The organism is Mycobacterium decipiens, assembly GCF_963853665.1.
Lineage (GTDB): Bacteria > Actinomycetota > Actinomycetes > Mycobacteriales > Mycobacteriaceae > Mycobacterium > Mycobacterium decipiens.
Window position 1 is genome coordinate 4,890,149 of record NZ_OY970459.1, and the last position, 228,914, is coordinate 5,119,062.

The following is a 228,914-nucleotide window of genomic DNA, read 5'->3' on the forward strand; positions in this document are numbered from 1 at the left end:
CATGCCAGACATTGTGCCGGACCCGCGGGTGAAGCGACCCGGACACATAGCAGTCACTAATCTTCTGGCCTGGTATGAGCGATCGCGCCGCGACTTGCCCTGGCGAGATGCCGGTGTTACCGCATGGCAGATCCTGGTCAGCGAGTTCATGCTGCAGCAGACGCCGGTAGCCCGGGTGCTGTCGATCTGGCCGGATTGGGTGCGACGATGGCCCACCGCGTCGGCCACCGCCGCCGCCAGCACCGCCGAGGTGTTGCGCGCCTGGGGCAAGCTGGGCTATCCACGTCGCGCTCTGCGCCTGCACGAATGCGCCACCGTTATTGCGCGGGATCACGGCGATGTGGTTCCCAGCGATGTCGAGACCCTGCTGAGGCTGCCGGGTGTCGGGAGTTACACCGCGCGAGCGGTGGCGTGTTTCGCGTACCGCCAACGGGTGCCGGTGGTGGACACGAACGTGCGTCGCGTGGTTGCTCGTGCCGTGCACGGCCGCGCCGACGCGGGTTCACCGTCGGTGTCGCGGGACCACGCCGACGTCGCGGCGCTTTTGCCCGAGGACGGCACGGCCCCGCGGTTTTCGGTGGCGCTGATGGAGCTGGGCGCGACGGTGTGCACCGCACGGGCGCCGCGGTGCGGATTGTGCCCGCTGGCCGAATGCGCCTGGCGGAGCGCCGATTATCCCCCCGCGGTCGGCCCCGCGCGGCGGGTGCAGCGCTACGCCGGAACCGACCGTCAGGTCCGCGGATGCTTGCTGGATGTATTGCGCGCCACTGATTCTCCGGTTACCAGGGCTCAGCTGGACGTCGCCTGGCTGTCCGACACGCGCCAGCGCGACCGGGCACTGGATTCGTTGCTGGTCGACGGCCTGGTGACCCAGACGGTCGACGGCCGATTCGCGTTGGGCGGCGAGCGGTAGCTTGGTCCGGATCAGGAGCCGATCGCAACGGAACTCCGATACCCCGCCAAGAAGGATTCCACCGCCTGCCGGTATGCCTGCGGCGCCTCGTCGTGCACCAGGTGACCGGCGTCAGGTACGTGCAAATAGGTCGTTGGACAATCCCTTTCGGCCATTTGTCGCATCTGGCCCGGCGGCGTCACCGAGTTGCCCGCCTCGATGAGCAGCACCGGCGCTCGCACCACTCGCCATTGCGCCCAGTAGTCGCGGGTGCCCCATTCGGCGGCGATCTCGATCCATCGTGCGGTATGCCCGTGCAGCCGCCAACCGGTGGCGGTGCGGTCGAAAGAGTCCAGAAAATACTGCCCGGCGACCGGCCCGAACTCGGCAAATACTTCCTCGGCAGAACCGAATTCGACCGGAAGCGCATGCAGCCAAGGTTCCCAGGGACCGGTGGTGCGGCCCCGGAAGTCCGGCGCCATGTCCTCGATCACCAGTGCCGATACCAGGTCGGGACGCGCCGCGGCCAGACACCACGAGTGCAGGGCGCCCATCGAGTGTCCGACCAGCCGGACCGGTCCCCCCAGCGCGGTCACCGCTTCGCTCAGATCGGCCACGAAGCGTTCGGTGCTGATCGGGTGCGGATCCTCGACATGACGGCCCCGGTGCCAGGGTGCGTCGTAGGTGTACACGGTGCCCAACCGAGTCAGCCACGGTAGTTGACGGCCCCAGGTGGAGCCCCGGCCCATCAGCCCGTGCACCAGGACCAGCGGCTCGCCCTGCCCGCCGCGAGGAGTCAACAGATCGGTCGGCATGCCGGGCACGGTAGCCTAGCGACATGCCAGTGGTGAAGATCAACGCAATCGAGGTGCCCGCGGACGCTGGCCCCGAGCTGGAGAAGCGTTTCGCCCACCGCGCGCATGCGGTCGAGAACTCTCCAGGTTTTCTCGGCTTTCAGCTACTGCGTCCGGTCAAGGGCGAAGACCGCTACTTCGTGGTGACGCACTGGGAGTCCGAAGAAGACTTCCAGGCGTGGGCGACTGGACCCGCCATCGAAGCCCATGCCGGTCACCGGGCCAACCCGGTGGCAACGGGCGCGTCGCTACTGGAATTCGAGGTTGTGATGGATGTCGCCGGCACCGGTAAGGCCGACTAGCCGCAGCGCGGCGCGGCGCCGTCTGCTGGCCCGGATATTCGCATGGAGCAGCGCCGCTGCGCTGGTCGTCGCGCTGGCTCCGGGTTGCGCATCCTCCCCTGAGTCGAGTGCGAATGCGGCGAATCCGGGGACCCGGATCGACACCCGAACCCCACCCGGTGTCCGAGCCCAGCAGACCATGGACATGCTCAACTCCGACTGGCCGATCGGCCCGCTCGGTGTTCGCACCCTGGCCGCGCCCGACCTGGTCGACAAGGTCACGACCACCATGGAAGAGCTGTGGTGGGATCGCCCGTTCGCCTTCGACGGCGTCGATATCGGCGCCAGTGTGGCCACGCTGCACCTCATCTCCTCCTACGGCGGGCACCAAGACATCCGCATTCATACCGACGACGGCGGCTGGGTCGACCGGTTCGACGTCGAAACGCAGGCACCGTCGATCACTTCGTGGCGCGACGTCGACGCCGTCCTCAGCAAGACCGGCGCCCGCTACTCATACCAGGTCGCCAAAGTCGACAACCGTCATTGTGACCCGGTGGCGGGCAGCAACACCGGCGAGTCTTTGCCGTTGGCATCGATTTTCAAGTTGTACGTACTGCATGCGCTGGCAAGTGCGCTCCGGGACGGAACCGTGACCTGGGATGATCTGTTGACCGTCACCGCCAAGAGTAAAGCCGTGGGCTCCTCGGGCCTGGAGCTGGCACCCGGAGCACGGGTTTCGGTTCGCACGGCCGCCGAGAAGATGATCGCCACCAGCGACAACATGGCCACCGACTTGCTGATCGAGAGGTTGGGCACGCACGCCATCGAGGATGCGCTGGCCACTGCCGGCCATCACGATCCGGCCAGCATGACGCCATTCCCCACGATGTACGAGCTGTTCTCCGTCGGCTGGGGTAAGCCAGATCTGCGTGAGAAGTGGAAGCATGCGCCCCAACAGGTCCGTGCCCAGATACTGTTGCAGGCCAATTCGACTCCCTACCAACCCGACCCGACACGCGCCCACACTCCGGCCTCAAACTACGGCGCGGAATGGTATGGCAGTGCCGAAGATATCTGCCGTGTACACGCGGCCCTGCAAGCCGACGCGGTCGGCCGGGCCGCACCCGTCACACAGATCCTGTCCGCTGTCCCGGGTATCGGGTTGAATCGTGACGAATGGCGGTACATCGGCGCGAAGGCCGGTGGCCTACCGGGCGACCTGACGTTCAGCTGGTACGCCGTCGACAAGACACAGCAGCCGTGGGTGGTCAGCTTTCAGCTGAACTGGCCCCGCGATCACGGACCTACCGTGACCGGCTGGATGCTGCAGGTCGCCAAGCAGGTCTTCGCGCTGATAGCGCCTCGATAGGCGGCTGCGACCCGAGAAGCGGCGTGATCGACACACCGCCATGGCTGCCGGGGCCGATGGCCGCCGTTCGCCACGCGGTGCGTAACGACCGACCGCCCTACCTCGACGAGATCTATGAGACGTTTCGACGCCTGCGCGCTCGATGACCGATTCGCGCCGGCTCACCGATCGGAGGAGGCGCACCGTGGGATGGACCGGCGACCCGGTTTGGCTCGAGGAGGTGCTGCGGCCAGCGCTCGGCGAGCGCCTGCGGGTGCTCGACGGCTGGCAGGAACGCGGACACGGGTACTTTCGCGACATCCGTGGCGTGATGTGGCACCACACCGGCAACTCGCGCGAGACCGCGAAAAGCATCGCCCGCGGCCGGCCCGACCTGCCCGGCCCGCTGTCCAACCTGCACATCGCGCATAGCGGTGTCGTGACGATCGTCGCGGCAGGTGTGTGCTGGCACGCCGGCCGCGGCTCCTACCCGTGGTTACCGACCGACAACGCCAACTGGCACATGATTGGCGTCGAGTGCGCGTGGCCAACCATCCGGCGTGACGGCTCCTACGATGCCGGTGAGCGTTGGCCGGACGCGCAGATCGTGAGCATGAGAGACGTCGCGGCGGCGCTCACGCTCAGGCTCGGCTACGGGCCCGAGCGCAATATCGGGCACAAGGAGTATGCCGGGGCGGCCCAAGGCAAATGGGATCCCGGAAACCTGTCGATGGATTGGTTTCGCGCCGAGGTGGCCAAGGACATGCGAGGCGAGTTCGACCGCGAAGTCATACCGCCGCCGGTGCAGATCGCCCCTCCGCCCACCCTGCCCAAGCCGCGCAACCCGCGCGACGATCGCACCCTCCTCGAGGAGGTATGGGACCAGCTGCGCGGCATCGAGGGCCGGGGCTGGCCCGTACTCGGTGACAAGACGATCGTCGACTACCTTGCCGAGCTCGGCAGGAAGGTCGACGCCCTAGCCGCAAAACTCGAGCCAGACCTGACCTCGGCAGCGGCGGTCGCCGACCCGCGCGAGGGCGTCGACCGGGGCGGGCCCAAACGCGACGAGGGCAAACGGTAGCGGCACCGCTCAACGCCATTAACCGGGCAGCCGTGAGCCTATCGCCGCAGCGGCCGACGGTCGAGATTGCCGCCCAACCCGACCGACCGGACCCAGACCGCGCTACTCCGCGGCTGTCCCCTGGCCGCCCGCGCTGTGGGCTCCGGCCTTCGCCAGATCCGGCTCCGCCGGCGGCTTGCGCGTCCCGGTGAAGGTGAACACCGCATCTTCGCCGGGGCCTTCGCCGTCCCAGTTGTCCACGTCGACGGTGACCACCTGTCCGGGCCCGACCTCCTCGAAGAGGATCTTCTCCGAAAGCTGGTCCTCGATCTCGCGCTGGATGGTGCGCCGCAGCGGGCGGGCACCCAACACCGGATCGAAACCACGCTTGGCCAGCAGCGATTTGGCCGCGTCGGTCAACTCCAGCGCCATGTCCTTGCTCTTCAGCTGGCCGGCGACCCGGCTGATCATCAGATCGACCATCCGGATGATCTCCTCGCGAGTCAGCTGGTGGAAGACGATGATGTCGTCGATGCGGTTGAGGAACTCCGGGCGGAAGTGCTTCTTCAGCTCGTCGTTGACCTTCTGCTTCATCCGCTCATAGTCGTTCTCACCGCCACCCTGGGAGAAGCCCAGGCCAACCGGCTTGGAGATGTCGGAGGTGCCGAGGTTGGACGTGAAGATCAGCACGGTGTTCTTGAAGTCCACCGTGCGCCCCTGCCCATCGGTGAGCCGGCCGTCCTCGAGAACCTGCAACAGACTGTTGTAGATCTCCTGGTGTGCCTTCTCGATCTCGTCGAACAGCACCACAGAGAACGGCTTGCGCCGAACCTTCTCGGTGAGCTGGCCGCCCTCCTCGTAGCCGACGTATCCCGGCGGAGCGCCGAACAGCCGCGACGCGGTGAACCGGTCGTGGAACTCGCCCATGTCAATCTGGATGAGCGCGTCGTCGTCGCCGAACAGGAAGTTGGCCAGCGCCTTGGACAGTTCGGTCTTACCGACACCCGACGGGCCGGCGAAGATGAACGAACCCGACGGGCGCTTGGGATCCTTCAACCCGGCGCGGGTTCGACGGATCGCCTTGGAAACAGCGCGGACGGCATCCTCTTGCCCGATGATCCGCTTGTGGATCTCGTCTTCCATGCGCAGCAGGCGGGTGGTCTCGGCCTCGGTGAGCTTGAACACCGGGATACCCGTCCAGTTGCCCAGCACCTCGGCGATCTGCTCATCGTCCACCTCGGCGACCACATCGAGATCGCCTGAACGCCATTGCTTTTCGCGCTCGGCGCGCTGAGCGACCAGCGTCTTCTCCCGGTCACGCAGGCTGGCGGCCTTCTCGAAGTCCTGGGCGTCGATCGCCGATTCCTTCTCCCGGCGCGCCTCGGCGATCTTCTCGTCGAACTCGCGCAGGTCCGGCGGCGCCGTCATCCGACGAATACGCATCCGCGCCCCCGCCTCGTCGATCAGGTCGATCGCCTTGTCGGGCAGGAACCGGTCGTTGATGTAGCGGTCGGCCAGGGTGGCGGCGGCCACCATCGCCGAATCGGTGATCGACACCCGGTGGTGGGCCTCGTACCGGTCGCGCAGACCCTTGAGGATCTCGATGGTGTGCTCCACCGTCGGCTCGCCGACCTGCACCGGCTGGAACCGGCGCTCCAGCGCGGCATCCTTCTCGATGTACTTGCGGTATTCGTCGAGCGTGGTGGCGCCGATCGTTTGAAGTTCACCCCGAGCGAGTTTCGGTTTCAGGATCGACGCGGCATCGATCGCGCCCTCGGCGGCACCGGCTCCGACTAGCGTGTGCAGCTCGTCGATGAACAGGATGATGTCACCGCGGGTGTTGATCTCCTTGAGCACCTTCTTCAGGCGTTCCTCGAAGTCACCCCGGTAGCGCGAGCCTGCGACCAACGATCCCAGGTCCAGCGTGTAAAGCTGCTTGTCCTTGAGCGTCTCGGGAACCTCGCCGTGCACGATGGCCTGCGCGAGTCCTTCGACCACGGCCGTCTTACCGACACCGGGCTCGCCGATCAGCACCGGATTGTTCTTGGTGCGCCGGCTCAACACCTGCATCACCCGCTCGATTTCCTTCTCGCGGCCGATGACGGGGTCCAGCTTGCCTTCCATCGCGGCCGCCGTCAGGTTACGGCCGAACTGGTCGAGCACCAATGAAGTAGACGGGCTGCCGGATTCGCCGCCCCGGCCACCAGTGCCGGCTTCGGCGGCCTCCTTGCCCTGGTAGCCGGACAGCAGCTGGATCACCTGCTGGCGCACCCGGGTCAGCTCAGCGCCCAGCTTGACCAGCACCTGCGCGGCCACGCCCTCACCCTCCCGGATAAGGCCCAGCAAAATGTGCTCGGTACCGATGTAGTTGTGACCAAGCTGCAGCGCCTCGCGCAGGCTCAGCTCCAGAACCTTCTTGGCGCGAGGGGTGAACGGGATGTGGCCCGACGGCGCCTGCTGGCCCTGGCCGATGATCTCCTCGACCTGGCTGCGAACGCCTTCCAGCGAGATCCCCAGCGACTCCAGCGACTTCGCTGCCACGCCTTCGCCTTCGTGGATCAGACCCAACAGGATGTGCTCGGTGCCGATGTAATTGTGGTTGAGCATCCGGGCCTCTTCCTGCGCCAGGACGACGACCCTGCGGGCACGATCGGTAAATCGTTCGAACATCGGTGGTTACCTGCTCTCCCTCACCATTGGGCACTCCGTCCTGCTAGGACCGTGTCGGCACCGGGGCCGACACCGTGTACCTGCCGTCCACTGTAATGGTCGGCCTGCCAGGGTTCCTAACCTCGCAGTGCCTTCTCAGTTCCGGACCGCGGGGCCAAACTCTCCGTTGAACGGAACCGCACCTAGATAAACGAGAAAAACCACCGAAGCGTTTCCCGCGTTGACCGGCGATCAGTTCGCCACCAGCGAACACCGAGAGAAAATGGCAAAGCACCGGCGCCCAGGCTGGAGCCTGGGCGCCGGTTACCGTGCATTAGGTCGCAGCGTGGAATGCGTCGATGACGTCGGCCGGGATACGGCCACGCGTCGATACATTGTGCCCGTTGCGGCGAGCCCATTCACGGATCGCCGCGCTCTGCTCACGGTCGATCGCGCCGCGGCCACGTCCGGAGCCGGAGCGCCCGCGCCGGCGCCCGCCGACGCGACGACCGGCTGCCACCCACTGCTTCAGATCGCCGCGCAGTTTCGTGGCATTCTTGGTCGAAAGGTCAATCTCATAGGTCACCCCGTCAAGCCCAAATTCGACCGTTTCGTCGGCGGCGCCTGAACCGTCGAAATCGTCGACCAAGGTGACGGTTACTTTCTTCGCCATTCGCTTACCCTCGCGTTTCTTCCTGTGCAGTATGGATAGACTCCCCGGACACTAATCTGCCATAAGTACGCAGAATACTCAATCCAGACACCCGCAGTTCAGTTGGAGTGCGGCCGAACAATCGGGAACAATACAGTCTCCCTAATTGACAACCCAGTCAAAGTCATCAACAGCCGGTCGATACCCATTCCGGTTCCGGTGCATGGCGGCATCCCGTACTCGAGAGCGGCCAGAAAATCCTCGTCAAGCGCCATCGCTTCGTCATCGCCGGCGGCTGCGGCGCGAGCCTGATCCGCGAATCGATCGCGCTGGACTACGGGGTCGTTTAATTCCGAGTACCCGGTGGCCAGTTCGACTCCGCGCAAGTAGAGGTCCCACTTCTCCGTTACGCCGGGGATACTGCGGTGCTGACGGGTCAAAGGCGTTGTCTCCACCGGAAAATCTTTGACAAATGTGGGTGCGGTCAAGGCCATGCCCACCGTGTGCTCCCAGAGTTCCTCGACGAGTTTGCCGTGACCTAAGCCACGGTTGTCATGAATCGGTGGGATTTTCTCCAGGCCGAGGTTATCTGCGATCTCACGTAAGCGATCGACCGTCGTCTGCGGTGTGATCTCTTCGCCGAGCGCCGCGGACAGTGACGGGTACATTTGTATAGTCGCCCATTCGCCGTCGATGTCGTAGACACTGCCGTCGGGCAGTGGCAGTTGTCTGGTTCCGATCGCCTCGTCGGCGACCTCTTGAATAAGCTCTCGGGTGACGACTGCCGAATCGTCATAGGTTCCGTAGGTCTGGTAGGTCTCCAGCATGGAGAATTCCGGGGAATGCGTAGAATCGGCTCCTTCGTTTCGGAACACTCGATTAAGTTCGAAGACCTTGTCGAAACCACCCACGATGCAGCGTTTGAGGAACAGTTCCGGCGCGATACGCAGGTAAAGATCGATGTCCAGCGCATTGGAATGAGTGATGAACGGCCGCGCCGCCGCGCCACCGGCCAACGTCTGCAAGATAGGCGTCTCGACTTCCAAAAACCCGCGGCGTTCCAGCGCCGTCCGTATCGCACGGACGACGGCTATCCGCAGCCGGGCCACACCGCGCGCCTGCGGGCGAACGATCAGGTCCACGTAGCGCTGCCGAACTCGCGACTCTTCACCCATCTCCTTGTGCGCCACGGGCAGCGGCCGCAGCGACTTGGCGGCGATCCGCCAGCAGTCCGCCAGGACAGACAGCTCACCACGGCGCGAACTGATCACGGTGCCGTGCACGTAGACGATGTCGCCCAGATCGACGTCGGCCTTCCACGCGTCGAGTGCCACCTGGCCGACCTTGTCGAGGCCGATCATCACCTGCAGCTGGGCACCATCGCCGTCCTGGAGTGTGGCAAAGCACAACTTTCCCGAGTTGCGCGCGAAGATCACCCGGCCCGCGACCCCGACGACGTCATCGGTCGCCGAATCGATGGGCAAGTCGGGGTAGGCGGCGCGAATCTCGGCGAGCGTGTGGGTGCGCTGCACCGCGACGGGGTAAGGGTCACTCCCCTGCGCCAGCAGGCGAGCACGCTTGTCCCGGCGAATCCGGAACTGCTCGGGAAGGTCTGCTGGGTCGGCGGCACTCACGACGTGCCAGCTTAAATGAACCGAGGCGGCGCCGAGATCGCGGCACGGTCGGTGGTGCGAATAATCGCTACCACTGCGGCGATCTCGCTGAAGAACGGCTCAGTGCGCTGTCCTGAGCCGGCCGCGCTGGGCGTCCCGGTTGCGCTCGAACACAAGCCGCAGGCCATGCAGGGTCAGGTGCTGGTCGTAGTGGGCGACGGTGTGCAGTTCCGGCAGCAGCAGCGGCCCGGTGTACCCGGTGGCCACGATCGCGACGTCCCCGCCGGAGAAGCCGTTGACGTCCTCGCGGATGCGGCCGACCAAGCCGTCGACCAGTCCGGCGAAGCCGAACACCGCACCGGCCTGCATACATTCGACCGTGTTCTTGCCGACCACCGAACGTGGGCGCGCCAACTCGACCCGACGCAGCGCGGCAGAGCGGGCCGCCGCGGCATCGGAAGACACCTGCACCCCAGGCGCGATTGCCCCCCCAAGAAATTCACCCTTGGCCGAAACGACATCAACACAGATCGATGATCCGAAGTCGACGACGATGGCGGCCTTCCTGAACCGGTCAAAGGCGGCCAAACAGTTCACGATCCGATCGGCGCCCACTTCTTTCGGGTTGTCCACCAGCAGGGGGATACCGGTGCGTACGCCGGGCTCGATCAACACGTGGGGCACTGTCGGCCAGTACTGGTCGAGCATGATCCGCACCTCGTGCAGCACAGACGGGACGGTGGACAGGGCGGCAGTACCGGTGAGCCGCTCGGAGTCCTCGCCGATCAAGCCGTCGATCGTGAGCGCCAGTTCGTCCGCCGTGACTTCGGATTCGGTGCGTATCCGCCACTGCTGCACTACTTTTGCGTGCTCTCCGGTTCCAGACAGTAGCCCGACGACGGTGTGAGTGTTGCGGACGTCGATCGCCAGCAGCACGGTTATCGCGCACCGATCCGGGGGTCTAGCAGCTGCCCCACTTCGGGTATATCGAGCGCGGGCACAAAGGCCGGATCGTGGCCCAGGTCGATCTGCTTGTTGTGCGCGTCGACGAACACGATCCGCGGCTGGTAGGCGCGGGCCTCGGCGTCCTCCATGGTTCCGTACGCGATCAGGATCACCAGATCTCCTGGATGCACCAGATGCGCTGCGGCACCATTGATTCCCAGCACGCCGCTGCCACGCTCGCCGGTGATCGCGTAGGTGACCAGCCGGGCGCCGTTGTCGATGTCGACAATGGTTACCTGTTCGCCTTCGAGCAGGTCGGCGGCGTCCATCAAGTCGGCGTCGATGGTCACCGATCCGACGTAGTGCAGGTCGGCCTGCGTGACGGTGGCACGGTGGATCTTCGACTTCAGCATCGTCCGTAACATCAGTTCCTCCAAGGTGATTCAACGGGCTGCGCCCGACGTCCGTCCGGCCCCACGGTTTGCCGCCCGTCGGTGCCGGCGAGAGTTCCAATTTCAATTGCGATGTTGTCCAGCAGCCTGGTGGTGCCGAGCCGGGCGGCAACCAGCAGCCGACCGGAACCGTTGAGCGGTACCGGACCTAGCCCGGCGTCGCGCAGTTCCAGGTAATCGACCGCCACGCCGGGCGCAGCGTCTAGCACCGCGCGAGCGGCATCCAGCGCGGCCTGCGCACCAGCCGTTGCCGCGTGCGCCCCGGCCGTCAGCGCCGCGGAGAGCGCCACCGCCGCTGCACGCTGGGCCGGGTCCAGGTAGCGGTTACGCGACGACATCGCCAGCCCGTCGGCTTCGCGCACCGTCGGCACCCCAACCACCTGGACGTCGACGTTGAGGTCCGAGACCATCTGCCGGACCAGCACCAGCTGCTGGTAGTCCTTCTCGCCGAAGAACACCCGATCCGGGCGCACGATCTGCAGCAGCTTCAGCACGACCGTCTGCACGCCAGCGAAATGGGTTGGCCGCGGTCCGCCCTCGAGTTCGGCGGCCAGCGGACCGGGTTGCACCGTGGTGCGCAGGCCATTGGGATACATCGCCGCGGCGGTCGGGGCAAAAACCATTTCCACACCTTCGGCGCGCAACTGGGCCAGGTCGTCGTCCAGGGTACGGGGATAGGCGTCCAGGTCTTCCTCGGCACCGAATTGCAGCGGGTTGACGAAGATCGACACCACGACCACCGAGCCGGGCACTCGTTTGGCCGCACGTACCAAGGCGAGGTGTCCGTCATGCAGCGCACCCATGGTCGGCACCAACATCACTCGCCGGCCGGTGTGTCGCAGTGCGCGACTGACGTCGGTGGCATCGCGGGGCTGAACGTAGACGTTGAGTTCGCCCGGGTTGAAGGTAGGCGGCTTCGTCGCGTTCACCGCGCCAGAACCTCGAGGACGTCCTCGGGCGCGTGGGCGCGTTGCGCGGTCCGCAGCGCGTTCACCCGATATGCCTGGGTCAGTTCCGGGTCGACCTCCGCCAATGCGGCCAGATGCCCGGCGACGGCGGCCGCATCGCCGCGGGCGACCGGCCCGGTGAGGGCGGCCTGCCCGCGCTGCAGCGTGTTCTCCAGCGCCGCCCGGGCCAACGGCCCAATGACGCGTTCGGCGATCCCACCCGGTTGGTTGTCGATGCGTTGCTGGCCGAGCAGCTCGCCCCCGCGCAGGGCGGTGCGCAACGCTTCGAGAGCGTCCGCCAGCACGGTCACGATGTGATTGCTCGCATGGGCCAGCGCCGCATGGTAGAGGACGCGGGCGTCCTCGCGCACCGAGAACGGCTCCCCACCCATCTCGAGAACCAGTGACTGCCCGATCGCGTACCCGACATCGTCAGCCGCGGTGATCCCGAAGCACGTGTCTGGCAGCCGGCTGATGTCCTCGTCGGAGCCGGTGAACGTCATCGCCGGGTGAATCGCCAGTGGCATACAGCCCTGTTCGGTCAGCGGCGCCAGGATGCCGATCCCGTTGACACCGGAGGTGTGCGCCACGATCGTTTGAGGCCGCACCGCCGAGGTGGCGGCCAAGCCGGAAACCAGGCCGGCAAGTTCGCTGTCGGTAACCGCCAGCAGCAGCAGCTCGGCGCTGGCGGCCACGTCCGGCGGGGGCAGTACCGGGGTGTCGCGCAGCCGCCGCTGCGCACGCTGCCGGGACGCATGGGAGATGGCGCTGCACGCCACCACAACGTGGTCGGCGCGCTCCAGCGCAACCCCTAACGCGGTGCCAACCCGGCCGGCCGAGATGATTCCCACCTTGAGCCTGGCCGGGCGCAAACCGTCGAGCTGCTCCATAGCAGACGACCTCACAGGTTTCTTCGTTCGTTCCAGTCCCACACTTCGTCGGGTACCGGACGGTCACCAAGACTGTAGTCGATTTGTGCGGCAGGACCCAGCTAGCCGCCACGGCGGCGCCGCCGGCCGCCTCCGGTCGACTCCACCTGAAGCCGCGCCATCAGGTCGGCGACCGACTGGCCACCAATCTGCGGGTCCCGCGAATGCGAGCCACCCGAGCCATCCACCGGTGTGTCCTCACTGCGGTGCCGGGACACGGGCTCAGGAAGTGGCGGCGGGGCCATGCGGGGTGGCGGCGGGGCGTCCGGCGCTGGCGGCGGGGGCTCACCGAGCCCGGCGCCCGCCGGGGCCCCGACGTCAGGGTCGCGGTACTCCGCCGAATGACGCGACCGGCGGCCGGACGCACCGTATTGCGGTGCGTGCTCAACGTGGGCGAGCGGGTTGTAGCCCTGGTCTTCGGGACTGGCATGCCGAGCACGGCGCCGGCGGCCCGACGGCGGGGCGGCCGGGGTGGTTTCGGGTTCGACGGATGGCCAATGGCCGCCGGGTGTCCCGGGAGGCAGCCATTGCCCGTGATCGGCGACCGGCTGCTGCCAGGTTGATGGTTCCGGTTGCGGCGGCGGCCGGTGCTGCGGTTCGAACCGCGGACCGGGTGGCGCCGGTGGCCGAGGCTCATAGTGCCGCCCGACCCACTCCTGCGTGTGTATGGGCTGCGGGGGCGACAACAGCGGTCCGCTGCTAACCGGTGGTACCCCCACCTCGGGCACATCGATGATCGAGGTGTCGTCGGTGCGGCTGGCCGCATCCCCGTGCTGAACCGGCGTAACGCGATCGCTGGACACCCAGTCTGCCGGTGGGCCTTCACCATTGGGGGGCCGATCGCTCAAGGCGCGCGCGGTGCTGGCCTCCCCCTCCAGGGTTCCGAGGGCCGGTCGGTGTTGGAGGTCGGCGTCGAACAAGATCTCCAGGCTGGTTCGCAGCGCGGCCAACTCGGCCCGCAGCGCCGCTACCTCGTCGGCGGCCTGACCGCGCAACTCCGAGGCCAGTTCCCGACGCAGCTGCGACTCCACGGTCAGCTCGTACTCACGGCGCGCCGAGATCTCGCGATCCAACTGAAGGTCGTAGACCAGTTTCAAGTCACGCGCCCGCGCCTGGTCCGCGTCGCTCTGCCGGCGGTAGAACACCGACACGAACGCACCGGCGACTGCGGCCCACAGCGCCAGGATCACAGCGAGCTTGAGAAGTTCCGCGCGATTGGTGAAAACCAAGGCGGAACTCGCGGCAATTGCCAGGACCAGCAACGCCGTCAAGAGCACCCAACCCGGCCTGCGGCCGCCGCGCCGGACCCGGGCGCCGCGGGACAGAACGGTCATGGCCTGACTGTACCCGGACGAGGTCAATCCGCGTGTCGCGCCGGTCCGGCGATTCACACCTGGCTGGACTGGGGCGTCAATCCGAGCGAATTCGCCGCGTCGACGAGCCCTCATTCAGCGCCCGCTGCGCGGCCAGCAACGTCGTCGAGCGAAGCCCGTGGCCCGGCTGGGCCGCGGCGACGTGTCCGCCGGCATCGTCGAGCGGGCTTAGCTTTCCGAGCCCTCACCGCGCTCGGTCGGGTCCTGCGGAGACTTGCAGCAATGTTGCAGCCACAGCGCGGCAACCACCAACGCCAGCGCGCTGGCGGCAGCCACCACCGTGCCGGTGGTGTCCTCGGCGGCTGCCCGCAGCCACGACCGCCGCGGTAGGAAGTACCCCAGCACCCCGATCCACCAACCCAGCACCAGCGCACCCACCCACGCCGAGGCCTTTGCGACCATCAGGCTGCGTGCCACCGCAAGAGGGTGCAGCCAGCCGGGACCGTCGCCGATTTCGCCATCGCTGATCTTGGCCCGCACGTAGCGAGCCCACAGCGCCTCGGCGATAGCGACCGCCAGCAGGGACAAACCGGTCCACACCGTGATCGGTGGGAACCACCGATACAGCACCACCACCAGCAGATAACCCACCACCGCAGCGCCGATCACCGCGGCCGTCAGGTCACGTTTGCGGGTCGGTCCCATCAGCTTTCCGGTTCCGGATTGGCTGCACGTCTGCCATTCAGATTCAACGCCGCACCGAACAACCGGACACCGTCCCGCTCGGCAGGCTCCAGCTCGGCCAGCAGCTGGGCAACGGGCCGCGGGTCCCCGGCCACTGTCAGCCGCGCCGCCGGGTCGGCGGCAATCCACGGGATCAACACGAAGGCCCGCAGATGGGCCAGCGGGTGCGGCACGGTGAGGTTGGTCTCGCGCACGGTCAGCTCGACCAGACGCTTCCCGGCCCGGTAGCAGGCGATCAGGTCGACGTCGAGATCGCGTGGGCCCCAACGCTGGCCACGCACCCTGCCGGCAGCGCGCTCGAACTCCTGCGCGCGACGCAACCACTCCTGCGGTTCGCAGGCAGGATCGTCGGCGATCAGCACCGCGTTGAGGAACGGCCCCTGGTCCACCCCACCCCAGGGGTCCGTCTCATATACCGGGGACGCCGCAACCAAGGCATCGCCGAGCCCGTCGACCACCGACTGCAGTCGTGCCAGGCGGTCCCCCAGGTTGGAGCCGACGGACAGCACTACCCGCGTCATACCGACCCGCCCGCCGGGATCACCGAACCGCGGCCGCCACGCCGCGACCGCCGAATCACCACCGCCACATCATCGAACATCTGCGGAATGGGGGCCTGCGGCTTGTGTACCGCCACCTCAACGGCATGGACCCGCTCGTCGTCCATGACGTGGTCGGCGATCTGGGCTCCGACCGTTTCGATCAGGTTGTGCGACGGTCCGGCGACTATGTCGGCCGCTCGCGAAGCCAGCTGCGCGTAGTCATAGCTGTCGGCCAGATCGTCGCTCTTGGCGGCATCGGCCAGGTCTATCCACACGGTGACATCGACGACAAACCGCTGCCCGGCGACTCGCTCGTGGTCATACACGCCGTGGCGGCCGTGCACAGTCAGGCCGCGCAACTCGATTCGGTCAGCCATCGTGTCCGGTCCTTTCCGCCGCCATCCACGCTTCGACGACCTTGATGGCATCGACCGAGGCCCGCACATCGTGCGCCCGCACACCCCAGACTCCGTACTGCGCGGCCAGCGCGGATATCACCGCCGTCGCGGTGTCACGCCCATCGGTTGGTCGCACCGCGCCATCGGACCCGGCTAGCAACTCACCGAGGAAGCGCTTGCGCGAAGCACCCAGTAGCACCGGGATTCCAGTGGCCACCAGCTCCGGAAGGGCCCGCAGGAGCGCCCAATTATGCTGCGCCGTCTTGGCGAATCCGAGCCCGGGATCGATCACCAGCCTTGCCGGGTCGACGCCGGCCGCCACCGCGTCGGCGACGCTGGCGAGCAGGTCGGCACGCACTTCGGCCGCCACGTTGCCGTAGCGCGGCGGCAAATGCGGGGTGTCGGCCGCTACCGGCCGCCAGTGCACCAACACCCACGGCACACCGGCCTCGGCCAACAGCGGCCCCATGGCCGGATCGGCCCGCCCACCCGACACATCGTTGACTATCTGAGCGCCGCTCTGCAGCGCCGCCTGTGCGACATCCGCGCGCATAGTGTCAATGCTGACGGTGATGCCCTGTGCTGCAAGCTCTTTGACGACGGGCATGACACGAGACATCTCCACTGCCGGGTCGACCCGAGGAGCACCGGGCCGGGTCGACTCGCCTCCGACGTCGACGATGCCCGCGCCTTCGGCAGCCATTGCCAGGCCGTGCTCGACCGCATCGTCAAGGTCGAGATAGCGCCCGCCGTCCGAGAACGAGTCGTCCGTGACGTTCAGAACACCCATCACCTGCACGGGCGCCGGACTCACTTGCGCAAGATGAGGTCGAGCGCTTCGGCTCGAGAAGCGGCGTTGGTCTTGAACAGGCCACGCACCGCCGACGTTGTGGTGACCGAGCCTGGCTTGCGCACCCCGCGCATGGCCATGCACAGGTGCTCGGCCTCGATCACGACGATTACCCCCTGCGGATCCAGCTTCTGCATTAGGGCATCGGCGACCTGACTCGTTAGCCGCTCCTGCACCTGCGGCCGTTTAGCGTACAGATCGACCAGCCGCGCGATCTTCGACAAGCCGGTCACCCTGCCGTCGTCGCCGGGGATGTAGCCGACATGGGCCACACCGTGGAACGCCACCAGATGGTGTTCGCAGGTGGAGTACATCGGGATTTCCTTGACCAACACCAGCTCGTCGTGATCTTCGTCAAACATGGTGTTCAGCACCGAGTCGGGGTCGGTGTAGAGCCCGGCGAACATCTCGCGATAAGCCCGGGCGACGCGAGTCGGGGTGGCTACCAAGCCGTCGCGATCGGGATCCTCCCCGATCGCGTACAACAACTCGCGGACCGCGGCCTCGGCACGTTCTTGGTCGAACACACACACACGACGAGACGAGGTGCGGGAATCTAGCTGTGACATCGAATGCTCCAATTGTCAGCCGTGGGCCGGCTTGGACCCACTCACCTCGTCATCCTGCTCCTCCGCGGACTCGTCGGCATCCGGTTTGGCTTGACCGGTCGGATAGGGCTGACCCGGATACGTCGGTGCCGGCTCCCCGGCATAGCTGGGCCGACGAGACGACTTCGGCGGCCAGCCCGGCGCGTGCCAGCCGGCCGGGGCGCCATAATCGGGCTGAGTGGAGCCGTGCTGACGATCACCGGACCCGTGGCTTCCGGCGGGAGAACCGTTGGCCCCGGTTCCGGTTTGGCCGGCCTCCGACTGCGCGGCTTGCGCGGCCTCGGCGGCCTGGGTAGCTTGCGCGATCGCTGCCTTGAACGCGGGCTCGGGGACCGGCTGGGGCCACGGTTCGCCGCGCTCGATCGCCAGCTCGCCCGGCGTCTTGATGGGCGGTTTGTCCGACGGGATCCGGCCACCGAAATCGTCGAACATGGTGAGGCGGGGCCGCTTTTCGACGTCGCCGAAGATGGCCTCCAACTCGGGTCGGTGCAGCGTTTCCTTTTCCAGCAACTCACCCGCCAAGGTGTCGAGCACGTCGCGGTACTCGGTGAGGATCTCCCACGCTTCGGTGTGCGCCGCCTCGATGAGCTTGCGGACTTCTTCGTCGATTTCCCGGGCAACCTCATGGGAGTAGTCCGGCTGGGTGCCCATGGTGCGGCCGAGGAACGGGTCGCCGTGGTCGGAGCCGTATTTGACCGCGCCAAGCTTGGAGCTCATTCCGAATTCGGTGACCATGGACCGGGCGATCTTGGTGGCCTGCTCGATATCGGACACCGCGCCGGTCGTCGGCTCGCGAAACACCAGTTCCTCAGCGGCACGCCCCCCCATCGCGAACACCAGTTGCGCAATCATTTCCGAGCGGGTCCGCAGCCCCTTGTCTTCTTCCGGCACCGCCACCGCGTGCCCGCCGGTTCGGCCGCGCGCCAGGATCGTCACCTTATAGATCGGTTCGATATCGGGCATTGCCCAAGCCGCCAGGGTGTGCCCACCCTCGTGATAGGCGGTGATCTTCTTCTCATGCTCGCTGATGATCCGGCCCTTGCGGCGCGGGCCCCCGATCACCCGATCGACCGCCTCCTCGAGGGCGGGGCCGGTGATGACCGTGCCGTTCTCGCGGGCGGTCAGCAGCGCCGCCTCGTTGATGACGTTGGCCAGGTCGGCGCCGGTCATGCCGACCGTCCGCTTGGCCAGCCCGTCCAGGTCCGCGTCGACGGCCATCGGCTTGCCTTTGGAGTGCACCCGCAGCACAGCGCGGCGGCCCGCCAGGTCGGGGTTGGACACCGGGATCTGCCGGTCGAAGCGGCCCGGGCGCAACAGCGCCGGGTCCAGGATGTCGGGCCGGTTGGTGGCCGCGATCAGGATGACGCCGGCACGGTCGCCGAAACCATCCATCTCGACCAGCAACTGGTTGAGCGTCTGCTCGCGCTCGTCGTGACCACCGCCCAGCCCGGCGCCGCGCTGGCGGCCCACCGCGTCGATCTCGTCGACGAAGATGATGCACGGGCTGTTCTGCTTGGCCTGCTCGAACAGGTCGCGCACCCGCGAGGCGCCAACGCCGACGAACATTTCGACGAAGTCGGAGCCGGAGATGGTGAAGAACGGCACCCCGGCCTCGCCGGCTACCGCACGAGCCAGCAGCGTCTTGCCGGTTCCCGGCGGCCCGTAGAGCAGCACGCCTTTCGGGATCTTGGCGCCCAGCGCCTGGTACCGCGACGGGTTCTGCAGGAAGTCCTTGATCTCGTAGAGCTCCTCGACCGCCTCGTCGACACCCGCCACGTCGGCGAAGGTGGTTTTGGGCATGTCCTTGCTCAACTGCTTGGCGCGCGACTTGCCGAAACCGAAGCCCATCCGGGCGCCGCCTTGCATGCGGGAGAACATCACAAACAGGCCCACCAGCAACAGCAGCGGCAGCACGTAGACCAGCAACTCGCCCAGGATGCTGCCTTGGTTGACGACGGTGCTGACCTTTGCGTTCTTCGCGCTGAGCGCGTTGAACAGGTCGACCGCGTACCCGGTGGGGTACTTGGTGATGACCTTGTCGGACCCGTCGGTCTCGTTGTTGCCCTTCTTCAGGGTCAACCGCAGTTGCTGCTCGCGATCGTCGATCTGCGCGCTCTTGACGTTGTCGCTGTTGATCTGCGCCATCGCCACCGAGGTATCGACGGGCTTGTAACCGCGGGTGTCGTCGCTGAAGTAGAAGAACGACCAGCCGAGCAGCACCACGACGGCGATCGCCGTTATGGTACGGATCACGTTTTTCCGGTTCATCGATCATCGGCCGTGCCGGCCAGGTCCTTCCCGATACACGCAGCTGGAAGTCCAGGCTACCGCTAGTGGCGATCGCGAACCCGGCAGAGCCGGGCGAAGCGGGTCGCCACCATCCTGCCCAGTGGCGATCGCGAACCCGGCAGAGCCGGGCGAAGCGGGTCGCCACCATCCTGCCCAGTGGCGATCGCGAACCCGGCAGAGCCGGGCGAAGCGGGTCGCCACCATCCTGCCCAGTCCAACGACGGCTATTTCCGAAAGACCCGATAGACCCCGAACGGCCACCTTGTCAGACGCCGTCTCCGCCGATCGTGCCTACTCGTAGTAGCGAGCCTCGACCACATTTCCGTCCGGATCGGCGAAGTAGTATCCCTGCGGCGCCCACCCGCGAGCTCCATAGGAACGGTTCAACCGCGCGCTGGTGTCCACACCTTCCGCCTGCAGACGCTGATCGAGCGCGTCGTACTCGGACTTCGACAGGGCCAGACAAACGTGGTTGACCGGGTGGCCGGCACTGCCCACGACCCTCGTCATCGACTCGGTAGCGGCAACGCCGGCCGCCGGCATCAGGTCGATGATTGAGTCCTCGCACACCCGAACGCTCGGGAACGGTGCATCACCGGTCGCGAACTCGCCAAACCGAACCGGCGTAAGCCCGACAACCCGTGTGTAGAAATCCATCGATGCCCGTGGATCGTTCGTCCATAAAACGATGTGGTCCAGTCGCATAGCGTCGAGTGCACCTGCCTTTACGTCAGGGTCGGACACCAAACCCCGCGAAACAAAACGCGCGCGGCTTCATAGGCGAATCTACCCGGCATGCACTTCTCAGCCAGTTGCCGTTGTGATTTGGTGAGACGGTGCATTCAAGCCTTTCCGGGACCGAGCGGTACATCGACACCAACGACGTGCGACTGCGAGTGATCGAGGCAGGGGACCGCGGCGCACCTGTGGTGATACTGGCCCACGGCTTTCCCGAACTGGCCTATTCATGGCGACACCAGATTCCCGCCCTAGCCGAAGCCGGCTACCACGTGCTGGCTCCCGATCAGCGCGGCTACGGTGGCTCGTCCCGACCGGAAGCGATCGAGGCCTACGACATTCATCAATTGACCGCCGATCTGGTTGGCCTACTCGACCACATCGGTGCCGAGCGGGCGGTCTGGATCGGCCATGACTGGGGTGCCGTCGTGGTGTGGGCCGCCCCACTGCTGCACCCCGACCGGGTCGCTGCTGTCGCCGCGTTGAGCGTTCCGGCGCTGCCCCGCGCGCAGGTGCCGCCGACGCAGGCGTTCCGCAGCACTTTCGGGGAGAACTTCTTCTACATCCTCTATTTTCAGGAGCCGGGTGTCGCCGACGCGGAACTCAACGGTGACCCGGCCCGCACGATGCGCCGGATGATCGGCGGTCTGCGGCCACCAAGTGACCAGAGCGCGGCTTTGCGGATGCTGGCGCCCGGCCCCGAAGGCTTCATCGATCGACTTCCGGAGCCGACCGGGTTGCCGGACTGGATCACTCAAGAGGAGCTCGACCATTACATCAACGAGTTCGCCCGTACCGGTTTCACCGGCGCCCTGAATTGGTACCGCAACTTCGACCGCAACTGGGAGACCACGACTGAACTCGCCGGCGCCACGATCTCCGTACCCTCGTTATTCATCGCCGGCACAGCCGATCCCGTATTGACGTTCACCCGCACCGACCGCGTTGCGGAGGTGATCAGCGGCCCGTACCGCGAGGTGATGGTCGACGGCGCCGGGCACTGGCTGCAGCAGGAGCGGCCCGACGAGGTGAACGCCACCTTGCTGGAGTTCCTCGAGGGCCTGCCAGACACGGAATGGCGATGAACGCGCCACTGCGGTTCGGCGTTTTCATCACGCCTTTCCATCCCACCGGCCAATCCCCAACGTTGGCATTGCAATACGACATGGAGCGGGTCGTTGCCCTGGACCGCCTGGGGTACGACGAAGCGTGGTTCGGCGAACACCACTCCGGCGGCTACGAGCTGATCGCCTGCCCGGAAGTATTCATCGCGGCCGCAGCGGAACGGACCAAGCACATCCGGCTGGGCACCGGAGTGGTCTCGCTGCCCTACCATCATCCGTTGATGGTGGCCGACCGTTGGGTGCTGCTGGATCACTTGACCCGCGGCCGGGTCATGTTCGGCGCCGGTCCCGGCGCGCTACCCTCGGACGCCTACATGATGGGCATCGATCCGGTCGAGCAGCGGCGGATGATGCAGGAATCCCTCGAAGCGATCCTCGCACTCCTCCGCGCCGCACCCGACGAGCGAATCGACCGTCACTCCGATTGGTTCACCCTGCGCGAAGCGCAATTGCACATCCGCCCCTACACCTGGCCCTACCCCGAAATCGCCACGGCGGCCATGATTTCGCCATCCGGTCCCCGACTGGCCGGTGCACTGGGGACGTCGCTGCTGTCACTGTCGATGTCGGTGCCCGGTGGCTACGCCGCGTTGGAAAACACTTGGGGGGTGGTGTCCGAGCAGGCCGGAAAGGCCGGCCGGGCCGAGCCGGACCGTACCGATTGGCGGGTGCTGAGCATTATGCATTTGTCGGACACCCGCGACCAGGCCATCGACGACTGCAGCTACGGGTTGCTCGATTTCTCGAAATACTTCGGCGCGGCCGGGTTCGTCCCGCTGGCTAACACCGTGGCTGGTACCCAGTCGACCCGAGAGTTCGTTGAAGAATATGCGGCCAAGGGAAATTGCTGCATCGGCACGCCCGATGACGCGATCGCCCATATCGAAGACTTGCTGGACCGGTCGGGTGGTTTCGGGACGTTGCTGTTGCTCGGCCATGACTGGGCCTCACCGCGAGCGACGTTCCACTCTTATGAGCTGTTCGCCCGCTCGGTGATTCCCTACTTCAAGGGACAGCTGGCGGCGCCGCAGGCATCGCACGAGTGGGCCAAAGGCAAGCGCGACCAGTTGATTGGCCGCGCCGGCGAGGCGGTCGTCAGGGCCATCACCGAGCATGTCGCAGAACACCAGGGAGAGCGCAGCTGATGCGCGCCGCGGTGCTGCGCGGCGGCCGCATGGTCTACCGGGACGACGCGCCGGACCCGGTACCCGGTCCGGGCCAGGTGTTGGTTGAGGTGCGGGCGTGTGGAATCTGCGGCTCTGACTTGCATTTCGCCGCCCACGGCGCCGAGGTGATCGTGTTGGGCAGTCAGCTGGCCGGGGGCGCGGGCGGTGGCACGGATGTCGATCTCAACCGCGACGTCTTCATGGGCCACGAGTTCAGCGCCCAGGTACTCGAACCCGGACCCGACACCCAAACCCAGCCAACCGGATCCCCGGTCACGTCTATGCCGGTGCTGCTGTCCGCCAGTGGCGTCGAGCCGATCGTCTACAGCAACAACACACTCGGTGGCTACGCCGAACGGATGCTGCTCTCAGCGCCGCTGTTGCTGCCCATCCCCAATGGCCTGGACCTCAAACATGCCGCGCTCACCGAACCCATGGCGGTCGGGTTGCATGCGGTCAACAAATCGAACATTGCGCCCGGCGAGACGGCCCTGGTACTCGGATGTGGGCCTATCGGCATCGCCATCATCGCGGCTCTTGCGATGCGGGGTGTTGAAACCATTGTGGCATCGGACTTTTCGCCGATGCGCCGCGACCTGGCCGCGACGATGGGGGCGCACCAGACGCTGGATCCGGCGCAAGGCTCACCGTTTGACACGGTAAAAGCCGCGGTGGTTTTCGAAGCGGTCGGGGTGCCGGGAATCATCGACGACGTCCTGCTGCGGGCGCGTCGGGGCACCCGACTGGTCGTGTCGGGGGTGTGCATGCAACCCGACACGGTGCACCCATTCTTTGCGATCGCCAAGGAGATCAGCGTGCAGTTCGTGCTCGCGTACCGCCCGGAGGAGTTCGCCGACTCGTTACGTGCCCTCGCCGAGGGCGACATCGACGTCACTCCCCTGATCACCGGCGAGGTCGGCCTCGAAGGGGTAGGCCAGGCGTTCGACGACCTGGCCGATCCCGAGCGGCACTGCAAGATTCTGGTCACCCCATAGGCATCCTGTCACTGGGCAGCGTTGGGCCGGTTCACCATTGATCAGTCTCGGTGTTTTGTGCGGGGCTGTCGTCGCTGTACCGGGTTGCGAACACTTCAGCCTCTTCCGCTGCGGCTTCTTCCGGCGATGGCAAACCCCAGGTTTTGCCCACTGATTCACGCAGCTGCGCAACGCTGCCTTCCTCTCCACCGGCCAGTTGACTCATCCTGTCGAGGATGAAGGTGTACTGCGCCGACTGCGCCTTCTTTCGCGCCAGGTCGGCGATTACCAGAATCTCAGAGGCGAGCTGCGATTCACTCATCCATGCCACCCTCTGCGAGACCTCGACACGGTCTACCCGGCCGTCCATCAGAGCCGAGACCGACACGGTGCGCTGCGGATTGGTCACCGTGAAAATCGCGATCTCTTGTTCTGCGTGCGCCTCGGCCTGATCGCTGGCGTCGTCCGCGTCGGCACCACCGTCCGGGCTCTCCGCCGACTCGAGGCCAACGATCGGGTCCGCAGTCCAGCGGTCCGCGCCGTCGGCACCCCAGAGATCGGCAGCGTCGAAATCATCGCTATCGAAGTCATTTCGCGACGACACCACCACACGGCATCCCTTCTGAATCAGTGCCCCCCGAAAACGGCGTGACCCTGCACCACGCGCAAGACGTGGTCAGCCAAACAACCCGTCGATTGCCCTGCGCCACGCTTCGTCGGCCTCAAGATACACGCGCGCGGCGGCTCGCAGATTTTTGGCGAGATCGACACCTGCCGAATGCAAGGAGGAGCCGAGGGCGTTGTGGGTGGTCTCATACATTTTCAACGTCTCGTTGAACTGTGAGCAGTACGAACCGTGAGTGACCGCAACAGATTCACTCAGTCCAGCGGCAGCACTGACGCCGGAGGTGGCACTGGTCGCCGCGTTCTCGTGGTGCGACGCCAGTACATCGAGGCGTTCGGGCTGTACTTTCAAGTTACCTGTCATTGATCGCATCCCTTCCGTTTAGCATTGCGCGTGTTACGGCACCGGTTAGCAATGGATTTGGCTCGCCAATGGTGTTAGACGACGTTTCGCACCAGCACCCGTTTCCCACCGCCTGTTTCAGCTTCGACCGGCGCGCGCTCCGCATCCTCTGTTCCCGCCGCTGCGCCTTCCGAATACTTCTTCGTCGTCGCGCCTTTGCCCGCTCCCGAAGCGGGATGCATGCCGCCCATACCTGGTGCGCCGCCCGTACCTTGGGAACCATGCGCGGAGACCGTCTGCGCGTGCTGCGCGGCGGGCTGCTCAGTAGCGGTTTCGGCCAGGCCTTCAGTTCGGGGACGCAGCGGCTGGCTGGTCGAGGCGGCACGCACCTGAGCCACTTGAGCCACTTGACCCACTTGCGGTAGGGCCCCAAAGCCGGGCAGGCCGGTCAAACCGGCTGCGCTCGCCAAGTTACTCGCGCTGGTCAAGCCGGACGAACCCGACATTCCGGCCGAGCCCAACATTCCGGCCGAGCTGAACAGGCCAGTCACTTGGGACAAGCCGCTGGTCATGCCACTCAAACCAGGTATGCCTGAGAAGAAGTGCTGCACGAAGGACTGCACGCCCGACCACACGTTGGAGAGCATGTTGGATATCCACCAGGTGAGCTTGTCCCAGATCTCCTTCAGACCATTTATTGCCCCCGTGATGAACTCCCACACCTCCTCCAGGATGCCCTTGATTATGTCCACCACATCCGAAATTACGTCCGCGATGGCGGCCGCCAGCACCTGCGCTAGTTTGGCCAGCAAACCCACGAGCCTAGCCGCGTTGATCAGCGTCTTCACCGTCAAGTAGGCAAGCGCGCCGCCAACCACCGCCATCGCGGCTGCGCAAAGCGGCGCCTGGAAGGCCGCCGACAGGGCATACCCGACGATCGGGACGTAGGTCAGGTCCACAGCCACCGGACGTACGTACTCGAGCCCGCGTTTGGCGCCGTCCAGGATGTCGCGTGTCGTCTTGACCGCGCTGGCCTGATCCTTGATCAGCGATATGAGCTGACGATCCAGATCCGCCAGCTCCTGGAAGAAGTTCACGTGGTCACGGTTTTTGCCGGAGTACTTGTCCGCCGCGGAACCTAGCCAGCCGTCACCCGGAAACGCCGACGCGAGGTCCTCAAGGGCTTTTTCGAAGAACTCTAGAGACGAGTAGAGCACGCCCCCGTCGTTCGGTATTCCAATCCCCAGCAGGGCATACAAACCCTCAATTGCACCTACCGTTGGATCGATGATGAACGCTCTGCTCATGGTTACCGCCTATCCCACCGGTCGTCGATTCCATGTATAGACATGTCCATTGTCCTGCGCCGCACGCGTAGGGGATTCAGTCTGGCCCCCACAGTTGGCGGATGTCAACGGTTTTCTATAACGCTCAGCAGATCACAAGTTTCGAGTTCTCTACGGCATGTTCTCGTGTTGTCCACTACATCACCTGAGTGCATTTACAGCCCTGTGATACCGGGCCAATCGCCGCGTGGGCAGCACGGCCCCAGGGCGATGGCTCCGGCTTCGACGTCCCCGGCTTCGCCTCCGGACGGCACGAGATCCGTTGCAGCAGAGTCAACATTTGGGCCCTACGGGGCTGGCCTGCGGTGGTCCCATAGCGGGCACCAGCCCCCGCCCGATAGCGCGATCAGGGCTGGTGAACCTACCGTCACTCGCCCGACTCGACGTCGAAATGCGCGGGCTCAATATTGCGACGGAAAGCGAATCTCGTTCCATTGGGTTGCGCTCGCTAAACAACGAAGCCGATCCGGCAAGCCCGTAAATCGTTTTCGGCCAAGTAGATGAAATCGACACTTGAAATCCGTTGCACTTGTCAGATCCGTGAAGTATTGCAGCCGCCCCATCAGGGCCATCGAAGTATTTGAAATTGCGACCGATAAGATCCGTACATAGCGAATGCCAACACTCTGCACGAGTCCTTGATTCCGACAACACCGGTAGCCATTCCGAGAATTGCCAGAAAGCGAACGTATCAACAAACTCGGGCGGAGCGAGAACGGGACGCGTCCGGTCCAGAAAGTTTGCCATCCTGCTATCGACGCAGCGTTGCACCCTAGACTAGGTTTGCGATGCACCTCCGCTGACAGCACCGAGCCGTGGTAGACGCACACCGATGATGAACTTACTTGGTGGTCAGTTATTGACACGGCCGGATCGATGGCGAGCCGTATCAAGATCGATCCCGCGGCGCGGACAAATCCAGGAGCAAATGTTTCTATGGGTCGCTATAGGACACCGGGCCGGAGGAGCCGATGTCGGCCAAGGGTGTGACCGCCCTCACTGCGACAAGCCTATTGACTTGGCTCACGGTTGGGACTCTCGGCCGATTGCGGTCGGTTGACCTGCTGTTGTTGTGTGCGGATTGGCCGGAATTCGAACACTATGGCGGGGTCTTAGGCTGCCCCGGCAGGCGCGATCCAGACGGTGCAGAAAGAAGCGCGCAGTAACTACGATCCCGCGTTCAAGAAGGGCCGCATAGGAGGTCGGCCGCAACGGGTCGGCCAGGCCTTCGACGACCTGGCCGACCCTGGGCGGCATTGCACGACACTCCTCACCCAAAAGGGCACGAGTCAGGCCCAGCTGGAGCCGACGGCGCTATCGGTTTGGGCCATGTTGCTGCCGGCGGCCTGCACCTTCTGGCCGTGGGCGTTGGCCTGCTGGTAAATAACCTGAAAGTTGCGGCCCAACTGGCTGATGAACTCCTGGCAGGCCACCGAACCGGCGCCACCCCAAAAGTCGCCGGCGGCCAACACATCTCGAACGATGGCCTGGTGCTCGGCCTCCAACGATGCGGCCTGGGCACGGATGGTCGCACCGTGGGTGTCAACATCGCCGAACTGGTAATTGATCGTCATATCGGTACCGTCCTGTCGAGGAATCGGGTCAGCTGCCCAGCACCTGCTGGGAAGCCTGCTCTTGCTGCTCGTAGTGGTTAGCGTCGCGAACCAACCCGTCGCGCACCCCGTACAGCATGTTCACGATGTTGCGAAACGCCTGATTCATCTGGCCCATGGTGTCCAGCGAGGTCGCCTCCGCCATACCGCTCCAGCCCGCACCCGAGATGTTTTGCGCCGACGCCCACATCCGGCGGGCCTCGTCCTCGACCGTCTGGGCGTGCACCTCAAAACGGCCCGCCATATCCCGCATCGCATGCGGATCCGTCATAAAACGTGTGGCCATCTGACTTGTCTCCGTTGCGAAATGATCGATGCATCTGATGGTTGAGCCAGACCCGCGTCATCCCGCGGCCGGCGGTTGGGCGATCACGGTCGGCTTGAATCCGTACCGGGGTGCGGCAAAGTGGGCGGCGAAGCCGCGCCCGGCCCCACCAGCGGGCATCACCGGCACTCCGCCAAACCCGCCCGCGGCGGGTTCGGCGGCCGCCGCCGCCCCCATCCCGTTGAGTGCCACATTGACAGGTGTCGCTGCCGCCGGGGTGGTAGCGGTCCAGACGGCCGGAACCTTCAGTCCGCCGACCGACGCCGCCTGACCGACGGCTCCCGCAACCCCGCCCAGGCCGGCATTGGGAATCGCGGCTGGAAGGGCGGCCGGCAGCTCCTTGACGGCCTCGCCGGCCGCTTTGGCGCCCTCTTGGGCAAACTTCGGCAGGTCGTGCGCGAGGCCGACGTAGTCCTTGAACTGGGTGACCATGAGGCGAGCGGGAGAAACCCATTGAGCAAACGTGTCCATGCCCGAGCTGGCATCCAACTCCGCCGAGCCGGTCAAGCCCTCCACCACGTCGCCAAGCAGTCCACCCACGATGAGGCCGTCACCGGTCTCGTTCCAGGTGTGCCCGGTCAGGCCGAGCGCGGCGGCAGGGTCGGTGAGCCAAGGGGCCTCGTTGGTAATCCCGGCGAGCCCCATCAGCGCTTTGGGAATCGCCTCAAGTCCCTGCGCGTTTGCGGCCCCATTCACCGCTTGTGTTAGCGCGGCGGCCTGCCCGGCCAGCCCGGCGGGGTTGACCGTCTGCGCCGCCGGGTCGAATGCCGGCAATGTCGATGCCGCCGCAGACGCGCCGGCGTAGCCATACATCGCGGCCGCGTCCTGGGCCCACATCTCGGCGTAGAGCGCCTCGGTGGCCGCGATCGCCGCCGTGTTCTGGCCGAGGAAGTTCGTGGCCAGCAGCGCCAGCAACAACGCTCGGTTGGCCGCGATCTGCGGCGGTGGAACCGTCGCGAGAAACGCTGCCTCATAGGCACTCGCCGCGGCCACGGCTTGGCTGCCCGCTTGTTCGGCCTGCCCGGCGGTGCTCCGCAACCACGCCACCTGGGGCGTGGCCGCGGCCACCATGGACGCCGCGGATGGCCCCTGCCATGGTCCGTCGGCCAGGCTGGCGACCAGCGCGTCATAGGAAGACGCCGTGGTTTGCAGCTCGGCGGCCAGCGCCTCCCAGGCCGCAGCGGCAGCCAGCAGCGGCCCCGACCCGGGTCCGGCGTACATCAGCGTGGAGTTAATCTCCGGCGGCAACTGTGCGAAGTCCAGCATCCGTCTGCTCCTAGCCGATCGTGGCGGCGTTGGCCGCCTCAGTGGCCGCGTACGAACCGGCGCTGATTCCCAGCGTGGTCGCCAACTGCTCTTGGACCGCCATCGCCTCGGCGCTTATCGCCTGATAAAGCTGTGCGTGCGTGACAAACTGCGAGGCTGTTAACAGCGACACCAAATCAGCCGCCGCGGGAACTACCGCGGTCGTCGGCCCGGCCGCGGCGGCGTTTCCGGCCCGTGCTGCGGCGTTGATCGACTGCAGTTCCCCCGCCGTCGCAGCCAGCATCTCCGGCTCGGCGTGCATAATCGACATGATCGTTTCCTCCCTCAAATGCACTTTGCATCAGTAGGTTTCGGCGCCCATGACAGCGGCGTCGGGTGATCGCCGAAGACCACCCGAAAGGCTAGGCCAGACTTATAGGAACATCACAGACTCCACACAGGTTGTTCACGGGTAAGTCAAGAACAATTCATTTGCCACGGCCGCATTCCTGCAGCTTTTGAAATCTAAATGAAACATGTTTGTAAAACATATGATTTGGATTTGATATGAATTTCGGCTGGTGGCGCAAATCCGCAATATAATGCGCAATTCACGCGTGCCGTCCATGCCGGGCAAGGGTGCACACGCGGCGTCGCCACGCTGAAGCAACCGTCGACCGATTCAGCGTCCCCAGACGCTAGGGTGCCAGTCATGATCCGTTTGGTCCGCAGGTCGATCGCACTGCTGGCCGCCGGCTTGGCCGCCGCCGCGTTGTCGGGGTGCGATTCCCCCAGCTCCGGATCACCCGGAGCGAATCCGCGGCAGGTGACCGTGCTCGGATCCGGGCAGGTGCAGGGTGTCCCCGACACGCTGACCGCCGACGTCGGCATCCAGTTCACCGCGGCCGACGTCACCAGCGCAATGAACCAGACCAACGACCGCCAGCAAGCGGTCGTTGACGCGCTGGTGGGCGCCGGCCTGGACCGCAAGGACATCCGCACCACCGACGTCACCGTGGCACCGCAGTACAGCAATCCCGAGCCCGGCGGAACCGCCAGCATCACCGGGTACCGCGCCGACAACGCGATCGAGATCAAGATCCATCCGCCCGACGCCGCATCGCGGCTGCTGGCCGTCGTCGTCGGCACCGGCGGCGACGCGACCCGGATCAGCTCGGTCAACTACTCGATCGCCGACGACTCGCAGCTGGTTAAGGACGCACGTGCGCGCGCCTTCCAAGACGCCAAGAACCGCGCGGAGCAGTACGCGCAACTGTCGGGACTGCGCTTGAGCAAGGTGATTTCGATATCCGAGACGTCCGGCGCCACACCCACGCACGAGGCGCCGGCGCCGCGCGGCGCAACCGGCGTGCCGTTAGAACCCGGCCAGCAGACGGTGGGCTTCTCGGTAACGGTGGTCTGGGAGTTGAGCTAGCCCGCTACTGGTACACCCTGGGGTCCAGCGTGCCGATATACGACAGGTCCCGGTAGCGCTCGTCGTAGTCCAGGCCGTACCCCACGACGAAGTCGTTGGGAATGTCGAAGCCCACGTAAGAGATCTCGACATTGGCGCCCACGGCGTCGGGCTTACGCAGCAGCGTGCACACCCGCAACGACCGCGGTTGCCGGCTGGTCAGGTTCCGCAACAGCCAAGAAAGCGTCAGACCGGAGTCGACGACGTCCTCCACGATCAGCACATCGCGGCCGTGGATGTCGCGGTCGAGGTCCTTGAGGATCCGCACCACGCCCGACGAGGACGTCGATGACCCGTAGGAACTGACCGCCATGAACTCGAACTGGGTCGGCACCGGAATAGCGCGAGCCAGGTCGGTGACGAAGAGCACCGCGCCCTTCAGCACGGTGATCAGCAGCAGATCCTGGCCGGTGGCAGCGGGCAGGTCGCGGTAGTCGTTGCCAATTTGCTCGCCGAGCTCGGCGATACGGGCCTGAATCTGCTCCGTCGTGAGCAGCACCGACTTGATGTCCCCCGGGTAAAGCTCCGCCATCTGCCCGGGGGTGATCGCCGAGGAGCTCTGGGTCACGTCCACAGCGTGCCACGCCACGGGGCGAACGACCAACGCGGTGCGTCAAACGGGCTCGCGCCGCAACACAAGTACGCCGTCGCGCCGCCCGGCGACCAGTCGCTGACCACGCCAAGCAGACCCGACGGCCACCCCGCCCTGGCCGCGCCACGCAGTGACTAGCCGGTCCACCCCGCGGATGTGCCGGTCGGTCAGTCCGGTGGCGCCGCCGGCCAGCAGCCAGCCCCGAATCACCCGGCGCCGCACCACATCGGGCAGCTCGGTCAGGGCACTGGTGCTCAGCTCCTGGCCCCGCGGGCCAGAAACCACGACCCCGGGCAGCGCCTGCGCGGCAATCACGTCGATCAGCTCGGTGTCCTCCCGCAATGCCGTTGCGGTGCGGGCCAGCGCCTCGGCCACACCCCCGCCCAGCACGTCCTCCAGCAGTGGCAGCACTTCGGTGCGCAATCGGGTGCGGGTGAAGCGGCGATCGGTGTTGTGCGGATCCTGCCACGCGGTCAGGCCCAGCTCGCGGCAGGCCGCATGTGTCACGCCGCGGCGTATCCCGAGCAGCGGCCGGCACCAGGGTGGGTCGTATGGGCGCATGCCGGCGATCGACCGGGCACCCGAACCACGACCGAGCCCCAGCAGCACCGTCTCGGCTTGATCATCGAGCGTGTGGGCCAACAGCACCGGGCCATCGCGGTGCGCCTGCAACGCGCAGTAGCGGGCGCTACGCGCCGCCGCCTCCCGGCCGCCCGCCGTGCCCACCTGAACGCAAAGCACTTGTGCGTCAATGCATCCCAGCGAAATCGCCTGCTCACGAGCGGTTTCGGCGACTTCGGCGGAGCCGGACTGCAGGCCGTGGTCCACGATCAGCGCGGTGGTGGGCCGCAACTGCGCCGCTACCGCGGTGAGCGCCAACGAGTCCGGGCCGCCGGACAGCCCCACACACCATCGGTCGCTGGCGTCGAGATGGACCCGAGCGAACTGCTCCGCAGCCGTACGCAGCCGCGCTACAGCACCCTGTCGATCCATTGCTGCGGCTTTTCGATCTCGGCAGGTAGGGGCAGCGTTTCGGGGCCCGACCAGATCGTGTTGAACCGCTTCATTCCGACCCGGTCCACCACGTGGTCGACGAATGCCTTGCCGCGGGTGTACTGGCTCAGCTTGGCGTCGAAGCCCAACAACGCGCGCACCAGCCGTTGCAGCGGCGGCTGTTTGCGATGACGACGGTCGTCGAAGCGGCTGCGGATGGTGGCCACCGAGGGCACCACCATCGGCCCGACCGCATCCATCACATGTTCGGCATGGCCCTCCAGCAGCGTGCCGAGGATCAACAACTGGTCCAGGGCCTGGCGTTGCGGCTCGGATTGCACGGCTCGCACGAGGCCCAGAATGCCCGACGGGTTGACGTCGGAATCGTCGTATCCGTCTGGACGGCTGCGGACGAAGTCTGCGAGCCGGCTCATCACCTGCCTGATGTCGTCAGCGGGTTCGGAGGTCAACAGCCCCAGCGCGCTCGACATGTAGCCGGATAACCAGGGGTTGGCGGTGAATTGCACCCGGTGGGTGACCTCGTGCAGACACACCCACAACCGGAAATCCGACGGCGCCACCCGCAGCTGACGCTCGACCGCGATGACATTGGGATATACCAACAGCAGGCAGCCTTGTTCGGCGGCGCCGAACGGATCGTACTGGCCGAGGATGCCCGAGGCCACAAACGCCAGCACGGCACCCGTCTGCGCACCGGTGATCCGGCCGGTGAGAAACCCCCGCGGTTTCGCGCTGCCGTGCGTCATCGCCCGCATCGATTCGGCGGCCGCCCGGATCCACGCCGGCCGGTCGACGACACGAGCCGACGGCACCACACCGTCGGTGACCAGACCGGTGACGTCGCGCACCGGCGGTTCGGCCTTCTCCGCCGCGACTGTCAGCTCGTCGATCACCTGGCGGCGGGTGTAGTCGGTGGACGGCGGAGCCGGCCGGGCAAGCCGCTGTCCGACGCTGGCCGCGAATCCCCAATCGACCGTGTTTCCCAGCGTCAGCTCGGACGATCCGGTCACGTCGTGCACCCGCAGAACCACAACTTGGTGGCCAGGGCGTCCATCGCGTTTCGACCGTTCGGGCCGGCATCGTTGGAGATGAACGCGAAGGTGAGCACTCGCCCGCTGCTGTCGGTCAGCACCCCGACCAACGAATTGATGGCGGTCAGCGAGCCCGTCTTGGCCCGCAACCACCCGGCCGGGCCCAAATCGCTGGCCGCGTCGAGGAAACGTTCGCCCAGCGTGCCGCTGCCGCCGGCGATCGGAAGCAGATCCAGCAACGGCCGCAACGCGGGCTGGTCAGGTCCCGCCGCGGCCTGCACCGTCCCGTCGAGTGTCCTCGCCGTCAACCGGTTGTCGACCGACAACCCACTGGAATCCACCAGCGCAGCGCCGGCGGTGTCGACGTGCGCGGTGTTCAATCGGCTGGTCACCGCGTCGACGGCGCCGCTAAAGCTCTCCGGGCGGTTGATCGCGGCCGCTATCTCGCGGCCTATGCACTCGGCCATCACGTTGTCGGAGGCGTTCATCATCTCCGACAGCCGCTGGATCAACGGCGCCGACTGCACCACCGCCAGCTGCCGCGCGCCCGCCGGCGCCGATGCGATCGTCACCGCCGTCGGATCCAGGCCAAGGGCCTTGGCCAGCTCCCGCCCGGCGTCCAGCGCCGGGGTGCGGGACCGTCTCGAGTTGACGGTCGTCGGCTGGATGCGCCCGGCATCGATCATCACCGCCTCGATCGGGGCGATGTCACCGTTGTCGACGTCAGCCGGATCCCAGCCCGGCGCCATCGTCGGACCACTGAACGCCGAGATGTCCACCTGCACCGCCGTTGGCGTCACACCGCTGCGACGAATCTGTTCGACGAGGTCACTGATGCGCGCCGCGCCGTGATACCAGGTGTCCTGACCCGGTGGCGCGGCGGACAGCGTCGGATCACCCGCACCGACCAGCACGACGGGACCTTGGGCGTTCTGGCCGCCGGCCACCACCCGCGTGCTGATCCGGGCCTGTCGGTCCAATGTCAGCAGCGCCGCGGCCGCGGTCAGGACCTTGTTGGTCGAGGCGGGCACCAGAGGCACGTCGTCCAGCCGCTGCCAGAGTGCGTGCCCGGTCTTCGCGTCACTGATCAGCCCCCCGAGCTTGCCCAAATTGGGATCGGCCGCCGCCGCCTCCAACGCCGCCGACACCCCCGCGGCGCTGGGTGTCGCGGTGGTGTCCGCTACCGGGACGACTCCCGGCTTGACCGTGGGCGGTCGCGGCGGAGGTACCGTGGGACGCACCCCGGCCCCGTGACCGCCGGTGGTGAAAAGCGCTGCGGCCGCGACCACGGCGGCGACAAATGCCAGCACAGCCACTCCGACGAACACGTGCGTGGATTTCCGCCAGCGCGTGGGGCCCATGAGCTCTCCTGCCTTTCTCGGTCCCATTCTGCCGAACCAGCCACGAGGCGATGCCACGGTACCGGCTCGACTAGGGTGTGCACCGACGCACTAGACCTACCGCTTGTTGTTTTGAAGGAGCCGACGCGTGCAATTCGACGTGACCATCGAAATTCCGAAGGGCCAGCGCAACAAGTACGAGGTCGATCACGAGACGGGGCGGGTTCGCCTGGACCGGTACCTCTATACCCCGATGGCCTACCCAACCGACTACGGCTTCATTGAGGACACCCTCGGTGAGGATGGCGACCCGCTGGACGCGCTGGTGCTGCTACCGCAGCCGGTGTTCCCCGGGGTGCTGGTCGAGGTGCGGCCGGTGGGCATGTTCCGCATGGTCGACGAGGCCGGCGGCGACGACAAGGTGCTATGCGTCCCCGCCGGGGATCCCCGGTGGGACCACATCCAAGACATCGGCGACGTCCCGGCCTTTGAGCTGGATGCGATCAAGCATTTCTTCGTGCACTACAAGGACCTGGAACCGGGCAAGTTCGTCAAGGCGGCCGACTGGGCCGACCGCGCCGCAGCCGAGGCAGAGGTGCAGCGTTCGGTGGAGCGTTTCAAGGCCGGCGCACACTGATGTCGGCTCGGCGCGCCCACGGTGCGCCATAACCGTCATGACGTCGGCGCACTTCTCTGGCGAGACCTGACTGTTCGTCGATTGCGCCACACACTCTCGGTGAACGCCGCCCCGATGAAAACCACGCCCACCGATGCGGTAGCCCACTCGGGTACGGCGAACCGGTGGTCAATGGACAACAGCAAGATCACCGCGAGCGCGCCGATCGCCCAGTGCGCGCCGTGCTCCAAGTACACGTACCGGTCCAAAGCGTCCTGTCGGACCAGGTAGATGGTGATCGACCGGACAAATATCGCACCCACCAGACCAAGGCCGAGCGCAATGATGATCGGATCCGTAGTGATCGCGAAGGCCCCGGTGACTCCGTCGAAAGAGAAGGCGGCGTCGAGCACCTCGAGATAGAGGAACAACGTGAAGCCGGCCTTTCCGGTCGCTTTCACCACCGCCGTACCCGCCGTCGATTCGTCAATCCCGGACGGCCGGAACGCCCTGCTCAGTCCGTTGACGACGAGATAGGTCACCAGGCCCAACAGACCAGCGGTCAACACCGTGCCACGCTCGTCGGTGGAGTGCGTCAATTGCGTGCCGGCGAGGACCAGGCCGACGCTGGCCACAATTACCGGCACTTGACCGAGCCGGCCGATGCGGGCGAACGGGATCTCAATCCACTTCAGCCACTTGATATCCCGGTCGTGAAAGACGAAATCCAGGAAAAGCATCAGCAGGAACATTCCGCCGAACGCCGCAATCTGCGGATGGGCCGCGGTGATCAGCTTTTCATAGCTGGGCGAACCGTCCGGAAACTCCAGCGCGCCGTGGGCCGGCGGACGAAGCGCCAGCTCCATGGCGCGCACGGGGTCCAGACCGGCGGTGGCCCAGACGATGACTAACGGAAACACCAACCGCATCCCGAACACGGCGATGAGAATCCCGATGGTCAGAAACATCTGCTGCCAGAACGGGCTCATGCGCTGCAAAATCGCGGCGTTGATGATGGCGTTGTCGAACGACAGCGACACCTCGAGGAGCGCCAGCACCGCCAACAGGTAAACCGCGGTCGGCCCGCCGTGCACATATCCGACGGCCAACGCCACCACCGTCGCCAGCAGCGAGAAGCCGAAGATGCGGAACGTCGACATGGGTCCTTCCGAGGGCTTCCCCACAATAGCGACGACCGGGAGATCGCTTCGCGATGGCGGGTTCTAGCTGCGCTTAGCAGTTCACCAGGCAGCTGCACGAGCCCGGGCCAGCCACGCGCCTACTATTTTCATTCGTGGCGATGCACGAGGTCGGCTGGCCGTTAGCGCCGCCAGGGTGACCGAAGTCGGCGGTACGACATCTCCTTTTGGATCCCGGATGGGGGATCCAACGGGCCCCTCTAGCGGACCGATCGGGCGCGGCAGCATGGCCCGGGTCGGCACCGCGACCGCGGTTACCGCGCTGTGCGGCTACGCGGTGATCTATCTGGCCGCCCGCGACCTGGCCCCGAGCGGCTTCTCGGTATTCGGGGTGTTCTGGGGCGCGTTCGGACTGGTCACCGGGGCAGCCAACGGCCTGCTGCAAGAAACCACCCGCGAGGTCCGCTCGATGGGCTACCTGGACGTCTTACCGGACGGCCACCGCAGTTATCCGCTGCGGGTCGCCGGGCTGGTCGGCCTCGGCTCGCTCAGCGTGATCGCCGTGAGCGCACCGCTGTGGAGCGGGCGGGTGTTTGTCGAGGCGCGCTGGCTATCCGTCGCACTGCTCAGCGTTGGGCTGGCCGGGTTCTGCCTGCACGCCACCCTGCTGGGCATGCTGGCGGGCACCAACCGATGGACGCATTACGGAGCACTGATGGTGACCGACGCGGTCATTCGGGTGGCGATCGCGGCGGCTACGGTCGTGGTCGGCTGGCGCCTGGTCGGGTTCTTGTGGGCAACCGTGGCGGGATCGGTGGCCTGGCTGATCCTATTGATGGCCTCACCCACCACCCGCGCGGCGGCCCGCCTGATGACGCCCGGCGGTACGACAACATTCCTGCGGGGCGCCGCCCATTCCATCACCGCGGCTGGTGCCAGCGCGATTCTGGTGATGGGGTTTCCGGTGTTGCTCAAGCTGACCTCCGATTCGCTCGGGGCGCAAGGTGGCGTCGTCATCCTGGCGGTGACGTTGACCCGGGCACCGCTTCTGGTGCCGCTGACCGCCATGCAGGGCAACCTGATAGCTCATTTCGTCGACGAACGCACCGAGCGGCTTCGGGCGCTGATCGCCCCGGCGGCGCTCATCGCTGGCACTGGTGCGGTCGGGGTGGTAGCGGCCGCGGTGGTGGGTCCGTGGATTTTGCGCGTCGCGTTCGGGTCGCAGTACCAGGCCGGCAGCGCGCTGCTGGCCTGGCTGACGGCGGCCGCGGTGGCGATCGCCATGCTGACGCTCACCGGCGCCGCCGCGGTCGCGGCGGCGTTGCACCGGGCGTATGCGCTGGGCTGGGTCGTCGCGACGGTCGTGTCGGGATTGCTGCTGCTGCTGCCGCTGCCGTTGGAGACCCGCACCGTGGTCGCGCTGTTGTGCGGTCCGCTGGTGGGAATCGGCGTCCATTTGGTGGCACTGGCACGCACCGGAGGCCTTGGCAGCTGATCGGACCTGGACCAGCGTGTAACTTGTGGGCTCAATGGTCTTGAAAATGAACAACGACACACACTACCCGGACGTCTGGATCGTCATTCCCGCCCTGAACGAGGCCGCTGTGATAGGCGAGGTCGTCGCCGATCTGCGGTCCGTCTTCGACCACGTCGTCTGCGTGGACGACGGCAGCACCGACGGCACCGGCGAAATCGCCAGGCGAGCCGGGGCTCACCTGGTACGCCACCCGATCAACCTGGGCCAGGGTGCGGCCATCCAGACCGGCATCGAATACGCGCGAAAGCAGCCGGGTGCCCAGGTTTTCGCCACATTCGACGGCGACGGCCAGCACCGTGTCAAAGACCTGGCCGCAATGATCGACCGGCTCTGCGCGGGTGACGTCGACGTGGTGATCGGGACGCGATTCGGCCAGCCCCTGGGCAAAGCTTCGGCCGGCCGCCCCCCGTTGCTGAAGCGGACCGTGCTGCAGACCGCCGCACGGTTGAGCCGGCGGGGCCGCCGACTGGGCCTGACCGACACCAACAATGGCCTGCGAGTGTTCAACAAGACCGTGGCCGACGGACTGAACATCACCATGAGCGGCATGAGCCACGCCACCGAGTTCGTCATGTTGATCGCCGAAAACCATTGGCGCGTAGCGGAAGAACCGGTCGAGGTGCTCTACACCGAGTACTCGAAATCGAAGGGCCAACCGCTGCTCAACGGCGTCAACATCATTTTCGACGGGTTCCTGCGAGGGAGGATGCGACGGTGAACTGGATCCAGGTGCTGTTGATCGGGTCGATCATCGCGCTGCTGGTCTACCTGCTGCGGTCGCGCCGCAGCGCGCGCTCGCGCGCCTGGGTCAAGGTGGGCTATGTGTTTTTTGTTTTGGCCGGCATCTATGCCGTGCTGCGTCCGGACGACACCACGGTGGTCGCGAACTGGTTCGGGGTGCGCCGCGGCACCGACCTGATGCTCTACGCGCTGGTGATGGCGTTCAGCTTCACCACGCTGAGCACCTACATGCGGTTCAAGGACTTGGAGCTGCGCTACGCGCGGCTCGCGCGGGAAGTTGCGCTCGAAGGCGCACAGGCACCCGAATCGAGGTAGGCAAACGGCGCCGATCGGCCTACAGTTGCCTCATCACACAATGACCAGCAGGAGGCGAAATGTCGGACCCTGACGACGTCACCACATCATCCGAGGACCGCGAGGAGGGCGAACCGGAAAAGGACCTACTCCCGGCCTGATGACAAAGGACTCATCGGTCGAACGTCACGTTGGCGAGATCGACGAGTTCGGCTACACCGTCGTCGAGGATGTCCTCGACGCTGGTTCGGTCGCTGCGTTCCTGGCGGACACGCATCGGCTGGAACGGGAGTTACCGACCGTCATCGCCAATTCCACAACGGTCGTCAAGGGCCTGGCGTGGCCCGGCCACGAGCCAGTCAACCGTGCCGACCACGACTGGGTGCGCATCGACAATTTGTTGTTGCACGGCACCCGCTACGAGGCGCTACCCGTGCACCCCAGGGTGCTGCCGGTCGTCGAGGGTGTGCTGGGCCGCGACTGCCTGTTGTCGTGGTGCATGACCAGCAACCAGCTGCCGGGGGCGGTCGCGCAGCGCTTGCACTGCGACGACGAGATGTATCCGTTGCCGCGGCCCCACCAACCGCTGCTGTGCAACGCGTTGATCGCGCTGTGTGATTTCACCCCCGACAACGGCGCCACCCAAGTGGTGCCCGGTTCGCATCGCTGGCCCGAACAACCGTCGCCACCGTACCCGGAGGGTAAGTCGATCGAGATCAAAGCGGGCGACGCGCTGATCTGGAACGGCAGCCTCTGGCACACCGCGGCGGCCAACCGCACCGATGCGCCAAGGCCGGCATTGACCATCAACTACTGCGTGGGATTCGTGCGCCAGCAGGTCAATCAGCAGCTCAGCATTCCGCGAGAGTTGGTGCGCCGCTTTGAACCTCGACTGCAAGAGTTGATCGGCTACGGGCTATACGCCGGAAAGATGGGCCGCATCGACTGGCGACCGCCGGCCGACTATCTCGACGGCGACAAGCATCCGTTCCTGGAGGCGGTTGCGGACCGCGTAGCGGGATCCATCACGCTCTAATCAGCCGGCATGCTTGTGGCGGAAGTACTCCACCGTGCGGCGCACGCCGTCGGCCAGCTCAACTTGTGGACGCCAACCCAGGACGCGTGCTGCCAGGGTGACGTCCAGGCAGGACCGCTTGAGATCGCCCAGCCGCGACGGGTGGAACTCCGGATCGTCGGGCCCGCCGACGGCCGCTGCCACCGCCGAATGCAGTTGTCGGTCGGAGGTTTCCATCCCGGTGCCGATATTGAAGCGCTGCCCGCCGCCGGCCGCCCCGGACGCCCTGACAAACGCGTCGACCACGTCGTCGACGAACACGTAGTCGCGAGTGTTGGTGCCGTCGCCGAACACCCTGGTGGGCTTACCTGAGAGCAGCGCCTGGGCGAAGATCGCCACCACGCCCGCTTCACCGTGGGGGTCCTGGCGGGGGCCGTACACGTTTGCCGGTGCGATGTGCGAGCAGTCCAGGCCATAGAGATGCCGAAACGTATTCAGATAGATCTCCCCGGCCACTTTGCCCGCCGCATACGGCGAGGCCGGGTCGGTGGGTGCGGTCTCGGGGGTCGGGTACTCCGGCGGGATGCCGTAGATCGATCCTCCCGACGAGGTGTGCAGGACCTTGCGGACGCCGGTGCACCGCGCGGCTTCGGCCAGGCGCACCGTGCCGACGACGTTGACCTCGGCGTCGAATTGCGAGTCGGCCACCGAACGGCGGACATCGATCTGAGCCGCCAGGTGGAACACCACCTCGGGCCGGTACTCAGCGAGGATGGCGTGCAGATCGGCGGTCACGATGTCGGCTTCGACGAACTCGTGTGCGGGGTGGTCGGCCAGATGCTCGAGGTTGGTCGCTCGGCCGGTCGCGAAGTTGTCCAACCCCAGCACCGAATGACCATCCGCCAGCAGCCGGTCGACCAGTGTCGACCCGATGAAACCGGCTGCGCCGGTGACCAGTGCGCGCACCGGCCCACCATACCGACCGGTAAGAAATAACCATGCCCGCCGCCACGACCCGCCTGCCCCGGGTCGCTGTGGCCGCCGTGGCGCTGATCACAGTGCAGCTGGGGATTCGCGCGGTGCTGGCGTTCGGCGGCTACTTCTACTGGGACGATCTGATTCTCGTCGGGCGCGCAGGCACCCATAACCTGTTGTCGCCGACGTACCTGTTCGACGACCACGACGGCCACGTGATGCCCGCGGCCTTCCTGGTCGCCGGCGCCATCATCCGGCTGGCGCCCCTGGTGTGGACCGGACCGGCAATCAGCCTGGTGCTGCTGCAGCTGCTGGCGTCTCTGGCGCTGCTACGCGCGCTGCAGGTGATCCTGGGCTGGCGGCCGGTGCTCCTGGTCCCGTTGACGTTCGCGCTGTTCACACCGCTGGCGGTGCCGGGGTTCGCGTGGTGGGCGGCCGCGCTGAACTCGCTGCCGATGCTGGCGGCGCTGGCGTGGGTCTGCGCCGATGCGATCCTGCTGGTGCGCACCGGCAACCAGCGCTACGCGGTGACCGGCGTGCTGGTCTACTTCGGTGGCCTGCTGTTCTTCGAGAAGGCCGCGGTGATCCCGTTCGTCGCTTTCGCGGTGGCCGCACTGCTGCGCCACGTGCGCGGTGACCGGTCCGCATTGGCGACGGTGTGGCGGGCCGGTGCGCGATTGTGGGCGGCGTCACTGGCACTGACCGCCGGCTGGGTGGTGTTGTACCTGGCGGTGGTGGATCAGCGGCGCTGGAGTTGGGACCTGCCGATGACGTGGGATCTGCTGCGCCGCTCGGTTACCCACGGCATCGTGCCGGCGCTGGCCGGCGGGCCGTGGGACTGGGAGCGCTGGGCTCCGGCGTCCCCGTGGGCCACTCCCCCGCCGCTGGCGATGGTGCTCGGCTGGCTGGTGCTGGTTGCGGCGGTGGCGGTTTCGCTGCTCGGCAAACAGCGCATCGGCTTGGTGTGGCTGACCGCGGCCGGCTACGCCGTCGCCTGCCAGGTCCCGATCTATCTGATGCGCTCGTCGCGGTTCACCGCGCTCGAACTGGCCCAGACGCTGCGGTATTTCCCGGATCTTGTCGTCGTGCTGGCGTTGCTGGCCGCCGTCGCGTTCAGCGCACCCAGTCGCGTCGGCGCGCGGTGGCTGGACGCTTCGCCGATGCGCGCCGGCGCGGCAATCGTTGTGGCCGCGTTGTTTGTGGTCAGCAGCCTGTACTCGTCGGCGACGTTTCTGGTCAGCTGGCGCGACAACCCCGCCGAGGAATACTTGCAGCACGCCCGCGCCAGTTTGGCCGCCGCGAGTGCGGCCTCGAACGCACCGCTGCTGGATCAGGAGGTCGATCCGCTGGTGTTGCAACGGGTGGCGTGGCCGGAGAACCTGGCCAGTCACATGTTCGCCCTGCTGCGCGACCGGCCCGAATTCGCCACGGCAACCACGCATTTGAGAATGTTCGACAGCTCGGGCCGGCTGGTCGACGCGAAGGTGACCTGGGTCCGGACCATCGTCGCCGGGCCCACCCCGCAATGCGGCTACTTCGCGCAGCCGGACCGGCCGGCACGCCTGATTCTGGATGGCCCGCTGCTGCCCGCGGATTGGACCGTCGAACTCAACTATCTGGCCAACAGCAACGGCTCGATGACGCTGTCGTTATCCGATGGCCCCGAGCGGAAGGTTCCGGTGCATCCGGGCCTCAACCGGGTCTACGCCCGACTGCCCGGGGCCGGAGCGGCGATCACCGTGCGAGCCAACACCACCGCGTTGGCCTTGTGCATCGCATCGGGGCCGGTGGGATTTCTTGCGCCGGCCTGACTTCAGCGCGGTCGCCATAGCCCGCTCGAGTGTCACGCCAGCGTGACACTCGAGCGCAACTGAAGTGGAGCCGCCTAGGAGAATCGAACTCCTGACCTATTCATTACGAGTGAATCGCTCTACCGACTGAGCTAAGGCGGCTTTGCCCCGCTGGCGCCCGCACGCCGGGCGGCACGAGTCTACGGCAGGCGGGCGGGACCACCCAAGTCCGGACTGCCCCGCCAGGGGATATCGCTAGCGCAATTCCTGGCCGACGGTGGCGACCATGGCGTCGACGGCGAACTTGGGTTTGACGTTGACCGCCAGCGCTTCCCGGCACGCCAGCACCGCCTCGATGCAGCGCAGCAGCCGCTCAGGCGCGGCATGAGTGGCCAGCGCCGCGACCCGGTCGGCCATATCCGGGTGGTTGGCCCGCACCCCACCGGCATTCGCCGAGACCACCAGCGCATCCCGGAAGTAGGTCGCCAGGTCGATCAGTGCCCGGTCCAGCGCATCGCGCGAGGCCCGGGTCTGACGGGATTTCTGCCGGCGTTCAAGGTCCTTTATCGCACCGGTGGCGCCGCGCAAGGCCGCACCGGTGCCCTTCCCGGTGCCACCGGCGCCGAGGGCCGTGCGCAGCTCTTCGGCCTCGTCCTCGGCGCGCTGCGCCGTCAGCTCCCGGGCCTCGGTCTCGGCGGCGGCCACCAACGCCTCGGCGGCGGCATACGCCCGGGCGGGTGTGGCCGCGTCACGCACCAGGCCCAGCGCCTGTTCGCGCCGTTGCCGCGCGTCCGGATCGGTGGCCAACCGGCGTGCCCGTCCGACATGACCGCCGCAGACGGACGCCGCCCAGTTCGCCGCATCGGGCGCTAGCCCGTCGCTGTCCACCAGCACCTGGGCAATCGCCGCGGTCGACGGCGTCACCAGCGCCACATGCCTGCACCGGGATCGCAACGTGACCGCGATGTCCTCGGGGTCCACTGACGGCGCGCACAGCAGGAACACCGTTGACGCCGGCGGCTCCTCGACCACCTTCAGCAGCGCGTTCGCGGCGCCTTCGGTCAACCGATCCGCATCCTCGATCACCACGATCTGCCAGTGCCCGGTAGTTGGCCGGCGTGCGGCGATTTGCACGATGGCCCGCATCTCGTCCACACCGATCGATAGGCCTTCGGGGATCACCCGGCGCACGTCGGCGTGCGTGCCCGCCAGCGTGGTCGTACACGCTCGGCAGCGTCCACATCCGGGCTCGGAGTCCGACCTGCATTGCAAGGCCGCCGCGAAGCACAATGCGGCGATCGAGCGCCCAGAACCCGGCGGACCCGTGATCAACCATGCGTGTGTCATAGTCCCATCGCCACCCGCGATGTGAGCCGAATCACCCCGCGCCGCCTTGGCCGCGGCGATCAATGCGGCTTCCACCGCTTGCTGGCCTACCAGGCGCGCAAATACCCCAGACATCACCGGCAACACTAGCTACCGGCCCCGACAGATACCGATCAGCGTTCGTTTCGCGATGATTCCGTGATCTTTGGCGATTTTCGGCATCGTCAGACGACGTGCCGAGGCTCTCGTAAGTTTCCGGCGAGTCCCCGCAGCCCGATACGGTGGGCTGGTGGCAACCACGGCGGCACTACCCAGACGGATCGATGCATTCGTCCGGTGGGTGGTGCGCACCCCGTGGCCGCTGTTCTCGCTGAGCATGCTGCAGTCCGACATCATCGGCGCACTGTTCGTGCTCGGCTTCCTGCGCTACGGCCTGCCCCCCCAGGACCGCGTCGAGCTTGAGGATCTGCCACCGGTCAACCTGACGATCTTCATCAGCTCGGTGATCATCTTGTTCCTCGCCGGATTCGTGGTGAACCTGAAGCTGCTGATGCCGGTCTTCCGCTGGCAACGCCGCGACAACCTGCTCGCCGCGGCCGATCCGACCGCCACCGAACTGGCCCGCAGCCGTGCGTTGCGCATGCCGTTCTACCGCACACTGAACAGCCTGGCGTCCTGGACCATCGGCGGCGTGGTGTTCATCGTCGCTACCTGGTCGGTGGCCAGGCATGCGGCGCCGGTCGTGGCGGTCGCCACCGCATTGGGCGCCACCGCCACCGCCATCATCGGCTATCTGCAGTCCGAGCGAATACTGCGACCGGTGGCCGTTGCGGCGCTGCGCGGGGGTGTGCCGGAGAACGTCAAAGCCCCCGGCGTCATATTGCGACTCATGCTGACCTGGGTTCCGTCCACCTGTGTGCCGCTCCTGGCGATCGTGCTCGCCGTCGTGGCGGACAAGATCGCCCTGCTGCATGCCACACCGGAGACGATGTTTAATCCCATCCTGATGATGGCGTTGGCGGCGTTGGGCATCGGATCGGTCAGCATCCTGTTGGTCGCCATGTCGATCGCCGACCCGTTGCGCCAGCTGCGCTGGGCGCTAAGCGAGGTGCAGCGCGGCAACTACAACGCCCACATGCAGATCTATGACGCCAGCGAACTGGGCCTGCTGCAAGCCGGCTTCAACGACATGGTGCGCGATCTGTCCGAGCGGCAGCGGCTGCGTGACCTGTTCGGCCGCTACGTCGGCGAAGATGTGGCCCGAAGGGCCATAGAACGCGGCACCGAGTTGGGCGGTCAGGAACGCGACGTGGCGGTGCTGTTCGTGGATCTGGTCGGCTCCACGCAGCTGGCTGCGACACGACCGCCCGCCGAGGTCGTCCAGCTGCTCAACGAGTTCTTCCGGGTGGTGGTCGACACCGTCGGCCGGCACGGTGGATTCGTCAACAAATTCCAGGGCGACGCGGCGCTGGCGATCTTCGGTGCACCCATCGAACACCCCGATGGCGCCGGTGCCGCGCTATCGGCCGCACGTGAGCTGCACGACGAACTCATCCCGGTGCTGGGTTCCGCGGAGTTCGGCATCGGCGTGTCGGCCGGGCGGGCCATTGCCGGCCACATCGGCGCTCAAGCCCGCTTCGAGTACACGGTCATCGGCGACCCAGTCAACGAGGCCGCGCGGCTCACCGAGCTGGCCAAACTCGAGGAAGGCCATGTGCTGGCGTCGGCGATCGCGGTCAGCGGCGCCCTTGACGCCGAAGCGTTGTGCTGGGACGTCGGCGAGGTGGTTGAGCTACGTGGCCGCGCGGCACCCACGCAGCTGGCCCGACCGCTGAATCTGGCTGCACCCGACGAGGTTTCCCGCGAATCCAAGCAGATCTCGAGCGAAGTGCGCGGCTAACCGCGGCACACAACACCTTGCTACCGCTTGGCGGCCTTCTTCGCCGGCGCCTTCTTGGTGGTCCGCTTGGCGGATCGCTTAACCGGACCACGGGCGCGGCGATCCGCCAGCAGCTCGGCGGCGCGCTCGTCGGTAACCGACGCCACGTCGTCGCCCTTGCGCAGGCTGGCATTGGTCTCACCGTCGGTAACGTACGGGCCGAATCGGCCGTCCTTGATGACCATCGGCTTACCTGACGCCGGATCGGTTCCCAGCTCGCGCAGCGGCGGGGCCGAAGCGCTTTGCCGGCCACGACGTTTCGGTTCTGCGTAGATCTTCAACGCTTCGTCGAGAGTGATGGCGAATATCTGGTCTTCGGTAGCCAGCGATCGAGAATCGTTGCCGCGCTTCAGGTACGGGCCATAGCGCCCGTTCTGCGCGGTGATCTCCTCACCCGAAGCGGGGTCCACCCCGACCACACGCGGCAGGGACAGCAACTTCAGCGCGTCTTCGAGGGTGACCGTCTGCAGGTCCATGCTCCGAAGCAGCGAACCAGTGCGCGGTTTCACACCGACGGCCTTCTTGGCCTTCTTGACCGCCTCAGCGGCCGCGGCCGGCTCCGGCAGGATCTCGGTTACGTAGGGCCCATACCGACCGTCCTTGGCCACGATCTCGTGACCGGTTTCGGGGTCCACACCCAGAACCCGACCCTCCTGCGGTGTGGCGAAGAGTTCTTCGGCCAACTCCAGGGTCAGTTCGTCGGGCGTGAGCGAGTCGCTGAGATTGGCCCGCTGCGGTGTGGGCTCGCCGGTGTCGCCGGTCACCAGACGCTCCAGGTAGGCACCATTCTTGCCCACCCGAACATAGATGGGACGACCTTCGGCGTCGTCAAAAAGCTTGATAGAGTTGACTTCTCGTGCGTCGATGCCCTCGAGATTGATCCCGACGAGCTTCTTGAGGCCACCCGAGCGGGCTACCGAATCGGGCACACCATGATCGCCACCAAAGTAGAAATTGCTAAGCCAGTTGGTGCGGTGCTCGTGGCCGGCGGCGATCTCATCCAGCTCGTCTTCCATCGCCGCGGTGAAGTCGTAGTCGACAAGCCGGCCGAAATGCTGCTCGAGCAAACCGGTTACGGCGAACGCCACCCAGGACGGCACCAGGGCACTGCCCTTCTTCTGCACGTAGCCGCGGTCCTGGATGGTCTTGGTGATCGACGAGTAGGTCGACGGCCGGCCGATACCGAGTTCCTCTAGCGCTTTGACCAGTGACGCCTCGGTATAGCGGGCCGGCGGGTTGGTGGCGTGACCGTCCGGGGTCAACTCGACGATGTCCACCCGTTGACCCGGGGTCAGGTGGGGCAATTGCCGCTCGGCATCGTCGGCCTCGCCGCCGACCAGCTCGTCCACGGTTTCCACGTAGGCCTTGAGGAAGCCCGCGAAAGTCAGGGTGCGTCCGGACGCCGAGAACACCACCTCCTGCTCCCCCGACCTACCCGCGATCCGCAGGCTCAGCGTCATGCCGCGCGCATCGGCCATCTGCGAGGCCACGGTGCGCTGCCAGATCAGCTCATAGAGCCGGAAATCGTCGCCGTCGAGTTCACGACGGACCGCGTCCGGGGTGGCGAACGTTTCACCGGCGGGGCGGATGGCCTCGTGCGCCTCCTGTGCGTTCTTCACCTTGCGGGTGTATTGGCGAGGAGAGGGGGCCACGTACTCCTCGCCGTAGAGCTGACGAGCTTGCGTGCGTGCGGCGCTGATCGCCGACTCCGACAGCGTCGTCGAGTCGGTACGCATGTAGGTGATGTAGCCGTTCTCGTACAGTCGCTGGGCGATGCTCATCGTCCGCTCGGCGGAGAACCGCAACTTGCGGCTGGCCTCCTGCTGCAGCGTGGACGTCATGAACGGCGGGTACGGACGCCGGGTGTAGGGCTTCTCCTCGGCCGAGGCCACCCTCAGCTGCGCGCCAACCAGACCCGCGGTCAACGAGCTGGCACCGGCTTCGTCCAGCACGAGCACTTCGTCGGCCTTGCGCAGCGTGCCCAGCGAGTCGAAATCGCGGCCGGTGGCCACGCGCCGCCCGGCCACGCTCGTCAGCCGGGCGGTGAAGCTGGCCGGCTTTGCGTCCGGGTCGGAGACGCTGGCATCCAGCTTGGCGAGGATGTCCCAGTACGCCGCGCTGCGGAACGCCATGCGGTCGCGTTCCCGTTGCACGACGATGCGGGTAGCCACCGACTGCACCCGGCCCGCCGACAACTTGGGCGCGACCTTCTTCCACAGCACCGGGCTGACTTCGTAGCCGTACAGCCGGTCCAGGATGCGCCGGGTCTCCTGCGCGTCGACCAGGTCGATGTCCAGGTCGCGCGGGTGCTCAGCGGCGGCGCGGATCGCCGGCTCGGTGATCTCGTGGAAGACCATCCGCTTGACCGGTACGCGCGGCTTGAGGGTTTCCAGCAGATGCCAGGCGATGGCTTCGCCCTCACGGTCGCCATCCGTGGCCAGATAGAGCTCGTCAACGCCGTTGAGCAGGCCCTTGAGCTCGCTGACGGTGCTCTTTTTCTCGGGGCTGATGATGTAGAGCGGTTCGAAGTCGGCGTCGACGTTCACCCCGAGCCGCGCCCACGGTTCGGACTTGTACTTTGCCGGCACATCGGCCGCGGCCCGCGGCAGGTCGCGGATGTGCCCACGAGAGGATTCGACGATGTAGCCAGAGCCCAGGTAGGAGGCTAGTTTGCGCGCCTTGGTGGGCGACTCGACAATGACGAGCCGCCGGCCGCTCCCATTGCCGCCGCCGGGGCCCTTCGTTTTCGGCTCAGCCAACTGCGCCTACGCTCCATCTCTTATCCCGGCCCCCGTTGCGGGACCACCCCTGCAGGTGGTGGGAGCGACCGACTGCTGAATTGTGGGCAATTCCGGTACTCCGTCGTTCCCTCGCCTGCGGGCAACTGACAATTTCGCACCCCAGGGCGGGCCTGCGCAAACCGACTGCAAAACTGGTGACCCGCAACACGGGCTCAAACGGCCGCTCACGGCTCGCTGGGGCAATCGGGGTCGCCGGGTTAGACTCTAGGCCATTGCGCCGCTGCCTCGGCGTTGTCGGGGGGTTCCCCCACGTTCTCTACCAGGCGCGATAGCCTGCGTCGACCGCTGATCCGCAGCGCGGGCCGGCCTCCGCGGGTACCGATCAGGGTGGGCGCGATCCCGACCCGCATCAGCGCCGACGCCAGCGGCGAATGGGTGTCCGGAGCGTGCGGATCCAGCCCCAGCAGATAGCGATCGGTTTCCGGGCTACCCGCCGCCAGGGTCCATGCGCGCAGCTCGCGGGGGCCGGGCAGCCATCGCGGGGGCACGGTCTTGACCGCACCGCGCGTCCACTCGGCGGCGATGCTGCACAGCGACGGGTCAACTGCCGTCCGCACCAGCGGGGTGTTTTCGTCGGTACGAGCGATCTCGGGTACCAAACCGGCTTCCTGGATCATCTCGGCCAGGGCCGATGCGCGCCAGAGCTCCTCTACGACCACCGACAGGCGAGCGCCGGAACCCACCAGCACGATCTGGCCGGAGGCCGCCAGCACCCCGGAGAGATCCGCGACCGCGGGGGGTACCGACTCCGCGGCGAAGAAGGAAAGCTGGCTCACCTCACCGACAGTAAGCCAGCGAGCCGGTCGGCGGCTTCAGGCATCCGGCGCGCCGGCCACGCGCCGTGCCGAGCAGACGCAAAACCCCCAAAACGGAGCCGTTTTGGGGGTCTTTTGCGTCTGCTCGCGGGTAACTCAGAGCGAGCGGACTCCGGTGGCCTGGGGGCCCTTAGGGCTGTGGCCGATCTCGAATTCGACCTTCTGGTTTTCTTCAAGGGTGCGGAAGCCCGTTCCCTGGATCTCCGTGTAGTGGACAAACACATCCGCGGAACCGTCCTCGGGGGCGATGAAGCCGAACCCCTTCTCCGCGTTGAACCACTTCACAGTTCCCTGTGGCATTTCTCGATCTTTCCTTTTCTTCTGGGTGCGGGGCACCGCCTTTCGGCGCCCCGGGCCAGCTACGACCGCCATACCTAGCCGAGTCGCCGGAACTTCACCCGACCGATAACCTCGCAGGAACCGCGGCCGCAACGTCGATCCTGCGAAAGTTTGACACGAACACAGAAGCTGCGACCGCCAATCAGTCAATCATGTTCGTCGCGTCGGCGACAGCCTGTAACTGTGGACGGATTTGCGAAGGGTTACAAATGGCGAGTTTCGGCAGCGACCTGCTGGCCGCCGCGGTCGCGGGAACCCCGCCGGGCGAACATCCGCTCCGCCATGTCGCCGAGCTGCCACCGCGCAGTGGCCGACCGCGCGGTTGGCCGGAATGGGCCGAGCCCGACGTGGTTGGCGCGTTTGTCGACCGCGGCATCGTCTCGCCGTGGTCACACCAGCTCGAGGCCGCTCAGGTGGCCCATAGCGGCCGTCATGTCGTGGTGAGCACCGGTACCGCATCGGGCAAGTCGCTGGCCTATCAACTTCCGGTGCTCAACACGCTGGCAACCGACCCCCGGGCCCGGGCGTTGTATTTGTCGCCGACGAAAGCGCTTGGTCACGATCAGTTGCGCGCCGCCCACACGCTGGCTGCAGCCGTTCCGCGGCTGGCTGACGTCGCGCCGACGGCCTATGACGGCGACAGTCCCGACGAAGTGCGCCGTTTCGCGCGCGAGCGCTCCCGGTGGCTGTTCTCCAACCCCGACATGACCCACCTGTCGGTGCTTCGAAACCATGCGCGCTGGGCTGTCCTGTTACGAAACCTTCGTTTCGTGATCATCGATGAATGTCATTACTACCGTGGCGTTTTCGGCTCGAATGTGGCGATGGTGTTGCGCCGGCTGCTGCGGTTGTGCGCCCGTTACTCGGCTTACCCGACGGTCATCTTCGCCAGCGCGACGACGGCGTCGCCGGGCACCACGGCCGCAGAACTCATCGGTCAGCCGGTCGAGGAGGTCACCGAAGACGGCTCACCGCAAGGGGCCCGCACGGTGGCGTTGTGGGAGCCCGCGCTACGGACCGACCTGACCGGCGAGCATGGCGCCCCGGTGCGGCGGTCGGCCGGCGCCGAGGCGGCGCGAGTGATGGCCGACCTGATTGCCGAGGGCGCGCAGACCTTGACGTTCGTGCGATCGCGGCGCGCGGCGGAACTGACCGCGCTGGGTGCCCGGGCCCGGCTGGGCGACATCGCCCCGGAACTGTCCGACGCGGTGGCGTCGTATCGGGCCGGTTATCTCGCCGAGGACCGCAGCGCGCTGCACCAGGGCCTGGTCGAAGGCCGGCTGCGCGGTCTGGCCACCACCACCGCGCTGGAGCTGGGTGTGGATATCGCCGGGCTGGACGCGGTGGTGCAGGCCGGCTTTCCGGGGACGGTTGCATCGTTCTGGCAGCAGGCTGGCCGGTCGGGCCGACGCGGGCAGGGCGCGCTGGTGGTGCTGATCGCTCGCGACGATCCGCTGGACACCTATCTGGTCCACCACCCTGGTGCGCTGCTGGACAAGCCGGTGGAGCGGGTCGTGATCGATCCGGCCAACCCCCATCTATTGGGCCCCCAACTCCTTTGTGCGGCCACCGAACTACCGCTCGACGACGCCGAGATCCGATCGTGGGGCGCCGAGCAGGTGGCCGAGGGCCTGGTCGACGACGGGCTGTTGCGGCAACGGTCCGGCAAGTACTTTCCATCACCCGGAGTACAACCGCACGCGGCGGTGGATATTCGGGGTTCGGCTGGCGGCCAGATCGTCATCGTGGAGACCGACACCGGGCGGCTGCTGGGTAGCGTCGGCATCGGTCAGGCCCCGGCGTCGGTGCACCCGGGGGCGGTGTACCTGCACCAAGGTGAGAGCTATGTCGTCGACTCGCTGGATTTCCAGGACGGAATCGCGTTCGTACACTTCGAAGATCCCGACTATGCGACCTACGCGCGTGAGGTCACCGACATCGCGGTCACCGGACCCGGTGAGCGGTTGGCTTTCGGGCCCGTCACCCTGGGTTTGGTGCCGGTGACGGTCACCCATCAGGTCATCGGCTACCTGCGCCGCCGGCTGTCCGGAGAGGTGATCGACTTCGTCGAGCTGGACCTACCGGAACAGGTGTTGCCCACCACCGCGGTCATGTACACCGTCACCGCCGATGCGTTGGGCTGCAACGGCATTGAGGCGCCGCGGATTCCCGGGTCGCTGCACGCCGCCGAACACGCGGCGATCGGGCTGCTGCCGTTGGTGGCCAGCTGCGACCGCGGCGACATCGGCGGCTTGTCCACCGCGATCGGTCCCGACGGGCTGCCCAGTGTCTTTGTCTACGACGGCTATCCGGGCGGGGCGGGATTCGCCGAACGTGGGTTTCGACAGGCCCGCACCTGGTTGCATGCGACGGCCGCGGCCATCGCGGCGTGTGACTGCCCCAGCGGATGCCCGTCGTGTGTGCAGTCCCCCAAGTGCGGTAACGGCAACGACCCGCTGGACAAGGCCGGTGCGGTGCGGGTGCTGCGGATGGTGCTCGCGGAGTTGGGCGACGAGGCGCGCTGAGCCGCCGGACAGCGCACCGTGACCAGCGGTGGAAATCTTGGCGAAACCACGGATGGGCTGCGCCATACCGCGCTACGGTGCAGTCTGCGGAGTACTTCGACGGTGATCCGGGCTCAAGCCGGGTCGTCGAGGCCTAGGGGGGGCTGAGATGTCATTTGTCCTCGCGGTGCCAGAGTTCCTGGGGTCAGCGGCAACGGATCTGGCCAATCTCGGCTCAGCAGTGAGCGCGGCCAACACGGCCGCGGCGACTCAGACGACAACGGTGCTCGCGGCGGCCGAAGATGAGGTATCAGCGGCTATTGCGGCACTGTTCTCCGCTCACGGCCAGAGCTATCAGGCGATCAGCGCGCAGGCCGCGGCGTTTCAAGCCCAGTTTGTGCGGGCCCTGTCCGCAAGTTCGGCGGCCTATGCCAGTGCCGAGGCCGCCAGTGCCGCGTCAATAGCCGACCCGCTGCTCAACGCGATCAACGGCCCGGTTCTGGCGCTGACCGGGCGCCCGCTGATCGGCAATGGCGCCAACGGCGCCCCGGGCACCGGGGCGGACGGGCGGCCGGGCGGCTGGCTGCTCGGCGACGGCGGGGCCGGCGGCTCGGGCGCGGCGGGCCAAAAGGGCGGCAACGGCGGGGCGGCCGGTCTTCTTGGCACCGGCGGGGCCGGCGGGGCCGGCGGGAGCTTAATAGACGGCACCGCAGGAGCGGGCGGGACCGGCGGGGCCGGCGGACTGGTGTCCGGCGACGGTGGGGCCGGTGGCGCCGGCGGGGTCGGCTTCCCTGCCGTGACCGGCGGGGCCGGCGGGGCCGGCGGCACCGGCGGGGCCGGCGGGCTGTTGGGCGGCGGCGGAGCCGGTGGCGCCGGCGGGATCGGCTCCCTCGGGGCCGGCGGAAACGGCGGGGCCGGCGGGACCGGCGGGCTCCTGGGCGGGCTCGTCGGCGCCGGCGGCGGCAATGGCGGTGTTGGTGGCGCGGGGAGCCTTGCGACCGCTGGGGGTATCGGTGGGGCCGGCGGGAACGGTGGCCTACTCGCCGGCGCCGGAGGCGCCGGCGGGGACGGCGGTTTCGGCCAGGCACTACCCGGCGGGGACGGCGGGACCGGCGGGAACGCCGGCCTGCTGTTCGGCGGTGGCGGCGCGGGTGGAGCCGGCGGGTCCAGCGAAACTGCCGGCGGGACCGGCGGAGCCGGTGGCAATGCCGGCCTGCTGATGTCTAGCGGCGGGGCGGGCGGAGCCGGCGGATTCGGGGCAACGGCTGGCGGTGACGGCGGCGCCGGCGGCCGCGCCACGCTGCTCGGCAGCGGCGGGATCGGCGGCGCCGGCGGCGCCAGCGAGACGGGCGTCGGTGGGATCGGCGGGGCAGGCGGCACGGCCGGCTTAGGCATCGGCAACGGCGGGGCCGGCGGGGCCGGCGGATCCAGCACGACCAACAACGGCGGTGCCGGCGGGGCCGGCGGCAACGGCGTGCTGATCGGCAACGGCGGCAACGCCGGCATCGGCGGGACCGGCACGACGACGGGCAGCATCGGCGTTGGAGGCACCGCCGGGTTGCTGTTGGGTCTGGACGGCTTCAACGCCCCCGCCAGCGCCTCGCCACTACACACCCTGCAACAACAGGCGCTAGGCGCGATCAACGCGCCCATCCAGGCAGCCACCGGGCGCCCGCTGATCGGTGGCGGCGCACCCGGGCTGGCCGGCACCGGGGCAAACGGCGCGCCCGGTGGGTGGTTGCTCGGCGACGGCGGGGCCGGCGGCTCGGGTGGGGCGGGCCTGCCCGGCGGTAACGGCGGGGCCGCCGGGTTGGTGGGCGCCGGCGGGTCCGGCGGTGCCGGCGGCAACATCGCGGTTGGTACCGCCGGGGCGGGCGGCGAGGGCGGGGCCGGCGGATGGCTGTCCGGCACCGGCGGGGTCGGCGGCGCCGGCGGAGCCTCATCGAGCGGGAACGGTGGGGACGGCGGGGCCGGCGGGACGAGCAGGCTGTTCGGCGCTGGCGGGACCGGCGGGGGCGGCGGCGCCGGTCTGACCGGACTCGGCGGAGCCGGCGGGGCCGGCGGAGCCGGCGGCCTGCTCGGCGGGCTGGTCGGCGCCGGCGGCGGGGCCGGCGGAGCAGGCGGGATCAGCGACACCGCTGGGGGCGGCGCGGGCGGAGCTGGCGGCAATGCGGGCCTGTTCGGCGGCCCCGGCGGCGCCGGCGGGAGCGGCGGGCTCGGCCCCACCGCCGGCGGGGATGGCGGCACGGGCGGCAGCGCCGGCCAACTGTTCGGCAGCGGCGGGGCAGGCGGCGCGGGCGGAGTCTCGGGGGGCACTGGCGGGGCCGGCGGCCACGGTGGCAACGCCGGCCTGCTGTTCGGCAGCGGAGGGACAGGCGGCGACGGCGGGTTCGGCTCGGGCATCGGAGGTAACGGCGGGACCGGCGGCGACGCGATCCTGCTTGGTTACGGGGGAACGGGCGGGGCCGGCGGAATTGGCACAACTGCAGGCGACGGCGGGGCCGGCGGCAAGGCCGGCTTGCTGAACGGCAACGGCGGGGCCGGCGGCTCCGGCGGCGAGGGTAGGCCCGTCACAGGTACCGGCGGTACCGGTGGCGTCGGGGGCAACGCCCTGGTGATCGGCAACGGCGGTAATGGCGGCAACGGCGGGATCGGGGGACTGGCGTCGGGTGACCCCGGCACCGGCGGCTCCTCGGGCCCGTTATTTGGCGCGGACGGGCTAAGCGGGTTGCCGTAAGCGCCGGGCTCCGCTTGTGGCTTTCGGGACGCGCCCGCCTGCGCCGACAGCGTCGATCCGCAAGTCCGCGGATTCTCGGACGTGCCAGTGAGATCGAGAATCCGGACAAGCCTGGGACGTCTTGGCTGCTAGCGCCATCCGCTGCCATTCACCCCACAGTTTTGGTGGTGGTCGGACACTAGCCCGATTCTCGTGACCCCGTCGGAAGGTGTCACATGTCATATGTCATCGCAGTCCCGAAGCTACTGGGAGCAGCGGCAACAGATTTGACCACTCTGGGCTCGTTGCTTAGCGCGGCCAACGTTTCGGCCGCGGCGACCCAGACAACGGCGGTGCTGGCCGCGGCCGAGGATGAAGTGTCTGCGGCGATCGCGGCGCTGTTCTCCAGCCATGTCCAGGGCTATCAGCGCAGCGGCCGCAAATGGTGCGGCAATTTTAGCCAACCCCCTAGAGCCTGCGCAGCGAGAACTGCTCAACCTGATCAATGCGCCCGGCCTGGCGCTCACCGGACGTCCGCTGATCGGCAAATGACGCCAGCGCGACCCCGGGTACCGGGCAGGACGGCGCGCCCGGCGGCTGGTTATCCGGCGACGGCGGGGCCGGCGGCTCCGGCGCGCCCGGCCTCAACGGCGGGAATGGCGGGACCAGCGGGAACTCCGCTGCCAACTTCGGCGGGGCCGGCGGCCAGGCCGGCCAACTTCTGGGCGGCGGCGGCGCGGGCGGGGCCGGCGGCCAGGGCGGCACTATCGGTGGTGACGGCGGTGTAGGCGGCAACGCTGTGCTATTCGGCAACGGCGGGACCGGCCCGGCCGCGGGCAGCCCTGGCACACCGGCGGCGGCAGCGGGCTGCTGCGGGCCTAGACGGACTCAACGGGTTGCCCTAGCCGGCCAGCGCTGCGTTGATGGCCGATTCGGTGCAGACCCTGCAGCATTAGAGCAGCTCACGCCGTCAACGCGGCCGTCCAGACACAGACCAGGTGCCCGCTGGGCGGCAACGGCGGGACCACCACGATGCCAGGCAAGACCGGAAACGGCGGCAGCGGCGGGGTTGCTATTGGGCCAGAACGGAATCAACGGTTTGCCGTAGCCACCCATGTTGGCGGGCAAGATCGGCCGAACGGGATTGGGGCCGACCACACGGACCTGCACTGCGGACGCCACAACCACGCAATTCCTTGCTACTGAAGGAATGCCGACTGCCATCACACATCGCAACAGACGCTCGGAGTAGTCATCCGATTCGCGTCCCGGCATCGTAGGCGCAACACGAAACTACCTGGCGCCAAGTGAGATACGCAAATCACCAGGCAACATGCTGAAGGCTCCGGCTGGGCCGATCACGGCAACCACCAAGCGGTGGGTCCGGTCAGGGCTGGCTTCCCGGTGGGCCGTCGCCCGCCATCGGACAAGCCGGCGGAAACGGCGGCGCGGGCGGGTACGCCGCCAGCGGCAACAGCGGCGGCACCGGCGGTACCAGCGGCAACGCGGGGCGCCACATCGGCAATAGCCTTCTCGATGTCACCGGCAGCGACCGCACCGGCGGTGAGCGGGACGGCGAGGACGGTTTGACCGGGTTGGCGTAGCTGGCGCCGCCCCACACCCCGCCCCCACACGCATGCGCTGTCCTGCAACGGAATTCCCTCGATGACCACCATCGGCACCCCGGCGTGTCAATGCGGCATCGCGGCCGTAGACTGCTCGCATGACCCACGACTGGCTGCTCGTGGAGACGCTGGGGGACGAACCGGCCGTGGTAGCGCAGGGGCGTGAGCTAAAGAAGCTTGTCCCTATCACCACGTTCTTGCGTCGCAGTCCCTATTTGGCCGCGGTCCGCACAGCGATCGCCGAGACGCTGCAGACCGGCCAGAGCCTGACCAGCATCACTCCCAAGAGCGATCGCGTGATCCGCACCGAGCCGGTGACGATGTCCGACGGACGCGTGCACGGCGTGCATGTGTGGAGCGGCCCTGCCGATGCGAAACCGCCCGAACGGCCGACCCCTGGCCCGCTGAAGTGGGACCTAACCCGCGGCGTCGCCACCGACACCCCGGAGTCTCTGGCCAACAGCGGCAAGAATCCCGAGATCGAGGTCACCTACGGCAGGGCCTTCGCTGAAGATCTGCCGTCACGCGAACTCAATCCGAACGAAACCAAGGTCCTTACCATGGCTGTCAAACCAGAGCCAGGACAAACTTTGTGCAGCACATGGGATCTCACCGATTGGCAAGGAACACCTATCCGGATCGGTTTCGTCGCGCGAAGCGCGCTGGAGCCGGGACCGGATGGTCGCGAGCACCTGGTCGCCCGAGCGATGAACTGGCGTGCTGAGTTCAAGGACCGCGCGGTAGCGGTCGACAACTTGGCGCAGCGAATCCTCAACGGGCTGGCGCAGGCCGGGGTCCACCGGGCGCTCATCGATCTAAAAAGCTGGACCCTGCTGAAATGGCTCGACGAGCCCTGCTCCTTCTACGATTGGCGGGGCAGCGCGGCCGAAGGGCCACGGCTACATCCCGACGACCAGCACGTGATCGATGCCATGATAAAGGAATTCGCCAACGGATCAGCCTGTCATGTATTGCGGCTGCCCGGGCACGACGTCGATTGGGTGCCGGTCCATGTCACCGTCAACAGGATCGAGCTCGAACCGGATACCTTCGCCGGATTGGTGTCCCTGCGATTGCCCACCGATGAAGAACTCGCCGATGCGGGGCTGTCGAAAGCAACTGACGACACGACCTAATCGCCAGGCCGAGATCAACTCACCACCGGCAGCAGCCGATCCGCGGCCAACGATAGCCGCTGCCTGCTGAGTTCGGGCCACGCCTGCACCGCACAGAATGGCGCGCACTGGTCCCGCGACGAACGGGTGCCGACGTGCACGCAGCACTGCATCAGCCGCTCCTCGATCATCGTGGCGATGTCCATGAACGGCTTGACGGTGATCCGGACGACACGCTCGCCGAGTAGCCGCCTCAGCTTCCGCCGACCCCCGGGCAGTGCGGTGGACGCCAACGTCAGCAAGGTCGACATGCCCAGATCGCAGTTCGCGCAGATCAGTCGCCACACATCAGACATCTGCGGGTGCGACAACGACGACTGCTCCGAGAGCAATCCCAGCAATGATTCCCGCAGCGCCAGCTGCAGTTCACTGGGAATGTCGCTGTCCGCAATACGGTTTGCGATCAGGCCGAGCTTACTCTTGAGGTTGTCGTGGCCGATCAACGCGACCAGTGAGCGCCACCGCCCGCTGTCGTCACGAAGTAAGTATCCGACTGAACAACAATGCGGGTGTGAGCACGGCAGCGCGGTCAGATCCCGCCAGGTAACCAGGTTGTCGGTCTGTGGCCCCAACCGCTTGAGCACACCCGTATGCGTAAGCCGATTGTCCGGGTCGATGAATCCGGAACGCCCTGAACCGAACTGGGGCTGAATGCACAAACCGCCCACATAGGGCGTCCGCAAAGCGAGGCGAACGACATCGCCGATCTCGTCGTCATTGACACCCAGCGCCGCCGTCATCACCAGGGTGGTGAAGATTTCCCGTTCGGACAGTCGTCGCAAGGCGTCCCGCTTCATACGGCGAAGGTCGCCGCCGCGATGGTACCGGTGCGCGGCCAGCGACAGCCCGTCATACTGCAGGTACACCTCGACCCGCTCCCGATTCTCAGTGAGCACATCGAGCAAACCGTCGTCCTGAGCAACTCGTAAGCCATTGGTGTTCAGAAGTATTCGAGTTATCGGTCGCGCGCGCAGTTCCGCCAGCAGCTCTGGCAACTGTGGGTGCAGGCTGGGCTCGCCACCGGAGAGCATCACCACGTCGAGGCGGCCATTCTCCCGCTCAAGCCGCTGGTCGACGTTGGCAAGCACATCGCCGACGGCGACGACATTGCGCAGGTCCGGCGAGGAGTCGGCAAAGCACGTCGGACAGCGCAGGTTGCAAGTTTCAGCGATGTCTTGCAGCAGTATGCAGGTGTGCTGTGTCTGCATCTGCGGCAGCCCACGCAGATACGCATGCGGGATCGGGTCGAAATTTTCCGGAACATCTGCAACGTGCGCCTTCGTCGGAGCCGTCCATTCCTCAAGGTAAGCAAGGATTTCCGGGTCTTCGTCGTAAAGCGTGCGGACCAGTCCGTGCGTAGGGCAGCCACGCTCCAGCCAGATCAGCCCGTCTCGTTCGGCCAACCAGCCGCCCAGCCGTGCAACATGATCCAGCGGCCGGTTCGGATCATCGGCGTGGCATCGTGGGCAGAAAGCGTTGACATAGCGATGAATACGATCGCCCCGCAGTCCCATGCCGGTCATTGGGCTGCCCCATACAACGTGGGATTCACTCCGGTACAGAAGCCGACAGTGAGGATTGACGTAAGCGCCCAGCCGATCATCAAACCCATGCCTATTCCCTTCGCCCACGGGTTTCGGAGCGCGATCAGTACAGCACCGCCACCAAATGCGATCAGCCCCAGCGCAACGGCTCCGATGGCCGTAGCTGCCCCGGGAGCGATGGCTTGGGCAAGCCCGAAGAACACCATGAGCGCGATAATCAGATTGATGCCGAAATAGATGAATACGCCGACCACCGCCGCCCCGAAGATCTCTGAAGCGGACATGCGCGGTGGCGGATTCCAGTAGGGGTCGGGTTGGTTCTGATAGTAGGGGGAGCCCGGCGGCGGCCAGCCTTCCGGAGGCATCCCCGGCGGTGGGTTCGTCATGTCGACAACGCCTGCCGATTTAGGAATGTGTCGTAGTAGCCACGGCGGTACCCGTAGCCCAACCGGACGGCGATGACGGCAATGGACGGCAGCAGAAACCATTGCGGCCGCGTCAAACCCAGCCACACGGTCTCGTTCGCCCGGACAAACTCGACAAAGAACCGGAACACCGCATAACTCGCGACGTAGAGAACGAACAACTCACCTGGTTGTGTCACCCGATTGCGCAGCCACAGCAGTACGATGAACGCGGCCAGCTGAAACCCGATCTCGTAGAGGAACGACGGATGCATCGCGGCGCCGCTGAGGCAGCCGGGACATTTTGGCGTCGTTCCCGGGGCGTGGACACCCCACGGCAGGCTGGTCGGCCGTCCTGGCGCCTCGGTGAGGTGACAGCCGATGCGGCCGATCGCCATTCCCAGTGCGACCGCCGGGGCGAACAAGTCACCGGTCTTGCCCGTGTAGCCGCCGATGCGCTTGGCCATCAGGACACCGACATAGGCACCCAGCAGGCCACCCAGGATGCTGCGGGACCCAAATTCCCAGGCCTGCAACAAGGTCGGGTTCAGCCGGACGTCGATGTGCGCTGCCCAGCCGGACAACCGCATACCGATTGCCCCGCCGACCAGGGCACCGGTGACCGCCACCAGCGATTGGTCGTTGACCGCACCGCGGCGCCGCGCTTCGCCGATGAAGACGATCGTGGCGGCCAATACGCCCAACCCCACGAACACGCCATGCACCGGCAGCACCAGCGGCCCAATCCGCAGCTGCGGAACCACCCCGACAGCGTATATGTCTGCGGCAGAAACACCCTTGTTCTGCCCACACTCGCGATACGGTGAGCTGCTGACCCGCATCGGTATGGCGGGGATGGGAGGTGTCAGGTGTCGTTTGTGATCGCGGCGCCGGAGCTGCTCAGCGCGGCCGCGACCGACTTGTCGAAGCTCGGTGCCGCGCTCAACGCGGCCAATATCGCCGCGGCGACCTCCACCACGACGGTGCTGGCCGCGGCCGATGATGAGGTATCGCAGGCTGTCGCGGCGCTGTTCGGCGCCAACGCCCAGGCCTACCAGCGGATCAGCGCGCAGGCGACGGCGTTCCATGACCGCTTCGTGCAGGCCTTGACTGCGGGGGCGGGCGGCTATGCCAGCGGTGAGGCCGCCAATCTTTTAGCCGTGCTCGACGTCGTGAATGCGCCCACCCAAACGCTGTTGGGGCGCCCACTGATCGGCAACGGGGCCAACGGCGCGCCGGGGACCGGGGCTGACGGCGGACCCGGCGGGATCTTGATCGGCCAGGGCGGGGCGGGCGGATCGGGCGCGCCCGGCCAGGACGGCGGCAATGGCGGGGCCGCCGGACTTCTCGGTAACGGCGGGGCCGGCGGGGTCGGCGGGTTCGGCCTGCCGGGTGGACCGGGCGGGTCCGGTGGGAACGGTGGACCCGGCGGGTTGTTCGGCAACGGCGGCAACGGCGGCATTGGCGGAGGCTCGTTGGATGGCAACGGCGGGACCGGCGGCGCCGGAGGGGCCGGCGGGCTGTTCGGCTCCGGCGGCAGGGGCGGGGCCGGCGGGGTCAGCGCCCTCCTCCTCGGGGGAACCGGCGGTTCCGGCGGCGCGGGCGGCCTGCTCGGCGCCGGAGGTGCCGGCGGCGACGGGGGACAGTCGGACGACGCCACCGGCGGCGTCGGTGGAGCCGGCGGCCGTGCCGGCTTGCTCTTCGGCTCCGGCGGCAACGGCGGTGAGGGCGCTAGCGGCGGTCAGGACGGTGGTGTCGGCGGGCCTGGCGGGGCAGGCGGGCTGTTCGGCGACGGCGGTGAGGGCGGGGACGGTGGAACCGGTTTCGCCGCCAGCGGCGGCGTGGGCGGAGCCGGCGGAGCGGCCGGGCTATTCGGCTCCGGCGGGCACGGCGGGCACGGCGGGCACGGCGGCGCCAATGGTGGGGCCGCCGGGGACGGCGGACGCGGCGGCGCGCTGTTCGGTCCCGGCGGGGACGGTGGCGGCGGCGGCAACGGCCAACCCGACACCGGCGGGGCCGGCGGAGACGGCGGGGATGCGGGGCTGTTCGGTGCGGGCGGGGCCGGCGGAGACGGCGGCGTCGGCCACAACAGCGGCGGAGCCGGCGGAGACGGTGGTGGCGGTGGCATGCTTTCCGGCCGGGGCGGGGACGGCGGAGACGGCGGCGTCGCCGGGCTCACCGGCGGGGCCGGCGGGGCCGGCGGAAACGCCGGGCTGCTGTTCGGCGACGGCGGTGAGGGCGGAACCGGCGGGTGGGGCGGATTCAGCGTTGCCGGCCATGGCGGGGCCGGCGGAATCGGCGGCAACGCCGGGCTCATCGGCAACGGCGGCAACGGCGGCGCCGGTGGGATCACCTCGGCCCCCGGCAGCACCGGTGGTGACGGTGGTAACGGCGGCAAAGCCTGGCTGGTCGGTAACGGCGGTAACGGCGGCAACGCCGGGCCCGCCACCATCCCGGGCGGCGTTGGCGTGGGCGGGACCCGGGGCCGGCTGCTCGGCGCCACCGGACTGAACGGGTCCGCGTAGCCGGTCACCGCGCGGCGACTACGTCTCGGCCGGCCCCGCCCGCGCGGCCGCCGTCGCCACACCCGCGAACACGACCGCCACCTCGACCGTCACCACGACGTCGAGGTTCTCCACCCCGCAGTGCGCGTGGTCTACTCGCATCGCCCGGGCCACCAGCGCGGCGCGCGCGCAGGCCGACGCAGGTCCGGACGGTAGCCGGGCGGCGGCGGCCAGGGCGGCAAGATCAGCCGCAGCCTGCGCGCGGTGCCGGGCCACCACCACCGAGCCCAGGTAGGCGCCCGCGCCGGTGACCCACAGCAACACGGCGACCATCGCGGCGGCAACCACGGTGGCCGAACCGCACTCAGCGCGGTTCGGCCACCGCAATTGCCTTGGCCGCGATATCCAAGGTCGGCAACAGGTTTGAGTGCGCCACGACCGTGGCAACCACGAACTCGCCATCGCGGTCCACCCGTACCAGGGCCGCGGACGGCGCGATGCGGCGGGCGACCTCGGCCGCCGCACGCTCGTCACCGCGCGCGGCCAGTCGAGCGGCCTCACGTGCCGCGTCGATACAGCGCACCTGCATCGACACCGCGGTGATGCCCGCCAGGCACAGCACCAGTAGGAGCACCAGCGTGGCGATCGCCAACGCCGCCTCAACGGTGCTCGCGCCCGCACTCGACGCTAAGCCTTGGTGCGAAGCGCGCGACCGATGATGTGGTTGAGCGCCGACACGATGGAATCCCCGGTGACGACCGTGTAGAGGATCGCACCGAAGGCCGCCGCCGCAATGGTCCCGATGGCGTATTCCACGGTGGACATGCCGGATTCGTCGACCGCCAGCAATGTCATCCGCGCTACGAGGACGCGAAACATGTTGATCACCAATACATTCCTTTCTCATATCAGGCCCGACCGCAACACATCACCGGCCAGCCCGGCCACTACCGGGACAATGCCCAGGCACACGAACGCCGGCAAGAAGCACAGTCCCAGCGGCCCGGCGATCAGTACGCCGGCCCGCTCCGCAGCTGCGGCGGCCGCGTGCGCCGCGTCCTGACGAGACTGGATAGCCAGTTCGGCGACGCCATCGGCGAGCGCTGCGCCCGAGGCGGCCGACCGCCGCGCCAACCGCAGGAGTGCATCGGTCTGCGCGTCGACCATGCCCGCCGGCAGATCCGGCGGCGTCGACCAGGCGGTGTTGGGGTCGGCACCCAACGCCAGCAGGTCAGCGGCCCGGCGCAACACACGCGCCAGCCCGGGCGGCGCGAACGGGGCGGTCGCTGCCGCGGCCGTCGACACCGCCATGCCGGCAGCCAGACACACAGCCAGCACGTCGAGGCTGGATGCGACGGCTAGCGGATCCGAGACCCGCGCCGGCTCGGGCGGCGGCTCCCGGGCTGGCCGATACACGCGGGACGGCAACCCGGCACGCGCCCGTACCATCGACGGGCCGGCACCCACCCACAACGCCGCGGCCAGCAACACCGCCGCGGTGCTCATGCCTCGGCTCCGGCGCGCTGCGGTCCTCGCTCGCGGCTGCCTTCGGGGCTCACCGCACCGGCCGATCGGTAATCCGGTCCGACCACAGCAGCCCGCCGCAGGCCAGCGCTAGCCCGACCACCAGTAGCCATCCGCCCACGTGTCCGGCCAGCAGGAAGCTCAGCGGCCGCGCCCCGACCAGTTGCCCAAGCAGCATCCCGAGCAACGGCAGGGCCGCCAGTATGGCGGCGCTGGCGCGGGCGCCGGCCATCCCCGACGCCACCCGCGCCGAGAACCGTTGCCGTTCAGCGATATCACGCTGCGCAGCACGCATCAGAGTGGCAATCGCCAAGCCATGATCATGGGCCAGCTGCCAGCAGACCGCGAGCCGCTCCCAGTGTGCGGGAAGGGCAGACGATCGGGCCACGGCGCGCAGGCCGGCCGTCACGTCGGCGCCCAATCTTGCCCGCGCCGCCACCGCGCGCAAGGCGGCGGCAGCCGGGCCGCCGGTCTCGTCGGCAGCGACACTAAACGCGCATACCGGATGTCCGCCCGCGCGCAGCTCACCGACCAGCACGTCGAGCGCGGCTTCCAGCGCGTGCCCCTCGTGGGTGCGGCGCAGTTCGCGCCGGCGGCGACGGTGGCGCAGGCCGATCGTCGCGGCCAGCACCGCGACCGCCAAGACGGTCGGCAGCGGTAGGAACGTCGCGGCGGCAATCGCGACACAGCCGGCGGCGCAGGCAACCCGCCGCGCGCCGATCAGGAGCACCCGCCGGCGAGCGGGGCCGGCCGGGGTGAGGCGGCGCCGCGCCGACGCCGGCGACACCAGGAGCGCAAGCGACAACGCGAGGGCAGCGGGCGCAAGGCCGGTCATGCCGATTCCCGGCTTCTCAGCAAACCACGCAGGTCGGCTGCGTCGTTGCGCATTCCACGATCCGCGTGCCACGCCGTTACCGCCTGGACGCGCCCTTCGGTTTGCTGCAGCACGGCGATCTCGGCCAGCCGGCGCCGGCCGGCTGGGTCGCGTGCGACGTGCAGCAACACCTGGACCGCCGCACTGAGCTGGCTGTGCAGGGCAGCGCGGTCGAGGCCGCCGAGCGCTCCCAACGCTTCCATGCGCGCGGGGACCTCGCCCGGGTTGTTAGCGTGTACGGTGCCCGCGCCGCCCTCGTGGCCGGTGTTGAGCGCCGCCAACAGGTCCACCACTTCGGCTCCCCTGACTTCACCGACCACGATGCGGTCGGGCCGCATCCGCAGCGCCTGCCGGACGAGTTGACGCACGGTGACCTCACCGATTCCTTCGACGTTCGCACACCGCGCGACCAGCTTGACCAGATGCGGATGCCGGGGCGCCAGCTCGGCGGCATCCTCGACGCACACGATCCGCTCATTGGGCGAAACGGCGCCCAGCATCGCCGACAGCAGAGTTGTCTTTCCGGCACCGGTTCCACCGCACACCAGGAATGCCAGGCGGGCGGTGACAATGTCGGAAACCAGCGCAGCGGCCAGCGGGTCGATTGCGCCCGACGCCGTCAAGGCGGCCAGATCCTGAGTGGCGGGCCGTAGCACCCGCAACGACAGGCAGGTGCCTTCGGTCGCCACGGGCGGCAGCACCGCGTGCAGCCGCACCGCGAACCCTCCGGCGCCGATCCCGGTCAGCTGCCCGTCCACCCAGGGTTGCGCGTCGTCGAGCCGGCGACCCGCGGCCAACGCCAGCCGTTGCGCCAACCTTCGCACCGCTGACTCGTCGGCAAACCGAATCTGGCTGCGTCGCAAACCGTTTCCGTCGTCGACCCACACCGAGTCAGGCGCGGTGACCAGAACGTCGGTGGTGCCGTCTGCACACAGCAGCGGTTCGAGGATGCCGGCCCCGGTCAGTTCCGTCTGCAGCACCCGGAGATTGGCCAGCACCTCGGTGTCGCCGAGGATCCCCCCGGACTCGGCGCGGATCGCTGCGGCCACAACGTTGGGCCGCAGCGGGACGGATTCGGAGGCCAGCCGTTCGCGAACGCGTTCGATCAGGGAGCCGGTCATGCCGCCCTACCGTGTTGCCCTGACCCGGCACGTGGCAGCGCGCCAAGTACCCGTCGGGCAGCGCAGGCCAGCACGGATCGCCGTCGCACTCGAAGACCGCCGTGTTCCAGCTGGCCGGCCAGCCGCGGCTGCGCCTTCATGGCAGCCAGCAGCGGCACCCCGGCGACGTCAGCGACCTCCGCTGCCCGCAATCCCCCTGGCGCGGGTCCCCGCACGACCAGACCGAGGTTGGGGTTGATCGTGGCCAGCACCGGTGCGATCGTGGCGGTGGCCGCGCACCCCCGCACATCACATGTGCTGACCAGGACGACCAGATCGGCGGCATCCAGCGCGACATGGGTGGCATCGGTCAAACGACGGGGAAGATCGCAGACCACGGCGACTCCCCCACGGCGGCCGGCGTCGATGACGGCGTCCACCGGCCCGGCGTCCAACTCGTAGCCGCGCCGGGTGCCCGAGAGCACGCTGATCCCCCGGTGTCGCGGCAACGCCTCCCGCACGGCCGGCCAACTCAGCCGTCCGCCCTGCAAAGCAAGGTCGGGCCACCGCAGCCCGGGTGTGGTTTCGCCGCCCACCAACAGGTCGATACCGCCGCCCCACGGATCGAGATCCACCAGCAGCGCGTCGCTGGCGGCCTGCGCAAGGGCAACCGAGAACAACGACGCCCCAGCACCACCGCAGCCGCCGATGACCGCGACGACCTCGCCGCAGATCCTGTCGTCGCGTGCCGATTCGGCGGCTTCGGCGAGCTCGCGGACCAGTCCGGATTCCTGCTCGGGCATCCTCAGCACGTGCTGGGCCCCGACCGTGATGGCAGCCGCCCAGGTCGCCGTCGCGGGTTCGGTTCCGGTCAGCACGCTGACGTGGGCACGCCGCGGCAGCGCGAGCCGCCCGCAGCGGTCGGCCGCCGCGTCGTCAAGCACCACAGCCGCAGCCGCCGACCAGGTCTTTCTGCCCACCGGCTGCCGGCCGCCGACATGAACAACGCGAACGCCGACGGCCGCGGCGACTCGGTCCAGCTCGTCACGCAGCTCCGGATCGGTCAGCATCGCCAACACGCCGGCACCCGCCGAGCGGGTGCGAGAAGGGTCAGCCGGACGAGCAGGGGTCACCCACCCACCGTGCGGGTCCGATGGTGTGGGACACCAGTCCCAAAGACAGAATTGTGGACAGACCCGCAACTGCGCACAAACGCGGTGGCCGACCGCTGGGCCGGGGCGCGGAAAACACGATCCCCGCAACGCCCAGAAAGCCAGGCTAAGCGCCTGATTGGCGACGATTGTGGGCCCGGAAAAGGGACGACCCCCGCCAGGGGGGAGGAGGCGAGGGTCGTCGTGCATCAGCCCCGGGGGGTCGGACTGATACACCCTCGGCAGTAGCCGAGTACTGCTTACTATACACATGACAGTGCGCAATCACGCAAGTACCGGACGCAAGAGAGCGCAATAGAAAGTACAGCTTGAGCCGTGTAAATGCTGTCGCCGACTCGACAACCTCGGTAGTCAAGCGCCCATCGGGGAACAAGGTCGGGGCCCCTCCGATCGCCGACCTATGCTGGGTTGGTGACCGTCTCCGACTCGGCCGCCCAGCAGCAAACCCGCCCGCAAACACCGGGAACCACCGCTCCGCAGACCCGCACCGCGGCCTTCTTCGACCTAGACAAGACCATCATCGCCAAGTCCAGCACGCTGGCGTTCAGCAAACCCTTCTTCGCGCAGGGACTGCTCAACCGCCGCGCCGTGCTGAAGTCCAGCTATGCGCAGTTCATCTTTCTGCTGTCCGGCGCTGACCATGACCAGATGGACCGGATGCGCACCCACATGACCAACATGTGCACCGGTTGGGACGTCGCCCAGGTGCGGTCGATCGTCAATGAAACCCTGCACGACATCGTGACCCCACTGGTATTCGCGGAAGCCGCGGACCTCATCGCCGGCCACAAGCTGTGCGGCCGCGACGTGGTGGTGGTCTCGGCTTCGGGCGAGGAGATCGTCGGCCCGATCGCGCGCGCGTTGGGCGCGACCCATGCGATGGCGACCCGGATGATCGTCGAGGACGGCAAGTACACCGGCGAGGTCGCCTTCTACTGCTACGGCGAAGGCAAGGTACAAGCGATCCGTGAGCTGGCGGCCCGTGAGGGTTACCCGCTGGAACACTGCTACGCCTACTCCGACTCGATCACCGACCTGCCGATGCTCGAGGCGGTCGGACACCCCTCGGTAGTCAACCCTGATCGCGGCCTACGAAAGGAAGCCATCGAGCGCGGTTGGCCCGTGTTGTCGTTCTCCCGGCCGGTGTCGCTGCGTGACCGGATTCCGGCACCGTCCGGCGCCGCGATCGCCACGACCGTCGCGGTGGGAATCAGCGCGTTAGCCGCCGGAGCGGTCACCTATTCGCTACTGCGCCGCTTCGCGTTCTAACACGGCGGATTGCCGGCCGGCGGATGGGCGAACAGCAAACATCTTGCGCACGCAATCCAAAGCCGCCTCACAACTTTCGGTGGATTAGGCCTTGCTGTGTTAAGGGTCTAGTAGTACAAAGGAAGCACGGAAGCCTGGTGAGGCCAAGGTCGATCCGGAAGAGAAGGTTCGATCTCCCGATCTGGGCACCCAGCACGGTTCCCGGCACCCACGCGGAGTCATAGCCACGATAACGGCAGAAGTGTTGCGGGCCTGCGTAATTGCGAAGAGCGGACGGTATCGACGGCCCTTTGGGTGGGGTTGCAGCCGGAAAGCGTCGCAAGATCGCCGAGGCCACCCACGCAGCCCCAGAAATGCACGCTTGGTAACCGAGAACCGTGTTGGCGGGCGGCGATTCGAGTCCCTCGGGTCGCCGCCTGCTTTGTATTTCGGGGTCAGCATCGCGGTGCCATTCGATGCCTGCCGGCTACCGGCCTGGCTATCTGGCCGACAAGGACTCGGCAATCGACAAAGCCTCCCGCGCACCGGCCTGCATCGCACCGCAACACAGCAGCAGCCAGCCCGCCACTCCGTCAGGTGTGCCTGCGGCGAAACCGCGGGCAGCGTTGCGGTATTCGGCGGGTTGGCGCATCCAAATCACCTCGGGCACACCAAGCCCGTGCGGATCCAGTCCGGTTGCGATCGTCACCAGCCGCGACACCGCGCGAGCCACCACACCGTCGGCACAGTCAAACGGCCTCAGCGTTAAAAGCTCCCCGTGTGCGACCGCGGCGACCACCGGCGCCGATGCCCGCGTGGGGCGGGTGACCATGTCCGCGAGCAACTCCAAACGCGGCCCAACTTCGGCATCGCCCCGCGGACGCCCGAGCCGATCGGCATCGACCTGGTCGGCGGCCGCCAACATGTGCAGGCGGGCCAACGCCTGCAACGGTGCCCGCCGCCACACCCCGACCAACGGGCCCGCGCCGCCTTCCAGCTCTTGCGCCACCCGAAGCGCTCCCGCGAACACCGGATCGCTGAGGGCCGGGTTGTCCGACGTGGCCCGCCCCGGATCGTCCAGCCGCACCGGACCGCCGTCGAGCACCGAGGAAGCCCGCGCCGCCCGCAACGAGGCCTCGGCGGCGGTCACCGGCCAGCCCCGCAGGTTGGCCCGGTGCCGGTGCGCGCGACCCAGTGCGTCGCGGACGCGTTCGCTGGCAGCGGCAACGCCGGGGAGCTCCATCAGCGGAGCCAGCGGGTCAGCCGTCACAGGTTGCCAACCTAGCCGGGAGCTGACGGGGCATCGTTCGGGGCACCGGGAATCGCCTCCAGCAACTGGCGGGTGTACTCGTGGCGGGGCCGGGTGAACACCTCCTCGGTAGCGGCATGCTCCACCACCCGGCCGGCACGCATTACCAGGACGTCGTCGGCGATCTGCCGGATCACGGCCAGATCATGGCTGATGAACAAATATGTCAAGCCCAGGCCGGCCTGCAGATCGGCGAGCAGATCCAGGATCTGCGCCTGCACCAACACGTCGAGCGCCGACACCGCCTCGTCGCACACCAGCACCTCGGGCCGCAACGCCAACGCGCGGGCGATCGCGACCCGCTGCCGCTGACCACCCGACAGCTCACGGGGCAACCGGCCCAGTATCGACGACGGGAGCGCCACCTGGTCGACCAGCTCATGCACCGCCCGTTGCCGCTGCCTGCGGTCACCGACGCGATGGATGCGTAGCGGTTCCTCGATGGCGCGGAACACTGAGTACATGGGATCCAGGCTGCTGTACGGGTTCTGAAATACCGGCTGGACCCGACGACGAAAGGCGAACGCATCGCGCCGGCCCAGCTTGCCGCCGCCGGCGCACCGGACCGGGAGGCCGTCGAACACCACCGTGCCCGACGTCGGTTGCAGCAGCCCAAGCACCATCCGCGCCAACGTCGACTTGCCTGACCCGGATTCGCCGACGATCGCCAGGGTGCTTGCCCGGGGTAACCGGAATGACACCCCGTCAACGGCGCGATACTCCACCCGCCGCCATGGTGCACCGCGGGTCTCCCGGTAGATCTTGGTCAGTTCCGAGGCGACGAGAATGTCGTCAGCCTCGTTAGGAACCCGCGACCGGAACTCCCCCGGACCTCTGTTCCGCGCCGTCAGCGACGGAGCCGCGGCCACCAATCGCCGGGTGTATTCGTGCGCAGGGTCTTGCAGGATTGACCGCGCCGCACCGGATTCCACCACCACTCCGTCCCGGACGACGACGACGGACTCGGCCCGCTGCGCGGCCAGGGCCAGATCGTGGGTGATCAGCAGCAGCGCGGTACCTAGTTCGTCGGTGAGCTCCTGCAGATGGTCGAGCACTTGGCGCTGCACGGTAACGTCGAGTGCGGACGTCGGCTCATCGGCGATCAACAGCCGCGGCCTGCCCGCCAAGCCGATGGCGATCAATGCCCGCTGGCACATGCCGCCGGACAGCTGGTGCGGGTACCGTCCGGCTTGCTTCGTCGGGTCCGGCATGCCGGCCTCAGCGAGTAGCTCCACCGCCCGTCGTCGCGCGGCGCGGCCAGCGGTGTTGGTCCGCAACGCTTCTGCGATTTGAAAGCCGACCTTCCAGACCGGATTGAGGTTGGTCATCGGGTCCTGGGGAACATAGCCGATCTCTCGTCCCCTTATCGACCGCAGTTGTCTCGCATCGGCCGAGGTGATGTCGCGCCCGTCGAATACGATGCGTCCACTGGTAATTCGTCCTCCGGGCGGAAGTAGCCCGAGAATCGCGGCTGCGGTGGTGGATTTCCCCGATCCCGATTCACCCACGACAGCGACGGTTTGACCGCGTAGGACGGCCAGATCCACCCCACGCACGGCGGGAACGTCGGTGCCGAACGTGACCTGAAGTCCCTCGACCGACAACAGTGGCCCCGCTGCCAGCTCATCGCCACCGGTGCGGGCGCTCATGCCCGCCAGGCCCGTGAGGCCGGGTCCAACGCATCGCGCAGGGCGTCGCCCATCATCATGAACGCCAGTACCGTAATTGCCAGTGCGCCCGCGGGATAGAACAGGATGGGCGAGCCCGACCGTAGTCGGGTCTGCGCGACATTGATGTCGCCGCCCCAGGACACCACCGACGTCGGCAATCCAATGCCGAGGTAGGACAGCGTGGCCTCGGTAACGATGAAGATCCCCAGGGCGATGGTAGCCACCGCGATTACCGGGCCCATGGCGTTGGGCAGCGCGTGCCGCAGCAGGATCTGAAACCTATTCAGCCCCAATGCTTTAGCTGCAAGCACGTAATCGCTGGCGCGCACCTCGAGCACCGCACCGCGAGCGATCCTGGCCACTTGCGGCCAGCCGAACAAGGCCAGAATGGCGATCACAGTCCACACCGTGCGGTGATGCATCACCTGCATGAGCACGATGGCGGCCAACAGCAACGGCAGTCCGAAAAACACATCGGTGACGCGTGAAACCGTCGCATCCACCCAGCCTCCGTAAAAGCCGGCCAGTGCTCCCAACGCGCCGCCCACGACAAACACGGCCAGCGTTGCTCCCAGCCCGACGGCGACCGAGGCCCGCGCACCATAGACGGTGCGCGCGTAGATGTCGTGCCCCTGCAGGTCGGTACCAAACCAGTGCGCCGCCGACGGCGCAAGCAGGCTCTGGCTGGGATCGGCATAGGTTGGGTCGACTCCGGTAAACAACGCCGGAAGCGCCGCGACGACCAGGATGAACAGGATCATCGCCGCGGCGACGACAAACTTGGGACGCCGGCGCAACCCGCGCCATGCGTCGCGCCAAACGCTGTGTCGGGGCCCGATCCGCTCACCCATAGCGGATCCGCGGGTCCAGGGCCGCATACAGCAGATCCACCAACAGATTGGTGATCAGGTAGATCAGCACCAGCACCGTCACGATCGACACCACCGTCGGAGCCTCCTGACGTGTGACCGCTTGATATAGCACGCCGCCGACGCCGTGGATGTTGAAGATGCCTTCGGTCACAATCGCTCCGCCCATCAGCGCCCCCGCGTCCGCGCCGAGGAACGTCACCACCGGGATCAGCGAGTTGCGCAGAATGTGCACCGCCACCACCCGGGGCCGCGACAACCCTTTCGCGGTGGCGGTACGGACATAGTCGGCGTGTGCATTGGCGGCCACGGCCGAGCGGGTCAGTCGCACCACATAGGCGAATGACACCGCTCCCAACACGATCCCGGGCAGCAGCAGACGGGCGAAGGTGGCCCGTTCGCCCACCGTGACCGGGGCGATTCCGAGCTGGACCCCGAACAGGAACTGAGCCAGGAAACCCAGCACGAAGATGGGGATCGCGATGATGACGAGTCCGGTGACCAGCACCACCGCATCGAAGATGCCACCCTGGCGCAGGCCGGCGATCACGCCGAATCCGATTCCCAGCACTGCCTCCACCGCCAGCGCGATCAAGGCGAGCCTGATGGTGACCGGAAACGCGTGTGCCAGAACGGCACTAACCGGAAGGCCGGAATACGCACGACCCAAGTCACCATGCAGGATTCCACCAAGGTAGCGCAGGTACTGCAGGATGAACGGATCGTCGAGGTGGTAGCGCGAACGCAGCTGCGCGGCCACCGCGGGGGTCAAGGGGCGGTCGCCGGCCATCGCGGCCACCGGGTCACCCGGGAGCAGGAAGACCATGCCGTAGATCAGCAGCGTGGCACCGAGGAAAACCGGCACCATCACGGCGATCCGACGCGCGATATACCAACCCATGTCAGGCCTTGACGATGTTCTCGTAGTCGGGCAGACCGTTCCAGGCGACGGTGACGTTGCTGACCTGCGACGACCATCCGACCACGCTGATGTAGTCCCACAGCGGGACAACGGGCATGTCGTGAAACAGGATCCGCTGCGCATCATTGACCAGCGCATCGGATTCCCGCAGCGTGGGTGCGGCTTCGGCAGTAGCCAGCGCCGCGTCGAACTCCCGACTGGAGTACCCAACGTCGTTGGATCCGGCGCCGGTCGCGTACAGCGGAGCGAGGAACTCAATCATTGATGGGTAGTCACCCTGCCAACCGGCGCGAAACGCACTGTCGATGGTGCGGTTGGTGATCTGGGTGCGCAATCCGGCGAAGGTGGGCTGCGGAGCGCCCACCGCGTCGATACCCAGCACATTCTTGATGCTGTTGGCCACCGCGTCGACCCAGTCCCGATGGCCGCTGTCGGCGTTGTAGGCGATCGCGTATCGGCCGCTCCACGGCGAGATCGCGTTGGCTTGCGCCCAGAGTTTCCGGGCCCGTTCGGGGTTGAAGTCCAAGACCTCATTACCGGGTATGTTCGGGTCGAATCCCGGCAACGACCGGGCAGTGAAATCGCGTGCCGGACTGCGGGTTCCGACGAAGATATGCTGGCAGATTTGCGGGCGATTGATGGCGGCCGACAGGGCCAGCCGGCGTAGCCGGCCCTCCTCGCCGCCGAAATGCGGCAGCCGCAACGGGGTGTCAAGGGACTGGTTGACCGCCGCTGGCCCGCTGGTGGCGTTGTCACCCAGGTCACGCTTGTAGATCGGCAACGCGCTCGGCGGAATCGTGTCCAGGACATCGAGATTGCCGGACAGCAGGTCGGCGTATGCGGTGTCTAGATTCGCGTAGAACTCGAATCGCAGACCTTTGTTGCGAGGTTTCCGGTTGCCGTGGTAGCCCGGGTTGGGCACCAGGTCGATTTTGACATTGTGTTCCCAGGCCGGCCCGTCCGAATCGTCGGCAAGCTGGTACGGGCCATTGCCGATCGGGTTGCGGCCAAATGCCGCCATGTCCTGAAATGCCGCGTCCGGCAGCGGATAGAACGAGCTGTGGCCCAGTCGCAACGTGAAGTCGATGGTCGGCGCCTTGAGCCGCACGGTGAACTCGAGGTCGGTGACCACGCGCAACCCGGACATGGTGGTCCGCCTTCCGTCCCCCGGTGCGCCGGCTACCTCGTCGAACCCCTCGATCGGGCTGAAAAACTGCTGCTGCAGTTGGGCATTGGTGCTCGACGCCCCGTAGTTCCACGCGTTGACGAATGAATGGGCCGTCACCGGCGAGCCGTCGGTGAACTTCCAACCCGGTTTGAGGGTGATTCGGTAGTTGACGTTGTCGGTGGTCTCGATCGACTGGGCGACCTCCGGCGACGGCTTGCCGGTGGCGTCATAGGACATCAGGCCGGCGAACAGCCGGTCAAGGATGCGGCCGCCATTGCTGTCGTTGGTGCCCGTCGGGATCAGCGGGTTGGGCGGTTCGCCGCCGTTGACCAGCACCACATCGGGGCTCAGCACACCGCCGCCGCAAGCGGCCACCGGCGCGACGACCAGCACGGCGGCAGCCACCGGGGCAATCCAGGCCAGCGTGGTCCGCAACCGACGCACCATGACAGCGACCTTAGGGCGTGCGGCGGCGCCGGGTCCGGCAGCCCCGTGAGTAGTGAAGTGCCGCCCCGGACGCCAGACCCTCTTGCCCGGACGGCGAGCGCGACGACTGGATGTACGAGGTATTCGGTGACGCGTGGCAAGTCGACAAGGCTGTTGCCGGTCGATTGCGACCACACCCGGTGGCGCGGATGTACCACTTGCAGTGATCCGGCTCATAGACACATCAACACGCGGCTCCCATCCACAACCTAGAATCCCGCCAGTGACCGTGACATACCTCGCCGCGAATGGCGCCGCGTTTCAGGCGGGGTATCTGATCGCGGCGCTCGGCGTTCCGACACTGGGATGGGTCTTGCTGATCGTTGGCCTGAAGCAGCGCTCGAGCAGTCGTGATCAACCCGGTGTTCACCGGACCGATCCCCTCTCCCCGCCGCAAGGTGGATCGCCGGGTACCAGGCTCATCATCATCGGCCTGGTGCTGATGGCGTTGGGTGTGCTGGCGATCCTCGGTCGCCTGGCAACTGCCGGTTAGAAGACGTCTGAGGGGTCGCTGAGCACCGACTTCAGTGTGCGCACGGGCTTGGCTCCTGCAATATTGTCATTTGCGCTCATTATCGGCCTCTCTGCGGTAATAATCACCGTCGTGACCGCACCTCAAGTGCGCCCGCCACGACGCCGGGTTCACCGGGTAACCGCCGCCGCTGCCCTGGCCACAACGAGCTACGCCACCACCATGTTGGGCCCAGCCGCATGGGCCGCACCACCTGATACCAACGGCGAGCCGGCGCCATGCCGGGCGGATCGGATCGCCGTGACCGCGTCGTCGACTCAGGCCACCCCGGGCCACCGCGCACTGACCCTGAGGTTTGCCCTCGCCGGCGGCGCGGTGCCGTGCACGCTCACCGGCTATCCCTGGGTCGACTCGGGCGCTGGCGGGCCGCTCATTCATGCCGAGCCCACGCTGCGCGGGCACATGGGTGGCTTGCCGGCAGCCGTCGATGTGCCGCCCACTGTCACGCTGTCGCTATTGCAAGAGGCGCAGGCCATCGTGGAGGGCATGGCGATCGACGGCGGGGGCAACCAGTGCCCCGCCTACACCGAACTACTCGTCAGCCCGCCCGACACCACCGAGGTGTTCACCGTGCCGGCCACGATCGACGCCTGCCACCTGCAGGTGCACCCCATCACCCACATTGCGCCAGAACCCGTTGAGTACCAGTTCTCCTGACCGGGCAACCTCGCCCGTACGGGTCGCTTCGTCGCAGGGTTAGGCTCACACCCGTTGCCGGGTGGGAATCGATCGCCCTGACCATCGGGCAGCGGATGACAGAGGAGTAACGCCAGTGACCGCCACCGAGCCCGGGGTCCCGTCGTCGTACCCGCCGTCGGCGCAGTTCGCTCAGCAGGCGAACGCCCTCGCCGAGTTGTATCGCGAGGCCGAGGAGGACCGGCTGGCCTTTTGGGCCAAGCAGGCCCATCGGCTGTCCTGGGCGACACCGTTCACCGAGGTGCTGGACTGGTCGGATGCGCCGTACGCCAAGTGGTTCATCAATGGCACGCTCAACGTCGCCTATAACTGCGTGGATCGTCACGTCGAGGCCGGCCACGGGGATCGAGTGGCCATCCACTGGGAAGGAGAGCCGGTCGGTGACCGCCGGACCCTGACCTACTCCGATCTGCAGACCCAGGTGTGCAAGGCGGCCAACGCACTGACCGACCTCGGCCTGGTGGCCGGTGACCGCGTCGCCATCTACCTGCCGTTGATCCCTGAGGCCGTGATCGCCATGCTGGCCTGCGCCCGGCTCGGAGTCATGCACAGCGTCGTTTTCGGCGGCTTCACCGCCGCGGCCCTGCAGGCCAGGATCGCCGATGCCCAAGCCAAGCTGCTGATCACCGCGGACGGGCAGTTCCGGCGGGGCAAGCCGTCACCCCTCAAAGCGGCCGCCGACGAGGCCCTTACGGCGCTCCCCGACTGCCCCGTCGAACACGTTCTAGTGGTGCGGCGCACGGGAATTGAGGTGTCCTGGAACGACGACCGCGACCGTTGGTGGCACGACGTCGTCGACTCAGCCGCACCGGCACACACCCCGGAGCCCTTCGATTCCGAGCACCCGCTGTTCCTGCTGTACACGTCGGGCACCACCGGCAAGCCCAAGGGGATCGTGCACACCAGCGGCGGCTACCTCACCCAATGTTGCTACACGGCGCACACCATTTTCGACGTCAAGCCGCAGCATGACGTGTTTTGGTGCACCGCCGATATCGGCTGGGTCACCGGCCACACCTACGGCGTCTACGGTCCACTGTCCAATGGGATCACCGAGGTTCTCTACGAGGGCACCCCCGATTCGCCCGACCGACACCGGCACTTCCAGATCATCGAAAGATACAGGGTCACAATCTATTACACTGCCCCCACCCTTATCCGGACGTTCATGAAATGGGGCCGCGAGATCCCGGACAGCCACGATCTGTCCAGCCTGCGGCTGCTCGGGACGGTCGGCGAGCCGATCAACCCCGAGGCATGGCGCTGGTACCGCGACGTCATCGGCGGTGGACGCACCCCGATCGTGGATACCTGGTGGCAGACCGAGACCGGCTCCGCGATGATCTCGCCGCTACCCGGAGTCGCTGCGGCCAAACCCGGTTCGGCGATGACGCCGCTACCCGGGATCTCGGCCAAGATCGTCGACGACCACGGCGATCCGCTGCCGCCGGACACCGAGAGTGCCACGCACGTCACCGGGTACCTCGTCTTGGACCAGCCGTGGCCGTCGATGCTGCGCGGCATCTGGGGTGACCCCGCGCGATACTGGCACGCCTACTGGTCCAAGTTCGCCGACAAGGGCTACTACTTCGCCGGGGACGGCGCTCGGATCGACCCGGACGGCGCGATCTGGGTGCTGGGCCGCATCGACGACGTGATGAACGTGTCCGGGCACCGGATCTCCACCGCCGAAGTGGAATCCGCGCTCGTCGCCCACTCCGGGGTGGCCGAAGCTGCGGTGGTCGGGGTTACCGACGAGACCACCACCCAAGCCATCTGTGCGTTCGTCGTCCTATGCGCCAACTACGCCCCGCACGACGGCACCACAGAAGAGTTGCGCGCCCAAGTGGCTGGAGTGATCTCACCCATCGCACGGCCGCGCGAAGTTCATGTGGTGCCCGAACTACCCAAGACCCGCAGCGGAAAGATCATGCGCAGGCTGCTGCGCGATGTCGCCGAGAACCGTGAACTTGGCGACACGTCGACGCTGCTCGACCCCACCGTGTTCGACGCGATCCGGGCCGCCACGTGAGAGTGGCACCGTCAGCCGAGCCGATACGGCCGACCTAGGCCGGTACCGGGACGAATCCCGCGCCGGGCCGGTTCTTGGCGTCAATGTCGGCCAGGTCGGCGTTGAACGACATGACCACCGCCGGGGTGTGCAGTGGGATGTATTTGGTGATGCAACCCGGCAGATTCTCGCTGAAGGCGCCGTGGATCATCCCAACCAGCAGATTGTCGACGGTCACCGGCGCTCCGGAGTCGCCGGGTCCGCCGCAGACCTGCATCACAATGGTGCCCGGACTCTCGCCCGGCCCCCAAGTGACGCCACACGAATTGCCGGTCGAGCGGCCCTGCTTGCAAGCGATCTGGCCGAACGTCGGATCCGGGCCGATGCCATTGATCGCGAACCCGTTGAAGATGGCCATCGGTGTCACCTTGGCCGGATCGAACTTGATCACCGCATAGTCCAGGCTGTCGTTGCCGGCGACCATGATGCCCACCGGTCCCCTGTTTTCGGCACCCTCGGCGGCGACCTGCGCGCCCGGGCCGCCACAGTGCGCGGAGGTAAAGCCGATGAGGTCGCCGTTCCTGTCGTGGCCGATGGTGGTCAGGGTGCACATTGTGCCGCCGTTTACGACGATGCCCGCACCACCACCCAGCGGTACCTTGTCGTCGGCTGCCGCCGTTTTCACGGGAAGGCCCACCACGGCCAAGAGCACGGCCACGAATGCCGCGGCAAAGCGCCGGTGCGCCGTCTGCAAAGTAGTACTCCCGTCCAACCGTCGGACACCTCAGAACAGATGCGCCAGTCTAAATGATCGGAGGGCAACGTCGGCCGCAGTTCAAATGGCCTACGACGTCAATTCGTGGCAAACTCCGCCCCACGGTGGCGTTGGCTGGCCTCGTATGGCACCGCACCGCATGGCAACATGAACCGCGATGACAGCGAATCGCTCGGTGACGATGCGGGCCGGACGACGGCCCGAGGAGGAGCCGAGCAATCGAACCGCGCTCGGTGACGATGCGGGCCAGACGACGGCCCGAGGAGGAGCCGAGCAATCGAACCGGGCTCGGCGACGATGCGGGCCGGACGACGGCCCGTGGTGGGGGTCCCCCCGCGTGCCGGGGCGAGCCGAGAATTTGAATCGAGAGGACCGTCTGTGAGCAAGGTTGACCGCAAGAACGGTGTGCCCAGCACGCTGACCACGATTCCGTTGGCCGACCCGCACGCGGGACCTGCTGAGCCGTCGATCGGTGACCTGATCAAAGAGGCGACAACTCAAGTGTCGACGCTGGTCCGGGCCGAGGTCGAACTGGCCCGTGCCGAGATCACCCGCGACGTCAAGAAGGGCCTGACGGGCAGCGTTTTCTTCATCTCGGCGCTGGTGGTCGGGTTCTACTCCACCTTCTTCTTCTTTTTTTTCCTCGCCGAATTGCTCGACACCTGGATCTGGCGCTGGGTGGCTTTCTTGCTCGTCTTCGCGATCATGGTTGTGGTCACCGCCGTGCTAGCCGTGTTGGGTTTCCTGAAAGTCCACCGCATCCGGGGGCCGCGGCAAACCATCGAATCGGTCAAAGAGGCGCGCACCGCGCTCACCCCGGGCCACGACAAGACCCACGAGTCAGCGAAGCCCCTCACATCCGATAGCAAGGTGCCCGCCGATCCCTCGGGTTGGTAGATGGCAGCACCAGATCCGTCGATGACCCGAATCGCCGGGCCATGGCGTCATCGAGACGTGCACGCCAACGGCATCCGGTTCCATGTCGTCGAGGCGATGCCGTCGGGCCAGCCGGAAGGCCAGGATGGGCCCAGGCCCCCCATGGAGCCGGCGATGACGCTGCCGCTGGTCATCCTGCTACACGGTTTCGGTTCGTTCTGGTGGTCCTGGCGTCATCAGTTGTGCGGACTGACCGGGGCGCGGGTGGTCGCGGTCGACCTGCGCGGCTACGGCGGGAGCGACAAGCCGCCCCGCGGGTACGACGGCTGGACACTGGCCGGCGATACAGCCGGACTTATCCGTGCGCTCGGACACTCATCGGCGACGCTGGTCGGCCACGCCGACGGCGGATTGGCCTGCTGGACCACCGCGCTGCTGCATTCCCGGCTGGTACGCGCCATCGCCCTGATCAGCTCGCCGCACCCGGCGGCCCTACGGCGATCCACCCTGACGCGCCGCGATCAGGGGCGCGCACTGCTGCCCACATTGCTGCGCTACCAGCTGCCGATCTGGCCGGAGCGCCTGCTGACCCGGAACAACGCAGCGGAGATCGAGCGCCTGGTGCGCAGCCGTAGCTGCGCCAAATGGCTTGCATCCGAGGACTTCTCACAAACAGTCGGCCATCTTCGGCGGGCGATCCAGATCCCGGCGGCGGCCCATTCCGCCCTGGAATACCAGCGCTGGGCGGTGCGCAGCCAACTGCGCGACGAAGGCCGGCGATTCATGAGGGCGATGACACAACAACTTGGTATGCCGCTGCTGCACCTACGCGGCGACGATGACCCCTACGTGCTGGCCGACCCGGTCGAGCGCACCCAGCGCTATGCGCCGCACGGGCGGTACATATCCATTGCCGGCGCCGGACATTTCAGCCACGAAGAGGCGCCGGAGGAAATCAACCGACATCTGATGCGTTTCCTGGAACAGGTGCACCAGCTCAGCTGACGCAGGCCCCGGTGCCCACCGGTTGGGTGGCGCCGATCTTGGCAAGCTGGCCCGCCACCTCACCGGCCGTCAACGCGAAGCCGGTTTCGACGTCGTCGACGGCTGCGCCGAAAACCACACCGAGCACCTGACCGTTGAGATCGATCAGGGGTCCACCCGAATCACCTTGCTCCACATCGGCTCTGATGGTGTACACGTCGCGGGTAACCGGCTCCGGGTCCCGGTAGATGTCGGGGCCACTGAGCCTGATGGCCTCGCGAATCCTGGCCGGTGTAGCGGTGAAATTGCCGCCGCCGGGATAGCCCAGCACCACAACGTCGGCACCGGTTTTCGCCGGCTGGGGTGCGAAGATCAGCGGCGGCGGCGGCAAGTTCGGAACGGCCAGCAATGCGATGTCGACCGACGGGTCGTAGGACACCACCGTGGCCTCCAAGGGCTTGCCGCTGGCGTACACGGTCACGCTGTTGGATCCGGCCACCACGTGCGCGTTGGTCATCACCCGATCGGGCGAGATCACGAAGCCGGTGCCCTCCAACACTTTCTGACAACTTGGTGCCAGGCTGCGGATCTTGACGACGCTTGGCTCGGTGGCTGCCACCACCGGACTGTTGGCCAACGCCGGGTCTGGTGAGGCCACCGGAATGACCGGGGTGCGGCTGAACGGCTCCAAGACCGCGGGCAGCCCGGAGGTGTTCAGCAGCGCCGACAACCGCTTGGGCACCGTCTTCAGCCAGATGGGCGCCACCTCGTTGACCCGGGCAAGCACCCGCGAACCCCGCACCGCGGCGGCCAGCTCGGGCTGCTCTTTCGACTGTGTCAGTGGCGTCGCCAACAACCACGCCGCGGTGAGCACCACAACCAGCTGCACCCCTACCCCGATGACCGAGTCGATCAACCGGACTGGCCTGTTGCGGATCGCGCCGCGGACAGCGCGGCCCAGCACCACACCGGCGACCTCGCCGACCACGACCAACGCCAGGATCAGGAACAGCGCGGCAAAGAGTTTGGCCCGCGGTGCGCTGATGTGGGTGACGATATGCGGCGCCAACAGCACGCCGGCTACCGCGCCCAACAGCACACCGCCAAACGACAGCACTGAGCCCAGGGCCCCCGCACGCCAGCCGGAGATGGCTGCGATAAAAGCCACCGCCAAGACGGCGACATCCAGCCACTGCGACGGGTCCATCGAGTTCATCGCGGGTCACTCTCGTCGTCGACCAGCACCATTGCCTCGTCCAACTCGCGGATGTCGCTGGTGTCCCAGGGCTTAGCCCAGCCGGCGACATCGAGCACCGCAGAAATCACCTGACCAGTGAATCCCCAGACCAGCATCTGGTTCAACAGGAAGGCCGGCCCGGCCCAGCGGCGACCCATGGAGCCGCGGTACACCATGAGCCGGTTGGCGGGATTGATGAAAGCGCGCACCGGCACCCGCGCCACGATCGCCGTTTCGGACTCGTTGACGACGGCCACTGGTCCGGGATCCGGCGAGTACGCCAACACCGGGACGACATGGAAGCGGGACGGCGCGATGAACGTCCGCTCCAGGGTGGCAAGTGGGTTCAGCCTGGACACGTCGATCCCGGTTTCTTCGTTCGCCTCGCGCAGGGCGGTGGACACCGGCCCAGCGTCGGAGGGGTCGGCCACACCACCGGGGAAGGCCGCCTGACCGGCATGGTGGCGCAACGTCGAGGCCCGCACGGTCAGCAGCAGGTCGGCGTCGTCGGGGACACTACCGTCGGGCGGCCCCGACTCCGGACCAGAAAAGAGCACCAGAACAGCGGCCTCGCGGTGGTCACGGCGCGACGGCGCCATCGCTGAGAAAGCCCTGGCGGCGGTCACCATCGCCAGCACATCGGCCGGCAGCCGGCGCCGGTACGCATCGGGTATCTGACCGACGTTGTCAACCAGCGGACGCAGCCAGGACGGGCCGGCACCAGGCGTCAGGGCAATCGTCTCCCGCGAGCGGGTGGGGGTTGGGCCACCCGCCTGCGGGGCCGTAGCCCCAGCACCCATCGGCGCCTCCTTCGGGTCCAAAGTTGCCCAGCTCCTCCTCAGGCCGCTACCCGGCGCATCACCGTCGAACGGAGTCCACCTGCCCGCAGCGTTCCCGGGCCGGTTACGCGGCCCGCGTCGCAAACCGGACTCATCCCGCGTCGTTTCCGACCGCAGCCACGATCTCGTCGGCACTGCCGAAAGCCCGCGGCAGGGTTTGGGCAACGCTACCGTCCGGCCGTAGGACCACCGTCGCGGGCATCACATTCGCGACCCGCAGCGCCGCCGCCACCCTGCGGTTGCCATCCTGCAGCGTCGGCAGCCGAACGCCGAGATCGGCCAACCGAGACAACGCGGCCGCCTCATTCTTGTCTTGATGCACCGTCACCACCGTCACGGCGGACCCAACCCGGCGTTGATATTCGTCCATCGCGGGCAGTTCGGCCACACACTGCGCGCACCAATACGCCCAAAAATTGATGACCACCCGGCGTCCGGCCAGCGCGCGTGCGACGTCGACGGCCGAGCCGTCCCCCGCGCATTCGACCACAACACCGCGTAGCGCCCCGGGACCCGGGCCGTTACCCGCGGCGGGACAGGGCGGCAGGTCCGCGCGCTGTCGGGGCCCGGCCAATGCTTCCGGGGTTTGCGCGTCGCGATGTTCGCCCGGAATAAGCGTCTGGGTGGTCGCGTTCGAGGCGGAGTGTTCCCGCAGCTGGCTGACCAGCGCCGCCGTCAGCGCTGCCACCAGAACCAAAATCGCGATGGTCCAGCGGGTCCTGCCGGTCAGCGTCGTCATCGCGGTCTCATCGCGAGGTCCTTCCCAGACCCGGCATTACAGCCCGGCCAGGGCCAGCAGGTGCTCGGTCTCCGGGCCTTGGACCAGGGGCGCCGCGAGCAGCGGTTCAGTGGGACCAAGTCCAAAGGAGGGGCAGTCCTTGGCGAGCACACAGACACCACACGCCGGTTTACGGGCGTGGCATATCCGACGGCCGTGAAAGATCACTCGGTGGCTCAGCAGGGTCCACTCCTTGCGTTCGATCAATTCGCCGACCGCGTGCTCCACCTTGACCGGATCCTCTTCGGTGGTCCAGCGCCACCGCCGCACCAATCGTCCGAAATGAGTGTCCACGGTGATTCCGGGGGTACTGAAGGCGTTTCCGAGGATGACATTCGCGGTCTTGCGCCCGACTCCGGGCAGCGTGACCAACTCGTCCATGGTGGCCGGCACCTCACCGCCAAACCGCTCGACCAGGGCTTGCCCCAGGCCGATGAGAGAGGCCGCCTTGTTGCGGTAGAAACCAGTGGGGCGGATGAGGCTCTCCAGCTCGGCGCGCTCCGCCTGGGCGTAGTCCAGTGCTGTCCGGTACCGGGCGAACAAGGCTGGCGTCGTCAAATTCACCCGCTTGTCGGTGCTCTGCGCCGAAAGAATGGTGGCTACCGCCAGCTCGAGCGGCGATGTGAAGTCCAGCTCGCAGTATACGTGCGGAAACGCCTGCGCCAGTGCGCGATTCATCCGTCGCGCCCGTCGCACCAACCCGATCCGGGTTTCTGCAGACCAGCGCCGGGCCCCGCCGGTGCTGGGCGCTGCCGGCTTTGACCTAGAACGCCCGGACGACTTCGCCGCTGTCACCTACGACAGAGTACTGATTTCGTGATCTCACTGAGACCTAAGCCATGTTTACTCTCCTTGTGTCATGGTTGCTCGTGGCCTGCGTTCCCGGGTTGTTGATGTTGGCGACCCTCGGGTTGGGGCGGCTGGAAAAGACTCTTGCCCACGACGCCGTCACGGCGACCGATGTCGCCGAGTTTCTCGAGCAGGCCGAGGCCGTGGACGTGCGTACGCTGGCCCGGGACGGAATGCCGGAGGCGCTGGAATACCTGCATCGACGGCAAGCCCAGCGGCTCACTGATCCGCCGTTTCCCGGCTCCGGCGCCGGGACGCACGACGCCGAGCGGTTGTTTGCCACCGACCACGCTGGTCCCGCCGAGCCGGGCTTACCGACTCGAGCACACAGGCACGCTCGATCCAATCCGCAGTTTAGGACGACCCGACACATAAATCGTGTGTAGCGTTGGCACGGCGAACCGACTGGCCTACCTCTAGACTCTTCTCGTTGGCAAGCGGTTAGTCTGCCCGTATCACTTCGTCGGAAAGTTTGAAGAGGCAACGTGGACGAGATCCTGGCAAGAGCAGGAATCTTCCAAGGGGTTGAGCCCAGCGCAATCGCCGCACTGACCAAGCAACTGCAGCCCGTCGATTTCCCCCGCGGACATACGGTTTTCGCGGAAGGGGAGCCGGGCGATCGGCTGTACATCATCATTGCCGGGAAGGTCAAGATCGGTCGCCGCTCACCCGACGGCCGGGAGAACCTGCTGACCATCATGGGCCCGTCAGACATGTTCGGCGAGTTGTCGATCTTCGACCCGGGGCCACGGACATCCAGCGCTACCACGATCACCGAGGTGCGAGCGGTGTCGATGGACCGCGACGCGCTGCGGGCATGGATCGCCGATCGTCCCGAGATCGCCGAGCAGCTGCTGCGGGTGTTGGCGCGCAGGCTGCGTCGCACCAACAACAATCTGGCCGACCTCATCTTCACTGACGTGCCCGGCCGGGTGGCCAAGCAGCTGTTGCAGCTCGCCCAGCGCTTCGGGACCCAGGAAGGTGGCGCAATGCGGGTCACCCATGATCTGACGCAGGAGGAAATCGCCCAGCTGGTCGGGGCTTCCCGCGAAACGGTGAACAAGGCGCTGGCTGATTTCGCTCACCGCGGCTGGATCCGCCTTGAGGGCAAGAGCGTGCTGATCTCTGATTCCGAACGACTGGCGCGCCGAGCGAGGTAAGCGCGCGGGCAGCGCGGGCGCAACCGAGCGAGCATCCTACCCCGAGCGAGGTAAGCGCGCGGGCAGCGCGGGCGCCCGCTATTGCGCCGAGCCTGTAGTTACCGAGGGTTCTACTCGCACTTTCGCACGCCATCTACAGTTTCGGCGGGCTTCAGCGGCGCAGATAGTCCAGTTGCGCCTGCACCGACCATTCGGCCGCATCCCAGAGCCTCTCGTCGACATCGACGTAGACGTGTTCGACGACCTCGCGGACCGTGGCGTCGTCACCAAGATCCCGCAAGGCAGCACGTACCTGCTCGAGACGTTCGTGCCGGTGCATCAAGTATCCCGACGCGACGGCCTCCAGGTCGACCAAGTCCGGGCCGTGCCCCGGCAGCACCGTCCGCCCGCCCAGGCCGCGCAGCCGGTGCAGCGATTCCAGGTAGTCAGCCAGGCTGCCGTCGTCCTTGTCGATTACCGTGGTCCCGCGGCCCAACACGGTGTCGGCGGTGAGCACGGCGTCGTCGAGGACAAACGACAGCGAGTCGGCAGTGTGGCCGGGAGTGGCCAGCACCTTGATCGTCAACCCTGCGGCATCGATCACTTCGCCGTCGCCTAGCTTCACCCCATCGCCGCGCAAGAACTGCGGATCCGCTGCGCGTACCGGCGCCCCGGTCAACTCGACCAGCTTGTCGATGCCGGTGGTGTGGTCACCGTGCCGGTGGCTGATCAGCACCAGCGCGATGCGGCCCAGCGCGGCAACCCGTGCAATGTGCTCGTCGTCGTCCGGTCCGGGATCGACAATGACCACCTCGTCACTTCCCGGGCCACGCAGCACCCAAGTATTGGTGCCGTCCAACGTCAACAACCCGGGGTTGTCGGCCAACAACACGGACGCGGTGTCGGTGACCGCCCGCAACCGGCCGTAGGCGGGATGGGTCAGCGACTGGGCTGTCATGGACATCGGCCGCTATCGGACCTCCACGATTAACTCAACTTCCACCGGAGCGTCCAACGGTAGCTCGGATACGCCCACCGCCGAACGCGCATGCGCGCCGCTATCGCCGAATACTTCGGCCAACAGGTCGGAAGCCCCATTGATGACACTCGGCTGGCCGTGAAAACCCGGCGCGGAAGCGACGAACCCGACGACTTTGACCACCTGGTTCACCGCGTCCAAACCCACCAGCGAATCCACGGCTGCCAGCGCATTGAGCGCGCAGATCCGCGCAAGCGCTTTGGCGTCCTCGGGGCCGACGTCGGCGCCAACCTTGCCGGTCCGCACCAGCTTGCCGGCCTCGAACGGCAGCTGGCCCGCGGTGTAGACGAGATTGCCGGTGCGCACCGCTGGAACGTAGGCGGCCAGCGGCGCCACCAATTGCGGTAGCGCGACACCGAGTTGACCAAGCCTGGCCTTGACGCTCATTAACCGTGATACCTCCTACTTAGGGCGCTTCAGGTAAGCGACGTGCTGTTCACCGGTGGGCCCGGGCAGCACCGCCACCAGCTCCCAGCCATCGGCGCCCCACTGGTCGAGGATCTGTTTGGTGGCGTGCGTCAGCAGCGGGACCGTCGCGTACTCCCATGCGGTGGGTTGGGTCATGCCCGCGAGCTTATCCGTCGGACTCGACCCGCTCCGCGCAGCCCGGTAGCCGGGAAAGATCGCCGGGACGTCGGGCTAGCATGCGATGGTGGCGAACACACCTAGCGGCGGTAGTTCCGTTGGCTGGCCGTCGCGCTTATCAAAAGCCCGCCTGCACTTTGTGACCGGCAAAGGCGGTACTGGAAAGTCGACGATCGCGGCCGCGCTGGCGCTGACCCTGGCGGCCGGGGGCCGCAAAGTCCTGCTTATCGAAGTCGAGGGGCGCCAAGGGATCGCGCAACTCTTCGACGTCCCGCCCCTGCCCTACCAGGAACTAAAGATCGCGACCGCCGAGCGCGGCGGTCAGGTCAACGCCCTGGCAATCGACATCGAGGCCGCTTTCCTGGAATACCTCGACATGTTCTACAACCTCGGTATCGCAGGCCGAGCAATGCGACGCATCGGCGCGATCGAGTTCGCGACGACAATCGCGCCCGGTCTGCGCGACGTGCTACTCACCGGCAAGATCAAGGAGACGGTGGTACGCGTCGATAAGAACAAGCTGCCGGTCTATGACGCGATCGTCGTCGACGCACCACCGACCGGGCGGATAGCGCGCTTCCTCGATGTCACCAAGGCGGTGTCCGACCTAGCCAAGGGCGGACCAGTGCACGCGCAAAGCGAAGGCGTAGTGAGGTTGCTGCACTCCGACCAGACGGCAATCCACTTGGTCACGCTGCTGGAGGCGCTACCGGTCCAGGAGACTCTGGAGGCCATTGAGGAGCTTGCGGAGATGGAGCTGCCGATCGGCAGTGTGATCGTGAACCGCAACATCCCCGCCCATCTGGAGCCTCGAGACCTGGCTGAAGCCGCGGACGGTGACATCGACGCAGACTCGGTCCAGGCCGGGTTGTTGACGGCCGGAATCAAGCTCCCTGACGCCGATTTCGCTGGCCTCTTGACCGAAACCATCCAGCACGCCACCCTAATCACCGCACGCGCCGAGACCGCGCAACAGCTCGACGCCCTGCAGGTACCGCGATTGGAATTGCCGACTATCCCTGACGGTGTCGACCTTGGCAGCCTCTACGAGCTCTCGGAATTACTTGCCCAGCAGGGGGTTCGATGAGTATCACACCGAAAACCCTTGATATGGCCGCGATCCTGGCCGACACATCAAACCGGGTGGTTGTGTGCTGCGGGGCCGGTGGTGTCGGCAAGACCACTACCGCGGCGGCGCTGGCGCTGCGTGCGGCCGAATATGGCCGCATCGTGGTTGTCTTGACGATTGACCCAGCCAAGCGATTGGCACAAGCGTTGGGGATCAACGATCTTGGCAACACACCACAGCGCGTGCCAATGGCGCCCGAAGTTCCCGGCGAGCTGCACGCGATGATGCTCGACATGCGCCGCACGTTCGACGAGATGGTGATGCAATACTCCGGATCCGAACGGGCACAATCGATTCTGGACAACCAGTTCTATCAGACTGTTGCTACATCACTTGCCGGCACCCAAGAGTATATGGCCATGGAGAAGCTGGGCCAACTGCTAGGCCAGGACCGCTGGGACCTGATTGTGGTAGACACCCCGCCGTCGCGTAACGCGCTCGACTTCTTGGACGCGCCAAAACGATTGGGCAGCTTCATGGATAGCCGGCTGTGGAGGCTGCTACTCGCACCCGGCCGGGGTATCGGGCGACTAATAACTGGCGCAATGGGATTGGCGATGAAGGCGTTGTCCACCGTGCTGGGTTCCCAGATGCTGGCCGACGCGGCGGCATTCGTGCAATCTCTGGACGCCACGTTCGGCGGTTTCCGCGAGAAGGCCGACCGCACTTACGCGTTGTTGAAACGGCGCGGCACCCAGTTCGTGGTGGTGTCAGCGGCCGAACCCGACGCCCTGCGCGAGGCGTCCTTCTTCGTCGACCGGCTGTCACAGGAGAGCATGCCGCTAGCTGGACTCGTCCTGAACCGCACCCACCCGACGCTGTGCGCATTGCCGATCGAGCGGGCAATCGACGCTGCCGAAACCTTGGAAGCCGAGGCCACCGACTCCGGCGCCACATCGCTGACCACAGCCGTGCTGCGGATCCATGCCGAGCGCGGGCAGACCGCGAAACGGGAGGTCCGGCTGCTGTCCCGGTTCACCGGAGCCAATCCCACCGTGCCGGTTGTTGGGGTACCGTCGCTGCCGTTTGACGTCTCCGACCTGGAAGCGCTACGTGCGCTCGCCGACCAGATCACTTCGGTCGGTGACGATGCGGGCCGCACGGCGGCCCGCTGAGAAGCCGGCCCATCAGACCCGGTCGGTGACGATGCGGGCCGCACGGCGGCCCGCTGAGAAGCCGGCCCATCAGACCCGGTCGGTGACGATGCGGGCCGCACGGCGGCCCGCTGAGAAGCCGGGCGATGATTAGGATCGACCTATTGGGCACACGCCAGTTCCTATTGGGCACAAGCCAATTGGAGCTACTAGGCTGGCTCGTAACAAAAACGTAATCAGAACAGCAGGGGCCGGTGGTCCTATCGACAGTCCCGAGAGGCTATCCAGCGGTGCCGGTGCGGCGCTTACGCTTCTCGAGGTAGTCCGACCACGAAACCACCTCGGGATGCTGCTTGAGCAGAGCCCTGCGCTGGCGCTCGGTCATGCCACCCCACACGCCGAACTCGACCTTGTTATCCAGCGCATCTGCCGCGCACTCCTGCATTACCGGACAGTGGCGGCAAATCACCGCGGCTTTGCGTTGTGCAGCTCCCCGGACAAAGAGTTCATCGGGGTCGGTCGTCCGGCACAGCGCCTTTGACACCCACGCGATCCGCTCTTCCGCGTCAACGCTTCGTAGCACGTTCTGTGCGGCCACGAGGTTCGTCCTTCGCGCGGCCGGGCGTGTTCCTGACACGAGCTGATCCCTTCCTCTCGGCCGCGGGTTGCGACCGCCCTCCTCGGAAACAGCCGATGTTGCGAGCGACGCCACACTGTGCCCATCGGTGTTACCTGTATCTCACTGATCTGTATAAGTTAGGTGGTCCAGTGCCAATTGCGCAACAGTACGATAACGCTTTTTTTGGGACGCGCGTGCCGTCTTGTCCCGATCGGCCGGGGGAAATGCAGTCGCTTCGGTCCCGTTTAGGGGGCTGACCAGTGACGCAGCCGCAAATATCGGCCCGCCCCTAGCGGCGCTCCCCCCGCACCTGCCTCGAGAAAGATTTTTTGGAGTGAGCGGCGCGGTGGCGTGACTGGGGGTCGCTACTGTAGTACCCATGCCCGAGCGCCCGCCGGCCGCGATCACCGTCCTGAAGTTGGCTGGGTGCTGCTTGTTGGCCGGTGTCGTGGCCACTGCCCTTATGTTCCCGTTCGCAGGCGGGCTCGGGCTGATGTCCAATCGCGCCTCTGAGGTAGTAGCCAACGGCTCGGCTCAGCTGCTCGAGGGGCAAGTGCCGGCGGTATCGACGATGGTCGACGCGAAGGGCAACACGATCGCATGGCTGTATTCCCAGCGTCGGTTTGAGGTGCCCTCGGACAAGATCGCCAACACGATGAAGCTGGCGATCGTCTCGATCGAAGATAAGCGGTTCGCTGACCACAACGGCGTGGACTGGAAGGGCACCCTGACCGGCCTGGCCGGCTATGCATCCGGCGATCTCGACACTCGCGGCGGCTCGACACTCGAACAGCAGTACGTGAAGAACTACCAACTGCTGGTGACCGCCCAGACCGATGCCGAGAAGCGAGCGGCCGTCGAAACCACTCCGGCGCGCAAGCTTCGCGAGATCCGGATGGCGCTCACGCTGGACAAAACCTTCACCAAATCCGAAATCCTGACCCGATATCTGAATCTGGTCTCGTTCGGCAACAACTCGTTCGGCGTCCAGGACGCGGCGCAGACCTACTTCGGCATCAACGCGTCCGACCTGAATTGGCAGCAAGCGGCGCTGCTCGCGGGCATGGTGCAGTCCACCAGCACCCTCAACCCGTACACCAACCCGGAGGGCGCGTTGGCCCGGCGGAATGTGGTCCTGGACACCATGATCGAGAACCTTCCCGGGGAGGCGGAGGCATTGCGCGCCGCCAAGGCCGAGCCACTGGGCGTACTGCCGCAGCCCAATGAGCTGCCGCGCGGCTGCATCGCGGCCGGCGACCGCGCATTCTTCTGCGACTACGTCCAGGAGTACCTGTCTCGGGCCGGGATCAGCAAGGAACAGGTCGCCAAGGGGGGGTACTTGATCCGCACCACCCTTGACCCGGAGGTGCAGACACCGGTCAAGGCTGCTATCGACAAGTACGCCAGCCCGAACCTCGCGGGCATTTCCAGCGTGATGAGCGTGGTCAAACCCGGTAAGGATTCGCACAAAGTGCTGGCCATGGCCAGCAACCGCAAGTACGGGTTGGACATAGAAGCCGGCGAAACCATGCGGCCACAGCCGTTCTCCCTGGTCGGCGACGGCGCCGGATCCATCTTCAAAATCTTCACCACCGCCGCCGCCCTGGACATGGGCATGGGCATTAACGCCCAACTCGACGTGCCGCCCCGATTCCAGGCCAAAGGCCTGGGAAGTGGCGGGGCGAAGGGGTGCCCCAAAGAGACCTGGTGTGTGGTGAACGCCGGCAACTACCGCGGATCGATGAACGTCACCGACGCGCTGGCAACCTCGCCCAACACCGCATTCGCCAAGCTGATCTCGCAGGTCGGGGTGGGGCGTACGGTCGATATGGCCATCAAACTCGGGCTGAGGTCCTACGCGAATCCCGGCACCGCACGCGACTACAACCCCGACAGCAACGAGAGCTTGGCCGACTTCGTCAAACGGCAGAACATCGGTTCATTCACCCTCGGACCCATCGAGGTAAACGCGCTGGAACTGTCGAACGTCGCGGCCACATTGGCGTCCGGCGGCGTGTGGTGCCCCCCGAACCCGATCAACCAGCTCATCGACCGCAATGGCAACGAAGTCGCCGTCACCACCGAGACGTGCGACCAGGTGGTACCCGAGGGGCTAGCGAACACCCTCGCCAACGCGATGAGTAAGGACGCCGTAGGCAGCGGCACGGCGGCCGGTTCAGCCGGCGCGGCGGGCTGGGACCTGCCGGTGTCCGGCAAGACCGGCACCAGTGAGGCCCACCGGTCCGCCGGCTTCGTTGGCTTCACCAACCGCTACGCGGCGGCGAACTACATCTACGACGACTCCAGCTCGCCGACAGACCTGTGCTCCGGCCCGCTGCGCCATTGCGGAAGCGGCGACCTGTACGGCGGCAACGAGCCTTCGCGCACCTGGTTCACCGCCATGAAGCCGATCGCCAACAACTTCGGCGAGGTGCATTTGCCACCAACCGATCCGCGCTATGTCGACGGCTCACCGGGCTCACGGGTACCGAGCGTGGCCGGTCTGGATGTCGACGCCGCACGCCAGCGTTTAAAGGACGCGGGTTTCCAGGTCGCCGACCAAACCAACTCCGTCAACAGCTCCGCCAAGTACGGCGAGGTGGTCGGAACATCACCCAGCGGTCAAACCATTCCGGGTTCGATCGTCACGATCCAGATCAGCAACGGCATCCCGCCGCCTCCGCCGCTGCCGCTACTGCCGGAGGATGGTGGGCCGCCACTTCCGGTCGGATCGCAGGTGGTAGAGATTCCGGGGCTGCCGCCGATCACCATCCCGCTGTTGGCACCGCCACCGCCCGCGCCTCCTCCGTAGGCCTCCAGTGGGCCACGTGCCGCTGCAGGCGCGCGGCCATCCCCCGGCCGGCAGTAGGCTGCGTGCATGGCTGCTGCCGAAGACTCGATTACCCGGCTCATTCCCGGGCCGCCGCGCGGCCCGCTTCGTCGCGGGGTTGTGCCCACCCTGATCCGCACCAGCGCCGTGACACTCGGCTCGGCCGCGGCCGGGATCGGCTACGCGGCGCTGGTCGAGCGCAACGCGTTCGTGCTGCGTGAGGTGACCATGCCGGTCTTGACGCCGGGCTCCACCCCGCTGCGGGTGCTGCATATCAGCGATCTCCACATGCTGCCCAACCAGCATCGTAAACAGGCCTGGCTGCGGGAGCTCGCCAGCTGGGAGCCGGACCTGGTCGTAAACACCGGTGACAACCTGGCACACCCCAAGGCGGTGCCCGCGGTCGTCCAGACCCTGAGCGATCTGCTATCCCGGCCGGGCGTCTTCGTATTCGGCAGCAACGACTACTTTGGGCCGCGGTTGAAGAACCCGATGAACTACCTAACCAACCCGGATCACCGGGTCCGCGGGGAACCGCTGCCCTGGCAGGATCTGCGGGCAGCGTTCACCGAGCGTGGGTGGCTCGACCTCACCCACATCCGCCGCGAGTTCGAAGTCGCCGGTCTGCACATCGCCGCCGCGGGCGTCGACGACCCGCACATCGACCGAGACCGCTACGACACGGTGGCGGGCCCGGCAAGCCCGGCCGCCAACCTGCGGCTGGGGCTGACCCATTCGCCGGAGCCGCGGGTGTTGGACCGCTTCGCCGCCGACGGCTACCAGCTGGTGATGGCCGGCCATACCCACGGTGGCCAGCTGTGCCTGCCGTTCTACGGAGCGTTGGTGACCAACTGCGGTTTGGACCGTTCCCGGGCCAAGGGAGCGTCGCAATGGGGCGCGAATATGCGGTTGCATGTTTCCGCCGGGATCGGCACCTCGCCGTTTGCGCCGCTGCGGTTCTGCTGCCGACCGGAGGCAACCCTGCTGACGTTGATCGCCAGCCCGATGGGCGACCGCGATTCGAGCAGCAACCTGGGCCGCTCACAGCCGACAGTGTCGGTGCGTTGAGCGGCGGGGCCTGTATCGCGGTCCGAAGCCTCTCCAGAAGCTGGACGGACAACGCGGTCCGGTTGATCGAGGCGGACGCCCGCCGCAGCGCCGACACCCACCTGCTGCGCTACCCACTGCCGGCGGCGTGGTGCACGGATGTCAACGTCGAGCTGTACCTCAAGGACGAGACGACCCATATCACCGGCAGTCTCAAACACCGGCTGGCGCGCTCGTTGTTCCTCTATGCGCTGTGCAACGGCTGGATCAACGAGAACACCACGGTGGTCGAGGCGTCGTCGGGTTCAACGGCGGTGTCCGAGGCCTACTTCGCTGCACTGCTGGGTTTGCCATTCATCGCCGTGATGCCGGCCGCGACCAGCCCCTCCAAGATCGCACTGATCGAATCGCAAGGCGGCCGTTGCCATTTCGTCGAGAAGTCGAGTCAGGTCTACGCCGAAGCGGAGCGTGTCGCCAACGAGACCGGCGGCCACTACCTCGACCAGTTCACCAACGCAGAGCGCGCAACCGACTGGCGCGGCAACAACAACATCGCCGAGTCGATCTTCGCCCAGATGCGCGACGAAGAGCACCCGATTCCGGATTGGATCGTGGTGGGTGCCGGTACCGGTGGAACCAGCGCGACGATCGGACGCTACATCCGCTACCGGCGGCACGCGACCCGGTTGTGCGTCGTCGACCCGGAGAATTCGGCGTTCTTCCCCGCCTACAACGAGGGCCGGTACGACATCGTCATGCCCACGTCGTCCCGCATCGAGGGCATCGGCCGGCCGCGGGTTGAGCCGTCGTTTCTGCCCTCCGTGGTTGACCGCATGGTGGCGGTCCCCGACGCCGCGTCGATCGCTGCCTCCCGACATGTCAGCACGGTGCTGGGGCGTCGCGTGGGACCGTCTACCGGCACCAATCTCTGGGGTGCTTTCGGGCTGCTCGCCGAGATGGTCACCGAGGGCCGCAGCGGTTCGGTGGTCACGCTGCTCGCCGATAGCGGTGACCGCTACGCCGATACCTACTTCAGCGACGATTGGGTCAGTGCCCAGGGGCTCGACCCGACCGGCCCGGCCCAGGCGCTGGTGGAATTCGAGCGCTCCTGTCGCTGGGCGTGACGGGCGGACCTGCGGTTTAGCTAGTCGACCAGCCGGTGCGATACGCTGTCGTGGCTTCAAGCGGGGTGTGGCGCAGCTTGGTAGCGCGCTTCGTTCGGGACGAAGAGGCCGTGGGTTCGAATCCCGCCACCCCGACCAGTGTGATGTCGCGGGCACGCAGGTGTCTTCGGATAGGCCCTTCGATCGTCTAGATCGAAGATGGACCCGATCCCAGCTATCGCGTGGTCCCCGCGCGAGGGCGAAACCGCACTCTGGTGCCGCGGCGGGGCGCGAGCATGATTGAGCGCCGCACGATCCTCTCGGGCTCGTCGTCGACGGCGGTGAACTCGCCCTCGCGGAGCAGCACATGCAGTACGGTGATCAACTCTCGAATTGAGAAACTCGCGCCCAGACAACGTTTGACGCCGCCCCCGAACGGAACCCATGCATAGGTCTGCGGTCGGGTGCCGAGGAACCGCTCGGGACGGAAGGCGTGTGGTTGCTCGTAGGTCTGGGCATTGCGGTTAATGGCAATGATGTGGACGACGATTCGGGTGCCGGCGTCGACGCGGTAGCCGCCGATGGCAACCGGTTGGGCGGCAACTCGGGCGGTGAAGGGCGCGGGTGGACGTATCCGCAGAGTCTCGTTGATCACCGCCGCCGTGAAGGCTTCCTCGCCACTGCTGGCTTCTTCACGCACCCGGCGGAGGGCATCGGGATGATGCAGCAGGAGGTCGAAGGCCCATGCCAATGTGGTGGCGGTTGTTTCGTGACCCGCCAGCAGCAGGGTGATCAGATCGTCGCGAATCTCGCTGTCCGACAGGCGTTCTCCGTCTTCCCCACGCGCACACATGAGCAACGCCAAGATATCGAGTTGCTTGTTTAGGTGCGGATCGTTTCGGCGCTGGGCGATCAGCGGCATAACGATGTCGTCGATTTCGCTGTTGGCGCGTGCGCGCGAAGGCCACACCCGCAGTGCGCCCGCCCGCCGTAGCGCGTAGCGCACGGTCAATTGCTCTGAAACACCGAGGTTCAGCAGGCGTTCAAACGGCCGGCCCAATCGCTGCACCTCGTCGGGCTCATCAACGCCGAAGATGATCTTGACGATCACGTCCAGCATCAGCGACCGCGCTGCCTGCAGCATCGCGAACGGACAGTCAATCGGCCACGTACGCATCGCCGCACGGGTGGAGTTCTCAATGATCGGGATGTACCTATCCAGCGCCGCGCCATGCAATGGAGGCGTCAGGAGTTTGCGACGCCGAAGATGCTCCGGCTCCTCCTGGACAAACATCGATCCGGAGCCGTAGATCGCCGCCGCCGGCCCCACCCCCTCGCCTCCGAGCAGGACGTCGGCCGGAGCGGTGAAGACCTCCTTGACCAGCGCCGGATCGGACACGATCGCAACGTCACCCAGGCTGAGGATGGGCATGGTCATTATCGGTCCGTACCGACGGATCAGTCGCAGCATCCGACGCTCGCCGCCCACGAGGTAGGTAACCGCATAGGCGGCCGCAAATGCCCAACGAAGCCCGCGGGGAGCGGGTAGGCCGGGTGGACGGCGCAGCTCATCCGGCGCGTCCTCGCGGCGAAGTGCGGATGCGGCCACGTCTACGACACAAACACAGCGCTTCTGGCCGGTCAACGCGGCTGGCCTGGCCCCCTCCGCGCCCGGCTCGCTCAAGCGCCCACTACACGCAGTCGGCGCAGACCTGACGCCCCGCGCTGGATATGCGCAATCGGCTGCGGTGCTGGACCAAGAAGCAGCTCGAACAGGTGAACTCGTCGGCACGCTTCGGAACTACCTTCATCGCCAGTTCTTCGCCGGACAGATCCGCGCCGGGCAGCTCGAAGCACGATGCATCGTTGGGATCCTCATCGACGACGGCGGTGGACGACCTGGTCAAGCCAGGCGCCAGCTCGCGCAATCCGGATTGGTCGGCCCTATCGGCGTCGGACCCGCGGCGTGCGTCGTAATCGCTACCGGTCGCCATGGGCATTCCTTCCTGCTGAGTGGCGGGTCAACTCCCGACCTGTGGTCACCCATTGGCTCAGGCAATACCCCATTAGGGCACCAGCCACACCCATCCAGCCGAAGTAATTTCACACACGACAAATCAGCACGACCCAGCTGGTGCTGTTGGCTGGGGCGGGGCCGGCCCGGCGTTACCGCGCCGAAAGTCGCCGACCACGCCAGCCGGTCGGGAATGCGGCCGCCGCATGGGTGTGCGTTCCGCGCGGACCCGGTGTTCTGCCGGAGACCCCGCGCTGGCTATGTGCGATATAGGCCACCCCAAACCAGGGCGCCATCACGGCGACAACCAGGGCCACCGCGGCAACCGGTAGGTGGCCGAGTACCAGCGCAACTAAACCCACAACCAGTGCGACCGCCCACACGCCAGCCGCCACCAGCCCCGGCACCCTGACCCGCTCGCGGACGGCACCGCCAGCGATTGGCTGAGACGTAGATGCATGATCGTCGGCGTCACTTCCGGTGCGGACCATGATCCCTCCCAAGCCAGAAAGCGTTGCAGCCCAACGTAGCCGATGCGATCCATCGACAGCCAGATTCGATCAGCACATCAAAGGATGTCATCAGGGCATTGACAGCTTTGGCCGGTCAGGGTGACCCGCGCCGACAGCTGTGCCACGTCGCGGATCCGGCGGCGGTCCTCGGCAGCGCTGATCCGCAGCCAGTCGGCGATCACCTGGCCCGCCGATCGCGGGCGGGATCCTCGCCCCCAGCCCGGCGATCACGTCGTGGCTGACCGCGACCTGGCGTCGGCGCGCGTTCTCAGCCGGCCATAAACTCGTGGTAAGCCGACTCCAGGTGCGGCGGCAACGCCGTCACATTGCAGTGGCGTTCGGTATCGCCAATGGGCGCCAGAATCCCGCGCAGCTCGTAGTACTCCTGCGGATGCGCGGTGAAGTAGCTGCGGATGTTGGCGGCCGCATCACCACGCGGCTGGCCGTAGGCGGCCGAGACCACTTGATTGGCGCCCGGATGTGTGGCGAGGTACTGCTGTGCCGCGCCGGTCACCGACGTCACGGTGGCGCTCACCCCCTCCGGACTGCAGTCGGGCGCCGCCGCCGCCGTGGGCGCACCGACGATACCGATAGCGATTCCCCCGAGCAGGCAACCCGCGCCGACGCCGACAACTCCGGAACGCGCGACGATACTGCTGAATTTCATGATGATTGTTCCTTCGATTCGAAAATTGATGCGCTGCGGGGTGCCCGATCCCCGGAACCCAAAGTAGCTCAAGCGAAAGCGCACCGCCCTTCCGATATTCGCGTGCGACGAGCAACTATTTCGCGCGGAAACTGATGAACCCGTGACAAGAGCAACTCGAGTGACAGTTCTGGTTAGACGGACAACCAAATCGACACGCCAATAGTGAGAACTCTTAGAGATGAGCCGTGGTTCTTAGCTGATCGTGACGAAACCGTGATCGGTGGGTGCGCCGATGCGGCGTTGCCGCCGGCATCCCGGCTACCGCCCCGCGCCGAGGAGTAGCGTTCCACGCACCGGGTAGTGGAGGGAGAACGAATCATGGCGGCCACCGACCACGACTGGAGCAAACCCGCTGCGATGGCCATCCCCGCGGAGGGCTACTTCGAGCTCCAGCGCGGCAGATATGGCCCAGTCTTTCCTAAAACACCCGCTTGCCACGGATTCTCCATCATCGCCAAGGTCAAGCCGGGGCGTGAAGCCACGATTCGCGAGTACGGCAAGGTGATTCAGGCCGCAATCGAAGCCGACCCGGACCTGTTGGCGCCACTGCGGCTGCACTACCTGCGCTGGGTGCTATTCGATGCGGGCTTCGGACTGCACTTTCAGTACCAAGGCATATTCGATACCGATTTCGACAAGTACACCGAGGACGCGATCAAGCTGTTCTCGCAGTCCGGCGTCACCACGGTTTTCACCAACCTGGAAGGCTTCCCGGACGACTGGCAGACCAACCCCGAGGCGTTCATCGAGTTCGTCCGGGAGCACCAATTCCCCAGTTTCCTCGAGTACGGGGAGTACCCCTATGTGACGGCCGACGAGGTCAAGAAGGCGCTTCGGCTCAAGGCCGCCTTCTCCGACATGCTCGACCAGATGCAGTAGTTCACCAACCCCGGTGCATCGATGCTTGACCTCGAAAACATCCAGCACATCGTCACAACGCGGACACCCGCGATGACCGGGCGCTACGAATTCCTGTCGTTCGACAACCCGGCAGGCGGGCGCGCGTGGCTGGGCGAACTGGTGGACAAGGTCCAGTCGGCGGCCGATGCCCGGCGGACCATGGACAGCACCGATCGCTGGGTCACGCTCGCGTTCACCTTCACCGGCCTGCGGGCGCTGGGGGTCTGCGAGGAATCGCTGGCCACCTTCCCAGACGAATTTCGGGAGGGCATGGCCGCCCGCGCGGACATCCTGGGTGACACCGGCGCAAATCATCCGGACAACTGGGTGGGCGGATTGGCCGGCAACGATCTCCACGCGATCGCGATCTTGTTCGCTCGCAACGATGCTGAGCGCCGACGCTGCGTCACGGTCCACGCCGACCTGATCGCACGCTGCCCCGGTGTGCGGGTGCTGTCCTTTCTCGATCTGAACGCGACGCCGCCGTTCAACTATGCACACGATCATTTCGGCTTCCGAGACCGATTGTCGCAACCGGTGATCGAAGGTAGTGGCGAGGAGCCGACACCGGGGTCCGGCGGACCGTTGAGACCCGGAGAATTCATCCTCGGCTACCCCGATGAGGACAATGTAGTCGCGAATCTGCCTCAGCCAGAAGAGTTGTCGCGCAACGGCAGCTACCTGGCCTACCGACGGTTGCGGGAGCACGTCGGCCTGTTCCGCAGTTACCTGGCTGAGCACACCGATACCCCGGCCCGGGAGGAGCTTCTTGCCGCCAAGTTGATGGGCCGGTGGAAAAGCGGGGCACCACTGGTTCTGGCACCCGAGCACGACGATCCCGAACTCGGTGCGGATCCGCTGCGTAACAACGACTTCAACTACAAGGAAATGGACCCCTTTGGATATGCGGTACCGCTGGGCTCGCACATCCGGCGACTTAACCCGCGCGACACGGCGGTCAATATGAACCGGCGGCGGATGATACGGCGCGGAGCGACCTACGGCGAGGCCCTTCCCGACGGAGCTCCCGACGACGGCGCTGATCGAGGTATTGCCGCGTTCATCATCTGCGCAAGCCTGGTTCGGCAGTTCGAGTTCGCGCAGAATGTCTGGATCAACGACCGCAACTTCCACGAACTTGGAAACGAACGCGATCCGATCTGCGGAACACAAGACGGCACACTGGAATACAAGATTCCGACGCGCCCCATCCGCAAAGTTCTCAAAGGGCTACCCGCCTTCACCACGCTGACCGGCGGAGCGTACTTCTTCCTGCCAGGCCGCAACGGCCTCAGCTATCTGGCCTCCCTCAACACACAGAGACCGCACCCATGAGCAGCACAAGCACTTCCCGGCCCGCGCGCACGTACAACCAGGCGCACCTTCCCCGTCGGCATACCCGAGGTCGCCGGCGCATGAGCATCTATTGGACCTGGAGCTATCCGTGGGAATCGCAACGTGATCCGGCCGCGATCGACAACAGGTTCTCCACCATGACCGAGGTCCGCAGAGTGGCCTGGCCGAACTACGAGACCCGGGAGTGGGACCAGACGCACTTCCTGCAAGGCATCGCCGGCACCCTGGAGCTGTTCCATCGTTCGACGCTGGCGTTTCAAAGTCTGGCCGGGGAGGTAACCGGTCACCCGGTGGCGGTATTCCAGCGCATCGACCAAGCCGGCTACCGGCTGCCGATCGACGAGCGGATACTGGCCGACACCGACACCTTGCTGGTGTTCGGTCTCGATCACGTGCTCGGCCAGGACGAGGCGCAACCCGATGAGGTCGACGCGATCCGGGACTGGCTGCAGCGGGAAGGCACCTGCCTGCTGCTGGCCCCGCATCATGACGTCGGATTCACCGACGACATGACGCAACGCCAGGTCGAGTATCTACACCACGGCGATCCGCTGGTGGGGCGCCAGCAACGCTTCAGTCAATACACCCGCTCCCTGATGAGGGCGCTCGACGTTCCCGTCTACAACAAATGGGGGTTGCGTCCGGCAGTTGTCCCGCAGGCCGACGACAGCAACCAGATCGCTCCGCTGACCGGTTTTCGCGACCTGGACACGCCGCGACTTCTCGACAAGGTCACCACCTTCAACTTCCACCCTCACCTCCCGCACTACGAGCTAACGGCGCCAGCGGGCGATGGCCTGCGCGTGCTGGCCCGGCAACGGGTCGATCCGACGCGACCCCATCCGTTCACCGCGGCGGGAAACACCGAGTTCAATGCGCTTATCTGGATGCCGCCCGACGGCCGCCGCGCCGGCGACATTGTGCTGGTGGACTCCACAAATTTCACCACGCTTTTCGGTGGCACCGCGAGCCTGGTGAACTTCTGGCGGAACGTCTCGCTGATGCAGTAGAGCGCAGCGCCGGCGCTATCCGTTGAGCCTGCCGTCCCGCACGCCGGTCAAGGCATCGTCCAGCGTCGGATACAACGGAAAGGTCTTGTCCAAACCCGTCAGGTGAATCGGTCTTCTGGTGGCCGGACTCCGTGCGACCACCCCGAATTCGGCGGATTCGCCGATTTTCTCGTATGTTGCCGCCAAAATCTTAAGCCCCACCGAGCCAAGAAATTCCACCGCGGAAAGGTCAATGACCAACGCCGTCGGATTATCTGCAATCACTGAACCGATGGCTTCTTCAAGGGCTGGAGCGGTGACCAAATCAATTTCGCCGCCGATGCTGAGCACGGCGACCCCGTCGTGGTCGGCCACCGTGGCGGTGATCGAATCAGGAGCTGACAATGGCGATCCTTTGTCCGAGCCGTCGGTGTGGTGCAAGCCTAGCCTGCCCGGCGAACTGCGAGAAGAATATGACGTCAACACCTCGCAGGGGGCCGGGCCAGGCTAGTCTCGCCATAGGACCCGCGCCCTGCGGAGCGCGACGCGCACTGGAGGCCTTGGGAGGGTAAATGTCTGATCCGGCGATAGACCTCAGCGGCGCCCACCCCAGCGCGCATATGGTCGGCGTTTCCAGTGAGGGATTGCTGCCACAGCTGGTGCAGCACCTGCGGCAGAATCGCACCGCGTTGCGCGAGAAATGGGCGCGAAGTATTACCGAGGCGGAGTTGCTCACCGCGATGACGCCCGAAGAAATCTTCTCCGAAGCGACCGCCGTCTACGACAACTACGTCGGCGTGCTCGAGACCGGAAGCGTCGAAGCGCTACAGGCGTACGCGCGCGACCTGTCCGAACGCATCATCCCGCGCGGCGTCGAGACCGACGAGGTCGTCGGTATCGTTCTGCTGCTGCGTGACGTGCTGGGGCGCTCGCTGTTCGAGAAATACCAAACCAACTTCGAGATGCTCAACCGCGTCCTGGACGCTTACGAGCCGGCGGCTAACCGCATCGCCAATACGGTGGCCGTCAGCTTCGTGCAGGAACGCGAGCGGGTCATCCGCCAACAGCAAGAAGCCATCCGCGAGCTGTCGACGCCGGTGCTGCAGGTGCGCGAGCAGCTGCTGATTCTGCCGATCATCGGTGTGCTGGACAGCCAGCGCGCCCGCCAAGTCACCGAACAGCTGCTGCGCGCCATTCGGTCCAACCGGGCAAAGGTCGTCGTTATCGACATCACCGGTGTGCCCACCATCGACTCCACGGTGGCAAACCACCTGGTGCAGACCGTCGACGCATCGGGGTTGATGGGGGCGAGCGTGATCATCACCGGCCTGTCCTCCGAAATCGCGTTGACGCTGGTGACGATCGGGTTGGATCTCTCGAAGATGAACGCCGTCGGTGACCTGCAGGGCGGCATCGAAGAAGCCGAGCGCCTGCTCGGCTACGAAGTCACTCGCACGGGTGAGTAAACCGCAAAGGACAGCCACCAAGGGCAGCCCATGCCAGTACCAATCCTGAAACAGGGCGCGATTCTTATCGCCAGTGTGCAAGCCGCACTCACCGACTCCGATACCGAACGCCTGCGCCACGATCTCATGGAGCGGGTCGGCCGGTACCGTGCGCAGGGCATCATCGTCGACGTCACCGCCATCGACGTGATGGATTCGTTCGCGGCCCGCTCGCTGCGGACCATTGCACACATGACCCGGCTGCACGGCGCCACCACCGTGATCGTGGGCGTGCAGCCGGAGGTGGCCTTTGCGATGGTGCAACTGGGCCTGACATTCGAAGACATCAGTACCGCGCTGGACCTGGAAGAGGGCATAGCGCTGCTGAACAAGCTACTGGGGCTGGGGAAACCGACGATCGGGCGAGACGGTGCCCTCGGGTGAAATCGTGGTCGACATTGGCAATCCCGACGATATCGTCGCCGCCCGCAAAGCCGGACATCAGCTCGCGCTTGACCTCGGCTTCTCGCTGACCGATGTGACCATGATCGCGACCGCTATCTCCGAAGTCGCACGCAATATCACCAGCTACGCGGGCCATGGCGCGATTCGGGTTGCGGTGGCCACCCGGGAGGGCCGCAAGGCGCTGGTGGTCCGCGCCGAGGACGAAGGTCCCGGCATCGCCGACATCGAGCGGGCGATGGAGGACGGGTACTCGACCGGCCGCGGGCTCGGCATGGGCCTGCCCGGAGCACGGCGCCTGATGGATCGGTTGATCGTGGAATCCGCCCTGGGCCGCGGGACGGTTGTCGAGATGTGGAAATGGGTTCCATCCCGTGCGTGATCACGGCCGCTTCGGGCCGATCGAGTGGGCGACCGCCGGACGCCCACGGCCAGGGCAGCAACTCTGCGGCGACCAGCCGATCGCGGTCGACATCGACAGCGACACCGCCTTATTCGGCGTGCTGGACGGACTCGGTCACGGCCCGGCTGCCGCCAGCGCGGCGCTGACCGCGGTGGACGTGCTCACCAACGCCCGCGGCGAGCGACTCGAGGTCTTGATCCAGCTGTGCCATCGCGTGCTGGAGGGCACCAGGGGGGTCGCGATGACCCTGTCGCGGGTCGATTTCAGCACCGGCAAGATGAGCTGGACCGGGGTGGGGAACGTCACCGCCAACTTGGTCGCCAAGGCTGTCAGCGGTGTGCAAATCCGCGCCTGTGCGCGTTTGGCCAACGGTATTGTTGGCTACCGGATTCCGGAGATTACACCCGCGAAACTGGTTCCCATTCGCACCGGCGACCTGCTCGTCATCGCCAGTGATGGCATTTCCGGCGAGCACCTGGACCATATCGACTTCGCGGCCTCGGCCGCCGATATCGCCGAGCAGATTTTGGCCAAGCACGCCAAGGCTGCCGATGATGCCGTGGTGCTTGCCGCGCGTCACCGGGGTATCCCGACATGACCTACACCGACGACTTCCGCGCCCACTACAGCGCCGCGCTGCGTAACTACCTGGACACCCGCGACGAGGACAGCCTGGCCGTCGGGCATGAGCTCGGGCGCCGGGCCCTGCAGGAGCAGATCAGCGTGCTCGACATCGTCGAGAACCATGTCCGGCTGATCAATGAGCTTGCGAAGGATCCCGCCGCCGACGGGCCGATCGCATTGGAGTTCCTGTTGCAGACGCTGGCCGCGCTCGACGTCGCGACGCGGGGATTTCTCGATGGCACCAGGCGCTACGAAGAACAGCGGGCCCGCGCCGAGGGTCTGGCCGATCGCGACAAGTTCCGCACCGCGCTGGTGAATTCGTTGCAGGAGGGCTTCTTCGTCGCCGATCACGACGGTGCGGTGATCGACATGAACAACGCCTTCGCCGAGATTCTCGGCTATCCCCCGGAGGGCCTGCCGTACCGGTGGCCGCACCCGTGGCTGGTCGACAAACAGGCCGCGGCCGCGCAACAGGAGCGGGTGCGGCGGGACGGCAGCGCCGAGTACGAAACCCCGATCCGGCATCAAGACGGCCATCTCGCCTGGGTGACGGTTAGCATCAACGCGGTCCGGGGCGCCGGCGCCCATCGGGACGTGTACGTCGGAACGGTTCGCGACATCACCGCGGAACGGGCTTTTGCCGCCCGAGAAAGCGCGGCCCTGCGACTGGCTACGGCCGTCGCTGTGGCCAGGAGCGTGGCAGAGGTGCTGTCGATCACCCTCGAGGAGTGCCGAGCCGCGGTCGACGTGAAGCGCGTCATAGCGGTCATATGGCCACCGGGTGACGGCGAGCCGACCGTACAGGTCGCGGGCGATCCGTCCGTATCAGCTTGGCGCGAACTGGATCCGTTGTTGCGCCAGACATTTCAGGATGCCCGTCACCAGCTGCCACTGACGGCCCGACCTATCGAGTGGCCAGACACTCCAGGCAAAGCACAGGGAATGGTCGCGGTGCTGTCCGGCACCGCAGACGTGGCGTTGTGGCTGGAGCTTCGCGCACCCCGCTGGGTGATCGCGGAGGATCGGCTCCTGGTCACGGTCCTCGTCGGCCATCTGAGTCTGGCCATCCGGCACGTCCGCCAATTCGAGAGCGCACGCGAGACGTCGCTGACGTTGCAGCGCGCGATGCTGCCTTCGGTAGCACCCCCACCAGGCTTTGCCGTTCGCTACGAACCCGCCGTGCCACCGCTCGAGATTGGGGGCGACTGGTATGACGTCCTGCCGATCGGTGAGCACCACATCGGCATCGTCGTCGGGGACTGCGTGGGTCGTGGTTTACCGGCCGCAGCGATCATGGGGCAGCTCCGCAGCTCGGCGCGAGCACTGATGCTGACCGGCGCCAAACCGGCGCTGTTGCTCGAGCAGCTCGATGCGGCGGCCTCGCTCATTCCGGATGCGTACTGCACAACGGTATTCCTGGCGATCCTTGACACCGAATCCGGGCTGCTGGAGTACAGCAACGCCGGCCACATGCCAGCCTTGCTCGCCGAGGCCGGGTCCGAATCCGAGTCCGGCTCGGGCGCAACGTCGTTGACCGACGCTCGGTCAGTGCCACTGGCGGTCCGCCGCGACGAGCCGCGTCCGCAAGCATCCCGGGTGCTGGGCCCGGGCTCGACACTGATCCTGTTCACCGACGGGTTGGTCGAGCGCAAGCACGAGTCGATCGACGACGGCCTTTCGCGGGTCGCAGATGTCTTGCTGGACACGGTGCAGCTACCCATCGCGGCTGTCGCCGATGCGATGCTGCGCCGGTTGGCCCCCGAGGGGGGATACGACGACGACGTCGCAATCGTCGTGTACCGGCACCAACATGCGCCGCTGCGAATCGAAAGTGCCGCTACCGCAAATCAATTGGCCAGCATTCGACGTCAGCTCACCGCATGGCTGCGAACCGCCGCCGTCCCGGACGCGCAGATCACCGACATCGTGCTCGCTGTCAACGAGGCGTGTACCAACATTATCGAGCACGCATACCGCGGACATAGCGTCGGGACGATGCTGCTCAAGGCGCAAGCCGTTGCCGGTGAAATCCAGCTGCGGATCAGCGATTCCGGCTCATGGAAACCACCGGACACCGATCCCGGCAACAGGGGGCGAGGCCTGCTGCTGATCAAAACCATCAGTGACTCGGTAGCACTGGACAGCACCCCAGCCGGAACCACTGTCGACATCACTTTCCGGCTAGCCCGCGGCGACTAGGCCTATAGGCGGTCCTTTACCGCCGTGGACAAGCGTGCGCCGTCGGCCTTCCCGGCCGCGATCGCGGTGGCCGCCTTCATGACCAAGCCCATCTGTTTCACGCCGGGCCGGTGCCCGAGTTGTTCGGCCACCTCGGCGATGGCGGTGTCGGCGACATCGGCCAGTTCTGCTTCGGTAAGCGGCGTCGGGAGGTACTCGTCAATGATTCGCGCCTCGGCATGCTCGGTGGCGGCGAGCTCACCACGACCGTTCTGGGTGTAGATCTCCGCTGCCTCGCCGCGCTTGCGGGATTCCCTGGCCAGCACCTTGAGCACCTCGTCCTCGGAGAGCTCTCTTACCTGCTTGCCGGAGACTTCCTCGGTCTGGATCGCGGCGAGCAGCATGCGTAGAGTCGCGGTTCGCAACTTGTCCTGCGTCTTCATCGCCTGGGTCAGGTCCGACCGAAGCTGGGATTTGAGTTCCGCCATGGCAAAGACGCTACGCGCCGGAACGGCCGGAGCCCGACATCGAGACCTACCTTGAGACCTACGTTGAGAAATGCACCGACCGCCGACAGGATGGAGCCCATGACGAACGACGACAGCCGCTTCACCCGGTGAGCACGCTGCCGCCTGGTTATCCGGGTGAACCACCGCCCGGCTACGGCCCGCCGCCCGGCTACGGCGCGCCACTCGGTTACGCCCCACCGCCGGGCTACGGGGCGCCGCCCGGTTACGGCCCACCGCCGGGCTACGGGGCGCCGCCCGGTTACGGCCCACCGCCCGGTTACGGCCCACCGCCCGGTTACGGCCCACCGCCCGGCTACGGCCCGCCGCTCATCCCGGGTGCGGTCAAACCAGGAATCATTCCGCTGCGACCCTTGACCCTCAGTGACATCTTCAACGGCGCGGTCGGCTACATCCGCGCCAACCCAAAGGCGACGCTGGGATTGACCGCCATAGTCGTGGTCATCATGCAGGTGATCTCGCTGGTGGCCACGGTCGGCCCCTTGGCCGCCTTCGGCGACTTCGCGACCGCGGAGCGCGACGAGCTGACCGGCGGTTTGGTGGGTGCGTGGGCAGCGTCAATCGGTGCCAGTCTCCTGGTCAGCTGGCTAGGCGGCGTGCTGCTCAGCGGAATGCTCACCGTCATCGTCGGGCGGGCAGTGTTCGGTTCCCCGATCACCGTCGGCGAAGCGTGGGCCAAGGTCCGCGGTCGGCTGCCCGCGTTATTCGGCCTGGCGCTGCTGGAAGCGGCCGGAGTGGTGGCGCTTATCGGGCTGGTGGTCGTGATACTTTTCGGGGTCGCAACGGCCGCCAACGGCGCGGCGGCGGCCCTTCTCGGCTTCCCGCTGCTGCTCATGGTCGGGGTGTTGCTGGCCTACCTGTACGTCGTGCTGTTGTTCGCACCCGTACTGATCGTGCTGGAACGGCTACCCGTCGTCGAGGCGATCATCAGATCCTTTGCGCTGGTACGGCATGGCTTCTGGCGGGTCCTGGGAATCCGGCTGCTGACGGCCCTCGTGGTGGGCATCGTTGGTAATGCGATCGCGGCTCCGTTCACCATCGTTGGCCAGATACTGATGGCCGCCACAACGTCCGACGGGTCGGTGACCATGCTGCTCGCCGGCGCTACGCTATCGGCCATCGGCGGGACGCTAGGCCAAATCGTCACCGCGCCATTCAGCGCCGGGGTGGTGGTGCTGTTGTACACGGACCGCCGCATCCGAGCCGAGGCCTTCGACCTGGTGCTGCAGACCGGCTTGCAAACCGGCCCGCCCGGCGGGCCCGCGGCGGTGGAGTCCACCGACAACCTCTGGCTCACCCGGCGCTTCTAAAAGGACAAGTGAGGACAGGCTGACGTGCCCTCCATCGACATCGACCGCGATGCCGCGCACCAGGCCGCGCAACGCGAGCTCGAAAAGCCGATCTACCCCAAAGACTCCCTGGCAAAGGAACTCACCGACTGGATCGACGAGCAACTGTACCGGCTACTGGAGAAGGGATCTTCGGTATCCGGCGGGTGGTTCACGATCACCGTGCTGCTCATCCTGCTGGTGATCGCCGTGATCGTCGGCATCCACATCGCGCGACGCACCATGCGCACCAACCGAAGCGCTGACTACCAGCTGTTCGACGCAGGGCAATTGACCGCAGCCCAGCATCGAGCCACAGCCGAAGGCTATGCCGCCGAAGGCAATTGGGCTGCGGCGATCCGACACCGGCTACGTGCCGTCGCTCGCGAGCTGGAGGAGACCGGCGTGCTCAACCCGGCTCCCGGCCGCACCGCCAACGAACTGGCCAACGACGCGGGCGAGACGTTACCGCACCTGGCAGGGGAACTGACGCAAGCAGCGGCGGCGTTCAACGACGTCACCTACGGCGAGCGGCCCGGAACCCAGGGCGCCTACCAAATGATCGCCGACCTCGATGACCACCTGCGGTCACGTTCACCGGCCCGGGCATCGGTGGTGGAGCGCCCGGCCGTGCTCGACTCGTGGGCACGGGTCCGGTGATTCCCGCACGTTCCGGATCGGTACCCGGCGCCGTGCGCCGCCGACGCCCGTGGCGCGGGGTACTGCTCACGCTGGCCGCGGTCACCGTCGTCGCCGCAGTCACCACCTACCTGACCGCTCCTCGGCCCGGCGGCACCATGGACCCCTCGTCCACCAGCTCGTCGGGCGGCCGCGCGCTGGCGACGCTGCTGCGCGACCATGGCGTCGAGGTTGTCGTGGCCGACACCATCGCCGCTGTCGAGAGCGCGGCACGCCCCGACTCGCTGCTGCTGGTGGCACAGACCCAATACCTGGTCGACAACGCCATGCTGGATCGGCTGGCGAAAGCCCCCGGTGACCTCTTGCTGGTGGAACCCACCGCGCGAACGCGTACAGCGTTGACGCCGCAGCTACGCATAGGCGCCGCCAGCCGATTCAACAGCCAGCCGAATTGTCCTCTGCGGGAAGCTAATCGGGCAGGATCCGTGCAATGGGGACCGAGTGACACCTACCGAGCCAGGGGCGACCTGGCGCTGACCAGCTGCTACGACGGGGCATTGGTCCGCTATCGCAGTGACGGCCGAACCATCACCGTGGTCGGCAGTAGCAACTTCATGACCAACGGCGGCCTGCTTGCGGCCGGCAACGCCGCACTGGCCATGAACCTTGCGGGTGCCCGCCCTCGTCTCATCTGGTACGCACCCGACCATATTGAGGGTGAAAAGTCCTCTCCGGCATCTCTTTCCGATCTTGTTCCGGAGAACGTGGACTGGATCGTTTGGCAGCTGTGGCTAGTAGTGCTCCTGGTGGCACTCTGGAAGGGCCGGCGGGTCGGTCCCCTGGTGGCCGAGGAGTTACCCGTAGTGGTCCGCGCGTCGGAGACGGTCGAGGGCCGCGGTCGGCTATACCGATCCCGTCGGGCCCGCGATCGCGCGGCGGACGCACTACGCACCGCGACACTGCAGCGGCTGCTACCCCGGCTCGGCGTGGGCGCAGGCGCACCGGGGCCGGTGGTGGCGTCGACCATAGCCCAGCGCAGCGGAGCTGACCCGCAGTTTGTTGCCTACCACCTGTTCGGCCCCCCACCGGCCACCGACAACGACCTACTACAACTTGCCCGTGCTCTCGACGACATCGAAAGGCAGGTCACCCACTCGTGACACAGTCCCCTTCCACCCCACAAGCCGCTGGCTCCCAGACCCCGATCGCAGAATCGGCACGTGCAGCCCTGCTGGGGTTGCGCGCCGAGATCGCCAAGGCCATCGTCGGACAGGACGGGGTGATCAGCGGCCTGGTGATCGCGCTGCTATGCCGCGGCCACGTACTCCTGGAAGGTGTTCCGGGTGTGGCGAAGACGCTGATGGTCCGCGCTATGTCCGCCGCTCTGCAACTGGAGTTCAAGCGGGTGCAGTTCACCCCGGACCTGATGCCCGGGGACGTCACCGGTTCACTGGTCTACGACGCCCGCACCGCCGAGTTCGTGTTCCGGCGAGGCCCGGTGTTCACCAATCTGCTGCTGGCCGACGAGATCAACCGGACCCCGCCCAAGACGCAGGCGGCGCTGCTCGAGGCGATGGAAGAGCGTCAAGTCAGCGTGGAGGGTGAACCCAAGCCACTGCCCGACCCGTTCATCGTCGCCGCGACACAGAACCCGATCGAGTACGAGGGCACCTACCAGTTACCCGAAGCCCAACTCGACCGTTTCCTGCTGAAACTGAACGTAACGCTGCCGGCACGCGACTCCGAGATCGCCATCCTCGGCCGGCACGCGCACGGCTTCGACCCTCGCGATCTGTCCGCGATCAACCCGGTGGCCGGACCGGCCGAGCTGGCGGCCGGGCGCGATGCGGTGCGCCAGGTGCTGGTCGCCAATGAGGTGCTGGGCTACATCGTCGACATCGTCGGGGCCACCCGCTCCTCGCCCGCACTACAGCTGGGTGTGTCGCCGCGTGGGGCAACGGCCCTGCTGGGCACCGCCCGGTCCTGGGCGTGGCTGTCCGGGCGCAACTACGTGACTCCCGACGACGTGAAGGCCATGGCCCGACCGACGCTACGCCACCGGGTGATGCTGCGCCCGGAAGCCGAGCTGGAGGGCGCCACACCCGACGGAGTCCTCGACGGAATTCTGGCCTCGGTTCCGGTGCCCCGCTAGTGATCCTCACCGGACGCACCGGATTGCTGGCGCTGATCTGCGTCCTGCCGATCGCGCTGTCCCCTTGGCCGGCAAAGGCTTTCGTGCTGCTGCTGGTGGCGCTGGCGATGGCGGTGACCATAGACATCGTGCTGGCAGCCAGCACGCGCAGGTTGCGCTATACCCGCTCGCCGGACAGCTCGGCCCGGCTTGGCCAACCCGTGAATGCGAGTCTGCTGATCTGCAATGACGGCCGTCGCCGGTTCCGCGGCCAGCTTCGCGACGCCTGGCCGCCCAGTGCGCGAGCGCAGCCGCGCAGCCACACCGTCGATGTCGCCGCCGGGCAGCGCGAACAGGTGCACACCGAGCTGCGGCCGGTTCGGCGCGGCGACCAGCGCGCGGCCGTGGTAACCGCCCGGTCGATCGGACCGCTGGGGTTGGCGGGACGGCAGAGTTCGCAGTCGGTACCCGGCCTGGTCCGGGTGCTGCCGCCGTTCCTGTCGCGCAAGCATCTGCCGTCGCGGCTGGCCCGACTACGGGAGATCGACGGGCTGTTGCCCACCCTGATCCGCGGGCAGGGTACCGAATTCGATTCGCTGCGCGAGTATGTCGTCGGCGACGACGTCCGCTCGATCGATTGGCGAGCAACCGCACGTCGCGCCGACGTCATGGTCCGCACGTGGCGGCCCGAACGGGACCGCCGGGTGGTCATCGTGCTCGACACCGGACGCATGGCGGCGGGGCGGGTCGGTGTCGACCCCACCGCCGCCGATCCCGCCGGATGGCCCCGGCTGGACTGGTCCATGGACGCCGCGCTGCTGTTGGCAGCGCTGGCGTCGCGTGCCGGCGACCATGTCGACTTCCTGGCCCACGACCGGGTGAGCCGTGCCGGCGTGTTTGGTGCCTCGCGTACCGAACTGCTTGCCCAACTGGTGGATGCGATGGCCCCGCTGCAACCGGCACTTGTCGAATCCGACTGGCGGGCAATGATCGCCACCATCCTGCGGCGCACCCGACGGCGGTCGCTGGTGGTGCTGCTGACCGACCTCAACGCGACCGCTCTCGACGAGGGCCTGCTGCCGGTGTTGCCGCAGTTGTCGGCCAAGCACCATGTGCTGGTCGCCGCGGTTGCCGACCCGCGCGTCGACCAACTGGCCGCCGGCCGTTCCGACGCCGCAGCCGTGTACGACGCGGCGGCTGCCGAACGCGCCCGCAACGACCGGGGTTCGATCGCGTCACGGCTGCGCCGGGGCGGGGTGGACGTCATCGACGCACCGCCCGCCGAGATCGCTCCCGGACTTGCCGACCGCTACCTAGCGATGAAAGCGACCGGGCGGCTCTAGCCATCGGCTTGAGCTTTGGCGAGCGCGGGCTCAGCCGGTTGGGACCACGTCGGGCGCGTCCTCCATGTCCCCGGTCTCTCCGGCCCGTGCGGCACGGCGGCCGAAGTACCAGATATAGGACAAGAACGCCGCTTCGGCGATGATGCCGATCGCGATTCGAACGAATGTCGGCAACGGTGACGGCGTTACCAGCGCCTCGATCAGACCGGAAACCAGTAACACGCCCACCAGTCCCACCGCAACCGACACGACGCCGCGGCCTTGCTCGGCAAGGACCTGCCCGCGTGGACGGTCGCCCGGGGATATCACCGACCACCCCAGCCGCATTCCGATAGCCGCGGCGAGGAACACGGCCGTCAGCTCGAGCAGCCCGTGCGGAAGAAGCAGGCCCAGCAGGAGATTGCCCTTGCCCGCCTGGAACATCAAACCCGCGATCACGCCCACGTTGGCGGCGTTGTCGAAAAGCACCAGAGGTATCGGCAGGCCCAGCACAACCGACATCGCGATGCACTTGGCAGCCAGCCAGGAGTTATTCACCCAGACATGCAGAGCGAACGACCCGGCCGGGTGCTCGCTGTAGTAGGACTGGACGTCGTGGCTGACCAGTTCGTCTATCTCGGTTGGCGTCCCGATCGCGGATTGCACCTCGTGACTTCCGGCTACCCAGAACGCGATCAACACTACGACGGCGAGGAATGCCATCGCCGTGGCCAGCCACCACCACCGGGTGCGGTAGGCAACCACCGGGAACGACACGGTCCAGAACCGAATGAACGTACGGGTGAGCGGCGCGTGCGCGCCGGTGACCGCGGAGCGGGCCCGCGCGACCAGACTCGACAGCCGACCAATCACCAACTGATCCGACGAAACCGATCTCAGCATCGACAGATGCGTGGACACCCGCTGATAGAGCTCGACGAGTTCATCGACTTCGGCTCCGCTCAGCGAGCGGCGCCTCTTGACCAACTGATCGAGCCGGTCCCACGTGCCGCGGTGGGTCAGCAAGAACGCGTCGACATCCACCCTGCGCAGCCTACCTAAGCCGCTGAGCGTGAACTCACTGCGAAAAATCGGCGGAAATTTCGCAGTGAGCTCACGCTGGGCAAAAGCCGACCGGATCAGGTTGCCGCCGCAAAACCTGTAGCGTTCCTTGGTATGTCGGAGGTGGTGACCGGGGACGCCGTGGTGCTCGATGTCCAGATCGCCCAGTTACCGGTGCGGGCGATCGGCGCGGTCATCGATATCACCGTGATATTCATCGGCTACATCCTCGGTCTGATGCTGTGGGCGGCCACCCTGACCGAGTTCGACGAGGCGTTGACCACCGCGTTTCTGATCATCTTCACGGTGCTGGTGATGGTCGGCTATCCCCTGCTGTTGGAAACCGCGACACGGGGCCGGTCGGTGGGCAAGATAGTGATGGGCCTGCGGGTGGTGTCCGACGACGGTGGCCCAGAACGGTTCCGCCAGGCGCTGTTTCGAGCACTGGCGTCGGTGGTGGAGATCTGGATGCTGCTCGGGAGCCCGGCCGTGATCTGCAGCATGTTGTCACCGAAGGCCAAACGCGTCGGCGACGTCTTCGCGGGCACAATCGTCGTCAGCGAACGCGGCCCCCGATTGGGGCCACCGCCGATGATGCCACCGTCGCTGGCCTGGTGGGCGTCGTCGCTGCAACTGTCCGGGCTCACCGCCGGCCAAGCCGAGGTTGCGCGTCAATTTCTGTCCCGGGCAAGGCAACTCGATCCCGCGCTACGCGAGCAGATGGCCTACCGGATCGCCGGTGATGTGGTTTCCCGCATCGCCCCGCCACCGCCACCCGGTGTTCCACCGCAGTTGGTCCTTGCCGCCGTTCTCGCCGAACGGCACCGGCGTGAACTGGCGAGACTGCGTCCCACGATGCCTCCCCCGCGAGCTGTGCCATGGCCCCAACCGGCGCCTTACCACGGTTTGCTGCCCGGTCCGCCCGGCGCTGCGCCGTGGCCTCTTCAACAACCGGCGATCCCGTGGCCGGAGCCCGATCCGCCGGCACCCCAAGTGGTTCCCTGGCCACAGCAACCGCCCGACACCCGCGGGTTCTCGCCGCCCAACTAGCTGCTGCAGTGGTGCCGGGCTGATCCCCGGAACGCCCGACGTGTTGCTGCGACTGCGATACCATCACCGGTGTCAACTTTTCGCTGACTGGGAGCCGATAGCCGAGTCGAAGCAGCCTGGTTGACGCGGTGATCGGAGCGCAGCGACGTCATTTGTCGCGGCACCGGAAGTAGTGACCGCGGCGGCGAACACGACCACGTGGTTGCCGCAGCGGTACCAGGCGCCCAATACGCAGGCGGCAACGTTTCAGACCAGTTCGTCCGGCGCTGCTGGGGCGCCCGCTGATCGGCAATGGTGAGACCGGCGGCATGGGTGGGCCCGGTGAGCGCGGCGGAGCCGGCGGGAACGGCCACGACGGCCGCACCGGTTGAAGCCGGAAGGAACGGACGCTCTCGCCGCCAAGCTAGGCGGGAACGTCGGGCTAGGACACGTCGACCCAATCCAGGGTTCGCTGCACCGCCTTACGCCAGCCCGCATAGCCAGCGGCGCGCTCTTCGTCGGTCCAGGTGGGCGTCCACCGCTTGTCCTCCTGCCAGTTCGTCCGCAGGTCGGTCGGGTCCGTCCAGAAGCCGACCGCCAGACCCGCCGCGTAGGCAGCGCCCAGCGCGGTGGTCTCGGCAACCACCGGCCGTACCACATCCACGCCCAGCACGTCGGCCTGGATCTGCATACACAGGTCGTTGCCGGTGATCCCGCCGTCCACCTTCAACACTTCCAGGCGCACGCCGGAGTCCGCTGCCATGGCGTCCATCACATCGCGGCTCTGGTAGCAGATCGCCTCCAGCGTCGCGCGAGCCAGGTGCGCATTGGTGTTGAACCGCGACAACCCGACGATCGCTCCGCGGGCATCGGATCGCCAGTACGGGGCGAACAACCCGGAAAACGCCGGTACGAAGTACACCCCGCCGTTGTCGGCGACCTGACGGGCCAGCGACTCGCTCTGCGCGGCGCCGCTGATGATGCCCAGCTGATCGCGTAGCCACTGCACCGCCGAGCCGGTCACCGCGATCGAACCCTCAAGCGCGTACACGGGTTTGGCGTTTCCGAATTGGTAGCAGACCGTGGTCAGCAGGCCATTGTCCGATCGCACGATGGTTTCACCGGTGTTCAGCAGCAGAAAATTCCCGGTCCCGTAGGTGTTCTTCGCCTCCCCCTCGGCCAGGCAGACCTGACCGACCATCGCGGCATGCTGGTCGCCGAGCATGCCGGTGATCGGCACCTCGCCACCCAGCGGTCCGGTATCGGCGGTGACGCCGTACGCGCGTAGCGGGCTCGACGCCGCGATCTGCGGCAACATCGCGCGGGGGATGGCGAAGAACGACAGCAGCTCGTCGTCCCAGTCCAGCGTTTCGAGATCCATCAACATGGTGCGGCTGGCGTTGGTCACGTCGGTAACGTGCACACCGCCCCGCGGACCGCCGGTCAGGTTCCACAGCACCCAGGTGTCCGGGGTGCCGAACAGCGCATCGCCGCGTTCGGCGGCTGCGCGCACCCCATCGACGTTGTCCAGGATCCACTGCAACTTCCCGCCGGAGAAGTATGTCGCCGGCGGCAGACCGGCCTTGCGGCGGATCACGTCGCCACGACCGTCCCTGTCCAGTGCCGACGCGATGCGGTCGGTGCGGGTGTCCTGCCAAACGATCGCGTTGTAATACGGTCTGCCGGTCCGCCTATCCCATACCAGTGTCGTCTCGCGTTGATTGGTAATCCCCAGGGCAGCAATATCTTTCGACGATAGATTGGTGACGTTGAGCGCCGAGAGCAGCACCGACGCGGTACGCTCCCAGATCTCGACCGGGTTGTGTTCCACCCAGCCGGCCCGGGGCAGGATCTGCTCGTGTTCTAGCTGGTGGCGGGCCACCTCGGCGCCGTCGTGATCAAAGATCATGCAGCGGGTGCTGGTGGTGCCCTGGTCAATGGCGGCTATGAATTCACCGAACTCGGCCAACTGCTCTCCTCCGGCGTGAGGTGTGACACTTCCTGGCATCGTCCATGATGGTCTACCCGGGCAACCACTTGCGTAGCGGCCGGTAAACCTGTTGCATCGGCGATGTGGGCGAAGAGGTCAAGCGCACCACGTATACCCGCGAACAGCAGCGGGCGTACCAGCGTAAGGTGCGGCTGTGCTTGGACGTCTTCGAGACGATGCTTGCGCAGACCAGTTTCGAATCCGAGCGGCAACTCACCGGCATGGAGATCGAATGCAACCTGGTCGACGCCGACTACCAGCCGGCCATGTCGAACCGCTATGTGCTGGATGCCATCGCCGATCCGGCCTACCAAAGCGAATTGGGGGCCTACAATATCGAATTCAACGTGCCGCCCCGGCCGCTACCGGGACACACCGGCCTGGAGCTGGAGGCAGAAGTCCGCGCTAGCCTCAACGATGCCGAGACCAAGGCCAGCTCCGGTGGCGCCCACATAGTGATGATCGGCATCCTGCCCACGCTGATGCCCGAGCATCTGACCGACGGCTGGATGAGCGAGTCAACGCGGTATGCGGCCCTCAACGCCTCGATCTTTCGTGCCCGCGGCGAGGACATCCCGATCAACATTGCCGGCCCGGAACCGCTGAGCTGCCGTGCCGGATCTATCGCACCCGAATCCGCTTGCACCAGTGTGCAATTGCATTTGCAAGTAGCTCCAGCGGATTTTGCGGCCAACTGGAATGCGGCCCAGGTGCTGGCCGGACCGCAGCTGGCGCTGGGCGCCAACTCGCCCTACTTCTTCGGCCACCAGCTGTGGTCGGAAACCCGCATCGAGCTGTTCACGCAGTCCACCGACACCCGCCCCGAGGAGCTGAAATCGCAAGGGGTGCGACCCCGGGTGTGGTTCGGCGAGCGCTGGATCACCTCGATTCTCGACCTGTTCCAGGAGAACATCCGCTACTTCCCGTCCTTGCTGCCCGAGGTGTCCGACGAGGACCCAGTCGCCGAGCTTTCGACCGGACGCGTCCCGCAGCTCTCCGAGCTGCGGCTGCATAACGGCACGGTGTACCGGTGGAATCGGCCGGTGTATGACGTGGTCGATGGGCGCCCGCACCTGCGGCTGGAGAACCGCGTGCTGCCCGCGGGGCCGACGGTCGTCGACATGCTGGCGAATTACGCCTTCTACTATGGCGCGTTGCGCGGCCTGTCCGAAGCGGAGCGCCCATTGTGGACGAGGATGAGTTTCGCTGCGGCACAAGCAAATTTCCTTGCGGCAGCCAGGTACGGCATTCAGGCTCGGTTGCACTGGCCGGGCCTGGGCGAGGTGCGGGCGCAGGAGTTGGTGTCCGACACTTTGCTGCCGATGGCCGACGAGGGACTGCGGCGGTGGGGTGTCGACGCGGAGGTACGCGACCGGTTTCTCGGTGTCATCGGGGGCCGCGCCCAGACCGGGCGCAACGGTGCGCGCTGGCAGGTGGCCACCGTGCGGGCTCTGCAAGACGGCGGGCTGACCCGGCCCGCGGCACTGGCCGAGATGCTGCGCCGGTACTGCGAGCACATGCACACCAACGAACCGGTGCACACCTGGGCGCTGTGACGACGCGTAGGTTGGAACCATGTCACCTGAGGTACTGGATTGGGACGATGCCTACCGCCAACAGGGCGTATTCGAAGGTCCCCCGCCGTGGAACATCGGTGAACCACAGCCCGAACTGGCCGCGCTGATCGCTGCCGGCAAGGTGCACAGCGACGTGCTGGATGCCGGGTGCGGATACGCCGAGCTGTCACTGGCGCTCGCCGCCGACGGCTACACCGTGGTCGGCATCGACCTCACGCCCACCGCCATCGCGGCCGCCACCAAGGCCGCCAAGGAGCGGGGTTTGACTACGGCCGGCTTCGCGCAAGCCGATATCACCGATTTCGCCGCTTATCCAGCCGGCTCGGCCAACCGGTTCTCGACGGTGATCGACAGCACTCTGTTTCACTCGCTGCCGGTAGAGGGCCGGGACGGCTACCTGAGGTCGGTGCACCGCGCGGCAGCCCCGGGCGCCAGCTATTTCGTGCTGGTGTTCGCCAAGGGCGCTTTCCCCGAGGAGTTGGAAACCAAACCCAACGAAGTCGACGAGGATGAGTTGCGTGCCGCGGTCAGCAAATACTGGGACATCGACGAAATCCGCCCGGCCTTCATCCATGCCAATGTGCCCGCGTTTCCGCCGCAGCCCGACGGACCGCCGATCCAGTTTCCGCCGCACGACCGCGACGAAAAGGGGCGGATGAAGTTCCCCGCCTTCCTGCTGACGGCCCACAAGGCAGGCTAACGGCGTCATCTGTGCCTCCGCGGTCACGTTGGCGTGACGCTCGGCGTCACGTAGCCGCGGTCGCCGCGACCAACGCCTCGGCGAAGATGCCCAGGTCCTCGGCGGTGTTGTCCAGGTGCGGCGAGATCCGCAGCACCGGTGCCGTCAACTCCAGCGGTGCCCGTTCCACTCCGGCGTAGGTGGTCACGATCCGCCGCTGCGCGAGCAACCAGGCCCGCACCGCTGCCGGGTCGGCGCCGTCGACCGGCGCCAGGGTGGTGATCGCGCTCGGCTCGTCAACCGCTTCGACAACCCGCCACCCGGGCACATCGGCGAGTACGGTCCGGGCGAGGCCGCCCAGCTCGGCCAGGCGTGCTTGAACGGACGTCGGCCCGCACGCCAGATGCTCACCAAGCGCAACCGAAAATCCCACTCGTGCAGCGATATTGGCCTCGCCGAAGCCGAGTTGTTGGGCGACCGGCAGCGGCGGCACCCAGTCCGGCGCGGGCAGTCTCGGACACAACCGCTCCATCAATTCAGGGCGAACCGCCAACACGCCAACACCGCGCGGCCCGGCGATCCACTTGCGCGACGACGCATAGGTGACATCCGCGCCCACCGCACAGTCCACGTGTCCCAGCCCCTGCGCGGCGTCCACGACGAGTGGCAGTGTCAGCTCGGCGCAGAGTTGCGCCAGCATCGCCAGCGGTTGCACGACGCCACGGTGGCTGGCCACAACGGTCAGGTGCACCAGGCCGGGCGGGTCGTTCGCCAACGTGAAGGCCGCGTCGTCGAGCGCCAACCTGCCGTCCTGCAGGGTCGGCAAGGGGCGCGGGTCGAAGCCATGGGCGGCCATCACAGCTAGGTTCGGCCCGTATTCGCCCGGCAGGCAGGCCAGCGCGCGATTCTCCCCCGGCCAGCTGCCCAGCAACAGATCCAGCGCGTGCAGTGAGCCGGTGGTGAACACCACCTCGGCGCCGGGCATGCCGCTCAACGCGGCAACCGCCGCGCGCCCGGCATCGAGCACCGGCGTGGCGGCCTCAGCCGCGACGTATCCGCCAACCTCGGCTTCGTGCCGCGCGTGCTCGGCCGCGGCGTCCAGCACCGCGGAACTCTGGCGCGAACAAGCCGCGCTGTCCAGGTGCAGCCCGGCAACCGGCGGTCGAGCCACCCGCCATCGGTCGGCCAGCGAATCGCTTTCGCTCACTTGGCGGCCAGCGACAGGCCAAAGTCACCGGCTTCGTCGGTCCACCACCCGATGCGACGCAGCCCGGCGGCGGCCAGTTCGGCACCGACCGCTTCCGGGCGGAACTTGCACGACACCTCGGTCAACATCTCCTCACCGGCGGCGAAGTCGACGGTCAGGTCCAGCGCACCGACCCGCACCCGCTGCCGGCGGTCGGCCCGCAGCCACATCTCGATCCGCTCCTCGGCGGCATTCCAGCGGGCGACGTGCTGGTAGGCATCGACGTCGAAATCCCCGTCGAGTTCTCGGTTGATCACCGCGAGCACGTTGCGATTGAACCGGGCCGTCACCCCGGCGGCATCGTCGTAGGCACGCACCAGCCGGTCGGTGTCCTTGACCAGGTCGGTGCCCAGCAGCAGACTGTCGCCCGGCCGCATCACCGCGGCCAGGTTCGCCAGGAACTCCGCGCGTGGCTCGGGGGTGAGATTGCCGATCGTCGACCCCAAGAACACGAATAGGCGCCGTCCGCCACTGGGAATCTCGGTCAGGTGCTCCTCAAAATCCCCACAAACCGCCTTGATCTCGACCCCTGCGTATTCACGCTGGATAGCGGTCGCGGTCGCCGACAACACGCTGGCGTCGACGTCGAACGGCACGAACCTGCGCAACGATCCGCGGTGACGCAACGCATCCAGCAGCATCCGGGTCTTCTCCGATGTGCCGCTGCCCAATTCGACCAGCGTATCGGCCTGGCTGGCGGAAGCCACTTTCCCCGCTCGGGCCCGAAGGATGCCGGCCTCGGCACGGGTCGGATAGTACTCCGGCAACCGGGTGATCTGATCGAATAGCTCACTGCCTACCGAATCGTAGAACCACTTGGGCGGCAACGATTTCGGTGTATTGCGTAGGCCATCGTGCACGTCGCGGCGCAACGCGACATATGCCGAATCCTCGGCCAGATGGTTAGCAAGCGACAGTGTCATCAAGGTCCTTTCGCGCGATCCAAAGCGGTCAGCGTGACCCCCGCGGCCGTTGCTTCGACCAGGTGACGATCCGGCACGTCCTCCCAGTCGGGGTGGTCGTCATACGGTTCACTGGCCAGAACCACCCCGTCGGCGCGCCGCAGGATGGACAGCGTGTCTCCCCAGGTGGTCGCGACGATCCGGGTTCCGTTGGCCGCCAATATATTTAGCCGGGCGTTTGGGTCGGCCGCTCCGACTTGAACAACGGTGTCACCCAGCGCGTCCAGACCATGAGCGAAGATGGTGGCCGCAAGTATCGCACTGTCGCAACCCGATTCGGCCGACGAGCGCAGCGGCAACACGGCTCGGTCGACCACACCGTTGTGCGCCAGCAACCAGTGACCATCGGTGAACGGCGGGGTGGAGCTGACTTCGATCGGCATGCCGACGGTCGCCGAGCGCACCGCGGCGACCATGCAGTGGCTACGCAGCGCCGGTGCGACCGAATCGAACGACGTGTCTCCCCACAGCGGAGCGGGGCTGCGCCAGCGCCGCGGCACGGTGCCGTCGAAGAATCCGACGCCCCAGCCGTCCGCGTTCATCAGCCCGTGCTTTTGCCGGCGTGGCGCATACGACTGCACCCGCAGACCCTGTGGCGGGTCCAGCACCAGCGCGGAAACCGCGACTTCTGCCCCGAGCCAACCCAGGTGACGGCACATCAGATGTCCCACGCCAACCGGACACCGGCAAAGATCTGGCGCCGATACGGGTGATCCCAGTTGCGGAAGCTGGGCCGCAGAATGGTCGGCGCCACCGCCCACGAGCCGCCGCGCAGCACGCGATAATCGCCGCCGAAGAACGGCTGCGAGTAGCGCTCATAGATCATCGGGACGAACCCCGGCCAGGGCCGCAACGGCGAGGCGGTCCACTCCCAGACATCGCCCAGCATGTGCTCGGCCCCGTACGCCGAAGCCCCGGCCGGGTAGGCGCCCACCGGCGCCGGGCGCAGCGCTCCCCCACCCAGGTTGGCACGGGCGTCGGACGGCTCCTCGGCTCCCCACGGGTAGCGGCGCCGGAAGCCCGTCACCGGATCCCACGCGCAAGCCTTTTCCCATTCCACCTCGGTGGGCAGCCGCGCGCCGGCCCAGGCGGCGTACGCCTCGGCCTCGAAATAGCTGACATGCTGCACCGGCTCATCTGCGGGAATGTCCTCGACGTGACCGAACCGGGTCCGGGTCCGCCCGCCTGAACTCCAGAATTGCGGTGCGGCCAGCCCGGCACGCTGGCGATGCTGCCAGCCGCGCGTCGACCACCATCGGGATTGGGTGTAACCGCCGTCGTCGATGAAGTCCTGCCACTCACCGTTGGTGACCGGAACCCGGCCGATCCGGAATCCGGGCACGTCGACGACGTGGGCCGGACGTTCGTTGTCCAACGAGTGCGGCTCATCCGCGGCGTCCACGCCCAGCACGAACGGGCCGCCGGGCACCGGCACCGACGTTCCTGCCACCGGGGGCCGTCCGGCGGGCAGGGCGGACGGCTCGCGCAACAGCGGCGGGCCGGGACGCAGGTTCAATGCCTGCAGCATGGTTTCGTCGTGCTGGTTCTCGTGGCTGATCACCATCCCGAACACGAAGCCGTCGCTTTCGTCGGGTAGCGCATCGAGGGCGTCCAGCGCGGCGGACCGCACCGTCGCGCAATAGGACCGCGCCCCCTCCGGCGACAACAGTGGCAACTCGACCCGAACGGCGCGGGAGTGTTCGAAGGCGTCGTAGAGCCCCTCGACGGCCGGCGGCAGAATCCCGGGCTGGCCAGGGTCTCCGCCGCGCAACAGCCATAGCTCTTCCTGCTGACCGATGTGTGCCAGGTCCCACACCAGCGGGCTCATCAACGGGTCGTATTGGCGACAAAGCTCGGCATCGTCGAAGTCGACCAGCCGCAGCGTCCGCGTCCGTGCCCGCGCCAGCTCGCCCGCCAGCCGCTCCCGTGAAGTCACGGTCCCCCTCGCACCATCCGGGCGACGGCCGGCGCGATGCCGCACTCGATCACCCGGTCGGAGAACTCGTCTGCTGGGCAGACGCCCCGGTCGACGTTGTCGATCAACCGCTGCATCGCGTCGGTGAGTTCCGCCGGTACCCGCTGCGCGGCGATGGCCAGACAGCGGTTGGCTGCCAGGTGGAGTCGCCGGTCACCCAGGCCGATCCGGGCCGCGGCGTCCCAGGCCTTGGCCACCGGTTCGACCGCGTCCACCGCCAGGTCTGCCGCTGCCGGGTCGTCGAGCAACGTCACCAGCGTGAACACCACCGCGGGCCAAACCTCGTCGGGCGCGCTGTCCAGGTAGCGAATCTCCAGCCAGCGTCGTGGTCGCACCGGCGGGAACAGCGTGGTCAGGTGGTATTCCAGATCGGTGACGGTGGGGCGGCGATCACCCAGCAGCACCCGGCCGTCCGCCCAGTCGGTGAAGGGCACATAGTGCGTAACGGCACAAGTGTCTTGAGCGTCCGGGCTTCGCACCATCATCACCGGTGCCTTCAGGGCGTACCGCGCCCAGTCGATGCCCGGGTGGTCGCCGCTGGCACCGAGAATGGGGCCGCAGCGCGCGGCGTCCATCCGACCCCACACCCGCTGCCGGGTGGACTGCCAGCCGGAGAACTGACCGCCCAGCATCGGTGAGTTGGCGGCGATCGCGATCATCGTCGGCCCCAGAGCGTGCGCCAACCGCACCCGCGCAGCCCAGCCCGCCCGCGGCCCGGCGTCCACATTGATCTGGATCGAGGCCGTCGATGTCATCATCGCCGCGCCGGTCGCTCCACTATGGCTGGCGTAGAAAAACTGTTCCATGGCCCGATAGCGTGCCCCCGGATTGACCCGCACCGGCGGCCGCAGCGGGTCCGCGCCCAGGAAGGCCAGCCCCAGCCCGGCGTCGGCGAGCGCCGAACGCAGCACCTTCTGGTCGCGCGTCATCGCACCGATCGCGGCCAGGACGTCGTCAGTAGGCGGACCCGACAGTTCCACGGCACCACCGGGCTCCACGCTGACCACGCTGCCGCCCGGCAGCGGACTCAGCCACTCGAGGACCTCGGTGATCTCGTCCCAGCTAGGCCGGCGATACGGATCGGCCGGGTCGAAGCAGTGCGCCTCCAGCTCCAGACCGACAAGTCCCACCGGCCCATCGACGAGGCAGCCGTCCGAGATGTACTCCACGGCGGCCAACGAACTGGCGATCTCGATGTCGTCCGAACTCGCGCCGTCCAGCTGCGAAGCCGCGGCGGTCATGGCGGCAAGCGTCATATCACGATCCCTCCGGGCCCGGCGCATGCCCAGGCATGCCTGCGGACCGTTGGTTGCGCGGCTACCAGAACGATAGCCGCCACCCGTTCATCTTCCCGATCGCCCCGACATATTCCCGAACGACTTGGCCGCGTCGGGCGAAACCCGGGTACCCAAATTCCTGCGCGGCTATTGGCCCAGTGTGTTCTGCATTGCCCCGGCCAGCACGCTGACCGCGGGACCGGCGTTGCCCGACTGACAGACCTTGGCCTGCAACAATACGTTTTCGCGCAGCCTGGTTTGAACAAAGCAGCGCCGATCGGTGTCGGCCTCTTGTTTGGTCCACGCCTCGTCGGTACCGCTGGGCGGCCCACCGGCGAACGACCAGACCTGCGTCGTCCCGTCGTCCAGGTGGATCGCGGTGGTCTGCCCCGAGCAACCCCCGGTGCGGTCCGCAACGCGATGAAACGCCCGGTCTGCGGCGTCGTTGCTAGCGAATACGCCAACCGCCTGCTTGACGAGGTGGGTTTGGTCGGTGGCGGACGTCTGCGTGGTGGCGCCGTTGAACGACGCCAGGTCGGGGTCGTCGTACACCTCGGGTAACCCGATGTCCACCCAGTTGTTGCACGCCGGCAGTTCGACCCAGTACGCCTGGAACGGCCGGGTGAACACCGACTCCCACCCCATTGGCGCCCCGACGATGTTGCCGACCGAACCCTTGCCGAGGACCGCATAGGAAACAACTCCTGGCTCCGATGGGTGCGCATCGGCCACGGGGGCAGAGAGAACCCCGCCGAGGCCCAGGCCGAGGCACACTACGGCGGTGGTAGTTCGCATCGCTGGATTCAATTGCCCGGCTACCCGCGGACCGTGATATCGACGTCGACATTGGTCATGGGCTCGATCATGCCAACCCGGCAAACCGAACAGAAGCCGGGCTGGCTCGGGCATCGTCGCTCTGGGCTGAACGGAATTACTGATCCAAGTTGGCCCGCACCGCCGCCTCGACCGACTTGGCGAGATCGGGGTCGACGTTGCGCCAGTACTCGAACACCCGCGACAGCACCGGCTCTTTCACTCCGTTGGAAACGTGCCCAATAATGTTGTGCGCCAATCGTTCCCGAGCGGCATCGTCGAGAACTTCGCGGACCATGGTGCCGGCCTGCCCCCAGTCGTCGTCCTCGGCGTGCAGCGTGTACGCGGCGCGCACCAGCTGCCCGTCGGCAAACCAGGCCACCTCGGCGGCGCGTGCCGGGTCGGCCTGCGGGCCACCGTAGGAGTTGGGCGCGTATACCGGGTCGGAGGCGTTCTTGACCCGCATCGCCCCCTCTTTGGAGTAGCTGTGCACCTCAACCTGCGGTGAGTTGACCGGGATTTGCTTGTAGTTGGTCCCCAACCGGGCGCGATGCGCATCGGCGTAGGAGAAACCGCGGGCCAGCAGCATCTTGTCCGGGCTCAATCCGGTGCCGGGCACGATGTTGTTGGGCTCGAACGCCGCCTGTTCGATCTCGGTGTGGTAGTCGGTGACGTTGCGGTCCAGCGTCATCTTGCCGACGTCGATCAATGGATAGTCGCTGTGCGGCCACACCTTGGTCAGGTCGAAGGGGTTGAACCGGTAGGTTTTGGCCTCCTCGAACGGCATGATCTGCACTTTCAGCGACCAGCTCGGATACTCGCCGCGTTCGATCGCCTCGTAGAGGTCCCGTTGGTGGTAATCGGCATCCGTGCCGGCCAGCCGGTCGGCCTCCTCCTGGGTCAAGAAGCCGATGCCCTGATCGGTCTTGAAGTGGTACTTCACCCAGAAGATCTCGCCGGTGGCATTGATCCAGCTGTAGGTGTGCGAGCCATAGCCATTCATGTTCCGCCAGGTCTTCGGGATACCCCGATCCCCCATCAGCCACGTCACCTGATGGGCTGATTCCGGGGAAAGCGTCCAGAAGTCCCACTGCATGTTGTGGTCGCGCAGGTTGTTGTTCAGCCGGCGCTTCTGCGAGCGGATGAAGTGCTGGAACTTCAACGGGTCACGCATGAAAAAGACCGGGGTGTTGTTGCAGACCAGGTCGAAATTGCCGTCGACGGTGTAGAACTTCAGCGCGAACCCCCGCGGGTCCCGCCAGGTGTCCGGGCTGCCGCGCTCACCGGCGACCGTGGAGAATCGGGCCAGCATCTCGGTCTTGGTGCCCGGCTGGAACACCGCGGCCCTGGTGTACGCGCTGACGTCGTTGGTCACCTCGAAGCGCCCGAACGCGCCGCCGCCCTTGGCGTGCGGCTGGCGCTCCGGGATACGTTCCCGGTTGAAGTTGGCCATCTGCTCGATCAGGTAGTGATCCTGCAGCAGGATCGGGCCGTCGGGGCCGACCGTCAGCGACTGGTCGTCGCTGGGTGCGGGGTTGCCGGCGTCATTTGTTGTATAGCGATCCGTCATTTCGCCATCTCCTCGCTAAGGATGATTGAACGGAAATCCCCGGGCAGCAAACACTCTCACGGTGATACCCCCGGGTCCGGTACCCCTAAACGGGACGCCGGGCGGGTCGCAGTCCGGCCAGCCGTTAGGGGCGCGTCGGAGCGGTGGTGGGACCGGGAGTGGTCGGCACCGGAATGGGACCGGGACCAGCCGGACCCGCTGCCGGGGGACCGCCCGGGAAACCGGGACCGCCCGGGAAACCGGGGCCCATGCCCGGCGGCGGGGGTCCGCCGGGGAACCTGAACTGCCATCCGGCCCCCGGACCGAGATTGCCGGGACCACCGGGCCCGGCGGGCCCGAACATGCCGTGCTGGTGATGGCGGTGGTGGTGACACTTCCCGTGCCCAAGAACCACAGCACCGGAGAAGAACACGACGGCGGTGATGAAAACGATTCCGGCCACGATCACCACCCATGCCGCGGCCCGGTACAGCCTGGGCGGCTTTTCCTGCTGCGGTGGTGGCGGTGGCGGAGCTGCGGCGACTGGGGCTGCGGGTTCGGGAGTTTCGCTCATGTCTTGAATATCGCTCAGGCCTGCAACAACGTAAAGAGTTCTTACTACAAACTTGCAATGAACTGGTGCAGCCCGGCCCTCGCGCTCGCGCGAGCGCCGGGCTACGGGCTACGGGCTACGGGCTACGGGCTACGGGCTACGGAGCGGTTGTCGCGGGAGGACTGACAGACCGCGGCACCTGTCCCGGACCGGCCGGGCCCGGGCCGGGACGCACTGCCGCGGGGCCAGCGTGCGGGGTTCCCGGTCGCAACATCATCGCATCGTGCTTGTGGTGACGGTGGTGGTAGCCACCGTGACCGGCGTGCCGGCCGAGGGCGTAGCCGGTAAAGAAGATGACCGCGACGATGAACACGGTCCCGGCGGCGATGGTCACCCACGCCGCGGCCTTGAAGACCTTCGGGGTCTGGTGTGGTGCCACGCTTGCCGGCGGAGGAGGCGGCGCAGTCGCGGTAGAAGTCGGCGCGGTCGGGGTTCCAGGTGTTTCACTCATGTGTCGAATGATGCCTGGGCAATCAGTGGTGCCGGCTATGTGCCAGTTATGTAGCAGCTGTGAGCCACCACCGCCGCCGGCCGGGCTAGTCCTCCGAGCTGGGCTTGAACGGGTTGACCGCGAATTGAATCACCCGGTACGGCGCGTTCACCCGGGCGCGGGTATCCCACTGGCTGACGAAAATCCGCAACTCATCGAGCGTGGACCCGGGCGAGATGTAGCCGCCATACGGTTGCGCGAGCCGGTTGTCGTACGGGGGCGGCAGGCTCTCCGCCGGATCGGGCCAGTCGGCGTGTTGCACGACCGTGGTGACCGGTGCGGTGCCCAGGGCCGTGGGGTCGTGGGCCACCCGCACTTCCATGTCACCGGTGGTGGCGTTGAAATACGACAGCACGGTCTGGCCGTCGATCTGCCTGATGCTCATCTCGCCGACCTGGTCGGGCCATAGCGGTGTCGGCGGCTTGTTCCACCCGCCGTCGGGTCCTGACGCCCAGCCCTGCCACCGGGAGCGGTCCGTGAACGCCTCCGGGGTAGCCCGATACAGCACCGCCGGCTGCCGGCGGGTGAAGCTGTTGGCCACGATGTACACCCACCCGGTCGGCGAATCCGGCGTGGGGATCGGGTCGTAGTACCCGCTGATCTGCGTCTGCCGACCGTCCTGGTATGAGTCGTCGCGCCGAGACCCCGGTACGGTCTGCCACCCGCCGCGCGCCGGCTCGACCTTCACCAGCCGCGAGTTCAGTGGCTCGAGGTTCTCGGTGGTGGTCACCAGCAGATAGTTGCGGCGGTTGATCTGCACGACCCCGGCGGGCAACTGGGAAGTCCCCGGCGGCGTGGCATCGGCCAGCAGCGGTTTGCTGACTCCGGTGACGCCGGTGTAGCGCACCCCGCCCGGGTCGTCGACCGAAGCGACGTCGACGTGCAGCGCGATCGGCGCGTACCAGCCGCCGAAGCCGACACCCTGACCGGCAAAGCTGTCACCGCAAACCTGCAGCAGTTGAGTGGGGAACTCGACGAACTCGCACAGATCGGTGGCCCCGACGCCGTAATCCCCGGTGCGGGTTCCGGTGCCGGCCGTCGGACCGATCCGCACCACCTGACCCGGTGTCAGCGGAGGCAGGATCGGCTGCGGCGCCGGAGCCGGCGGATCCGCGTGCGCAGTCCAAAAACATTGCGGTGCAACAAAACACAGCGCAGCGAAAAGCGCGGCCCGAACAGAACTCAACCGAACTCGGCAGCCAGCAGCTCGGCAATCTGAATGGTGTTCAGTGCCGCCCCCTTGCGTAGATTGTCCCCCGAGACGAACAGCGCCAGGCCACGCCCGTCGGGTACACCCGGGTCCTGCCGGATGCGGCCGACCAGTGATTCATCGACGCCCGCGGCGGCCAGCGGCGTCGGCACGTCGACCAGCTTCACGCCCGGGGCGGCGTCGAGCAGTTCGCGGGATCGCTCGGGTGAGATCGGCCGGGCGAATTCGGCGTTGATCGATAGCGAGTGGCCGGTGAACACCGGCACCCGCACACAGGTGCCGCTGACCTGCAGGTCGGGAATGCCGAGGATCTTGCGGCTCTCGAAGCGCAGCTTCTGGTCCTCGTCGGTCTCGCCGGAGTCGTCGTCCACCAACGATCCGGCCAGCGGCACCACGTTGAACGCAATGGGCGCGACGTACTTGCTGGGCGCCGGGAATTCGACGGCGCCGCCGTCGTGGACCAGTCGCTCGGCGCCGCCGATTACCGCGCGCGCCTGCTCGGCCAGCTCGGCCACCCCGGCCAAGCCGCTGCCGGACACCGCTTGATAGGTCGAGGCAACCATGCGTACCAGCTGGGCTTCGTCGTGCAGCACCTTGAGCACCGGCATCGCAGCCATGGTGGTGCAGTTCGGGTTGGCGATGATGCCTTTTTTGAGAGACCGGGGCCCGGCGGCGACATCTCTTGTGAAGTTCACCTCGGAGACCACCAACGGCACGTCGGGGTCCTTGCGCCACGCCGACGAGTTGTCGATCACCGTCACACCGGCGGCAACGAACCGCGGCGCCTGTACCTTCGACATGGCCGAGCCGGCGGAGAACAACGCGATGTCCAGCCCGCTCGGGTCCGCAGACTCGGCGTCTTCGACTTCGATCTCCTGACCACGGAAGGCCAGCTTGCGCCCCTGCGAACGGGCCGAAGCGAAGAACCGCACGGATGTCGCCGGGAATTCCCGTTCGTCGAGCAGCGTGCGCATCACCTGACCCACCTGACCGGTGGCACCCACTACCCCGATGGACAGGTCGCCCATTTACCGGCCCGTCCCCGCATAGACCGTTGCTTCCTCCGCGCCGCCGAGCCCGAACGCCTCATGCAACGCGACGACAGCCTTATCCAGCTCGGTGTCCCGGCACAGCACCGAGATCCTGATCTCCGAAGTAGAGATCAGATCGATGTTGACGCCGACCGCGGCCAGTGCCTCGCAGAAGGTCGCCGTAACCCCCGGATGGCTGCGCATGCCGGCGCCGATCAGCGACAGCTTGCCGATGTGATCGTCGTAGAGCAGCTGCGTGAAGCCGATGTCGTCCTTGAGCGAGTCCAGCTTGGCCACCGCGGTCGGTCCGACGTCTCGGGAGCAGGTAAAGGTGATGTCGGTCTTGCCGTCCTCGACCTTGGAGACGTTCTGCAACACCATGTCGATGTTCACGTCCGCGTCGGCGATGGCCCGGAACACCTTGGCCGCATACCCTGGGATGTCGGGAATTCCGACGATGGTCACCTTGGCCTCGCTGCGGTCGTGCGCGACTCCGGTCAGGATGGGGTCTTCCATGGGTATGTCCTTGATTGATCCGACAACGACGGTGCCCGGCTTGTCCGAGTACGACGACCGGACGTGCACCGGAATGTTATGGCGGCGGGCGTATTCCACGCAGCGCAGCATCAGCACCTTAGCGCCACAGGCGGCCATCTCGAGCATCTCCTCGAATGTCACCGTGTCCAGCTTGCGGGCGTTGTGCACGATCCGCGGGTCGGCCGTGAAGATGCCGTCCACGTCCGTGTAGATCTCGCAGACGTCGGCGCCCAGCGCCGCGGCCAGGGCCACCGCCGTGGTATCCGACCCGCCGCGCCCCAGCGTGGTGACGTCCTTGCTGTCCTGGCTGACCCCCTGGAAGCCGGCAACCAAGACAACCCGTCCCTCGTCGAGCGCGGCTTGCAGCCGTCCCGGGGTGACGTCGATGATCTTCGCGTTGCCATGGGTCCCGGTGGTGATGACGCCGGCTTGCGAACCGGTGAACGACCGGGCGTGCGCGCCGAGCGATTCGATCGCCATGGCCACCAGCGCATTTGAGATGCGTTCGCCGGCTGTCAACAGCATGTCCAGTTCCCGGGGCGGCGGGGCCGGACATACCCGCTGAGCCAGGTCAAGCAGGTCGTCGGTGGTGTCACCCATCGCGGAGACGACGACGACCACATCGTTTCCCTGCTTCTTGGTCTCGACGATGCGTTCGGCAACGCGGCGAATCCGCTCGGCGTCGGCCACCGAGGATCCGCCGTACTTCTGCACGACGAGCGCCACTTTTTCCCTTCCCCGTGCCAGTCCCCGCCTGGGTAAGTCCACAACAGAATACGTGCCGGCGCATCTGGATTTATTTCGATGGTCGGGGGTATGAGCGCCGGTCAACCGACCGGAGGCCGGCCGCGTCAGCAGATGTCGGCTGTGATGTCCCGAGACATCACAGTTCGACGAGCTGTTCGAACGACACTATCCCGCCACCACACCAGAGCCGGCGGAGTTGGTGGATCAGATCTGCGTGTTGGCGCGGATACAAAACCGGGCCGCCTCCGCGCAACGGGCCGCGATCGGGGAATTGTTCGGCTACCGGCTCGCGCTGTCCGGACACCGAGGACTGGGCCATCGACACCGAGGAAGCCGGTGGGCGCCGCACTGGCCCACCGGCTGCGCTACGCCCGCGCCATGCGCGAACGACTCCCGAAGCTGGCCGCGGTGTTCCGCGCCGGTGACATAGATGTGCGGCTGTTCCCGACCATCGTGTATCGCACCGATCTGATCACCAACCCCGACGTGCTGGCCGCCGTGGACACCGAACTCGCGGTCGAGGTGGCGCGCTGGGCCCTCAATGACCCGCGCCGAGCCGCCCAGGTCGATCGGATCGTGGCGAAAGCCGATGCGGACGCGGTGCGCCGACACACCGGACCCGCCCCACCCCACACCAACGACGACCCACCGCCGTTCTGATCTCGCGTTTTGGCCTCCGGGCCGATCGCGGTAGAGTTCAAAGCGTGCAGCGGGTGCTCCTTCTCGGACGCCGCGACGGGGTCTGATCCAGACCGGCTTCCCGTCGCGGGACGTTCGCGATGCGCCGGTCTGAGAGTCCATCTGACATCCCCGGAGCAACTACCGTGACCAATCTTCATTCACCCGACGTCTATCAGTCAGTCCGCACCATCGTGAAACCCGCGGGTCCACCCAGATCCGGCCAGCCGGGGTGGAATCCGCAGCGGGGTTCGTCGATGCCGGTCAACCGGTACCGGCCATTCGCCGAGGAGGTCGAATTCATCCGGCTGGCCGACCGCACCTGGCCGGACCGTGTCATCGATCGGGCACCGCTATGGTGCGCGGTGGATCTGCGGGACGGCAACCAGGCACTGATCGACCCGATGAGCCCCGCCCGCAAGCGCCGCATGTTCGACCTGCTGGTACGCATGGGGTACAAGGAGATCGAGGTCGGGTTCCCGTCGGCCAGCCAGACCGACTTCGACTTTGTCCGGGAGATCATCACCGCGGGCGCCGTTCCCGACGACGTCACCATCCAGGTACTGACCCAGTGCCGTCCCGAGCTGATCGAGCGCACATTCGAGGCGTGCGAAGGCGCCGCGCAAGCCATCGTGCACTTCTACAATTCCACGTCAATCCTGCAGCGCCGCGTGGTCTTTCGCGCCGACCGAGCCGCGGTGCAGGCCATCGCGATCGACGGCGCCCGCAAGTGTGTCGAGCAGGCCGCCAAGTACCCGGGCACGCGGTGGCGGTTCGAGTACTCGCCGGAGTCCTACACCGGAACCGAGCTGGATTACGCCAAACAGGTATGCGATGCCGTCGGCGAGGTCATTGCGCCGACGCCGGACAACCCGATCATCTTCAACCTGCCCGCAACCGTGGAGATGGCGACGCCCAATGTCTACGCCGACTCGATCGAATGGATGAGCCGCAATCTGGCCAATCGTGAGGCGGTCATCCTGAGCTTGCATCCGCACAACGACCGCGGAACCGCCGTCGCCGCAGCCGAACTGGGCTTTGCCGCCGGTGCGGACCGGATCGAGGGCTGCTTGTTCGGCAACGGCGAGCGCACCGGCAACGTATGCCTGGTCACGCTGGGACTGAACCTGTTCTCCCGAGGCGTGGACCCGCAAATCGACTTCTCCAACATCGACGAAATCCGGCGCACGGTGGAGTACTGCAACCAGCTGCCGGTACACGAGCGCCACCCCTATGGCGGGGACCTGGTCTACACCGCGTTCTCCGGTAGCCATCAGGACGCCATCAACAAGGGACTGGACGCGATGAAGCTCGACGCCGATGCTGCGGATACCGACGTCGACGACATGCTGTGGCAGGTGCCGTACCTGCCGATCGACCCCAGGGACGTCGGACGCACCTACGAAGCCGTAATCCGGGTCAACTCGCAGTCCGGCAAGGGGGGGGTGGCCTACATCATGAAGGCCGACCACGGCCTGGTCCTGCCGCGACGGCTGCAGATCGAGTTCTCCCAACTGATCCAGAAGATCAGTGAGGGAGAAGGGGGCGAGGTCACACCCAAGGAAATGTGGGACGCGTTCTTCGAGGAGTACCTGGCCCCGGTGTGGCCGCTGGAGCGGATCAAGCAACGCGTCGATGCCCCGGAGGAGGACACCGGCACCACCAGCATCACAGCGACGGTCAAGATCAACGGCGTCGAGACCGAGATCGGCGGCGAAGGAAACGGCCCGCTGGCCGCGTTCGTCCACGCACTGGGGGAGGTCGGGTTCGACGTGGCCGTGCTGGATTACTCCGAGCACGCAATGAGCGCCGGCGACGATGCTCAGGCCGCGGCCTATGTGGAGGCGTCCGTGGGCACGGGTCGTCCTGCCGACGGCGAGCGACGCACGGTGTGGGGGGTGGGCATAGCGCCGTCGATCACCACCGCGTCGCTGCGGGCCGTGGTATCGGCGGTCAACCGGGCTTCCCGCTAGGTGGCGTTAGCCTGGCCCGTCCGGGAGCGTGCTCAGAACAGGGCGAACTGCTCGTTGACCAGGGTGGCGTCGGTGAATTGCTCCATGCTGTTGCCGCCGACGACGGAACCAACGCAGGCCATGAATTGGGCGTCGGAAACCACTGGCACCCCTAGCTGCAGGGCGTGATATCCCTTGCCCTGTTCGGGGGCGGCATCGTTGCACACCACCAGCGAGGTCTCGCGGTCGACGGCATCGGCGTAGGCCAGCCCGGCATGCAGGATCCGTTCGACGAGTTCCTCGTGGGTCCGTCTTACCTCGGCCGCCAGCGCGACCCGCATTCCCTGCACCAGCGGCCTGCCCTGGACATAGCGACCCGGGTTGAGATAGGGACAGGTCATCCGAGCAGCCAGCGCCTTGAGCGGTCGCAGCTCGTCGTGGGTCACCCGGCCGTTGGGCCACCGGCGTCGGGTCACCGGGTGTACCGGCAGCCAAACGTCATGTTCACGCGCGCTCTCTAGGGCGGCTGCCAGTATGCCGGCCAAGACCCGGGCGTCGTCGAATGCGTCGTGCGGCCGTTGCTGGGTCACGCCCCAATGCGCGGCAAGCGTCTCCAGCCGTAGATTGTCGATGTCGAGCTGCAGTCGGCGGGCCAGCTCGACCGTGCACATGACAAAGTCGACCGGGAGTTCGGCCTCGGCGATCTCGGCTTCGGCAGCCAGGAAGGCGTAGTCGAACGCGACATTGTGCGCCACCAGAGTGCGCCCACGCAGCACCTCGACCACGTCATCGGCTACATCGCCGAACTGCGGCTGGTCTTCGAGCATGGCAGCGGTCAGGCCATGCACGTGGGTGGGGCCCGGGTCCACACCCGGATTCAGCAGGCTGACCACGGATTGCTCCAGCCGGCCGAGGGCGTCCAGACCCAGCACTGCAAGGCTGATGATCCGGGCCTGGCCCGGTCGAAAGCCCGAGGTCTCGACGTCGATGACGGCCCAACCCCGGTCCGGGTGGCTGGCCGGCCGTCCCCAGGTGTGGCTCACACGTTGAGGATGGCACGTCCGACCGACATAACCTGGTCGCTGCGCATCGTGTCGGCATTCGAATGGGATGAGCGCGACCCGCTGCACTCGGCAAAAAGCGCCGAGCTTGCGATCGCCCTTAAACTGCCCGGGTGGTTACCACCCGTGCACACCTAGCCCTCGCCGCCGGCGCGAGCGCGCGGTGGGCGTCGCGGGTAACCGGACGCGGGGCCGGGGCGATGATCGGCGGCCTGGTCGCGATGACCCTGGACCGTTCGATTCTGCGCCAGCTTGGGGCGGGCCGGCGCACGGTCGTGCTCACCGGTACCAACGGCAAGTCGACGACCACCCGGATGACTGCTGCCGCGCTGGCAGCGTCGGACCCCAACGGTTCAGTGGCCACCAACGCCGAGGGGGCCAACATGGACGCCGGCCTGGTGGCCGCGCTCGCCGCTGACCGCCACGCCAAGATGGCGGCGCTGGAAGTCGACGAGATGCACGTGCCGCACGTCTTAGATGCAGTAGAAGCTGCGGTCGTCGTTTTGCTCAACCTGTCGCGCGATCAACTCGATCGGGTCGGTGAGATCAACGTGATCGAGCGCACGCTGCGCGCCGGCCTGGCCCGGCACCCGAACGCGGTCGTGGTCGCAAACTGTGACGACGTGCTGATGACGTCGGCCGCCTACGACAGCCCGAACGTCGTATGGGTGGCCGCGGGTGGCGCATGGTCGAACGACTCGGTCAGCTGCCCACGCAGCGGTGAGGTGATCGTCCGCGAACAGGGCCACTGGTATTCCACCGGCGCCGACTTCAAGCGACCCAGCCCGCACTGGTGGTTCGACGACAACACCCTGTACGGGCCCGACGGGCTGGCCCTGCCGATGCGGCTGGCACTGCCCGGCACGGTGAATCGCGGCAATGCCGCTGAGGCCGTCGCCGCAGCCGTCACGCTGGGTGCCGACCCGTCTGTGGCCGTCGCCGCGGTGTCCCAAGTTGACGAGGTCGCCGGGCGCTACCGGACCGTCCGGATCGGCGGGCACGAAGCGCGCATCCTGCTCGCCAAGAATCCAGCCGGCTGGCAGGAAGCGCTGTCGATGGTGGACAAGCACGCGGCTGGAGTGGTCATCTCGGTTAACGGGCAGGTGCCCGACGGCGAGGACCTGTCCTGGCTCTGGGATGTGCGTTTCGAGCACTTCGAGGAGTCCTTCAAAGCGACCCCAGTCGTGGCCGCCGGCGAACGCGGCACCGACCTGGCGGTACGCCTCGGGTATGCGGGAGTGAAGCACACCCTGGTGCACGACACCGTGGCAGCCATCGCATCATGCCCGCCCGGGCGGGTGGAGGTCGTCGTCAACTACACCGCGTTCCTTCAGCTGCAGCGCAGATTGGCGCGCCATGGCTGAATCAATGGTGCGGATCGGGCTGGTATTGCCCGACGTGATGGGCACCTACGGCGACGGCGGCAACGCCGTGGTGCTGCGGCAGCGGCTACTGTTGCGCGGCATCGCCGCCGAGATCATCGAGATCACGCTGGCCGATCCGGTACCGGAGTCGCTGGACCTCTACACGCTGGGCGGCGCGGAGGATTACGCGCAGCGCTTGGCCACCCGGCACCTGCTTCGGTATCCGGGCCTGCAACGCGCCGCGGCTCGGGGTGCCCCAGTGCTGGCGATCTGTGCGGCCATCCAGGTGCTCGGGCACTGGTACGAAACGTCGTCGGGGGAACGGGTCGACGGCGTGGGCATGCTGGACGTCACCACGTCGCCGCAGCAGGCGCGCACCATTGGCGAGCTGGTCAGCAAGCCGTTGCTGGCCGGCTTGACGCAACGCCTCACCGGTTTCGAGAACCACCGAGGCGGTACCGTCCTCGGATCCGCGGCGTCACCGCTGGGCGCGGTGCTCAAGGGTGCGGGTAACCGGGCCGGCGGCGGGGTTGACGGGGTGGCGCAGGGCAGCGTGGTCGCCAGCTACATGCACGGGCCGTGTCTGGCGCGAAACCCCGAGCTGGCCGACCTATTGCTGAGCACGGTTGTGGGTGAGCTGGCGCCACTGGATCTGCCCGAGGTGGATCTGTTACGTCGCGAGCGGTTGCGCGCCTAGGGCCGCCAACCGCGGGCAACGAGCACCTCACGTACCCGCAGCACAACGCCGTCGGGCGCATCCTCGGCGATCACTCGGATGATGGTCCAGCCCAGCTCCGCAAGTTTGCGCAGCCGCCGCTGATCCCATACGTACTGGCGGCGGTCGCTGCGGTGGTGGTCGCCGTCATACTCGACGGCCACCTTGAATTTCTCCCAACCCATATCGAGCACCGCCACGGTGCGGTACCGGTCGACCACCGGTATCTGTGTGGTCGGGGCTGGAAAGTCTGCGTCAATCAAGAGCAACCGCAGCCAGGTCTCCTTGGGCGACGCCGCGCCGGCGTCGACAAGTGGTAACGCAGCCCGCAACCGCCGAATACCACGCGCCCCCGCGCGGCGCTTGGCCAGCAACAACACTTCTTCGGTTGAGAACGGCGTCGCCCGCGACAGCGCGTCCAAGCGCGCCACGGCCTGCCCCCGCGGCAGATGCCGACCGAGGTCGTACGCGGTGCGCGCCAGTGACGTGACCGGCAGGCCACCTACACGGCAAATCTCGTCGTCGCCCAACGTCCCGGCACGAGCGATGAGCCCGGGCGGCGGCCTGGTGTTGGACCAGATCAGCTCGATCGGAACGTCGTCGTCAATCCACTGGGCACCATGCAGCGCAGCGGCAGCGACACCGGCGATGACACCTCGTCGCCCGGATCGCAACCACGCTCCCTCGATCCGGTCGCGAAGCGACGGCTCGTGCTCTTTCCGGACGAAGACGTCACGAAATATGGCCCGATGCCACCGACGCAGCTGGTATTCGGTGAGCCGGCCCTGCGCCAGCGCTTCACTGCCAAGGAACACCTCACGCACGCGGCCATGCTGACAGCAACAACCGACACGTACCGAGGCTGTAGTTGGCGTGCAATAGTTCGAGTGGACCGCACGTCAACTACAGGCTCGGCGAATCAGGCAAGCACGCGGCGGCCGATGAGGGCCCGGCCGAGGGTCAATTCGTCGGCGAACTCCAGATCGCCGCCCATCGGCAGCCCGGAGGCGATCCGCGTCACGGTCAGGCCGGGGATGTCGCGCAGCATCCGCACCAGGTAGGTGGCGGTCGCCTCACCCTCGGTATTGGGATCGGTGGCGATGATCACCTCGGTGATGTCGACATCGTCGACCCGCTCACCGATGCGGCTCAGCAGCTCGCGGATCCGCAGCTGCTCAGGACCAATTCCAGACAACGGATCGAGCGCCCCGCCCAGGACGTGGTAGCGGCCGCGGAACTCTCGGGTGCGCTCCACGGCCTGGATATCTTTCGGCTCCTCGACAACGCACACCACAGCGCCATCTCGACGGGTATCCGAACAAATTCTGCACCGCTCGTCGTCGGAGACGTTTCCGCACACCGCACAGAACCGCACGCCCTCCCGAACCTTCGCCAGCACGGCGGCCAGCCGGTCGATGTCCGACGGTTCGACCGACAACAAATGAAAGGCGATGCGCTGCGCGCTCTTGGGTCCGATCCCCGGCAACTTGCCGAGTTCGTCGATCAGGTCCTGGACGGGTCCCTCAAACATGTCGGTTCAGGTCAGACCCCCGGCGCAGGTGGTACGCCCGGTGCTCCTGGCATACCGGGTGCTCCTGGCATACCGGGTGCTCCTGGCATACCCGGTGCTCCTGGCATACCCGGTGCTCCTGGCATACCGGGTGCTCCTGGCATGCCCGGCCCGGGCGGCGCGGCCGGTGGCGCCGGCGGGCGCATCGCGCCGGCCAGCGCACCCAACCGCTCCTGTGCCATCTTCGTAACTTGCTGAGATGCGTCGCGCATCGCACCGACGATCAGGTCCTGCAAGGTCTCGATGTCGTTCGGGTCGACGACCTTGGGGTCGATCGTCACGCCGATCACCTCGCCGCTGCCTTTGACGACGACCTTGACCAAGCCACCACCGGCTTGACCGTGCACCTCAGAGTTAGCCAACTGTTGCTGGGCCTCCAATAGCTTTTGCTGCATCTGCTGCGCCTGGGCGAGCAGTGCCGACATATCGCCTCCGGGTTGCATGACAGTCCCCTAGCATCTTGGTCTCGAGTTGGTTTCGCCTGCGGTTGCCCGGCGATTCGGAACATTCAGCCTAGACGGCGCCACGTTACCTTTGCGCGGTGGACGTACGAGTTGGCCTGCGTGTCGGATTCGCCGTGGTCGTCGGGGTAATCGTCGCCACGTGGACACCGACTATCCCGGCCGCGACCGCAACCCCCTCCAACATAGCGGGCATGGTCGTATTCATCGATCCCGGCCACAACGGAGCCAACGACGCATCCATCGGCAACCAGGTGCCCACCGGTCGCGGCGGCACCAAGGACTGCCAAGCCAGTGGAACGTCGAGCAACAGCGGCTATCCGGAGCACACCTTCACCTGGGAAACCGCCTTGCGACTGCGGGCCGCGTTGAATGCGCTGGGGGTACGGACCGCCCTGTCACGCGGTAATGACAACGCGCTTGGACCGTGTGTCGATGCGCGCGCCAACATGGCCAACGCGTTGCACCCCAACGCAATCGTCAGCCTGCACGCCGACGGCGGGCCAGCGTCCGGCCGCGGATTCCATGTCAACTATTCGGCCCCGCCGCTCAACGCTGTCCAGGCCGGTCCCTCGGTGCGGTTCGCCGAGATCATGCGCGACCAGCTGCAGGCCTCGGGGATTCCGAAGGCGAACTACATCGGGAAGGACGGCCTGTACGGGCGTTCGGACCTAGCCGGCCTGAACCTGGCGCAGTATCCGTCGATCCTGGTCGAGCTGGGCAACATGAAGAACCCCGCAGATTCGGCGTTGATGGAGTCCACCGAGGGTAGGCAAAGGTACGCCAATGCCCTGTTGCGCGGCGTCGCGGGCTTTCTGGCCACCCAGGGCCTGGCGCGTTAGCCCGCGTGGCCAGGAATTAGCTCTCCAGTTCGCTCTTCAGGTTGGCCAGCACCTCGGCCTGGATCTTCTTCAGCCCCAGCGGCGCAAAGGTCTTTTCGAAGAAGCCCTTGACCCCGCCCGCGCCGTTCCAGGTGGTCTTTACGGTGACGCTGGAACCGGGTCCCGCTGGCGCCACCGTCCAGTTGGTGATCATGGACGAGCTCACGTCCTGCTCGATGACGGTGTGCCCCGCAATGTCCACGTTGACCTGCACGTCGCGAACGCGTGATTCGGTCGCTTGCAGGCGCCACTTGGCGACCGTGCCCCGCCCCTTGCCGCCCTCGAGCACCTGGTACTCGCTGTAGTGCGGGGACAAGATTTTAGGGCGTACGTTTTCATAGTCGACCAGCGCGTCGAGCACGGCCGCGGGTTCGGCATTGATCAAGATCGTGCTGGCTGCGCTCACCTGTCCCATCAGGGCCCAACTCCTCTGTTGTGGTTGCGGGCACCGCCCGGCACGCTTATGCGGGGACGGTAGTCGAGGACTAGGGTATATGTGGTGCCTGTCCCTGGATCTGCACAGTCGGCTTACGCCGCCGGCGTCGAGCAGTTGCTGGCAAGTTATCGATCCATCCCCGCGACTGCGTCCGTCCGCCTCGCCAAGTCCACCTCAAACCTGTTCCGCGCCCGCGTCAAACGCGATGCGCGAGGCCTGGATGTGTCAGGACTGACCGGTGTCATCGGTATCGATCCCGAGGCCCGCACCGCCGATGTGGCCGGCATGTGCACCTACGAGAACCTGGTCGCCGAAACACTGCAATACGGCCTATCGCCACTGGTGGTTCCGCAGCTGAAGACCATCACCCTGGGCGGAGCGGTCACCGGCTTGGGTATCGAATCGGCGTCGTTCCGCAACGGCCTACCCCACGAATCGGTGCTGGAGATGGATATCCTCACCGGCTCCGGCGAACTTCTCACCGTATCGCCCAACCAGCACTCCGATCTGTACCGTGCGTTTCCTAATTCGTATGGCACACTGGGATATTCAACTCGGCTTCGAATCCAGCTGGAGCCGGTCAGTCCGTTCGTCACACTGCGGCACATCCGTTTTCACTCGTTGACAGCGATGGTCGCCGCGATGGAACGGATCATCGATACCGGCGGAGTGGACGGTGAGCCGGTGGACTATCTCGATGGGGTGGTTTTCAGCCCCGACGAAAGCTACTTGTGCATAGGCACGCAAACGACGACGCCGGGCCCGGTCAGTGATTACACCGGCGGAGACATCTACTACCGGTCGATCCAGCACGATACGGAAACCAAAGAAGACCGGTTGACCATCCACGATTACTTCTGGCGCTGGGACACCGATTGGTTCTGGTGCTCACGATCGTTTGGTGCGCAGAACCCGCGGCTGCGCCGTTGGTGGCCGCGGCGCTACCGGCGCAGCAGTGTCTACTGGAAGTTGGTGGCTGCCGATCAGCGCTTCGGAATCACCGCCCGGATCGAGAAGCGCAAGGGTCGTCCCGCACGGGAGCGGGTAGTACAGGACGTCGAGGTGCCAATCGAACGGACCTGCGAGTTTCTGGAGTGGTTCGCAGACTTCGTGCCCATCTCGCCAATCTGGTTGTGCCCGTTACGGCTTCGTGATCACGCCGGCTGGCCGCTGTATCCGATCCGGCCGGACCACAGCTACGTCAACATCGGGTTCTGGTCATCGGTGCCGGTTGGCGCCACCGAGGGCGCCACCAACCGCAAGATCGAGGAGAAGGTGAGTGCACTCGACGGGCACAAATCGCTGTACTCCGACTCCTACTACACCCGCGAGGAATTCGATGAACTCTATGGCGGTGAGGCGTACAACATCGTAAAGAAGGCTTATGATCCCGATTCGCGTCTGCTGGATCTCTACGCAAAGGTGGTGCAACGACGATGACAGCGACAAAGGAGACGAGCCAGCCCACCCGCATCTCTTGGGGCAAACTGAGCATGGCCGAGATCCTGGCGATCTTCACCGCCACGGGGCAGCAACCGCTGAAGTTCACGGCGTATGACGGCAGCACCGCCGGGCAACCCGACGCGCGACTGGGCCTGGACCTTCGGACTCCCCGCGGCGCCACCTACCTGGCCACCGCTCCCGGCGAACTCGGAATTGCCCGCGCCTACATATCGGGCGACCTGCAGACGCACGGTGTGCATCCCGGCGATCCATACGAACTGCTCAAGACGCTGACCGACCGGGTTGACTTCAAACGGCCGTCGGCGCGAGTGCTGGCCAATGTCGTGCGCTCAATCGGCGTGGAGCATTTGCTGCCGATCGCGCCGCCACCGCAGGAGACGCCGCCTCGGTGGCGCCGGATCGCTAATGGCTTGCTGCACAGTAAAACCCGCGACGCCGAGGCCATCCATCACCACTACGACGTCTCCAACACCTTCTACGAGTGGGTGCTCGGGCCGTCGATGACCTACACCTGCGCGGTCTATCCCAACGAAGAGGCGACGCTGCAAGAGGCGCAAGAGAACAAGTACCGGCTGATATTCGAGAAGTTGCGGCTACAGCCGGGTGACCACCTCCTCGACGTCGGTTGCGGCTGGGGTGGCATGGTGCGCTACGCCGCCCGACATGGCGTCCGGGTGATAGGTGCCACGCTATCGGCCGAGCAGGCGAAGTGGGCGCAGCAAGCGATCGAGGACGAAGGATTGGCCGACCTCGCGCAGGTGCGGCACTCCGACTACCGCGATGTGGCCGAGATCGGCTTCGACGCGGTTTCGTCGATCGGGCTAACCGAGCACATCGGCATCAAGAATTACCCCTTCTACTTCGGATTCCTGAAGTCGAAGTTGCGCACCGGCGGCCTGCTGCTCAATCACTGCATTACCCGCCACGACAATAGGTCCACTTCCTTTGCCGGCGGGTTCACCGACCGCTACGTCTTCCCCGACGGGGAGCTGACGGGCTCGGGACGCATTGTTACCGAGATCCAGGAGGTCGGTTTGGAGGTGTTGCACGCAGAGAACTTCCGCCATCACTACGCCATGACGCTGCGCGACTGGTGCCGCAACCTCGTCGAACACTGGGACGACGCGGTCGCTGAGGTCGGCCTGGCAACCGCCAAGGTGTGGGGCCTGTACATGGCGGCTTCGCGGGTGGCCTTCGAACAAAACAACTTGCAGCTGCATCACGTGCTGGCCACCAAGATGGACACCACGGGCGGCGACAACTTGCCGTTGCGGCCCTGGTGGCAGCCGTAAGCTCGCCAGGTCGCCGTCAAACGTTGTCGATGCGGCGGGCGCCCAATTCATTGTGCAGCAGCTCGAGCGCAACCTCTTCCGGGTCCCGACGCGGAGCCGACGAGTCGCTCCGGCCGGCTTCGGCAAGCATGTGCTCCTCTTCGTCGTGCTGAGCGGAATTCGCTTCGGGGGCGGGCTCTTCCGCCTTGGGCGGCAACGAATTCGCCGCTCCGCCAGCGGATGATGTGCCCACCGCCGGCTCCGGCGCACCGGTCTCACACCGCACCCGCCAGTTGACTCCCAGCGCGTCTTTGAGGGCCTCGGCGATGACATCGGCGTTGCGCTGCTCGGACAGCCGCCGCGCCAGCGGTGCCGAATCATGGGTTAGCACCAGTGTGTTGTCCTCTACCGCACGGACGGTGGCGCCCGCCAACATCACCTCGGTGGTGCGGCTACGCTTCCGCACTTTGTCGCGCACCGTCGGCCACATGGACCGAACCGCCGCCGCGTTGGGTTCGCCAGGGGCCGTTGCTGGCGCTGGCACCGGAGCCGGTTCGGCCGCTGGCTCGTGTTTCGGCTCGGCAGCCGCGGCTGGCCGGGGTGGTGAGGTGGGCGCAACCGGTGCAACCGGTGCTGCCGGTGCAACTTGCGCGGCCGGTATCGACATATCCAACCGGGTCTCGATCCGTTCGACCCGTTGCAACAGAGCCGATTCCGCGTCGCTCGCCGACGGCAGCAGCAGTCGCGCGCAAACCACTTCCAGGAGCAGACGCGGGGCCGTCGCACCGCGCATCTCACCCAGCCCGGCTTGCACCACTTCGGCGTATCGGGTCAGGGTCGCCGGCCCGATCCGGGCCGCTTGCTCCCGCATCCGATCCAGCACGTCTTCGGGCGCATCCACCACCCCGCGGGATGCCGCGTCGGGAACCGCTTGCAGCACAATCAGATCGCGGAATCGTTCCAGCAGATCGGTGGCGAAGCGCCGTGGGTCGTGGCCGGCGTCGATCACCGATTCGACCGCCCCGAACAACGCGGCCCCATCCGAGGCGGCGAGCGCGTCGACCGCATCCTCGATCAGCGCGACATCGGTGACCCCCAGCAGCCCCAGCGCGCGCTGGTAGGTCACCTGACTGCCGTCCGGGCCGTGTTCGGAGCCGGCTACCAACTGGTCCAGCACCGAGAGAGTGTCCCGAGGGGAACCTCCGCCGGCCCGGATGACCAGCGGGTACACCGCATCGTCGACGACGACGCGCTCCTGCTCGCAGATCCGCGCGAGCAACGCGCGCATGGTGCGCGGCGGCAGCAGCCGAAACGGGTAGTGATGGGTGCGCGACCGAATCGTCGGCAGTACCTTCTCCGGCTCGGTGGTGGCGAAGATGAAGATGAGGTGTTCGGGCGGTTCTTCCACGATCTTGAGCAGCGCGTTGAAGCCCGCGGTGGTCACCATGTGCGCTTCGTCGACGATGAACACCCGGTACCGCGACTGGGCCGGTGCGTAGAACGCGCGGTCCCGTAACTCGCGGGTGTCGTCCACGCCGCCGTGGCTGGCGGCATCCAGCTCTACCACGTCGATGCTGCCGGGCGCGTTGGGCGCCAACGCGGCGCAGGATTCGCAGACCCCGCACGGGTTGGCGGTGGGACCCTGCGCACAGTTCAACGACCGCGCCAGGATGCGCGCCGACGACGTCTTTCCGCAGCCGCGCGGCCCGGAGAAGAGGTACGCGTGGTTGATCCGGCCGGCGTCCAGGGCGATCGACAGCGGCTCGGTGACATGCTCCTGCCCCACCACCTCGGCGAAGGTTGCCGGTCGGTACTTGCGGTAGAGAGCCACGTCAGCAGGTTACCGGCGCGGGGCGACGATGCCGACCCAGGAGGGGCGGCGCAGGAAGCGGGGCAGAATCTCCGGCCCTCACCGCGCAGTGGGCGCCGGGGTCGCCTGGTTGAGCAATGCCTCGGTTGCCGCCAGCAGCGCGCAGGTCGCCAACCCGTCAACCGCGTTACGCAGGTCCGCCAGTGATGGGAGTGTCGGCGCGACCCGGATGTTCTTGTCCTCCGGATCTTTTCGGTACGGGAACGTCGCACCCGCCTCGGTAACCGCTATGCCAGCATCCTTGGCCAGTGCGACGGTCCGTCGCGCGGTGCCGGGCAGCACGTCGAGGCTGCTGAAATAGCCGCCCTTGGGCTCGGTCCAGGAGGCGATCTTCGAATCGCTTAGCCGCTGATCCAGAACTTCGGCCACCAACGTGAATTTCGGCGCCAGTATCTGCTGATGGCGCAACATATGCAGGCGCACCCCATCGGCATCGCCGAAGAAGCGCAGATGCCGCAGCTGGTTGACCTTGTCCGGGCCGATCGACCTCTTCCCGGCGTACTGCAGGTACCAGGCGATGTTGCCCAGCGATCCACCGAAGAAGCTGACGCCGCCGCCGGCGAAGGTGATCTTCGAGGTGGACGCGAAGACGTAGGGCCGGTTGGGGTTGCCGGCCTTGGCGGCCAGCCCGAGCACGTCGACCTGGCGGGGGAAATCCAGCGTCAGGGTGTGGACCGCATACGCGTTGTCCCAGAACAAGCGAAAGTCAGCTGCTGCCGTCCGCATCTGGACCAGCCGACGAACCGTTTCCCAGGAATAGGTAACCCCGGTGGGGTTGCCGAAGACCGGTACCGTCCACATTCCCTTGATGGCCGGGTCGACGGCCACCAGTTCTTCGATCAGGTCGACGTCTGGCCCGTCCTGCAGCATCGGGACCGGGATCATCTCGATACCCATCGTCTCGGTGATGGCAAAGTGCCGGTCATAGCCGGGCGCCGGGCAGAGGAACTTTACGCTCGGCTCGTCCTTCCAGGGCCGCGGCGAGTCCACGCCGCCGTACAACATGGAGAAGGCGACGAGGTCGTGCATCAACTCCAGGCTGGAGTTGTTGCCAGCGATCAGGTTCGGTACCGGGATACCGAGCAGCTCGGCGAATATGGCCCGTAGCGCGGGCAAGCCGTGCTGGCCGCCATAGTTGCGGGTGTCGGTGCCCTCCGGGTCGCGGTAGTCGTTTCCAGGCAGGGTCAGCAGCTGATTGGACAGGTCGAGCTGCTCAGCGGACGGCTTGCCGCGCGTGAGGTCCAAGGCCAGCCTCATGTCCTGCAGCACCGCATAATCCTGCTGGTGACGAGCATGCAGAGCCGCTAGCTCCGCAGGGCTGAGCGAATCGAACGACACCATGCGGCCCTTTCGCCGTCGAAAACCGTGGGTATACCGGGGTCCAGTCGGGCCCCCGACCGAAGGGGACCCCGCGCACCCGACAGAGCCCATTGACCCTTGCTGCCTTCCGGCCCTGGGGGAGTTCACAGGATAGACGCCGCGCGGGGTCCACCGGCGAGTCTAATACCTGGGCTGGAACCGCCACCGGCGACCGCGGAACACCGGAACGGCCTCAGCGGCTACCATATCCTGCGGAGGATTCGCCTAGTGGCCTATGGCGCTCGCCTGGAACGCGGGTTGGGTTAACAGCCCTCGCGGGTTCAAATCCCGCATCCTCCGCAATTGGTCGCACCATTTCGAGGCGCGGGCAAGCACGACGTGGGTTCTGGTGGCCTTAGGATGGCTCGAGCCCACCAGCATGAGGAGGGGTATGGGGCGCAAGGTCGCGATGCTGTGGCATGCATTGTTCACGATCGGCGCTGGCGTTCTCTACTTCTATTTCGTATTGCCCCGTTGGCCCGAGCTGATGGGTGACACCTCGCATTCGCTGGGGACGACGCTTCGGATCGTGACCGGCGCGCTGGTCGGCCTGGCCGCGCTGCCGGTGGTGTTCACGCTGTTGCGCACCCGGAAACCGGAGCTGGGCACTCCGCAGCTGGCGTTGTCGATTAGAACCTGGTCGATCGTGGCTCATGTACTGGCCGGTGTGCTGATCATCGGCACCGCGATCAGCGAGGTCTGGATCAGCCTGGACGCCGCCGGCCAGTGGTTGTTCGGGATCTACGGGGCGGCCGCGGCGATTGCGGTGCTCGGGTTCTTCGCGTTCTACCTGTCGTTTGTCGCCGAACTGCCGCCGCCACCGCCGAAACCGCTCAAGGCGAAGAAGCCCAAGCAGCGACGTATTCGCCGCAAGAAGAGCGACAAGGGCAGCGCGGCCGAGGCGGAAGAGGCCGAAGAAGCTGACGAAGCCGAAGAGGCCGAAGAGGCCATCGAGGTCAAGGCTGGCGACGCGGAAGAAGCCGAGCCGGCAGCGCAGGCGGAGGAGGAGCCCGTCGAGGCTGGCACGAAAAGCCCGGAAAGCCCCGAAACCGAACCCGATTCGGCCGCCGAGGAAGCCCCCGCCGCCGAGACCGGTGCTGGCGAGGAGCCCCGGGGCGGGTTACGGAATCGCCGCCCCACCGGCAAAACCTCACATCGGCGCAGACGCACGCGAGGCGGTGTCAAGGTCGCCGAGGTCGAGGAATAGACCACCGTGGCGATCGCAAGCGCGGCGAAGCCGAGCGCGTCAGCGGCGCGCCAGACGTTCTAGGAAGTCGGCGATGCGCTGCCGCGTCTGATCAGCACCCCACAGCTGGCGCACCTCGCGATCGATATCACCGGACGCACGGATCCGCGCCAGAGTGGGAGCTCGCAGCTGCGCTTTGGTATGGCGGTAGGCGTCGGCGGGGATCTCGCCGAGGCCGGATGCTTCCGCAACCGCCGCCTCGATGAGACCTTCAGCGACAACGTCGTGCACAAGGCCGCAGGCGATAGCCTCGGCTCCTCGATAATTGCGCGCCCCGAGCACCACCTCCTCGGCGCGGTCCCCGCATGCGTAGCGCATGACCTGAAGCGCGGCGACCGGGAACGGCACACCGACGCGTACCTCCGATGCCCCAATCGGCGCATCGGGGCTGGTCAAGCGGCGATCGCAGGCACACGCCAGCACACACCCGCCCGCGATGGCGGCGCCGTTGATCGCGGCCACCGTCGGCCCCGGATAGCTGAACATCGCCTCAAACGCGGCCGACAAGGCCGGGATCAGCCGATCGGTGTAGTCCGCCCCGCCTCGCAGCACCCGGTTGAGGTCCACGCCGGCGCAGAACACCCGGCCGGCACCGGTGACGACGAGCGCGCCGCCGCCTGACCGCCGCAGCTCGCCAAGGGCCCCGGTCAGCTCTTCTAGCAGCTCTACATCGAGGGCGTTGACCCGTCCCGACGACAGGGTCAACATTCGCACGTGCGCTGGCGTGGTTTTCACAACCTGGACATCGATCACAGTGACAGACTCCATCACCGCGCGGGATGCGCCAAGTGGACCGCCCGAAGAGCGGCTAGCCGGAAAATCCGTGCCGATGTTGGGATCGGTAGCGGTTCGGACGTTCTGTACTTGCTCCAGGTGACGACGCCAACGGGGCGGCGCAAAACGGAAGGAAGTCGAAGCCGGACCCAGGTCCAGGTGGGCGGCACCGACCTGCCGGGCCTGGACCCCGCCTCGGTGACCTGCGTCAAGCAGGGCAACAAGATCGGCATCGGCAGCGGGTCGACCGGGGGCCAGCGACAGGCGCTGGCGGTGGTGCTGACCGACGAGTCCACGCCGAGGGTCGAATCGCTGGCGTTAGTTGTCGACGGCAACGCCTTATCGGTCAGCGACAACATGGGGTACGAAGGTCGGATCGGCCAAGGTGACGGTGGACGGCAAGACCTACACCACCACGGGTCAGGCACAGGACGCTGATTTGAAGAACCCGATGGCCGACATGATCACCAAGGAGTTCAACATCAAGGTGACCTGCGGTTGACCGAGGAGTACTCCGGGCGGCGGGCGTGCAGCGCACGGCCGCCGCCGCGGACTTGTGATGCAGCCGTGTCGATCCGCGGCGGATCAAGGCCGTGCTGGAATCGCAGCTGGAACGGCAGGTGGCCGGATGAGATTGGTCACCGAATCCGGCCTCTGGCACACCGGGCCCGGCACAGCGGAATCGCCGCTGGCCGCGGTGCTGGAAGTCAGCGGCGCGGTGTTGTCCTCGGCGATCGACGACCCGCCCGACGACGCCGCAACCCGGATCACCTTCACCGATCTGTCCCGCGCCGACTGGCTGTGGCGCGTTCTCGGTGAGTCCGGGCACGTGGCCTTCGCGGCCGCGGTGCACGGCCGCGCGGTCGACGAACCACACGGCGTCGAGCTAACCGGGATCGACATCGTGCCGGGATCGGTCGCCCCGGTTCGGCGGCTAGCCGTGGGCCATTGGCAGCGACGGTGGTGGCCGGCCAGTCGGAGGGACGGTATCGCCGGCCTGGATCGTGCCCTGCTTGACGTCGCGGTCGCATTGCTGACGATCGGCATGCAGGACTTGTTTACCGACGACACGCTGGATTCGGATGCGGTGGAGCTGCTTTCGCCGCACGCCGCCGCGCTGGTCACCCACGCCCAGGCCGACGATCCGCGGATACGCGACCTGGCGCGAGCGGGTGCCGAGCTTGCCGACGAGATTGGCGTGGACGGCGTCGGGTGGCCGGAATTGTCTGCTTCTCTTGAGGATTCGCTTGCCACGGGTGCCCCGAACACCGGGCGACGAGCGGACTACGCGCTGGCGGCCTCGATCAACTGGGCTGCGGTTCCGCCCGGGCTCTTCGATGCGGCCGCGGACACCGTCGACTGGGCCGTCGAGGCGGCCGAACCGGTCGTGGTCGGGGTGGTGCACGCGGCGGTCATCGGGCCGGATCCGGCGACCGGTGTTGCGGTGCGCGTGCAGTCCGGAGGCGTCAGTGGCGCGGCCGCGCAGTGCTCCCCCCGGTCGACGCACGCCAGCGGCCGATCACGGAATCGGCGGCCTGGAACCATGATTGGCCGGATACATCGGTGCTCGTCGGCGCCGACACATCTGCGGGCACGGAATCCCGCCAAACGCGGGGGCGGATCCGCCGCTGGGCGCGGGCGCGGTTGGACCGGCCAGCCGAGGGCGCCTTCCCGGCCGAAACCCGGGCTAGCGAATCCGGCTACCGACGCCCAGAGCATTCCCTATGCTGAGCGAGTGCCAAACATCCTTCGGATCGTGCAATGGACCACCGGAAATGTCGGCAAGAGCTCGCTGCGGGCGATCGCCGCCAACCCCGCGCTCGAACTGGTGGGGTGTTACGCCTGGTCGCCGGGGAAGGTCGGTCGGGACGTCGGCGAGCTGTGTGGCATTGCGCCGCTAGGGGTGGCCGCCAGCAACGACGTCGACGCGCTGCTGGCCCGGAAGCCGGACTGCGTGGTTTACAACCCGATGTGGATTGACGTCGACGAGCTGGTCCGCATCCTGTCGGCGGGCGTCAACGTGGTGACGACGGCGTCCTTCATCACCGGGCACAATCTGGGCCTCGGCCGCGAAAGGATCCTGCAGGCCTGCCACAGGGGCGGCGCGACGATCTTCGGATCCGGCGTCAGCCCCGGCTTCGCCGAGCTGCTGACCATCGTGTCGGCGATGGTTTGCAACCGAGTCGACAAGGTCACCGTCCACGAGGCCGCCGACACCACGTTCTACGACTCCCCGGCGACGGAGCAACCGGTGGGCTTCGGCCAGCCGATCGATCACCCGGAGCTGGCGGCGATGACCGCACGCGGAACGGCCATCTTCGGTGAAGCCGTCCGGTTGATCGCCGACGCACTGGGCGTCGAACTCGACGACGTCCACTGCCGGGCCGAGTATGCCCAGACCACAGCCGATCTCGACCTCGGGTCCTGGACCATACCCGCGGGATGCGTCGCGGGTGTCCACGCGAGCTGGCAGGGGGTGCTCGGCGGCAAGCCCGTCGTCGAGCTCAATGTCCGGTGGCGCAAAGGGCAGACGCTCGAACCCGATTGGAAGATCGACCAAGACGGCTGGGTCATCCAGATCGATGGGCAGCCAACGGTGAAGACCACCGTCGGCTTTCTGCCGCCGCCGTACTTCCAGGCCGAGACGATCGCCGACTTCATGGTGCTCGGCCACATTATGACGGCGATGCCCGCGGTCCACGCGATACCGGCCGTCGTCGCCGCCCCACCCGGCATCGTCACCTACAACGAGCTTCCGCTGACCCTTCCCCGCGGCGTGGTGCCGGCGAGTTAAGCCTCACCCGCGGCCGCTTTGTCCGGGACCGCAGCGGTTTTGGAGTAGGTCGCGCCCAGCTGGGGGACCTCGAGGAAGCCCGTGTGTCGAGCGGCTTCGATGGCAGTGCGCAGCGGGCGGGCCAAGCGCGCGAATGACCCCATGTCGAACAGCATTGGCGTCAACAGCCGGTTGTGCACGAAGCCGAAGGAGCTGGCGGTGTCGGGATCGGCCCAGCCGAGGGTGCCGCCCAGACCGACATGCCCGAACCCGTTGAGTACGCCCGGAACCGGCGACTCGTGGTAGCCGAGGTGGAAGGGCATGGGCAGCACCAGGTTCGCGTCCGGCCACGCGATTCGCGGCCGCCCGGTCAGACCACGCACCAACTCTTTGGATAGGTACTTCTTTCCGTCGATCCGGCCATCGTTGGCCAGCGCGCCATACATCTTTGCTAAGGCGCGGCCGGTCACCACACCGTTGGCCCCGGGGACCTCACCGTCCAGGAACGGGGTGTCCCCTTGCACAAGGGATTTGACGCCGGGAAAGTACATCGCGCCGAAGCCGCCGGAGAACGGCAGCCCGGCCACCTTCGGCGCGATGAAGTTGAAAATCGGGGTGGGCAGCTTGGACTGGGGTAGCAGGATCTGCGCGACCTTGGTCGGCGAGCCGGCGGGCGGGCGGCCGAGATGCAACCCGTCGGTCTTGAGCGGACGCGCAACCTCCTGACGGATCAATTCGCGCATGCCCTGACCAGTCACCGCGCGGGCCAGTCCGGACAGCAGCCATCCGTAGGTCAGCGCGTGATATGCCTGCACGCCGCGCAGGTGATCGGGAGCCGACGCCGCCAACCGCCGCTCCATTAGGAGGTGATCCATCAATTCCGTTTTGGTGACGCCCTTCAGGTGCGAAAGCCCGGATCGATGCCGCATGACATCGTGCACGGTGATGTCACCCTTGCCGTTGGCGGCGAATTCCGGCCAGTATTCGGCGACGGGCGTCTCATAGGACAGCAAGCCCCGATCGGCCAGCCGGTGAATTACCGTCGACGCGACACCCTTGGTTGCCGAGAACACCATCGCTCCGGTGTCTGCGGTCCAGAATTCGGTGCCGGCCCGGTCCGACCACCCGGTCCAGACGTCCACGACCGGCCGGCCCGCGATGTAGACGCTTAGGGCTCCGCCGCCAAAACGGCGCCCGGGAAACAGTTGCACAAACAGCTTGACCACGTTGGCGAAGTGCGGGTCGGCGGCACCGGAAACACCGCGAGGCAAACCATCGCCGGTGACGAGAACGGTGGTGGGTGTCACGGCGCCTCTTCCCGATGCGGTGCACTCACGGCAGTGACGTTATCAGCCAGCTCAGGCCCGCAAATCCCGGCAATCGAACGCCCGCCTTCAAGCCTCCCGACGAACCACCAGGGTTGAGAAATGGATCTTCTGGCTATCCCAAATTCCAACTAGCATCGAGGCCAGGTAAGGGTTCAGCTATGGCGCGACACGGTTGGGTACGCATGGACGTCATCAAATTGGCTCGCCGGCTTGCGGTCGCGGTGGGCGCGACAGCGGCGCTGACCACGTCTGCCCTCCTGAGTTTGCCCGTCCCGACGGTGTCCGCCGAACCGTGTCCAGACGTCGAGGTGGTGTTCGCCCGCGGCACCGCGGAGCCACCCGGTATTGGCGCTGTCGGAGGACTATTCGTCGATGCGCTGCGTGCACAGATTGGTGCCCGGTCGCTCGGGGTGTACGCCGTCAATTACCCCGCTAGCAATGACTTCGCCAGCAGCGACTTCCCCAAGACGGTCATCGACGGGATTCGCGACGCGAGTTCTCATATCCAGACCATCGCGACAAGCTGCCCCAACACCAGGCAAGTGCTGGGCGGATACTCCCAAGGCGCGGCCGTCGCCGGGTACGTCACCGCGGCCGCCGTACCGCCGGGTGTCCCCGCGGACGCGGTGCCGGCGCCGATGGCCCCGGAGATTGCGAACCACGTCGCCGCGGTCACCCTTTTTGGCGCACCGTCGGCTCAATTCCTGGGTCAGTACGGCGCGCCGCCAATCGCCATCGGCCCGCTGTATCAGCCGAAAACGCTCCAGTTGTGCGCGCAGGGCGATTCGATTTGCGGTGACGGCAACAGCCCGGTCGCGCACGGTCTTTACGCGGTGAATGGCATGGTGGGCCAGGGCGCGGATTTCGCCGCAAATCACCTGTAGCGACAACTGTGCTGCCACCCCAGCGACGGGCTGGGCGGTGATCCAATGCAGAATGCCACCATGCGCGTTCTGGTCACCGGCGGTACGGGATTCGTGGGCGGCTGGACAGCCAAGGCGATTGCTGACGCGGGCCACTCCATCCGCTTCCTGGTGCGAGATCCGGCACGGCTGAAAACTTCTGTCGCGAAACTGGGCGTCGACGTGTCGGACTATGCGGTTGCTGACATCTCGGACCGCGACTCGGTGCGGGAGGCGTTGACCGGATGCCACGCCGTCGTGCACAGTGCCGCGCTGGTGGCTACCGACCCCCGTGCGACGTCGCGGATGCTGAGCACGAATATGGCGGGCGCCCAGAATGTTCTCGGTCAAGCCGTCGAGCTCGGAATGGATCCGATCGTGCACGTGTCGAGCTTCACCGCGCTGTTTCGGCGCGACTTGGCGACGCTGAGCGCCGATCTGCCGGTTGCCGGCGGGACAGATGGATACGGACAATCCAAAGCCCAGGTCGAAATCTATGCGCGCGGTCTTCAGGACGCCGGCGCACCGGTGAACATCACCTATCCCGGCATGGTTCTCGGCCCGCCGGTTGGTGATCAGTTCGGTGAAGCCGGGGAGGGCGTCCGGGCCGCGTTGTGGATGCATGTCATTCCGGGGCGCGGCGCGGCGTGGTTGATTGTCGACGTCCGAGATGTGGCGGCACTGCACGCGGCATTGTTGGAGCCCGGGCGTGGGCCGCGCCGCTACACCGCGGGAGGTCATCGGGTTCCGGTGCCCGAACTCGCGAAAATGCTCGGCGAGGTCGCCGGCACCACGATGCTAGCCGTCCCGGTGCCCGATACCGCGCTGCGTGTCGCGGGGTCGGTACTGGATCAAGCCGGGCCGTATCTGCCTTTCAATACGCCGTTCACCGCTGCGGGGATGCAGTACTACACACAGATGCCGGAGTCCGACGATTCGCCGAGCGAACAGGAACTCGGCATCTGCTACCGGGATCCGCGCGACACCGTCGCCGACACGGTCGCGGGCCTGCGCGGCGTGGACAGCTAGGTACGCTCGGGGGGTTCTGCCGTCTGTTCATCGGGGGGCGAATTCTTCAGCCACTTCTTTAGCCGAAGAAGTTCGTTGACGACGATGCCGATCCCCAGCAGGACGACCAACGTCACCACGATCGCGGTGGCCACGCAATCCATGGTGACAGGCTCGGTGTCTTATGGTGTGGATAGCTGCCACAACCCGGTCGAAGGGATGCGCGGTGCCGATAGCGGATCGTGACCCAGAGCTACGAAGGAGGCTTCGCCGCGCGGTTCTTGATGCCCCGGCCACCGCGGATGCGGCCCTGCGCCGGTCCGCATACGACGGAGCGGACGTGCCGGAGCCGCTAACTGAATACGTGGACAAGCTGCGCCGGCACGCCTACCACGTGCAGGACCACGACATCGAGCGCGCCCGCAACGCCGGCTACTCGGAGGACCAGATATTCGAGGTGACCGTTGCCGCGGCGCTTGGCGCCGGTGATGCCCGCCTGCGGGTGGGGTTGTCGGCCCTCAACGAGGCCTTGCGGTGAGGCTGGGCGGCATCGCTCGCGGGCGGCCGGCCGGCCGCGTGGTGTTCGCGCTGATGCGACAGCTGACCGGTCGCGACGTACCCGACATCATCAAGGTGCGCTACTACCGGCCGCGGTTCTTCGGCAAGCCGTTCTTTCAACTCGCTCAGGCGCTACTGCGCGGACCATCGCCGTGGACCATCGGCGAGCGGGAACTCTTCGCGGCGTTCGTATCGGCGAAAAACAGCTGTCAATTCTGCGCCACCACTCACGAAGCCGTCGCTTCGGCGGTCCTTGATCCCTCGATAACTGCCGCGGTGGTTGCCGATTGGCGCACCGCCGAGATCGACGACCGGGTAACAGCCACCTTGGCCCTGTTGGAGAAACTGACCCTCAGGCCCGACGAAGTGGGACCCCTTGATATGCGTGCGGTGCTGGAATCCGGTGTCAGCCCCGAGGCACTCCGCGATGCGATTGAGATCTGCGCGTTGTTCAACACGATCAACCGGGTGGCCGATGGCCTCGACTTCGCCCTACCCACGACCGCCGAGGGCGCGTTCAACGCTCGGGTTCTACTTAGGGTGGGGTATCGCTGAACGCCGAGTCGGCATAGCCAGGCTCATCAGGCATGCCGAACCGCTTCCTGGGCAAGTTGCACCCGGGAGTTGAAGCCGAGTTTGGTGTAGACGTGGGTGAGGTGAGTTTGCACGGTGCGCGGCGAGACGAAAAGCCTTGTGGCGATGTCTTTGTTGGAAAGGCCTTCGCCGACAAGCCGTACCACGTCGAGCTCGGCTCGGGTGAGTGACGCCCAGCCGCTTGTTGCTCGTTTGCGTTCACGGCGTCCGCGCTGTACGTATGCGATCGCGTCCTCGGCGGTTAGCGCAATACCTTCGGCCCATGCGTTGTCGAACTCTTCGTTGCTCATCGAGGTGCGCACCGCGGCAACCGAGTCCTCGTACCCGGCATCGTAGATCTTGAACCGCACCGCCCCGGTACGGCGCCGGATGCCCTGCGCCGCGCCGAACAGGCGGACTGCCTCGCGGTAGCGGCGCTGCCCACCCGCCAGCTGGCCAAGGCATTCGAGGACCTCGGGAACGCAATTGTGCGCTCCAACGCCTGTGGCGCAGGTCAGCGCGTCGTATGCGGCACGCTGGGCTCGTTCCGGCTCACCTTGGGCCATTGCGACCCGAACGCGGGTCGTCAGCGCCAGCGATAGGTGCCACCCCGCCGTCACAGAGACGGCCTCGTCGGTGCAGCGTCGGGCCCCGATCGCGTCTCCGCCGGCCAGCGCGACCTGTGCCCTGAAACTGTGCCAAAACATCGCCGCGCTCGGTTGCACACTGAGGTTCTGCCACGCCGAATCGCTCGCATTGTCGGCCGCCTCGACATCGCCAGCGGCCAGTGCGGCCAGCGCCAGAGTCGAATAGCCAAGCCCCAGAAAGTATTCGCCAAGCTCGGCGGCGCCCTCGATCGCCGCTTCGCCTGCGGCCCGGGCTGCGGTTACGTCCCCTTGATAGGCCAGGGCATCGCCTAGGCCCTTGAGGCCCAGCGGCTCAAAGAGGGCAGCCTCATCCCGTTGAGCCTCGGCCACCAGCTCGCCGAATTGTGTTACGGCACCGGTTATATCGCCCTGCCACAGCCGCGCGTACCCCAGACTCAACCGACACTGCCGCGAGCTGACTCGGTCACCGATCGCGTCGGCAAGGTCGCGTCCTTCCCGACCGATTCCCTGCGCCGCGACCGCGTCGCCCGCCACCACCGCCGCGTTGCTCTGCCAGCTCAGGATCTGACTCAACCGCCAACGATCATCCGACGCTCGAGCAAGTGCAGCCGCCTCGGCGAAACACTGTCGAACCAGCTCCGTTTGATGACTGAACCCGGCCGTCAACCCGCACGCGGTCAGTATTCGGGCAGCAAGGGCGGGATCGTCGACCTCGCGCGCGATCGCCAACGCCTGCTGAGCCTGATCCAGGCTCGCAGCGGCGTCGACAAACATACCGAGTACGGCTGCGTCGGCCAGCGCTCGGGCACGCACCGAGTCGGCCACCTTGAGGGGATGCCCGCTCGCACCGGAAAGGACCGCATCGAACCAGGCTCGTCCCTCACTGATACGACCCCTGGTGAGCCACAGCGGCTGCAGCAAGGACGTCAGCGTCAGCGCGGATTCGGCGTCAGAGGTTTCCCGCAGCCAGGCGAACGCGGCACGCAGATTGTCGAGTTCAACCTCGGCCCCCTCGACAAGGTGTTCGTAATCGGTTTGTCCCGGGTTGTCCAGCATGGCGGCCAGCGCCGTGTAGTGGTCACAATGCCGGGCACGCGTGGCGTCGGCTTCGCCCGCCTCGCGGAGCTTTTCCAGCGCGTACTGGCCTATTCCCTCGAACCGCCGATAACGCGTCCGACCATTCGAGCTGTCCGCCACTATCAGCGACTTGTCGACCAGCAGCGACAGGTCGTCCAGCACCTCGCCGCGCTGCACCTCTCCGAAGCCGGCCACTGCCTGCGCCGCGTCGAGATCAAATCCGCCCACGAAGACTCCTAATCGGCGAAACAAGACCCGCTCGCGTTCGCTCAGCAGGCCGTGGGACCACTCCACCGACGCCCGCAATGTGCGCTGCCGCCGGACCGCGGTGCGTGCGCCACCGGTCAGCAGCCGGATCTTGTCATCGAGACCCGCCATGATCTCAGCCAGTGAAAGGGTCCGCACCCGCGCCGCTGCGAGCTCGATCCCCAGGGGCTGGGCGTCCAACCGCCGGCAGATCTGACTCACGATCGCCGCGTTGTCATCGCTAACGACGAAGTCGGGCCGGGCCAGGCGAGCGCGATCGGCGAACAATCCGACCGCGTCGTCGCTCAGCGACAGTGGCGGAACCCGCCAGATCACCTCGCCAGCGACCTTTATTGGCTCGCGGCTGGTGGCCAACAGCGTCAAGCCGGGGCAGGCGCGCAGCAGGGCACCGATGCGTGCGGCGTTGGCGTCGAGCAGATGTTCACAGTTGTCCAACACGATGAGCAGCTGACGGTCACCGAGGTGATGCAGCAGTGTGTCCATCGTGGCGCGGCCGGGCTGGTCCGGCAGGCCTAACGCGCGTGCGATCGTGGTTGGCACGATGGCGGGATCGGTGATCGGCTCCAAATCGACGTAGCACACGCCGTGCCGGAACTCCGTCGTCAGTTGCGTCGCAACCTGTTCAGCCAGACGGCTCTTGCCTACACCGCCGGAACCGATCAGCGTCACCAGTCGGTTGTCGACCACCAGCGCACGGACCTCAGCAATCTCCTGGCCGCGGCCGACGAAACGCGTAAGATGCACCGGAAGATTAGATACGGCAACGCTTTTCGGCGTATCGAGCGGCGAGAACTGGTTACCAAGATCCGGATGGCACAGCTGCGCGATGCGTTCGGGACGGGCCAGACTGCGCAGCGGCGCGGATCCGCGGTGGGTTAGGTAGGCCTGCGCGGGAAGCTGATCGGTGACCATACCGCTGGTGGTAGCCGACAACAGAGTCTGGCCGCCACCCGCCAGGTCACGCAGCCGTGCGGCAAGCTCGATCGTCGGACCGCCATAGCTGCCGTCGTCGCGCAGCTGCACGTCGCCGGTGTGGATTCCGATGCACAGTCGGATCGGCGCCAGCGGCTCCTGCTGCAACCGAAGAGCGCACGCGACCGCGTCCCCAGCGCGACCGAACGCGATGACGAAGCTGTCGGCCTCGGCCCGCTCGACTGGCCGAACACCGCCGTGAGCCGAGACCACATCGGCGAGGGTGCGATCCAGCCGTGCGATCGCGGCCGTCATCTCCGCAGGCTGCGTCTGCCACAGCCGCTTCGATCCGTCAATGTCGGCCAGAAGCAGCGTTAGCGTGTCCGTCGGCAGCAACTCGCTCACGCTCCAGTCCAATTACGGCCGGTCAGCACACTGAATCGATCTCGCTCATGCTAACCAGCATGGCGGTGACCCGAGCCGCAAATATCGGCGAAGGTACTTACGGATGCCCGGTAGCCCCGCAAATATACGACCCGCTGCGAGACGGTTTTGCGCGTTCCGACTGATGGCCGCGGCAGCGACAGCTAGGACAGTCAGAACGTCCGCCATACCTTGAGTCCACGTTCAAGGGACTCTGACGTGCGGCATCACACGTCCGCCACCTCGATCCTGAGCCCGAACCAGCGGCCCAGCACCTTTCTCCCGTTGACCATCGGTACCGCCCGAAGCGTTACCCGTTCCTTGAGGACCCCCGCTTATGAAAACGTCGATGCCCGCCGAAACGCACGTCGTGATTGCCGGTGCTGGAATCGCGGGGATGGCCGCCGCCATGGTGCTGGCCGAAGCCGGCGTGCGGGTCACATTGTGCGAAGCCGCACCCGAAGCCGGGGGCAAGGCCAAGAGTTTACGCCGCGCGGACGGGCACCCGACCGAGCACAGTTTGCGAATCTACCTGGACTACTACCAGACGCTGCTGACGCTGTTCGCACGCATACCCACCCAGAACGGGATGACCGTGCTGGACAATCTGGTCGGCGTGAGCGCTGTTCGCGCTTACCGACACCGCGCGGTGGGCCGAGTGGCTGCAACCGTTCCCGTCCAACGCCGCCGGCCGACCTTGGCGCGGATCGTCGGCAAAGTCATCGACCCGCTCAGGCAGCTGGGCCGCATCGCGGTGCGCAGCGCAATGGTGATTGTCGGTCTGGCCCAACGGGGAGTGGCTCCCACGGACGTACTGCATTACCTCTACGCCCATCTGCGGCTGCTATGGATGTGCAAAGAGCGACTCGTCGCCGAGCTGGGCGACATCTCGTACGCGGACTACCTACAACTCGGCCGCAAATCCCCGCAGGCGCAGATGCTGTTTGCGGCCTTGCCGCGCATTTTCGTCGCGGCCCGCCCGAGCGCAGAAGCAGCGGCGATCGCTCCCATCATCCTCAAGGGGCTGTTTCACTTTACGAGTTGTCCGCCAACCTTGACCGAGGCAAAGCTGCCGTCAGTCATGATGGCCGATGGGCCGACCAGTGAACGCATGGTCGAACCCTGGCTTCACCACCTCCGAGATCTCGGCGTCGACCTGCACTTCGACACCCGCATCAACGACCTCGAATTCGACGATGGCCGCCTCACCGCGTTGATTTCGGCCGATGGCCGCAGGTTTGCCTGCGACCACGCCATCCTGGCCGTGCCCTACCTGACGCTGCGTGAGCTGGCCACATCGACTCACGTCCGGCACCATCTTCCCCAGCTAGCTGCCGAGCATGCCATTGCCCTTGAGGCATCCAACGGAATCCAGTGCTTTCTGAACGACATCCCCCCGACGTGGCCTTCCCACCTTCGCCCCGGCGTCGTGGTCACGTACGTGGAGAGCGAGTGGGCCCTGGTCTTAGTTCTTCAGGGCGAAGGCTTTTGGCGCAATGTCAGCCTGCCGGAAGGAACCAGATACGTGCTGTCGATCACCTGGAGTGATGTGGACAAGCCCGGTCCGGTCTTCCATCGCCCGGTAAGCGAATGCACGCCAGAGGAGATCGTGACCGAATGTCTGGCACAGTGCGACCTGGATCGATCACACCTCCTGGGCTGGCAGATCGATCACGAGCTCCAGTACCTCGACGAGGCCGACTACGACAGCCTGGCCGGCACACTGCCCCCCCATCTCGCGTCGCCGCCGGCACGCGGAAAGCGGATGGTGAACTTCTCACCACTCACCATCTTGATGCCCGGCGCTCGGCAGCGATCTCCGGCCATTTCTACCCAAGTGCCCAACCTGTTTCTCGCCGGTGAAGCGATCCACGCACCGGACCTGACCCTGTTCGTTCCCACCATGGAGAAGGCGGCATGCTCCGGGTACCTAGCCGCCCACCAAATCCTGGGCATGGTCGCTGGCCACGATGCGGCTCGACTACGGATTGAGTTCCGCGATCCCGCCCCCTTCGCGGTCCTCCGGCGGATAGACCGATGGCTTTGGCACCGCCGCCAAGATCAAGCAAAAGTTGGAGGTAGGAGCTTGACCGTAATTGATTGCGGGTCTTGAGGTTCCAGCGCAGCGTTACCGTTACGCTGGAAATCCGGGCCTCGGCATCAGGGGCGTTTCGACGCCCCTGCCAGGGTGTAGGAGGATCACCACGACGGAGAGGACCTGCGCGATGAAGGCGGTGACGTGCACCAACGCGAAGCTCGAGGTAGTCGATCTGCCCGCCCCCACGCCGGCCAAGGGTCAGTTGCTGATCGACGTCCTACGGTGTGGCATCTGCGGATCGGACCTGCATGTCCGCCACCACTGCGACGAACTCGCGGACGTGATGGCCGAATCGGGTTACCACGCCTTCATGCGGTCGAATCAGCAAGTCGTGTTCGGACACGAGTTCTGCGGCGAGGTGGTCGACTACGGTCCCGGCACCCGCAAGTCTCCCCGGCCCGGCACTCCGGTCGTTGCCATGCCGCTGTTGCGACGCGGCAAGAAAGAGGTGCACGCGATCGGTCTTTCGCAACTGGGGCCAGGCGCCTACGCCGAACGGCTCGTCATCGAGCAATCGTTGACGTTTCCCGTCCCGAACGGCTTAGCGCCCGAGATGGCCGCGCTGACCGAGCCGATGGCCGTCGGGTGGCACGCCGTGCGACGCGGCGAGGTGAGCAAGGGCGACGTCGCGATCGTGATCGGGTGCGGGCCTATCGGCCTTGCGGTGATCTGCATGCTCAAGTCGCACGGGGTACGCACCGTGATCGCCAGCGACTTTTCCGCCGGCCGCCGTGCGCTCGCGACCGCCTGTGGCGCTGACACCGTAGTCGATCCCGCACAGGACTCGCCGTATCAGGCGGCCAGCCGCGGCCGGGGACAGGGACACCTGCAAAACATCGTCGACGCATTCAACCTCGCCATCGACACGGTCGAAAAGTTGGCGCGGCTGCGGCTGCCGTGGTGGCACCTTTGGCGCGCCGCCGAGGCGGCCGGCGCCGCGACGCCCAAGCACCCCGTCATCTTCGAATGTGTTGGCGTTCCAGGCATTATCGACGGCATCATCGCAAGCGCGCCGCTGTTTTCGCGCGTCGTCGTGGTAGGCGTCTGCATGGGCTCAGACCACATCCGGCCGGCGATGGCGATAAACAAAGAGATCGACCTGCGATTCGTGCTCGGCTACACGCCGCTGGAGTTCCGCGACGCACTGCACATGCTCGCCGACGGCAAGGTCAACCCCAAGCCGCTCATCACCGGAACGGTCGGTCTACCCGGCGTCGAGGCAGCTTTCGATGCACTCAACGATCCCGAGCGGCACGCAAAAATCTTGATCGACCCCAAGAGCGACGCCGCGAGCCCCTAACACTTCGCGATCCGATCCTTGAACACGATTTTGCGTGGCGCCTCAAATACGCTGTGGATCTTCTCGTTTCATCGACAATGACGCGCAATAACCCGCCCGGCCATAGCGACTAATCGGGACGGCGGGCCCGGATGTGGGAACTCCCCCTCCCCCGGTAGTAGGACACAAAATTCATGCAAATGGACGACTTGGCGCTCAACACACCGCGCTGGTAGACAAATCATGTTGGTAGCGCCAGCACCGCATAGAAAATGGAGCCCCTACAACCGTGCAAACCGTCCCCGGCGGCGCGATCGCGGCCATTGTCTCCGCGGGCTGCACCTGCCGCCCGACAACAGCAACTCGCCCACGCTTCTGGCCAATGCCAGGCGGCCCGCATAGCGAATCGATCTCGCTCATGCCAACCGGCATGGCGGTGCCCCAAGTCGCAGACATCCGCGAAAGCGCGTATAAAGTCCCGGTGGCCCCGCAAATATACGACCCCCTGCCCCGACAGATTTTGCGCGGTTTGACCGATGACTGCGGCCACAAACAAATAGGACAGTCAAATCGTCCGCATTATTTGAGTCGAAGCTTCATGGAAACCTGACGTGCAGCCCCCCACCTCCGCCACCTCGATCCTGAGCCCGAACCAGCAGCCCTACACTTTGTCTCCCTCTGACCGCGATCGCCAGCGGTCGCACCGGTGCCGCCCGGAGTGCCACCCGTGCCTTGAGGACCCCTGCGCATGACACCGCCGACGCCCGCCGAAACGCACGTCGTGATTGCCGGTGCTGGAATCGCGGGGATGGCCGCCGCCATGGTGCTGGCCGAAGCCGGCGTGCGGGTCACATTGTGCGAAGCCGCACCCGAAGCCGGGGGCAAGGCCAAGAGTTTACGCCGCGCGGACGGGCACCCGACCGAGCACAGTTTGCGCGTTTACACGGATTCCTACCAGACCCTGCTGACGCTGTTCGCACGCATACCCACCCAGAACGGGACCGTCCTGGACAATCTGGTCGGCGTGAGTCTGGTTTCGGCTACCAAACAACGTGTGATCGGCCGAGCGGCTGTGCCCGCGCCATTCGAACTCCGGGCGCCGACCTTGGCGCGGATCGTCGGCAAAGTCATCGACCCGCTCAGGCAGCTGGGCCGCATCGCGGTGCGCAGCGCAATGGTGATTGTCGGTCTGGCCCAACGGGGAGTGGCTCCCACGGACGTACTGCATTACCTCTACGCCCATCTGCGGCTGCTATGGATGTGCAAAGAGCGACTCGTCGCCGAGCTGGGCGACATCTCGTACGCGGACTACCTACAACTCGGCCGCAAATCCCCGCAGGCGCAGGAATTCTTCGCTTCCTTGCCGCGCATTTACGTCGCGGCCCGCCCGAGCGCAGAAGCAGCGGCGATCGCTCCCATCCTCCTCAAGGGGCTGTTTCGCCTAAAAAGTACTGGCCCACCAGCCCTCGATAACGCAAAGCTGCCCCCAATCATGATGGCCGATGGGCCGACCAGTGAACGCATGGTCGAACCCTGGCTTCACCACCTCCGAAATCTCGGCGTCGACCTGCACTTCGACACCCGCATCAACGACCTCGAATTCGACGATGGCCGCCTCACCGCGTTGATTTCGGCCGATGGCCGCAGGTTTGCCTGCGACCACGCCATCCTGGCCGTGCCCTACCTGACGCTGCGTGAGCTGGCCACATCGACTCACGTCCGGCACCATCTTCCCCAGCTAGCTGCCGAGCATGCCATTGCCCTTGAGGCATCCAACGGAATCCAGTGCTTTCTGAACGACATCCCCCCGACGTGGCCTTCCCACCTTCGCCCCGGCGTCCTGGTCACGTATATGGAAAGCGAGTGGTCCCTAGCGCTCGTTCTTCAGGGCGAAGGCTTTTGGCGCAATGTCAGCCTGCCGGAAGGAACCAGATACGTGCTGTCGATCACCTGGAGTGATGTGGACAAGCCCGGTCCGGTCTTCCATCGCCCGGTAAGCGAATGCACGCCAGAGGAGATCGTGACCGAATGTCTGGCACAGTGCGACCTGGATCGATCACACCTCCTGGGCTGGCAGATCGATCACGAGCTCCAGTACCTCGACGAGGCCGACTACGACAGCCTGGCCGGCACACTGCCCCCCCATCTCGCGTCGCCGCCGGCACGCGGAAAGCGGATGGTGAACTTCTCACCACTCACCATCTTGATGCCCGGCGCTCGGCAGCGATCTCCGGCCATTTCTACCCAAGTGCCCAACCTGTTTCTCGCCGGTGAAGCGATCCACGCACCGGACCTGACCCTGTTCGTTCCCACCATGGAGAAGGCGGCATGCTCCGGGTACCTAGCCGCCCACCAAATCCTGGGCATGGTCGCTGGCCACGATGCGGCTCGACTACGGATTGAGTTCCGCGATCCCGCCCCCTTCGCGGTCCTCCGGCGGATAGACCGATGGCTTTGGCACCGCCGCCGACCGCCGGCCCTGTCGACACCCCAGTCGACGATTGCGGCCCCGCAAACCACCACCCCAGCCCCGAGCAGCGTGACCACCGTGGATCACGCTGCCGGCTAGCCACCCCTAAACCACTAACCCCGTCACGCTTCAGGTCCAACGTTGAACCTACGGGCTTAGCCGCGCCGTAAACCTACCGGCCAGACGCCCTCCCCCGACCCCCCACAGAACCTGGAGATCACCATGCCCGCCCAAACCGTCACCGCCAACGTTGCGGCGTCCGTCATTGACGACGGGCCCGTCGAACCCGGTAGATGGGGCAGCCGCACCGGCGTCCCGCCCGCTCGACGCCGCCAGCCCTCCTCGGCGGCGGTGCTGCTGGTGGCGGCGTTCGGCGCCTTCCTCGCCTTCCTTGACTCCACGATCGTCAACGTCGCGTTTCCGGACATCCAGAGGCATTTCCAGAGCGACATCAGCGACCTGTCGTGGGTGCTCAACGCCTACAACATCGTCTTCGCGGCCTTCCTGGTGGCCTCCGGCAGGCTCGCCGATCTACTGGGGCGCAAGCGGGTGTTCATCTACGGCGTGGTGTTGTTCACCGTCGCGTCCGGCCTGTGCGCGATCGCCGACAGCGTCGGGCAACTGGTTGCGTTTCGAGTGCTGCAGGGCATCGGCGCGGCGGTTCTGGTACCCGCTTCGCTCGGGCTGGTCGTCGAGGCCTTCCCGGCCGCGCGGCGCGCGCACGGCGTAAACCTGTGGGGCGCGGCGGGAGCGATCGCCGCGGGCCTCGGCCCGCCGATCGGAGGTGCCCTCGTCGAGGCGGATGGCTGGCGGTGGGTGTTCCTGGTGAACCTTCCGCTGGGGGTGCTGGCTGTGCTGGCCGCTCGGCGGGCGCTGGTGGAGAACCGGGCCTCCGGACGTCGGCGCGTGCCCGACGTGCGTGGCGCGCTGCTGCTGGCCATCGCGCTGGGCTTTTTGACGCTGGGGTTGATCAAGGGACCGGACTGGGGTTGGGCCAGCTTGCCGGCGATCGGGTCATTGCTGGCCGCGGCGGTCGCGATGGTCGGGTTTGTCATGAGCTCTCGGCATCACCCGGCGCCGATGGTGGATCCCGCGTTGTTGCGCATCCGCTCGTTCGTGGCCGGCACCGGGCTCACCGCCGTGGCCAGCGCGGGCTTCTACGCATATCTCCTGACGCACGTGCTGTTCCTGAACTATGTGTGGGGTTACACGCTGCTCGAGGCCGGCCTGGCCGTCGCCCCCGCCGCACTTGTCGCCGCCGTCGTTGCGGCGCTGCTTGGCCGCGTCGCCGACCGGCACGGTTACCGCTTCATCATCGGCATCGGTGCGCTGATCTGGGCTGGCAGCCTGCTGTGGTATCTGAAGGTTGTCGGGTCCACACCCGATTTCCTCGGTGAATGGCTGCCCGGCCAAATACTGCAAGGAATCGGGGTGGGCGCTACGTTCCCGCTACTCGGCAGCGCCTCCCTGGCCCGGCTGGCCAAGGGCGGCAGCTACGCCACCGCGTCGGCGGTAACCGGCACCATCCGTCAGGTGGGTGCCGTCGTCGGCATCGCGCTGCTGGTGATCCTGGTCGGTACGCCGGCACCGGGCGCAGCCGAAGAGGTGTTGCGCCGCGGATGGACGATGGCCGCGATCTGCTTTGTGGCGGTCGCATTCGGGGCGGTGTTGCTGGGTCGGATCCGGCCGGTCCCCGCGGCGACGGCAGAGGCCCCACCCGCGCCGCCGGTCGCCCCGTTGGGCTCGCAGCGGCCCATGCCCGCACCGGTGCGGCCACCGGCCGCGCCGGTGGCCCCGGTGCTCAAGGCTTCCCGCGAACTCGACCTGCTGGCGGCTCTGCGGTCTGCCCGACCGGACGCGCAGCTGGTTGAACTGCAGGCGGGCTCGTACCTGTTCCACGCGGGCGATGCGTCCGATGCGCTCTACGTGGTGCGCAGCGGGCGACTGCTGGTGCTCGCCGGCAACGGCGAGAAGGAGGATGTGGTCGCCGAACTCGGCCGCGGCCAGGTCGTCGGCGAACTCGGGGTGCTGCTCAACGCGCCGCGCTCCGCGACGGTGCGGGCCGTGCGCGACTCGTCCCTCACCCGAGTGACCAAAGCCGAGTTCGACAAGATCGCCGACGCCGGCGTGCTCGGGGCACTGGCGGGGGTACTGGCCAAACGGCAGCACCAGACGCGCACCGCCTCCCAGCGGACAACACCCGAGGCCGTTGTCGCGGTCATCGGTGTCAACTCCAATGCGCCCGTAGCGATGGTGGCCACCGAATTGTGTGCGGCACTATCGACTCGGCTGCGCGCGATCGCCCCCGGCCGGGTGGACCGCGACGGGTTGGAACGCGCCGAGCAGGCCGCCGACCGTGTGGTGTTACACGCGGCGGCCGACGACGCGCTGTGGCGGGACTTCTGTATGCGCGTCGCCGATCGCGTGGTGCTGGTCTCCAGCAACCCGGCCCCGCCGTCGGCAACGCTGCCGGCCCGGGCGACCGGCGCCGACCTGGTGCTGGCCGGACCACCCGCCGGCCGGGAGCACCGGCGTGCCTGGGAGGAATTGATCACGCCACGGTCGATGCACACGATCCGACGCGGACACGTCGCCGACGACCTGCGGGTGCTCGCGACGCGCATCGCGGGCCGTTCCGTCGGGCTCGTCCTCAGCGGTGGCGCCGCGCGGGCGTGTGCCCACCTCGGCGTGCTCGAGGAGTTGGAGGCTGCCGGGGTCACCGTGGACCGTTTTGCCGGCACCAGCATGGGGGCGATCATTGCCGCCCTGGCGGCCAGCGGTATGGACGCTGCCGGTGTGGATGCGCAGATCTACGAGCACTTCGTGCGCAAGAGCCACGGCGACTACACCCTGCCACGCAAGGGGCTCATCCGTGGAAAACGAACCCAAGCCGCCCTGCGCACCATCTTCGGAGACCAGCTGGTGGAGGAGCTGCCGAAGCACTTCCGCTGCGTCAGCGTCGACCTGCTGGGCCGGCGGCCCATCGTGCACCGCCGCGGCCCCCTCGCCGACGTCGTCGGCTGCTCGATGCGGCTGCCCTTCCTGTACGCGCCAATGCCCTACAACGGCACCCTGCACGTCGACGGTGGCGTGCTGGACAACGTGCCCGTCACCACGCTGGTGGGCAAGGACGGCCCGCTGATCGCGGTGAACGTGGCCTCGGGCGGAAATCCGAGCCCCACGTCCAGCGGCAACCGCCGCCGGAAACCCCGGGTGCCCGGCCTCACCGACACCCTCCTGCGCACCATGACAATCAGCAGCGCGATTGCGTCCGAATCGGTGCTGGCACAAGCCGACCTGGTGATCAAACCCAACCCGACCGGCGTCGGATTGATGGAATACCACCAGATTGACCTCGCCCGCGAAGCCGGCCGGAACGCGGCCCGGGAAGCGTTGCCGCAGATCATGGAGCTGGTGCACCGCTGAGCCAAGGACACAGGTCGCGGACCGCGATTCAGCTGGGCCGGGTGCTCCCTTTTAGGTCGGTGTCCCGGCTCGGTTGCACCCGCTTGGGTTCGCCCGGCATCTTCGGGTAGTTCGGCGGATACGGCAGGTCGCCAAGCCCGCGCTCCGCGTCGGCCGCGGCCATGTCCAGCAACGGAGCAATCGACTGGGCCACCTCATCCATGCCGGCCCACGGGTCGTCCCGGCGCTGCACCAAATCGGGCACCGTGGCGATGGTGTAGTCGTCGGGGTCGGCGCTGGCCAGCTCGTCCCAGGTCAACGGCGTCGACACGGTCGCGATGGGGGTGCGCCGCACCGAGTACGCCGACGCCATGGTGCGGTCGCGGGCGTTCTGGTTGAAGTCGATGAAGATGCGCGCGCCCCGTTGCTCCTTCCACCACGACGTGGTCACCGCGTCGGGCGCGCGGCGTTCCACCTCGCGGGCCAGCGCGATGCCCGCCCGGCGCACCTCGATGAAGTCCCAATCGGTGGCGATGCGTACGAACACATGGATCCCGCGTCCTCCGGACGTCTTCGGATAACCGGCCAGACCGAGTTCGTCCAGCAGCGGCCGCAGCACATCGACGGCGACCGCGCGCGCCTCCTCGAAGCCGGTGCCGGGCTGCGGATCCAGATCGATACGCAACTCGTCGGGGCGCTCGGTGTCCGGGCAGCGCACCTGCCATGGATGCAGGGTGATCGCGCCCATCTGCGCGGCCCACACGATCGCGGCCGGATGAGTCACCTTCAGCGCGTCTGCAGTCCGTCCCGACGGGAAGGTCACCCGGCAGGTCTGCAGGTAGTCGGGGTGGTGCTGGGGGATCCGCTTCTGATAGATCTCCTCGCCGTCAATGCCGTCGGGAAAGCGCTGCAAGTGCGTCGGGCGGTCACGCAGCGGGGCGAGCATCGGATGACCCGCCACCGCGAGGTAGTACTCGACCAGCCGTCCCTTGGTCCCTTTCGAACCGAGCTTGGGGAAGAACACCTTGTCCCGATTGGTCAGCCGAACGGCGATGCCGTCCACGTCGAGTTCTTCTGCTGCGGCAGCCATATACGGATTCCAGCATGCCGCACGGGAGAATGAGCCAATGGACTTGCCCGTGATGCCGCCGGTTTCGCCGATGCTCGCCAAATCGGTCAAGACGATCCCATCGGATGCGTCCTACGAGCCCAAGTGGGACGGTTTCCGGTCCATCTGCTTTCGCGACGGCGATCAGGTTGAGCTGGGCAGCCGCAACGAACGGCCGATGACACGCTACTTCCCCGAGCTGGTCGCCGCGGTCAAGGCCGAGCTGCCGCGGCGTTGCGTGATCGACGGGGAGATCATCATCGCCACCGAACATGGCTTGGACTTCGAGGCGCTGCAACAGCGCATCCATCCGGCCGATTCGCGGGTGCGGCTACTCGCCGAACACACTCCGGCCTCCTTCATCGCATTCGACCTGCTGGCCCTCGGCGATGACGACTACACAGGGCGGCCGTTTCGTGCGCGGCGTGCGGCCCTGATCGGCGCGGTCACCGGCTCGGGCCCATCGATCCACGTCACGCCGGCGACCACCGATTTGGCGACCGCACAACGATGGTTCTCCGAATTCGAGGGCGCCGGCCTGGACGGCGTGATCGCCAAACCACTACGGATCACCTATCAACCCGACAAACGCGTCATGTTCAAGATCAAACACGAGCGGACCGCCGACTGCGTGGTGGCCGGCTATCGGGTGCACAAGTCCGGCGCAGATGCGATCGGTTCGCTGCTGCTCGGGCTTTATCAGGGCGACGGCCAGCTCGCGTCGGTGGGCGTGATCGGCGCCTTCCCGATGGCCGAACGCCGGCGGCTGTTCGCCGAGCTGCAGCCGCTGGTCACCAGCTTCGACGACCACCCGTGGAATTGGGCCGCCCACGAGGCCGGCGGGCGCACCCCACGCAGGAACGAATTCTCGCGCTGGAACGCCGGGAAAGATCTGTCGTTCGTGCCGCTGCGACCCGAGCGGGTGGTTGAGGTCCGCTACGACCACATGGAAGGCGCGCGGTTTCGGCACACCGCACAATTCAACCGGTGGCGCCCCGACCGTGACCCGCGTTCATGCACCTATGCGCAGCTCGAACAACCGCTCACCTTCAGCCTTGGCGATATCGTGCCCGGCCTCGGTCCGGGCGCCGCGAGCGCTCGGTAGTCCAGCATCCGGCGGCACGCCTGGCATTCGAACGTCGCGGTTCGGATGCCAGCCCCCATTACGATGTCGTGATGCTGCACGTATCCTCGCTGTTCGTCGCGGGTACCGCCACGCTTGACGAACACGGTGCGATAACTGCCACGCGCATACCTACAACCTGGTTCGAGGTCAACCAAATCCCGTTGTGGGTAAAGGTTCCGGTCGTTCTCGTGGTGCACGCGCGAGCCGGTGGGGACTACGAACCTGATCTGCATGTCGTGTGCAAAGATCCCGCCGGGGTGCCGCGTGGGGTCCTGCGAGCGACTTGGCACTGGCCCGACGACGACCGCAAATCATCCAAATACCGGTGCATAACTCAACCACTGGCGTTCCCGATCGACGCCGAAGGCGAGTACACCATCGGCGCCTACTACGACGCCGGCGGAAAAGTCGAAATATCCACCCCCATACCGATTTCGATCGCGTTGGCGGCGACGGCAAGTCCGGTCACCAACAATGGCGACTGCGCGGAGCGCCCCGCCTAGACCGCGACCGTCAACGCCGACAATCCGCGCAGCGTGACGTTAGTCTTGTACCGCGGCTCACTGTCCAACCGGGCGTCGCCGAATCGCGCCGCAACCGCCGACAGGGCGACACTGGCTTCCAACCTCGCCAGCGGAGCGCCCAGGCAATAGTGCAGCCCACGCCCGAATGCCAAGTGCCGGAAGGTCCCTCGATCCGGATCGAAAGCATCCGGTCGCTCGAACTCGGCCGAATCACGATGCGCCGCGGCCACCAGCAGCAGCATGGTGTTGCCCTTGTCCACCTGGGTATCGCCGACAGTGATGTCGTCGGCGGCGATTCGGCTGACCAGTTGTACGGGCGGATCGTATCGGAGGGTCTCCTCGATGACCGCCGGAGCCCGGCCGGCGTCCGCGCCCAGCGCTGCCCACTGCGGCGGGTGGCGCAGCATCGCCAGGATGGCATTGGCGATCAGGTTCACCGTCGTCTCGTGTCCCGCGATCAGCAGCAGATTGCAGGTGGAGACGATCTCCTCTTCGGTCAGTTGATCGCCGGATTCCTCGACGGCGATCAGGCCCGACATCAGGTCATCGCCGGGCTGTGCCCGACGATGTTCGATCAGCCCATGCAGGTATGCGCGCAGCCACCGACTGGCCTGTTGCCGCTCCTCATCGACGCCCGGGGGTGCGCCGGAGAAGTCGACGAATGGGTCCAGCCCCTGCGCCAACACCGCGGACGCACGACTGAACTGCGGCTCGTCCTCGAGCGGCACACCGAGCAACCGGCAGATGACCGCCACCGGCAGCGGATAGGCGAAGTCGTCGACGACATCGAATCTGCCTCGTTCGGCGATCCGGTCGAGCAATCCGTCCACCAGTGCGCCGATCTCGGGTTGCAGTGCGTTCACGACCTTTGGCACGAACGCCTTGCTGACCAGCTTCCGCAGCCGGGTGTGATCGGGCGGATCGAGGAACAAGAATCCCGGCGGGCCGAGCGGCTGCGGCACCACGTCCGGGTCGTGCTGCGCCGCGACCGACCTGCGCCCGTTACTGCTCACCGACGGGTGCCGCAGCAGCTCATCGCAGTCCCGGTAGCTCGAGAACACGGCCAGGTTGGCCTCGGGCAGTTGGAACGGCCCCTGATCCCGGAATCGGGCGTACACCGGATAGGGATTGGCCCGGTTGGCCGGGTCCAGCAGCTGGACCAGCAACGCTTGGTGTTCGGCCTGCTCGATGGGAGTGGTCGTCATCCTCACATTGTGCCCGTGGCACCGAGCCAAAACAGGCGGCCGGCGCCACCTGGCCGCGTAGCATCTGCGGGATGGCGGTGCTTTCGGTGTGCCGGTTGGGGTTGGTCGTTGGTGTGTTGACTTCCATACTTGCGGCAACCATGGTGCTGGCCACGCCGAGTTACGCATGCGCGTGCGGTGCCGCAGTCGCACCGAGCGGCGCACAAGCAAGCTTCAATCATGAAGTCGCGCTGATTCATTGGGACGGGACGACCGAGACCATCATGATGCAGCTCGCGATGAATGCCTCCGCGGACAACGTCGCCTTGGTCGTGCCCACCCCGACACCTGCGGCTGTGTCGGCCGGGGACAAGGCCACATTCGGCGAGTTGGACGCGCTCAGCGCGCCCCGGATCCAGCATCAGCGCCATTGGAGCCTGGGGCGGCGAGGTGTCGGCGCCGCCGGTCCCCAGGAGGCAGCCGCCCGGCCCCCAAACGTGATCAACCAGGTACACCTTGGCCCGCTGGAGGCCACGACTCTGGCCGGCGGTGACCGCAGCGGCCTGCAGAATTGGTTGTCCGAGAACGGCTACTCGATCCGACCGAAGGTATCAGCGGCGCTGGATCCCTATGTACGGGACGGATGGGCGTTCGTTGCGATGCGGTTGACGAGCACGGAACCGATAGTGGGCGGGCTCAATCCGGTGCGGATGACTTTCCGATCCGCGCAGTTGGTGTATCCCATGCGCCTATCGGTCGCCGCCCAGGAACCGCAACATGTCACCATCTTTACCCTGGCCGACCACCGGCAGCAGCGCACCGACGCCGATGCCGCCACGCAGGCCACCCAGATTCAGTTCGCCGGCAACATTTCCACCGGCTTTCGTGACCCACTATTGCGGTCACTGGCTGCCAACCATGGCTCGTATCTGACCAAAACTCAGGTGGACATCTATCAGACGTCGCGAATCACCTCGGATTTCACGTTCGGCAACGCACCCGACGACGATCCGTACCAGCGCGTGATCATCGTTTATGACAATGTCGCAATTCCGATCGCGATGCTGCTGTTGGTCGTGCTGCCGATCGTGGTAGGCGTGGCGGGGGCGGCGGTTCTGTTGGCTCTGCGGCGACGGCGGCGGCGCGCCGCCACCGCAAGCCTCGTCCGCTGAGGCGCTCAGCGAGGCCCCAGCTCGGGGCCTTCGGTTAATCCGGCCAGCGCCGGGTGCGCCATCAACCGATCGAGAAACTCACGCTGCCCCGTGAGCAGTTTGGTACGTGCCTGTGCCACCGGAAACCAGCCCACCCGGTCGACCTCGGGGTATTCGCGCAGCCTGCCCGATCCCTTCGGCCACTCCAGTTCGAAGGTGTTGCTGCGCGCATCGGTGATGTCCAGGTCACCCCGGACGCCGAACGCGGTCACCAGCTTGCCGCTGGGCTGCTTCAGCGGACCGAGGTCGATTCGCGGCCCGTCCGGAACGCGCAGCCCGATCTCCTCGCTGAACTCCCGCCGGGCGGCCTCCCACGGATCTTCGCCGTCGGTGTACTCGCCCTTCGGAATCGACCAGGCCCCGTCGTCCTTTCCGGCCCAAAACGGGCCGCCGGGATGGGCGATGAGGACGTCAACGACGCCGGCACGCGTCCGGTACAACAGCAAACCCGCGCTGAACTTGGGCACGGCCGCGCGTTACCTCACACCCCGACGGCCTGTTCCAGATCCTTCAACGACGACTCCAGATGCGCGAGCAGCCGCTGCAGGTGCGGCACGCTGCGGCGACATCCCACCAGACCGAAGTCGAGGTGACCGGCGTTGTTGACCACGGTGATGTTCAGCGCCTGGCCGTCGGGGATGTTCGACAGCGGGTAGCTGCCGTCGAGGCGGGCGGCGCCGTAATACATCTGATCCGCCGGTCCCGGCACATTCGAGATGACGATATTGAACGGTGGCGGCACAGTCGACAGGAAACCCGGTACACCCGCCAGCGTCAGCGGCGCCATGTTCAGCGCCGACAACGCCAGGACCTGCAGCCGTGGCAATTCGGAGAGCACCTTCTTGTTGCCGCGCATCGACGCGCTAATGATCTGCAGCCGCTGCTCGGCGTCCTCGACGTCAGTGGCGAGGTTGCACAGGATGCTGCCGACCAGGTTGCCGCCGGCGTCGGCCTCCTCCTTGGAGCGCAGGCTCACCGGAACCATCGCGATCAGCGGTGCATCCGGCAGGGCGTTCTGTTCGATCAGGTAGTCGCGCAGGGCACCGGCGCAGATCGCCAGCACGGTGTCGTTGACGGTAACCCCGGCGGCCCGCTTGACGCTCAGCACCCGGTCCAGCGCCCACGACTGAGCGGCACACCGGCGGGCTCCCCCGACCCTGACGTTGAACATGGAATGCGGTGCCGCGAACGGCAGCGTCAACTGCTGCTCGAACAGCGCGGCGCGGGCCAGCTTCAACGTCGATGGGGCAAGTCCCACAACGGATCCGGCCACCTTGACCAACGAGTTCAACGGTGACGAGCCGTTCGATTGCGGGCGCGTGCGCGGACGCCGAGGCAGGTTCCACATGGCCCGGACCTCGCGGTCGTCGCGGTCAGCCGACAGCGTGCGCTGCATCAGCTTCATCGCCGAAACACCGTCGATCAAGGCATGGTGCATCTTGGTGTACATGGCGAATCGACCGTCATTCAACCCCTCCACCACGTGCAGCTCCCACAGCGGGCGGTGACGATCCAGCAGGCTGGTATGCAGCCTCGACGTCAGCTCGAGCAGGTCGCGGACGCGTCCGGGCGACGGCAACGCCGAGCGCCTAACGTGGTAGTCGACGTCAACTTCGTCGTCGTAGGCCCATGCCACCCTCGCGATTCCACCTCCGATCGTCGCGGGGTGCTTACGGAATGTGGGTTGGAATTCTTGATTGGCAACCAGAGCCTCGTAAAAATCCCGGACGAATTCCGGGCCGGCGCCCTCCGGCGGCTCGAACAACGACAGGCCACCCACGTGCATGGGATGCTCACGTGATTCGGTAAACAGAAACATCGAGTCAGTGGGCATCATCAGTTCCATTCACCTATTAGACCGCGATCCGCGGAGCGTGTCGCAGATCGGGTGGCGCTACTGCCGTACCTGGCCGCCGCGATCCTCACTTCAGTCGGGGACCCCGTCCGACCACGCCGACGTCGCGATGAGGTCGCCGCGCTCCAGTGCGGCGGCACGATGCTCGTGCACCGTCGCGTATTCGGGGTGCGTCACCATGTCGATAAACGCCGCGGGCGTCGGGTACTCGACAATGAAAATCGCGTCCCACCAGAGTTGTTGGCCATCGCCGACGACGAATGCCGGTGCCGCACCACCGAAACGGACGGTGCCGCCGACACGTTCGAGATGCGGCGCCACCTCTCGCCCGTACCGCAGGTAGCGCTGCAGGCCCCCGGGAGTCTTGAATTTCAACAGGTTGACCATCGCAACCGGCGTGCCAAATCGCCGCTCGGCCAACGCTGCCAACCGCTCAGGCGTGACACTCATGTGCATTTCCTCGCTCCTTTTGGTTTGCGAGCAGTTCTTTATCGCCGACTCGGATGATCCATCAGCAACCCGGCCGAGGTCTTGACATCTGAAGACAATCTCTTGACAGTTCGGGACACCCCGCCGCGGGCGCAGCGCGCCTTGACACCGCGGCATCGTCCGCACAAGGTCGACGGCATGTCCGTGGTGCGCGGGACCGCGCTGTCGAATTACCCGGGCCTGGTTGCCGAGTTGGGTGCTGATCCGGCCAGCCTGCTCCGGGCGGCGGGCGTGCGGGATCGAGATGTCGGCAACTACGACGCGTTCATCGCGATCCGCGCGGCCATACGGGCAATCGAATCGGCCGCGTCAGCTACCGGCACAACGGATTTCGGGAGGCGATTGGCGCTGCGGCAGGGGATCGAGATCCTGGGACCGGTCGGCGTGGCGGCCCGCACCGCCGCGACGGTGGGTGACGCTCTGGCGATCTTCAACACCTTCATGGCGGCCTACAGCCCGGCTATCACCATCCAGATCACGCCGTTGGCCGACCCAACGCGGTCATTCATCGCACTCGAGTTCCGGCTCGACGAACCCCCACCATTTTCGCAGACGATGGAGCTAGCGCTGGGAGTTGCGTTCGGGGTGATCCGCTTGTTGCTGGGCGCCGACTACGTCCCGCTGGCCGTGCAGCTACCCCACGACCCGCTCACAACCGCTGCCTCCTACGCGCGGTACTTCGGCTGCAGACCGCACTTCGCCGAACCCGTTGCCGGATTCATCGTGCGCACCAAAGACCTGAGCCGCCCCCTCAACCGCGACGCCGTCGCTCATCGCGTCGTCGTCGACTACTTGAGCAGCATCACCCCGTTGGACGCCGGGATCGTGGAATCGGTGCGCACCATCGTGCGCCAGCTGCTGCCCACCGGAGCGGCGACGCTGGACGTGGTGGCCGAGCAGTTCCACCTGCACCCGAAAACACTGCAACGCCGGCTCGCCGAGGAGAACACCACGTTCGCCCTTCTGGTCGATCAGGTCCGCAGAGATACCGCCGATCGCTACCTGCGGACCACCGGGATCGGCCTTACCCATTTGGCACGAGAACTCGGCTACGCCGAGCAGAGCGTGTTAACCCGCGCCTGCAAGCGCTGGTTCGGAACCGGACCGGCCGCTCATCGACAGCAGAGTAAGCGGCCCAAACGGCCTCATGCATAAGCGCATGTCACAGCTGGTATGAAGCGGGTCGAACAACTTCTCAGTATTCTGCTCGTCGATGGATCAAGATCGATCGGATGGCACGGCCTTCCGCCGTGGCCTGCGAATTGCACTGCGTGGGCGCCGTGATCCGCTGCCCGTGGCCGGCCGGCGGAGCCGAACCTCCGGCGGAATGGGCGACCTGCACACCCGGAAGGTTCTCGACCTCACCGTCCGGCTCGCCGAGGTGATGTTGTCGTCCGGCTCGGGCACTGCGGACGTCGTCGCGACCACCCAAGACGTGGCGCAGGCCTACCAGCTCACCGATTGCGTTGTCGACATCACGTTCACGACCGTCATTGTGTCGGCGTTAGCGACCTCGGACAGTCCGCCGGTCACCATCATGCGGTCGGTTCACGCCCGGTCCACCGACTACACCCGGCTTGCCGAGCTCGATCGACTGGTTCAGCGGATAACCTGCGGCGGCGTCGCGGTCGACCAGGCCCATGAGGCCATGGACGAGTTGACCGAACGACCCCACCCCTACCCGCGCTGGCTGGCGACCGCAGGGTTGGCGGGCTTCGCCCTCGGCATCGCGATGCTGCTCGGCGGTACCTGGCTGACCTGCGTCTTGGCCGCCGTGACGTCCGCCGTCATCTACCGGCTGGGCCGGCTGCTGAACCGGATCGGGACCCCGCAGTTCTTCCAGCGCGTGTTCGGCGCGGGCATCGCGACCCTGGTCGCGGTGGTTGCCTACCGCTACGCCGGCCAGGATCCGACCGCGCTGGTGGCCACCGGAATCGTCGTGCTGCTGTCCGGGCTGACCCTGGTGGGGTCGATGCAGGACGCGGTGACCGGGTACATGCTCACCGCGGTTGCCCGGCTTGGCGACGCACTGTTCCTGACCGCGGGGATCGTCGTCGGCATCCTCATCTGCCTGCGCGGCGCCACCAACGCCGGCATCCAAATCGAACTGCACGTCGACGCAACCAACACGTTCGTCGCTCCGCACCTGCCCCTGCCGGTTATCGTCGCGGTAGGCGGCGCCGCGCTGTCCGGCGTGTGCCTGACCCTGGCAAGCTACGCGCCGCTACGTTCGGTGGCCATTGCCGGACTCGCAGCCGGACTCGCCGAGCTGATGCTGATCGGTCTCAGCGCCGCCGGGTTCGGCCGCGTCGTCGCTACCTGGACCGCCGCGATCGGCGTCGGCTTCCTGGCCACCCTGATCTCGATCCGGCGGCAGGCTCCGGCCCTGGTAACGGCCACCGCCGGCATCATGCCGATGCTGCCGGGCCTCGCGGTCTTCCGCGCTGTGTTCGCATTCGCCGTGAACGATACGCCGGACGGCGGTCTGGCCCAGTTGCTCGAAGCCGCGGTGACCGCGCTCGCCCTCGGCAGCGGGGTGGTGTTGGGTGAGTTCCTCGCCTCACCGCTGCGGTACGGCGCCGGGCGGGTGGGCAACCTCTTTCGGATCGAGGGCCCACCCGGGCTCCGGCGGGCTGTCGGCCGTGTGGTGCGCCTGCAGCCGACCACGGGCCAGCAGCCGGCCGGCACCGCCGGACAACGATGGCGAAGCGTTGCGCTGCAGCCGGCGCCGGCTGACGACCAGAACACCGGCGGGAGCAGCGACCGGCCCGCCGGCTGCGGCGACCCGGGCGCCGAGCGGTAGCGCCACCTAACTCGCGGCGCCAAGCAAATTCTGCACCCAGGTAACTGGCAGCATCGGCACCTGCGGAGCCCCGCTGAACTCGCCATGACCCAATACCGTCAACCCCGCAGGCCGGGCAACCGACGCCTTGCCAGCGGTCCCGGCAAAGCCCAACGGGCCAGCACCCTGATGCGATGCCACCGCCGAGGCCAGCTTGTCCCCCGGGGCCACGGCCGGCGACCAGGCCGCCACCGGGCGCACCGCAGCAGACTCACCCAACGCCGGCGCCAGCCGTGTTGCGCCAGCCGCCGCGTCCGCCTCCACCTGCCCGACTTCGATCTCGACCGGCTCCGCGTCCACACTCGCGAGGTACTGGCCAATACCGATCGGCAACGCGGTCGACAACGAAGTCGCCGTCGGCACCGCAATCAACGTGCCGGCCAGCACAAATGGCGATGCGGCCAGCAGGAGCGGAGGGCCCACGATGATCGCCAAGGCCGCGGCGATGACCGCAACGAAGAACCCGATGATTGCGAAAATGATGACGAACGTGAGGATCAGGAGTGGCAGCATGAGCACGATGATGATCGCGTATCCGACGATCGCGAACAGCACCTCGGCCAGTACCTCAAGGATCATCAGCAATATCGCAAGCCAGACCGGCAGGACCTCCACCCCGGTGGGCAGGGCCACGAATGCGCTGGCTGCGCCAACACCGCCCTTGAGCACCGTCGGCGCCGGTGTGGTGCGTGGTGCCGACGCCAGCGCAATCCCCGAGACGTCCTCATAGACGCCCATCGTGGTGGCCGCCTGGACCCACATGCGGGCATAGGCGGCCTCATTCACAGCGATTGGAATCGTGTTGATTCCAAATAGGTTCGTCGCCGACAGCGCCGCATGAGTGGCGTGGTTGGCGGCCAGCTCCGGCAACGTCGGCATCGCCGCCAGCGCGGTGGTATATGCCGTGGCCACCAGCTCCTGCTGGGCGGCCATCCCCGCGCTGTCGGCGCTGGTCTTGGTCAGCCAGGCCAGATAGGGCAGGTGAGCGGCCGTATAGGAGTCCGCGCTCGGGCCCTCCCAGGCCCCGGTCTGCACCGCGCCGAGCACTTCAGTGAGTTCTTCAGCCGCCGAAGCGTATTCGGCGCTCAGCGACATCCACGCCGCCGCAGCCGCCTGTAATGGAGCGGGGCCCGGACCGCTGCTCAGCAACGCCGAAGGCACCTCCGGCGGCACGCCAAGCCAGAAGGGCGTCGTCATCGCGATCCGCCTGGCGCCAGGTACGACGACGCCGCCACGGCCTGCGCGGCCGCCGCCAGACCTTCGGGAACCACTCGCAGCGTCACTACCGGTACTCCTTGGTTCTCACCGACCAACCACGGCCGAAGGCCGCTCAGTCAACGAATTGGGGCTAAATCGCACACATAACGGACTATAAATCTCATGCAATATAACCCTTGTCAAATCAATTCGGCATGCTACGACCGCGTAGGTTATCCGGCAAATTGATATACGGCTCCGTAGGTTATGTAGCGAAAAGCCCCGACGTTAGCCCGGCCGGCACGACGCGGCGTTTGCTCGCCGTCGCGAATACCACAATCCCATTCAGGTCCATCCGGCCCGAAAGGATGCGTTGGATTCATGCGTGCCGACCATCGACTGACAGGCAACATCGGCGGCCACCTACCTGCCCGCGGCCTCACCCAAGTTGGCCCGCACAATCCACAGGGGCTTCACCTTGGCGGCAAACGCCGACCGCGAGGGACCAATTGCGGAATATGGGCATCCAACAAACTCATTTGGCGATCCCCCGGTTGGCTTTCCAATTGCCTACTATCACGTTGCCCGCCGCACCAACGCGGCTAACTCGCGGCGCCAAGCAAATTCTGCACCCAGGTAACTGGCAGCAGCGGCACCTGCGGAGCCCCGCTGAACTCGCCATGACCCAATACCGTCAACCCCGCAGGCCGGGCAACCGACGCCTTGCCAGCGGTCCCGGCAAAGCCCAACGGGCCAGCACCCTGATGCGATGCCACCGCCGAGGCCAGCTTGTCCCCCGGGGCCACGGCCGGCGACCAGGCCGCCACCGGGCGCACCGCAGCAGACTCACCCAACGCCGGCGCCAGCCGTGTTGCGCCAGCCGCCGCGTCCGCCTCCACCTGCCCGACTTCGATCTCGACCGGCTCCGCGTCCACACTCGCGAGGTACTGGCCAATACCGATCGGCAACGCGGTCGACAACGAAGTCGACAACGAAGTCGGCAACCCAACCAAAAGGGAACCGGTCAGCAGGAATGGCGATGCGATCAAGAGGAGCGGAAGCCCATAGACAATTGCCACGATCGAAAGAACGAACGCTTCTACGACGATCACAAACGGCAAGAGGCTCAGGATTACGATCGTGTATGCGACGGCTGCAAACAGAAGCTCGAGCAATATCAGAATGATCTGAATCAATATCACAATGATGATGGGAAGTTCTCCCACCCCGCCGGAGGTCGCCGGCAGGGCGCTCGCTGAGCCAACACCGCCTCTCAGTACCGTCGGCGCCGGTGTGGTGCGTGGTGCCGACGCCAGCGCAATCCCCGAGACGTCCTCATACTCGCCCATCGTGGTGGCCGCCTGGACCCACATGCGGGCATAGGCGGCCTCATTCAGAGCAATTGGAATCGTGTTGATTCCAAATAGGTTCGTCGCCGACAGCGCCGCATGAGTGGCGTGGTTGGCGGCCAGCTCCGGCAACGTCGGCATCGCCGCCAGCGCGGTGGTATATGCCGTGGCCACCAGCTCCTGCTGGGCGGCCATCCCCGCGCTGTCGGCGCTGGTCTTGGTCAGCCAGGCCAGATAGGGCAGGTGAGCGGCCGTATAGGAGTCCGCGCTCGGGCCCTCCCAGGCCCCGGTCTGCACCGCGCCGAGCACTTCAGTGAGTTCTTCAGCCGCCGAAGCGTATTCGGCGCTCAGCGACATCCACGCCGCCGCAGCCGCCTGTAATGGAGCGGGGCCCGGACCGCTGCTCAGCAACGCCGAAGGCACCTCCGGCGGCACGCCAAGCCAGAAGGGCGTCGTCATCGCGATCCGCCTGGCGCCAGGCACGACGACGCCGCCACGGCGTCGCCGACCGCGTAGCTGGCACCAGACTCACCGACACCGACCCCGGAACGGTTCCTCCACCAGCGGACGGACATTAAGCGCATAGCGGACTATAACTATCGCGGGCGATGCCGAGCAGAGGGTGTTAGCCGGTCGTGCAAACGCTGGTTCGGAACCCGGCCGCCCGCCTACCGCAACCCGATCAGGTTGCGGTTGATCGCGGGTGGGCGTCGCACGGATGTCGGATGGCGGGTCAGCGGTACTCGACCGAGCGGCTGATCGCTAACGGTAAGGACATCGGCACCGCGCTAGATGCCCCACTTGGCGGCTTCGGCCCCGTCGCGGGCCAGCATGGCCATGGTGTTGGCCTCATGCGTGCCGGCCATCGAATGATAGGCCCGCATCAGATCCTCCATCGCCTGATTCCACTGCGCCTGCCAACCCTGATAGGTCAACCCGGTATCCCCCTGCCAGGCACTGGACAGTACCGCCTGCTCGCTGGCGATATCGGCCCCCAAGCTCTGCAGCGTGCCCGCATAACCCGACATGTCCCCGGCATGGGCCATCATCGCCGGGTAGTTGTACATAATCTGCGACATCACAAACCCTTTCAGAAACCCGTGTAACTGGACGCGGCGGCGGCATCGGCGGCCACATAGGTGCCCGCGGCCTCACCGAAGTTGGCCTGCGCGACTTCCAGCAGTTCATTCACCTTGGCGGCCGCGACCACAAACCGGGCATGGGCGGCCTGAAACGCCGCCGCGGACTCCCCTTGGTGAAACGCCTGCGCCGACATCGCCGACTGCTCGGCCTGACTAATCGTGTGCCGCATCAACCCCGCCTTGGCGGCAAACGCCGACTGCGACGCCACCAACTGCGGAATATGGGCATCCAACAAACTCATGAGTGATCCTCTCGGTTAGCTTTGCAATTGCCTACTATCACGTTGCCCGCCGCACCAACGCGGCTAACTCGCGGCGCCAAGCAAATTCTGCACCCAGGTAACTGGCAGCAGCGGCACCTGCGGAGCCCCGCTGAACTCGCCATGACCCAATACCGTCAACCCCGCAGGCCGGGCAACCGACGCCTTGCCAGCGGTCCCGGCAAAGCCCAACGGGCCAGCACCCTGATGCGATGCCACCGCCGAGGCCAGCTTGTCCCCCGGGGCCACGGCCGGCGACCAGGCCGCCACCGGGCGCACCGCAGCAGACTCACCCAACGCCGGCGCCAGCCGTGTTGCGCCAGCCGCCGCGTCCGCCTCCACCTGCCCGACTTCGATCTCGACCGGCTCCGCGTCCACACTCGCGAGGTACTGGCCAATACCGATCGGCAACGCGGTCGACAACGAAGTCGCCGTCGGCACCGCAATCAACGTGCCGGCCAGCACAAATGGCGATGCGGCCAGCAGGAGCGGAGGGCCCACGATGATCGCCAAGGCCGCGGCGATGACCGCAACGAAGAACCCGATAATCGAAAAGACGATCGCGTACGCGAGGATCAGGATTGGTAGGACGATCGCGATGATGATCGCGTATCCGACGATCGCGAACAGTATCTCGCCCAATATGGCCAGGATCTGCAGAATTATCACAATCCAAACCGGGAGGGCGTCCACACCGGTGGGGGCGGCCGAAAGGGGGCTGGCTGCGCCAACAACGCGTCTGAGCACTTTGGGCGCCCGTGTGGTGCGTGGTGCCGACGCCACCGCAATCCCCGAGACGTCCTCATACTCGCCCATCGTGGTGGCCGCCTGGACCCACATGCGGGCATAGGCGGCCTCATTCACAGCGATTGGAATCGTGTTGATTCCAAATAGGTTCGTCGCCGACAGCGCCGCATGAGTGGCGTGGTTGGCGGCCAGCTCCGGCAACGTCGGCATCGCCGCCAGCGCGGTGGTATATGCCGTGGCCACCAGCTCCTGCTGGGCGGCCATCCCCGCGCTGTCGGCGCTGGTCTTGGTCAGCCAGGCCAGATAGGGCAGGTGAGCGGCCGTATAGGAGTCCGCGCTCGGGCCCTCCCAGGCCCCGGTCTGCACCGCGCCGAGCACTTCAGTGAGTTCTTCAGCCGCCGAAGCGTATTCGGCGCTCAGCGACGTCCACGCCGCCGCAGCCGCCTGTAATGGAGCGGGGCCCGGACCGCTGCTCAGCAACGCCGAAGGCACCTCCGGCGGCACGCCAAGCCAGAAGGGCGTCGTCATCGCGATCCGCCTGGCGCCAGGTACGACGACGCCGCCACGGCGTCGCCGACCACGTAGCTGGCACCAGACTCACCGACACCGACCCCGGAACGACCGAGCTCCTCGATTCCTTCCGTCACCACGGCGGCGTGTTCGTCACCCAGAGCGCTGAACTCGAGGCCGGCCTGCAGCGACACCGGATCGGCCGCCGGCGGCGCCACCGCCGTGATCAGCGGCGCCGCCACGGCCTGCGCAGCCGCCAACCGAGCGGTCAGCGCCTCCACTGCCACGCCGGCCGCCGCCAAACCTTCGGGAACCACTCGCAGCGTCACTACCGGTACTCCTCGGTTCTCACCGACCAACCACGGCCGAAGGCCGCTCAGTCAACGGACTGGGGCTGGATCACACACATAACGGACTATAAATTTCGTGCAATATAACCGTTGTCAATCATTCCGGTAGGCTACGGTTCCGTAGGTTTATCCGGCAAATTGACATACGGCTTCGTAGGTTATACAGCTTCACCCATTCGGCAAAGCGAACAGGGCTACGCCGACCGCGGCCTCGCGTTTTGGCCGTGATTGCGCGCCGGGACCGCGACCATGCACCTTGGTGCAGGCCAGCGCAGCCGCCCAAGCAGGTCACTAGGTGGGTTCGTGTGCCCGTCCAGCCACTGTGTCGACAACGGATTCAATGCCATCAGCGCGCTGCGGTGATTGCCGTCGTGCGGGATTAAGCCGGCCGGCGACACGGTGCCGCCGAGCCGTGCGCCGGTCCGAACTGCGCAAGCGGCCGCCAAAGTGCGACCTGTTCCGCCGCGGGCGATCTCGAGCACCGTCCAGATCTCACGCGCCGGATGGGACCGGATCGCGGCTAGGGTATCGGGCAACGCGTCATCTACGTTGATCCGGTACGCCGCAACATAATCCCCGATCCCCTGCACAATGTGGCGCTGAACCCCGCGCCAGGTCTCGTGCGCAGATCGACCGAGCAGCGGGGGGATGTCGTCGGGCCCGGCCATGCTGACTGCCCACCCGATCTCGCGGAGGTGGTCCGCTAGCCGGCGGGCAGCGACCTGCGTGGTCTCGCGCAGCGGGAAGCACGGCGAGCGGGCCTGCAGTGCCGTCAGGTTGTCGGCGGCGGACACGGTCAATCCGATCCAAGTCCGCCTATCAGTTCCAATGTCACGGTTGGTAATTCGGATCTTGTCCGCGCGGATGCCGTAACGGTTCAGGTAGCCGGCGATCACCGGCAGCGGAAGCCAGTCGGTGCCGGCGGTGAGCGGCCGGATTCGTAGCAGCGCAGTCGCCTTTGCGTCGATTCTTGCTTCGGTTGCCGGCCGCCGGTGCTGCCGGGTCATTCGTCGTTGGCGACGCACCATCGCCAGCCGGCGGTGCAGGATCGTGGTGAGGTGCAGGCCACGCCACCAACTGAACAACACAATCGCAACGACAGCGCCGACGCCAAGTACCCGCTGGTCGTGTGGTGACCGCCAAGGACACGCCATAGCCGCGGGCACCACCGCCAGCAACGCCAGGGTGGTCCGGCCGGTTCCCGGCCAGACAATGGTGCGCGGGCCGGCGAAGGCGAACCGGGTCACGAACCGGCTCGTTTCATCGGGCCTGCCGCTCCGCGACGGCGCACCACCCTCTCATCGGGTCAGCCTCCGTCGCCTCGGCGGCGGCGACGCCATCGGCGGACGGCGCGCACATTCGCGGCGGTTGCGCCCTCCGCCGAGCGGCCCGGATCGCGCTCTGCGCCATCCCGATCCCCGGTGGCGATTGGCAGCGCCCATGGAATGGTCCCCGCCCCAATGGTTTCGGCGATGAGCCAGGTCTCGTAGACGGTAAGCCCGACAATCTGGCCAGACTCGCACCCCGAGCTCTCCTGCCGCCTTTGGCGGCGTCGTCGCCACGCTAGCCGCCCCATTTGGCGGCTTCGGCGAGGTCGCGCGCGTTAATCGGCCGGTTCGACTGGGCCTGCCAGCCCTGATAGGCCATCCCAGTCACCCCGCCAGGCATTTGCCAGCGCGGCCTGCTCACTGGCGAGCGGTCAGCGCCTCCACCGCCGCACCGGCCGCTGCCAAACCTTCGCCAAACCACTCGCAGCGCCACTGTTCACGCTCCCTCCCGGGCACCTACGAAGTGACATGCGTCAGCACAAATAATCCACAGATAATTGCATCTGTCAACTATTGCACATGTCTACGGTTACGTAGCCGAAAGCGACGCCTCGGTAGGTTGTTCTGGCACGACAAGGCTGAGCGGTCGTTGCTCACAGACCGACCGCGCGCTCCAGTTCCTTCAACGAGGTCTCCAGATGGCTGAGCACCCGTTGCAAGTGTGGAACACTGCGGCGGCACCCCACGAGCCCGAAGTCGAGGCTATCGGCGGTGCTGGTCAGCGTGATGTTAAGCGCTTGTCCGTTAAGCACCAGCGACATTGGATAGTTTCCAACCAACCGGGCACCGTTGAGATACAGCGGTGTGCGCGCCCCGGGCACGTTCGATATGCACACGTTGAACGGCGGCGGCGTGGCCTTGGCCATGCCCGGCAGGGTGTTGAGCGCGGCCGGGCTCAGCAGCAACAGGGACAATGCCATCGCCTGGGCCCGCGGCAATTGCGATAGCACGTTCTTGTTTCCGCGCATCGAGGCGTGGATGGCATCCAGGCGGTCCGCTGGATCGTCGAGATGGGTGGCCAGATTGCATAACACGGCGCCGACCATGTTGCCACCGACTGAGTCACGCGCGTTGCGCAGGCTCACCGGAACCATGGCAACCAGCGGTGTGTCGGGCAGCGCATCGTTGTCGTCCAGATATTCGCGAAGCGCGCCGGCACACATCGCCAGCACCACGTCGTTGATGCTCACCCCGGCCGCGTCTTTGACCGACGTGACCCGGTCCAACGGCCACGACTGCGCCGCACAGCGCCGCGCTCCCCCGACGGCGACATTGAGCATAGTGCGAGGGGCCCCGAAAGGCAGCGTCAACTGTTGTTCCAGCAGCGCAGAACATGCCAATCGAAGCGCAGGCGGAGCAAGTGCCGCAACGGATCCCAGCGCTCCCCCGATTTGCTGCAGCAGGCTGCGGCTGTCCTGCGCGCGAACCATGCGTTGCGGGACCGGCATCCAGGCCGTGCGGAACGCGCCGTCGATGGGATCGGTGTTCATCGTCTGCCGCATCAGCGCGAGTCCGGATACCCCGTCGACCAGTGCGTGGTGCATCTTCGAATAAACGGCAAAGCGTCCGTCCTTGAGGCCCTCGATCACGTGTGTTTCCCATAGCGGACGGTGCCTGTCGAGCAGATTGGAGTGCAGCCGCGACGTCAGCTCCAATAGCTCACGCACCCGACCCGGCGCCGGCAGCGCAGACCGCCGCACGTGGTAACCGAGGTCGACGTCATCGTCGGACGACCAACCAAGACCGGTCAGTGCACCATGAAACGACAAGGGGCGCTTACGAAATAGCGGTGCTACCGCACGGCAGTTCAGCATCGCCCGGTGGGTTTCGCGCACAAACCCGCGCCCCGCCCCCTCCGGTGGGGTGAACAGCTGCAGCGCACCGACGTGCAGCGGATGCTCTCGCGACTCGGCCGACAAGAACAGCGCATCGATCGGTGCCATCAGTTCCACGCTTGCTCCTTGTAATGCTTGGCCGTCAGCCGGCCAGCGCCGGCTGCGGCATAGCGCCCGCAGTCAACGTCGAAAAACGCAGGTGGTCATCGACGACCGGGCCCTCGCGCAACATCTTTCGGTCCGCGCGGTAATCCATGCAGGTCTGCCAAGGTCCTTCCGCACCCTGCCGGGGTAACAGGCCGGCTGCTCGCTTGACGTAACCGGACGAGACTCCCATCAATGGCCGGGTGGGCATATCTCCGGGCAGCTGCGGGTAGCAGATGGTGTGCCCGTGAGCGTCCATGTGCGCCAACAGCCGGCAGAAGTGTTCGCACACCAGCCCGACTTTCAGCGTCCACGACGAGTTGGTGTAGCCAAAGACATACGCGAAGTTGGGCATGTCGCTGAGCAGAAATCCCTTGAACGCCACCTTCTCTGAAGTGTTGACGGCCACACCGTCGACCGAGAGGTTGATGCCACCGAAGGCCAGCAGGTTAAGGCCGGTCGCGGTGACGATGATGTCGGCTTCCAATTCGCGTCCGGACTGCAGCCGAATTCCTTTCTCGGTGAAGGTGTCAATCCGGTCGGTGACCACCGAGGCCCGGCCATCGCGGATGGCCTTGAACATGTCGGCGTCCGGCACCGCACACAGGCGTTGGTCCCATGGGTTGTAGGCCGGCCTGAAGTGCTCGTCAACCGGGAACCCGGTCGGCAGCTGTTTGGCGTTGAGATGGCGGATAAGTCGTCGTGCGGCGCGCGGATACCCCTGGCACAACCGCCATACCAGCCGCTGCTTGGCGATGTTCTTGCGCCGGGTGACGGCATAGGCCCGATCGCGGCCGATCAATTTGGGCAGGGTATTGGCGATGCGGTCCTCCGACGGCACCGGCACGATATAGGTCGGCGAGCGCTGCAACATGGTGACCTGACCGGCGGTCTGGGCCATCGCCGGCACCAGCGTGACAGCGGTCGCGCCGCTGCCGATGATCACCACCCGTTTGCCACGGTAGTCCAGGTCGTCGGGCCAGTGCTGCGGGTGCACAATCTGTCCCGCAAACCGCTCCCGGCCAGGGAACTCCGGGGTGTATCCCTCGTCGTAGCGGTAGTAGCCGCTGGCGCAGAACAACCATCCACAACTCATGGTGACGCGTTCGCCAGCGTCTCGACCGGCGGCGTAGCGCTCGATCTCCACCAGCCAGCGGGCGTCCTCGGAGGACCAAGCCGCGTTGATCACCTTGTGGCGGAAACGAATCGCCTTCTCGATGCCGTTCTCAGCCACCGTCTCCCGAAGGTAGGACATGATCGCGTCCGCACTGGCAATCGCCTTGTCGTTCTCCCACGCCTTGAACTCGTAGCTGAACGTGTGCAGATCGGAGTCCGACCGAATTCCCGGATACCGGAAGAGGTCCCACGTTCCACCGATGTCGGCGCGGGCCTCCAATATTGCGAACGTCCTGGCCGGCTGCATCTTCTGCAGGTAGTAGGCAGCGCCAATGCCTGAGATGCCGGCGCCAACGATCAACACATCGATGTGTTCGATGCTGCTGGTGTGCTTGGAGTTCACGGTGCTTCCTGTTCGGGGTAGGACCGCCCGAGACTTCGTTGTCTGGGCGGGTGGTGGGAGCCACCGAACCCACTGTGCACCAGCACCTGGCCTTAGGTCTTGACAATAGGAGACAACATTTTGACATTTCAAGACAGGGGACCGGCTCGGTTGCCGTCACCGTACAACCGCCCGACGGCCATCCCGCGGACCAGGCAGGATCATCGATTGTGACGTCTGGAACTATTTAAGGTGGCCGAGAAGTAGGCCATTTGGGCCAAAATACTCCTCACGCCACTTTTGTAAAGCTTCGCTGTCGTCGACATCGTCGGGATGAAAGCCAGGCTTAAGATAGACCAGTATTTTCCGGACAATGCCCTCAAAAAGGGGACTGCGAGGTAGAGCGATTAAGCTGCGCAGGGTTTTGATGGGGTGGCGCCAAGCCCACGAATCGGTCGCGATAGAGGCTAGGAGAAAGAAGATAGGGCCCCCCAGAAGAGTGAGGATCGCAACCATTGACAAGATCCGCATTCGCTCCGTACCACCTACATATCGGTAAACATCGAACGCAACGGCCTTATGTTCCATCTCTTCAATTGCGTGCCAATTCAGCATTGCTCGCACCTCGGGGTCGGTCAGTTGTTCTTGCACCCAAGGAGTGGTCAATGCCTGTTTCCCCAGAACCGCGGTGAAGTGTTCCATGGCTGCAGTGTCTGCTAGCAGTACTTTTCCGACCGTATCCGGAATGCGATCCAGGTTGCTCTTCACCAATTTGACAAGCCTGACGCCAACAGCACCGAGCACCCTCGTGACCCAGTATCCCATTTGCTCTAGCGCACCGTTCAGATTGCGGTGTTGCATTCCGTGGTTCTTTTCCTGCCCGATGAATCCAGCCACTTGCTGCTTCAGTACAGGGTCGGTGATTTGATCTGTGTAACGACGCACCGAGAGGACGAAACATTCCTCTCCCGATGGGAAAATTGCGGACAGTAGGGCAACGAGGTGGCTCAGCGCGATATCGCCGGCTACGAAATGTCTCTTGGACCGAGCCGAGTGCTCGAATGAAAATGCGATCCGACGAGTTTTCACTGCACGATCCACAGATGATTGCGGCCGGCTGTACAGACCTGTATTCCACACGATTATCAACCTCTTTCGGCGATTTAGCGAAGCGTCGTACCGCACGCTTGATGACTGGGGCTCGATTGGCGGGGTTGGGCCCGAAGGTGTCGGAATCGCGTATCGCCCCGATGCGCCGAGGTCCGCGCCGCCCGGGAGCGACTAGCAGTGTCGTCGCTAGGGCGGTCGCGGAGCGTTCCGCGCGCCGCCACCGCGGTGGCTACGACCGGTCTGACCGGCGGAGTCGGCATTGCAACCCGGTGCGCTCATGTTTGATGCGTCCCCTTCCAGTTGAGCTGTGAGGCGTATCACACCTCCTGGCGCCACACAGTTTCCTCGAGCATCCCGGCTACTTCGACGGTCTCGAGGCGCAACGCGACAACATCTTCAAAAGGCCGCTACCGCCTTACTCTAGGGACGCGCAAGCCCGCACTCGGGCTGTCCACAGCTATGGGAACACACCCGCCTTGATACACCCGGATGCATTGCTGCGGACTTGCTGTGCACGTGTTGCCCGGCCCGGCACCCAGCAATCAGGAGTTGCGTCCAGGCAGGTGGTGTCCGGGCCGCCGCAAAGTCAATCGATCAGGTCGCGATCGAGGGCGGATTGGTGATCGAAGTTAAAGTGCCCAAACAACTTCCGAGTTGTCCACCCAGCAGATGACGTTTCCAGAGCTAGCCGCTCGCTTTGATCAGCGCCGCTCGCGCCAGTGTCTGCTGCGCCATCTTCACATGCGCGGCATCGACGAGAACACCGCTCACCCCGACCGCGCCTCGGCCGCTGGATTCGGCCTCCCGGTAGGCGGCGATGTTGCGCTCGGCACGGGCGATCTCGTCGTCGCTGGGTGAGTAGACCGTGTTGGCGATCGCTACCTGGTCGGGATGAATCGCCCACTTGCCGGTGTAGCCCAGCAGGGACGCCCGTCGTGCGTCGCGCTCATACCCCGACGGATCCTGGTAGTCGGGATAGGGCGCATCGATCGCGTCGATCCCCGCGATCCGCGCGGCCACTATCACCTTGTTGCGGGCGTAATGCCAAAAATCACCGGGATATTCGCCGACCGGCACGAAGTTCGTATCCACCCGCGCACCTTGGGACACGGAGAGATCACCCACCCCGAGGATCAGCGCATTCAGCCGCGGGCTGGCCGCCGCGATCGCCTCGGCGTTCGCGAGACCCGCCGCCTCCTCGATGAGGACTTCGAGACGAATCTGCCTGCACAGACCGAGTTTCGACTCCAACTGGGTGAGCAGCACGTCCACCCACCAAACATCGCGGGCCTGGCGTGCCTTCGGGATGATGACGGTGTCGAGGTGCTCGCCGGCCTTGGTCACCACCTCGATGAGATCGTCGTGACACCACTGGGTGTCCAGGCCGTTGATCCGCACCGCGCGCGCCGTGCGGCCCCAGTCAATCTGGTTGAGCGCGGCAATCGCCTTGGTGCGCGATTCCTCTTTGCCACCTGCGGGCACCGCGTCCTCGAGATCCAGGAACACCAGATCCGCTCCGCACCCGGCGGCCTTGTCGAACATGTGGTCATTGCTCGCCGGCACGGCCAATTCGGAGCGCCGGAGCAGCTGGGTCATTAGTCGATTCCTCTCACAACACGCCACGAGCGCTAAGCGCGTCGATGTCGTTGGCGGTCAGGCCGAGCAACTCGCCGTAGACCTCGGTGTTGTGTTCGCCGAGGGACGGACCCAGCCGGCCGACCGTCCCCGACGCCGACGAGAAGCGCGGTACCGGGGCCTGCACCATCATCGGCCCGAGCTGGTGGTCATCGACACGGACGAATACCCGGCGATGGACCAGCTGTTCATCAGCGACCAGGTCACTGACATCGTAGATGGGTGCCGCGGCAACTTCTTCGGCTTCGAAGACCGCCATCGCTTCCGACAGCGTCTTCTTCGCAACCCACTCCGCGACCGCGGTGTCGACTTCACCGGCCTTGGCCAGGCGTCGCTGCGGGTCGGTGAAGTCGGCGTCCTCAAGCAGGTCAGCCCGTCCAATCGCGCGGAACACGCGCAGCGCCAGCGCCGGTGAACTGCCGGACATGGCCAGCCACCGCCCGTCGGCGGTGCGGTAGGTGTTCCGCGGCGCCGAGATGTCCCACCGATTACCGGCCCGCTCGGGGACCAGCCCTAGCTGGTCGTAGCCCAACAGCGTCTGCTCCATCAACCGGGCCAGCGGATCAATGAGGTTGACGTCGATCAGCTGCCCCGGTCCGCCATGGACGTCGCGGTGATACAGCGCCATCATCACCGCATACGTTGCGTTCAACGACGCGACCCCGTCGGCCAACATGAACGGCGGCAGTGTCGGGGGCCCGCCGGCCTGGCCGGTGAGATGGGCGAAACCGCTCATCGCTTCGCCGAGTGTGCCGAAGCCCGGGCGCTCACTCTTCGGCCCGGTCAACCCGTACCCGGTGATCTGCACCACCACGATCCGATCGTTGACTGCGCGCAGGCTGTCGTAATCCAGACCCCACTTGCGCAATGTCTGGGGCCGGGTGTTGAAGATGGCGACGTCGGCGTACCGCACCAGCCGGCGCGCCAGTTGCTGACCTTCGGCGCATCGCAAATCCAGTGTGACGGACCGCTTGTTGCGCGACATCGACTTCCACATCAACCCGACCCCGTCGCGCTGGTTGCCCCAGGCCCGGATGGGATCGCCGTGTCGAGGTTCTTCAACCTTGATCACGTCGGCGCCAAACTCACCCAGATAGGTCGCGACAAGAGGCGCGGCCGCCAGTGTGGCGAGATCGAGCACTCGAATCCCGTCAAGCATGGGCACCGGCAAAGGCGTTTGCAGGCCGTCGCAGCCCAAGGTGTCCCCGCAGGGTCGACGACTCGTATGCGGTGCGGAACAGCCCCCGTCGCTGCAGTTCCGGAACCACCATGCGTACGACGTCTTCGAACGCACCGGGCAGATGCGTGGCGGCCAGGACGAAACCGTCGCAGGCGCCGCTCTCAAACCAGTCCGCCATCTGATCGGCGACCTGCTCGCCGGTACCGACGAAGCGCGGCCCCTGCAACAGGGTGGCGCGGTAGCCGGCCAGGTCGCGGACCGTGACGGTGTCCCCGCCCCGCACGGCGATGTGGGCGCGCAGGTTCTGGACCAGACCCCGAATGCCAGAGATCGAGGCGATGAGCTCGTCGGTGACCGGATCGTCGAGATCATGCTGCGCGAAGTCGTAGTTCATCAACTCCGACAGCAGCGTCAGCGACGCCATGGGATGGACCAGGTCGTTGAGAAACATGGCTTCGCGGTCTTTGGCGTGCGCCTCGGACTCGCCCACCACCGCGTAGGCCATCGGACAGATCCGGACCGCGCCGGGATCGCGCCCGGCATCGGCGATGCGTTGCTTCTGGTCGGCATAGTGATTGCGCGCGATGTCCATCCCCGGGTCGCCGGTGAAGATCAATTCCGCCCAGCGCGAGGCGAATTCGCGCCCACGGCCCGACGATCCGGCCTGGATTATGACCGGCCGGCCCTGCGGGGTGCGCGGCACGGTCAGCGGTCCGCGCGCCGAGAAGTACCGGCCGACGTGTGCCAGCTGGTGCACCTTGGCGGGGTCGGCGTATTGACCGGACGCTCTGTCGTGCAGAACCGCGTCGTCCTCCCACGTGTCCCACAGGCCGGTAACCACCTCCATGAACTCGTCGGCGCGGTCGTAGCGTTCGTCGTGGCCGAGGTGCGCCTGCACGCCGAAGTTCTGCGCTTCGCTGTCATTGACGGAGGTGACCACGTTCCAGGCGGCCCGACCGCCCGAGAGGTGGTCCAGCGTGGCGAACGTCCTGGCGACGTGGAACGGGGCGTAGTAGGTGGTCGAGTACGTCGCACCGAGGCCGATTCGCGACGTGCTCTGCGCCAGCACACCAAGCACCACGCCCAGGTCCAGCTTCACCGGGCGGGCGCCGTGCCACACCGCGTCCGCCACCGATCCGCCGTATACCCCCGGCATTGCCAGGCGGTCGTCGAAGAACATCAGGTCGAAGCAACCCTCTTCGAGCTGCCGGCCTATTTTCGCGTAATAGGACGCATCGAGATATCGATGTTCGGTCGCGGGGTGCCGCCAGGAGCCCGCGTATACCGAGGTGCTTGCCGCCTGCATGAATGCAACGAGAGCCATCTTGTCGGTTCGCCGATCGGCCACCATCCCAAACTAGCATCTGATATTTTAGATTTCAAATGTTAGATGTACCGTTTGGTACCATGCGGCCCGTGACGCCAATCTCAGGGATCGACATCTCCGGCACCGTTCGGGAACGCGCCGCCCGTGAACTCCGAGACCGCATTCTCACCGGCGTCCTGCCGGCTGGGTCGCGGGTAGACCTCGACGCGATCACCGACGAGTTCGCAACCAGTAGGACCCCGATTCGCGAGGCGTTGCTGGAACTGTCTTTCGAGGGCCTGGTCAAAGTCGCCCCGCGCAGCGGAGTCACGGTGATCGGCATTAGCCCCGCAGACGTCCTGGACAGTTTCACCATTCTCGGTGTGCTGACCGGGCAAGCCGCGGCGTGGGCGGCCGAGCGCCTGGAACCCACGGAGCTCGAGACGTTGCGCGAACTCGCGGCCGACGTCGCCGCCCGATCCGGTGACGACAGCATCGGCGAGGCCAACTGGCATTTCCACCAACAGATCCACCGCGCCGCGCACTCCCCGCGGCTGATGACCCAGATCAAGCAAGCGGCCCGGGTGGTACCGACCAACTTCCTTACGGTGTTCCCCGACCATGAGAAGCACTCGCTCGACGAGCATCAGGAGTTGCTCGACGCGCTAGGTGACAAGGACAGCGAGCGCGCCCGCGCGGTCGCCGAGCGCCACGTCCTGGACGCCGGGCGATCGCTCGCCGACTGGCTGGAGCAACGTCTCTAGCTGCGGCGAGATTGCCGCGATGGCGGTGGTTTTGGCTCCAACCACAGCCATCCCGGCAATCTCAGCGTGAGTATGGTCCTATGGTGGCGATGCCCGAGATCCCTGCGCAATATCTGCTGTCGACACAGGCAGCGAGCCCGCGCACGCTCATCGACATCATCTACGACACCGCCGCGCGCTACCCCGACGCCGCAGCCATCGACGACGGAGAAGTGCAGCTCACTTATAGCGAGTTGATCGGCGACCTTCAGGACAGTGTGGCCTGGCTAGCCGCACGGGGAATAGGCCGGGGGGACCGGATCGGCATCCGGATGCCCTCGGGCAGCTATTCGTTGTACCTGGCCATCCTGTCCGCGCTGGCCGCCGGAGCGGCATACGTACCGGTAGACGCCGACGACCCCGACGAACGCGCCGCACTGGTGTTCGGTGCGGCCGACGTCGCTGGGGTCATCGCCGAATCCGGCCTGCAACGCGGCCCCGGTTCCTCACGCGGTTGGCAGGCCGGGGCCCCACTACCCCGCGACGACGCGTGGATCATCTTCACGTCCGGATCGACCGGCACCCCCAAAGGAGTGGCCGTCACCCACCGCAATGCCGCCGCGTTCGTCGACGCAGAGGCGCGGATGTTTCTGCGGGACAATCCAATTGGACCAGGCGACCGGGTCCTGGCCGGACTGTCGGTGGCGTTCGACGCATCCTGCGAGGAAATGTGGTTGGCATGGCGGCACGGCGCCTGCCTGGTCCCCGCCCCGCGGTCGCTGGTGCGCAGTGGGATGGACCTGGGTCCGTGGCTGGTCACCCGGGACGTGACCGTGGTCTCAACGGTGCCGTCACTGGCCGCGCTGTGGCCCGCCGAGGCACTGGAAGCGGTGCGGCTCTTGATCTTCGGTGGTGAGGCGTGTCCCCCGGACCTGGCCGAGCGGCTCGCCGTCGACGGTCGCGAGGTATGGAACACCTACGGCCCGACCGAGGCCACCGTGGTCGCTTGCGCCGCCCGGCTCGGCGGCACCGGGCCGATCAGCATCGGGCTGCCGCTGTCGGGTTGGGACCTTGCCGTCGTCGACGCGCACGGCCAGCCGGTCGGCTACGGCGAGGTCGGCGAGCTGGTGATCGGCGGGGTAGGGCTGGCCCGCTACTTGGACCCGGACAAGGACGCGGAGAAGTACGCCTCGATGCCGACGCTGGGCTGGAATCGCGCCTATCGCAGCGGTGATCTGGTCCGGCTGGAACGCGACGGGCTTTATTTCTGTGGCCGCAGCGACGACCAGGTCAAGGTTGGAGGCCGGCGCATCGAGCTGGGCGAGGTTGACTCCGCGCTGGTCCACTTGCCCGGTGTCAGTGGCGGCGCGGCCGCGGTTCGCCACACCGCCACCGGCACAGCGTTGCTGGTCGGATACGTCGTCAGCGCGGACGCGTCGTTCGACCTCGCCGCGGCGCGCAACCGGCTCGCCGAGCACCTACCCGCCGCGCTGGTGCCGCGCCTGGTGCGAATCGAGGAGCTACCCACCCGCACGTCGGGCAAGGTCGACCGGGACGCGCTGCCGTGGCCGCCACCCGGCGGTGCCGACACCGAGAAGGCACCGGACCTGGCTGGTACGGCGGGCCGGCTGGCCGAATTGTGGCGGGACCTGCTCGGGGCCCCCCTGGAAGGTCCAGACGGTCCGGAAGCGGATTTCTTCGCGCTTGGGGGCGGCTCGCTGGCCGCCGCGCAACTGGTGGCAACACTGCGGCACCAGTATCCCCAGATCACCGTGGCCGATCTGTATGACCATCCGAGGCTGGGCTCGCTGGCGGGATTCCTCGACGAGCAGCAACCCCCGCCACCGGTTGCCGAGCGGGTGGTGGCACCGACCTCGTGGCGGACGCAGGCGGCGCAGGTCCTGCTGTCGGTGCCGCTGGCGACGCTCGCCGCGCTGCAGTGGGTGACCTGGCTGGCGCTGGGCAACAACGTGGCCCGCGCTCTGCATGTGGTGCCCTGGACGGTGGCGCTGAACTGGTGGCTCGTCGCGGCGGCCTTCGTGCTGTTCGTAACGCCGGTGGGCCGGATGGGTATCTCGGTGCTGTTTGCCCGCGTCTTGCTGTGGAAGGTGTCGCCGGGCACCTATCCTCGCGGCGGGTCTGTGCACCTTCGCGTGTGGTTCGTCGAGCGGATCACCGAAGCCAGCGGCGCCCACAACCTGGCCGGGGCGCCCTGGCTGGTGTACTACGCCCGCGCGCTGGGGGCCAAGGTCGGCAAGGGTGTCGACCTGCACTCGATGCCGCCGGTGACGGGCTTGCTGACGCTGGGACACCGCAGTGCGATCGAACCAGAAGTGGACCTGTGTGGGCACTGGATCGACGGCGACGCGTTTCACCTCGGCGAAATCACGATTGGTAACGATGCGACCGTCGGCGCCCGGACCACGCTGCTACCCGGAGCAATCGTTGGCAAGAACGCCGACGTGGCCCCCGGCTCGGGCGTGGTCGAGAAGATAAAGAACGGCCAGTACTGGAAGGGCTCGCCAGCGGTGAAGTCCGGCCGGGTCAATCACCCGTGGCCCGATGAACGTCCGGCGCGCAACAGCCAGTGGGTCGCCATCTACGGGTTAACGTCGCTGCTGCTCGGCGCCCTGCCACTGATCGCGGTGGCGTCCGGCGTTGCGGTGATCGCCCTCGCCGTCCACCACACCGGCAGGCTCTCGCACGCGGTGCTGCCAGCGCTGCTGTGGACCCCCGCCGCAACGCTGGTCGCCCTCGCGACGTACACGCTACTGACGGTGCTGGCGGTACGGACACTGTCGCTTGGGCTGCGAGAGGGCTACCACCCGGTGCGCAGCCGCGCCGGCTGGCAGCTGTGGGCAACCGAGCGGGTCATGGACGCGGCGCGCAACTACCTGTTCCCGCTGTATGCCAGCCTGTTGACACCGATCTGGCTGCGGATCCTCGGCGCGCGCGTCGGCCGCGGCACCGAGATCTCGACCGTATTGCTGACACCGAAGTTCGCGGTCATCGAGGACGGCGCGTTCCTGGCCGACGACACGATGGTCGCGTCGTACGAGCTGGGCGGCGGCTGGATCTACGCGGCGAAGACGACGGTTGGCCGGCGCGCGTTCCTCGGCAACTCGGGCATCACCCAGCCGGGCCGCCGCGTCCCCGACGACGGACTGGTCGCGGTGCTATCGGCCGCGCCGCCGAAGGCCAAGCGCGGCTCGTCCTGGCTGGGCAGCCCGCCGATGCGGCTGCGCCGGCGCCCCGCCGAGGCCGATACGGCGACCACGTTTGACCCACCCGCCAGGTTGAAGGTGATGCGGGCCGTGGTGGAGACGTTCCGGTTGCTGCCGGTGATGGCGACGGTCGCGATCGGGCTCGCGGTGCTGGGCGTACTGCAGGCCCTGGCAAGAATGTTCGGCATCTGGTGGGCCGCGTTGTGCGGGGGTCTGGTGCTGCTGGCGGCCGGTGCGGTCGCCGGTGGGATCGCGGTCGCCGCGAAGTGGCTTCTGGTGGGCCGGATCAAAGCGAGCGAGTTTCCGCTGTGGTCGTCGTTCGTGTGGCGCAACGAGCTCGCAGACACGTTCGTGGAAACGGTCGCGGCGCCGTGGTTCGCGCGCGCGGCCAGCGGCACGCCGGTGCTGAACCTGTGGCTACGCGCACTGGGCGCCAAGGTCGGCCGCGGCACCTGGTGTGAGACCTATTGGCTACCCGAGGCGGATCTGGTCACCCTCGGCGCGGGCAGCACGGTCAACCGCGGCTGCGTGGTGCAGACCCATCTGTTCCACGACCGGATCATGCGAATGGACAGCGTCGTGCTGGAGCCCGGCGCGTCTCTTGGGCCGCATTGTGTCGCGCTGCCTGCGGCCCGGCTCGGCGCCGGCGCGACCGTCGGACCCGCGTCACTGGTGGTGCGCGGCGACGAGGTGCCGGCCTCGACACGCTGGCAGGGTAACCCGATCAGGCCCTGGACCCTCGGCCGTAAGAAAGCTGGCGGCAAGAAGCCATCGGAGCGTGGCGTCCAGGAAACCGCGGCGTGAAAGCTTCTGCCAAGACGGCCAAGAAGGCCCCCCGCAGCGTAGGCCCGGCGGTATTCGACGAGTACCTGCCGCACAACGGCAACTCCGGCTACCGGGTATCGCGCTACGAGTTGGATCTGCAGTACAAGGTTGCGATCAACCGGCTGTCGGGGTCGGCGACCATCACCGCGATCACTCTCACCGAACTGCAGCAGTTCACCCTGGACCTGTCCGACGCGTTGGCGGTGTCGAAGGTTACCGTGAACGGCAAGCGCGCCGCCCAATTCTCTTGTCGCGCCGGCAAGTTGCGGGTCCGCCTGGCAGCCAAGCTTGCGACCGGTGCGGCCATGTCGATCGTGGTGCGCTACGGCGGTTCACCGCGGCCGTTGCCGACGGTATGGGGCGACGTCGGGTTCGAGGAACTGACCGAGGGCGTACTGGTCGCCGGACAACCCAACGGCGCCGCGTCATGGTTCCCGTGCAACGACCACCCCAGCGCCAAAGCCGCCTATCGCATCCAGATCAGCACCGAGAGCCCGTACCGGGTGGTCGCCAACGGCAAGCTGGTGTCCCGGCGGGTGCGAGCCGCGCAGACCGTATGGACCTACGAGCAACCCGAGCCGACGTCGAGCTACCTCGTCACCTTGCAGATCGGCCGCTACGAGATGGCGGAGTTGGCCAAGGCGCCGGTCCCGATGCGGGCCGCCCTGCCCCAACGGCTGCGGCGCGAGTTCGACCACGACTTCGCCCGCCAACCCGAGATGATGGAGCTGTTCATCGATCTGTTCGGACCGTATCCGCTGGCAAGCGGCTACACCGTCGTGGTCACCGACGATCCACTAGAGATCCCACTTGAAGCTCAGGGGATTTCGATCTTCGGAGCCAACCATTGCGACGGCACGCGGGGATCCGAACGGCTCATCGCTCACGAACTGGCGCACCAGTGGTTCGGCAATTCGGTGACGGCCCGGCGGTGGCGCGACATCTGGCTGCACGAGGGATTCGCGTGTTACGCGGAGTGGTTGTGGTCCGAACACAGCGGGGGCCTCAGCGCCGATGAGCTCGCCCGCTACCACCACGAACGGCTGTGCGAGGAGCCGCAAGATCTGCTACTGGCCGACCCGGGACCGGGGGAGATGTTCGACGACCGCGTGTACAAGCGCGGCGCGCTGACCCTACACGCGCTGCGCGCGCGGATAGGTGACGAGAGATTCTTTGCGCTGCTCAAGGATTGGACGACCCGATACCGGCACGCCACCGTCGCCACCGACGATTTCACCGGCTTGGCCGCCGCCTACTCCGACGAGTCGCTGCGGCCACTGTGGGATGGGTGGCTGTACGCGGCGAAAGTGCCGTGACGGCAGGTCCTACATGCCGCCTAGATCGTCGGGCACGTCGACGGCGTGCTCCCGCAGCGCCTTGAGCGGCACCACCTCGAGGGTGCGCTCGTGCGTGCACGCCAGCACCACCGGAGCGGCGCGGCCATCGTGGTGGGCACGCAGCCAGTTCACCGCGGTGACGCACCAGCGGTCGCCGGGTAGCAGGCCGGGAAATCGGTATTCGGGCACCGGTGTCGACAGGTCGTTGCCGATGGAGCGCTGGTGTTCCAGGAATTCGGTGGTCATGACCGCACAGATGGTGTGCCGGCCGAGGTCTTCGGGTCCGGTCGAGCAGCAGCCGTCACGATAGAAGCCGGTAAGCGGATCGGTGCCGCACGGTTCCAAGAGGCCACCCAGCACGTTGCGATCAGGCATGGGCTCAGTATCCAAGCTTCGCCAACCATATCGACGGACCTTCAACGAATTCGGTGCCCGTCGGTCCTGCGGCACTACTGCTGGGCGAGGACGGGGCCGGATTGCGAGACGACTCCGAGCAAGGCGCGGGCCACGCCGGTATCGGCGTCCGAATACATGCGAGCTATCGCGGTAAACACCTCGCCCGCTCTCCTCAGCTCCTCTTGCGCGGCTTGATTCATGGCCAACATCTGGGTGGCCGCGGTCCCGAACGCCGCAGCCGCATACGCCGACACCTCCTCGGCCCCGGCGGGCGACAACGCGGTCAGCGAGGTCGAGGCCGTCGCAGCGGCCTGTATCCCCTGGAAGGCACTGTCGACCACCTGCGAACCGATGTCGGCGGCGGCCGGATCGAATGACATGGACTGCATGTGTCTCTCCTAGATTGCGTAGGCGCGTCCCCAGCGACGGCAGGCGGCCGTGCCGGCGAGCACCAGTCACGGGCGGCAACGAGATCTAAGCGAGGTCTAAGCGAGGTCTCAGCGATGTCAGTAGTCGGTAACGATAGTATTTATAGGATATAGTCCGCAGCGGCGAAAGAGAAGACGAAATATGCTGCCGCACTGGACGAATTCGGCGCCGCCGCCGGGTGCGGTGGCGCGCCGAGTCGACGGTCGCCGACGCCACGCGACCCCTCGACACGTTGCCGGCCTGCGGCGCGGTAGGTTCAGCGGCGTGATACTTACGGGTGCGTTTTTGGCCGATGCGGCCGCCGCCGTGGACAACAAGCTCAATGTGCAGGGCGGTGTGCTGTCCAGATTCGCGGTCGGGCCGGACCGGCTGGCCCGTTTTGTATTGGTGGTGTTGACACAGGCGGAACCCGGCAGTTCCGACCGGGACATTACGGTCGAGATGAGGCCGCCGACGGATGACGAACCGATACGCCTGAATTTCGAGGTGCCCGAAGCGGCGGTCGCCGAGTTTCCCGGATTCGCGTTCTTCGAGATCCAGCTGCGCCTGCCGGTCAACGGCCGGTGGGTGCTGGTGGTGACCGGCGGCACCGGAGCGATCTCGCTGCCGGTGCTGGTGAGCGACATGCCCTCGACGATAGGTTTCTGACGGGACCGTCTTCGGCGAAGGTCATCTTCGACGCGTGGCGACCGCATCGACTTGGGTGTTGACGCGGTTGCGGTCATGGCGCAGACCCCGGCTTTGCAGAAAGGTGGTCCAATGCTCGTCGTCACGACCAATGACATTCCCGGTTGGGAGATCCAACGCGTGTGCGGCGAGGTTTTCGGGCTCACGGTCCGCTCACGAAATGCCTTCTCCCAGTTAGGCGCCGGATTCAAATCGATGTTCGGCGGCGAGCTGGGGGGCATGACCAGGAACCTGGCCGAGAGCCGCAACGAGGCGATGTCGCGGCTGATCAACGAGGCGCGCAACAAAGGCGGCAACGCGATCATCGGGATGCGCTTCGACACGACCGAACTCGGCGACGTGTGGACCGAGATCTGCGCCTACGGCACCGCGGTGCAGGCAGTGCCGGTCACCGACGGCGCCCGCTATACCGCCGCACAACTGGGTTACGGCGGTGCCTCGCAGCCGCAGCAGCAGCCCTACGGCGCCGGCTGAGTTCGGCTGACCGTGCTGACACCCAACACAGCGGTAGGTTCGGCAGCGTGATTGTCGGGGCCTTTCTCGCCGAAGTGGCTTCGGTGGTGGACAACAAGCTCAATGTGTCCGGAGGCGTGCTGTACCGGTATGCGGTCGATCCGGACCGCTCGGCCCAGTTTCTGCTGGTGGTGCTGACCCAGGCCGAGAGCGATGATCCGGACCGGCGGGTGGACGTAGAAATTTGGCCTCCGACGGGCGACGAACCGCACCACATCGAGTTCGAGCTGCCCGAGGCCGCCGTCGCCGCGGAGGTCGGATTCGCCATCTTCGGCATCGAGGTCAACCTGCCTGACGATGGCCGTTGGGTGCTGGTGGTAACCGGCGGCGCGGGAACGATCTCGCTACCGCTGATCGTGACGGGATGAGCGGCGGTGGCCTGAGCGCTGGCCGAAACCAGGCGCTGTCGGTCAACCCGGTGCGGGATCCCGGTCATCACCAGACGGAGCGTCTGGGCAGGCCCGGCATGGGCGCCGCTGTAGCCGCTACCGGCATAGCTTTTGGCGGTGGCGGAGGGATTTGAACCCTCGGACGGTGTTAGCCGTCACACGCTTTCGAGGCGTGCTCCTTAGGCCGCTCGGACACGCCACCGCCGTGCAGCTTACCGAACCGATGCACGCTCACCCCAATCGCTGGCGGGCGAAGAAGGCCTCCAGCGGCGCGGCACACTCCGCCATCAGCACCCCGCCGCGTACCTCCGGGCGGTGATTGAGCCGCCGATCACGCACCACGTCCCACAACGAACCGACCGCCCCGGTCTTGGGCTCCCAGGCGCCGAACACCAGCCGCTCGACGCGCGCCAGCACCAACGCACCCGCGCACATGGTGCACGGCTCGACGGTCACCGCCACGGTGGTCCCCGCCAGCCGCCACCCGTCGCCGAGGACCTCGGCCGCCGCCCGCAACGCCAGGATTTCGGCGTGCGCGGTGGGATCGCCAAGCGCCTCGCGGGCATTCACCGCCCGCGCGAGTTCGGTTCCGTCGGCACCGATGACCACCGCACCGATCGGCACGTCGCGGGGGCCCGCCGTCGCGGCGACCGCCAATGCCGCACGGATCAGATCTTCATCAGTGGTCACCGCTTGAGCCTGACGGCGGCGACCCGCCGCGCCCGGCGTCGCCGCGCTTGCGGTCACCGCCCGAGGCGGTCGATCACCGCCGACAACTGTTCGGCGAAGCCCATTTCACGGGCGATGCGGCCCAACTGTTCGTCGGCGTAGAGGTCGGTCTCGTCGAGGATGATGCCCAGCACCGCCTCCGACAACCCGATGTCGGACAGTAGACCCAGGTCGCCTTCCTCGAACGGATCGGCATCCTCGAGGTCCTCGGGATCGATCTCGGCGTCCAGATTGTCCAGGACTTCGGCGGCGATGTCGTAGTCCAGCGCGGCGGTGGCGTCCGACAGCAGCAGCCGAGTTCCCGAGGGCGCGGGGCGCACGATGACGAAAAATTCGTCATCGACGTCAAGGAGCCCAAAGACGGCTCCCGCGCTGCGCAGTTCACGCAGCTCCGTCTCGGCGGCCCCCAGACTGGTCAGCGCCTTCGGACCCATCGGAGAACAGCGCCATCGGCCCTCTTCGCGCACGACCGCAACACCAAAGCCATCCGGCGTATCGACGGCCGGGCCTTGCGTGGAGGCCCGTTGTGCTCCCATGGGCGGATACGGTAGTCGCTGACCAGGCCTCCTGACCAGATGACGCCCGGACAGCGGAGATCCGCGGCCGCCCCTGACAGCGCCGTCACCCGCTCACTGTGCCAACCTTGGACTGTGACTCGGACTGTCGCGACCCCACCGGTGTGCGTGCTCGGGCTGGGACTCATCGGCGGTTCCATCATGCGAGCCGCCGCCGCAGCGGGCCGTGAAGTCTTCGGCTACAACCGGTCGGTGGAGGGCGCCCATGGCGCCCAGTCCGATGGATATGACGCCATGACCGATCTCAACCAAACGCTGATCCGAGCCGCCGCTAGCGAGGCGTTGATCGTGCTTGCCGTTCCGATGCCGGCCTTGCCGGGGATGCTCACCCATATTCACGAATCGGCACCCAACTGTCCGTTGACCGACGTCACCAGCGTCAAGTGCGCGGTGTTGGACGAGGTCACGGCGGCCGGTCTGCAGGCGCGCTACGTCGGTGGTCACCCGATGACGGGCACCGCGCACTCGGGCTGGGCGGCCGGTCACGGCGGGTTGTTCAACAGGGCTCCCTGGGTGGTCAGCGTGGATGACCATGTCGAACCCGCGGTGTGGTCGATGGTGATGACGCTGGCGCTGGATTGCGGGGCGATGGTGGTGCCGGCTCGATCCGACGAGCACGATGCCGCCGCGGCCGCGATCTCGCACCTGCCGCACCTGATGGCCGAGGCGTTGGCCGTCACCGCCGCCGAAGTGCCGCTTGCTTTCGCGTTGGCCGCGGGGTCGTTCCGCGACGCCACCCGAGTGGCAGGCACCGCTCCGGATCTGGTGCGGGCGATGTGTGAAGCCAACACCGGCCAACTGGTGCCGGCCGCGGACCGGATCATCGACCTGCTGAGCCGTGCCCGTGATTCGCTGCACTGCCACGGTTCGATAGCCGACCTCGCCGACGCGGGCCACGCCGCGCGCACGCGTTACGACAGCTTCCCGCGGTCCGACATCGTCACCGTTGTGATCGGCGCGGAGAAATGGCGCGAGCAACTGGCCGCCGCGGGGCGCGCGGGCGGGGTAATCACATCCGCTCTGCCAACCCTGGATAGTCCACAATGAACCCGTCGGAGTCGACAGTCACCGTGGTGTCGGCGACCGGTGAACGCAGCTTGATCCCGTCTGGACGTCCTTCGCTGGCATAGCTCACGGTCGCCGCGGTAACGACCATATCCGGCACGTTGACATAGACCACCGGCAGCACGATCGATTCCGCCCGCTCGTGTATCCCGATGCGCCGGATCGGCAGAGCGTTGAAGAACGGACTGAACACCAAGTCGATGTCCAAAGCGCCGTTATACGCCTCGCGCCGCTGCCCCTGGTGATCGCTGACCAACCACATGTTCTCCTCGTCGCGGGCAATCGCGAGCTGGCGTTCCCGTTCGGCCAGCGTGACGGTCAGCCCGAACCGTTTGGTGGCACCGGCCTCGTCGGTCTGCAGGTCATAGTGCGCGCCGAACGCCGGATTGTTCGCGGTCGCAGCGGCCACAATCCGGCCGTTGGCCCTGATCCGCTTGCCGGACAACTGGATTCGTACCGATTCCATGCGCGAGATGTCCTGCGCGCGCCAGGTCAACATCGCCGGCCAGACACTGGGGTTCGGATCAGACGGGACTGCGTTCACACTTCTACCGTAGGACGTGTCCACCGACCGTGGCAGGTTTGTCGGTAACTGCGACCTCGGGCCGGCGAGCCGGCCGACCGGTGAGCTTGCGCAGCCGACCGGTGCCCGGCACCAACGCCCACACCGCCAGCGCCAACAGGCCATCCAACAGCAGCGCCAACGCGGCCACCATCAGGGCACCGACCAGGGCAATGTGGAATCGACGCTCCTTGATCCCGTCGATCAAGTAGACGCCCAACCCGCCGAGACTGGCGTAGGCGGCCACCGTCGCGGTGGCGACCACCTGCAGCGTCGCGCTGCGCAGGCCGCCGAGCATCAGCGGCAGCGCATTGGGCACCTCGACGCGCAGCAACACCTGCGACTCGGTCATTCCCATCGCCCGGGCAGCGTCGACCACCAGCGGGTCAACGCTGCCGATGCCCGCGTAGGTGCCGGCCAACAGTGACGGGATACCCAACAGCATCAGCGCCACCAGCGGCGGTCCCAAGCCCAGCCCGAACAGCAGCACCCCCAGCAGCAGCACCCCCAGCGTCGGCAGCGCACGCAAACCGTTGACCGCGCCCACCACCACCAGGGTGCCGCGACCGGTGTGCCCGATGAGCAGACCGATCGGCACGGCGATCAGCGCCGAAGCCGCCAGCGCCACCACGGTGTATTCCAAGTGCTCGAAGGTGCGGGCCCCCAAGCCGACCGGACCGGTCCAGTTGCTGGCGGTTAGCAGGTAGGACAGCGCCTGCTGCAGGAAATTCATCGGGCGCCCCCCGCGATGGGCGCCGCGACCCAGCGCCGCCGACGCGCGGTGCGCGGCGCGCGTTCCCATGGCGTAGCCAGCCGGCCGGCCAGGTTGATCGTCATGTCGAGAACGATCGCCAGCAGAAATATCGCGATGATGCCGGCGACGATCTGGTCGCTCTTGTTGGTCTGGTACCCCGCGGTGAACCAGGTTCCCAGGCCGCCGATTCCGATCACCGAACCCACCGACACCATGGCGATATTGGTAACCACGACCACCCGCAACCCGGCGACCAGCACCGGGATGGACAGCGGTAGTTCGACTTTGAACATCCGAGCTATCGGCGAGTAGCCGACCGCGGTGGCCGCGTCACGAACCTGGGCCGGAACCGCGTCCAGCGCTTCGAGCACGGCACGCACCAACAGGGCCGTGGTGTAGACCGTCAGCGCCACGATCACGTTGGCCTCGTCGAGGATCCGGGTTCCGATGATCAGCGGCAACACCACGAACAGCGCCAGCGACGGGATGGTGAACAACACGCTGGCGGTTGCCGTCGACAACCGGCGGAGCATCGGCGCGCGCTGCACCAGCAGACCCAGGGGCACCGCGATCGCCAACCCGATCAACACCGGTAGCAACGACAGCCGGAGATGGACGACGGTCAGCGCCCAGCCCGTGCCGAGGTGTGTCATCAGGTAGTGCACGGCTTGGCCCCTCCCCCGGGCTTGCCCTGTTGGAATGCAGCCAGCACGTCGGCGGCCAGTACCCCGCCGATGACCTTGCCGCCGCCGTCAACGGCGACACCCACCCCCGACGGCGAGGACAATGCCGCATCCAGCGCCTGGCTGAGGTTCCCGTTCGGTCGGAACACCGATCCGCCGACGGTCATGCTCTCCGACAAAGCCGTGCCGCCGCGGTGACGTCGCAGCCCGTCGTCGTCGATCCAGCCCAACGGCGCACCCTCGCCATCGACCACCAGCGCCCAGCCGTCGCGAAGTTCCGTGGCCGGGGCAGCGGAAAGGCCAGTCACCGAGACGTGCTCGATGTCGTGCACCGGCAGCCCGGCCGCGTCGAAGAACTGCAGCCACCGATAGCCGCGGCCGAGACCAATGAACTTCGACACGAAATCATTTGCCGGACTGGACAACAGCCGCGCGGTCCTCTCGTACTGCTGCAGCGCGCCGCCCGGGGCGAATACCGCCACCAGGTCGGCGAGCTTGAACGCCTCGTCGATGTCATGCGTTACGAAGACGATGGTCTTGTGCAATTCGCTTTGTAGACGCAGTATTTCGTTCTGCAACTCGTGACGAACCACCGGGTCGACCGCCGAGAACGGCTCGTCCATCAACAAGATCGGTGGGTCCGCCGCCAGTGCGCGCGCCACGCCGACGCGTTGCTGTTCGCCGCCGGAGAGCTGGGCGGGGTAGCGGGTGGCGACCTTGGGGTCCAGCCCGACCCGCTCGAGGATCTCGACGGCGGCTTTGCGAGCGGCCCGGCGCGACTGGCCCTTCAGCACCGGCACCGTTGCGACGTTGTCGATAACCCGCTGGTGGGGCATCAATCCCGCATTCTGGATGACATAGCCAATTCCCAGGCGCAGCTTCACCGGATTGACCGTCGACACGTCGGTGCCGTCGACGGTGATGGTGCCGGAGGTCGGATCGACCATCCGGTTGATCATCCGCAGCGCGGTGGTCTTGCCGCAGCCGGAGGGGCCGACGAAGACGGTCAGCATGCCGTTGGGGACCTCCAGGCGTAGCTGGTCCACGGCGGTAGCGCCGTGGGCATACACCTTGCTGACATCGTCGAAGCGAATCAACTTGGTTCCTACTGTCGAATTGGGCGATCGAAACCGTTGTCCCGCACCCATTTCCGTGCGGCTTCGTCGGGGTCTACGCCAGCGTTGCCCGAGACCGCGGCATTGAGTTCAGCCAAGCCAGCGGTGGTCAGCTGCGCCGACACCGCGTCCAGCACGCTTTTGAGCAGATCCGACTTCTTCCGTGAATTCACCAGCGGCACAATGTTTCCCGCCAGGAAATTATGCTCAGGATCCTCCAGCACCGCCAAGCGGTTCTGCGGGATAGCCGGAGAGGTGCTGAAGATGTTGGCGGCGGTGACGGTTCCGTCGACCAGCGCTCGTACCGTCACCGCACCGCCACCGTCGTTAATGGTCACAAAATTACCCGGGCGAATGTCCAGTGCGTACTTGTGTCGCAGCCCTGGCAACCCGGCCGGACGGGTCTGGAACGCCGATGGCGCCGCAAACCGCACATCAGCGGAATGCACTGCCAAGTCCGCGATTGTTTTCAGGTGCCAAGCGGAGGCGGTCGCGGCGGTGACGGTCACGGTGTCGGTGTCGGAGGCCGGTGAGGGCGTCAGAATCGACAGGTCCCCGGGAAGTCGCTTGTAGAGCTCCAACTCGACGGCATCGAGGACGGTGACTGTGGCGTTGGGTTGAAAGTACAACAGCAGGTTGCCGATGTACTCCGGCACCAGGTCGATGGAATGGTCTTTGAGCGCCGGGATATACGTCTCTCGACTGCCAATTCCCAACCGCCGTCCGACGTCGAAGCCGTTGGCCTGCAATGCTTGTGCGTAGATTTCGGCGACGATCTGCGATTCCGGGAAGTCACCGGATCCGACCACGATGGACTTCACGCTGCCGGTCGTTCCCCCGAGCGGATCGGCGTTGGCGCAGGACGCAACCAAGCACACGGCGCCCAGCCACATCGCCACGGCGACGTTTGCGCGACGCAGCCTCCTCATGAGGTTGACACTATCGTCAAGGGCGGAAACGTGCCGCGGCGGCACGGTATGCGCAGCAAAGTTTCCCGCAGGGCTTGGTTACTTTTGAAGCCGGAAAGGGTAAACATAACAGTATGAGCAGCAACCCCTCTGGCTCAGCCGATCCGCCATCGCGAACGAAGGTGCCGCCAGCGTCAGCACCCAAGGCCAGTCCGCCACGCCCGGACTCACCGGTCAAGTTCACCCGCGCCGCCGCGGTGTGGTCGGCGCTGATCGTTGGCTTCCTGATCCTTATCTTCTTGTTGATTTTCATCGCCCAGAACACCGAGTCGGCATCGTTCGCGTTCTTCGGTTGGCGCTGGAGCCTGCCGCTTGGGGTGGCCATGTTGTTGGCGGCTGTGGGCGGCGGGCTGATTGCCGTGTTCGCCGGCACGGCGCGGATCCTTCAACTGCGCAAGGTGGCTAAGAGCGTCCAACCGCCGCCGGCTCGCTAACTGGGCATCCCCGGACACGCCATCCTCGGAGCAAAACTATGCGCTCGGTCTGGCGATCTCTGCTAGGCCGCGAGCGACCAGCGGCGCAACAACGTCAGACGCCGGCTCGGCCGGGCTATCCGTCCGGTCGGCGCGCTCGGACATGCGGCGACGGAAATCGATACCGGCGGCGATGATGGCGAGCTTGAAGTACGCCAGCGCCAGGTAGAACTCCCAGTTGTTCAGCAGCAATCCGGAGACCAGCGAGTACCGATCGGCCAGATCGTCGGGTGTCGGCAGCAGCGGAGACGTCCAGGCCGCCTGTGCGTTGACGATCAGGTCCAACGCCGGATCGCGGTAGACGCACATCAGGGCCGCGTCACTGAGCGGGTCCCCCAGAGTGGAGAGTTCCCAGTCCACCACCGCGCGAATACGGCTTGGGTCCGCGGCGTCCAGGATGGTGTTATCGATCCGGTAGTCGCCATGCACGATCGACGTGCGGCTCTGCCGCGGAATGGCTTGCTGCAGCGCCGAATGCAGTCGCGTAACGTCGGCGTCGCGGTGATCGTCGGGCAGCCGCACCAGCTCCCATTGTGAGCCCCATCGACGCACCTGCCGTTCCAGATAGCCGTCGGGTTTGCCGAAGTCGCCCAGTCCGACGGCCTCCGGGTCCACGCTGTGCAAGTCGACGAGTACCCGGATCAACGCGTCGACACAACCCTCGATGACCGAACGGCTGCCGAGCGCTTCGAGTTCGGCACGCCGGCGCACCACCTGACCGGCAACGAATTCGACGATCTGGAATGGCGCACCGAGCACCGCGTCGTCCTCGCACAGCGAGATCGTGCGCGCCACGGGGACCGCTGTGTCCTGCAACGCGGCAACCACCTTGTACTCGCGGGCCATATCGTGCGCCGACGGTGTCAGCCCGTGTAGGGGCGGACGCCGTACCAACCAGCTCGACGCGTCGTCGTAGACCCGGAAGGTCAGATTGGAGCGCCCACCGGAGATCAGCTCGGCGCGCAACGCGCCATCGCGCCCAATCCCGAGCAAACGCAAATATCGGTCCAGCGCGGCTAGGTCGAGCCCGTCGAGTCGGTCAACCGAAGTCACCGAACTTGTCTACCACCGCTGATTGCGGGGCAACAGATCCCACACATGTTCCGTCGAATTGACCGCCGCCACGGTTGCCTGACCGGTCCGGGAGAACAACAGCCGGGTCACCGAGGCGTAGTCGACGGGAAACGACAGCAACCGGACGGTCCCCAGAATCTCGTGCAGCACCACATTGATCACGCCACCGTGGCTAAACGCCGCAACCGTGTCCTCGGGGGCAGCGGTGGCGACGACGTCGCCGACCGCCGCACGAACACGCGCGCGAAAGGCTTCCTCGTCGACCGTACTGGGCAGCTGCCCCTGGGCCATGCGCGCCCACTCCTGCGGGTTTTCGTCGCGGATCTGCTCGACGGGGACATACACCGGAAGGTCGCGGTCGTATTCGGCGAACCGGTCGTCGATTTCGACGGCCAGCTCACGAGCCGCCGCGACCGGTTCGGCGGTCTGGACGGCGCGGCGCTGCGGGCTGCTGACCACCCGGGCGATGGGAAACCTGGAAAGTGCCGCCGGCAGGCGCGCAACCTGCGCCAACCCGGCATCCGACAGGACCGGGTCGGCCCCCTCCCCGTGTTCGCTGCGCAGCGGCAACGCATGGCGGACCAGAAGCAGTTGCATGGGCCAAGCCTCGCATGCGGGCCCTTCCCACGCCGCATGAGAATACTATTCTCTGACTAGAGAGCGGGGTGTGCGGAATATGGTGACTGCCGGTGACACCCAACTGGACGCCGGAGTTCTTGGTCGTTGGCTCGACAGCCGCCTTGCCGGTACCGGGGCCCCGGGCAGCGGCGAGGAGCCGGTAGTCGAGCAGCTGGGGGGCGGCTCGCAGAACACCCTGTATCTGATCCGACGCGGCCCAGCCGAAGATTTGGCACCCATGGTGCTGCGGATGCCCGGCCCGCGCGCCGATGCGGCCCGCATCGACGGATTGCTGCGGGAAATCCGGCTGGTCCGTGCGCTGTCTGGCACCGACGTGCCCCACGCGGAGCTGATCGCGGCCGACGAGACCGGCTCGGCGCTCGGCATGCCGTTCTACGTGATGCGCGCGATCGATGGGTGGAGCCCGATGGCCGGCGGATGGCGAGCTCCCTTCGATACCGATCTGGACGCCCGGCGCGGGCTGGCATTCGAACTCGTCGACGGCGCCGCCAAGCTGGGCCGGGTGGATTGGCGCGCGCACGGCCTCGCCGGTTTCGGCCGTCCGGACGGATTCCACGAGCGACAGGTTGATCGCTGGCTGAGATTTCTCGACGCCTACCGGGTGCGCGCCCTCCCCGGTCTGGACGTGGCCGCAGACTGGCTGCGCCGCAACCGGCCCGTCCGCTACAACCCGGGCATCATGCACGGCGATTACCAGTTCGCCAACGTCATGTTCGCGCACGGAACGCCGGCTCGGCTGGCCGCCATCGTGGACTGGGAGATGACCACGATCGGCGACCCGCTGTTGGATCTGGCCTGGGCGCTGCTGGGCTATGACGGCGAATATCCCCGCGCCGACGGGTTCTATCTGGATATGCGGGGCATGCCGGCGCGCAGCGAGTTGCTCGACCGCTACGAGACGGTCAGTGGGCTGTCCACCGAGAACATCGACTACTACCTGGTGCTGGCCAACTGGAAACTCGGGATCGTGTTGGAGAAGACCTACGCCGCCGGGGTTTCGACCGACCCCGAAAAGGCCGGGGTCGACCCCAAGATCATCGAAACCTTCGGGTCGATGGTTCCGCGGCTCATCGCCACCGCGGCCGAGCTGGCACGATCGCCTAAGGGACGCTGAAATGGGTTATGCGGATGAGCTTTTCGATCTCACCGACCGGGTGGTACTAATTACCGGCGGCAGCCGCGGACTGGGCCGTGAAATGGCGTTCGCCGCGGCCCGCTGCGGGGCCGACGTGGTGATTGCCAGCCGCAAGGCGCAAAATTGCGTGGCCACCGCAAAGCAGATCGAGGCCCAAACCGGTCGTTCGGCGATGCCCTATCAAGTCCACGTGGGACGCTGGGAGCAGCTCGACGGATTGGTTGCGGCCGCCTACGAGCGGTTCGGCAAGGTCGACACGTTGATCAACAACGCCGGCATGTCGCCCCTGTACGACAAGCTGACCGACGTTACCGAGCAGCTGTTCGACGCCGTGCTCAACCTCAACCTGAAGGGCCCCTTCCGACTATCGGCCCTGGTGGGTGAGCGGATGGTGGCCGCCGGCCGCGGGTCCATCATCAACGTGAGCTCCACCGGGTCGCTGCGTCCGGGCGGCGACATCATTCCCTATGCGGCGGCCAAGGCCGGGCTCAACGCCATGACCGAGGGACTGGCGCGGGCCTTCGGGCCTGCGGTGCGGGTAAACACGTTGATGGCGGGCCCGTTCCTGACCGACATCAGCAAGGCCTGGAATCTCGACAAAGCGACGCAGAACCCGTTCGGGCACCTCTCGTTGCAGCGCGCCGGCAACCCACCCGAAATCGTCGGTGCCGCCCTGTTTCTGGCTTCTGACGCATCCAGTTTCACCACCGGTTCGGTCCTGCGGGTCGACGGCGGCGTTCCCTAAGAGACAGGAGTATTCGATGGCTTGGGACTTCTCCACCGAACCGGAGTTCGAGAAGAAGCTCGACTGGATCCGCGAGTTCGTCCGTGACGAGGTAGAACCGCTAGAGATACTCTTCCCGGGCTGTGAGTTTCTGCCGCTGAACGACGAACGTCGCCGCATCGTCGATCCACTCAAGCAGCAGGTTCGCGACAATGGCTTGTGGGCACCGCATTTGGGCCCGGAGCTGGGCGGGCAGGGCTTCGGTGCGGTCAAGTTGGCATTGATCAACGAGATCCTGGGCCGCAGCCCGTGGGCGCCGATCATATTCGGAACCCAGGCACCCGACACCGGCAATGCGGAGATTCTCGCCCGGTTCGGAACCGAGGCTCAGAAGGATCGGTACCTGGCGGCGCTGCTGTCTGGGGAGATCTTCTCGTGCTTCTCCATGACCGAGCCGCAGGGCGGCGCCGACCCGCGGGTCTTCCGGACTCGTGCGGTACGCGACGGTTCCCAGAAAGATGGGGATTGGGTGATCACCGGTCGAAAGTACTTCTCCTCCAACGCGTCCGTGGCATCGTTCTTCATTGTCGTCGCGATCACCGATCCCGACGTGCCGGTCCATCGCGGCGCCTCGACCTTCTTGATCCCGGCGGGCACCGCGGGCCTGACCATAGAGGCCAACCACCATGTGGTCGGCGCACTTCCACATGAACCCGGGCATTCCCTGGTGCGCTACGACGGGGTGCGGGTGCCGTCGGACGCGCTGCTGGGCGAACCCGGTCAGGGCTTCCTGATCCTGCAGACCCGGCTGGCTGGTGGACGGCTGCATCACGCGATGCGCTCGATAGGGGTGGCGCAACGCGCGATCGATATGATGGCACGCCGCGCGAAAAGCCGTTTTACACAGGGTAGTTCGCTGGCAGACAAACAGTTGGTGCAGGCCTTCATCGCGGATTCCTACACCGAGCTGATGCCATTCCGGTTGGCGGTGCTGCACGCCGCCTGGATGATCGACACCGCCGGCGAACACGCGGCCCGTGCCGAGATCGGCGCCTGCAAGATATTGGCGTCGCAAGTGCTCAAGTCGGTCGGCCTGCGCGCGATCCAGGTGCATGGCGCGCTGGGCACCACCAATCAGTTGCCGTTGGTGAATGTGCTGCTCGGCGGCGTGGCACTGGGCTTGGCCGACGGACCCACCGAAGCGCACAAGGTCAACCTGGCCCGGCTGCTGCTGAAGCACTACGACGCGGAGGATCCGCAGTGGCCGAGCGAAATGCTGGACATCCGCCGCGAGGCAGCCCGCGAAAAGTACGGGGTCCTCGTCGATCACGGTCCCGCGCTGACCGATTCGCGATGAACAGCCGGGTCGCCGCGGCCGTCGAACGGGCGCTCGACGTTCGCCAGCGCGAGGCCACCGAGGAGGTCGAGCGCATCCTGGCCGCCGCGGTGCGGGTGATGGAACGGGTCGCACCCGAGCCGCCCCGGGTCAGCGACATCGTCACCGAGGCCGGCTCGTCAAACAAGGCGTTCTACCGGTACTTCGCCGGGAAGGACGATCTCATCCTGGCGGTCATGGAGCGCGGAGTCGCGATCGTGGTGTCCTATCTTCAGCATCAGATGGTCAAGGAATCCAGGCCGGCCGACAAGATCGCGCGCTGGATCGAGGGCACCCTGGCACAGGTCGCCGACCCGCACCTGATCAGCATGAGTCGCGCGGCGGCCGGGCAGTTATCAACGGCGGCCAGTGGGTTTGGCGCCGACCAGGAGATGCTGGGGCCGCTACGCGATCTGCTGATCGAGCCCATCACCGAGTTGGGCAGCGCAGATGTCGACCGCGACGTCGCGGCCGTATTCGGCTGCACGTCTGCGGCCATGCGACGGTATGTGGGGTCGGCCGAACGGCCCAACTCCGCCGACATGGCGCACCTGGTGCGGTTCTGTCTGCGTGGGTTGGGGGCGGGTTGATGCGCGCGATCGTCTGCCGCGCCTACGGTCCACCCGAGCAGCTGGTTGTCGCCGATGTCGCCGACCCCGTCCCGGGCCCCAGCCAGCTGCTGGTGCGGGTACACGCCGCCGCGGTCAACTTTCCCGACCTGCTGCTGATCGCCGGCAAATACCAGATCCGGGTTCCGGTGCCGTTCACTCCGGGTAGCGAGCTTGCCGGCGAGGTGCTAGTCGCGGGCGAAGACGCGTCGTTCAGCCCGGGCCAGCGGGTGTTCGGGGCCACGGCGATCGGAGCATTCGCCGAGCGGGCGCTACTGGATGCGGCGTCGGCGGCGGTCATACCCGAGGACGCCGACTTCGCCTTGGCCGCGGCCTTCGGCGTCACCTACCGCACCGCGTATCACGCATTGCGTTCGGTTGCCCAAGTCTCGGCCGGAGATTGGGTGGTCGTCCTCGGCGCGGCCGGCGGTGTCGGCCTGGCCGCAGTCGACCTGGCGGTGGCCATGAAAGCCCGGGTGCTGGCCGCGGCGTCCAGCCGGCAAAAGCTACGGCTATGCGCGCAGCGCGGTGCCGCGGCCACCGTCAACTACGACGTGGAGGATCTGAAAGCCCGCATCCGTGAGCTCACCGGCGATAGCGCCCGCGTGGTCATCGACCCCGTCGGCGGGTCCTACTCGGAGCCGGCGCTGCGCGGCCTGGCCCGCGGCGGCACGTTCGTCACCCTCGGCTATGCCGCGGGCACCATCCCGGCCATCCCGCTCAATCTCGTTCTGCTCAAGGGCATCAGTGTGCGCGGCATGGAGATTCGCACCTTCATGAACGACCATCCCGACGAGGCGACTCGCGACGTAGCAGAGTTGGCCCAGATGTTCGCTTCCGGGCTAGTCCGGCCACACATTGGCGCGCGATTCCGGCTGGCCGAAACCCCGGCTGCGTTGCGGCAGGTGGCCGAGCGCAAAGTGCTAGGAAAAGTCGTCATCGACATGCCCTGAAAGGGCGGCAGGTACTCTCCCTCAGAGTCCGAGGAGAGGGTTGATGCTGCACGAATTCTGGCAGAACTTTGCCCACAACCTCTTCAAGCCGCTGCTGCTGTTCTTTTACCTTGGCTTCCTAATTACGGTCCTGAAGGTCCGCTTCGAGTTTCCCTACGTGATCTACCAGGGTCTGACCATCTACCTACTGCTGGCCATTGGCTGGCGCGGGGGCGAGGCTCTTGCCCACATCGACCCACGGGATATCGGCAACATCGCAGGATTCGTGATCCTGGGCTTCGTCTGGAACTTTGCCAACGGCGCGATCGCCTATTTTTTGCTTAATCAGCTGACGGCCATACGGCGCGTAGACAAGGCCACCGTGGCGAGTTATTACGCGTCGGATGGAGCGGGGAGTTTTGCGGCCTGTATGGGCCTCCTTACCGTCATGGGTGTTGCCTTCGACGCCTATATGCCGGTCATGCTGGCCATTATGGAGATTCCGGGCTGCCTGCTGGCGCTGTACCTGGTGGGCCGGCTGCGGCGCAGCGGGATGGACGCGACGGGGCTGATGCCCGACGAGGCTGGTTACACCGCACCAGCTAGGACCGGGCCCGGTGCAGCCGCGCAACCCGTGTTCGACCGGAGTCAAAAGGGATCGCGCGTTCTCTCCCGTGAGCTCCTCGGAGAGGTGTTCCTAAATCCAGGGCTTGGACTGCTCATTGGCGGGATCGTCATTGGCTTCATTAGTGGACTACAAGGTGTTCAGGTAGTTCGCGACGATGACGCGTTCTTTGTGTCGGCATTCCATGGTGCACTGTGCTTGTTTTTGCTCGAGATGGGGATAACGGCCGCTCGCAAGTTGAGGGACCTCAGGTCGGCAGGCCGCGGCTTCATCGTCTTTGGTCTGCTGGCGCCGAATCTATTTGCGATGCTGGGGATCAGCGTCGCACATGGGTACGCTCTCGTCACACACACTGACTTGAAGCCTGGAACATACGTCCTATTTGCGATACTGTGCGCAGCGGCGTCCTACATCGCCGTCCCGGCGGTGCAACGGCTGGCGATCCCCGAGGCGAGCCCGACCTTGCCATTGGCCGCATCGTTGGGCTTGACGTTTTCCTACAACGTCACAATCGGGATTCCGGTCTACATCGAGATCGCCCGGCTCTTCAGCTGAAGTTTCCGCGCGAGCAGACGCAAAATTGTCCGAAACCAGTGGTTTTAGGCCAATTTTGCGTCTGCTCGCGGCACTAAGGCGTGATGATATTGAAGTTTGGGTCAGGTTCGTCAAGTACACCCAGCAGCGACTGCAGCGCCGTGGGATCGCCCGACACCTCGAGCCCCGGCGAGCTGAAGTCGCCCAGCGCCACGGCCAGTAGCCGAAACTTGCTTTCCAGCTTGACCGTAACGTTGGCCGTCGCCGAATCACCGGCAACCCTGCGATGAACCAGGACGCCGTTGCGTAGCGTGAGTCGGTAGTTGGTATCCGGTTCGCCCTGCCCGGCAAGGGTGATGTCGATGGCGATTTCGAGGTCCCAGCTGCGCGGGCCGTTGACCCGAATCGCAATGCTGTCGAAGATCTGGTCGGGCGTCAGCTGCGAAAGCAAAGCCGGCGCGGTGGTTTGGGCGGCCGTGCCCAAGTTGCGGCCGCGCAATTCGGCGGCTCCACTCAGGAAGAAGTTCCGCCAGGTAGCGTTTTCGGCACCGTAGGCGAGCTGCTCCAACGTATCGGCGTAGAGCGCACGAGCCGCCGGGTGGTCGCTGTCGGTGAACACGGCGTGGTCTAGCAACGTGGCCGCCCAACGGAAGTCGCCGGTATCGAAGGCCGTCTTAGCAAGTTCGATGACCCGGTCGATCCCACCCAGCGCGTCGACGTAGCGCGGTGCGAGGGCTTCTGGCGGATGCGGCCAGAGCCGGCCGGGGTTGCCGTCGAACCATCCCATGTAGCGCTGGTAGACCGCCTTGACGTTGTGGCTTACCGACCCGTAGTAGCCGCGGGTATGCCAGGCTCGCTCCAACGCCGGCGGCATCTGGAACATCTCGGCGATTTCCACCCCCGTGTAGCCGTGGTTGAGCAGACGCAGCGTCTGGTCATGCAGGTAGGCGTAGAGATCTCGTTGCAAAGACAGGAATTCGACGATCCGCGCTGGCCCCCAGGTCGGCCAGTGGTGGGAGGCGAAAACCACATCGGTGCGCTCGGCGAACGTGTCGATCGCCTCGGTGAGATAGCCCGACCAGGCACGCGGGTCGCGGACCAGCGCACCGCGCAGGGTCAGTAGGTTGTGCAGGTTGTGGGTGGCGTTCTCGGCCATGCACAAAGCGCGGAATCGCGGAAAATAGAAATGCATTTCGGCGGGCGCCTCGGTGCCCGGGGCCATCTGGAACTCGATTTCCACGCCGTCGATGGTGTGCTTCTCCCCGGTTGCCCGGATATCGACGGTCGGAACGATGATGGCCACCTCGCCGGTCGACGGTGTCTGCCCCAGCCCGCAGCCCACCTGTTCCTGGGGTCCGCGCGCCAGCTGGGAGCCATACATATACGTCGCGCGGCGCGTCATTGCCGGACCCGCGTAGACGTTCTCCTGGATGGCGTGTTCGGTGAAGCCTTCCGGCGCCAGCACCGCCACCTTTCCCGCCTCCACCTCGCTCTGTGTAGTAACGCCCAGTACCCCGCCGAAATGATCGACGTGACTGTGGGTGTAGATCACCGCGACGACGGGACGGTCACCGCCCCGATGAGTTCGATAGAGAGCCAGAGCCGCGGCGGCTACCTCGGTGGACACCAATGGGTCGATGACGATGACTCCGGTGTCGCCCTCGACGAAGCTGATGTTGGACAGATCAAATCCACGGACCTGGTAGATGCCCGGCACCACCTCGTACAGCCCCTGTTTGGCGGTCAGCGTCGATTGCCGCCACAAGCTGGGATGTACCGAGGTCGGCGCGGGCCCGCCGAGGAATGCGTATGCGTCATTGTCCCAGACCACACGTCCATCCGACGCCTTGATGACACACGGGGATAGCGCCGCAATGAATCCACGATCGGCGTCGTCGAAATCGGTTGCGTCCTGGAATGGTAGAGAGTGTTTGGCGTGTGCTGCCTCGATGACTGCGGTAGGAGATTTATGGTCCACCGGGAACACATTGCCACCGTTGAAGCCGGCCCCGAAAGACCCACACGGCACCCCACCGAGTACCTGCCGGCTAGCGAATACGAAATATTTTCTCGCGGACCCTAGATCTTCGGTCCAGTTAACCCGCATACTTCGACACGGTCCTCAATGCCGATGGACCGCTACGAGGTAAGGAGCACAGGTGAAACGTGGACTGACGGTCGCGGTAGCCGGAGCGGCAATTTTGGTCGCGAGCCTTTCCGGATGTTCGAGCAACAAATCGACTACAAGTGGCACCGGGACAACGAGTCCGGGCCCCACAACGGCGGCCACTGGAGCTGCCGGGGCGTCCGGTCCGAAGGTGACCATCGATGGACAGGACCAGCACGTGACCGGCTCGGTCGTCTGCACGACGGCCGCCGGCAACGTCAACATTGCGATCGGTGGTGCAGCCACCGGCATCGCCGCCGTTCTGACCGACGCCAATCCACCCGAGGTCAAGTCGGTCGGGCTCGGCAATGTCAACGGTGTGACGCTCGGGTACACGTCGGGTACCGGCCAGGGCAACGCCTCGGCGACCAAGGACGGCAGTAGCTACAAGATCACCGGCACCGCTACCGGAGTCGACATGGCCAACCCGATGCAACCGGTGAACAAGCCGTTTGAGATCGAGGTGACCTGTTCCTAGCCGACCGATGACGCGGACGGTTGCCACCCGTTGAGTGGCAACCGCACCGCGAATTCAGTATGACCGGGTGAACTGTTCACGGCGATCGTTCCGTGGTGTGCCTTGACCACGGCGGAGACAATCGCCAGGCCGAGTCCGGTGCTACCGCCTGTGCGGGACCGTGACGTATCGCCGCGGGCGAACCGTTCGAACACCTCCGATTGCAGCGCCACCGGAATGCCGGGGCCGTTGTCGATCACTTGCAGCACGATGTGCGTCGGCCCGGTGCTCAAGCGTGTCGTCACGAGGGTGCCTGGAGCGGTATGGACGCGTGCGTTGGCAAGCAGGTTGGTCACCACCTGGTGCAACCGTGCCGCATCACCCGGGATGATCACCGGTTCGGGGGGCAAGTCGAGTTCCCACTGGTGATCCGGGCCGGCCACGTGCGCGTAGCTGACCGCGTCAACCGCGAGCCGCGACATGTCCACCGGTTCGCGTTCCAGCGGCCGCCCCGAGTCCAGGCGTGCCAGCAGCAGCAGGTCCTCGACGAGGCGGGTGATCCGCTCCGTCTCGGATGCCACCCGGCTCATCGCGTGTGCGACAGCCTCGGGATCGTCCCCCATCCGCTGCGTCAGTTCGGTGTAGCCCCGGATCGCCGCAAGCGGCGTACGCAGTTCGTGGCTGGCATCGGCGACGAACTGGCGCACCCGGGTCTCGTTGGCCTGCCGCGCCGACAGCGCGGCGGCGATGTGGTCCAGCATCCGGTTGACCGCTGACCCGAGTTGGCCCACTTCGGTGTGCGGGTTTGCGTCGGGTTCGGGCACTCGGACTGGCAGTTCGACCTCACCGCGGTCCAACGGTAGGTCGACGACCTTGCTCGCGGTTTGCGCGACGCGCCGCAACGGCGCCAGCGCACGCCTGATGATGACGATCCCGGCGGTCGTCGCGGCACCCAGTGCGATCACCGTGACGAAGCCGAAAATGATCAGCATCTGCAACATCGTGGCGTCGACGTTGGCCATCGACAGGCCGGTGACGATGACGTCGTCTCCGTTTCGGCTCGGGGCCGCCACGACGCGGTACCGGCCCAGGCCGTCGAGATCCAGGGTCACCGGTGTGCGGCTACCGGCGATCCGTTCCAGCTGAGCCTCGGCGGTTGACGTCAACGCCGCCCGCGAACCACTGCCGGTCAGGTATCCGGCGTCGATCGTCTTGCCATCGCCGACCACCGCCGCCACCATCCCGGCCGGCTGGCCTGGGGCATCGAGAAACCTCGGGCCGGGGCCCGGCCTGATGTAGTTGTGCGTCTCGCGCCGCAATGGCGGACGGGGTTTCTTTTCCGGGTACATCAGCGCCGAGCGGTATGACGTTCCGCGAAGTTGGTTGTCGAGTTGCGCCACCAGGTGGTGGCGCAGCGCCATCTCGGTTGCCGCGGTGATTCCCACACACACCACGGCGAGGACGACGACCTGCCCTACCAGCAGCCGCAGCCGAAGCGACCAGACTCGCGGACTGCTAGCGGGCCGGCTTGAGCACATAACCCGCGCCGCGCAGCGTGTGAATCATGGGTTCGCGGCCGTTGTCGATCTTTTTGCGCAAGTACGAGATGTACAGCTCCACAATGTTGGACCGGCCGCCGAAGTCGTAGCTCCAGACGCGGTCCAGAATCTGCGCTTTGCTCAGCACCCGCTTGGAGTTGCGCATCATGAATCGCAGTAGCTCGAACTCGGTAGACGTCAACGAAACCGGTTCGCCGGCGCGCGTCACCTCGTGGCTGTCTTCGTCCAGCACCAAGTCACCCACTATGAGCTGTGCACCGCTGTCGACCGTCGTCACCCTGGTGCGCCGCAGTAGTGCCCGCAGCCGCAGCACTACCTCCTCGATGCTGAACGGCTTGGTGACGTAGTCGTCGCCGCCCGCGGTCAACCCGGCGATGCGATCCTCCACGGCGTCCTTGGCCGTCAGCAGGAGTACTGGCAGGCCTGGGTTCTCGTTGCGCAACTTGTGCAACACGTCGAGGCCACTCATGTCGGGCAACATCACGTCGAGCACCACCACGTCCGGCCGCTCGGTGCGGGCCGCCGCAATCGCCGAAGATCCGTCGCCGGCGGCGGTGATATTCCAGCCCTCGTACCGCAAGGCCATGGACACCATCTCGGCAAGAACGGGTTCGTCGTCGACGACCAGCACGGTGACCGGTTGGCCGTCGGCGCGGCACATGACGACGCGCTCAACCGAGGTGCGGTGCTGTGTCACAGGGTCAAGTATCCGCACACCGCTGAGCCGACGCTATGGCGCTGCTATGTGCGCGCTGTGAAGCTAGCGCTTAGTACCAGTAGCGCCTGCCGGCGACCGGGCGGCCCATTGAGCCCAAGGCCCATAGCACCGCGCCAATCACAAGCAGGACTATGCCGAGCGCCCACAACAACTGAATGCCGAACACAAATCCGAGAATGAGCAATACTGCGCCGACTGCAATCATGATGACTTCCTTATGCGATGGGTTGTAGGTCGACTGATTGCATTGAACTGGGTTGCGGCAAACGGCAATCCCGCACTTGGGGGTTGACACCCATGTAATTTAAGGGCCCAGCAACCACCGTCACTGCAATGGTTCCCGCTGTGGCACAAGTTGTTTGCCCACCCGTGAAGTAGTCACGCTGCCACGCCGCGAAGGCTCCGATAAGCAACCACACGAGAACAATCACGCCAATAGCTCTGCGACCACGCATCGCGACCTCCATTGTGTCCGAGAAAATTCCCGCACGATCAACAATACCCGTTGTACCCATGTCTAAACACGTTCGCCGATCCATTTCGGTGCCGACCACGATCTTGCCTAAGCCTGGTGTTGCGCGGCGAGCCACGCCTGGGCCCGCCTCTTCGACGTGCGCGCCAGCCAAGCGTCGGCAATCAGCTCGGCCAATTCCGTGGTGCCGATTTCGGCCAATCGACTCGCCCGCACCAGTACCGAGGGGTGACCGTCGAAATGCTTCGTGGTGAAGAAGGGCAGGGCAGGATCCTGGACCAGTGCAAGCTTGTCGCTCTCCGACTCAACCCAGAGCATGATCACGTCGTCGTAACGTTCGCCGGTTACCGCGTCGGTTGCGTCTGGCTGCGGTGTGCGAAAGAACACGAATGACTTGCCGCCCACCTGATAGATGGGGTTACCCTTCGGGCCCGCTAGCCGCTTTGCGTGCGGCATCGACGCGGCGATTCGATGGACATCGCCGACCTGGGCGGGTCGATCAGCCATAGCGGCGACAATACCGAGACCCGCCGAGACACGATGTCATAATTCCCCGGGCCGGATCGGTAGCATGACGACACGCATCGCGGTGTGGGGGAATTGAGGTGCTGTGACTGACACTTTGTTCGCCGATGTCTCCGAATATCAAGTGCCCGTGAACGACTCGTATCCATACCGAGTGCTTTCGATTCGCGTCTGCGACGGCACCTACCGGGATCGCAACTTTGCGCACAATTACCGATGGATGCGCTCCGCATTGGACAGCCGGCGATTGACATTCGGAATCGTCTACACCTACGTACGCCCGAACTGGTCGGCCAATGCCACCACCGTGCGTTCGATGATCAACGCCGCCGGCGGCTTGCATCGCCGGATCGCGTTGATGCTCGATGTGGAATCAGGCGGGAACCCGCCCGGTGACGGGTCGAGCTGGATCAACCGCTTGTATTGGAACCTGGCTGACTACGCCGGCTCACCCGCGCGAATCATCGGTTATGCCAACGCTTACGACTTTTTCAACATGTGGCGCGTTCGCCCGGCAGGCCTGCGCGTCATCGGCGCGGGCTATGGGTCTAATCCGAACCTACCCGGGCAAGTCGCGCACCAGTACACCGATGGCAGCGGGTACAGCCCCAATCTTCCACAGGGCGCTCCACCGTTCGGTCGGTGCGATATGAACTCGGCCAACGGACTTACCCCGCAACAGTTCGCCGCCGCATGCGGCATCACAACGAACGGAGGACCGTTGATGGCGCTCACCGACGAAGAACAAGCCGAAATATTGACCAAGGTCCGCGAGATCTGGGATCAACTGCGCGGGCCCAACGGCGCCGGCTGGCCGCAACTCGGACAGAACGCGCACGGTCAGGACCTGACTCCCGTCGACGCGATCGCGGCGATCAAGAGCGACGTGGAGACCCTGCTCTTTGGGCAGCCGTGAGGCACATCGCCGTCAGCCCGCGGCCCGCCGCGCGGAGACAAAAAGGTTTGGCGGGATCGCGTCTTCGCCGCCATCGGGGATAGTGCGCCCATAGCGAGCCAGCATCTCGGCCAACGTTGCCGCCGACACGACCCAACCACGTTCCCGTAACCAGTCGGCGACGGCCGTGCGCTCCTCGGCATACCAGAGCTCGTCAACGTCGGGTATCTCGGCTTCGACCAGCTCGGCAACCGCGGCCCGCATTCGCCGCATCTCCGCACGCTGGCGGCGCACCCGTTCCGGGTCGAGAAAGCCGACGCCGGGGACGTTGGACGCCAACCAACTGCCCGGGCCGCTAAGCGTATCGATACGCTCGAACAGAAGATCCTGAGCCCGCGCCGGCAGGTAACGCAACAACCCTTCGGCCAACCACGCGCACGGTTTCGATGCGTCAAATCCCGCTTGTTGCAGTTCCTTTGGCCAATCCTGACGCAGGTCTATCGGGACGTTCACCAGTTGCGACATCGGCTGCGCGCCGAGCTGGCGCAACGTGGCGGATTTGAATTCCAGCACCTTGGGCTGGTCCAACTCGTAAACCACGGTCCCGTCAGGCCAGGCCAGCCGCCAGGCGCGTGAGTCCAGGCCTGAGGCAAGGATCACAATTTGCCGCACTCCGGCGTTGACCGCGGCGAGGAAAAAGTCGTCGAAGAACGCCGTTCGGGCGGCCACGAAGTCGACCATCAGCTTTACCCGCGCCCGCACGTCCGGGTCGACGTCTGTCGCACCGGCCAAAAGCGAGGGATCGGCGTAGATGCTCCATATCCCGTCGCCTGCCGCGTCGACGAACGCCCGCGCGAACGGGTCGTTGATCAGCGGGTTATCGCTCTCGGTCTCGGCAACACGGGCAGCCGCCACGCCCAGGGCGGTGGCTCCCACGCTCTCGGTGATAGCCCAGGAATCGTCGTCGGTCCGCGGCATCGCGAATCCCTCCAGCCAGAAGGTCAGTTCTCGCAAACGATTCTTCCAGCCGCCGAGGGCGCCGGGCGCTCGTCGAGAGTGTCCTACGCTTTCTCCCAGATGGTCGACAGGTTGCAAAGGAGCGCGATGAGCCCCGCGATAAGACCCAAGCCACCACGTACGCCGCAGGAAGTATTCGCCCACCACGGCCAGGCGCTCGCCGCGGGCGACCTCGATGAGATCGTCGCCGATTACCGCGACGACTCCTTTGTGATTACCCCGGCCGGCGTCGCACGCGGCAAGGACGGCATTCGGCAATTGTTCGTCAAGTTGCTCGACGACGTACCAAACGCGGTGTGGGACTTGAAAACCCAAATCTTCGAGGAAGATGTGCTGTTCCTCGAGTGGACCGCGAGTTCGGCAGACGGCCGGGTTGACGACGGAATCGATACTTTCGTATTCCGGGACGGCATGATCTGGGCACAGACCGTCCGCTACACCCCGCAACCCAAACGCTGACGTTCGGGCGCACTACTCGGAGTAGGTTCGGGCGCGTGACGCATGTGGACCTCAAGGCGGTGGCCGAATGGATGTCCGAGCAGGGTCTGGGCAATGGTCCGTTGGACGACGTTTCCGCGGTCACCGGTGGAACGCAGAACATCATGCTGCGGTTCACCAGGTCCGGCCGATCCTATGTGCTGCGTCGCGGACCGCGCCACCTTCGTCCACACAGCAACTCCGTGATGCTGCGGGAAACGCGGGTGCTGGCCGCGCTGGCCGGCACCGATGTGCCCCACCCCCGCCTGATCGCCAGCTGCGACGACCCCGGCGTGCTCGGTGATGCCGTGTTCTACCTGATGGAGCCCGTCGACGGATTCAACGCCGGCGAAGGCCTACCGCCATCGCACGCGGGTGATCCCGGAGTGCGGTTCCAGATGGGGCTGTCGATGGCCGACGCCCTGGCGAAGCTTGGCGCGGTAGACCACGTCGCCGTCGGGCTGGCCGACTTCGGCAAACCGGACGGTTTTCTGGAACGGCAGGTGCCGCGCTGGCTTGCGGAACTGCGGTCCTATCAAAGATATGAGAACTACCCGGGGCCGCAGATCCCGGGCGTCGAGCGGGTGGCCAGCTGGCTGGCGCGGCATCGACCGGCGACGTGGACGCCCGGCATCATGCACGGCGACTACCACGCCGCCAACGTGATGTTCTCCCGCACCGGGCCGGAGGTCGTCGCCATCGTCGACTGGGAGATGTGCACGATCGGTGACCCGCTGCTGGATCTGGGCTGGTTGCTGGCCACCTGGCGCCAGCCGGACGGGTCCAGTGTGTTCGGCCACGCCCTTAGCGGGCTGGACGGGTTGGCCAGCACCGACGAGCTGTTACAGCGGTACGCCGGCAACACCGCCCGCGACCTGTCGCACATCGGCTGGTATACCGTGCTGGCTTGCTTCAAGCTCGGCATCGTGATCGAGGGGACGTTGGCGCGCGCCTGCGCGGGCCAGGCCGAAAAGGAGGTTGGTGACCAGCTTCATGCGGCCACGGTGCACCTGTTCGAACGGGCGCTGTCGCTTATCGCGACGCAGTCCTAACCGTCCCGGCCGCGCGGGGTCACACCTCGATCAGCCGGCGCCCAAGCGCCCGGGCGGCTGAACAGATCAGTAGCCGGACCTCGCGACCGGGTACCGGTCGACGGCGGCGGAATCCCAGCACCGGGCGTGCCGGGGCGGTGGGGTTGCTCGAAGGTCGTTCAGCAGGGTGTTGGCCACATCGCAGACTTGCTGCAGGTAGCAGCGGATCTTTTCACTGAGAGTGAGATCGCTTGGCGGCCAGCGCAGTTCGTGCCATCCTCTAATTAGACCGACTAGCTGTTGATGCCCGCCGCGGTTGTTGAGCCGCACAACGTATCCGGTCTCTTCGGTCACACAGCCATGGACATTCAGTTCGATGCCGGGATCGCCTACTAGCACGGCGGCACTTAGCGCCCAATGTGCCAAGTCAGACAAAGCTTGTCCAGGGGCTTGGTCGCCGCGGGCGAGGAGGTTGCGTGCCAGCTCACCACCGTGGGCTACTAGCCACTCGGCGAACGCGTCGTCGTCGATGGAGAACGGTGTGAGGGTGCCGCGTGTGGTAACCACGAAGGCGGGTGCACTGTCTGTGCCATGGGAGGTCAACGCCCGTTCCATTGACGGGACAACCGAGAGCGCCATTGCATCTCCTTCCGAACTTCTCGTCCGCTGGCCCAGAATCCAGGATCGAGTCGTCGAGCACCACGACACATGCGCATGCGGCGTATACCCGAAAGGTATACCTGCTGGTCGTGGTAGCTTGGCCGGCCAGGGCGCGACAAAAGAATCCGGAGAATGCGGAGTCTGCATGGCGGTGAGCGGGGCAAGGATGCGTCACTGTGCACGCTGCGGCGGGAGATTAAGCCAGTACAACGACCAAACCCTGTGCGGCCCTTGCGAAGCCACTGAGCACTATGAACACGGTCGAGCTCCCGCCGTTCCGCCCGAGTTCTGGCGCGTCGATCAGATGCGTGACGCTCTGGCAACCTGGCACATGGGGCGGGTGATACTTGCCTACCGCTGCCACCCACATCACGGGCGAGTGCTGCCACAGGAACTCGTCAGCTCGTGGCTTGGCCTCACCCAAGCACAGCTCAGCCGGATCGAAAAGGGTCCGGCGCCAGAGCGACTGAGCAAGCTCGTCCACTTCGCTCAGGTGCTCGGGATTCCCGGCGAGCTGCTGTGGTTCAAGCTGCCGGACCACCATAATTCGCGATACGGCGACGCCTCGACCGCCGCAATGCCCAATCTGGAGAGGCTATTGCGCTGCGTCAGTAACGTGGAGCATATTGTCGGCTCAGCTTCGATCACCGTTGTCACCGGGCGGGACGATGGTCGAATTCTCGTGGACCTACCCAATGCGGAGAGCCGCAGCCAGCTCTTGAACGGATTCGGCCGTGGCCTGATGGTCGTCGAGGTTCGCCAACCCGATGGGGAATACAAGCACTACGGGCTCGATCGCCGCAAAGTCACGGCACGGATATCCGCTTCGATCGAGGAGGCCCCGCTGGTAATCCCAAGGGCGTTCGAGATTGATGACTTCACATTGGGGCTGTTGTGGGCGGTTGGGAATCTTGACGACCCGCTGCTCGATGACGATGCGGCGTTGACAACGGCTGACGCACAGGTCGGCGCGTACCTCAAGCGCCCTTCGTCGTTTGCGGGTAGTGAGCTCGCAAGCGACCTATCGCCGGTGTCGCGAATGTGGCTGGGCTCGGCCTTCTGCGCCCGTCACATCACCCGCCACATCCACGCGCTCGAAACGCCAAAATTCTGGACCCGAGAGCAGCGCGGCGAGGAGGCCTGTGCGTGGCTGCTGTTCGAGCACAAGTACCGCTATCTGGAACGCATCAAGGCTTTGACCGACGACGATCATGCACGCATATTCTGCGTCCCATCCCTAGCGGTGTCGTCCTCGCCACGCTTTAAGCGGACCCTGCTATTGCTCGCGATAGCCTTGAACGAATCCTTCGGCATCCGAGTAGATATATCCACCGAAGCGGAATACACCACGCTACCGGGATTCGTGCTCGATCCGCACGGACGTGCAATAGTTGCGAACTGGGTTCGCTCGGAATCAATTTGGAAGGTCGACACAACCGACAACCGGGCCACGGTGCGCGAGTTCCGCGACGTAGTTGCATACGTTTGCGAGAATTCGATCACGGCAAGAGCGGATCCGCTGACTCGGATGCGGATAGCGGCACATTACCTGGACATCGATTGGGAATGGTTCGCCCAACGCTGTTCCGAACTATCCGAGTACGGGGCGGCGGGCCTGGCCCAGCCGCGTAGCCGACTGCTATCGCTGATCGGCGTGGATCGTGCGTGCGGCTTCGTCGCCGACCTCACCAAGGCGGCCCGATAGGCTGGGCGCCGTGTCGAGCCCGTCAAATACACCCTGCGTCGCCGTACTCGGTCTTGGCGGTACCGTCGCCATGACCGATCCGACCGGAGCGAACGGGGTCACACCCGCACTGACCGTCAACCAACTCGTTGCAGCGGTGCCAGGACTCGCCGACACGGGCATACACATAGTCGCCGAGGACTTCGGCACGGTTCCCGGAGCCTGTCTTACGTTCGGTGATATCGGCGCGTTGGCTGCTGCAGTCCGAGACCGATTCGTCGATGTCGATGGCGTGGTGGTTACCCAGGGCACCGACACGGTCGAGGAAACCGCGTATCTTCTCGGCCTCATTCATCAGACATGCCAACCTGTCGTGTTCACCGGGGCGATGAGGAACTCCGGTCTAGCCGGACCCGATGGACCCGCCAACCTTCTCGCGGCGATCCAAGTAGCCGCGAATCCCGCTTTTCGGGGGTTCG

Annotated in this window: 218 protein-coding genes, 4 tRNA genes, 1 other RNA gene and 6 pseudogenes (2 of these 229 running past the window's edge); 98 read left to right on the plus strand and 131 right to left on the minus strand. The window is 66.4% G+C overall.

The window, feature by feature from the left end; translation table 11 throughout:
* A protein-coding gene (locus AADZ55_RS21515) for a carbonic anhydrase (protein ID WP_085325270.1) crosses the window boundary here: on the minus strand, positions 1-3 show its 5' portion. Its footprint begins 630 nt before the window's first position; 3 of the gene's 633 nt are visible here — the first part of the coding sequence; it begins with the start codon at positions 1-3; the stop codon falls past the left edge of the window.
* Between AADZ55_RS21515 and AADZ55_RS21520 the strand changes: the two genes are divergently transcribed.
* Positions 2-913 (plus strand): A/G-specific adenine glycosylase, encoded by a 912-nt coding sequence (locus AADZ55_RS21520; protein ID WP_085325269.1) that lies wholly within the window; start codon positions 2-4, stop codon positions 911-913. The genes AADZ55_RS21515 and AADZ55_RS21520 overlap by 2 nt on opposite strands.
* An 11-nt stretch (positions 914-924) precedes the next feature.
* On the opposite strand, the gene AADZ55_RS21525 is transcribed toward AADZ55_RS21520, so the two are convergent.
* Positions 925-1,716 (minus strand): alpha/beta fold hydrolase, encoded by a 792-nt coding sequence (locus AADZ55_RS21525; protein ID WP_085325268.1) that lies wholly within the window; start codon positions 1,714-1,716, stop codon positions 925-927.
* Between the two features lie 14 nt (positions 1,717-1,730).
* On the opposite strand from AADZ55_RS21525, the gene mhuD reads away from it, so the two are divergent.
* Genes mhuD through AADZ55_RS21545 form a run of 4 tightly spaced genes read left to right on the plus strand, consistent with a single transcriptional unit; the run spans position 1,731 to position 4,459 of the window.
* Positions 1,731-2,048 carry a mycobilin-forming heme oxygenase MhuD gene (gene mhuD, locus AADZ55_RS21530; protein WP_085325267.1) on the plus strand — a complete coding sequence of 106 codons (318 nt, stop codon included), beginning with the start codon at positions 1,731-1,733 and terminating at the stop codon, positions 2,046-2,048.
* Positions 2,020-3,399 carry a serine hydrolase gene (locus AADZ55_RS21535; protein WP_085325266.1) on the plus strand — a complete coding sequence of 460 codons (1,380 nt, stop codon included), beginning with the start codon at positions 2,020-2,022 and terminating at the stop codon, positions 3,397-3,399. The genes mhuD and AADZ55_RS21535 overlap by 29 nt, the downstream gene beginning before the upstream one ends.
* A gap of 23 nt (positions 3,400-3,422) precedes the next feature.
* Positions 3,423-3,545 (plus strand): hypothetical protein, encoded by a 123-nt coding sequence (locus tag AADZ55_RS21540; protein ID WP_278248606.1) that lies wholly within the window; start codon positions 3,423-3,425, stop codon positions 3,543-3,545.
* Positions 3,546-3,583: 38 nt separating this feature from the next.
* A complete protein-coding gene (locus AADZ55_RS21545) occupies positions 3,584-4,459 on the plus strand; it encodes a peptidoglycan recognition protein family protein (protein ID WP_242670159.1) in 876 nt (291 codons plus the stop codon).
* 102 nt (positions 4,460-4,561) lie between these two features.
* Here AADZ55_RS21545 and clpC1 read toward each other — a convergent pair whose 3' ends face one another.
* The 15 genes from clpC1 to AADZ55_RS21620 form a co-directional block, all read right to left on the minus strand.
* Positions 4,562-7,108 carry an ATP-dependent protease ATP-binding subunit ClpC gene (gene clpC1 / locus AADZ55_RS21550; protein ID WP_085325265.1) on the minus strand — a complete coding sequence of 849 codons (2,547 nt, stop codon included), beginning with the start codon at positions 7,106-7,108 and terminating at the stop codon, positions 4,562-4,564.
* Between the two features lie 313 nt (positions 7,109-7,421).
* A complete protein-coding gene (gene lsr2, locus AADZ55_RS21555) occupies positions 7,422-7,760 on the minus strand; it encodes a histone-like nucleoid-structuring protein Lsr2 (RefSeq protein ID WP_085325264.1) in 339 nt (112 codons plus the stop codon).
* 98 nt (positions 7,761-7,858) lie between these two features.
* Positions 7,859-9,373 (minus strand): lysine--tRNA ligase, encoded by a 1,515-nt coding sequence (lysS, locus tag AADZ55_RS21560; RefSeq protein WP_085325263.1) that lies wholly within the window; start codon positions 9,371-9,373, stop codon positions 7,859-7,861.
* A 99-nt stretch (positions 9,374-9,472) separates the two neighbouring features.
* Positions 9,473-10,288 (minus strand): type III pantothenate kinase, encoded by an 816-nt coding sequence (locus tag AADZ55_RS21565; RefSeq protein WP_085325262.1) that lies wholly within the window; start codon positions 10,286-10,288, stop codon positions 9,473-9,475.
* A gap of 2 nt (positions 10,289-10,290) precedes the next feature.
* On the minus strand, positions 10,291-10,722 hold the full coding sequence (panD, locus tag AADZ55_RS21570; protein WP_085325261.1) for an aspartate 1-decarboxylase: 432 nt from the start codon (positions 10,720-10,722) through the stop codon (positions 10,291-10,293).
* Positions 10,722-11,678 carry a pantoate--beta-alanine ligase gene (panC, locus tag AADZ55_RS21575; protein WP_085325260.1) on the minus strand — a complete coding sequence of 319 codons (957 nt, stop codon included), beginning with the start codon at positions 11,676-11,678 and terminating at the stop codon, positions 10,722-10,724. The genes panD and panC overlap by 1 nt, the downstream gene beginning before the upstream one ends.
* Positions 11,675-12,586, minus strand: a complete 912-nt coding sequence (locus tag AADZ55_RS21580) for a Rossmann-like and DUF2520 domain-containing protein (RefSeq protein ID WP_085325259.1) — start codon at positions 12,584-12,586, stop codon at positions 11,675-11,677. The genes panC and AADZ55_RS21580 overlap by 4 nt, the downstream gene beginning before the upstream one ends.
* A 101-nt stretch (positions 12,587-12,687) precedes the next feature.
* Complete coding sequence (locus tag AADZ55_RS21585; RefSeq protein ID WP_085325258.1) at positions 12,688-13,959, minus strand: DUF6779 domain-containing protein; 1,272 nt, start codon at positions 13,957-13,959, stop codon at positions 12,688-12,690.
* 207 nt (positions 13,960-14,166) lie between these two features.
* Positions 14,167-14,643, minus strand: coding sequence for a DUF3180 domain-containing protein (locus tag AADZ55_RS21590; RefSeq protein ID WP_085325257.1), 477 nt, complete (start codon positions 14,641-14,643; stop codon positions 14,167-14,169).
* Complete coding sequence (folK, locus tag AADZ55_RS21595; RefSeq protein WP_085325256.1) at positions 14,643-15,203, minus strand: 2-amino-4-hydroxy-6-hydroxymethyldihydropteridine diphosphokinase; 561 nt, start codon at positions 15,201-15,203, stop codon at positions 14,643-14,645. The genes AADZ55_RS21590 and folK overlap by 1 nt, the downstream gene beginning before the upstream one ends.
* The gene (gene folB, locus AADZ55_RS21600) at positions 15,200-15,601 is read right to left on the minus strand and encodes a dihydroneopterin aldolase (protein WP_085325255.1); all 402 of its coding nucleotides are present in this window, start codon (positions 15,599-15,601) and stop codon (positions 15,200-15,202) included. Before folB ends, folK begins: the two co-directional genes overlap by 4 nt.
* A complete protein-coding gene (gene folP, locus AADZ55_RS21605) occupies positions 15,594-16,436 on the minus strand; it encodes a dihydropteroate synthase (protein ID WP_085325254.1) in 843 nt (280 codons plus the stop codon). Before folP ends, folB begins: the two co-directional genes overlap by 8 nt.
* Complete coding sequence (gene folE / locus AADZ55_RS21610) at positions 16,433-17,041, minus strand: GTP cyclohydrolase I FolE (RefSeq protein WP_085325253.1); 609 nt, start codon at positions 17,039-17,041, stop codon at positions 16,433-16,435. Before folE ends, folP begins: the two co-directional genes overlap by 4 nt.
* A 15-nt stretch (positions 17,042-17,056) precedes the next feature.
* Positions 17,057-19,348: an ATP-dependent zinc metalloprotease FtsH gene (ftsH, locus tag AADZ55_RS21615; RefSeq protein WP_085325252.1), complete on the minus strand. Its 2,292-nt coding sequence runs from the start codon at positions 19,346-19,348 to the stop codon at positions 17,057-17,059.
* Positions 19,349-19,660: 312 nt separating this feature from the next.
* Positions 19,661-20,074 carry a VOC family protein gene (locus AADZ55_RS21620; protein WP_085325251.1) on the minus strand — a complete coding sequence of 138 codons (414 nt, stop codon included), beginning with the start codon at positions 20,072-20,074 and terminating at the stop codon, positions 19,661-19,663.
* A gap of 131 nt (positions 20,075-20,205) precedes the next feature.
* Between AADZ55_RS21620 and AADZ55_RS21625 the strand changes: the two genes are divergently transcribed.
* From AADZ55_RS21625 to AADZ55_RS21635, 3 genes are read left to right on the plus strand one after another with little or no spacing between them, the layout of a single operon-like run.
* A complete protein-coding gene (locus AADZ55_RS21625; protein WP_085325250.1) occupies positions 20,206-21,192 on the plus strand; it encodes an alpha/beta fold hydrolase in 987 nt (328 codons plus the stop codon).
* A complete protein-coding gene (locus AADZ55_RS21630) occupies positions 21,189-22,376 on the plus strand; it encodes an LLM class flavin-dependent oxidoreductase (protein ID WP_085325329.1) in 1,188 nt (395 codons plus the stop codon). The genes AADZ55_RS21625 and AADZ55_RS21630 overlap by 4 nt, the downstream gene beginning before the upstream one ends.
* Positions 22,376-23,392 (plus strand): zinc-binding dehydrogenase, encoded by a 1,017-nt coding sequence (locus tag AADZ55_RS21635; RefSeq protein WP_085325249.1) that lies wholly within the window; start codon positions 22,376-22,378, stop codon positions 23,390-23,392. Before AADZ55_RS21630 ends, AADZ55_RS21635 begins: the two co-directional genes overlap by 1 nt.
* A 31-nt stretch (positions 23,393-23,423) precedes the next feature.
* On the opposite strand, the gene AADZ55_RS21640 is transcribed toward AADZ55_RS21635, so the two are convergent.
* The 7 genes from AADZ55_RS21640 to AADZ55_RS21670 form a co-directional block, all read right to left on the minus strand.
* On the minus strand, positions 23,424-23,978 hold the full coding sequence (locus tag AADZ55_RS21640) for a secretion protein EspD (protein ID WP_119184970.1): 555 nt from the start codon (positions 23,976-23,978) through the stop codon (positions 23,424-23,426).
* A 69-nt stretch (positions 23,979-24,047) separates the two neighbouring features.
* Entirely contained in the window at positions 24,048-24,359 is a 312-nt protein-coding gene (locus AADZ55_RS21645; RefSeq protein WP_085325328.1) for an ESX-1 secretion-associated protein, read from the minus strand.
* 74 nt (positions 24,360-24,433) lie between these two features.
* Positions 24,434-25,645: an EspA/EspE family type VII secretion system effector gene (locus AADZ55_RS21650; protein ID WP_085325247.1), complete on the minus strand. Its 1,212-nt coding sequence runs from the start codon at positions 25,643-25,645 to the stop codon at positions 24,434-24,436.
* A gap of 1,328 nt (positions 25,646-26,973) precedes the next feature.
* On the minus strand, positions 26,974-27,258 hold the full coding sequence (locus AADZ55_RS21655) for a WXG100 family type VII secretion target (protein ID WP_085325246.1): 285 nt from the start codon (positions 27,256-27,258) through the stop codon (positions 26,974-26,976).
* A 28-nt stretch (positions 27,259-27,286) separates the two neighbouring features.
* Positions 27,287-27,583, minus strand: a complete 297-nt coding sequence (locus AADZ55_RS21660; protein ID WP_085325245.1) for a WXG100 family type VII secretion target — start codon at positions 27,581-27,583, stop codon at positions 27,287-27,289.
* Between the two features lie 57 nt (positions 27,584-27,640).
* Positions 27,641-28,888, minus strand: coding sequence for a PPE family protein (locus AADZ55_RS21665; RefSeq protein WP_085325244.1), 1,248 nt, complete (start codon positions 28,886-28,888; stop codon positions 27,641-27,643).
* A gap of 10 nt (positions 28,889-28,898) precedes the next feature.
* Entirely contained in the window at positions 28,899-29,198 is a 300-nt protein-coding gene (locus AADZ55_RS21670; RefSeq protein ID WP_085325243.1) for a PE family protein, read from the minus strand.
* A 381-nt stretch (positions 29,199-29,579) separates the two neighbouring features.
* Here AADZ55_RS21670 and AADZ55_RS21675 point away from each other — a divergent pair, with 381 nt between their 5' ends.
* Positions 29,580-30,302 carry an SIMPL domain-containing protein gene (locus AADZ55_RS21675; RefSeq protein WP_085325242.1) on the plus strand — a complete coding sequence of 241 codons (723 nt, stop codon included), beginning with the start codon at positions 29,580-29,582 and terminating at the stop codon, positions 30,300-30,302.
* Positions 30,303-30,306: 4 nt separating this feature from the next.
* Here the strand turns inward: AADZ55_RS21675 and hpt are convergent, their stop codons facing one another.
* Genes hpt through dacB form a run of 4 tightly spaced genes read right to left on the minus strand, consistent with a single transcriptional unit; the run spans position 30,307 to position 34,339 of the window.
* Positions 30,307-30,915, minus strand: a complete 609-nt coding sequence (hpt, locus tag AADZ55_RS21680) for a hypoxanthine phosphoribosyltransferase (protein ID WP_085325327.1) — start codon at positions 30,913-30,915, stop codon at positions 30,307-30,309.
* 39 nt (positions 30,916-30,954) lie between these two features.
* Complete coding sequence (gene tilS, locus AADZ55_RS21685) at positions 30,955-31,926, minus strand: tRNA lysidine(34) synthetase TilS (protein ID WP_085325241.1); 972 nt, start codon at positions 31,924-31,926, stop codon at positions 30,955-30,957.
* Entirely contained in the window at positions 31,905-32,957 is a 1,053-nt protein-coding gene (locus AADZ55_RS21690) for a zinc-dependent metalloprotease (protein ID WP_085325326.1), read from the minus strand. The genes tilS and AADZ55_RS21690 overlap by 22 nt, the downstream gene beginning before the upstream one ends.
* Positions 32,954-34,339: a D-alanyl-D-alanine carboxypeptidase/D-alanyl-D-alanine endopeptidase gene (dacB, locus tag AADZ55_RS21695; RefSeq protein ID WP_085325240.1), complete on the minus strand. Its 1,386-nt coding sequence runs from the start codon at positions 34,337-34,339 to the stop codon at positions 32,954-32,956. Before dacB ends, AADZ55_RS21690 begins: the two co-directional genes overlap by 4 nt.
* 127 nt (positions 34,340-34,466) lie before the next feature.
* Here dacB and ppa point away from each other — a divergent pair, with 127 nt between their 5' ends.
* Complete coding sequence (gene ppa / locus AADZ55_RS21700) at positions 34,467-34,955, plus strand: inorganic diphosphatase (protein ID WP_085325239.1); 489 nt, start codon at positions 34,467-34,469, stop codon at positions 34,953-34,955.
* 35 nt (positions 34,956-34,990) lie between these two features.
* Here ppa and AADZ55_RS21705 read toward each other — a convergent pair whose 3' ends face one another.
* Positions 34,991-36,094: a DUF475 domain-containing protein gene (locus AADZ55_RS21705; RefSeq protein ID WP_085325238.1), complete on the minus strand. Its 1,104-nt coding sequence runs from the start codon at positions 36,092-36,094 to the stop codon at positions 34,991-34,993.
* Positions 36,095-36,248: 154 nt separating this feature from the next.
* Here AADZ55_RS21705 and AADZ55_RS21710 point away from each other — a divergent pair, with 154 nt between their 5' ends.
* The 4 genes from AADZ55_RS21710 (at position 36,249) to AADZ55_RS21725 (ending at position 39,681) form a co-directional block, all read left to right on the plus strand.
* Positions 36,249-37,568: a hypothetical protein gene (locus AADZ55_RS21710; RefSeq protein ID WP_085325237.1), complete on the plus strand. Its 1,320-nt coding sequence runs from the start codon at positions 36,249-36,251 to the stop codon at positions 37,566-37,568.
* A 34-nt stretch (positions 37,569-37,602) separates the two neighbouring features.
* Positions 37,603-38,328, plus strand: a complete 726-nt coding sequence (locus AADZ55_RS21715; protein ID WP_085325236.1) for a glycosyltransferase family 2 protein — start codon at positions 37,603-37,605, stop codon at positions 38,326-38,328.
* Positions 38,325-38,666 (plus strand): DUF2304 domain-containing protein, encoded by a 342-nt coding sequence (locus tag AADZ55_RS21720; RefSeq protein WP_085325235.1) that lies wholly within the window; start codon positions 38,325-38,327, stop codon positions 38,664-38,666. Before AADZ55_RS21715 ends, AADZ55_RS21720 begins: the two co-directional genes overlap by 4 nt.
* A 139-nt stretch (positions 38,667-38,805) precedes the next feature.
* Complete coding sequence (locus AADZ55_RS21725) at positions 38,806-39,681, plus strand: phytanoyl-CoA dioxygenase family protein (protein WP_085325234.1); 876 nt, start codon at positions 38,806-38,808, stop codon at positions 39,679-39,681.
* Here AADZ55_RS21725 and AADZ55_RS21730 read toward each other — a convergent pair whose 3' ends face one another.
* Positions 39,682-40,626 carry an NAD-dependent epimerase/dehydratase family protein gene (locus tag AADZ55_RS21730; protein WP_085325233.1) on the minus strand — a complete coding sequence of 315 codons (945 nt, stop codon included), beginning with the start codon at positions 40,624-40,626 and terminating at the stop codon, positions 39,682-39,684.
* A gap of 32 nt (positions 40,627-40,658) precedes the next feature.
* Between AADZ55_RS21730 and AADZ55_RS21735 the strand changes: the two genes are divergently transcribed.
* The gene (locus AADZ55_RS21735) at positions 40,659-42,446 is read left to right on the plus strand and encodes a hypothetical protein (RefSeq protein ID WP_085325232.1); all 1,788 of its coding nucleotides are present in this window, start codon (positions 40,659-40,661) and stop codon (positions 42,444-42,446) included.
* 65 nt (positions 42,447-42,511) lie between these two features.
* Here AADZ55_RS21735 and AADZ55_RS21740 read toward each other — a convergent pair.
* Both AADZ55_RS21740 and AADZ55_RS21745 read right to left on the minus strand, forming a co-directional pair.
* A tRNA-Thr gene (locus tag AADZ55_RS21740) sits at positions 42,512-42,587 on the minus strand.
* A 93-nt stretch (positions 42,588-42,680) separates the two neighbouring features.
* On the minus strand, positions 42,681-43,886 hold the full coding sequence (locus tag AADZ55_RS21745; RefSeq protein WP_085325325.1) for a DNA polymerase III subunit delta': 1,206 nt from the start codon (positions 43,884-43,886) through the stop codon (positions 42,681-42,683).
* An 85-nt stretch (positions 43,887-43,971) separates the two neighbouring features.
* Here AADZ55_RS21745 and AADZ55_RS21750 point away from each other — a divergent pair, with 85 nt between their 5' ends.
* Complete coding sequence (locus AADZ55_RS21750; RefSeq protein ID WP_119184969.1) at positions 43,972-45,651, plus strand: adenylate/guanylate cyclase domain-containing protein; 1,680 nt, start codon at positions 43,972-43,974, stop codon at positions 45,649-45,651.
* A 20-nt stretch (positions 45,652-45,671) separates the two neighbouring features.
* On the opposite strand, the gene topA is transcribed toward AADZ55_RS21750, so the two are convergent.
* The 3 genes from topA to cspA all read right to left on the minus strand — a co-directional run bounded on the left by topA (position 45,672) and on the right by cspA (position 49,606).
* The gene (gene topA / locus AADZ55_RS21755; RefSeq protein WP_085325230.1) at positions 45,672-48,449 is read right to left on the minus strand and encodes a type I DNA topoisomerase; all 2,778 of its coding nucleotides are present in this window, start codon (positions 48,447-48,449) and stop codon (positions 45,672-45,674) included.
* 239 nt (positions 48,450-48,688) lie between these two features.
* Positions 48,689-49,267 (minus strand): hypothetical protein, encoded by a 579-nt coding sequence (locus tag AADZ55_RS21760; protein WP_085325229.1) that lies wholly within the window; start codon positions 49,265-49,267, stop codon positions 48,689-48,691.
* 135 nt (positions 49,268-49,402) lie between these two features.
* Positions 49,403-49,606 carry a cold shock protein CspA gene (gene cspA, locus AADZ55_RS21765; RefSeq protein ID WP_003419650.1) on the minus strand — a complete coding sequence of 68 codons (204 nt, stop codon included), beginning with the start codon at positions 49,604-49,606 and terminating at the stop codon, positions 49,403-49,405.
* Between the two features lie 248 nt (positions 49,607-49,854).
* Between cspA and AADZ55_RS21770 the strand changes: the two genes are divergently transcribed.
* The 5 genes and pseudogenes from AADZ55_RS21770 to AADZ55_RS23680 all read left to right on the plus strand — a co-directional run bounded on the left by AADZ55_RS21770 (position 49,855) and on the right by AADZ55_RS23680 (position 55,653).
* Positions 49,855-52,170: a DEAD/DEAH box helicase gene (locus tag AADZ55_RS21770; protein WP_085325228.1), complete on the plus strand. Its 2,316-nt coding sequence runs from the start codon at positions 49,855-49,857 to the stop codon at positions 52,168-52,170.
* A gap of 148 nt (positions 52,171-52,318) precedes the next feature.
* On the plus strand, positions 52,319-54,886 hold the full coding sequence (locus AADZ55_RS21775) for a PE family protein (protein ID WP_341286239.1): 2,568 nt from the start codon (positions 52,319-52,321) through the stop codon (positions 54,884-54,886).
* Positions 54,887-55,101: 215 nt separating this feature from the next.
* Positions 55,102-55,245 (plus strand): annotated as a pseudogene (locus AADZ55_RS23670) (PE family protein); the annotation flags it as partial.
* Positions 55,246-55,276: 31 nt separating this feature from the next.
* Positions 55,277-55,417: a hypothetical protein gene (locus AADZ55_RS23675; RefSeq protein ID WP_242670390.1), complete on the plus strand. Its 141-nt coding sequence runs from the start codon at positions 55,277-55,279 to the stop codon at positions 55,415-55,417.
* Positions 55,414-55,653 (plus strand): hypothetical protein, encoded by a 240-nt coding sequence (locus tag AADZ55_RS23680; RefSeq protein WP_242670389.1) that lies wholly within the window; start codon positions 55,414-55,416, stop codon positions 55,651-55,653. The genes AADZ55_RS23675 and AADZ55_RS23680 overlap by 4 nt, the downstream gene beginning before the upstream one ends.
* Before the next feature lie 570 nt (positions 55,654-56,223).
* Here AADZ55_RS23680 and AADZ55_RS21785 read toward each other — a convergent pair.
* Positions 56,224-56,541 carry a hypothetical protein gene (locus tag AADZ55_RS21785; RefSeq protein ID WP_085327626.1) on the minus strand — a complete coding sequence of 106 codons (318 nt, stop codon included), beginning with the start codon at positions 56,539-56,541 and terminating at the stop codon, positions 56,224-56,226.
* Between the two features lie 47 nt (positions 56,542-56,588).
* Between AADZ55_RS21785 and AADZ55_RS21790 the strand changes: the two genes are divergently transcribed.
* A complete protein-coding gene (locus AADZ55_RS21790; RefSeq protein ID WP_085327625.1) occupies positions 56,589-57,626 on the plus strand; it encodes a PAS domain-containing protein in 1,038 nt (345 codons plus the stop codon).
* Between the two features lie 14 nt (positions 57,627-57,640).
* Here AADZ55_RS21790 and AADZ55_RS21795 read toward each other — a convergent pair whose 3' ends face one another.
* From AADZ55_RS21795 to AADZ55_RS21805, 3 genes are read right to left on the minus strand one after another with little or no spacing between them, the layout of a single operon-like run.
* Positions 57,641-59,179 carry a radical SAM protein gene (locus tag AADZ55_RS21795; protein ID WP_085327629.1) on the minus strand — a complete coding sequence of 513 codons (1,539 nt, stop codon included), beginning with the start codon at positions 59,177-59,179 and terminating at the stop codon, positions 57,641-57,643.
* 5 nt (positions 59,180-59,184) lie between these two features.
* Positions 59,185-59,595 (minus strand): hypothetical protein, encoded by a 411-nt coding sequence (locus AADZ55_RS21800; protein WP_085327624.1) that lies wholly within the window; start codon positions 59,593-59,595, stop codon positions 59,185-59,187.
* Positions 59,592-60,377 carry a prolipoprotein diacylglyceryl transferase gene (locus AADZ55_RS21805; protein ID WP_085327628.1) on the minus strand — a complete coding sequence of 262 codons (786 nt, stop codon included), beginning with the start codon at positions 60,375-60,377 and terminating at the stop codon, positions 59,592-59,594. Before AADZ55_RS21805 ends, AADZ55_RS21800 begins: the two co-directional genes overlap by 4 nt.
* A gap of 105 nt (positions 60,378-60,482) precedes the next feature.
* Here AADZ55_RS21805 and AADZ55_RS21810 point away from each other — a divergent pair, with 105 nt between their 5' ends.
* On the plus strand, positions 60,483-62,138 hold the full coding sequence (locus AADZ55_RS21810; RefSeq protein WP_341286240.1) for a PE family protein: 1,656 nt from the start codon (positions 60,483-60,485) through the stop codon (positions 62,136-62,138).
* Between the two features lie 18 nt (positions 62,139-62,156).
* Here the strand turns inward: AADZ55_RS21810 and AADZ55_RS21815 are convergent, their stop codons facing one another.
* The 7 genes and pseudogenes from AADZ55_RS21815 to ssd all read right to left on the minus strand — a co-directional run bounded on the left by AADZ55_RS21815 (position 62,157) and on the right by ssd (position 66,685).
* Positions 62,157-62,450, minus strand: a complete 294-nt coding sequence (locus AADZ55_RS21815; RefSeq protein ID WP_423202339.1) for an Rv3654c family TadE-like protein — start codon at positions 62,448-62,450, stop codon at positions 62,157-62,159.
* Positions 62,417-62,769, minus strand: a pseudogene (locus tag AADZ55_RS21820) (TadE family type IV pilus minor pilin); the annotation flags it as partial. The gene AADZ55_RS21815 and the pseudogene AADZ55_RS21820, both read right to left, overlap by 34 nt.
* Positions 62,770-62,804: 35 nt before the next feature.
* A complete protein-coding gene (locus AADZ55_RS21825) occupies positions 62,805-62,996 on the minus strand; it encodes a DUF4244 domain-containing protein (protein ID WP_085325573.1) in 192 nt (63 codons plus the stop codon).
* A gap of 24 nt (positions 62,997-63,020) precedes the next feature.
* On the minus strand, positions 63,021-63,623 hold the full coding sequence (locus tag AADZ55_RS21830) for a type II secretion system F family protein (RefSeq protein ID WP_085325574.1): 603 nt from the start codon (positions 63,621-63,623) through the stop codon (positions 63,021-63,023).
* Positions 63,624-63,672: 49 nt separating this feature from the next.
* The gene (locus tag AADZ55_RS21835) at positions 63,673-64,476 is read right to left on the minus strand and encodes a type II secretion system F family protein (protein ID WP_085325575.1); all 804 of its coding nucleotides are present in this window, start codon (positions 64,474-64,476) and stop codon (positions 63,673-63,675) included.
* A complete protein-coding gene (locus AADZ55_RS21840) occupies positions 64,473-65,636 on the minus strand; it encodes a TadA family conjugal transfer-associated ATPase (protein ID WP_085325576.1) in 1,164 nt (387 codons plus the stop codon). The genes AADZ55_RS21835 and AADZ55_RS21840 overlap by 4 nt, the downstream gene beginning before the upstream one ends.
* Complete coding sequence (gene ssd, locus AADZ55_RS21845; RefSeq protein WP_085325644.1) at positions 65,633-66,685, minus strand: septum site-determining protein Ssd; 1,053 nt, start codon at positions 66,683-66,685, stop codon at positions 65,633-65,635. The genes AADZ55_RS21840 and ssd overlap by 4 nt, the downstream gene beginning before the upstream one ends.
* A 513-nt stretch (positions 66,686-67,198) precedes the next feature.
* Here ssd and AADZ55_RS21850 point away from each other — a divergent pair.
* Positions 67,199-68,056 (plus strand): HAD-IB family hydrolase, encoded by an 858-nt coding sequence (locus AADZ55_RS21850; protein WP_085325577.1) that lies wholly within the window; start codon positions 67,199-67,201, stop codon positions 68,054-68,056.
* 478 nt (positions 68,057-68,534) lie between these two features.
* On the opposite strand, the gene AADZ55_RS21855 is transcribed toward AADZ55_RS21850, so the two are convergent.
* From AADZ55_RS21855 to AADZ55_RS21875, 5 genes are read right to left on the minus strand one after another with little or no spacing between them, the layout of a single operon-like run.
* On the minus strand, positions 68,535-69,305 hold the full coding sequence (locus AADZ55_RS21855; protein WP_085325578.1) for an oxidoreductase: 771 nt from the start codon (positions 69,303-69,305) through the stop codon (positions 68,535-68,537).
* A gap of 11 nt (positions 69,306-69,316) precedes the next feature.
* Positions 69,317-70,993, minus strand: a complete 1,677-nt coding sequence (locus tag AADZ55_RS21860) for a dipeptide ABC transporter ATP-binding protein (protein WP_085325579.1) — start codon at positions 70,991-70,993, stop codon at positions 69,317-69,319.
* A complete protein-coding gene (locus AADZ55_RS21865) occupies positions 70,990-71,865 on the minus strand; it encodes an ABC transporter permease (protein ID WP_085325580.1) in 876 nt (291 codons plus the stop codon). The genes AADZ55_RS21860 and AADZ55_RS21865 overlap by 4 nt, the downstream gene beginning before the upstream one ends.
* A complete protein-coding gene (locus AADZ55_RS21870) occupies positions 71,858-72,784 on the minus strand; it encodes an ABC transporter permease (RefSeq protein WP_085325581.1) in 927 nt (308 codons plus the stop codon). Before AADZ55_RS21870 ends, AADZ55_RS21865 begins: the two co-directional genes overlap by 8 nt.
* Position 72,785: 1 nt before the next feature.
* Positions 72,786-74,420 (minus strand): peptide ABC transporter substrate-binding protein, encoded by a 1,635-nt coding sequence (locus AADZ55_RS21875; protein WP_085325582.1) that lies wholly within the window; start codon positions 74,418-74,420, stop codon positions 72,786-72,788.
* A gap of 262 nt (positions 74,421-74,682) precedes the next feature.
* Between AADZ55_RS21875 and AADZ55_RS21880 the strand changes: the two genes are divergently transcribed.
* From AADZ55_RS21880 to acs, 3 genes are all read left to right on the plus strand, one after another.
* On the plus strand, positions 74,683-74,952 hold the full coding sequence (locus tag AADZ55_RS21880; RefSeq protein ID WP_085325583.1) for a hypothetical protein: 270 nt from the start codon (positions 74,683-74,685) through the stop codon (positions 74,950-74,952).
* 111 nt (positions 74,953-75,063) lie between these two features.
* Complete coding sequence (locus AADZ55_RS21885) at positions 75,064-75,648, plus strand: DUF4232 domain-containing protein (protein ID WP_242670175.1); 585 nt, start codon at positions 75,064-75,066, stop codon at positions 75,646-75,648.
* Positions 75,649-75,763: 115 nt separating this feature from the next.
* Positions 75,764-77,719 carry an acetate--CoA ligase gene (acs, locus tag AADZ55_RS21890; RefSeq protein WP_085325584.1) on the plus strand — a complete coding sequence of 652 codons (1,956 nt, stop codon included), beginning with the start codon at positions 75,764-75,766 and terminating at the stop codon, positions 77,717-77,719.
* Positions 77,720-77,753: 34 nt separating this feature from the next.
* Here the strand turns inward: acs and AADZ55_RS21895 are convergent, their stop codons facing one another.
* Entirely contained in the window at positions 77,754-78,452 is a 699-nt protein-coding gene (locus AADZ55_RS21895; RefSeq protein WP_085325585.1) for a peptidase, read from the minus strand.
* A 399-nt stretch (positions 78,453-78,851) separates the two neighbouring features.
* On the opposite strand from AADZ55_RS21895, the gene AADZ55_RS21900 reads away from it, so the two are divergent.
* Positions 78,852-79,370 (plus strand): phage holin family protein, encoded by a 519-nt coding sequence (locus AADZ55_RS21900; RefSeq protein WP_085325586.1) that lies wholly within the window; start codon positions 78,852-78,854, stop codon positions 79,368-79,370.
* Complete coding sequence (locus AADZ55_RS21905) at positions 79,371-80,354, plus strand: alpha/beta fold hydrolase (protein ID WP_085325587.1); 984 nt, start codon at positions 79,371-79,373, stop codon at positions 80,352-80,354.
* On the opposite strand, the gene marP is transcribed toward AADZ55_RS21905, so the two are convergent.
* The 4 genes from marP to nth form a co-directional block, all read right to left on the minus strand.
* Positions 80,347-81,540 carry an acid resistance serine protease MarP gene (gene marP, locus AADZ55_RS21910; RefSeq protein ID WP_085325646.1) on the minus strand — a complete coding sequence of 398 codons (1,194 nt, stop codon included), beginning with the start codon at positions 81,538-81,540 and terminating at the stop codon, positions 80,347-80,349. The genes AADZ55_RS21905 and marP overlap by 8 nt on opposite strands.
* A gap of 5 nt (positions 81,541-81,545) precedes the next feature.
* Positions 81,546-82,370 (minus strand): NUDIX hydrolase, encoded by an 825-nt coding sequence (locus AADZ55_RS21915; protein ID WP_085325588.1) that lies wholly within the window; start codon positions 82,368-82,370, stop codon positions 81,546-81,548.
* Between the two features lie 130 nt (positions 82,371-82,500).
* On the minus strand, positions 82,501-83,148 hold the full coding sequence (locus tag AADZ55_RS21920) for a TlpA family protein disulfide reductase (RefSeq protein ID WP_085325589.1): 648 nt from the start codon (positions 83,146-83,148) through the stop codon (positions 82,501-82,503).
* A gap of 36 nt (positions 83,149-83,184) precedes the next feature.
* On the minus strand, positions 83,185-83,865 hold the full coding sequence (gene nth, locus AADZ55_RS21925; protein WP_085325590.1) for an endonuclease III: 681 nt from the start codon (positions 83,863-83,865) through the stop codon (positions 83,185-83,187).
* 161 nt (positions 83,866-84,026) lie between these two features.
* Here nth and AADZ55_RS21930 point away from each other — a divergent pair, with 161 nt between their 5' ends.
* Both AADZ55_RS21930 and crp read left to right on the plus strand, forming a co-directional pair.
* Positions 84,027-84,422 carry a hypothetical protein gene (locus AADZ55_RS21930; protein ID WP_085325591.1) on the plus strand — a complete coding sequence of 132 codons (396 nt, stop codon included), beginning with the start codon at positions 84,027-84,029 and terminating at the stop codon, positions 84,420-84,422.
* Between the two features lie 99 nt (positions 84,423-84,521).
* Positions 84,522-85,196, plus strand: coding sequence for a cAMP-activated global transcriptional regulator CRP (gene crp, locus AADZ55_RS21935; protein WP_085325592.1), 675 nt, complete (start codon positions 84,522-84,524; stop codon positions 85,194-85,196).
* A gap of 151 nt (positions 85,197-85,347) precedes the next feature.
* Here crp and AADZ55_RS21940 read toward each other — a convergent pair whose 3' ends face one another.
* Genes AADZ55_RS21940 through AADZ55_RS21950 form a run of 3 tightly spaced genes read right to left on the minus strand, consistent with a single transcriptional unit; the run spans position 85,348 to position 86,778 of the window.
* Positions 85,348-86,139 (minus strand): MBL fold metallo-hydrolase, encoded by a 792-nt coding sequence (locus AADZ55_RS21940; RefSeq protein WP_085325593.1) that lies wholly within the window; start codon positions 86,137-86,139, stop codon positions 85,348-85,350.
* 6 nt (positions 86,140-86,145) lie between these two features.
* Positions 86,146-86,601 carry a RidA family protein gene (locus AADZ55_RS21945; RefSeq protein WP_085325594.1) on the minus strand — a complete coding sequence of 152 codons (456 nt, stop codon included), beginning with the start codon at positions 86,599-86,601 and terminating at the stop codon, positions 86,146-86,148.
* A gap of 15 nt (positions 86,602-86,616) precedes the next feature.
* A complete protein-coding gene (locus AADZ55_RS21950) occupies positions 86,617-86,778 on the minus strand; it encodes a DUF4177 domain-containing protein (protein WP_003419736.1) in 162 nt (53 codons plus the stop codon).
* Positions 86,779-86,863: 85 nt separating this feature from the next.
* Here AADZ55_RS21950 and AADZ55_RS21955 point away from each other — a divergent pair, with 85 nt between their 5' ends.
* Entirely contained in the window at positions 86,864-87,886 is a 1,023-nt protein-coding gene (locus AADZ55_RS21955) for an ArsA-related P-loop ATPase (RefSeq protein ID WP_085325595.1), read from the plus strand.
* On the plus strand, positions 87,883-89,043 hold the full coding sequence (locus AADZ55_RS21960) for an ArsA family ATPase (protein WP_085325596.1): 1,161 nt from the start codon (positions 87,883-87,885) through the stop codon (positions 89,041-89,043). Before AADZ55_RS21955 ends, AADZ55_RS21960 begins: the two co-directional genes overlap by 4 nt.
* A 259-nt stretch (positions 89,044-89,302) precedes the next feature.
* Here AADZ55_RS21960 and whiB4 read toward each other — a convergent pair whose 3' ends face one another.
* Complete coding sequence (whiB4, locus tag AADZ55_RS21965; RefSeq protein ID WP_085325597.1) at positions 89,303-89,659, minus strand: transcriptional regulator WhiB4; 357 nt, start codon at positions 89,657-89,659, stop codon at positions 89,303-89,305.
* 361 nt (positions 89,660-90,020) lie between these two features.
* Here whiB4 and ponA2 point away from each other — a divergent pair, with 361 nt between their 5' ends.
* From ponA2 to AADZ55_RS21985, 4 genes are all read left to right on the plus strand, one after another.
* On the plus strand, positions 90,021-92,453 hold the full coding sequence (ponA2, locus tag AADZ55_RS21970; RefSeq protein ID WP_085325598.1) for a transglycosylase/D,D-transpeptidase PonA2: 2,433 nt from the start codon (positions 90,021-90,023) through the stop codon (positions 92,451-92,453).
* 66 nt (positions 92,454-92,519) lie between these two features.
* The gene (locus AADZ55_RS21975; protein ID WP_242670176.1) at positions 92,520-93,539 is read left to right on the plus strand and encodes a metallophosphoesterase; all 1,020 of its coding nucleotides are present in this window, start codon (positions 92,520-92,522) and stop codon (positions 93,537-93,539) included.
* Positions 93,536-94,642 (plus strand): PLP-dependent cysteine synthase family protein, encoded by a 1,107-nt coding sequence (locus AADZ55_RS21980; RefSeq protein ID WP_207569101.1) that lies wholly within the window; start codon positions 93,536-93,538, stop codon positions 94,640-94,642. Before AADZ55_RS21975 ends, AADZ55_RS21980 begins: the two co-directional genes overlap by 4 nt.
* Positions 94,643-94,703: 61 nt before the next feature.
* A tRNA-Pro gene (locus tag AADZ55_RS21985) sits at positions 94,704-94,780 on the plus strand.
* A gap of 76 nt (positions 94,781-94,856) precedes the next feature.
* On the opposite strand, the gene AADZ55_RS21990 is transcribed toward AADZ55_RS21985, so the two are convergent.
* The 5 genes and pseudogenes from AADZ55_RS21990 to AADZ55_RS22010 form a co-directional block, all read right to left on the minus strand.
* Positions 94,857-96,305, minus strand: a complete 1,449-nt coding sequence (locus tag AADZ55_RS21990; protein WP_085325599.1) for a cytochrome P450 — start codon at positions 96,303-96,305, stop codon at positions 94,857-94,859.
* A 7-nt stretch (positions 96,306-96,312) separates the two neighbouring features.
* On the minus strand, positions 96,313-96,615 hold the full coding sequence (locus AADZ55_RS21995) for a DUF4193 domain-containing protein (protein WP_085325600.1): 303 nt from the start codon (positions 96,613-96,615) through the stop codon (positions 96,313-96,315).
* Positions 96,616-96,787: 172 nt separating this feature from the next.
* Complete coding sequence (locus AADZ55_RS22000) at positions 96,788-97,126, minus strand: hypothetical protein (RefSeq protein WP_085325649.1); 339 nt, start codon at positions 97,124-97,126, stop codon at positions 96,788-96,790.
* A 107-nt stretch (positions 97,127-97,233) separates the two neighbouring features.
* Positions 97,234-97,417: pseudogene (locus AADZ55_RS22005) on the minus strand (HNH endonuclease); the annotation flags it as partial.
* Complete coding sequence (locus AADZ55_RS22010; RefSeq protein ID WP_085325650.1) at positions 97,416-97,814, minus strand: heme-binding protein; 399 nt, start codon at positions 97,812-97,814, stop codon at positions 97,416-97,418. The gene AADZ55_RS22010 and the pseudogene AADZ55_RS22005, both read right to left, overlap by 2 nt.
* 360 nt (positions 97,815-98,174) lie before the next feature.
* Between AADZ55_RS22010 and AADZ55_RS22015 the strand changes: the two genes are divergently transcribed.
* From AADZ55_RS22015 to AADZ55_RS22025, 3 genes are read left to right on the plus strand one after another with little or no spacing between them, the layout of a single operon-like run.
* A complete protein-coding gene (locus tag AADZ55_RS22015) occupies positions 98,175-98,735 on the plus strand; it encodes a hypothetical protein (protein ID WP_085325651.1) in 561 nt (186 codons plus the stop codon).
* A gap of 21 nt (positions 98,736-98,756) precedes the next feature.
* Positions 98,757-100,091: a Dyp-type peroxidase gene (locus AADZ55_RS22020; RefSeq protein WP_085325601.1), complete on the plus strand. Its 1,335-nt coding sequence runs from the start codon at positions 98,757-98,759 to the stop codon at positions 100,089-100,091.
* A complete protein-coding gene (locus AADZ55_RS22025) occupies positions 100,088-101,122 on the plus strand; it encodes a hypothetical protein (RefSeq protein ID WP_085325602.1) in 1,035 nt (344 codons plus the stop codon). Before AADZ55_RS22020 ends, AADZ55_RS22025 begins: the two co-directional genes overlap by 4 nt.
* A gap of 15 nt (positions 101,123-101,137) precedes the next feature.
* Here the strand turns inward: AADZ55_RS22025 and AADZ55_RS22030 are convergent, their stop codons facing one another.
* Positions 101,138-101,506: an STAS domain-containing protein gene (locus AADZ55_RS22030; RefSeq protein ID WP_085325652.1), complete on the minus strand. Its 369-nt coding sequence runs from the start codon at positions 101,504-101,506 to the stop codon at positions 101,138-101,140.
* A 167-nt stretch (positions 101,507-101,673) separates the two neighbouring features.
* Between AADZ55_RS22030 and AADZ55_RS22035 the strand changes: the two genes are divergently transcribed.
* From AADZ55_RS22035 to AADZ55_RS22055, 5 genes are read left to right on the plus strand one after another with little or no spacing between them, the layout of a single operon-like run.
* Positions 101,674-102,567 carry an STAS domain-containing protein gene (locus tag AADZ55_RS22035; protein WP_085325603.1) on the plus strand — a complete coding sequence of 298 codons (894 nt, stop codon included), beginning with the start codon at positions 101,674-101,676 and terminating at the stop codon, positions 102,565-102,567.
* Positions 102,568-102,597: 30 nt separating this feature from the next.
* A complete protein-coding gene (locus tag AADZ55_RS22040) occupies positions 102,598-102,990 on the plus strand; it encodes an STAS domain-containing protein (RefSeq protein WP_085325604.1) in 393 nt (130 codons plus the stop codon).
* A gap of 4 nt (positions 102,991-102,994) precedes the next feature.
* Entirely contained in the window at positions 102,995-103,390 is a 396-nt protein-coding gene (locus AADZ55_RS22045; protein WP_085325653.1) for an anti-sigma regulatory factor, read from the plus strand.
* The gene (locus AADZ55_RS22050; RefSeq protein WP_085325605.1) at positions 103,383-104,009 is read left to right on the plus strand and encodes a SpoIIE family protein phosphatase; all 627 of its coding nucleotides are present in this window, start codon (positions 103,383-103,385) and stop codon (positions 104,007-104,009) included. Before AADZ55_RS22045 ends, AADZ55_RS22050 begins: the two co-directional genes overlap by 8 nt.
* Positions 104,006-106,234, plus strand: coding sequence for a SpoIIE family protein phosphatase (locus AADZ55_RS22055; protein WP_085325606.1), 2,229 nt, complete (start codon positions 104,006-104,008; stop codon positions 106,232-106,234). The genes AADZ55_RS22050 and AADZ55_RS22055 overlap by 4 nt, the downstream gene beginning before the upstream one ends.
* A gap of 2 nt (positions 106,235-106,236) precedes the next feature.
* On the opposite strand, the gene AADZ55_RS22060 is transcribed toward AADZ55_RS22055, so the two are convergent.
* Positions 106,237-106,701, minus strand: coding sequence for a GatB/YqeY domain-containing protein (locus tag AADZ55_RS22060; protein WP_085325607.1), 465 nt, complete (start codon positions 106,699-106,701; stop codon positions 106,237-106,239).
* Between the two features lie 38 nt (positions 106,702-106,739).
* Here AADZ55_RS22060 and AADZ55_RS22065 point away from each other — a divergent pair, with 38 nt between their 5' ends.
* From AADZ55_RS22065 to AADZ55_RS22085, 5 genes are read left to right on the plus strand one after another with little or no spacing between them, the layout of a single operon-like run.
* Complete coding sequence (locus AADZ55_RS22065) at positions 106,740-108,050, plus strand: hypothetical protein (RefSeq protein ID WP_085325608.1); 1,311 nt, start codon at positions 106,740-106,742, stop codon at positions 108,048-108,050.
* A gap of 24 nt (positions 108,051-108,074) precedes the next feature.
* Positions 108,075-108,728 (plus strand): DUF4129 domain-containing protein, encoded by a 654-nt coding sequence (locus AADZ55_RS22070; RefSeq protein ID WP_085325609.1) that lies wholly within the window; start codon positions 108,075-108,077, stop codon positions 108,726-108,728.
* The gene (locus tag AADZ55_RS22075) at positions 108,710-109,867 is read left to right on the plus strand and encodes a DUF4350 domain-containing protein (RefSeq protein WP_207569102.1); all 1,158 of its coding nucleotides are present in this window, start codon (positions 108,710-108,712) and stop codon (positions 109,865-109,867) included. The genes AADZ55_RS22070 and AADZ55_RS22075 overlap by 19 nt, the downstream gene beginning before the upstream one ends.
* The gene (locus AADZ55_RS22080) at positions 109,864-110,859 is read left to right on the plus strand and encodes an AAA family ATPase (RefSeq protein WP_085325610.1); all 996 of its coding nucleotides are present in this window, start codon (positions 109,864-109,866) and stop codon (positions 110,857-110,859) included. Before AADZ55_RS22075 ends, AADZ55_RS22080 begins: the two co-directional genes overlap by 4 nt.
* Positions 110,859-112,181, plus strand: coding sequence for a DUF58 domain-containing protein (locus AADZ55_RS22085; RefSeq protein WP_085325611.1), 1,323 nt, complete (start codon positions 110,859-110,861; stop codon positions 112,179-112,181). Before AADZ55_RS22080 ends, AADZ55_RS22085 begins: the two co-directional genes overlap by 1 nt.
* A gap of 30 nt (positions 112,182-112,211) precedes the next feature.
* Here AADZ55_RS22085 and AADZ55_RS22090 read toward each other — a convergent pair whose 3' ends face one another.
* Positions 112,212-113,204, minus strand: coding sequence for a stage II sporulation protein M (locus AADZ55_RS22090; RefSeq protein WP_085325612.1), 993 nt, complete (start codon positions 113,202-113,204; stop codon positions 112,212-112,214).
* Between the two features lie 132 nt (positions 113,205-113,336).
* Between AADZ55_RS22090 and AADZ55_RS22095 the strand changes: the two genes are divergently transcribed.
* Positions 113,337-114,272, plus strand: coding sequence for an RDD family protein (locus tag AADZ55_RS22095; protein WP_085325613.1), 936 nt, complete (start codon positions 113,337-113,339; stop codon positions 114,270-114,272).
* Between the two features lie 421 nt (positions 114,273-114,693).
* Here the strand turns inward: AADZ55_RS22095 and glpK are convergent, their stop codons facing one another.
* Positions 114,694-116,259: a glycerol kinase GlpK gene (gene glpK / locus AADZ55_RS22100; protein ID WP_085325614.1), complete on the minus strand. Its 1,566-nt coding sequence runs from the start codon at positions 116,257-116,259 to the stop codon at positions 114,694-114,696.
* 65 nt (positions 116,260-116,324) lie between these two features.
* On the opposite strand from glpK, the gene AADZ55_RS22105 reads away from it, so the two are divergent.
* Together AADZ55_RS22105 and AADZ55_RS22110 are read left to right on the plus strand one after the other, a co-directional pair.
* The gene (locus tag AADZ55_RS22105; RefSeq protein WP_085325615.1) at positions 116,325-117,797 is read left to right on the plus strand and encodes a glutamate--cysteine ligase; all 1,473 of its coding nucleotides are present in this window, start codon (positions 116,325-116,327) and stop codon (positions 117,795-117,797) included.
* A gap of 19 nt (positions 117,798-117,816) precedes the next feature.
* A complete protein-coding gene (locus AADZ55_RS22110; protein WP_085325616.1) occupies positions 117,817-118,518 on the plus strand; it encodes a class I SAM-dependent methyltransferase in 702 nt (233 codons plus the stop codon).
* 46 nt (positions 118,519-118,564) lie between these two features.
* On the opposite strand, the gene egtE is transcribed toward AADZ55_RS22110, so the two are convergent.
* The 12 genes from egtE to AADZ55_RS22170 form a co-directional block, all read right to left on the minus strand.
* Positions 118,565-119,704 carry an ergothioneine biosynthesis PLP-dependent enzyme EgtE gene (gene egtE, locus AADZ55_RS22115; RefSeq protein WP_085325617.1) on the minus strand — a complete coding sequence of 380 codons (1,140 nt, stop codon included), beginning with the start codon at positions 119,702-119,704 and terminating at the stop codon, positions 118,565-118,567.
* Complete coding sequence (gene egtD / locus AADZ55_RS22120) at positions 119,701-120,666, minus strand: L-histidine N(alpha)-methyltransferase (protein WP_085325618.1); 966 nt, start codon at positions 120,664-120,666, stop codon at positions 119,701-119,703. Before egtD ends, egtE begins: the two co-directional genes overlap by 4 nt.
* On the minus strand, positions 120,666-121,364 hold the full coding sequence (gene egtC / locus AADZ55_RS22125) for an ergothioneine biosynthesis protein EgtC (RefSeq protein WP_085325655.1): 699 nt from the start codon (positions 121,362-121,364) through the stop codon (positions 120,666-120,668). The genes egtD and egtC overlap by 1 nt, the downstream gene beginning before the upstream one ends.
* Positions 121,364-122,641, minus strand: coding sequence for an ergothioneine biosynthesis protein EgtB (gene egtB / locus AADZ55_RS22130; protein WP_085325619.1), 1,278 nt, complete (start codon positions 122,639-122,641; stop codon positions 121,364-121,366). Before egtB ends, egtC begins: the two co-directional genes overlap by 1 nt.
* Positions 122,638-123,936 carry an ergothioneine biosynthesis glutamate--cysteine ligase EgtA gene (gene egtA / locus AADZ55_RS22135; RefSeq protein ID WP_085325620.1) on the minus strand — a complete coding sequence of 433 codons (1,299 nt, stop codon included), beginning with the start codon at positions 123,934-123,936 and terminating at the stop codon, positions 122,638-122,640. The genes egtB and egtA overlap by 4 nt, the downstream gene beginning before the upstream one ends.
* Positions 123,937-124,104: 168 nt before the next feature.
* Complete coding sequence (locus AADZ55_RS22140; protein WP_085325621.1) at positions 124,105-124,752, minus strand: sensor domain-containing protein; 648 nt, start codon at positions 124,750-124,752, stop codon at positions 124,105-124,107.
* Between the two features lie 136 nt (positions 124,753-124,888).
* Positions 124,889-126,340, minus strand: coding sequence for a catalase (locus AADZ55_RS22145; protein ID WP_085325622.1), 1,452 nt, complete (start codon positions 126,338-126,340; stop codon positions 124,889-124,891).
* 124 nt (positions 126,341-126,464) lie between these two features.
* A complete protein-coding gene (locus tag AADZ55_RS22150; RefSeq protein ID WP_085325623.1) occupies positions 126,465-126,893 on the minus strand; it encodes a hypothetical protein in 429 nt (142 codons plus the stop codon).
* 136 nt (positions 126,894-127,029) lie between these two features.
* Positions 127,030-127,392 carry a hypothetical protein gene (locus AADZ55_RS22155; RefSeq protein ID WP_085325624.1) on the minus strand — a complete coding sequence of 121 codons (363 nt, stop codon included), beginning with the start codon at positions 127,390-127,392 and terminating at the stop codon, positions 127,030-127,032.
* Positions 127,393-127,468: 76 nt separating this feature from the next.
* On the minus strand, positions 127,469-128,575 hold the full coding sequence (locus AADZ55_RS22160; RefSeq protein ID WP_119184996.1) for a DUF4185 domain-containing protein: 1,107 nt from the start codon (positions 128,573-128,575) through the stop codon (positions 127,469-127,471).
* Between the two features lie 29 nt (positions 128,576-128,604).
* Positions 128,605-129,660 carry an aspartate-semialdehyde dehydrogenase gene (locus tag AADZ55_RS22165; protein ID WP_085325625.1) on the minus strand — a complete coding sequence of 352 codons (1,056 nt, stop codon included), beginning with the start codon at positions 129,658-129,660 and terminating at the stop codon, positions 128,605-128,607.
* A complete protein-coding gene (locus AADZ55_RS22170; RefSeq protein WP_085325626.1) occupies positions 129,661-130,926 on the minus strand; it encodes an aspartate kinase in 1,266 nt (421 codons plus the stop codon). It lies immediately after the preceding gene.
* 172 nt (positions 130,927-131,098) lie between these two features.
* On the opposite strand from AADZ55_RS22170, the pseudogene AADZ55_RS22175 reads away from it, so the two are divergent.
* Together AADZ55_RS22175 and leuA are read left to right on the plus strand one after the other, a co-directional pair.
* Positions 131,099-131,556 (plus strand): annotated as a pseudogene (locus AADZ55_RS22175) (DUF222 domain-containing protein); the annotation flags it as partial.
* Between the two features lie 215 nt (positions 131,557-131,771).
* Complete coding sequence (gene leuA / locus AADZ55_RS22180; RefSeq protein WP_119184993.1) at positions 131,772-133,598, plus strand: 2-isopropylmalate synthase; 1,827 nt, start codon at positions 131,772-131,774, stop codon at positions 133,596-133,598.
* A 32-nt stretch (positions 133,599-133,630) separates the two neighbouring features.
* Here leuA and AADZ55_RS22185 read toward each other — a convergent pair whose 3' ends face one another.
* A complete protein-coding gene (locus AADZ55_RS22185; protein ID WP_085325628.1) occupies positions 133,631-134,620 on the minus strand; it encodes a DEDDh family exonuclease in 990 nt (329 codons plus the stop codon).
* Between the two features lie 9 nt (positions 134,621-134,629).
* On the opposite strand from AADZ55_RS22185, the gene AADZ55_RS22190 reads away from it, so the two are divergent.
* Genes AADZ55_RS22190 through AADZ55_RS22200 form a run of 3 tightly spaced genes read left to right on the plus strand, consistent with a single transcriptional unit; the run spans position 134,630 to position 136,699 of the window.
* Positions 134,630-134,776 (plus strand): hypothetical protein, encoded by a 147-nt coding sequence (locus AADZ55_RS22190; protein ID WP_165759406.1) that lies wholly within the window; start codon positions 134,630-134,632, stop codon positions 134,774-134,776.
* Entirely contained in the window at positions 134,752-136,002 is a 1,251-nt protein-coding gene (locus AADZ55_RS22195; RefSeq protein WP_085325629.1) for a Mur ligase family protein, read from the plus strand. The genes AADZ55_RS22190 and AADZ55_RS22195 overlap by 25 nt, the downstream gene beginning before the upstream one ends.
* 4 nt (positions 136,003-136,006) lie before the next feature.
* Positions 136,007-136,699: a type 1 glutamine amidotransferase gene (locus tag AADZ55_RS22200; protein ID WP_085325657.1), complete on the plus strand. Its 693-nt coding sequence runs from the start codon at positions 136,007-136,009 to the stop codon at positions 136,697-136,699.
* Here the strand turns inward: AADZ55_RS22200 and AADZ55_RS22205 are convergent.
* The 3 genes from AADZ55_RS22205 to AADZ55_RS22215 form a co-directional block, all read right to left on the minus strand.
* Positions 136,696-137,541: a DUF559 domain-containing protein gene (locus AADZ55_RS22205; protein ID WP_085325630.1), complete on the minus strand. Its 846-nt coding sequence runs from the start codon at positions 137,539-137,541 to the stop codon at positions 136,696-136,698. The two genes, AADZ55_RS22200 and AADZ55_RS22205, sit on opposite strands and share 4 nt — an antisense overlap.
* A 95-nt stretch (positions 137,542-137,636) precedes the next feature.
* Positions 137,637-138,248: a recombination mediator RecR gene (gene recR, locus AADZ55_RS22210; RefSeq protein ID WP_085325631.1), complete on the minus strand. Its 612-nt coding sequence runs from the start codon at positions 138,246-138,248 to the stop codon at positions 137,637-137,639.
* Positions 138,249-138,259: 11 nt separating this feature from the next.
* The gene (locus AADZ55_RS22215) at positions 138,260-138,730 is read right to left on the minus strand and encodes a YbaB/EbfC family nucleoid-associated protein (protein WP_085325632.1); all 471 of its coding nucleotides are present in this window, start codon (positions 138,728-138,730) and stop codon (positions 138,260-138,262) included.
* A 98-nt stretch (positions 138,731-138,828) separates the two neighbouring features.
* On the opposite strand from AADZ55_RS22215, the gene AADZ55_RS22220 reads away from it, so the two are divergent.
* Positions 138,829-139,590, plus strand: coding sequence for an Rv3717 family N-acetylmuramoyl-L-alanine amidase (locus tag AADZ55_RS22220; RefSeq protein WP_207569103.1), 762 nt, complete (start codon positions 138,829-138,831; stop codon positions 139,588-139,590).
* Between the two features lie 16 nt (positions 139,591-139,606).
* Here AADZ55_RS22220 and AADZ55_RS22225 read toward each other — a convergent pair whose 3' ends face one another.
* Complete coding sequence (locus tag AADZ55_RS22225) at positions 139,607-140,044, minus strand: SRPBCC family protein (protein ID WP_085325633.1); 438 nt, start codon at positions 140,042-140,044, stop codon at positions 139,607-139,609.
* An 81-nt stretch (positions 140,045-140,125) separates the two neighbouring features.
* Between AADZ55_RS22225 and AADZ55_RS22230 the strand changes: the two genes are divergently transcribed.
* Positions 140,126-141,505 (plus strand): FAD-binding oxidoreductase, encoded by a 1,380-nt coding sequence (locus AADZ55_RS22230; RefSeq protein ID WP_085325634.1) that lies wholly within the window; start codon positions 140,126-140,128, stop codon positions 141,503-141,505.
* On the plus strand, positions 141,502-142,821 hold the full coding sequence (locus AADZ55_RS22235; RefSeq protein ID WP_207569104.1) for a class I SAM-dependent methyltransferase: 1,320 nt from the start codon (positions 141,502-141,504) through the stop codon (positions 142,819-142,821). Before AADZ55_RS22230 ends, AADZ55_RS22235 begins: the two co-directional genes overlap by 4 nt.
* A gap of 16 nt (positions 142,822-142,837) precedes the next feature.
* Here AADZ55_RS22235 and AADZ55_RS22240 read toward each other — a convergent pair whose 3' ends face one another.
* From AADZ55_RS22240 to ffs, 3 genes are all read right to left on the minus strand, one after another.
* On the minus strand, positions 142,838-144,631 hold the full coding sequence (locus tag AADZ55_RS22240; RefSeq protein ID WP_085325636.1) for a DNA polymerase III subunits gamma/tau: 1,794 nt from the start codon (positions 144,629-144,631) through the stop codon (positions 142,838-142,840).
* Positions 144,632-144,709: 78 nt separating this feature from the next.
* A complete protein-coding gene (locus tag AADZ55_RS22245) occupies positions 144,710-146,008 on the minus strand; it encodes an aminotransferase class I/II-fold pyridoxal phosphate-dependent enzyme (RefSeq protein ID WP_085325659.1) in 1,299 nt (432 codons plus the stop codon).
* A gap of 60 nt (positions 146,009-146,068) precedes the next feature.
* Positions 146,069-146,163, minus strand: an RNA gene (ffs, locus tag AADZ55_RS22250) — signal recognition particle sRNA small type.
* Between the two features lie 80 nt (positions 146,164-146,243).
* Here ffs and AADZ55_RS22255 point away from each other — a divergent pair.
* Together AADZ55_RS22255 and AADZ55_RS22260 are read left to right on the plus strand one after the other, a co-directional pair.
* Positions 146,244-146,329, plus strand: a tRNA-Ser gene (locus tag AADZ55_RS22255).
* Between the two features lie 91 nt (positions 146,330-146,420).
* Positions 146,421-147,236, plus strand: coding sequence for a hypothetical protein (locus AADZ55_RS22260; RefSeq protein WP_085325637.1), 816 nt, complete (start codon positions 146,421-146,423; stop codon positions 147,234-147,236).
* A gap of 39 nt (positions 147,237-147,275) precedes the next feature.
* On the opposite strand, the gene AADZ55_RS22265 is transcribed toward AADZ55_RS22260, so the two are convergent.
* Positions 147,276-148,028, minus strand: a complete 753-nt coding sequence (locus AADZ55_RS22265) for an enoyl-CoA hydratase/isomerase family protein (RefSeq protein ID WP_242670179.1) — start codon at positions 148,026-148,028, stop codon at positions 147,276-147,278.
* A 111-nt stretch (positions 148,029-148,139) separates the two neighbouring features.
* On the opposite strand from AADZ55_RS22265, the pseudogene AADZ55_RS22270 reads away from it, so the two are divergent.
* Together AADZ55_RS22270 and AADZ55_RS22280 are read left to right on the plus strand one after the other, a co-directional pair.
* Positions 148,140-148,551: pseudogene (locus AADZ55_RS22270) on the plus strand (lipoprotein LpqH).
* Positions 148,552-149,784: 1,233 nt separating this feature from the next.
* On the plus strand, positions 149,785-150,843 hold the full coding sequence (locus AADZ55_RS22280) for a dihydrodipicolinate reductase (RefSeq protein ID WP_085325638.1): 1,059 nt from the start codon (positions 149,785-149,787) through the stop codon (positions 150,841-150,843).
* Here AADZ55_RS22280 and AADZ55_RS22285 read toward each other — a convergent pair.
* Positions 150,840-152,129, minus strand: a complete 1,290-nt coding sequence (locus AADZ55_RS22285) for a serine hydrolase domain-containing protein (RefSeq protein WP_085325639.1) — start codon at positions 152,127-152,129, stop codon at positions 150,840-150,842. The genes AADZ55_RS22280 and AADZ55_RS22285 overlap by 4 nt on opposite strands.
* A gap of 203 nt (positions 152,130-152,332) precedes the next feature.
* On the opposite strand from AADZ55_RS22285, the gene AADZ55_RS22290 reads away from it, so the two are divergent.
* Both AADZ55_RS22290 and AADZ55_RS22295 read left to right on the plus strand, forming a co-directional pair.
* The gene (locus tag AADZ55_RS22290; protein ID WP_085325660.1) at positions 152,333-153,034 is read left to right on the plus strand and encodes a cutinase family protein; all 702 of its coding nucleotides are present in this window, start codon (positions 152,333-152,335) and stop codon (positions 153,032-153,034) included.
* 60 nt (positions 153,035-153,094) lie between these two features.
* On the plus strand, positions 153,095-154,081 hold the full coding sequence (locus AADZ55_RS22295) for an NAD-dependent epimerase/dehydratase family protein (protein WP_165759408.1): 987 nt from the start codon (positions 153,095-153,097) through the stop codon (positions 154,079-154,081).
* Here the strand turns inward: AADZ55_RS22295 and AADZ55_RS22300 are convergent.
* Positions 154,078-154,215: a hypothetical protein gene (locus tag AADZ55_RS22300; RefSeq protein WP_165759404.1), complete on the minus strand. Its 138-nt coding sequence runs from the start codon at positions 154,213-154,215 to the stop codon at positions 154,078-154,080. The genes AADZ55_RS22295 and AADZ55_RS22300 overlap by 4 nt on opposite strands.
* A gap of 71 nt (positions 154,216-154,286) precedes the next feature.
* Between AADZ55_RS22300 and AADZ55_RS22305 the strand changes: the two genes are divergently transcribed.
* Together AADZ55_RS22305 and AADZ55_RS22310 are read left to right on the plus strand one after the other, a co-directional pair.
* Positions 154,287-154,598, plus strand: a complete 312-nt coding sequence (locus tag AADZ55_RS22305; protein WP_085325641.1) for a hypothetical protein — start codon at positions 154,287-154,289, stop codon at positions 154,596-154,598.
* Positions 154,595-155,173, plus strand: coding sequence for a hypothetical protein (locus AADZ55_RS22310; protein ID WP_085325642.1), 579 nt, complete (start codon positions 154,595-154,597; stop codon positions 155,171-155,173). The genes AADZ55_RS22305 and AADZ55_RS22310 overlap by 4 nt, the downstream gene beginning before the upstream one ends.
* A 26-nt stretch (positions 155,174-155,199) precedes the next feature.
* On the opposite strand, the gene AADZ55_RS22315 is transcribed toward AADZ55_RS22310, so the two are convergent.
* On the minus strand, positions 155,200-158,460 hold the full coding sequence (locus tag AADZ55_RS22315) for a helix-turn-helix transcriptional regulator (RefSeq protein ID WP_085325643.1): 3,261 nt from the start codon (positions 158,458-158,460) through the stop codon (positions 155,200-155,202).
* 355 nt (positions 158,461-158,815) lie between these two features.
* Here AADZ55_RS22315 and AADZ55_RS22320 point away from each other — a divergent pair.
* The 4 genes and pseudogenes from AADZ55_RS22320 to AADZ55_RS22335 form a co-directional block, all read left to right on the plus strand.
* Positions 158,816-160,537, plus strand: a pseudogene (locus AADZ55_RS22320) (FAD-dependent oxidoreductase); the annotation flags it as partial.
* A 166-nt stretch (positions 160,538-160,703) separates the two neighbouring features.
* On the plus strand, positions 160,704-161,876 hold the full coding sequence (locus AADZ55_RS22325; protein ID WP_085327638.1) for a zinc-binding dehydrogenase: 1,173 nt from the start codon (positions 160,704-160,706) through the stop codon (positions 161,874-161,876).
* 727 nt (positions 161,877-162,603) lie between these two features.
* Complete coding sequence (locus AADZ55_RS22330; RefSeq protein WP_341286242.1) at positions 162,604-164,424, plus strand: FAD-dependent oxidoreductase; 1,821 nt, start codon at positions 162,604-162,606, stop codon at positions 164,422-164,424.
* A gap of 123 nt (positions 164,425-164,547) precedes the next feature.
* Positions 164,548-167,751: an MFS transporter gene (locus AADZ55_RS22335; RefSeq protein WP_085324555.1), complete on the plus strand. Its 3,204-nt coding sequence runs from the start codon at positions 164,548-164,550 to the stop codon at positions 167,749-167,751.
* 28 nt (positions 167,752-167,779) lie between these two features.
* On the opposite strand, the gene ligD is transcribed toward AADZ55_RS22335, so the two are convergent.
* Positions 167,780-168,820 carry a non-homologous end-joining DNA ligase gene (gene ligD, locus AADZ55_RS22340; RefSeq protein WP_085324556.1) on the minus strand — a complete coding sequence of 347 codons (1,041 nt, stop codon included), beginning with the start codon at positions 168,818-168,820 and terminating at the stop codon, positions 167,780-167,782.
* Positions 168,821-168,857: 37 nt separating this feature from the next.
* Here ligD and AADZ55_RS22345 point away from each other — a divergent pair, with 37 nt between their 5' ends.
* Both AADZ55_RS22345 and AADZ55_RS22350 read left to right on the plus strand, forming a co-directional pair.
* Positions 168,858-169,943 (plus strand): ATP-dependent DNA ligase, encoded by a 1,086-nt coding sequence (locus tag AADZ55_RS22345; protein WP_085324557.1) that lies wholly within the window; start codon positions 168,858-168,860, stop codon positions 169,941-169,943.
* A 71-nt stretch (positions 169,944-170,014) separates the two neighbouring features.
* Positions 170,015-170,467, plus strand: a complete 453-nt coding sequence (locus tag AADZ55_RS22350; RefSeq protein ID WP_242670031.1) for a hypothetical protein — start codon at positions 170,015-170,017, stop codon at positions 170,465-170,467.
* On the opposite strand, the gene AADZ55_RS22355 is transcribed toward AADZ55_RS22350, so the two are convergent.
* A complete protein-coding gene (locus AADZ55_RS22355; RefSeq protein ID WP_085324558.1) occupies positions 170,464-171,693 on the minus strand; it encodes a cytochrome P450 in 1,230 nt (409 codons plus the stop codon). The genes AADZ55_RS22350 and AADZ55_RS22355 overlap by 4 nt on opposite strands.
* A 71-nt stretch (positions 171,694-171,764) precedes the next feature.
* Between AADZ55_RS22355 and AADZ55_RS22360 the strand changes: the two genes are divergently transcribed.
* Positions 171,765-172,844 (plus strand): DUF2330 domain-containing protein, encoded by a 1,080-nt coding sequence (locus AADZ55_RS22360; protein WP_085324559.1) that lies wholly within the window; start codon positions 171,765-171,767, stop codon positions 172,842-172,844.
* A 5-nt stretch (positions 172,845-172,849) separates the two neighbouring features.
* Here the strand turns inward: AADZ55_RS22360 and AADZ55_RS22365 are convergent, their stop codons facing one another.
* The 3 genes from AADZ55_RS22365 to AADZ55_RS22375 all read right to left on the minus strand — a co-directional run bounded on the left by AADZ55_RS22365 (position 172,850) and on the right by AADZ55_RS22375 (position 175,188).
* Complete coding sequence (locus AADZ55_RS22365) at positions 172,850-173,350, minus strand: NUDIX domain-containing protein (protein WP_085324560.1); 501 nt, start codon at positions 173,348-173,350, stop codon at positions 172,850-172,852.
* Between the two features lie 14 nt (positions 173,351-173,364).
* On the minus strand, positions 173,365-174,729 hold the full coding sequence (locus tag AADZ55_RS22370) for a WS/DGAT/MGAT family O-acyltransferase (protein WP_085324561.1): 1,365 nt from the start codon (positions 174,727-174,729) through the stop codon (positions 173,365-173,367).
* Between the two features lie 81 nt (positions 174,730-174,810).
* Positions 174,811-175,188 carry a DUF1330 domain-containing protein gene (locus tag AADZ55_RS22375; protein WP_242670032.1) on the minus strand — a complete coding sequence of 126 codons (378 nt, stop codon included), beginning with the start codon at positions 175,186-175,188 and terminating at the stop codon, positions 174,811-174,813.
* A 177-nt stretch (positions 175,189-175,365) separates the two neighbouring features.
* On the opposite strand from AADZ55_RS22375, the gene AADZ55_RS22380 reads away from it, so the two are divergent.
* Positions 175,366-176,382, plus strand: coding sequence for an AraC family transcriptional regulator (locus tag AADZ55_RS22380; protein ID WP_085324563.1), 1,017 nt, complete (start codon positions 175,366-175,368; stop codon positions 176,380-176,382).
* A 58-nt stretch (positions 176,383-176,440) separates the two neighbouring features.
* Complete coding sequence (locus tag AADZ55_RS22385; protein WP_085324564.1) at positions 176,441-178,030, plus strand: threonine/serine ThrE exporter family protein; 1,590 nt, start codon at positions 176,441-176,443, stop codon at positions 178,028-178,030.
* 6 nt (positions 178,031-178,036) lie between these two features.
* Here AADZ55_RS22385 and AADZ55_RS22390 read toward each other — a convergent pair whose 3' ends face one another.
* The 13 genes from AADZ55_RS22390 to AADZ55_RS22455 all read right to left on the minus strand — a co-directional run bounded on the left by AADZ55_RS22390 (position 178,037) and on the right by AADZ55_RS22455 (position 193,678).
* Positions 178,037-179,266 (minus strand): PPE family protein, encoded by a 1,230-nt coding sequence (locus AADZ55_RS22390; RefSeq protein ID WP_085324565.1) that lies wholly within the window; start codon positions 179,264-179,266, stop codon positions 178,037-178,039.
* A 602-nt stretch (positions 179,267-179,868) separates the two neighbouring features.
* Positions 179,869-181,074 (minus strand): PPE family protein, encoded by a 1,206-nt coding sequence (locus AADZ55_RS22395; protein ID WP_085324566.1) that lies wholly within the window; start codon positions 181,072-181,074, stop codon positions 179,869-179,871.
* Positions 181,075-181,403: 329 nt separating this feature from the next.
* Positions 181,404-181,694 carry a WXG100 family type VII secretion target gene (locus tag AADZ55_RS22405; RefSeq protein WP_085324567.1) on the minus strand — a complete coding sequence of 97 codons (291 nt, stop codon included), beginning with the start codon at positions 181,692-181,694 and terminating at the stop codon, positions 181,404-181,406.
* An 11-nt stretch (positions 181,695-181,705) separates the two neighbouring features.
* Complete coding sequence (gene esxG / locus AADZ55_RS22410) at positions 181,706-181,999, minus strand: type VII secretion system protein EsxG (RefSeq protein WP_085324568.1); 294 nt, start codon at positions 181,997-181,999, stop codon at positions 181,706-181,708.
* Positions 182,000-182,062: 63 nt separating this feature from the next.
* On the minus strand, positions 182,063-183,292 hold the full coding sequence (locus AADZ55_RS22415) for a PPE family protein (protein ID WP_085324569.1): 1,230 nt from the start codon (positions 183,290-183,292) through the stop codon (positions 182,063-182,065).
* Positions 183,289-183,603 carry a PE family protein gene (locus AADZ55_RS22420; protein WP_085324570.1) on the minus strand — a complete coding sequence of 105 codons (315 nt, stop codon included), beginning with the start codon at positions 183,601-183,603 and terminating at the stop codon, positions 183,289-183,291. Before AADZ55_RS22420 ends, AADZ55_RS22415 begins: the two co-directional genes overlap by 4 nt.
* A gap of 215 nt (positions 183,604-183,818) precedes the next feature.
* The gene (gene eccE / locus AADZ55_RS22425; protein WP_242670033.1) at positions 183,819-184,871 is read right to left on the minus strand and encodes a type VII secretion protein EccE; all 1,053 of its coding nucleotides are present in this window, start codon (positions 184,869-184,871) and stop codon (positions 183,819-183,821) included.
* Between the two features lie 674 nt (positions 184,872-185,545).
* Complete coding sequence (locus AADZ55_RS22430) at positions 185,546-186,895, minus strand: WS/DGAT/MGAT family O-acyltransferase (RefSeq protein WP_085324688.1); 1,350 nt, start codon at positions 186,893-186,895, stop codon at positions 185,546-185,548.
* 34 nt (positions 186,896-186,929) lie between these two features.
* Positions 186,930-188,450, minus strand: a complete 1,521-nt coding sequence (locus AADZ55_RS22435; protein ID WP_085324571.1) for a flavin-containing monooxygenase — start codon at positions 188,448-188,450, stop codon at positions 186,930-186,932.
* Positions 188,451-188,672: 222 nt separating this feature from the next.
* A complete protein-coding gene (locus AADZ55_RS22440) occupies positions 188,673-189,518 on the minus strand; it encodes a metal-dependent hydrolase (protein ID WP_242670034.1) in 846 nt (281 codons plus the stop codon).
* Between the two features lie 705 nt (positions 189,519-190,223).
* On the minus strand, positions 190,224-191,135 hold the full coding sequence (locus AADZ55_RS22445; protein ID WP_085324573.1) for an HpcH/HpaI aldolase/citrate lyase family protein: 912 nt from the start codon (positions 191,133-191,135) through the stop codon (positions 190,224-190,226).
* Between the two features lie 13 nt (positions 191,136-191,148).
* Positions 191,149-192,333, minus strand: coding sequence for a CaiB/BaiF CoA transferase family protein (locus tag AADZ55_RS22450; RefSeq protein ID WP_085324689.1), 1,185 nt, complete (start codon positions 192,331-192,333; stop codon positions 191,149-191,151).
* A complete protein-coding gene (locus AADZ55_RS22455) occupies positions 192,326-193,678 on the minus strand; it encodes an LLM class flavin-dependent oxidoreductase (RefSeq protein ID WP_242670049.1) in 1,353 nt (450 codons plus the stop codon). Before AADZ55_RS22455 ends, AADZ55_RS22450 begins: the two co-directional genes overlap by 8 nt.
* 101 nt (positions 193,679-193,779) lie before the next feature.
* Here AADZ55_RS22455 and AADZ55_RS22460 point away from each other — a divergent pair, with 101 nt between their 5' ends.
* From AADZ55_RS22460 to AADZ55_RS22470, 3 genes are all read left to right on the plus strand, one after another.
* Complete coding sequence (locus AADZ55_RS22460; RefSeq protein WP_119184942.1) at positions 193,780-194,424, plus strand: GntR family transcriptional regulator; 645 nt, start codon at positions 193,780-193,782, stop codon at positions 194,422-194,424.
* An 80-nt stretch (positions 194,425-194,504) separates the two neighbouring features.
* On the plus strand, positions 194,505-198,431 hold the full coding sequence (locus AADZ55_RS22465) for a Pls/PosA family non-ribosomal peptide synthetase (RefSeq protein WP_085324576.1): 3,927 nt from the start codon (positions 194,505-194,507) through the stop codon (positions 198,429-198,431).
* Positions 198,428-199,768 (plus strand): M1 family metallopeptidase, encoded by a 1,341-nt coding sequence (locus tag AADZ55_RS22470; RefSeq protein ID WP_085324577.1) that lies wholly within the window; start codon positions 198,428-198,430, stop codon positions 199,766-199,768. Before AADZ55_RS22465 ends, AADZ55_RS22470 begins: the two co-directional genes overlap by 4 nt.
* Before the next feature lie 9 nt (positions 199,769-199,777).
* Here AADZ55_RS22470 and AADZ55_RS22475 read toward each other — a convergent pair whose 3' ends face one another.
* Positions 199,778-200,164 carry a DUF2237 family protein gene (locus AADZ55_RS22475; RefSeq protein ID WP_085324578.1) on the minus strand — a complete coding sequence of 129 codons (387 nt, stop codon included), beginning with the start codon at positions 200,162-200,164 and terminating at the stop codon, positions 199,778-199,780.
* A 74-nt stretch (positions 200,165-200,238) separates the two neighbouring features.
* Positions 200,239-200,574, minus strand: coding sequence for a PE family protein (locus tag AADZ55_RS22480; protein WP_085324579.1), 336 nt, complete (start codon positions 200,572-200,574; stop codon positions 200,239-200,241).
* Positions 200,575-200,878: 304 nt separating this feature from the next.
* On the opposite strand from AADZ55_RS22480, the gene AADZ55_RS22485 reads away from it, so the two are divergent.
* From AADZ55_RS22485 to AADZ55_RS22495, 3 genes are all read left to right on the plus strand, one after another.
* The gene (locus tag AADZ55_RS22485; RefSeq protein WP_085324690.1) at positions 200,879-201,262 is read left to right on the plus strand and encodes a hypothetical protein; all 384 of its coding nucleotides are present in this window, start codon (positions 200,879-200,881) and stop codon (positions 201,260-201,262) included.
* Between the two features lie 111 nt (positions 201,263-201,373).
* Entirely contained in the window at positions 201,374-201,775 is a 402-nt protein-coding gene (locus tag AADZ55_RS22490) for a YbjQ family protein (protein ID WP_085324691.1), read from the plus strand.
* 47 nt (positions 201,776-201,822) lie between these two features.
* A complete protein-coding gene (locus AADZ55_RS22495; protein WP_085324580.1) occupies positions 201,823-202,182 on the plus strand; it encodes a hypothetical protein in 360 nt (119 codons plus the stop codon).
* A 133-nt stretch (positions 202,183-202,315) separates the two neighbouring features.
* Here the strand turns inward: AADZ55_RS22495 and AADZ55_RS22500 are convergent.
* From AADZ55_RS22500 to AADZ55_RS22510, 3 genes are all read right to left on the minus strand, one after another.
* Positions 202,316-202,405, minus strand: a tRNA-Ser gene (locus AADZ55_RS22500).
* Positions 202,406-202,434: 29 nt separating this feature from the next.
* On the minus strand, positions 202,435-202,893 hold the full coding sequence (locus AADZ55_RS22505) for a nucleoside deaminase (protein ID WP_085324692.1): 459 nt from the start codon (positions 202,891-202,893) through the stop codon (positions 202,435-202,437).
* Positions 202,894-202,946: 53 nt separating this feature from the next.
* The gene (locus tag AADZ55_RS22510; protein ID WP_085324581.1) at positions 202,947-203,468 is read right to left on the minus strand and encodes a tRNA adenosine deaminase-associated protein; all 522 of its coding nucleotides are present in this window, start codon (positions 203,466-203,468) and stop codon (positions 202,947-202,949) included.
* Positions 203,469-203,609: 141 nt separating this feature from the next.
* On the opposite strand from AADZ55_RS22510, the gene AADZ55_RS22515 reads away from it, so the two are divergent.
* Positions 203,610-204,554, plus strand: a complete 945-nt coding sequence (locus tag AADZ55_RS22515) for a prephenate dehydrogenase (RefSeq protein ID WP_242670059.1) — start codon at positions 203,610-203,612, stop codon at positions 204,552-204,554.
* Here AADZ55_RS22515 and AADZ55_RS22520 read toward each other — a convergent pair.
* From AADZ55_RS22520 to AADZ55_RS22540, 5 genes are read right to left on the minus strand one after another with little or no spacing between them, the layout of a single operon-like run.
* On the minus strand, positions 204,517-205,116 hold the full coding sequence (locus tag AADZ55_RS22520) for a putative glycolipid-binding domain-containing protein (protein ID WP_085324583.1): 600 nt from the start codon (positions 205,114-205,116) through the stop codon (positions 204,517-204,519). The two genes, AADZ55_RS22515 and AADZ55_RS22520, sit on opposite strands and share 38 nt — an antisense overlap.
* Before the next feature lie 4 nt (positions 205,117-205,120).
* Positions 205,121-205,867 (minus strand): ABC transporter permease, encoded by a 747-nt coding sequence (locus tag AADZ55_RS22525; protein ID WP_085324693.1) that lies wholly within the window; start codon positions 205,865-205,867, stop codon positions 205,121-205,123.
* Entirely contained in the window at positions 205,864-206,553 is a 690-nt protein-coding gene (locus AADZ55_RS22530; protein WP_085324584.1) for an ABC transporter permease, read from the minus strand. Before AADZ55_RS22530 ends, AADZ55_RS22525 begins: the two co-directional genes overlap by 4 nt.
* Positions 206,541-207,668, minus strand: coding sequence for an ABC transporter ATP-binding protein (locus AADZ55_RS22535; protein WP_085324585.1), 1,128 nt, complete (start codon positions 207,666-207,668; stop codon positions 206,541-206,543). The genes AADZ55_RS22530 and AADZ55_RS22535 overlap by 13 nt, the downstream gene beginning before the upstream one ends.
* Before the next feature lie 8 nt (positions 207,669-207,676).
* On the minus strand, positions 207,677-208,615 hold the full coding sequence (locus tag AADZ55_RS22540) for an ABC transporter substrate-binding protein (protein WP_085324586.1): 939 nt from the start codon (positions 208,613-208,615) through the stop codon (positions 207,677-207,679).
* Positions 208,616-208,728: 113 nt separating this feature from the next.
* On the opposite strand from AADZ55_RS22540, the gene AADZ55_RS22545 reads away from it, so the two are divergent.
* Entirely contained in the window at positions 208,729-209,088 is a 360-nt protein-coding gene (locus tag AADZ55_RS22545; protein ID WP_085324587.1) for a LapA family protein, read from the plus strand.
* A gap of 36 nt (positions 209,089-209,124) precedes the next feature.
* Here AADZ55_RS22545 and AADZ55_RS22550 read toward each other — a convergent pair whose 3' ends face one another.
* Complete coding sequence (locus AADZ55_RS22550) at positions 209,125-210,180, minus strand: phosphotransferase family protein (RefSeq protein WP_085324588.1); 1,056 nt, start codon at positions 210,178-210,180, stop codon at positions 209,125-209,127.
* Between the two features lie 9 nt (positions 210,181-210,189).
* The gene (locus tag AADZ55_RS22555) at positions 210,190-210,798 is read right to left on the minus strand and encodes a histidine phosphatase family protein (RefSeq protein ID WP_085324589.1); all 609 of its coding nucleotides are present in this window, start codon (positions 210,796-210,798) and stop codon (positions 210,190-210,192) included.
* A gap of 79 nt (positions 210,799-210,877) precedes the next feature.
* Here AADZ55_RS22555 and AADZ55_RS22560 point away from each other — a divergent pair, with 79 nt between their 5' ends.
* From AADZ55_RS22560 to AADZ55_RS22585, 6 genes are read left to right on the plus strand one after another with little or no spacing between them, the layout of a single operon-like run.
* Positions 210,878-211,954 (plus strand): phosphotransferase family protein, encoded by a 1,077-nt coding sequence (locus AADZ55_RS22560; protein ID WP_085324590.1) that lies wholly within the window; start codon positions 210,878-210,880, stop codon positions 211,952-211,954.
* A gap of 1 nt (position 211,955) precedes the next feature.
* A complete protein-coding gene (locus tag AADZ55_RS22565) occupies positions 211,956-212,720 on the plus strand; it encodes an SDR family NAD(P)-dependent oxidoreductase (RefSeq protein WP_085324591.1) in 765 nt (254 codons plus the stop codon).
* A gap of 16 nt (positions 212,721-212,736) precedes the next feature.
* Complete coding sequence (locus tag AADZ55_RS22570) at positions 212,737-214,056, plus strand: acyl-CoA dehydrogenase family protein (RefSeq protein WP_085324592.1); 1,320 nt, start codon at positions 212,737-212,739, stop codon at positions 214,054-214,056.
* Entirely contained in the window at positions 214,053-214,664 is a 612-nt protein-coding gene (locus AADZ55_RS22575; protein ID WP_085324593.1) for a TetR/AcrR family transcriptional regulator, read from the plus strand. The genes AADZ55_RS22570 and AADZ55_RS22575 overlap by 4 nt, the downstream gene beginning before the upstream one ends.
* Positions 214,664-215,635 carry an NADPH:quinone oxidoreductase family protein gene (locus tag AADZ55_RS22580; protein ID WP_085324594.1) on the plus strand — a complete coding sequence of 324 codons (972 nt, stop codon included), beginning with the start codon at positions 214,664-214,666 and terminating at the stop codon, positions 215,633-215,635. Before AADZ55_RS22575 ends, AADZ55_RS22580 begins: the two co-directional genes overlap by 1 nt.
* A 43-nt stretch (positions 215,636-215,678) precedes the next feature.
* Positions 215,679-216,794, plus strand: coding sequence for a sodium-dependent bicarbonate transport family permease (locus AADZ55_RS22585; RefSeq protein ID WP_085324595.1), 1,116 nt, complete (start codon positions 215,679-215,681; stop codon positions 216,792-216,794).
* 73 nt (positions 216,795-216,867) lie between these two features.
* Here AADZ55_RS22585 and AADZ55_RS22590 read toward each other — a convergent pair whose 3' ends face one another.
* A complete protein-coding gene (locus AADZ55_RS22590) occupies positions 216,868-218,760 on the minus strand; it encodes an alkyl/aryl-sulfatase (RefSeq protein WP_242670035.1) in 1,893 nt (630 codons plus the stop codon).
* A gap of 172 nt (positions 218,761-218,932) precedes the next feature.
* Here AADZ55_RS22590 and AADZ55_RS22595 point away from each other — a divergent pair, with 172 nt between their 5' ends.
* Complete coding sequence (locus AADZ55_RS22595) at positions 218,933-219,418, plus strand: lipoprotein LpqH (RefSeq protein WP_085324597.1); 486 nt, start codon at positions 218,933-218,935, stop codon at positions 219,416-219,418.
* Here the strand turns inward: AADZ55_RS22595 and AADZ55_RS22600 are convergent.
* The 5 genes from AADZ55_RS22600 to AADZ55_RS22620 all read right to left on the minus strand — a co-directional run bounded on the left by AADZ55_RS22600 (position 219,415) and on the right by AADZ55_RS22620 (position 222,653).
* Positions 219,415-220,935 (minus strand): sensor histidine kinase, encoded by a 1,521-nt coding sequence (locus tag AADZ55_RS22600; RefSeq protein WP_207569058.1) that lies wholly within the window; start codon positions 220,933-220,935, stop codon positions 219,415-219,417. The genes AADZ55_RS22595 and AADZ55_RS22600 overlap by 4 nt on opposite strands.
* Positions 220,913-221,617: a two-component system response regulator TcrX gene (tcrX, locus tag AADZ55_RS22605; protein WP_085324694.1), complete on the minus strand. Its 705-nt coding sequence runs from the start codon at positions 221,615-221,617 to the stop codon at positions 220,913-220,915. The genes AADZ55_RS22600 and tcrX overlap by 23 nt, the downstream gene beginning before the upstream one ends.
* A 106-nt stretch (positions 221,618-221,723) precedes the next feature.
* Positions 221,724-221,879 carry a DUF6131 family protein gene (locus AADZ55_RS22610; protein WP_242670036.1) on the minus strand — a complete coding sequence of 52 codons (156 nt, stop codon included), beginning with the start codon at positions 221,877-221,879 and terminating at the stop codon, positions 221,724-221,726.
* Positions 221,880-221,889: 10 nt separating this feature from the next.
* Entirely contained in the window at positions 221,890-222,141 is a 252-nt protein-coding gene (locus tag AADZ55_RS22615; RefSeq protein ID WP_207569065.1) for a hypothetical protein, read from the minus strand.
* 95 nt (positions 222,142-222,236) lie between these two features.
* On the minus strand, positions 222,237-222,653 hold the full coding sequence (locus tag AADZ55_RS22620; protein WP_085324599.1) for an MmcQ/YjbR family DNA-binding protein: 417 nt from the start codon (positions 222,651-222,653) through the stop codon (positions 222,237-222,239).
* 103 nt (positions 222,654-222,756) lie between these two features.
* Between AADZ55_RS22620 and AADZ55_RS22625 the strand changes: the two genes are divergently transcribed.
* Entirely contained in the window at positions 222,757-223,587 is an 831-nt protein-coding gene (locus AADZ55_RS22625) for a hypothetical protein (protein WP_207569059.1), read from the plus strand.
* A 12-nt stretch (positions 223,588-223,599) separates the two neighbouring features.
* Here AADZ55_RS22625 and AADZ55_RS22630 read toward each other — a convergent pair whose 3' ends face one another.
* A complete protein-coding gene (locus AADZ55_RS22630; RefSeq protein WP_085324697.1) occupies positions 223,600-224,544 on the minus strand; it encodes a class I SAM-dependent methyltransferase in 945 nt (314 codons plus the stop codon).
* Positions 224,545-224,670: 126 nt separating this feature from the next.
* Between AADZ55_RS22630 and AADZ55_RS22635 the strand changes: the two genes are divergently transcribed.
* Positions 224,671-225,042 carry a nuclear transport factor 2 family protein gene (locus tag AADZ55_RS22635; protein ID WP_085324600.1) on the plus strand — a complete coding sequence of 124 codons (372 nt, stop codon included), beginning with the start codon at positions 224,671-224,673 and terminating at the stop codon, positions 225,040-225,042.
* Positions 225,043-225,113: 71 nt separating this feature from the next.
* The gene (locus tag AADZ55_RS22640; protein WP_085324698.1) at positions 225,114-226,112 is read left to right on the plus strand and encodes a phosphotransferase family protein; all 999 of its coding nucleotides are present in this window, start codon (positions 225,114-225,116) and stop codon (positions 226,110-226,112) included.
* Between the two features lie 66 nt (positions 226,113-226,178).
* Here the strand turns inward: AADZ55_RS22640 and AADZ55_RS22645 are convergent, their stop codons facing one another.
* On the minus strand, positions 226,179-226,730 hold the full coding sequence (locus AADZ55_RS22645; protein WP_133056408.1) for a hypothetical protein: 552 nt from the start codon (positions 226,728-226,730) through the stop codon (positions 226,179-226,181).
* 325 nt (positions 226,731-227,055) lie between these two features.
* Between AADZ55_RS22645 and AADZ55_RS22650 the strand changes: the two genes are divergently transcribed.
* Positions 227,056-228,456 carry a helix-turn-helix domain-containing protein gene (locus AADZ55_RS22650; RefSeq protein ID WP_242670037.1) on the plus strand — a complete coding sequence of 467 codons (1,401 nt, stop codon included), beginning with the start codon at positions 227,056-227,058 and terminating at the stop codon, positions 228,454-228,456.
* A gap of 10 nt (positions 228,457-228,466) precedes the next feature.
* A protein-coding gene (locus AADZ55_RS22655) for an asparaginase (protein ID WP_278248590.1) crosses the window boundary here: on the plus strand, positions 228,467-228,914 show its 5' end (the start). It continues 611 nt past the right edge of the window; the window shows 448 of its 1,059 coding nt (coding positions 1-448); it begins with the start codon at positions 228,467-228,469; its stop codon lies beyond the right edge, outside the window.

Excerpts from the sequence above, each read along its gene's own strand:
- AADZ55_RS21650 (WP_085325247.1), bottom strand. The coding sequence starts at position 25,645 with ATGAGCAGAGCGTTCATCATCGATCCAACGGTAGGTGCAATTGAGGGT.
- AADZ55_RS22375 (WP_242670032.1), bottom strand. The coding sequence starts at position 175,188 with ATGAGTGTCACGCCTGAGCGGTTGGCAGCGTTGGCCGAGCGGCGATTT.
- AADZ55_RS21800 (WP_085327624.1), bottom strand. The coding sequence starts at position 59,595 with ATGACGAACCCACCGCCGGGGATGCCTCCGGAAGGCTGGCCGCCGCCG.
- AADZ55_RS22350 (WP_242670031.1), top strand. The coding sequence starts at position 170,015 with ATGCTGCACGTATCCTCGCTGTTCGTCGCGGGTACCGCCACGCTTGAC.
- AADZ55_RS22095 (WP_085325613.1), top strand. The coding sequence starts at position 113,337 with ATGTCGGAGGTGGTGACCGGGGACGCCGTGGTGCTCGATGTCCAGATC.
- folK (WP_085325256.1), bottom strand. The coding sequence starts at position 15,203 with ATGACGCGGGTAGTGCTGTCCGTCGGCTCCAACCTGGGGGACCGCCTG.
- AADZ55_RS21905 (WP_085325587.1), top strand. The coding sequence starts at position 79,371 with ATGGCAGCACCAGATCCGTCGATGACCCGAATCGCCGGGCCATGGCGT.
- AADZ55_RS22555 (WP_085324589.1), bottom strand. The coding sequence starts at position 210,798 with ATGCAACTGCTTCTGGTCCGCCATGCGTTGCCGCTGCGCAGCGAACAC.
- AADZ55_RS22465 (WP_085324576.1), top strand. The coding sequence starts at position 194,505 with ATGGTGGCGATGCCCGAGATCCCTGCGCAATATCTGCTGTCGACACAG.
- AADZ55_RS21655 (WP_085325246.1), bottom strand. The coding sequence starts at position 27,258 with ATGACGATCAATTACCAGTTCGGCGATGTTGACACCCACGGTGCGACC.
- AADZ55_RS21665 (WP_085325244.1), bottom strand. The coding sequence starts at position 28,888 with ATGCTGGACTTCGCACAGTTGCCGCCGGAGATTAACTCCACGCTGATG.
- AADZ55_RS22380 (WP_085324563.1), top strand. The coding sequence starts at position 175,366 with ATGTCCGTGGTGCGCGGGACCGCGCTGTCGAATTACCCGGGCCTGGTT.
- marP (WP_085325646.1), bottom strand. The coding sequence starts at position 81,540 with ATGGACCCGTCGCAGTGGCTGGATGTCGCCGTCTTGGCGGTGGCTTTT.
- AADZ55_RS22010 (WP_085325650.1), bottom strand. The coding sequence starts at position 97,814 with ATGAAATTCAGCAGTATCGTCGCGCGTTCCGGAGTTGTCGGCGTCGGC.
- AADZ55_RS22575 (WP_085324593.1), top strand. The coding sequence starts at position 214,053 with ATGAACAGCCGGGTCGCCGCGGCCGTCGAACGGGCGCTCGACGTTCGC.
- AADZ55_RS22620 (WP_085324599.1), bottom strand. The coding sequence starts at position 222,653 with ATGGCTGATCGACCCGCCCAGGTCGGCGATGTCCATCGAATCGCCGCG.
- AADZ55_RS21675 (WP_085325242.1), top strand. The coding sequence starts at position 29,580 with ATGATCCGTTTGGTCCGCAGGTCGATCGCACTGCTGGCCGCCGGCTTG.
- AADZ55_RS22480 (WP_085324579.1), bottom strand. The coding sequence starts at position 200,574 with ATGCAGTCCATGTCATTCGATCCGGCCGCCGCCGACATCGGTTCGCAG.
- panD (WP_085325261.1), bottom strand. The coding sequence starts at position 10,722 with ATGTTACGGACGATGCTGAAGTCGAAGATCCACCGTGCCACCGTCACG.
- AADZ55_RS21915 (WP_085325588.1), bottom strand. The coding sequence starts at position 82,370 with ATGGGTGCTGGGGCTACGGCCCCGCAGGCGGGTGGCCCAACCCCCACC.
- AADZ55_RS22545 (WP_085324587.1), top strand. The coding sequence starts at position 208,729 with ATGAGCAGCAACCCCTCTGGCTCAGCCGATCCGCCATCGCGAACGAAG.
- AADZ55_RS22015 (WP_085325651.1), top strand. The coding sequence starts at position 98,175 with ATGGCGGCCACCGACCACGACTGGAGCAAACCCGCTGCGATGGCCATC.
- AADZ55_RS22225 (WP_085325633.1), bottom strand. The coding sequence starts at position 140,044 with ATGGGACAGGTGAGCGCAGCCAGCACGATCTTGATCAATGCCGAACCC.
- AADZ55_RS23675 (WP_242670390.1), top strand. The coding sequence starts at position 55,277 with ATGTCCAGGGCTATCAGCGCAGCGGCCGCAAATGGTGCGGCAATTTTA.
- egtC (WP_085325655.1), bottom strand. The coding sequence starts at position 121,364 with ATGTGCCGTCACCTGGGTTGGCTCGGGGCAGAAGTCGCGGTTTCCGCG.
- AADZ55_RS21795 (WP_085327629.1), bottom strand. The coding sequence starts at position 59,179 with ATGGGACTGCGGGGCGATCGTATTCATCGCTATGTCAACGCTTTCTGC.
- AADZ55_RS21660 (WP_085325245.1), bottom strand. The coding sequence starts at position 27,583 with ATGGCCACACGTTTTATGACGGATCCGCATGCGATGCGGGATATGGCG.
- tilS (WP_085325241.1), bottom strand. The coding sequence starts at position 31,926 with ATGGATCGACAGGGTGCTGTAGCGCGGCTGCGTACGGCTGCGGAGCAG.
- tcrX (WP_085324694.1), bottom strand. The coding sequence starts at position 221,617 with ATGTGCCGCGCCGACGGCCAACCGGTCACCGTGCTGGTCGTCGACGAC.
- AADZ55_RS22640 (WP_085324698.1), top strand. The coding sequence starts at position 225,114 with ATGTCCGAGCAGGGTCTGGGCAATGGTCCGTTGGACGACGTTTCCGCG.
- AADZ55_RS21670 (WP_085325243.1), bottom strand. The coding sequence starts at position 29,198 with ATGTCGATTATGCACGCCGAGCCGGAGATGCTGGCTGCGACGGCGGGG.
- mhuD (WP_085325267.1), top strand. The coding sequence starts at position 1,731 with ATGCCAGTGGTGAAGATCAACGCAATCGAGGTGCCCGCGGACGCTGGC.
- AADZ55_RS22445 (WP_085324573.1), bottom strand. The coding sequence starts at position 191,135 with ATGACCCAGCTGCTCCGGCGCTCCGAATTGGCCGTGCCGGCGAGCAAT.
- egtA (WP_085325620.1), bottom strand. The coding sequence starts at position 123,936 with ATGACGCTTGCCGCCATGACCGCCGCGGCTTCGCAGCTGGACGGCGCG.
- AADZ55_RS21775 (WP_341286239.1), top strand. The coding sequence starts at position 52,319 with ATGTCATTTGTCCTCGCGGTGCCAGAGTTCCTGGGGTCAGCGGCAACG.
- AADZ55_RS22580 (WP_085324594.1), top strand. The coding sequence starts at position 214,664 with ATGCGCGCGATCGTCTGCCGCGCCTACGGTCCACCCGAGCAGCTGGTT.
- lsr2 (WP_085325264.1), bottom strand. The coding sequence starts at position 7,760 with ATGGCGAAGAAAGTAACCGTCACCTTGGTCGACGATTTCGACGGTTCA.
- recR (WP_085325631.1), bottom strand. The coding sequence starts at position 138,248 with ATGTTTGAGGGACCCGTCCAGGACCTGATCGACGAACTCGGCAAGTTG.
- AADZ55_RS22395 (WP_085324566.1), bottom strand. The coding sequence starts at position 181,074 with ATGACGACGCCCTTCTGGCTTGGCGTGCCGCCGGAGGTGCCTTCGGCG.
- AADZ55_RS22490 (WP_085324691.1), top strand. The coding sequence starts at position 201,374 with ATGCTCGTCGTCACGACCAATGACATTCCCGGTTGGGAGATCCAACGC.
- AADZ55_RS22260 (WP_085325637.1), top strand. The coding sequence starts at position 146,421 with ATGGGGCGCAAGGTCGCGATGCTGTGGCATGCATTGTTCACGATCGGC.
- AADZ55_RS22385 (WP_085324564.1), top strand. The coding sequence starts at position 176,441 with ATGGATCAAGATCGATCGGATGGCACGGCCTTCCGCCGTGGCCTGCGA.
- glpK (WP_085325614.1), bottom strand. The coding sequence starts at position 116,259 with ATGCCAGGAAGTGTCACACCTCACGCCGGAGGAGAGCAGTTGGCCGAG.
- AADZ55_RS21725 (WP_085325234.1), top strand. The coding sequence starts at position 38,806 with ATGACAAAGGACTCATCGGTCGAACGTCACGTTGGCGAGATCGACGAG.
- clpC1 (WP_085325265.1), bottom strand. The coding sequence starts at position 7,108 with ATGTTCGAACGATTTACCGATCGTGCCCGCAGGGTCGTCGTCCTGGCG.
- AADZ55_RS22325 (WP_085327638.1), top strand. The coding sequence starts at position 160,704 with ATGAAGGCGGTGACGTGCACCAACGCGAAGCTCGAGGTAGTCGATCTG.
- AADZ55_RS22355 (WP_085324558.1), bottom strand. The coding sequence starts at position 171,693 with ATGACGACCACTCCCATCGAGCAGGCCGAACACCAAGCGTTGCTGGTC.
- AADZ55_RS21585 (WP_085325258.1), bottom strand. The coding sequence starts at position 13,959 with ATGACCGTTCTGTCCCGCGGCGCCCGGGTCCGGCGCGGCGGCCGCAGG.
- AADZ55_RS21635 (WP_085325249.1), top strand. The coding sequence starts at position 22,376 with ATGCGCGCCGCGGTGCTGCGCGGCGGCCGCATGGTCTACCGGGACGAC.
- AADZ55_RS22610 (WP_242670036.1), bottom strand. The coding sequence starts at position 221,879 with ATGATTGCAGTCGGCGCAGTATTGCTCATTCTCGGATTTGTGTTCGGC.
- AADZ55_RS21945 (WP_085325594.1), bottom strand. The coding sequence starts at position 86,601 with ATGAGCGTCAAGGCCAGGCTTGGTCAACTCGGTGTCGCGCTACCGCAA.
- AADZ55_RS21620 (WP_085325251.1), bottom strand. The coding sequence starts at position 20,074 with ATGCGACTGGACCACATCGTTTTATGGACGAACGATCCACGGGCATCG.
- cspA (WP_003419650.1), bottom strand. The coding sequence starts at position 49,606 with ATGCCACAGGGAACTGTGAAGTGGTTCAACGCGGAGAAGGGGTTCGGC.
- AADZ55_RS21835 (WP_085325575.1), bottom strand. The coding sequence starts at position 64,476 with ATGACCGGCCTTGCGCCCGCTGCCCTCGCGTTGTCGCTTGCGCTCCTG.
- AADZ55_RS21735 (WP_085325232.1), top strand. The coding sequence starts at position 40,659 with ATGCCCGCCGCCACGACCCGCCTGCCCCGGGTCGCTGTGGCCGCCGTG.
- AADZ55_RS22020 (WP_085325601.1), top strand. The coding sequence starts at position 98,757 with ATGCTTGACCTCGAAAACATCCAGCACATCGTCACAACGCGGACACCC.
- AADZ55_RS21785 (WP_085327626.1), bottom strand. The coding sequence starts at position 56,541 with ATGGTGGTCATCGAGGGAATTCCGTTGCAGGACAGCGCATGCGTGTGG.
- AADZ55_RS22215 (WP_085325632.1), bottom strand. The coding sequence starts at position 138,730 with ATGCAACCCGGAGGCGATATGTCGGCACTGCTCGCCCAGGCGCAGCAG.
- AADZ55_RS21520 (WP_085325269.1), top strand. The coding sequence starts at position 2 with ATGCCAGACATTGTGCCGGACCCGCGGGTGAAGCGACCCGGACACATA.
- ligD (WP_085324556.1), bottom strand. The coding sequence starts at position 168,820 with ATGGCTGCCGCAGCAGAAGAACTCGACGTGGACGGCATCGCCGTTCGG.
- AADZ55_RS21825 (WP_085325573.1), bottom strand. The coding sequence starts at position 62,996 with ATGTTTCGCGTCCTCGTAGCGCGGATGACATTGCTGGCGGTCGACGAA.
- AADZ55_RS22040 (WP_085325604.1), top strand. The coding sequence starts at position 102,598 with ATGCCAGTACCAATCCTGAAACAGGGCGCGATTCTTATCGCCAGTGTG.
- AADZ55_RS22525 (WP_085324693.1), bottom strand. The coding sequence starts at position 205,867 with ATGAATTTCCTGCAGCAGGCGCTGTCCTACCTGCTAACCGCCAGCAAC.
- folE (WP_085325253.1), bottom strand. The coding sequence starts at position 17,041 with ATGTCACAGCTAGATTCCCGCACCTCGTCTCGTCGTGTGTGTGTGTTC.
- folB (WP_085325255.1), bottom strand. The coding sequence starts at position 15,601 with ATGGCTGACCGAATCGAGTTGCGCGGCCTGACTGTGCACGGCCGCCAC.
- AADZ55_RS22345 (WP_085324557.1), top strand. The coding sequence starts at position 168,858 with ATGGACTTGCCCGTGATGCCGCCGGTTTCGCCGATGCTCGCCAAATCG.
- AADZ55_RS22635 (WP_085324600.1), top strand. The coding sequence starts at position 224,671 with ATGAGCCCCGCGATAAGACCCAAGCCACCACGTACGCCGCAGGAAGTA.
- AADZ55_RS22475 (WP_085324578.1), bottom strand. The coding sequence starts at position 200,164 with ATGCCTGATCGCAACGTGCTGGGTGGCCTCTTGGAACCGTGCGGCACC.
- ftsH (WP_085325252.1), bottom strand. The coding sequence starts at position 19,348 with ATGAACCGGAAAAACGTGATCCGTACCATAACGGCGATCGCCGTCGTG.
- AADZ55_RS22200 (WP_085325657.1), top strand. The coding sequence starts at position 136,007 with ATGGTGCGGATCGGGCTGGTATTGCCCGACGTGATGGGCACCTACGGC.
- AADZ55_RS22055 (WP_085325606.1), top strand. The coding sequence starts at position 104,006 with ATGACCTACACCGACGACTTCCGCGCCCACTACAGCGCCGCGCTGCGT.
- nth (WP_085325590.1), bottom strand. The coding sequence starts at position 83,865 with ATGAATCGCGCACTGGCGCAGGCGTTTCCGCACGTATACTGCGAGCTG.
- AADZ55_RS22455 (WP_242670049.1), bottom strand. The coding sequence starts at position 193,678 with ATGGCTCTCGTTGCATTCATGCAGGCGGCAAGCACCTCGGTATACGCG.
- AADZ55_RS21645 (WP_085325328.1), bottom strand. The coding sequence starts at position 24,359 with ATGACAGGTAACTTGAAAGTACAGCCCGAACGCCTCGATGTACTGGCG.
- AADZ55_RS22140 (WP_085325621.1), bottom strand. The coding sequence starts at position 124,752 with ATGCGAACTACCACCGCCGTAGTGTGCCTCGGCCTGGGCCTCGGCGGG.
- AADZ55_RS22585 (WP_085324595.1), top strand. The coding sequence starts at position 215,679 with ATGCTGCACGAATTCTGGCAGAACTTTGCCCACAACCTCTTCAAGCCG.
- AADZ55_RS22330 (WP_341286242.1), top strand. The coding sequence starts at position 162,604 with ATGACACCGCCGACGCCCGCCGAAACGCACGTCGTGATTGCCGGTGCT.
- AADZ55_RS21745 (WP_085325325.1), bottom strand. The coding sequence starts at position 43,886 with ATGTCTGGGGTATTTGCGCGCCTGGTAGGCCAGCAAGCGGTGGAAGCC.
- AADZ55_RS21960 (WP_085325596.1), top strand. The coding sequence starts at position 87,883 with ATGAGTATCACACCGAAAACCCTTGATATGGCCGCGATCCTGGCCGAC.
- AADZ55_RS21930 (WP_085325591.1), top strand. The coding sequence starts at position 84,027 with ATGTTTACTCTCCTTGTGTCATGGTTGCTCGTGGCCTGCGTTCCCGGG.
- AADZ55_RS21815 (WP_423202339.1), bottom strand. The coding sequence starts at position 62,450 with ATGGTCGCCGTGTTGCTGTGGGTCACCGGCGCGGGCGCCTACCTGGGC.
- AADZ55_RS22165 (WP_085325625.1), bottom strand. The coding sequence starts at position 129,660 with ATGGGCGACCTGTCCATCGGGGTAGTGGGTGCCACCGGTCAGGTGGGT.
- AADZ55_RS22645 (WP_133056408.1), bottom strand. The coding sequence starts at position 226,730 with ATGGCGCTCTCGGTTGTCCCGTCAATGGAACGGGCGTTGACCTCCCAT.
- AADZ55_RS21870 (WP_085325581.1), bottom strand. The coding sequence starts at position 72,784 with ATGGGTTGGTATATCGCGCGTCGGATCGCCGTGATGGTGCCGGTTTTC.
- AADZ55_RS22370 (WP_085324561.1), bottom strand. The coding sequence starts at position 174,729 with ATGGAACTGATGATGCCCACTGACTCGATGTTTCTGTTTACCGAATCA.
- AADZ55_RS22450 (WP_085324689.1), bottom strand. The coding sequence starts at position 192,333 with ATGCTTGACGGGATTCGAGTGCTCGATCTCGCCACACTGGCGGCCGCG.
- AADZ55_RS22565 (WP_085324591.1), top strand. The coding sequence starts at position 211,956 with ATGGGTTATGCGGATGAGCTTTTCGATCTCACCGACCGGGTGGTACTA.
- AADZ55_RS21995 (WP_085325600.1), bottom strand. The coding sequence starts at position 96,615 with ATGGCGACCGGTAGCGATTACGACGCACGCCGCGGGTCCGACGCCGAT.
- AADZ55_RS22600 (WP_207569058.1), bottom strand. The coding sequence starts at position 220,935 with ATGTGCTCAAGCCGGCCCGCTAGCAGTCCGCGAGTCTGGTCGCTTCGG.
- AADZ55_RS21840 (WP_085325576.1), bottom strand. The coding sequence starts at position 65,636 with ATGACCGGCTCCCTGATCGAACGCGTTCGCGAACGGCTGGCCTCCGAA.
- AADZ55_RS22110 (WP_085325616.1), top strand. The coding sequence starts at position 117,817 with ATGTCACCTGAGGTACTGGATTGGGACGATGCCTACCGCCAACAGGGC.
- dacB (WP_085325240.1), bottom strand. The coding sequence starts at position 34,339 with ATGGGCCCCACGCGCTGGCGGAAATCCACGCACGTGTTCGTCGGAGTG.
- AADZ55_RS22510 (WP_085324581.1), bottom strand. The coding sequence starts at position 203,468 with ATGGGAGCACAACGGGCCTCCACGCAAGGCCCGGCCGTCGATACGCCG.
- AADZ55_RS22390 (WP_085324565.1), bottom strand. The coding sequence starts at position 179,266 with ATGACGACGCCCTTCTGGCTTGGCGTGCCGCCGGAGGTGCCTTCGGCG.
- AADZ55_RS22235 (WP_207569104.1), top strand. The coding sequence starts at position 141,502 with ATGACAGCGACAAAGGAGACGAGCCAGCCCACCCGCATCTCTTGGGGC.
- AADZ55_RS21920 (WP_085325589.1), bottom strand. The coding sequence starts at position 83,148 with ATGACGACGCTGACCGGCAGGACCCGCTGGACCATCGCGATTTTGGTT.
- AADZ55_RS21630 (WP_085325329.1), top strand. The coding sequence starts at position 21,189 with ATGAACGCGCCACTGCGGTTCGGCGTTTTCATCACGCCTTTCCATCCC.
- egtD (WP_085325618.1), bottom strand. The coding sequence starts at position 120,666 with ATGACACTGTCGCTTGCTAACCATCTGGCCGAGGATTCGGCATATGTC.
- AADZ55_RS22190 (WP_165759406.1), top strand. The coding sequence starts at position 134,630 with ATGGCACGTCCGACCGACATAACCTGGTCGCTGCGCATCGTGTCGGCA.
- AADZ55_RS22035 (WP_085325603.1), top strand. The coding sequence starts at position 101,674 with ATGTCTGATCCGGCGATAGACCTCAGCGGCGCCCACCCCAGCGCGCAT.
- AADZ55_RS22405 (WP_085324567.1), bottom strand. The coding sequence starts at position 181,694 with ATGTCGCAGATTATGTACAACTACCCGGCGATGATGGCCCATGCCGGG.
- AADZ55_RS21705 (WP_085325238.1), bottom strand. The coding sequence starts at position 36,094 with ATGTCGACGTTCCGCATCTTCGGCTTCTCGCTGCTGGCGACGGTGGTG.
- esxG (WP_085324568.1), bottom strand. The coding sequence starts at position 181,999 with ATGAGTTTGTTGGATGCCCATATTCCGCAGTTGGTGGCGTCGCAGTCG.
- AADZ55_RS22560 (WP_085324590.1), top strand. The coding sequence starts at position 210,878 with ATGGTGACTGCCGGTGACACCCAACTGGACGCCGGAGTTCTTGGTCGT.
- AADZ55_RS22615 (WP_207569065.1), bottom strand. The coding sequence starts at position 222,141 with ATGGAGGTCGCGATGCGTGGTCGCAGAGCTATTGGCGTGATTGTTCTC.
- AADZ55_RS21830 (WP_085325574.1), bottom strand. The coding sequence starts at position 63,623 with ATGAGCACCGCGGCGGTGTTGCTGGCCGCGGCGTTGTGGGTGGGTGCC.
- AADZ55_RS22540 (WP_085324586.1), bottom strand. The coding sequence starts at position 208,615 with ATGAGGAGGCTGCGTCGCGCAAACGTCGCCGTGGCGATGTGGCTGGGC.
- AADZ55_RS22630 (WP_085324697.1), bottom strand. The coding sequence starts at position 224,544 with ATGCCGCGGACCGACGACGATTCCTGGGCTATCACCGAGAGCGTGGGA.
- AADZ55_RS21715 (WP_085325236.1), top strand. The coding sequence starts at position 37,603 with ATGGTCTTGAAAATGAACAACGACACACACTACCCGGACGTCTGGATC.
- AADZ55_RS21975 (WP_242670176.1), top strand. The coding sequence starts at position 92,520 with ATGGCTGCTGCCGAAGACTCGATTACCCGGCTCATTCCCGGGCCGCCG.
- AADZ55_RS21535 (WP_085325266.1), top strand. The coding sequence starts at position 2,020 with ATGTCGCCGGCACCGGTAAGGCCGACTAGCCGCAGCGCGGCGCGGCGC.
- ponA2 (WP_085325598.1), top strand. The coding sequence starts at position 90,021 with ATGCCCGAGCGCCCGCCGGCCGCGATCACCGTCCTGAAGTTGGCTGGG.
- AADZ55_RS23680 (WP_242670389.1), top strand. The coding sequence starts at position 55,414 with ATGACGCCAGCGCGACCCCGGGTACCGGGCAGGACGGCGCGCCCGGCG.
- AADZ55_RS22415 (WP_085324569.1), bottom strand. The coding sequence starts at position 183,292 with ATGACGACGCCCTTCTGGCTTGGCGTGCCGCCGGAGGTGCCTTCGGCG.
- ssd (WP_085325644.1), bottom strand. The coding sequence starts at position 66,685 with ATGCTGACCGATCCGGAGCTGCGTGACGAGCTGGACCGAGTCGCCGCG.
- AADZ55_RS21875 (WP_085325582.1), bottom strand. The coding sequence starts at position 74,420 with ATGGTGCGTCGGTTGCGGACCACGCTGGCCTGGATTGCCCCGGTGGCT.
- AADZ55_RS21590 (WP_085325257.1), bottom strand. The coding sequence starts at position 14,643 with ATGGGACCGACCCGCAAACGTGACCTGACGGCCGCGGTGATCGGCGCT.
- AADZ55_RS22145 (WP_085325622.1), bottom strand. The coding sequence starts at position 126,340 with ATGACGGATCGCTATACAACAAATGACGCCGGCAACCCCGCACCCAGC.
- AADZ55_RS21955 (WP_085325595.1), top strand. The coding sequence starts at position 86,864 with ATGGTGGCGAACACACCTAGCGGCGGTAGTTCCGTTGGCTGGCCGTCG.
- AADZ55_RS22570 (WP_085324592.1), top strand. The coding sequence starts at position 212,737 with ATGGCTTGGGACTTCTCCACCGAACCGGAGTTCGAGAAGAAGCTCGAC.
- AADZ55_RS22000 (WP_085325649.1), bottom strand. The coding sequence starts at position 97,126 with ATGGTCCGCACCGGAAGTGACGCCGACGATCATGCATCTACGTCTCAG.
- AADZ55_RS22060 (WP_085325607.1), bottom strand. The coding sequence starts at position 106,701 with ATGGCGGAACTCAAATCCCAGCTTCGGTCGGACCTGACCCAGGCGATG.
- AADZ55_RS22650 (WP_242670037.1), top strand. The coding sequence starts at position 227,056 with ATGCGTGACGCTCTGGCAACCTGGCACATGGGGCGGGTGATACTTGCC.
- AADZ55_RS21860 (WP_085325579.1), bottom strand. The coding sequence starts at position 70,993 with ATGAGCGCCCGCACCGGTGGCGATGAGCTGGCAGCGGGGCCACTGTTG.
- AADZ55_RS22290 (WP_085325660.1), top strand. The coding sequence starts at position 152,333 with ATGGACGTCATCAAATTGGCTCGCCGGCTTGCGGTCGCGGTGGGCGCG.
- AADZ55_RS21940 (WP_085325593.1), bottom strand. The coding sequence starts at position 86,139 with ATGTCCATGACAGCCCAGTCGCTGACCCATCCCGCCTACGGCCGGTTG.
- AADZ55_RS22025 (WP_085325602.1), top strand. The coding sequence starts at position 100,088 with ATGAGCAGCACAAGCACTTCCCGGCCCGCGCGCACGTACAACCAGGCG.
- AADZ55_RS22335 (WP_085324555.1), top strand. The coding sequence starts at position 164,548 with ATGCCCGCCCAAACCGTCACCGCCAACGTTGCGGCGTCCGTCATTGAC.
- AADZ55_RS22430 (WP_085324688.1), bottom strand. The coding sequence starts at position 186,895 with ATGGCACCGATCGATGCGCTGTTCTTGTCGGCCGAGTCGCGAGAGCAT.
- AADZ55_RS21950 (WP_003419736.1), bottom strand. The coding sequence starts at position 86,778 with ATGACCCAACCCACCGCATGGGAGTACGCGACGGTCCCGCTGCTGACG.
- AADZ55_RS22295 (WP_165759408.1), top strand. The coding sequence starts at position 153,095 with ATGCGCGTTCTGGTCACCGGCGGTACGGGATTCGTGGGCGGCTGGACA.
- AADZ55_RS22360 (WP_085324559.1), top strand. The coding sequence starts at position 171,765 with ATGGCGGTGCTTTCGGTGTGCCGGTTGGGGTTGGTCGTTGGTGTGTTG.
- AADZ55_RS21865 (WP_085325580.1), bottom strand. The coding sequence starts at position 71,865 with ATGGGTGAGCGGATCGGGCCCCGACACAGCGTTTGGCGCGACGCATGG.
- AADZ55_RS21770 (WP_085325228.1), top strand. The coding sequence starts at position 49,855 with ATGGCGAGTTTCGGCAGCGACCTGCTGGCCGCCGCGGTCGCGGGAACC.
- AADZ55_RS22150 (WP_085325623.1), bottom strand. The coding sequence starts at position 126,893 with ATGAGCGAAACTCCCGAACCCGCAGCCCCAGTCGCCGCAGCTCCGCCA.
- AADZ55_RS21790 (WP_085327625.1), top strand. The coding sequence starts at position 56,589 with ATGACCCACGACTGGCTGCTCGTGGAGACGCTGGGGGACGAACCGGCC.
- AADZ55_RS21580 (WP_085325259.1), bottom strand. The coding sequence starts at position 12,586 with ATGGAGCAGCTCGACGGTTTGCGCCCGGCCAGGCTCAAGGTGGGAATC.